Source organism: Stieleria neptunia (genome assembly GCF_007754155.1).
Taxonomy (GTDB): Bacteria; Planctomycetota; Planctomycetia; order Pirellulales; family Pirellulaceae; genus Stieleria; species Stieleria neptunia.
This window is the reverse complement of sequence record NZ_CP037423.1, coordinates 4,977,879-5,208,564: the sequence shown is the minus strand read 5'-3', so window position 1 is coordinate 5,208,564 and position 230,686 is coordinate 4,977,879. Positions and strand designations below refer to the sequence as shown.

At 56.0% G+C, this 230,686-nt stretch carries 145 protein-coding genes, 2 tRNA genes and 3 pseudogenes (1 of these 150 running past the window's edge); 66 read left to right on the top strand and 84 right to left on the bottom strand.

What is annotated here, in order from left to right; translation table 11 throughout:
- A protein-coding gene (locus Enr13x_RS17990) for a PEP-CTERM sorting domain-containing protein (protein WP_145388339.1) crosses the window boundary here: on the top strand, positions 1–162 show its 3' end. Its footprint begins 735 nt before the window's first position; only the last 162 of its 897 coding nucleotides appear in the window; its start codon lies off the left edge, out of view; it ends in the stop codon at positions 160–162.
- Between the two features lie 148 nt (positions 163–310).
- On the opposite strand, the gene brxL is transcribed toward Enr13x_RS17990, so the two are convergent.
- The 8 genes from brxL to Enr13x_RS17950 form a co-directional block, all read right to left on the bottom strand.
- Positions 311–2,368 carry a protease Lon-related BREX system protein BrxL gene (brxL, locus tag Enr13x_RS17985; RefSeq protein WP_145388337.1) on the bottom strand — a complete coding sequence of 686 codons (2,058 nt, stop codon included), beginning with the start codon at positions 2,366–2,368 and terminating at the stop codon, positions 311–313.
- On the bottom strand, positions 2,352–4,982 hold the full coding sequence (pglZ, locus tag Enr13x_RS17980) for a BREX-1 system phosphatase PglZ type A (RefSeq protein WP_145388335.1): 2,631 nt from the start codon (positions 4,980–4,982) through the stop codon (positions 2,352–2,354). Before pglZ ends, brxL begins: the two co-directional genes overlap by 17 nt.
- On the bottom strand, positions 4,983–5,555 hold the full coding sequence (locus Enr13x_RS17975; protein WP_145388334.1) for a hypothetical protein: 573 nt from the start codon (positions 5,553–5,555) through the stop codon (positions 4,983–4,985).
- Complete coding sequence (gene pglX, locus Enr13x_RS17970; protein ID WP_145388332.1) at positions 5,555–9,199, bottom strand: BREX-1 system adenine-specific DNA-methyltransferase PglX; 3,645 nt, start codon at positions 9,197–9,199, stop codon at positions 5,555–5,557. The genes Enr13x_RS17975 and pglX overlap by 1 nt, the downstream gene beginning before the upstream one ends.
- Positions 9,200–9,260: 61 nt before the next feature.
- Positions 9,261–9,647 (bottom strand): four helix bundle protein, encoded by a 387-nt coding sequence (locus Enr13x_RS17965; RefSeq protein WP_145388330.1) that lies wholly within the window; start codon positions 9,645–9,647, stop codon positions 9,261–9,263.
- Positions 9,648–9,681: 34 nt separating this feature from the next.
- Entirely contained in the window at positions 9,682–13,290 is a 3,609-nt protein-coding gene (brxC, locus tag Enr13x_RS17960; protein ID WP_145388328.1) for a BREX system P-loop protein BrxC, read from the bottom strand.
- A gap of 11 nt (positions 13,291–13,301) precedes the next feature.
- The gene (locus Enr13x_RS17955; protein ID WP_145388326.1) at positions 13,302–13,913 is read right to left on the bottom strand and encodes a DUF1788 domain-containing protein; all 612 of its coding nucleotides are present in this window, start codon (positions 13,911–13,913) and stop codon (positions 13,302–13,304) included.
- Complete coding sequence (locus Enr13x_RS17950) at positions 13,910–14,500, bottom strand: DUF1819 family protein (RefSeq protein WP_145388324.1); 591 nt, start codon at positions 14,498–14,500, stop codon at positions 13,910–13,912. Before Enr13x_RS17950 ends, Enr13x_RS17955 begins: the two co-directional genes overlap by 4 nt.
- An 859-nt stretch (positions 14,501–15,359) precedes the next feature.
- Between Enr13x_RS17950 and Enr13x_RS17945 the strand changes: the two genes are divergently transcribed.
- The 3 genes from Enr13x_RS17945 (at position 15,360) to Enr13x_RS17935 (ending at position 17,541) form a co-directional block, all read left to right on the top strand.
- Complete coding sequence (locus Enr13x_RS17945; protein WP_145388322.1) at positions 15,360–15,794, top strand: hypothetical protein; 435 nt, start codon at positions 15,360–15,362, stop codon at positions 15,792–15,794.
- Between the two features lie 351 nt (positions 15,795–16,145).
- Positions 16,146–16,868 carry a hypothetical protein gene (locus Enr13x_RS17940; RefSeq protein WP_145388320.1) on the top strand — a complete coding sequence of 241 codons (723 nt, stop codon included), beginning with the start codon at positions 16,146–16,148 and terminating at the stop codon, positions 16,866–16,868.
- A 301-nt stretch (positions 16,869–17,169) separates the two neighbouring features.
- Positions 17,170–17,541: a hypothetical protein gene (locus Enr13x_RS17935; RefSeq protein WP_145388319.1), complete on the top strand. Its 372-nt coding sequence runs from the start codon at positions 17,170–17,172 to the stop codon at positions 17,539–17,541.
- A gap of 20 nt (positions 17,542–17,561) precedes the next feature.
- Here the strand turns inward: Enr13x_RS17935 and Enr13x_RS17930 are convergent, their stop codons facing one another.
- The 3 genes from Enr13x_RS17930 to Enr13x_RS17920 form a co-directional block, all read right to left on the bottom strand.
- Positions 17,562–18,404: a LamG-like jellyroll fold domain-containing protein gene (locus tag Enr13x_RS17930; protein WP_197456121.1), complete on the bottom strand. Its 843-nt coding sequence runs from the start codon at positions 18,402–18,404 to the stop codon at positions 17,562–17,564.
- A gap of 251 nt (positions 18,405–18,655) precedes the next feature.
- Positions 18,656–20,278 carry a type IV secretory system conjugative DNA transfer family protein gene (locus Enr13x_RS17925; protein WP_145388315.1) on the bottom strand — a complete coding sequence of 541 codons (1,623 nt, stop codon included), beginning with the start codon at positions 20,276–20,278 and terminating at the stop codon, positions 18,656–18,658.
- Positions 20,279–20,674: 396 nt separating this feature from the next.
- A complete protein-coding gene (locus Enr13x_RS17920) occupies positions 20,675–21,829 on the bottom strand; it encodes a carbon-nitrogen hydrolase family protein (RefSeq protein WP_145388313.1) in 1,155 nt (384 codons plus the stop codon).
- Positions 21,830–22,100: 271 nt separating this feature from the next.
- Between Enr13x_RS17920 and Enr13x_RS38050 the strand changes: the two genes are divergently transcribed.
- The 4 genes from Enr13x_RS38050 to Enr13x_RS17900 are packed head-to-tail and all read left to right on the top strand — an operon-like array spanning position 22,101 to position 28,010.
- Positions 22,101–22,496, top strand: a complete 396-nt coding sequence (locus tag Enr13x_RS38050; RefSeq protein ID WP_197456120.1) for a DUF4365 domain-containing protein — start codon at positions 22,101–22,103, stop codon at positions 22,494–22,496.
- Positions 22,444–22,950: a hypothetical protein gene (locus tag Enr13x_RS17910; RefSeq protein WP_197456119.1), complete on the top strand. Its 507-nt coding sequence runs from the start codon at positions 22,444–22,446 to the stop codon at positions 22,948–22,950. Before Enr13x_RS38050 ends, Enr13x_RS17910 begins: the two co-directional genes overlap by 53 nt.
- Positions 22,938–26,720, top strand: coding sequence for a hypothetical protein (locus Enr13x_RS17905; protein WP_145388309.1), 3,783 nt, complete (start codon positions 22,938–22,940; stop codon positions 26,718–26,720). The genes Enr13x_RS17910 and Enr13x_RS17905 overlap by 13 nt, the downstream gene beginning before the upstream one ends.
- A gap of 15 nt (positions 26,721–26,735) precedes the next feature.
- A complete protein-coding gene (locus Enr13x_RS17900) occupies positions 26,736–28,010 on the top strand; it encodes a hypothetical protein (protein ID WP_145388307.1) in 1,275 nt (424 codons plus the stop codon).
- Between the two features lie 663 nt (positions 28,011–28,673).
- Here the strand turns inward: Enr13x_RS17900 and mobF (Enr13x_RS17895) are convergent.
- Genes mobF (Enr13x_RS17895) through Enr13x_RS17885 form a run of 3 tightly spaced genes read right to left on the bottom strand, consistent with a single transcriptional unit; the run spans position 28,674 to position 31,623 of the window.
- Positions 28,674–31,133, bottom strand: coding sequence for a MobF family relaxase (gene mobF, locus Enr13x_RS17895; protein WP_145388305.1), 2,460 nt, complete (start codon positions 31,131–31,133; stop codon positions 28,674–28,676).
- Entirely contained in the window at positions 31,134–31,424 is a 291-nt protein-coding gene (locus Enr13x_RS17890) for a hypothetical protein (RefSeq protein ID WP_145388304.1), read from the bottom strand. It lies immediately after the preceding gene.
- On the bottom strand, positions 31,393–31,623 hold the full coding sequence (locus Enr13x_RS17885) for a hypothetical protein (protein ID WP_145388302.1): 231 nt from the start codon (positions 31,621–31,623) through the stop codon (positions 31,393–31,395). The genes Enr13x_RS17890 and Enr13x_RS17885 overlap by 32 nt, the downstream gene beginning before the upstream one ends.
- A 495-nt stretch (positions 31,624–32,118) precedes the next feature.
- Here Enr13x_RS17885 and Enr13x_RS17880 point away from each other — a divergent pair, with 495 nt between their 5' ends.
- On the top strand, positions 32,119–32,415 hold the full coding sequence (locus Enr13x_RS17880) for a hypothetical protein (RefSeq protein ID WP_145388300.1): 297 nt from the start codon (positions 32,119–32,121) through the stop codon (positions 32,413–32,415).
- 234 nt (positions 32,416–32,649) lie between these two features.
- Positions 32,650–36,063, top strand: coding sequence for a methyltransferase (locus tag Enr13x_RS17875; RefSeq protein ID WP_197456117.1), 3,414 nt, complete (start codon positions 32,650–32,652; stop codon positions 36,061–36,063).
- A gap of 617 nt (positions 36,064–36,680) precedes the next feature.
- On the opposite strand, the gene Enr13x_RS17870 is transcribed toward Enr13x_RS17875, so the two are convergent.
- From Enr13x_RS17870 to Enr13x_RS17865, 3 genes and pseudogenes are all read right to left on the bottom strand, one after another.
- Positions 36,681–38,948, bottom strand: coding sequence for a serine/threonine-protein kinase (locus Enr13x_RS17870; protein WP_231744359.1), 2,268 nt, complete (start codon positions 38,946–38,948; stop codon positions 36,681–36,683).
- A 147-nt stretch (positions 38,949–39,095) separates the two neighbouring features.
- Positions 39,096–39,290: pseudogene (locus Enr13x_RS39800) on the bottom strand (HNH endonuclease); the annotation flags it as partial.
- Between the two features lie 566 nt (positions 39,291–39,856).
- On the bottom strand, positions 39,857–41,065 hold the full coding sequence (locus tag Enr13x_RS17865; RefSeq protein WP_145388294.1) for a replication initiator protein A: 1,209 nt from the start codon (positions 41,063–41,065) through the stop codon (positions 39,857–39,859).
- A 784-nt stretch (positions 41,066–41,849) separates the two neighbouring features.
- Here Enr13x_RS17865 and Enr13x_RS17860 point away from each other — a divergent pair.
- Positions 41,850–42,515: a nucleotide-binding protein gene (locus Enr13x_RS17860; protein WP_145388292.1), complete on the top strand. Its 666-nt coding sequence runs from the start codon at positions 41,850–41,852 to the stop codon at positions 42,513–42,515.
- A complete protein-coding gene (locus Enr13x_RS17855; RefSeq protein WP_145388290.1) occupies positions 42,508–42,918 on the top strand; it encodes a hypothetical protein in 411 nt (136 codons plus the stop codon). The genes Enr13x_RS17860 and Enr13x_RS17855 overlap by 8 nt, the downstream gene beginning before the upstream one ends.
- Positions 42,919–42,957: 39 nt before the next feature.
- On the opposite strand, the gene Enr13x_RS17850 is transcribed toward Enr13x_RS17855, so the two are convergent.
- Positions 42,958–43,497, bottom strand: coding sequence for a cupin domain-containing protein (locus Enr13x_RS17850; protein ID WP_197456115.1), 540 nt, complete (start codon positions 43,495–43,497; stop codon positions 42,958–42,960).
- 234 nt (positions 43,498–43,731) lie between these two features.
- Between Enr13x_RS17850 and Enr13x_RS17845 the strand changes: the two genes are divergently transcribed.
- The gene (locus Enr13x_RS17845; protein ID WP_145388286.1) at positions 43,732–44,214 is read left to right on the top strand and encodes a hypothetical protein; all 483 of its coding nucleotides are present in this window, start codon (positions 43,732–43,734) and stop codon (positions 44,212–44,214) included.
- Positions 44,215–44,274: 60 nt separating this feature from the next.
- Entirely contained in the window at positions 44,275–44,487 is a 213-nt protein-coding gene (locus Enr13x_RS17840) for a helix-turn-helix domain-containing protein (RefSeq protein WP_145388284.1), read from the top strand.
- 16 nt (positions 44,488–44,503) lie between these two features.
- On the opposite strand, the gene Enr13x_RS17835 is transcribed toward Enr13x_RS17840, so the two are convergent.
- Entirely contained in the window at positions 44,504–44,983 is a 480-nt protein-coding gene (locus Enr13x_RS17835; RefSeq protein ID WP_231744358.1) for a JAB domain-containing protein, read from the bottom strand.
- 148 nt (positions 44,984–45,131) lie between these two features.
- Between Enr13x_RS17835 and Enr13x_RS17830 the strand changes: the two genes are divergently transcribed.
- The 4 genes from Enr13x_RS17830 to Enr13x_RS17815 all read left to right on the top strand — a co-directional run bounded on the left by Enr13x_RS17830 (position 45,132) and on the right by Enr13x_RS17815 (position 48,799).
- Positions 45,132–45,338, top strand: a complete 207-nt coding sequence (locus tag Enr13x_RS17830; protein ID WP_145388280.1) for a hypothetical protein — start codon at positions 45,132–45,134, stop codon at positions 45,336–45,338.
- Positions 45,325–45,723, top strand: a complete 399-nt coding sequence (locus tag Enr13x_RS17825; protein ID WP_145388278.1) for a hypothetical protein — start codon at positions 45,325–45,327, stop codon at positions 45,721–45,723. Before Enr13x_RS17830 ends, Enr13x_RS17825 begins: the two co-directional genes overlap by 14 nt.
- A gap of 538 nt (positions 45,724–46,261) precedes the next feature.
- Positions 46,262–47,284, top strand: a complete 1,023-nt coding sequence (locus Enr13x_RS17820; RefSeq protein ID WP_145388276.1) for a hypothetical protein — start codon at positions 46,262–46,264, stop codon at positions 47,282–47,284.
- Positions 47,285–47,737: 453 nt separating this feature from the next.
- Positions 47,738–48,799: a hypothetical protein gene (locus Enr13x_RS17815; RefSeq protein WP_145388275.1), complete on the top strand. Its 1,062-nt coding sequence runs from the start codon at positions 47,738–47,740 to the stop codon at positions 48,797–48,799.
- 316 nt (positions 48,800–49,115) lie between these two features.
- Here the strand turns inward: Enr13x_RS17815 and Enr13x_RS17810 are convergent, their stop codons facing one another.
- Positions 49,116–50,561: an IS1380 family transposase gene (locus Enr13x_RS17810; protein WP_145385855.1), complete on the bottom strand. Its 1,446-nt coding sequence runs from the start codon at positions 50,559–50,561 to the stop codon at positions 49,116–49,118.
- Between the two features lie 298 nt (positions 50,562–50,859).
- On the opposite strand from Enr13x_RS17810, the gene Enr13x_RS17805 reads away from it, so the two are divergent.
- A complete protein-coding gene (locus tag Enr13x_RS17805) occupies positions 50,860–51,453 on the top strand; it encodes an ECF-type sigma factor (protein ID WP_145388273.1) in 594 nt (197 codons plus the stop codon).
- Between the two features lie 237 nt (positions 51,454–51,690).
- Here the strand turns inward: Enr13x_RS17805 and Enr13x_RS38040 are convergent, their stop codons facing one another.
- Entirely contained in the window at positions 51,691–57,276 is a 5,586-nt protein-coding gene (locus tag Enr13x_RS38040; RefSeq protein WP_197456114.1) for a WD40 repeat domain-containing serine/threonine protein kinase, read from the bottom strand.
- A 584-nt stretch (positions 57,277–57,860) separates the two neighbouring features.
- On the opposite strand from Enr13x_RS38040, the gene Enr13x_RS17795 reads away from it, so the two are divergent.
- The 3 genes from Enr13x_RS17795 (at position 57,861) to Enr13x_RS38035 (ending at position 60,390) form a co-directional block, all read left to right on the top strand.
- Positions 57,861–58,067, top strand: coding sequence for a hypothetical protein (locus Enr13x_RS17795; RefSeq protein WP_145388271.1), 207 nt, complete (start codon positions 57,861–57,863; stop codon positions 58,065–58,067).
- Between the two features lie 176 nt (positions 58,068–58,243).
- Positions 58,244–58,717: a Uma2 family endonuclease gene (locus Enr13x_RS17790; RefSeq protein WP_145388269.1), complete on the top strand. Its 474-nt coding sequence runs from the start codon at positions 58,244–58,246 to the stop codon at positions 58,715–58,717.
- A 722-nt stretch (positions 58,718–59,439) separates the two neighbouring features.
- Positions 59,440–60,390 carry a DMP19 family protein gene (locus tag Enr13x_RS38035; protein ID WP_197456113.1) on the top strand — a complete coding sequence of 317 codons (951 nt, stop codon included), beginning with the start codon at positions 59,440–59,442 and terminating at the stop codon, positions 60,388–60,390.
- Between the two features lie 331 nt (positions 60,391–60,721).
- Here the strand turns inward: Enr13x_RS38035 and Enr13x_RS17780 are convergent, their stop codons facing one another.
- Complete coding sequence (locus Enr13x_RS17780) at positions 60,722–61,963, bottom strand: hypothetical protein (RefSeq protein WP_197456112.1); 1,242 nt, start codon at positions 61,961–61,963, stop codon at positions 60,722–60,724.
- 94 nt (positions 61,964–62,057) lie between these two features.
- Between Enr13x_RS17780 and Enr13x_RS17775 the strand changes: the two genes are divergently transcribed.
- The 8 genes and pseudogenes from Enr13x_RS17775 (at position 62,058) to Enr13x_RS17745 (ending at position 69,202) form a co-directional block, all read left to right on the top strand.
- Entirely contained in the window at positions 62,058–62,369 is a 312-nt protein-coding gene (locus tag Enr13x_RS17775) for a hypothetical protein (protein ID WP_145388263.1), read from the top strand.
- A 579-nt stretch (positions 62,370–62,948) separates the two neighbouring features.
- Entirely contained in the window at positions 62,949–63,554 is a 606-nt protein-coding gene (locus Enr13x_RS17770; RefSeq protein ID WP_145388261.1) for an RNA polymerase sigma factor, read from the top strand.
- Positions 63,551–65,059 carry a serine/threonine-protein kinase gene (locus Enr13x_RS17765; protein WP_145388259.1) on the top strand — a complete coding sequence of 503 codons (1,509 nt, stop codon included), beginning with the start codon at positions 63,551–63,553 and terminating at the stop codon, positions 65,057–65,059. The genes Enr13x_RS17770 and Enr13x_RS17765 overlap by 4 nt, the downstream gene beginning before the upstream one ends.
- Positions 65,060–65,250: 191 nt before the next feature.
- Positions 65,251–67,089, top strand: a complete 1,839-nt coding sequence (locus tag Enr13x_RS17760; protein ID WP_145388257.1) for a peptidase MA family metallohydrolase — start codon at positions 65,251–65,253, stop codon at positions 67,087–67,089.
- 49 nt (positions 67,090–67,138) lie between these two features.
- Positions 67,139–67,357 (top strand): annotated as a pseudogene (locus Enr13x_RS39795) (FG-GAP repeat protein); the annotation flags it as partial.
- Positions 67,358–67,858: 501 nt separating this feature from the next.
- The gene (locus Enr13x_RS17755) at positions 67,859–68,302 is read left to right on the top strand and encodes a hypothetical protein (protein ID WP_145388255.1); all 444 of its coding nucleotides are present in this window, start codon (positions 67,859–67,861) and stop codon (positions 68,300–68,302) included.
- A gap of 121 nt (positions 68,303–68,423) precedes the next feature.
- Positions 68,424–68,708: a type II toxin-antitoxin system TacA family antitoxin gene (locus Enr13x_RS17750; protein ID WP_095738621.1), complete on the top strand. Its 285-nt coding sequence runs from the start codon at positions 68,424–68,426 to the stop codon at positions 68,706–68,708.
- A complete protein-coding gene (locus Enr13x_RS17745; RefSeq protein ID WP_145388253.1) occupies positions 68,705–69,202 on the top strand; it encodes a GNAT family N-acetyltransferase in 498 nt (165 codons plus the stop codon). The genes Enr13x_RS17750 and Enr13x_RS17745 overlap by 4 nt, the downstream gene beginning before the upstream one ends.
- Before the next feature lie 109 nt (positions 69,203–69,311).
- Here Enr13x_RS17745 and Enr13x_RS38030 read toward each other — a convergent pair whose 3' ends face one another.
- The 4 genes from Enr13x_RS38030 to Enr13x_RS17725 form a co-directional block, all read right to left on the bottom strand.
- Positions 69,312–70,460: a DUF6398 domain-containing protein gene (locus Enr13x_RS38030; RefSeq protein ID WP_197456110.1), complete on the bottom strand. Its 1,149-nt coding sequence runs from the start codon at positions 70,458–70,460 to the stop codon at positions 69,312–69,314.
- A gap of 8 nt (positions 70,461–70,468) precedes the next feature.
- A complete protein-coding gene (locus tag Enr13x_RS17735) occupies positions 70,469–71,914 on the bottom strand; it encodes a Gfo/Idh/MocA family protein (protein WP_145388251.1) in 1,446 nt (481 codons plus the stop codon).
- A gap of 61 nt (positions 71,915–71,975) precedes the next feature.
- Entirely contained in the window at positions 71,976–73,073 is a 1,098-nt protein-coding gene (locus tag Enr13x_RS17730; protein WP_145388250.1) for a dihydrodipicolinate synthase family protein, read from the bottom strand.
- A gap of 436 nt (positions 73,074–73,509) precedes the next feature.
- Positions 73,510–74,769 carry an outer membrane protein assembly factor BamB family protein gene (locus tag Enr13x_RS17725; protein ID WP_145388248.1) on the bottom strand — a complete coding sequence of 420 codons (1,260 nt, stop codon included), beginning with the start codon at positions 74,767–74,769 and terminating at the stop codon, positions 73,510–73,512.
- Positions 74,770–75,533: 764 nt separating this feature from the next.
- Between Enr13x_RS17725 and Enr13x_RS17720 the strand changes: the two genes are divergently transcribed.
- On the top strand, positions 75,534–78,953 hold the full coding sequence (locus tag Enr13x_RS17720; RefSeq protein ID WP_145388246.1) for an AAA domain-containing protein: 3,420 nt from the start codon (positions 75,534–75,536) through the stop codon (positions 78,951–78,953).
- Positions 78,954–79,636: 683 nt separating this feature from the next.
- Here the strand turns inward: Enr13x_RS17720 and Enr13x_RS17715 are convergent.
- Both Enr13x_RS17715 and Enr13x_RS17710 read right to left on the bottom strand, forming a co-directional pair.
- Positions 79,637–81,748, bottom strand: a complete 2,112-nt coding sequence (locus tag Enr13x_RS17715) for an NACHT domain-containing protein (protein WP_197456109.1) — start codon at positions 81,746–81,748, stop codon at positions 79,637–79,639.
- 825 nt (positions 81,749–82,573) lie between these two features.
- Entirely contained in the window at positions 82,574–82,816 is a 243-nt protein-coding gene (locus Enr13x_RS17710) for a hypothetical protein (RefSeq protein ID WP_145388242.1), read from the bottom strand.
- 621 nt (positions 82,817–83,437) lie between these two features.
- Here Enr13x_RS17710 and Enr13x_RS17705 point away from each other — a divergent pair.
- From Enr13x_RS17705 to Enr13x_RS17690, 4 genes are all read left to right on the top strand, one after another.
- The gene (locus tag Enr13x_RS17705) at positions 83,438–84,940 is read left to right on the top strand and encodes a vWA domain-containing protein (RefSeq protein ID WP_145388240.1); all 1,503 of its coding nucleotides are present in this window, start codon (positions 83,438–83,440) and stop codon (positions 84,938–84,940) included.
- 805 nt (positions 84,941–85,745) lie between these two features.
- Positions 85,746–86,165, top strand: coding sequence for a DoxX family membrane protein (locus Enr13x_RS17700; protein WP_145388238.1), 420 nt, complete (start codon positions 85,746–85,748; stop codon positions 86,163–86,165).
- Complete coding sequence (locus Enr13x_RS17695) at positions 86,152–86,835, top strand: RNA polymerase sigma factor (protein WP_145388236.1); 684 nt, start codon at positions 86,152–86,154, stop codon at positions 86,833–86,835. Before Enr13x_RS17700 ends, Enr13x_RS17695 begins: the two co-directional genes overlap by 14 nt.
- Positions 86,836–87,143: 308 nt before the next feature.
- On the top strand, positions 87,144–88,385 hold the full coding sequence (locus tag Enr13x_RS17690; protein WP_145388234.1) for a c-type cytochrome: 1,242 nt from the start codon (positions 87,144–87,146) through the stop codon (positions 88,383–88,385).
- 349 nt (positions 88,386–88,734) lie between these two features.
- On the opposite strand, the gene Enr13x_RS17685 is transcribed toward Enr13x_RS17690, so the two are convergent.
- From Enr13x_RS17685 to Enr13x_RS17670, 4 genes are all read right to left on the bottom strand, one after another.
- Positions 88,735–90,129 carry a DUF3618 domain-containing protein gene (locus Enr13x_RS17685; RefSeq protein ID WP_145388232.1) on the bottom strand — a complete coding sequence of 465 codons (1,395 nt, stop codon included), beginning with the start codon at positions 90,127–90,129 and terminating at the stop codon, positions 88,735–88,737.
- On the bottom strand, positions 90,105–90,563 hold the full coding sequence (locus Enr13x_RS17680; RefSeq protein ID WP_145388230.1) for a phage holin family protein: 459 nt from the start codon (positions 90,561–90,563) through the stop codon (positions 90,105–90,107). The genes Enr13x_RS17685 and Enr13x_RS17680 overlap by 25 nt, the downstream gene beginning before the upstream one ends.
- Positions 90,560–91,267, bottom strand: coding sequence for a hypothetical protein (locus Enr13x_RS17675; protein WP_145388228.1), 708 nt, complete (start codon positions 91,265–91,267; stop codon positions 90,560–90,562). The genes Enr13x_RS17680 and Enr13x_RS17675 overlap by 4 nt, the downstream gene beginning before the upstream one ends.
- Positions 91,268–91,630: 363 nt before the next feature.
- Positions 91,631–91,963 carry a hypothetical protein gene (locus Enr13x_RS17670; protein WP_145388226.1) on the bottom strand — a complete coding sequence of 111 codons (333 nt, stop codon included), beginning with the start codon at positions 91,961–91,963 and terminating at the stop codon, positions 91,631–91,633.
- Positions 91,964–92,409: 446 nt separating this feature from the next.
- On the opposite strand from Enr13x_RS17670, the gene Enr13x_RS17665 reads away from it, so the two are divergent.
- Both Enr13x_RS17665 and Enr13x_RS17660 read left to right on the top strand, forming a co-directional pair.
- Complete coding sequence (locus Enr13x_RS17665) at positions 92,410–93,738, top strand: AI-2E family transporter (RefSeq protein WP_231744357.1); 1,329 nt, start codon at positions 92,410–92,412, stop codon at positions 93,736–93,738.
- Between the two features lie 213 nt (positions 93,739–93,951).
- Positions 93,952–95,733 (top strand): DUF11 domain-containing protein, encoded by a 1,782-nt coding sequence (locus tag Enr13x_RS17660; protein WP_197456108.1) that lies wholly within the window; start codon positions 93,952–93,954, stop codon positions 95,731–95,733.
- A 422-nt stretch (positions 95,734–96,155) separates the two neighbouring features.
- Here the strand turns inward: Enr13x_RS17660 and Enr13x_RS17655 are convergent, their stop codons facing one another.
- A complete protein-coding gene (locus Enr13x_RS17655) occupies positions 96,156–97,070 on the bottom strand; it encodes a YihY/virulence factor BrkB family protein (RefSeq protein WP_145388225.1) in 915 nt (304 codons plus the stop codon).
- A 517-nt stretch (positions 97,071–97,587) separates the two neighbouring features.
- On the opposite strand from Enr13x_RS17655, the gene Enr13x_RS17650 reads away from it, so the two are divergent.
- Positions 97,588–98,145: a PEP-CTERM sorting domain-containing protein gene (locus Enr13x_RS17650; protein WP_197456107.1), complete on the top strand. Its 558-nt coding sequence runs from the start codon at positions 97,588–97,590 to the stop codon at positions 98,143–98,145.
- 399 nt (positions 98,146–98,544) lie between these two features.
- On the opposite strand, the gene Enr13x_RS17645 is transcribed toward Enr13x_RS17650, so the two are convergent.
- The 3 genes from Enr13x_RS17645 to Enr13x_RS17635 form a co-directional block, all read right to left on the bottom strand.
- Positions 98,545–99,189: a hypothetical protein gene (locus Enr13x_RS17645; protein ID WP_145388221.1), complete on the bottom strand. Its 645-nt coding sequence runs from the start codon at positions 99,187–99,189 to the stop codon at positions 98,545–98,547.
- A complete protein-coding gene (locus Enr13x_RS17640; protein ID WP_145388219.1) occupies positions 99,186–118,934 on the bottom strand; it encodes a dockerin type I domain-containing protein in 19,749 nt (6,582 codons plus the stop codon). Before Enr13x_RS17640 ends, Enr13x_RS17645 begins: the two co-directional genes overlap by 4 nt.
- 157 nt (positions 118,935–119,091) lie before the next feature.
- Complete coding sequence (locus Enr13x_RS17635; RefSeq protein ID WP_145388213.1) at positions 119,092–119,652, bottom strand: RNA polymerase sigma factor; 561 nt, start codon at positions 119,650–119,652, stop codon at positions 119,092–119,094.
- Positions 119,653–119,841: 189 nt separating this feature from the next.
- Here Enr13x_RS17635 and Enr13x_RS17630 point away from each other — a divergent pair, with 189 nt between their 5' ends.
- The 10 genes from Enr13x_RS17630 to Enr13x_RS17585 all read left to right on the top strand — a co-directional run bounded on the left by Enr13x_RS17630 (position 119,842) and on the right by Enr13x_RS17585 (position 137,334).
- Complete coding sequence (locus Enr13x_RS17630; protein ID WP_145388211.1) at positions 119,842–122,316, top strand: protein kinase domain-containing protein; 2,475 nt, start codon at positions 119,842–119,844, stop codon at positions 122,314–122,316.
- An 830-nt stretch (positions 122,317–123,146) separates the two neighbouring features.
- Positions 123,147–123,842, top strand: coding sequence for a FadR/GntR family transcriptional regulator (locus tag Enr13x_RS17625; protein WP_145388209.1), 696 nt, complete (start codon positions 123,147–123,149; stop codon positions 123,840–123,842).
- An 84-nt stretch (positions 123,843–123,926) separates the two neighbouring features.
- Positions 123,927–125,318, top strand: coding sequence for a glycoside hydrolase family protein (locus Enr13x_RS17620; RefSeq protein ID WP_145388207.1), 1,392 nt, complete (start codon positions 123,927–123,929; stop codon positions 125,316–125,318).
- 8 nt (positions 125,319–125,326) lie between these two features.
- Positions 125,327–126,187 carry a leucine-rich repeat domain-containing protein gene (locus Enr13x_RS17615; protein WP_145388205.1) on the top strand — a complete coding sequence of 287 codons (861 nt, stop codon included), beginning with the start codon at positions 125,327–125,329 and terminating at the stop codon, positions 126,185–126,187.
- A gap of 293 nt (positions 126,188–126,480) precedes the next feature.
- Positions 126,481–128,589, top strand: coding sequence for a S8 family serine peptidase (locus tag Enr13x_RS39555; protein ID WP_145388203.1), 2,109 nt, complete (start codon positions 126,481–126,483; stop codon positions 128,587–128,589).
- Between the two features lie 62 nt (positions 128,590–128,651).
- On the top strand, positions 128,652–130,895 hold the full coding sequence (locus tag Enr13x_RS17605; RefSeq protein ID WP_145388202.1) for a M6 family metalloprotease domain-containing protein: 2,244 nt from the start codon (positions 128,652–128,654) through the stop codon (positions 130,893–130,895).
- 613 nt (positions 130,896–131,508) lie between these two features.
- Complete coding sequence (locus Enr13x_RS17600) at positions 131,509–134,385, top strand: PSD1 and planctomycete cytochrome C domain-containing protein (RefSeq protein WP_197456105.1); 2,877 nt, start codon at positions 131,509–131,511, stop codon at positions 134,383–134,385.
- A 61-nt stretch (positions 134,386–134,446) separates the two neighbouring features.
- A complete protein-coding gene (locus Enr13x_RS17595; RefSeq protein ID WP_145388198.1) occupies positions 134,447–135,838 on the top strand; it encodes a DUF1501 domain-containing protein in 1,392 nt (463 codons plus the stop codon).
- Between the two features lie 898 nt (positions 135,839–136,736).
- Positions 136,737–137,018: a ribbon-helix-helix domain-containing protein gene (locus Enr13x_RS17590; protein WP_145388196.1), complete on the top strand. Its 282-nt coding sequence runs from the start codon at positions 136,737–136,739 to the stop codon at positions 137,016–137,018.
- Entirely contained in the window at positions 136,975–137,334 is a 360-nt protein-coding gene (locus tag Enr13x_RS17585; RefSeq protein ID WP_197456104.1) for a type II toxin-antitoxin system RelE/ParE family toxin, read from the top strand. Before Enr13x_RS17590 ends, Enr13x_RS17585 begins: the two co-directional genes overlap by 44 nt.
- Before the next feature lie 192 nt (positions 137,335–137,526).
- Here the strand turns inward: Enr13x_RS17585 and Enr13x_RS17580 are convergent, their stop codons facing one another.
- The 14 genes from Enr13x_RS17580 to Enr13x_RS17515 form a co-directional block, all read right to left on the bottom strand.
- A complete protein-coding gene (locus Enr13x_RS17580) occupies positions 137,527–138,969 on the bottom strand; it encodes a DUF1501 domain-containing protein (protein WP_145388194.1) in 1,443 nt (480 codons plus the stop codon).
- Positions 138,966–141,695, bottom strand: coding sequence for a PSD1 and planctomycete cytochrome C domain-containing protein (locus Enr13x_RS17575; RefSeq protein ID WP_197456103.1), 2,730 nt, complete (start codon positions 141,693–141,695; stop codon positions 138,966–138,968). Before Enr13x_RS17575 ends, Enr13x_RS17580 begins: the two co-directional genes overlap by 4 nt.
- A gap of 102 nt (positions 141,696–141,797) precedes the next feature.
- The gene (locus Enr13x_RS17570; protein WP_145388190.1) at positions 141,798–142,724 is read right to left on the bottom strand and encodes a 3-keto-disaccharide hydrolase; all 927 of its coding nucleotides are present in this window, start codon (positions 142,722–142,724) and stop codon (positions 141,798–141,800) included.
- A gap of 118 nt (positions 142,725–142,842) precedes the next feature.
- Complete coding sequence (locus Enr13x_RS17565; RefSeq protein WP_145388188.1) at positions 142,843–144,951, bottom strand: sulfatase-like hydrolase/transferase; 2,109 nt, start codon at positions 144,949–144,951, stop codon at positions 142,843–142,845.
- Positions 144,952–144,978: 27 nt separating this feature from the next.
- Complete coding sequence (locus Enr13x_RS38960; protein ID WP_231744356.1) at positions 144,979–149,175, bottom strand: PVC-type heme-binding CxxCH protein; 4,197 nt, start codon at positions 149,173–149,175, stop codon at positions 144,979–144,981.
- Positions 149,176–149,279: 104 nt separating this feature from the next.
- Positions 149,280–150,884: a sulfatase family protein gene (locus tag Enr13x_RS17555; protein ID WP_145388186.1), complete on the bottom strand. Its 1,605-nt coding sequence runs from the start codon at positions 150,882–150,884 to the stop codon at positions 149,280–149,282.
- A 41-nt stretch (positions 150,885–150,925) separates the two neighbouring features.
- Complete coding sequence (locus tag Enr13x_RS17550; RefSeq protein WP_197456102.1) at positions 150,926–153,055, bottom strand: endo-1,4-beta-xylanase; 2,130 nt, start codon at positions 153,053–153,055, stop codon at positions 150,926–150,928.
- Between the two features lie 750 nt (positions 153,056–153,805).
- On the bottom strand, positions 153,806–155,614 hold the full coding sequence (locus tag Enr13x_RS17545; RefSeq protein WP_145388182.1) for a sulfatase-like hydrolase/transferase: 1,809 nt from the start codon (positions 155,612–155,614) through the stop codon (positions 153,806–153,808).
- A 44-nt stretch (positions 155,615–155,658) separates the two neighbouring features.
- Positions 155,659–157,116 carry a hypothetical protein gene (locus tag Enr13x_RS17540; RefSeq protein WP_145388180.1) on the bottom strand — a complete coding sequence of 486 codons (1,458 nt, stop codon included), beginning with the start codon at positions 157,114–157,116 and terminating at the stop codon, positions 155,659–155,661.
- 20 nt (positions 157,117–157,136) lie between these two features.
- Positions 157,137–158,312 carry an agarase gene (locus Enr13x_RS17535; protein WP_145388178.1) on the bottom strand — a complete coding sequence of 392 codons (1,176 nt, stop codon included), beginning with the start codon at positions 158,310–158,312 and terminating at the stop codon, positions 157,137–157,139.
- 4 nt (positions 158,313–158,316) lie between these two features.
- On the bottom strand, positions 158,317–159,492 hold the full coding sequence (locus Enr13x_RS17530) for an agarase (protein ID WP_231744355.1): 1,176 nt from the start codon (positions 159,490–159,492) through the stop codon (positions 158,317–158,319).
- A gap of 2 nt (positions 159,493–159,494) precedes the next feature.
- Entirely contained in the window at positions 159,495–160,937 is a 1,443-nt protein-coding gene (locus tag Enr13x_RS17525; protein WP_145388176.1) for a FecR domain-containing protein, read from the bottom strand.
- On the bottom strand, positions 160,934–161,599 hold the full coding sequence (locus Enr13x_RS17520; RefSeq protein WP_231744354.1) for a sigma-70 family RNA polymerase sigma factor: 666 nt from the start codon (positions 161,597–161,599) through the stop codon (positions 160,934–160,936). Before Enr13x_RS17520 ends, Enr13x_RS17525 begins: the two co-directional genes overlap by 4 nt.
- Before the next feature lie 13 nt (positions 161,600–161,612).
- Complete coding sequence (locus Enr13x_RS17515) at positions 161,613–162,191, bottom strand: TetR/AcrR family transcriptional regulator (protein ID WP_197456101.1); 579 nt, start codon at positions 162,189–162,191, stop codon at positions 161,613–161,615.
- A gap of 140 nt (positions 162,192–162,331) precedes the next feature.
- Here Enr13x_RS17515 and Enr13x_RS17510 point away from each other — a divergent pair, with 140 nt between their 5' ends.
- Positions 162,332–162,742, top strand: coding sequence for a DoxX family protein (locus Enr13x_RS17510; protein ID WP_145388172.1), 411 nt, complete (start codon positions 162,332–162,334; stop codon positions 162,740–162,742).
- Positions 162,739–163,215 carry a hypothetical protein gene (locus tag Enr13x_RS17505; protein ID WP_197456100.1) on the top strand — a complete coding sequence of 159 codons (477 nt, stop codon included), beginning with the start codon at positions 162,739–162,741 and terminating at the stop codon, positions 163,213–163,215. Before Enr13x_RS17510 ends, Enr13x_RS17505 begins: the two co-directional genes overlap by 4 nt.
- Before the next feature lie 71 nt (positions 163,216–163,286).
- Here the strand turns inward: Enr13x_RS17505 and Enr13x_RS17500 are convergent, their stop codons facing one another.
- The 13 genes and pseudogenes from Enr13x_RS17500 to Enr13x_RS17445 all read right to left on the bottom strand — a co-directional run bounded on the left by Enr13x_RS17500 (position 163,287) and on the right by Enr13x_RS17445 (position 180,940).
- Positions 163,287–164,861: a sulfatase family protein gene (locus Enr13x_RS17500; RefSeq protein ID WP_145388171.1), complete on the bottom strand. Its 1,575-nt coding sequence runs from the start codon at positions 164,859–164,861 to the stop codon at positions 163,287–163,289.
- 216 nt (positions 164,862–165,077) lie between these two features.
- A complete protein-coding gene (locus Enr13x_RS17495; protein WP_197456099.1) occupies positions 165,078–166,328 on the bottom strand; it encodes an alpha/beta fold hydrolase in 1,251 nt (416 codons plus the stop codon).
- Positions 166,329–166,679: 351 nt separating this feature from the next.
- On the bottom strand, positions 166,680–167,432 hold the full coding sequence (locus Enr13x_RS17490; protein ID WP_145388169.1) for a hypothetical protein: 753 nt from the start codon (positions 167,430–167,432) through the stop codon (positions 166,680–166,682).
- Between the two features lie 115 nt (positions 167,433–167,547).
- Entirely contained in the window at positions 167,548–168,774 is a 1,227-nt protein-coding gene (locus tag Enr13x_RS17485) for a DUF1552 domain-containing protein (protein WP_449337451.1), read from the bottom strand.
- A 49-nt stretch (positions 168,775–168,823) separates the two neighbouring features.
- Positions 168,824–170,338, bottom strand: coding sequence for a DUF1592 domain-containing protein (locus Enr13x_RS38955; protein WP_231744353.1), 1,515 nt, complete (start codon positions 170,336–170,338; stop codon positions 168,824–168,826).
- A 315-nt stretch (positions 170,339–170,653) separates the two neighbouring features.
- A pseudogene (locus tag Enr13x_RS39790) lies at positions 170,654–171,262 on the bottom strand (DUF1587 domain-containing protein); the annotation flags it as partial.
- A 1,345-nt stretch (positions 171,263–172,607) separates the two neighbouring features.
- Positions 172,608–172,898 (bottom strand): hypothetical protein, encoded by a 291-nt coding sequence (locus tag Enr13x_RS17475; RefSeq protein WP_145388164.1) that lies wholly within the window; start codon positions 172,896–172,898, stop codon positions 172,608–172,610.
- The gene (gene tnpC, locus Enr13x_RS17470) at positions 172,898–174,526 is read right to left on the bottom strand and encodes an IS66 family transposase (protein ID WP_145388162.1); all 1,629 of its coding nucleotides are present in this window, start codon (positions 174,524–174,526) and stop codon (positions 172,898–172,900) included. Before tnpC (Enr13x_RS17470) ends, Enr13x_RS17475 begins: the two co-directional genes overlap by 1 nt.
- An 86-nt stretch (positions 174,527–174,612) precedes the next feature.
- Positions 174,613–174,975 (bottom strand): IS66 family insertion sequence element accessory protein TnpB, encoded by a 363-nt coding sequence (tnpB, locus tag Enr13x_RS38025; protein ID WP_261344188.1) that lies wholly within the window; start codon positions 174,973–174,975, stop codon positions 174,613–174,615.
- Positions 174,972–176,150, bottom strand: coding sequence for an IS66 family insertion sequence element accessory protein TnpA (gene tnpA / locus Enr13x_RS17460; protein ID WP_197456096.1), 1,179 nt, complete (start codon positions 176,148–176,150; stop codon positions 174,972–174,974). Before tnpA (Enr13x_RS17460) ends, tnpB (Enr13x_RS38025) begins: the two co-directional genes overlap by 4 nt.
- Before the next feature lie 4 nt (positions 176,151–176,154).
- Positions 176,155–176,631 carry a hypothetical protein gene (locus Enr13x_RS17455; RefSeq protein WP_145388156.1) on the bottom strand — a complete coding sequence of 159 codons (477 nt, stop codon included), beginning with the start codon at positions 176,629–176,631 and terminating at the stop codon, positions 176,155–176,157.
- Positions 176,628–179,564: a MobF family relaxase gene (mobF, locus tag Enr13x_RS17450; protein ID WP_145388154.1), complete on the bottom strand. Its 2,937-nt coding sequence runs from the start codon at positions 179,562–179,564 to the stop codon at positions 176,628–176,630. Before mobF (Enr13x_RS17450) ends, Enr13x_RS17455 begins: the two co-directional genes overlap by 4 nt.
- 1,019 nt (positions 179,565–180,583) lie before the next feature.
- On the bottom strand, positions 180,584–180,940 hold the full coding sequence (locus Enr13x_RS17445) for a hypothetical protein (RefSeq protein ID WP_145388152.1): 357 nt from the start codon (positions 180,938–180,940) through the stop codon (positions 180,584–180,586).
- A gap of 902 nt (positions 180,941–181,842) precedes the next feature.
- Here Enr13x_RS17445 and Enr13x_RS17440 point away from each other — a divergent pair.
- From Enr13x_RS17440 to tnpC (Enr13x_RS17420), 5 genes are all read left to right on the top strand, one after another.
- On the top strand, positions 181,843–182,922 hold the full coding sequence (locus Enr13x_RS17440) for a hypothetical protein (RefSeq protein WP_145388150.1): 1,080 nt from the start codon (positions 181,843–181,845) through the stop codon (positions 182,920–182,922).
- A gap of 155 nt (positions 182,923–183,077) precedes the next feature.
- Positions 183,078–184,538 carry a hypothetical protein gene (locus tag Enr13x_RS17435; protein WP_145384490.1) on the top strand — a complete coding sequence of 487 codons (1,461 nt, stop codon included), beginning with the start codon at positions 183,078–183,080 and terminating at the stop codon, positions 184,536–184,538.
- A 694-nt stretch (positions 184,539–185,232) separates the two neighbouring features.
- Positions 185,233–185,562, top strand: coding sequence for an IS66 family insertion sequence element accessory protein TnpA (gene tnpA / locus Enr13x_RS17430; RefSeq protein WP_145384496.1), 330 nt, complete (start codon positions 185,233–185,235; stop codon positions 185,560–185,562).
- Positions 185,559–185,906, top strand: coding sequence for an IS66 family insertion sequence element accessory protein TnpB (gene tnpB, locus Enr13x_RS38020; protein WP_145389223.1), 348 nt, complete (start codon positions 185,559–185,561; stop codon positions 185,904–185,906). Before tnpA (Enr13x_RS17430) ends, tnpB (Enr13x_RS38020) begins: the two co-directional genes overlap by 4 nt.
- A gap of 132 nt (positions 185,907–186,038) precedes the next feature.
- A complete protein-coding gene (gene tnpC, locus Enr13x_RS17420) occupies positions 186,039–187,877 on the top strand; it encodes an IS66 family transposase (RefSeq protein WP_145384494.1) in 1,839 nt (612 codons plus the stop codon).
- A 274-nt stretch (positions 187,878–188,151) separates the two neighbouring features.
- Here the strand turns inward: tnpC (Enr13x_RS17420) and Enr13x_RS17415 are convergent, their stop codons facing one another.
- The 3 genes from Enr13x_RS17415 to Enr13x_RS17405 form a co-directional block, all read right to left on the bottom strand.
- Positions 188,152–188,589 carry a hypothetical protein gene (locus Enr13x_RS17415; RefSeq protein ID WP_145388148.1) on the bottom strand — a complete coding sequence of 146 codons (438 nt, stop codon included), beginning with the start codon at positions 188,587–188,589 and terminating at the stop codon, positions 188,152–188,154.
- A gap of 37 nt (positions 188,590–188,626) precedes the next feature.
- A complete protein-coding gene (locus tag Enr13x_RS17410) occupies positions 188,627–189,127 on the bottom strand; it encodes a hypothetical protein (RefSeq protein ID WP_145388146.1) in 501 nt (166 codons plus the stop codon).
- 96 nt (positions 189,128–189,223) lie between these two features.
- Positions 189,224–189,961 carry a hypothetical protein gene (locus Enr13x_RS17405; protein ID WP_145388144.1) on the bottom strand — a complete coding sequence of 246 codons (738 nt, stop codon included), beginning with the start codon at positions 189,959–189,961 and terminating at the stop codon, positions 189,224–189,226.
- 208 nt (positions 189,962–190,169) lie between these two features.
- Between Enr13x_RS17405 and Enr13x_RS17400 the strand changes: the two genes are divergently transcribed.
- The 4 genes from Enr13x_RS17400 (at position 190,170) to Enr13x_RS39550 (ending at position 191,996) form a co-directional block, all read left to right on the top strand.
- Positions 190,170–190,598, top strand: coding sequence for a hypothetical protein (locus tag Enr13x_RS17400; protein ID WP_145388142.1), 429 nt, complete (start codon positions 190,170–190,172; stop codon positions 190,596–190,598).
- Entirely contained in the window at positions 190,598–190,804 is a 207-nt protein-coding gene (locus Enr13x_RS17395) for a helix-turn-helix domain-containing protein (protein WP_145388140.1), read from the top strand. The genes Enr13x_RS17400 and Enr13x_RS17395 overlap by 1 nt, the downstream gene beginning before the upstream one ends.
- The gene (locus Enr13x_RS17390; protein WP_231744352.1) at positions 190,785–191,105 is read left to right on the top strand and encodes a helix-turn-helix domain-containing protein; all 321 of its coding nucleotides are present in this window, start codon (positions 190,785–190,787) and stop codon (positions 191,103–191,105) included. The genes Enr13x_RS17395 and Enr13x_RS17390 overlap by 20 nt, the downstream gene beginning before the upstream one ends.
- 195 nt (positions 191,106–191,300) lie before the next feature.
- Complete coding sequence (locus Enr13x_RS39550) at positions 191,301–191,996, top strand: DNA-methyltransferase (protein ID WP_145388138.1); 696 nt, start codon at positions 191,301–191,303, stop codon at positions 191,994–191,996.
- A 106-nt stretch (positions 191,997–192,102) separates the two neighbouring features.
- Here Enr13x_RS39550 and Enr13x_RS17380 read toward each other — a convergent pair whose 3' ends face one another.
- From Enr13x_RS17380 to Enr13x_RS17365, 4 genes are all read right to left on the bottom strand, one after another.
- Positions 192,103–193,335 (bottom strand): tyrosine-type recombinase/integrase, encoded by a 1,233-nt coding sequence (locus Enr13x_RS17380; protein ID WP_197456094.1) that lies wholly within the window; start codon positions 193,333–193,335, stop codon positions 192,103–192,105.
- Between the two features lie 120 nt (positions 193,336–193,455).
- A tRNA-Leu gene (locus tag Enr13x_RS17375) sits at positions 193,456–193,540 on the bottom strand.
- A gap of 136 nt (positions 193,541–193,676) precedes the next feature.
- Positions 193,677–194,609, bottom strand: coding sequence for a hypothetical protein (locus tag Enr13x_RS17370; RefSeq protein WP_145388135.1), 933 nt, complete (start codon positions 194,607–194,609; stop codon positions 193,677–193,679).
- A gap of 511 nt (positions 194,610–195,120) precedes the next feature.
- Positions 195,121–196,191 carry a potassium channel family protein gene (locus Enr13x_RS17365; protein ID WP_145388133.1) on the bottom strand — a complete coding sequence of 357 codons (1,071 nt, stop codon included), beginning with the start codon at positions 196,189–196,191 and terminating at the stop codon, positions 195,121–195,123.
- Positions 196,192–196,689: 498 nt separating this feature from the next.
- Between Enr13x_RS17365 and Enr13x_RS17360 the strand changes: the two genes are divergently transcribed.
- Positions 196,690–197,364, top strand: coding sequence for a CDP-alcohol phosphatidyltransferase family protein (locus Enr13x_RS17360; protein WP_145388131.1), 675 nt, complete (start codon positions 196,690–196,692; stop codon positions 197,362–197,364).
- Positions 197,365–197,436: 72 nt separating this feature from the next.
- Here the strand turns inward: Enr13x_RS17360 and Enr13x_RS17355 are convergent, their stop codons facing one another.
- Positions 197,437–199,773: an AMP-binding protein gene (locus Enr13x_RS17355; RefSeq protein ID WP_145388129.1), complete on the bottom strand. Its 2,337-nt coding sequence runs from the start codon at positions 199,771–199,773 to the stop codon at positions 197,437–197,439.
- A gap of 669 nt (positions 199,774–200,442) precedes the next feature.
- Positions 200,443–201,933 (bottom strand): sulfatase family protein, encoded by a 1,491-nt coding sequence (locus tag Enr13x_RS17350; RefSeq protein ID WP_145388127.1) that lies wholly within the window; start codon positions 201,931–201,933, stop codon positions 200,443–200,445.
- 175 nt (positions 201,934–202,108) lie between these two features.
- Here Enr13x_RS17350 and Enr13x_RS17345 point away from each other — a divergent pair, with 175 nt between their 5' ends.
- Positions 202,109–203,881, top strand: coding sequence for a TlpA family protein disulfide reductase (locus Enr13x_RS17345; RefSeq protein WP_145388125.1), 1,773 nt, complete (start codon positions 202,109–202,111; stop codon positions 203,879–203,881).
- 135 nt (positions 203,882–204,016) lie between these two features.
- Positions 204,017–205,057: a methyltransferase gene (locus Enr13x_RS17340; RefSeq protein WP_145388123.1), complete on the top strand. Its 1,041-nt coding sequence runs from the start codon at positions 204,017–204,019 to the stop codon at positions 205,055–205,057.
- A gap of 79 nt (positions 205,058–205,136) precedes the next feature.
- On the opposite strand, the gene Enr13x_RS17335 is transcribed toward Enr13x_RS17340, so the two are convergent.
- Both Enr13x_RS17335 and Enr13x_RS17330 read right to left on the bottom strand, forming a co-directional pair.
- The gene (locus Enr13x_RS17335) at positions 205,137–206,744 is read right to left on the bottom strand and encodes a hypothetical protein (protein ID WP_145388121.1); all 1,608 of its coding nucleotides are present in this window, start codon (positions 206,742–206,744) and stop codon (positions 205,137–205,139) included.
- A gap of 399 nt (positions 206,745–207,143) precedes the next feature.
- A tRNA-Ser gene (locus tag Enr13x_RS17330) sits at positions 207,144–207,230 on the bottom strand.
- 324 nt (positions 207,231–207,554) lie between these two features.
- On the opposite strand from Enr13x_RS17330, the gene Enr13x_RS17325 reads away from it, so the two are divergent.
- Complete coding sequence (locus Enr13x_RS17325) at positions 207,555–207,899, top strand: hypothetical protein (RefSeq protein WP_145388120.1); 345 nt, start codon at positions 207,555–207,557, stop codon at positions 207,897–207,899.
- Positions 207,900–208,506: 607 nt separating this feature from the next.
- Here the strand turns inward: Enr13x_RS17325 and bshB1 are convergent.
- The 6 genes from bshB1 to Enr13x_RS17295 all read right to left on the bottom strand — a co-directional run bounded on the left by bshB1 (position 208,507) and on the right by Enr13x_RS17295 (position 222,027).
- Complete coding sequence (bshB1, locus tag Enr13x_RS17320; RefSeq protein WP_145388118.1) at positions 208,507–209,244, bottom strand: bacillithiol biosynthesis deacetylase BshB1; 738 nt, start codon at positions 209,242–209,244, stop codon at positions 208,507–208,509.
- On the bottom strand, positions 209,241–210,446 hold the full coding sequence (locus Enr13x_RS17315) for a prenyltransferase/squalene oxidase repeat-containing protein (protein WP_145388116.1): 1,206 nt from the start codon (positions 210,444–210,446) through the stop codon (positions 209,241–209,243). Before Enr13x_RS17315 ends, bshB1 begins: the two co-directional genes overlap by 4 nt.
- A gap of 92 nt (positions 210,447–210,538) precedes the next feature.
- Positions 210,539–216,400 (bottom strand): hypothetical protein, encoded by a 5,862-nt coding sequence (locus Enr13x_RS17310; protein WP_145388114.1) that lies wholly within the window; start codon positions 216,398–216,400, stop codon positions 210,539–210,541.
- Between the two features lie 16 nt (positions 216,401–216,416).
- Positions 216,417–218,855, bottom strand: a complete 2,439-nt coding sequence (locus Enr13x_RS17305) for a hypothetical protein (RefSeq protein WP_231744351.1) — start codon at positions 218,853–218,855, stop codon at positions 216,417–216,419.
- The gene (locus Enr13x_RS17300) at positions 218,855–221,122 is read right to left on the bottom strand and encodes a BatA domain-containing protein (protein WP_145388110.1); all 2,268 of its coding nucleotides are present in this window, start codon (positions 221,120–221,122) and stop codon (positions 218,855–218,857) included. The genes Enr13x_RS17305 and Enr13x_RS17300 overlap by 1 nt, the downstream gene beginning before the upstream one ends.
- Positions 221,119–222,027 carry a DUF58 domain-containing protein gene (locus tag Enr13x_RS17295; protein ID WP_145388108.1) on the bottom strand — a complete coding sequence of 303 codons (909 nt, stop codon included), beginning with the start codon at positions 222,025–222,027 and terminating at the stop codon, positions 221,119–221,121. Before Enr13x_RS17295 ends, Enr13x_RS17300 begins: the two co-directional genes overlap by 4 nt.
- A 376-nt stretch (positions 222,028–222,403) precedes the next feature.
- Here Enr13x_RS17295 and rarD point away from each other — a divergent pair, with 376 nt between their 5' ends.
- Entirely contained in the window at positions 222,404–223,285 is an 882-nt protein-coding gene (gene rarD, locus Enr13x_RS17290) for an EamA family transporter RarD (protein ID WP_145388106.1), read from the top strand.
- A 166-nt stretch (positions 223,286–223,451) separates the two neighbouring features.
- On the opposite strand, the gene leuD is transcribed toward rarD, so the two are convergent.
- Both leuD and leuC read right to left on the bottom strand, forming a co-directional pair.
- Positions 223,452–224,045: a 3-isopropylmalate dehydratase small subunit gene (gene leuD / locus Enr13x_RS17285; RefSeq protein WP_145388104.1), complete on the bottom strand. Its 594-nt coding sequence runs from the start codon at positions 224,043–224,045 to the stop codon at positions 223,452–223,454.
- Between the two features lie 114 nt (positions 224,046–224,159).
- Positions 224,160–225,584 carry a 3-isopropylmalate dehydratase large subunit gene (leuC, locus tag Enr13x_RS17280; protein WP_145388102.1) on the bottom strand — a complete coding sequence of 475 codons (1,425 nt, stop codon included), beginning with the start codon at positions 225,582–225,584 and terminating at the stop codon, positions 224,160–224,162.
- 307 nt (positions 225,585–225,891) lie between these two features.
- Between leuC and Enr13x_RS17275 the strand changes: the two genes are divergently transcribed.
- Entirely contained in the window at positions 225,892–226,314 is a 423-nt protein-coding gene (locus Enr13x_RS17275) for a hypothetical protein (protein WP_145388101.1), read from the top strand.
- On the opposite strand, the gene queA is transcribed toward Enr13x_RS17275, so the two are convergent.
- Positions 226,283–227,389: a tRNA preQ1(34) S-adenosylmethionine ribosyltransferase-isomerase QueA gene (queA, locus tag Enr13x_RS17270; RefSeq protein WP_145388099.1), complete on the bottom strand. Its 1,107-nt coding sequence runs from the start codon at positions 227,387–227,389 to the stop codon at positions 226,283–226,285. The two genes, Enr13x_RS17275 and queA, sit on opposite strands and share 32 nt — an antisense overlap.
- Before the next feature lie 328 nt (positions 227,390–227,717).
- Here queA and Enr13x_RS17265 point away from each other — a divergent pair, with 328 nt between their 5' ends.
- The gene (locus Enr13x_RS17265; protein WP_197456093.1) at positions 227,718–228,824 is read left to right on the top strand and encodes a primase-helicase zinc-binding domain-containing protein; all 1,107 of its coding nucleotides are present in this window, start codon (positions 227,718–227,720) and stop codon (positions 228,822–228,824) included.
- A gap of 328 nt (positions 228,825–229,152) precedes the next feature.
- Here the strand turns inward: Enr13x_RS17265 and Enr13x_RS17260 are convergent, their stop codons facing one another.
- The gene (locus Enr13x_RS17260; protein ID WP_145388095.1) at positions 229,153–230,571 is read right to left on the bottom strand and encodes a hypothetical protein; all 1,419 of its coding nucleotides are present in this window, start codon (positions 230,569–230,571) and stop codon (positions 229,153–229,155) included.
- Positions 230,572–230,686 lie beyond the last annotated feature (115 nt).

Genomic DNA, 230,686 nt, shown 5'->3' with positions numbered 1-230,686 from the left:
TCCCCAACGCCTTTGGAAGACTTTTCCTTGAACCCGTCGTTTGGCGGTTTTCAGCATGCTGCAAAAATTGTTGTTTCAGCAGTTCCCGAGCCTTCTTCAATTTTCGTAGTCGGCTCAATTTTTTCGGTTGGTATTGTGCTTCGACGAAGGAGGGTTTCCTGATTTCGAAAAGGAGGTATTCATGGCGGCCGCCCAGACCTTCTCTGTCACCATTCATCAGTCGCGGTTCCCTTTGAGCGACCGATGATTGGCTCCGACGAAGGCAGGGCTAGACAGTATTGGTTTCGCAAATCCGGTTCGGCGTACTGGATCACTCCACGCCCAACGCTTTGAACGCCGCATCCCTCGGATCGGAGTAAAAGCTGGTTTGGAACTTGGCGAACAGTTCGCCGGGGATGGTGGGGATGTCGCTGACGCTGGCCATGGGGAGGAGGACTCGTTTGGCACCGGCATCGTGGGCGACTTGGAGGGATTCGGCGAGGTTCTCGACGGGGATGATGTTGCCGCCCAGGCTCATGCTGCCGAGGACAACCAATTGGCTCTGCAGCGGCTTGCCAAGGACGGCAGAACACAAAGCGATGAACGTGGTCAGTGTCATGGCCGTAGTTGGCCCCGTATTGTGAAGCTCGACGACGTGCAGGTGGTAGTCGTGATCGCCGACTTTCACCGAGGCACTGACCCCACCAGCGTTGGCTTTGAAGTAGTCGAAACCAACTTTGATCGCCTCTTTGGCTTTCATGTTTGAGCCAAGGCCCGACATTTTCAGTGAACCGTTGCCGGATGTGACTTGGGTTTCCAGGCGGTAGAGGCCAAGGTGCGAATCGGTGCCTCCAGTGGAAACCGTGTGAAGGACACCGGGATTGAGTGGGCCATCGGGAATGATGGAGCCGCCGCCTTGTTCTGCCACACTGATGAACTTCTCTTCGGATGTCTCCACGTCGATGTAGCTGAAGTGAACGTCGTAGAACTCCATGCCGCCGATCTTCTTGAGTTGCTCTTTGATTCGGCGGCGGACTTCCAGTGCGTACTCCAGACAGCGACGGACGGCGTCCTTGTCGTATTGCTCGTTGGGGTAGAGCAGCTTGAGTAACCCCGAAACCGTGTGTTTGACGGCAATGGAGTCGCGCTGATTCAGGTCTCGCCCCAGCTTGAAGTACTTGTTGATCGCATCGCCGAAGTTGCGTTTCCGCATCTCGCGCACCCACTCGGCGAAGTAGTCCACGATCAGGCCGTACTGGTTCGTGAAGAACTCGGGCCGCATCTTGGGGATTTCCCAGCCGGGGATGTAACCGTGAAAGCGGTCGAAGAAGGCCGAGTCGATCATCGTCTCGGGGAACGGTGCCAGCAGATGGCTGGTCTTCACGAGTGTATCGACGGGCTGGTTGATGTTCCCGACGAACACCATTGAGGCGTAGGCGTTGATCGAATCGCGGCCACGGGCGAATGACCCCGAAGCCATGTAATCCTTCATGATCTGGACACCGTCCTTGTCCTTGAAGGAAATGCCGGCCACTTCGTCGAAGGCGACACAGTCCCAGAGGCCCACCAGACCGACCTGGCGCCGGGCCAAGTTGTAGAACAGGTTGGCGACCGTGGTTTGACCACCGGAAACCAGAATGCTGTTCGGGCTGATTTCTTTGTAGATGTGGCTTTTGCCGGTTCCGCGGGGGCCGAGTTCGCAGACGTTGTAGTTGTTCTCGACGAGGGGAATCATGCGGCAGAGCAAGTGCCACTTCACCCGTGTCTCGAACTGGGTTGGTTCGTAACCGCAGGATCGCAGCAGCACGTCGATCCACTGGTCTTCGGTGAAGTACCCCCGCCCCTTGAACAGCTCATCCATGTCCATGTTGGGCATCTGGATCGGCTTGAGTTCTTCGATCAGGAAGGGTGATCCCTTCTGGCCTTCCTCGAAGAAATACTGCATCGTGATGATGCACCAGATGCCACCGGCCAGCAGCTTCTCGTACTTCTTCACCGTGCCGGTTGGGATTTCGACGCCCTTGGTGCCCAGATTCGACAGCAGGGCCTCGTACACGTCCCGCTTCTCGTTCAGCGTCACCGTCACCTTGTCGATGATCTTCAGGCTGCCACGCTCGCGGATCGTGGACTTCACCTTCTCGGCTTCATCGGGACGGACGTAGTTGTCGGCCAGCACCTTCTTGACGGTATTCAGACCGTCATTGATGACCTCCGGATCATTCGAGGCGCAGTAGTTCCCCAGCAAGTATTCCAGAACATAGACCGGAACATTCGCCCCCTCCTTGACCAGTTTGGTCAGGTCTTTGCGCACTACCTTGCCTGCGAAATGCTCATTGAGCAATTCGTCGAGGCCCGTGTCGTTTTCGGTGTTTTCAGAAGTCGAAGTCATCGGCAATCGCTCGATCAATGGTCACATCGTGGCTCTGTAATTCAAAATCTGTGCCAGCATCTTTTGCGAGCAGCTTGTACCGCTTGTGCTTGTCAAACTGCTGGTCCCGCAAGGTCAACATCACCGACTGTTGGCGGTCGTCGAGGTTCTTGGACGCGCTGGCGAATGTCACGGTCTCAATGCTGGAGACCGGTTCGTCGCCGTCGTAAATGGCGATCTTGACGGTCAAGGCCTTGGCGCGATCGCTGACCGGTTCCATTTGAATCAGCTTGAAGCGGTGGGTGTGCGTCGTGATCTTGTGATTGCTGCCCAGCACCGAGAACGACACCTGCTTCGTCTTGGTCTTTTCGAGGGCTTTCTTGCTCTTGGCCTGCCGCACCGTGATGACCGGGACAACGATCTCTTGCGGCATCGCCCCACCGTGGATGAAGCGGGCGCCGCCGGTGAAGTGGAATCGGTTGGAGCCCTTGGGAATCCAGAACTCCATGCCGCCGTCGCACTTGGCCGTGATCTCCGTCTTACCGCGCCAAGCGTCTTCGTACTCCGGCAGGTTGTAGCCGATCAGGTATCGCTTCTTGGCTTTGACTGTGCCGGGTGGTTTGTCTTTCAGCTTGCTCTTGTCAGTCTCAGCTGGCGACGATTCCGTGAACAGAAAACCGTGATCGGCGGTGACAACGACGTAGTTGCCGTTCAGGTTGTTGATGATGTAGCGAACGATGTCGCCTAGTTCGCGGATGGCTTCGTGGGTCGCTCGGAAGGTGTCGCCCTCGGTCGCCGCGTTTTCTCCACGGGTGTCGATTTCGTTGTGATAGACGTAGACGACCTTCTTGCCCTCGATCAGGGCACGCCCTTCCTTTCCCTTCAACTTCAACAAATCGTCTGCCTGAATCGCCATGCCCTCGTGTTTGCTAAGGATCGTGTTGCGGTTGTCGCTGCCCGACGTGGAGACACCGTCGGCAAGGACGTCTCCCTTTTCCGTGTACTCCAATTGTTTGTGGGGCAACATGCTGGCCATGCCCAATGCCGTGTACGATGGCAGCACGGACAACTGAGTCGTCAGCTTGGCTTGGAAGCGGTATTCGCCGTTGAGGATTTTGGTCAACTCGGTCGCGGCCTCGTACCGGAAGGCATCACTGATCACGACGAAGGATCTGCGGTTCTCGGATTCTCTCTGTCGTTCGGCGACGTGCTTCTCGTAAAAGCGGTACTGGTTCGGAATGTGGGGCAGCGTCCACTTGTCGAGCATCCCCGTATGGTCCGCGTTGGGGGCGACAAACTTGGCCCACTTCAGACCGACCTGCACCAGGAACCAGTTCTTGTAGGCCGCTTCGACTTCTTTGCGGAGCGACTTAAGGATGTCCCAGGCCTGCGACTCGGCGACGTCGGCGTTGTGGCAGAAGTGGCGGTAAAGCTGGTCGAACTTGTAAAGCTCGTCGGTGTACAACGTGTACATCTCCTCTGCGGTGTCGCAGTCGAAGCCGCCTGAATGCTGAGCGCGGAGATCGAAGAACTCGGCGGCGACCGCGATAGCCTCGTAGGCGGCGTGGCGAGCCTTGCGTTGGTGTTCCGGCACCGACAGGGATGCGATCCAGTGTCCTTCCTGTCGGCGAGTGACGATGCCTCGGATGGCGTCTGCATCGACGTGGTCTTTCGTCGATGCCACCCGTTCCAGCAGTCCCAGCAGGATTGCGCGATCCACGTTGCGGAAGGTAACGGCATCGGCCAGCACCTCTGGCTCCAGCCCTTGCAGTTGCTCGTCGATGTTCGTTGCGCCAGCGACCATGTCCGACAGGATGTTGAAGCTGGAGGCCTGCTTGGCACTGTCACGCCACTGATCCAGGCAAACGACGGCGTTGTGCGTGCCGCTGCGGCTCAATTGCAGTTTTTGGATTGCCAGGGGAACGTGAATGCCGAGCTGATGGGCGAAGTCCGACAACATCAGCCGCAACAGCAGCTTTTGCAGCGTGGGACTTTCTTCCTCATAGCCGAAGGCCGTGGAGACCATCTTCCAGAACGAACGATCCAGATCGTACTTCTCGATCAGCGTCCATGCCGGGGGCGGAGTTTCGAGGTCGATCTCCTCCTCTTCGGTGAACGACTGAAACAGCGTGCGGACGATGCTGAACAGTTCAGGCTGATCGGCCTTGGTGACGACGGCCAGCATCTTACGATCCAGGTCCAACTCATTGTCGTCGGCATTGACCAAGTGCTTGAGCTTGCCAAGTCGTTCCTTGCTGTCGAAAAACTTGCGGCGCAGGTTCAGGTGGCTGCGGAGATGTTGCCGAGCCAGCCCCAGTTCATCGAGGATGATCGACGAGCGGTCTGCCCGGAAGCTGCGACTGTAGAGGCGGACGTCCAGCAGAATGTCATCTTCAAACTCCGGTTCTTCGGTCGGGGCGTACAGTAGGAATTTGGCGTCGGGTTCCTCTCGCTCGATGCGCAGCTTCGTTTCAATCCCGCCAACCTGATCGAGCCTAACGACGTTGACTCCATCCAGATCCAGGTTCTCAGCGACCCGGTCGAACTCCTGCTGTGGATCGTTCCAGAAAACGACCCGCTGGTGTTCTTCGTCGTAGATTTTGCTCAGGGCTTCATTGAGTTGTTTGGTATCCATCTACTGTTGATCTCCACTTGGAGAATCAAGCCGGATCGTGCATAGGTGATTGAAGGTCGGTGATTCTCCTGACACCCAGTTGTAGACAAAGCCGCCTTGTCCGATTTGATTTCCCTGGACACTCACCCATCCAATGGAATCAAACTTTTGGGCGTATCCTTTCTCATCTAAATAGTGTCGAGCGTCCTGCGAGAACTCGTGCTTGTATTCGCCGGACGCCTCAAGAAAGTCGTTCTTGAAATTTTCATCCTCAATTTTCTGAATGTTAAGGATTTGACCTTGGTATTCGTATGAAAGCAGCCACGAATTTGGTGGATAGCCACTCGATTGTTGACCTTGGAACACTTCAGCCTTAGCCGTCTGTTCGCTGTCTGCCAAAAAAATCGATAAGTCACCAGAGCTCTTCGCTCGTTGTCCGTAAGGAGAGTTGAAGTAAGGATCGAGAAATGATTCCTCCACTCCTGTCACGATCTTGACGCCGGTTACACCAGTCGGATGGACATACTGATCCACACCATTTTCAAACACGCAATCAAAGAACGGTTTGCGCTCTTCGTATCTATCGGATGGCATTATGTCGTTACCTCCACTTTGGGTTTCTTGCCGGTGATGGCCTTCACCTCGGCAAGAAGGTCGCCGAACTTGCTGTAATTGACTTTCACGCCGTCGTCGAGGTCGAGGTGGATGCGTTGGTCGGCGTAGTGACGGAGTTTTTCGTCGAGGGTTTGAAGTTCGTTTCGTTGTTTGACCAGCTTGTCACGCTCTCGTTCGAGGGTTTTTCGGTGGCTGGTACTGGTTGCGGCGGGAATGTCGCTTTCGAGTTGCTCGACGCGGGCGTTGATCTTGCCTTGGAGTGGGACGACGTATTTGGTTCGCATGCGGGCTAGCGTGCCCTCGTTGTAGCGGTGCAAGTACACCAGGCACTGGAACGCTTTCTGCTTGCCGCTGGAGAAGAGCCAGTAGATGGGGCGTTTCTTGTAGGTCTGCAGGTGGTCCTTGAAGAACTTGTCACAGAGGTAGCGCCGGATGGTCTCGCGGCTCGACTCGTTTTTCTTGGGCGAGAGGTTCTCGGCCAGGAAGGTGAGGTTGGCTTCGAGGTGGTTCTTGTCCCAGGCCACCGAGATGAACTCGATCAGCCGGTGGGCGGCATCGTCGTCGAACCACTCCGTGTCGGTGAGCGGGACGATGCCGTCGTCGTCGGCCGGGAAACTGGTATAGCGGCCGGGATCAAATCCCTCGTTGCCGCTGTGTGCGTAAATGAGGCCAGGGTGGTCCAGGCTGTAGCGGCCCATCATGCAGCCGATGGCGTAGGAGACCAGCTCCTCCATCGTGTCCTGGCGGAAGCGAGCCTCCAGTTCGTTGCCAAAGCCATCATCAATCGACCACCCATCACTGCCCACCTTCGCGCCGTTACTGCCCACTGCCCACTGCCCACCGCCCACTTTCAACCCGTAGCGGTAGGCGGGGTTCACCGTCAGGGTGATCTGCTCGATGGGGACGTCGGGGGAGAGCTCGTCGGCCAGACCGTAGGCGTCGATGAAGAGGCGGTTGTTCTCCTCTTCGAGGCGCTTCATCTCGGCGATGGTGTCGTGGTTCTCACGTGTCCAGGCGGTATAGCTGGATTCAAGCGTGGTCGCGGAGGACTCCGCCAGGAGGGGAAGGGATTGAAAGTCCCAGGACCGCTCGTAGGAGTTCCAGTCTGCCCTCGCAACATGGACCGATCGTTTGGTGATATCGATCGCGCCCGTCTCCGCTGCGACCGGGAGCTTCCCTACGGGCCCTGCATGGAAATCTAGCGTTGGGCTTACACATTGAATCAAAGGGTTGACGACGCACGAGTTACAAAACCCCAATCCCTGAAGAAGCTGTGGCTCTGTCTCAAAGAAGCACATGTTGCCCTTTGTTTCAAAGACATACCCTGCTGGAACATGGCGCATTGCGAGTGCGGAGCTAGAGATCGAGGACCAGGTAATTCCCTCTTGGAAGTATAGGTGCTCATTCACGACTCGCTTCGTCGCGCTTCCATAGCGCTCAACCACAACGGACTTTATGTCCGCTCCATTGCCCCACCAATTGACGACGTATTCATTGTTTCCAAACCACTTCCTATAGGTTCCGCCCTTCTGGCACGGAAACCACGTCGCACCACTTGAAACCACATCGTCCGCGGAGTGGGTGTCAAGCTTCGTCGCGCTCAATCGACACTCCCACCAACGCCGCAGGAACCTGTCATTGTCAGTAGTGTTCAGCCCTTCCCTGGGCCTGGCAACCTCCGCAAGACTTTTGTGCTTTCGAAAGGCTGCCCTTAACGCTCTGCTTGGCCAATACGCAATAGGACTGCCAGGGATACTCCGAAAAGCGTCTTGGGCTGTCGCATCGAAACGATTCTCGCCGTTTGCGAGCGCTATCCGCTTCTCGCCCTCACCGCCGTTAAGCAGTCGGAAGAATACCGGCTTGTAACACTGTGGCGACCGGTTGCTCAGGACGCATGCCGTCGTCTGGACGACCTCGCCCGAGATGCTCCCAAACGCCCTTGCGCCAAGGTGCGCCATTGCGCAAATGGTCTTGTCGCGGAGGATACGTTCGCGCATCTTCTCGAAGGACCAAAGGAACATCCAACTCTGCATCGTGATCATCGCGCTGTGGCCGGCAGTCTTCGCGAGCGTCAATCCGCGTTCAATAAAGCACGCGAAGAGGTCACTCTTGCTTTCGGGAAAGTTGTCCTTAGCGAACTTCTTCAACAGGCCAGTCATTCCTCCACTTCCCATATACGGTGGGTTCGCCACCACCGCGTCGTACTGCGTCGCCAACAACTCAGCCTGCTGCACCAATGGCTCTAAACGCCTGAGCGCCTCCGACACGAAGAGTTCCTGACTGGTCGCCTCGATCAGCTGCTTCAGCGCGGGTAGCTTCTCCGCCAGCACCTCCGGCACCTGAATCAAGGACCCAAACGTCGTCGCGTGTTTGAACAGCCGCTTAAGCTCCGTGAGGTCCGTTGGCTTTAGTAGGTAGTCACTGAGCTCCATCCCATTCGCAAGCGATTCCGGATCGAACCCCGCGCTATCCACCAGCGCCATCACATTGAGCTTCACCCCTCGCCCAAACAGCCGCCGGTCATCCGCCCGCCCTTTCATCATCAGTGCGAAGCCCGTCAGCTGCGCCGCGCGCTCATCGATGTCGAGGCCGAAGAGGTTTTTTTCGAGGATCAGTTGCGGGACGTCTCGTTGTCGATAACCTCGCTCCAGGTAGATGGCTTTGAAGAGTTCGTAGGCCTCCACCAGAATGTGCCCGGAGCCACTAGCCGGGTCGATGAGGGTCAGCTTCTCGGGGTTGAGCTGGCTGGGCGTGATGGCCGCGAGCTGCGCGTTGACCTCGTCGGTCTGCTCGGCGGGCTCGATGTAGTACTCCATCTGCCCTTTGAGAGGTGACTGGGGATAGGTCGCCAGCCACTGCGCCCCCAGCGAGTTCTGGACCATGTACTTCACGATCCAGTTGGGGGTGAATAGCTGGGTCGCCGCCGGAATGTCTTGCGACTTCACCACCTTGCCGATGACGTCCTTCTTCTTGTCCGAGATATAGAACTGGTAGAGCCAGCCGATGATCTCGATGTCCTGCCACGCCGCTTCCTCGATCTGCTCGACCAACTGGCGGATCAGCGAATCGGTGTGCAGCAGATTGGCGGGCAGGAGCAACTCGGTCTCGTCCCCGATCCTCTCGAAGAGAAAGGGCATCGCTTTGTTAAGCGCGTTGCATTGGGCCAGGAGCAGCAGGCGGTAGAGTTCTTCGTCTTTCGTGCCGTCTAGCTTGAGTTCAACGACTTTGTCGCGATCGAGTCCGGGCAGTTCGACCCGCTCGGCGATCTCCAGGATCTCCGGCGTGGATTTGCCGTCCGGGTGGCTGAGGACGCGGTAGCTGTGGTCCAGGTAGCCGTGCAGTTCCATGAACCGGATGGCGACGAAGCGGTTGAACCACGTGTAGGCGATGGCCTCGATGACGTGGTCAAAACCCTCTTGGCGGATACACTCTTCCAGTTTTATCCGCTGCTTCGTCACCGCGCGTGGGAAGGGGCGATCCCCGATGATGACAACGTCTCCGTCCTCCTTCATCGGAACGATCTCGTCGGGCAGCAAACCGTAGACGGCAGCCTGATTCTTCACACCCTCGATAAAATCTCGACGGGCTTGCGGACCGTAGTTTTTTAGCTGACTGGTTTCCATAGTTTCTCAGTGGGCAGTAAGCGGTGGGCAGTGGGCAGTAAAAACAGGGATGACTGCACGCTCAGCCGGATTTGCCTCTACCTTGTAGACTTCGTTTTAGTCCGTTAGTGATTCGTCCCGTTTCTTCGCAAAGTGTCATCGCATTCGTGATGTCTTCTTCCGTCAGATACTTGAGCCGAACAGAAATAAGCAATTGTGTTTCGACTTCCCGCAACGAACCGTGCGCAATTGAGAGAAAACGTGCAAAGTCGTTGGGTGCATTGCGCCCCTCGCCTTCGGCTATATTTGACGGGATAGACACGACCGCACGTCGGACCTGCGATGAAAGACCGTACCGTTCTTCGTTCGGGAATCGACTGCTCAGTCCATACACAACCTCGACCAAGTCCATCGCACGTTGCCATGCGAGGAGGTCTCGATAGTTTCGAGATCGTCTTGTATTCTCCATTCTTCTTTCTCACTGTCGACTGCCCACTGCCCACTCACCTGATCTCTATTCGCTCATCGTTGTTAATCGCCGCTTCCATTTCCGCCCGTAGTGCCTTCAGGAACTCGTCGATGTCGTCGTGTGTTTCTAAGTAGGCTTTGGTCACGATCGTCTTGGGGTGAATTACCTTCGGTTTCTTGAACTTGGGCGTCACGGTGCCGCCGTCGCCTTTATCCGGGCTGTTCTCTGCAACCTTGTCGGCCTTCTTGGCTTCTTGTTTTGCAACATAATCACCGATCTTGCCGATCGCCAAGTCCTTTAGATTGACGGCATCGGTCTCGGCCTGAGTGATGTGCGCCAGACTGGTTTGGCCGGCCACCTGGCTTTTGAGGGACTCCAGGGGATTTAGGCACGACGACGATAGGGTTGGATCGTCACCCGTCGCGGTGAGTTCTTGCCGGATCGCGTCGATCTGAGCTTCGATCACTTCCAGAGACTTCGTGCGCTGTTCGCTGACCAGATTGTCATTGACCTTCTGGACTGTGGTGATGAGCGGATCCACCTCATGCACCATCCCGTATGGCTCGGAAGCGGTGCGGATCACCTTGATCCGATCCAACGCCCTCTTTGCTTGCTCGTCCTGAGCCAATTGATGTTGGTTGAGGCTGAACTCCTGCTCGGCCTTCAGCATCTTGTCCCACGTCGGTTTCTGACTCTCGAAGAAGTGTTCCAAGTCGTGGAATTCGTCGGAGAGCTGAAGTAGGTCGGCTTCGTCCTCGTTGAAACGCTCCAGGAATTTGTTGCTCTCGTCGACTACCAGCAATGCTTTGATCGTCGCCAGCGAATCGGTGATGGTTGCCCCGCCCGGATACCGGCCATCTTGGGCAAGTTCGGCGTATCGTTTCAGGCACGTTTGCTGATGCGTCAGCTTCTTGCGCAGGAATTCGCAGAGCCCTTCTTCGGTTTCCGGTCCCATCTCGTGGAAGACCTCTTTGCCGATCTCACGAGCTTTCTTCACGTCTTCAATCTTGGCGGTCACCTTTTGGACAATGGTGATCTTTCGCCAGTTCTTGGATTCCGAGAGTGCAGAGTAGAGGTCGTCGTGCTTGATGGCGTCACCGCCACGCACGAAGAGGATTTCCCCGGCCGCGTACAGGCGAACCAGCAGCATCGCCGTCTCCAGTTCCGGCCACCCATAGGGCCGGTCTGAGAAGCGTCCATAACACATCTCGTACATCACGATCTCTTTGTCACGACCAGATGCCAAATCGACGTACCGTCGCACTTCCTCCAACGCTTGCGGGTTGTTCTCGGGCAAATCCATCTGCAATGATTGCTGAGCCGTGTCGTCGCTCTTCAGGATCGCATGGACTTCTTTCAGCGGGTTCTCGTTGAGGTGCTTCAGGTAGCTGAGTTTGGTGAACGTGTTCTCGACGAGGTATTCAAGGGCCTGTTCCATCGCCGTGATCGGTCCGCTGGCGCCGATCTCCAGCTTCTCACCGGCCACGAAGTAACTGGCTTCCACGAGCATGTCACTCAACAGGTTGGCCAGCAGGTTGCGCCTCTGTTGATTTTCTGCGGCCAAGTCCTTGTGGATGCGGCGAGTGGTCGGTGGGGAGGTGCTGTCGTCTTTGGTCCTGATGTACTTGTCGGTCCGCAGATACGCCTTCAGTTCACGGCCGAGTGCTTCCTTGTCGTCCAGACGAACGATGGCCTTACCGTTATCGTCGCTGCTGGAAAGGATGCACTTCTGGTCGCTGCACTGGCTGAAATCGTCGTGCAGCGGACTGATGACCTCAAACGCCATGGCCCCATCGGTATTGCGCCCCGTGGGGTGCTGGTCACAAATTCGGTTGAACGGGATGTCTTTCTTGGTGGCTGAATAGCGGTGCTTTTTCTGATCCTTGAGGACATCCAGAAAGATGATGTCGCCCAGCAACTTTGCCTCGTCGGCACTGGAGATGATTTCCTTCTTGATTTCTTGGTTGATGTCCCGTTCTTCGTTGGTCAGGAAGTAGTACAAGTCGCCACTGCGGCTGACGAGCGAGTCTTTTTCCAATCGGGCCAGACTTGCCTCGATCTTTTTCTTCAGCGCCAGTCGGTCGGCATCGATTTCATCGAGGCACAACGTGACGAGGTTGTCGACATTGCCTTTCATCTCGTCGACGTAGCGAATAAGGAACAGGACCTGCAGGACATGAATGTCAAACGGTTCAAGGTTCTCGTTGTCCCTGGCGTGATCGATGGTTCGCTTGACGGTGGTGTCTAGGAAACTCTCGATGGATGGGTAGAACATGTAGATCGGGACCAGCACACCAAGGTCTCGATCCGCAACCGTCTTGGCGGCATGCTGGAAGGCATCGAGCAGTGACCGCTCGCCTTGCGCCAAGTGCAGGCCCGTGGCCCCAGCTTTGCGGATTGATTCGAAAATCCGTTGCAACAGCTTGAACTGATAGGGGGCGAAGGGATAAGTGTGGACGAAGTCGTCCGCTTCCTTGAACTGCTTGTAGGTAGCCCCAACCTCCCGGAAAGAAAGTTGGTTTTTGAGGATGTCGCCCTTTTCCTTGTACAGTTTTTCCAAATCAGGACGGACCGAGTCGTGCTTGCGAAGCAACCGCTCCTGAATCACCTCGTCGACGTTGGCGCTGGACAGCGATAGCCGAGTCTTGAAACGCCCCTGAATCTTGGAAAAGTCGTTTTCACGACTGGTCCGCATTTCGCCCAGGACAGCGTCGATGTCCTCCTGCGATGTGACGACCACCCAAGCTCGGCCGTTGCAGACCGTGCCAAGTTGCTCGGTGATGGTTTGCAGATTGAGCATCAAGGCCGTTTCGGAGCCGATAAACTGTCCCACTTCGTCGACCAAGAAGATGATCCGATGAGTCGGGCCTTGCTTGTCGAGATACTCCTTCGTCCATTTGGCGAAGTTCTCGATGGTCAGGCTAAAGGTGCTCTCGCCGGTATCGACCCACTTTTCGCAGGACTCCTGACTTTGTCCCAGCGTCTTTGACAAAGCCTCGATCACTTCGTCCCGGTTGAATTCGTAGGCGTCTCGTTCCTGCTTCCATTCGGTCTGGGTGAGCATTTTATAGATATTCTGGAACTCACCGTACTTCCCCTTCTCATCCAGGTAACGCTCCATGTGGGCAATGTGAGCGTGATCGGGACTGTAGCCGAGCTTTTCGTTCAGCACCTTCAGGAACACTGCGAGGATGGCGTCTCGGCCCGTGTTGCTGCTGGCCTTGCTGTCGATGTTGAAGAGAATGACATCGGTGTCGGAAATGACCGCCCGCTTGATATCGCCGAGGATCGTGGCGTCATCGATTTTGTCGTCAAAGAAGTCGACGGCCTTTTTGACCTGCCCGTCGTGCGTGTGCTCTGCGTTTTCCAGCAGGTGGGACAGCACCTTGATGAAGTGCGATTTACCGGATCCAAAGAAGCCCGAGACCCACACGCCAATCTTGCCCGAAATGTCGGGATCATTCGGGGTGTTGATGGCTTCGCAGTACCGTTCGAAGAACCTGCGCAGGTGGCCATCGAGTTCTTTGGTGACGACGAATTCGTCCAACTCCTGCCAGACGGACTCTTCATCCAACTGGTCAGCTTTGACGACACCGTTGATCGGGCGTGCGATGTTCTTCTTGAACAGGTCGCTGATTTTCATAGTGGGTATTCTCAATCGATCAGTCGGAATGCTCGGTAATATCGGGCTTTGCGTTTTCGGTCGCTGGACGATGAATCGAACGCCAAGCTGGCTTTGCCGAACAGCTTAAGCGTGATCTTGTCGTACACGCCGGGATAGAACATCACGAGTGGCGTGAGCCCCATGTGCTTGTGCAGGTTGTTCAGCAATTCGTGCGTGCGGATGATCGGGTACGATGAACCGACACCCGAGACCAGTACCAAGTCGGGCTGGTCACTCATGACCTCTTTGGCGAAATGGTCGGCCAATTTCTCGGCGCTGGCGATCGCCTTGATCGACTTGACGGCCTTGGCGCTGCCCAGCGTGCGTTCTTTTTCTAGCGACTTCTCGAAGTAGCCCCGCCCCTTGATGTAATCGATCAGAAAATCGAACAGGTTGACGTGAACGACTTTCAGGTCGGGTGCCTGTTTGGGCAGCTTGTCGACCAGAAACGCCAAGTGCTCTCTGATGCGCAGTTCGTCTTCAGCCGGGTAGTCGAAAACGTAAAACGGAATTTCATTGCCGATCCCCTGGCCGCTCAGAAAATCTGGCGACGTGAGCTTCGGCAAGATGGCGTTCAGTCGTTCGGTCAGTTGGCCACTCATGGTGCAATCTCAATGCAACGCAAGACGCTGTCCTCGTCATGATTCTGTAGGTACCGCACCACCTCGTCGGCGATATGGACGGTCTGAAGTCGCAACGACCTGGTGTTGTCGATGTAACCGGCCTGCTGCAAAATTTGGAAGACCGAGGAGCGGAGCCTCTCAATGGTCGATTCACTCCACGCCGGGAGTTCGGCGTCCCGGTTCTGGCAATCGGCGATGAATTCGTCCCACATTTGGTGGGTCAGCTTCTCGGCAAAGACGCGGTACTGCTCCTTGACAACCAGTTCCAGAAAGTCGGCCAATAACGCACTGTGTTTGACCGCCGCCGCGAGACAGGCGTGGGTGGCGACAGAGGCATTGCCGTCCATGACCAGTTTCCAAAGGCCGGAATCCATGGTTTCGAGTCGGCCTCGAATCAGCAGGGCGAGCCGGTCGGCAGTTCTGGGGGAGCGAGTTTGCAGCACGTTCTCATCACGAAGCGCAGCCTTCCATGCATCATCGTCGGCCCGCTTCAACAGCAAGTCGGCGATGACTCGACTCTCAGCAACCTTGAGAGAGCCAGCCGTGATGTCTGCTCGGTAACGCAATGGAATCCCGCCAATCAATCGTTTGTAAGCACACGTCGGTCGAAAAAAGCATGGCGTTTCAGTCTGCGACACGTGCTTGAACCGTTCATGGCGTTGCTTTGGAACATTCCTTTTGGTCAGCATGGACCACGCTGGAGATCTCTTCTGGCCAAATCGCAACGACCAAGGCCATCTGGAAGTGGATTACACCAGCCACGCAGCGGCGGCTAGCTCGCGGATCGATCACCGGGAGACAACGCAAGGCGGGCTTAGGAGCCCGCCAAACGCCAGATTGGTGTGTTGCGGGAGGAAGTATAGCAGGCCCCTCATGGTGGGTGAATCATGGCAAAACGAGTGCGAGATCCTGAACATTGTCAGCTTGATCAACATGCTCAAAATCCGTGACATGTCGTGCCTCGGTGCCGAGGCCATTCACGCTGCTCATGGTTCGACCATGAGCGTCCGATCCGTCCGCATTCCCAAAAAGCCTCTACCTCCACGTCCAACGTGTCGCTGCCAAGAGCGAATCGAATCAAATACAGCTAGCCTCGCTCCGCGTGGACGTTCTGCATGACGCCGATCAATGGGTCGAGCGTGAGCCGGTCCAGCGGAGTGTCGCCGGACTTCACCTGCACCCAGATTCACGGCACCCCAAATCCGAGTGGTCCGGAGGTGGCCAAAATGTCGGTGCCTTTGAGATGTGGACAAGAAACGACCCTGCCTTCTAGCGGCGATGGTCACCGGTTCGTGACTCGCATTCCTTCAGATGCACTCAATTGGCTGACGTCCAGATTTCCGGTTGCGTGACATTGTCCCGCATTCAGTTCCGGCTACAATTTCCTCGGGACCGCGTTTCACCCTTTCTTGCCAGAGACTTCCGATGCCAAGGGCGAAATACACAATCACCCCTGACGACGTCGTACACGCCACGTTCTACATCCGCGGGCGGTTGCAGGCTTCAGGATTCGAATTTGTCGATTCAATTTCGCTTGAGAATGTCGAGCGTGGCTTTACAGCGGCAGCGGATGTCAAATCGCGAGTCGATCGGGCGGCGGCGGTTAACGCCTGGTGTGAAACCTATCTCGGCAGCGAAGAGTGGAAGAGACTGAAGACCGCGATCCGCAAGCGGCGTTACCGAACGGAACACTACGACGAACAACACACGATCACGATTTCGAAGAAAGCACATCATCTGCTTTCGAAGGTCGCCGAGCGTGACGACGTCACGTTTTCCGAAGTGCTCGAACACTATTTGTTCAAGGCGTTCAACACATCCCGTGGCAGAGCATCAAAAGGACGCACAACTCGCCGATGACGCGATTGTGTTTCTCCCATTGTGTGACATGGCCACGCATTGGAATCTTGTTGAAGCCTGCCTCCAACCCGCACGTGGGCCATTTTTTCCTGATGGCTTGCAAATTTTGATTCGGTGTGCGTTTGTGCGGCTGTAATTTGTTTCAGCGGAAAGTGAGAGACGCTAATTCAAATTCCCATTTCAAGAAGAAACGCGTTCACCGTCCGACAAAGGGTTGGCACTTGAAACAATCTTCCGTTTGTCGGACCGTAACCTGCTAAGCCAATGGCACGACTTTCCGGTTTCATTAATTTGTAAGCCGGGGCAAATCGTTTAGGGATACGTAACATGACATGGTGATTGTGCGGAACCATGTTCGGAATAAGATTTGCTTACCTTTACGCATTGCTGGCGGTGACTGTCACCCTGGCAATCAATATCCTTTGGAGAACTGACGTGAATCAGGATGAGAAAGCGCAAGCATTGCTGTCAACGATTCTTGGAGAAGTTTTGGCTCTACAAAAGTGGGCTGGACGCTTCGACCTAGATGAAAACAAAGTGCTCGGAGTTTGCAAAGGGATCGAAGCCGACGTGAATGAGTTTTTGTCAGAGCAGATTTCCGAGGCTGATCGAGAAACCATAGACGACATACTCAACGATATCGAACATGAAAGACTCTCGCCAAGCAAAGACGACGTTCGACAACGACTCCGACAAGCAGAATTGAGCGAATCGAAGTTCCTGCGGTACATTGATGTGTGCAAGCACTCAGGCAATTTTTCCGACGCTATCCAAGCGATGGCCGACGAAGACTATTCGTATGTCCGAACGGCAAATCCGAGCTTGGACATGAAACCAAATTTCCTTGGTTCGTCAACTTACGTTGAACTAGTCGATACGACTGAGAATGCAAAGAACATCGCTTGCAGACTTCCAGTCGTTCCGCGAATCGGTGAGACCATTGAAGCCTTCAAAGGTGACGTTCAGGAAGTTGTTGATGTCCGGCATCTAGTGCACAACGACGATGACAAGCGATATGCTACCGCCGCTGTCTACGTCTACTACGCTCCAATTGGTGACGGAAACGAAACGTGACCCGGAGTTGACTTGAGCGATTCTCGAATTGTCCAAGGTCGCTGCCACTGAAACGCAAAACGGCAGGGACTGCGGTTATTGTGACGGCACAATACAACCCAAGGCCCGATATCGGACGGCAAGACCCGCCATCAGTCAAATCAGATCCTCTCGCGGTTGGTGTCGTTCGGCAGGACCGGCGGCGGTGGAATGCACGACCTCCCGATGCTATATTCTCAACGTCGTGGGCTACGCTAGCCACACGCTGCAGCACAGGTGTTTTGACGCCGCTGTTTGTACATCGAATCTCGGATGGAATCCCGTGTCTTTGAATCCCCTTGCACTGGTAGAGAAACTCATCACTGAGCATGGCAGTGCGGCGATTCAAAAAACGCACCTCGAATTGCTCAAAACGCAATTGGGCCAATTGCAATCCGAGCGAGACGACCTCGCTAGCGAAGTTGCGTCCCTAAGAGACAGACTTGCAATTGCTGACGCGAATGTCGCTCAACTCACGAAAGTAACCGAGTTCGTTTCTAAGAACGGGGTTCTTTGGAAACCGGATGGCACCGGTTTCGAGCACCTTCCGTACTGTCCAACCTGCGAAATAGTGGTTGTTGCTGCTATGGACAAGTTTCTCTGCAACAAGTGCGGTTTCCTAACCAACAAATCGCATCCACCTGCCCGAAATTGAGTTCGGAATACAACCGCAATTCACTTATCGGACGTTGGGCTTCGGCTCAGGTTCAACCCTGTTTTTATGTCGCGTGTGAACCTCAGGCGGCGGGAATACAACGCCAGTACGCCAAACACAAGTAGCGGCATCGTGCCCGGTTCCGGTACAGCAGCAATGATGTGTGGATTAGTTGCTCCGGCAAATCCAACGCCAAAAGTTCCAGTTGCGCCAACTACCGAATCAGTGATCGAAGTTGATCCTGGCATTTCGTCGAAGTTGTAGATCAGGAGCGCATCTGCATCAACAGAAAAATCTCCGGAATGAGGTGAGAACGTAGTGCCCGAATACCTAGCGACGGAAGATATTCGAAGAGACTCCATTTGACCTATGAAGCTGCTCCGAAACGTGTCCGGCGGAGCAGTTGAACGGTCGATTGCGCCAATGACCGTTTGCCGAGACGAAGTTCCATCTGGGATGTTTCCGGACGATAATTGAGAACCGATCAATTGCCCGTCTAAGTACATTCGTTCTTCAGCGCCATCGTACACATAGGCGATGTGCCGCCAAATGTCTTGACCTACTGGGCCGCTGAGGAGGGAAGGAGAGCCAATGTTCAAGAAACCCCCAAGCGAATCTAATGACGCGTTGTAGGAGAATTGCTTGTCTTCTTGGTTTGGCCGCCATTGATTGTAGATCATTCCCTGTCCGACTTGCGACGTGTCAAATCTAACAACTGCTTCAATTGTCGCAGCGATGGACATGTTGGGGAACGCATTGACGGCGACCGTGTCGGTTGTTTCGTCGAAAACGACAATGTCAGCGAACGTCGGCGACGTCCAAAGCAGGTAAAGTGTGAGGACGACGAATGTGCGTTTCTTCATTTGAACCTCCAGTTGCGTGTTCATTCATGCGACATAACTAGTAAATCTCCGGTGCCTGCGCCGGGTATTTATCCTACTTCATTTCGCAACAGCTGTGGTTGGAGAATTTCGTCGGAAAAGACCCGCGCGAAGCCGCTTGGTCCGTTCTCACACCCGCCGTCCTAAGCTCCCCATCAGAGGTTTTCGATTGTCGTCTATTCTTACTTCGTATAGAGTGAGCGATGCGCAGTAAAGTGTTGCCCATTAACGCGTTACGTGTTGGCCCGTGGCATCTGAAGTTTCCCGAAGCCGTGATTCACTCTGATTTTCGCCTTCTTTCGACGCCTATGAACCTCGCCGCTCTCGCCCGCAATCTCGACCTCTAGGCTGAGCCCAAGACGCTCACGGTCGTTTGGACTCCAGTTCGCGAGCCACTGAGCTGACTCCGGCTGAAGAGTGATTGCATAGAGCTGCTCCACGTGTTCAGGCACCACAACCGGGTCAATATTGTGCCCTGGTATCGTCACTTTCTGAGCTCCGAAGTGCGGTGAGAGAAAGTACCCCGTCACGCCGTTCTCTCGACTGGATGGAGGAATGTTGAAGAACTCGCTTGGAAGCACGGCATCTCGGACAACCCGCTGAGCGGAGACGCTTTGCCGAAACCCGGATGAATCCGAAGTGTGATGCTCCAAGACTTCGGCCTGCCCAATCTGCTTTGATGACCAGGTGGCCGTCCCATCGGATTCAGCCCGAAGCAAAGCTTTGTTCGACAATTGAGCCACGAGCTCATTCGCGACTCGCTCCCCCGCCGCTTCTCGGAGTCCCTCGATGTCCTGGAACGCAACAACCAAGCACACTCCACGGCTTCGACCTTTGACCGCCAAAAAGGGCAACAAATCAGACTTGGAAACGATCGAGCCCGAGAGCCGTGCTTCATCCATCCACACCCAGGTTCGCCGCGTCTTCGAATTCGATTGAACGTCGACTTCTTCCACGAACACCCGAAACACTTGCTCGTTGATCGCGTCAAGCGAAGTCTTCGTGGTCGCATTCGCACCCAGGAGGAGAACGGATTCCGAATGAAGCCACCGCCGAATGGAAAGCTTCTGCTCTGCGTTCTGCCAAAGTGCCGCAACGGGCTTGAAGTAGCTCATTCTTGAGAACACGGTAGTTGCTACTTGGTAGCCGGTTTTTTCGTCACCCAGGAACCCAGACAACACATCCCGGCCCGATTCGTCTCGCGAGAGAAGCTCTTTGATTCGCTCTTCCGAGAGACATCCATAAACCAAGTCGGAGAACGTCCAACGGCTTCCAGAGTGCTTGATAAACGACTCGATGACGCCCGCAACAACTTGTCTCGCGGCGTCCGTGAAGTATTGATTGCTCCCACCCTTTTCGCCCGGAATGAGAGACGTTGCGAGGTTCAACGCCCGAGCAGGTGAGGTAATGTCGGCGGCAATATCCCAGGCGACCGCAATCGGGTATTCGCTGGAAGCATCGAACGGATTCAGGGTGTAGACCGGGCAACTCACATGCTGGTGACGAAGGAACGCAGCGACATCATTCTTTGCGTCAAAGATGATTGCTCGAGAGTCCGTTCCCGGAGCGATTCGCTTGAGAGGTCCACGCATTAGCCGCTTTTGAACCAGGCTCTTTCCCGCCCCCGTGGTTCCAACCGCGAGAAAATGACTCGTCGCGGCTGACTCGGGCAAATACTCGTTTCCCCACCGCAGGCCGCCTTCTTTCAAAGCACCCGCCTTCTTCTTGGTCGCAACTCGAGTGCGGCCACGTCGATAAGTTCTCGCACGGACGTGACGACGTATCGCTGGAGACAATACGACGAACAGGGCAACGCACACCCCGAGAGCGACACGCAACACATCGAACACACCCATGCCAGAGGGTAGCAGTGAAATGTGTGCTACTCAACGAACCGGACAGCAAATAATCGCTCGCGATTGGGCTATTTCACTATCCGTCATAACCTAACAATTCGATTGCCCTCAAACGATGACGTTCAAGCTCCACAAATCAATGCGCCATTACCGATAAACGGGCATGCCCAATAGCCTTAGGTCCAATTGCAAGTGACACTGCTAATCTGCGTCGGACGACGAATCCGATGCAGTTTGGGGCGGATGTCCAAATACACCATGACGGTTCGTCCTTGGCCACGAACGCTGCTCGATTCAGACTGCTATCTCAACCCGAATTTGCACCGGCGTCGGCCACCGGTGCAGGTAGCCAACCGCTAAACGAGAGCTAAACATTGGCTTCACTTCCCGAGAACTCTAGGGTTGTCGACGACGCATCAACTCACGCTGTGGGCAAGTTACTTTCAGGTAATAGTCGCGTCCAAAGCTGTCGTACCAAAAGGCTTGCAACTGCGGTGTCATGTCGATATGCCAGAAGCCGTCGCCGATCGCCATGGGCGGTTCGATCCGCTCAGGAGTGATCTCGTCAACTACGACTCCTTCCCCAGCGTCACCTGACAGCTTTTGAATCACCGTCCCATCGCGTTCGACGATCTGACTCTCGCCATAGAATTGTCGACATATCTGCTTTTGGCCGGATGGAAAGCGGGGCGCCCAATTGTTTCCAACCAGGTTCGAGTGAATCACGGCAGCGCCGGTCATCTTCGCGAGCCGGCTCGGGGCTTCCGATACCTCCGCACGTCCCTGTTCGAGGTTCTTCGTCCAGCTGTTTTCGGTCCCACCCAGCGCGTCAACTGCTGACTTGGGCTCAAGACCGTACCAGCCCGAAGCGCCAAGAATCAGATCGACGCGACCTTTCAATAGTCGTCTATCGGTGTTTTTCCGCACGAGTTCCCAGCACATGGCCGCACCAACGCAGGTATTTCCGACTCGAAAAACTCCATCCGGGTTGTTGTCTGAACGACTCGGCACAGGTGGTTGCAATGGGTGTTGGCCGTTCCGCTTGAGAAGAGAAACGAATTGCTCGTCGTCGCCACCTGCGTAAAGATGCTGCTCAACCGCGCCCGTGGGAAAATCCTTGTCGTGGGTGAAGACTCTGCCGTCTGGCAAAGCGAGCATGAACGTGTTGTAGACGTGACCGCCACTCTCCGCCAGAAAGGATCCACCGACCCAAACACCCCGCCTGGCGACATCCAACAACATCTTTTGGGGTGCACCATCGATTGGCCTACTCGCATTCAATACGGCAGGATGGAATCCAAGTCCAGAGGTGAAAAACTCAGGAAGCACGACAACTTTTGCCCCCTGGTCGACCGCCTTGTTGGCCAATCTCGAAGCCTTCCTCATATTGGCATTGACATCCCCCAAATCAGCATGCATCTGAACCGCAGCAACGCGCTTTTTATCGAGCGGTCCCGCCCAAGCGTGGTCTGATTTGGCACCAAATGCGGTTGCGGTAAGGACGCCGAAAGACTCTCCAACGAATCTTCGCCTGCTACGCTCACTCGACATCTGAATCCCTCACTGTGTAGTAACGACCACCACATTCTGTCGTTTCCTAACGCTGGAATCAACTCTTAGCGATTTGCTCCGGATCGTGGATTCTGCAGTTCTCACAGGAGAATCGTTGAAGACGACGGGTGTCGCTCCTGATTCATTGACCAAGTGAGCTGAACTGGCACCTCCGAAGTCGGCCGCCGTAGCGCGCGGGTCATGCGAACAAAGTGGAAGACAACAAGATCGAATAGGATCGCGGAGTCAGACACAACTCCAGCAAATACGATTGCTGCCCACCCTTTCCCTCGAAGCGAAGTTTTTGTGCCGGGCCGATTACCGTAATCAAGTCGAGCGGCTAGAATCTAAACTCGCACGCAGCGAGTGGCGGCATGGCAATGATCAAGGGCACGGCTTGTCGAAAAAGAAGAACATTGCGAAGAGAGAAATCACTGGGAATCGTGGTATTGCACTGATCCACCGCGTGGTATCTGACATGGGGCACCTGTGGACGCCAAAAGGCCTTGAGGCCGGAATCGACGGATTCATTGAACTACACGACGACGTAACTTCTCGCGTCGGAGCACGAATCCTTCAGGTGCAAAGCAAGGCCGGTGATAGCTATTTTCGCAGTGAAACTGACTCCGAGTTCACGTTATATTGTGGTGAACCGGATGTCGACTAAGGGCTTCGACAAAGCCATGGCAGATGGGGTTATCGAAGACTTCGAGGAAGAGTACCTGCAACACGTTGCTGCGGAAGCGGGTTTCGACGACTACAACTTGTTTATCGAAATGCACTTCTACGAAAAGAGTAAAGCGGGCAAGGCTGCTGCCAAAGCGGAAGCTGATGAGCAAACTCGACTTGAAGCGGTCCGCCGTGCAGGAAAGCACTTTGGAGAAGACTTACAAATGGATGCACACCCATTTTCCGCACATCGTCGACCATCGACGCCGAAGGTTCGGTTTGGTTTCCGAAGCCGTATTCACGCTCGAAAGGATCGAGCGTTTCGACCTTTTCACAATGCCCGTCGCGATTCTGGTGGCGAACTCGATAGGGGCAAGTGTGAACATTGGGTGGTCGGCTGTGTCTGTAGCGGCAAGCAATCCCTCAATGCACAAGACACATGTTTGATTTAGCAGACGACACCTTCGCATCTGAACTCGTTGAGCCTACCCCAGATGAGTTGGCCGCACAGGCCTCGGACGTTGTCAAAGCGATCTCAGATCTAGACCCAGCTTCGCTGGCTGCGCACTGCGGCTCTTTGTTTTATCAGCCCTCACTTCACTCACGTGTCGTGCGAATTGAGGCGATGGTTCAAATAGCGATGACGAAGTCGACTGGCGGTTCTCCGGCCTCAGCGGACGATTTGAAGTTATTGTTCGACGCTTTGGCCAATACGTCCCTCACGCTTTTTGCGGATTCACCTGGCGACGTGCAGGCTGGAACCGTTTGGTTTCAAGGCCAGAATTTCTGTGTGTTGAACGGCGTCTGGCGTGCGAACGCTTGTAACTTGCAACGAGTTCTTTGGATCGTTGAAACAATGCCTAACGATGGACGGTTCGACGAGTTCAAAGCATGTGTCAATGCTCTACTGACCCTTTCTCAGGTCGCGTGCGCGCGCGCCAGTCTTGCGCCGAACCACGTTAACAGTGGTAAGCCGACAAAGCAGCTTAGAGACTATGACTTGGTTTCCCCTAGCGTGGTTTGCTTCTCCAAGGAGGATTTGAATTCACTCGGCATCGGTCGAGATTCGCTTCGACCATTCATTTCCTTGCCGAAGCGGATGATGGATGCCTCGAAGGCCCCCATCGCAAGTTCGCCGATGCAGCGATATCCATTGGCGGCATCTGAGTCGGACATTGTGCTGGCGATGCCTACTGCAGTTGGCGTCGCTATCCGAGAGTTCGTTGTACGCTTTGCAATTGGCAACCAAATGCTGTCGACTTTTGCCAAAGCGTTGGTGGGAAGCTATTCGCGCTGGCTGACCGAAGAAAGAGTATTTGGTGCTGATAAACAGAATCCGATCGTATTTGAAGACTCAGAGATTGGTCCACTCGCTGAACTTCGGCTGCAAGAGGAAGGTGGTGAGTTCGCACAGGTACTGTTTCTCTTTGACAACACCGAGTCGATTGAAAAAACCGATACCGTAGGTCCTTGGCCAACCCATCCCAAGCTCAGCCGTGTGCTGAAGGAAAAGATAAGTAGTTGTTTGACAGAAGCTCAAGTGACGAGCCGTTACGAATGTGGACTCACGTTGATTGTGACTTGCGGGTTTGGGCGACAGCTCTACATTCCTGAATTAGATCGACCTGACCAAAACTGGCAGGTCGAGATTGTCGATGTAGATGATTTGGTGCATATGTCGAGGACGGAAGAAATCGACGCATTTTACCTATTGAAGATACTTCGTGCGAAAGACAAAGCTGAAAAGCTGGGAGTCACGTTTAGCGGAGACATTGACTTTGCGAATTTCGTCGCCTTCGTTCGTCATCAGCACGGAAATGTTGTCCCCCATGCTGAGATGCCAAAGGATGCCCGGAACAAACCCCTTAACGTATCGATTGCGCCAGACTTCGTGGCTGACTTGCGAGCCTTTTCTCACCAGCGCACTGACATGCGGCTTGCTACCCGTGCCGACGGGACTGCGATGCGTGTTCGGCGATCAGTCGCTCACATTTCCGATTTTGCGTGCCTCGCGCCGACATATACTGCGCTAAGAATGACGGAAGCCGAAACAGCATCGGTCTACGTCACCCAGGATTCACACTGGTGGTTCGTCTTGTGTGACCAGCCACGTAGTTCAGTTGGATACGAACGCTACCAGATGTTGCTCACTTGGCTGCGGCGAACAGTCCCCGTCGTGCAACCGATAGCCGAGGAAAAAGAGTTCGATGTAGTCGAGATTCACTTTCGGTTTTTGTCACCTGTACTCCATTCGGTTGGCGAACTTCCCGAAAGCTATCCGACGGTCGAAGAAATCGAAAACGATATAGCCGTCGAGGTTGATCGGGACCAGAACGTTATCACCCTGACCATCGGTCTGGAGTTTGAAAACGGAATGGGACATGCGACCAACGTCTCTGAATTGGCAATGCTTCGTCGCGTTGTCTCTGGGGTAGCACAGTGGTCCGGCCACTCATTGGAAACGAGTGATCTTGACCGACTTGCCCTTGCCATCACTGGCGGACCCGATGGTCGTCACATGCACGCAATGGTCGGGTTGACATTCCGAGACGGTTTCGCAGAGCAACTAAACCGAGATGCGATTGTACCAGACCAGCTTGACGATGGAATTCTCAACCTGGGAATGGCGTTCAAAGTTGAATCGCGTGAGAGTGGTCGCACGATCATTGCTGGTAAGTCGGAGTCACTTGCCTTTCTAAATCAGCTAGTCACCACACTGGAGGACGACTTGTGCGAAAGGCTGCGTCGACTCGATCGCACTAAGTTGATTCGCAAGTTGATTTTGAATCACGAGGCAGCAGTTTTCCGACGTGATCTCTGGCGGCGTACATCAAAGGCAAATCTTGCGATGCACGACGACTATCCCGAAGCATTGGAGACGATTGTCAATCGCAATCGGAGGTGCGACTCCTGCATCCAACCGACCCGCCTTGTTATTGAAGCCGCGAATTGTGAATGCCCGATTGAGGGTGGTCTGCAACCTGGAAAATCGGACCTGTCGGAACTGATGACTTTGGTCAATACAATTTCAATTGTAGGTGGTTGGTCGGACGCAATCTACATGGACGCGATGAAGCCTGAACTTGAGATCACTCCGCTAGGAAAAGTGCTTTCCGATCCTGAATTTGAGCGTCAGATTCTGCAACCCTTCTACACTAAGGCCACCGAGATCGCGATTTCGGACTCGGCAAAAAACCAAGTAAAATCGTATCCTGCAACGCACAGTCGCAAAGTCCAAGCAGGGCGAGAAACGAAGCCAACCTTCGAGAATGCATTCCTGGAAGAGTTTGGATTTTCGACCAAAGATGTTCAAACGCTTCTGATTGAATTAGTCCGTTTTGGTGAGGATGAATACGCTCTTGCTTATGAGATGGATGAGGAGGAACTGGTCAATCGCTTGGCCGAGACGAGTCTCGACACTGATGCCCAGAATATCGTTAACCAGTTCATTCTTCGCAGTCGCGCGACATGGAGAATTGCTGAAAGGGATGAAGACGCCGATGCCTACCGTCAGCCGTTGGATGGCTACAAACAAAAAGACACCCAATTCTGGCGATTGCGCCGCCGCCTATCTCTGCTGCGTCGTCCGATAGTTGAGCTTTCGCCAGGACGGCTCTACATCGTTCCTGGGATGATCCAAGATGCGTTTGCGTACACACTGAACAACTACTATTACGGTGCCATCCGAGAGCAAGACCTGAATTGCAAGGCTATGTCGAAGTGGAAGTCAGTCGCGGCCCAGGAAAAGGGAACTGAATTCGCAAAGCGTGTTGCTGATGCTCTCAACGCACTGGGTTGGAAAACACGAGTCGAGCGCAAGCTGACTGAGATACTTGGGAAGAAGCTCGATCGAGACTACGGGGACGTTGATGTTCTGGCCTACGACCCCGACTCTGGGCGGGTGCTTGTCATCGAATGCAAGTCGCTGCACTACCACAAGTCACACGGGGAGGTAGCGGAGCAAATGAGCGATTGGCGTGGCCTCACCAACACTAAGGGAAAGCGAGATGACTTGAAAAAGCACCTCGATCGAATCGAAACGCTTTTGGCTGATCCTCAGCAAGTTCGCAAATACTTGAAGGCAAAGACTGAAATCACCATCGAGCCCTGGTTGATGTTCGAGAATCCAGTTCCGATGCTACATGCCTGGGAAGGCAAGGACCTCAGTACAGAGTTTACGTCGTTTTCGGAAATCGAAGCATTGTTCACTTGCAACAAGTAATCACGGGACAGAGAATTGAGCGAAGTATTTACCGTTTTCTATTCCTGGCAAAGCGACACGAAGCAGAATCACGCACGCCATTTGATTCGTGAAGCACTGGATATCGCGGCTGATGCGGTTAGCCAAGATGCGTCCAACTCGTATCAAGTTCTGGTCCAGTCCGATGCTCAGGGAGAACCTGGACTTTGCAACATTCCGGAAACACTTTTGCGGCGGCTGCGTGAATCAGACGCTGTGGTTTCCGATCTGACATTCGTGGCCGTAACGACGGGCGATGAGCCAAAGCACTGTTCCAACCCCAATGTTCTGTTTGAACTTGGCTATGCGTTCGGTCAAATTGGTCCTGAACGATTGATCTGTGTGATGAACGAAGCTCATGGACCAGCAGCCAAGCAGATTTTCGATTTGGCCCATCATCGACGCCCGATTTCGTTTGTCAGTTCAAATGAAAAGGGACAAGGAACTCGCAAAGAAACAATCGCTGCCTTGGCGAAAGAACTGGAAACCGCACTTCGAGGCGTATTGAAGCTCGGTCTCGTTGGTGGTTCTGGGGGCGATGACGAAATCCGGCACCAACGTGCCTTATCCGAAATCCAGTCGTTTCATCAACCGTCGGAGAATCGAATCGCATACCCACGTATCGAATTCGTTTTTCGCCCAACACTTTTCCGACAATTTCGATGGCCCGATGCAGAGACGTTGGAGGCTTTGCTACGAGAAATTGGACCGTATGTTGGACGCCATCACTATCCGCCAGTGCAAACCGGAACAGCCCCGATGGACTGGGGGTTGTTTAACGATACGTATCGTCATCCTTGGGCATTCACGTACGCTGGTCAGTTTTGGACTGAAATTGTCTTTGGCGAATCTCAAACGACGGAGTTGTCGGACTTTGATACACGTACGAGATCGGTTCAAGAGCTTGTTGATTCCTCGACCATTCCTGCCGGTCGTTGGGGCTATGGAAAGTACGCGCTGTCACAACTGGGTGCGGCGTTTCACTTTTCGGCAATCCTAGCAAGTCGCTTTGCCGACTCCGAACAAATTCAAATCGACGTGTCGGTTAGGAATATGAAAGACTGTTGGCTTGAGTTTGAAAACGACAAGAGAGGGCCATGCCGTGCCCCTTCTCTGTTGCGGCAAGTCCAGAAAACTGCGTCCGAATTCCGCAAAGATTGGATGTCTGACTTTGCTATGGTTGGAAAGTCATTCACTGATCTGTTCAACCGTGACGGACGAGTGTTCAGCGCCGATGCTATTCTCAGCATCTGCGAGCTGACGGTCGAATAAAGATAAGGTATCCGCGGCAAACCCCTATCAACTAATTCCAGACGCGTTCTCTTACAGCGACCGGAATATGCGGGCCGGTGTACTCGAGAATATCTACTCGCAACGATTGGGCGTGAAAAGACTATCAAGGCAACCGAGTATTCAGGCTGATCTCGGATCAACGATTCCGCAGACCGTCGAACACCTTCTGCGCACGAAACTAGATGGATTCATTACGCGGCGCAATCAAATCATACATCGCGGACCTGCATATTACACATCATCCGAAACAGAAATCAAAGAGGCCGCCAAGGTCTTTGAGACTCTCGTCATGGGGTGTGCGGAGGCACTCGACAAGCATTTACAAAGTCTGTAGCTCGCCCGCCCGCTAGCACGCTCGGGTGGCCGACGCCGGAGCAGCCTAGGATTTTCGTCTGGGGCACCGGTCCTCACCGCCACTTGAAAGCATCAAACAGCGCGGTCGAAATGATGCCAACCGCGTTTCGGCCAGCGCGCTCAGGGCGTGACCTGAGCATGCAAGCGGGACGCCCTAACCTGCGTGGAATCGAAACGTCGAAGCAGCTTACCGTGTTCAAGGGTCAGTAACCTCAAATAGCTTGTTTTCGTACAAACGGTTGCCGTCTACCAATGGACGCTCATCAGGCCAACGCAATACTACACCTATCACCCAATTTCGTACTCATACGCGAGCTCAGCCTGCCGAGAGACGTTCATCCTGGACGCCAATTCAGCCATTTGGCCAGACGAAAGCTCATCCGCGTAAAGCATTGTCACCGTCTTGGCCCGAGAGCCTTCAACGTAACTCATTTCTCTGTCAGTCATTGAATCTCCCGTCATGATAAGGGAATTCTCGCAGGTCACACCTTGCCCTTTGTGGACGCTCATTGCGTAACCGAGCGTCAGATGCGAGAAGTCTTTGGTATCGACCTCCACCGTGAACCCATCATCCAGGCGAAGACTCACGACCTCGCCTTCAATCGAAACGACTTCAGCAAGCGTTCCGTTCCGTACGCAGAGTAGATTGTTGTTCCTGGTAACCATCACCCGGTCTCCGAGAAAGAGCTCCATTCCATCGACTTCGATGCTCGCTTCTCCGGGCTCCCCAGATGCTTTCCTTTCAGCTTGAAGGAGACGATTTAGCTCACGCACCTCGATGTTTGTTCCAGCAAACACGAGCGTCTCTTTGAGCTCTCGCTTCTCGATTGCATACTCCCGCCAATCTTCGACCAGACGTTTTTTCGCCTCGTCTCGGTCAGAGCCGATGAAGAGCCCTCCTCTGGAGTGGAGCTCTGAAAGAGCGTCTTCAGCCCGCCCATCGCGTAAGTCTTTGACCATCTTCCGCGACCAAACTTCCCGCTGACGGATGATTTCCTCAAGCGATGTGTACCCAATCTCTTCAGCTATTCCACGAAATGCGGCCCCCGCGTCGATCGCCTGGAGCTGCTTGCAGTCCCCGATAAGAACAAGCTTCGCTCCCGCTGATTCAGCAACAGAGAGCAGCTTTTCCATTTGTCTGGTCCCGACCATTCCCGATTCATCCAAAACAACAACGGACTTCTCGTCGAGCTTTGCTTCCCCTTTCTCGATATCCCGAAGAAGCTTGTGGATGTGAATCGACTGGATACCCGAGCCGTCTTCCAAACCACGAGCGGCTTTTGCAGCGAGAGCAGTCCCGAGCACCTGGTAGCCCGCTGTCTCCCAGGCCTGCCTTGCAACACCGAGCATGAACGTTTTCCCACTACCCGCGACACCGTTCACGCACGCGATATCAGAATCGGAGAGCATGAATCGAACCGCTTCGCACTGCTCCTCTCGGAGTGTCTGATAGTCATTCAGGATATCTGTTACGAACTCCGGAGCGACCGCATGACCATGCTTGCCATTGAGTCTCTGAGCGCATCCAATCATTCTCTTTTCAAGCTCGAGCATTTCCCTGGTCGTAAACGTCCGGGCTCCCGACTGGTCGTCTTCCAACCGAACAATCTCATTCGACGTGGTGAGGAGTGCTTCGACCCCGGAACGAATTTCATTGATTCCAAGACCACGGCATTGTACTTCGACGGCCGCAGATTCTAGAAGCTCGATTTCGGTGAACCGGGCTTTTGATTTCATGAGCGACTCGAGAGCAGCGTTTACCGAGGACTCGAGCTCTCGCCCCTGGACAAACTCCCGAGCTTGCCCGATTGCAGAATCGAGCACCTCACGGGTGAAACCGTGTTCCTTTGCAAGCTCCCGCCAGGCAGTGAAGAGTTCTTCTTGGCTCCACTTTTCTTTACCTTCCCTCGTCCGGAGTGCCGCTAATTCCGCAGCCTTCGCGCCCGTTAGCCCGCGGTCACGGAGCCACTTCTGTATCTCCCCTCTCCGTTTGCTCGATGCTTGAATCAGAGATTCCGGGACACAGTCCAGCTCAAACCAGGAAGCCTTCTTGCCGTCCCTCTCGGCTCGATGAGTGCCAAGCCCCATCGACTCAAGCTCTTTTGAGAGCTCCGCTCGGAACATCGCACCGAGCATCATCTTCGACCGTCGATGAAACAGAGGGCGAGCATCGACCGCGCCGCTTGAGCCGTCTTCGCGCATCGCAACATTAGCCAAGACCGCATGAAAGTGGCGGTTCACGTCCGGGACTTCGCCGGGGATTCCCCGAGCCGTGTCATGACTGAAGACCGCGAAAGTAAGTTTCCCGTCTTCGACGCGAACCCCATCTTTCCCGCGTCGAGTCTTCCCGAACATCTCCTCGATGAATTCAAGCGTGCGGTTCAGTGCCGATCGAGCACGACGGTCCAGCTCGGTTCGCGTCTCTCGGTCAGCTTGTGACCAGGCGAGAGAGTAAGACTTACTCATGGAGAACGTCAGGTCGAAACCAGCCCGCCGCTTTATCTGGCCTTTCTTCCGCTGCTGGACGAGCCGTTCTTTTCCATCCGGAGAAAGACCTTCAAGGAGATTCTTGAACGTCTCCGGGGAGACCTCCTCCCCTTCGAGTCCTAGCTTCCTTGCACCAGCTCCGAAGTAAACACCAGGACGAGAGCCATCTTCCGAGTAGTAGTCGTGGTTTTCGGCATCGCCCAGATTCGCGTAGTAGTTGACCTCCGTGGATGAACCGCCGATCAGCTTAATCGAAAGCAATTAGCCTCCTTCGTCCTCGAAAATCACGTCGTCGAGTTCGCGACGAAAATCTGAAAGCTCTTCCCTCACTCTGTGAATTTCCTGGTTGAGACCAAGCAGCCCGTTTTGCGCGACAATCATGGTTGCGATTCGTCCGAACTGATTCGGGGAAATTCCCGCAGCCGTCGCGGCTTCAAAAACCTTTTCTGCGTAGCGAGGAGCCAATCGAAACGAGAGTTTCTCGGCTTGCTCTCTCTTGGACTTCCGGCAGGCCATGCGTTTACGCCTCATCGATAAGAACCAAGGCAGCATCTCTCAGCTTCTTTGGAAGCGGATTTTTCGAGAAGAATTCTTCCAACGACTGCTCGATGATTGACTTCTGAGAGCCGAACTTCCCAACCTTTCCATAGACCGCGAGCTCGAGGGCGATATCTGGACTGAAGCGGTATGTCCCTGATTTTGTAAGACCTTGCATGTTCCTTCTTGCAAAACTGCTTGCCTTTTTTGCCATGCCCTCTACCTGGAAAACGGTGTTCTGACTGGCAAGGTACCTCAACCCCAAACGCTACTCAATGATTTCTGAACTGGTTGTGTGGTTTGTAGCAACCACGGTTGCCTGGTTGCTTGTCACCATGGCTGCATGGTTGCGAGCAACCATGCATGTCAGCTTTCCACCCAGGTACCCATAGAGCCATCTCCACACCCGTGCATCTTTGATGCGACGAATGGTGCTTTACGCACGGGTGTTCCTGTAGGCCGCTCGCCCTCCTTCCTGCTCGCATTGTCGACAGACCTACCCCGAGAAATCCCAACTGCTTACGCGGTGGATGGACGGGGCTCTGTCTGCCTTGGGTACCTGGGTGAATTCCTGGTCGACGCCGCGCCCGAGATGTCGACCGCCAGGCAGCGAAACGGGGCTCCGTTCTGGCGACGAACATTGTTTTGACTAAGAAATGAAACCTCCGCAAAATCTCCCGAGTTGAAACTAAGGAAAGGAGACCTCGCCATGAAACAAAACAAAATCGAGGGAAGCAGCAAAGAGAAACGCTCTGACTACGTTGCGACGGTTCGAGAAGGGGCCATCGCAGCGAACGTCTTTGTCGGACAGACCCAAGACGGGCGTGACTATCACTACTACCTTCTCTCCCGCTCCTGGAAGAGCACAAGGACCAACAAAGAAGGGTACTCCAACCGCTTCTTTGGCCAAAACGCACAAGCGATCGGCAAGGTAGCTGAACTTGCCGCAGCGAAGTGTGAAGAGCTCGATTCCGGCAGCGAACGGGACCAGCAAGAAGCCGCCTAGAGGCAATCTCAAAGGTATCCACCAATGGGACAGCTTCAATTCGACTTCGATTTAGAACAACAAAAGACGCCCGCCGTCGTGTCTTCCAATTATAGCACGCCGGGTTCAAGGGCCGCTTCGCCTAGCGGCTCCGCTGCTGCTTTGAGCAGAGCTCAAAGGCTTCCCCTTGAGCCCACGTGCAACACACCTCCTGAAACAAACGGCGGGGAAACCGCCACATCTCAGGAGAACAACATGGAAGACAAAACAACAAGCTATCCGTTTATTCGGCCAGACCGACAAATCGCCCTCGATGGAGCTCCAAGCACTTGGCCAGAGCCAAGCAGCCTTGAAGACAGAGACACCATCACGGTTGACCGAGCGGAAGACATGGATGGACCGGACCACCGCTTCATTATCCGACGCTATGACCTGGTGGAAACATTGGACGCCCGGCTCGGAGAAGTCACCGACATTGACCACGAGGACCGCTCGGTGACCATCACGCTCGAGACCGGCGAGACCGAAACACGGCCAGCTATCGAGGTGTTTCCAACCGCTGCAACCGAGCTCCCAGAACGCGAGAGCAAACCGGCCGACACCTCGACTGTCGAAGCGAAAACACCCACCGCTTCACCTTCAGAAGATGCAGAAGGGCTCATCCGACCAGACAGGCAGATTACGTTCCCAGATGCCCGAGGACACTGGGAGTGGCCCGACCCCGGCGAGCACCATGACCGAGACACCATCACCGTTGACCGAGTTAGCGACCTGGATGGAGCCACCCCGCATCGCTTTGTCATCAAGCGGGGTGACACCGTTAACGCCTGGTTCTCTTCGAAGAGAACGGAGCCAGGGAAAGTAGTCGGAATTAGCCACGCAAACAACCAGGTTCGAGTCCAGTTTCCAGACGCGATTCGAGACACAGAAGGTATCGAATTCCACGTTGGCCAAATTTACCCAGCAGCGGAACCAACCCCAGCGAAACCAGATGGAGCCGTACCACTCAGCTCGATTATCGAGAAGGTGAACGCGAAGCACGGATCCAAACTCACCATAGCAGACAGGGTTCCCCTACCCGCTCCTCCACGTGCCGTTCTCAAGTTCTTAGAAGAGCACGAAGGGAAACAGTTCACGGACATCGACCTACGCGAACAGTTTGGACAGTCCGACTTCAACCCGTTCGACCCTCTAAAAAACGAGGTGAACCAGTCTCTAAAAACACTTCGAGACAAAGGGAAGATTCACGTTGAAGAACCGGACTTCGGAGCAGCCAGGTTCTCAGTGCTAGCACTCCCGGAGAAAGCTTCGGAGCTCACCCAGGCCCATTGCCCGGACCACCTAACAGGAGCCGAAGTAAAAGCACTCTTCAGGAAGTACCACCAGACCATCAGCGAATTCGCAAAGAGGTGCGGATTCACCCAGAAGCACGTTCGAGAAGTGCAAGAGCGTGGCCTCAAAGACCAGCACTCCGTAAGGGACTGGCTGGAAGCGATGCTTCCCAATGACCATCCAAAGAAGGCTGCACCCACACCCCAGGCACCGAAGCAATCGGAGTCGTACACCTTTGACGACCACAAGGAGTACGTCCGGAAACTCCAAGACGGAACGGTAACCCTGGTGGAAGTGAAACAGGGATTCTCCAGGCTACTTGAAGACAAAGATGAATTCATCGCTGACCTAAAGAAACGCTTCAAAGCAGACAAGCTGAAGCTTCTCGCTTCTCGCCTTGGAGACTGGAACGCCCGAAGCCAGAACAAGGGAGAGAACGCAGCTTCCATCCACCGGAAGATGTTGATGGATTTTCACCTGAAAGACTCATTCAGCTACCAGATGGGACAGGACCCGGACGAGCAGCTCGCTCTCCAGGTACTCGCTCAAACCGATGAAGACGTCACCCGCTACGTCGAATCGAGGAATGACGCACGGGAAGCGCGAGAAAAGGAACTCACCAACCCCGAAACGCTCCGCGAATTCCGGGCGTTCATCGACGAGAAGGGACAAGACGCCCTATCGAAGGAACAGCTCGCCACTTGGGACAAGCTAAACGCGGACCTGTCGCGAGAGCGACGGAAAGAGAGCAAGCAATCGAGCAATGTCGGCCAGTTTCAGGCTGAAGAAATCGGAGACTTGGAACTCACTCTGGTCGAAGGACACCACTCAAAGAAGAACATTCCGCTCTTCATCGTACAGATGGGAGCACGAGTAGAACGCTCCACGTTCGTTGAGCTCAAGAATAAAGCCAAGATGCTGGGTGGCTGGTATTCAAGCTTTGTGAAAGCTCAGGCCGGTTTCCAATTCTACGACCAGGAAACCGCAGAACGATTTATCTCGCTCACCCAAGGAGACGTTGACCGAACCGATGTGCTCGAAGCACGAAAAGCCCGGAAGGAACAAACCGCATCCGAAAGGCTTCACGAGCTCGCGACGGACATGCTCACCAAGGCCGACGAAACGATCGAAGCGAGCAAGGACGCTATCCAGAACACAGCCCGAAGAGCTGACATCCAAGCAGGGGTGAGGGGGCGAGCGTACGCAAGCCAAGCACTTGCTCGCTCCATCCACTCGATTGCAGAAGCACTCTCAAACGGTGAAGCGAATTACTTGGACGGCATTCGGCACCGCACCCACGTTGAATCCCTCGATACCGTTCTCAACCTTTCCCGTCGGGCTCGCGTAAGATCCATCAAACAGAGCGAAGGAGAGGGAGATTTCGCTTTCTATGAACGCCGCGGGAACGAAGAAGGGAAACCCTACTCTGAAGATGACATTAGGCACGCTGAGTACCCGTATCCATCTCTCTACAAACGACACCTCTATGAAGCGATTGAGCACTGCAAAGGAAAATCCGGACAGAAACAAGCGGCAGCCAGAATGGAGAAACGGCTGCGCTACGAGAAAGAAGAATACGTGACATTCAGCGAAGGCCACGACATTCGCCAAGTGACGGACTTGATCGCCCGAGCCAAGGCAACCGGATTCGATGGCGACTACCTCGACCGGTCACTAGAGCAATTCAGCAGACTTCGCCGGGCCAACATCTTCGACATTCACGAGCTACGAGCAGCGTTACGAGAATACATCCCGCACTCCTCCAGTGTTAGAGGTGACGACCCGGTGCAGATTGCAGAACGCGAACTCGTCGGAAAGAAAATCCCTGGTTTCTTCCCGACCCCTGCCGCTGTTATCGAAGAAATGCTTGAACGAGCAGACATCGGGCAAGGCCACCGTGTACTTGAACCCTCATGCGGCAAGGGGGACATCGTCCAATCTGTCAAACGAGCTCAACCGGATGTTGGCATCACGGCAATCGAGCTCAACCGAACGCTAGAAGATGTCCTCTCCGCCAAAGGAATTGACGCTACATTTGGAGACTTTCTTGAGCACGAAGGTGCATACGACCGGATTCTCATGAACCCGCCCTTTGAGAACGGGGCTGACATCGACCACGTTCGAAAAGCGGTTGATCTATTGGCAGCAGATGGCCGCTTGGTAGCAATCATGAGCGAAGGACCATTCTTCCGTTCTGACAGAAAAGCAGAAGCTTTCAGGGAATGGCTCGAAGAACTCGGTGGAGAGAGCGAGCAACTGCCAGAAAACGCGTTCAACGGAGCCGATGCTTTCCGGCAAACCGGAGTACGCACCAGAATTGTCACCATCGGCAAGTGATCGGCGTCGGCACGGGAGCACCGAAATGATGCCCGATACTTCCGTCGGTGTCCGCCACCAACACGCACAAAAAAGTTGCCCAAAATGCCTCGGCTTGTCCAACTTCGCGCGCTTCGGGAAGGTTCCAATCTGCTTTGGTGTGACGTTGGAACGTGAGCGATACCGTTCGTGGAACGGAATCAAACGCAGCTCCCGGAGTCGATGAGCAGATAGTGAATTGTCGTTTTGAGTTCCGCTCTCCAGTCAATCTCAACGAGATATCCGTTACGAAAAAAGAGCCAGTACGCTGGCGGTTTCCTGCGGCACGAGGAACCTTCGTTCCGGTTGAGCCAACAGGGACGACCGACCTTGCTCGCGACTTGGTGTAGCTATAGCCTGCCAAATGAGGATGCGACGGCGAATCGCGGTCCAAAATTACATATTCGCACCCCCCCCAGCCCTCGCTCCGTGCGGCGGAGAATACCGCCATTGGAGCATTCAAAAGTTGGGAGTTACGTTTTTCGACCGCCGATCGATCCCTGCCGGACGCTACGATTTTCGACTGCCGTTTACAGAGTGCGAGCGCCGCAGGGCGATCCACCCTTTAGCCGCTGCTATAACTGAGCAATCCTTCCGCCCTAAAGGAAACCGTTCGCGAAATCTTGAAAACTCCAAATGGTAATGATACGCTCGTTTTCTTCGCTATCGATCGTGGCTATTTGCATTCCATTACGCGCAACGTCAACAACGCGCTGCAGTGTTTTCGGGCTTGTCATCTGAACCAGTCTTAGACTTTCTAGATCCCACAGATAGACCCGGCATTCATAATCAACTACTACGAGGTGACGATTTGAAAGAAAAGCACCTCCAACGATACCATAACACCCCGGTAATTGCCGGTGGTCGTTCCTCGCAACCAAAAATACATGCAAGGCCCCTTTCATATCCGAAGTGCAAAAAGAACTGCCATCGTGTGAATAAGCGACGACGGCCTCGTGCCGCCTATTACTACCTGCATCAAATTCGCGAACCGTTGAAGTGCTCCAATTCCATGAGAGCGTTCTACCGTCAATTGTCGTGACAGCAAGAGAGGTCTCTATTGGCGAGATAGCGAAATTGCGAGGTCGAGTACTTAATTTCGATTTAGCGTCACCTTCTAGGTCGAAAATGGTTACCCCAGACGTGCTGGCGACGACCAATTGTTCGTCATTGCAAAACTCGATTTGATGTACACGTTCATCAACGGTAAAACTACTGAATCTGCCGGTTCGTTGATAAATCGATATGACGGTTGATTGGCTTAGAAACTCCGGTTGACCTGGCTCCCGTGTCGCCACCGCCGCTCGCAGGCTGCTTGGAGAAATGGCGACTGAGCCCCAGAATCCATAGTCACGTGCGAGCTCGATCGCTACTCGTCCTTTGTCTAGCAAGAGCGCATTGTGAGTAACTATTGCTAGGTCCGACCCTTCGGGTGTAAGTGCTGCTCCCAAAATGGGGTCGCTCGCTCGGATGGTACTTAGTGCGACGGGCTCAGTCGGCGGCCGCTTGTAAGCCCGGAGTTGGGATTCGGCCGTTGTAAGTCGGGATCCGACCGCAGCAAGGGTGGTCGTGAGTTGAGTCTCTCGACTAATGAAGAAAAAGAGGATCGCGACAAGCGCGGCGATACAACATGTTGCCGCCAGCCGTAGGGTTAAGAGACGGCGCTTGAGCACGCGGCTCGTCAGTGAGTCGCCAGACAGCCACCGCTCGATCTCCGACCTAAGCTCCTCAACTGTCTGATACCTACGGGACGGGGCAATCTCAAGGGATTTCAGGCAGATTCGCTCCAATTGAACGGGGATTCTACGATCGAAAAGTCTAGGGCTCTCGATGGGATCTGTAAGGCGACTACCTCGGTGTCGCGGTGGATGGCTCGTTAACATCTCATAAAGGGTTGCGCCAAGGGAAAATACATCAGCCGTTGGGTCAATTGAGACGCGTCGATCAGTCATTTGCTCAGGGCTTGCAAACGCAACCGTTCCAAGGGTCCAATCGTCGGCTTCCAAATCCAAGTCCTCTTGTTCGACGTGAGACCTTTTATTGCTGTCAAATACTCGCAAACAATCCCAGTCGACTAGGTAGGTCTGGTTGAATTCACCAACAATAATATTGCTAGGCTTGATGTCTAAGTGCAGGACGCCCTGGCTATGCACGTAGCTCACGGTTGTGCAAACGTCCGCAAACCGCAATATCGATCGCCTAATTCCAGCCGCGTAGGATTCATTATCTTCAGCTTGTTCACGCTCGATTTCCATCTGGACATGGAGGTTACTTCCGCGCACCAGAGGTGTTGTGTAATATGGTAGCGACGCCTGATCTTGAGCGATCTTAAGCATAGGTAATATACCGGGATGCTGAAGATTTGCCACGATTTGGGCGTTGCGCACGAATAGCCTTTGCGCGGTTCTGTCGTGTGAATGCCTCGGATGTAGCCTTTTGAGGGCAACTTCACGTTTCGCTTCCCGGTCAAATGCCACATATTGATCACCAAAAGCTCCCGCGGAGAGTTGCCGCAGGATTAAGAATCCGTTCGGAGAAACCCAGTGTTCCTTCGACGTTAAATGTTCTTGCAGATCGGTATTGGGTGATTCGCCCGGTTTAATTGTCGTAGTGCGATCTCTCGGGAAAGGTTGGACGCCTGAGCGGCGCACATTTTCGATCTGGAGCCTGATGCAGCTATCCTGCGAATTGGGGGCTAGGTCCAGCAACTCACGGATATGGTATTCAAGCAATTTCGCTGCTTCTCGAATGGCGTCTGGACTCGTTTCCGATGTTTCAAAGATGAACTTAACGCTGCCAGATTCTATTGCGGTAAGCGAAACTTCATCAGGATTCTTGTGCAATGCCGCAGATACAGCATGAGTCACTAGGTCTCGCTTCGCGTCATCGAAATCAGCAAGTTGGACGCCGAAAATCTGAAGTTTGATCGTGGTTTTTGGGACGGAGGACGGCCCTTTGTGCTGCCGATCTGCCCATGGTGAAGCCTTGAAATCGCGTAATAGATCGACTCCCCACTCTTCCTTGTCTGCGCGACTGTGGCAGTTGGCGCATAGGCAGATAAGGTTTTCGGGGCTATGGTCTTGAGTTTGAGACCAAGGGACGATGTGTGCGTTTTCTAACGGAAAGGGCTCTCCACACACGCAGCACCGATGGCTACACTCGAGTAGCAGTTGACGCACCACTGGCCGGGGAATTGCGGGCCGTCCCATGTATCAAAGCACCTTGGAATCGAACTAAGACAATGTCAGTAAGTGGGATTATACGGCAAGCTGCTGTAGAGCGTTTGCGGCGTTGGGTGTCGAACGCCAGTCGGCGCCGCTGATTTTGAACAACGCCCTTCACACGTCCAAGTTGAGGCACCAGCAGATTCAAAGCTTGCACGCGCAACTTCGGTGACCGATTTAGTCCCTGATCGAAAATCGCTAAGCCGATTGCACACCGATGCGAGTTGGTGCTTTTTTTAACTTGCTGAATTTGCATCGACCGAGGTCGCGAAACGACCCGCCTTCGGCGCGACGATCAGATTCACCGCCAGCATTCTACGCTACTGCAATTGCTGGTCACGCATGTTCAGTGACTTGGGGATCAGAGCGTCGCTAGGGTCTCGTTTGTTTCGCTTTTCGGTCAAACAACCTGAGGTTTCTCGCGTCGACTCATCGCGCGCTCTGGTGACCGGCCAACACCGCCAAACTGGCTCAATTCTCAACCGCCATCGACACACGCTCTGACGTACGAACAAGGGCATCCCGAAAACAACCACGTCTGCTACCGAAAATTACTCTGTGTCCAGAGCACGATTTCTTTTGCTTCTGAAGCCCTCGTCCAGATACCGACGTACGTATTCTTGTCGAAGCGGTGACGCCCCGATCGGTGTTCCTTTCTGGCGATGCCTCGCAATGCTTTTTTGCTCAAAGCTGTGCCCGAAACCCTCTGCCAACGCGTTCGACTCTGCTCGAAGCAGTTCACTCGGATTCTGCCGAGCAAACCATTTTGCCAAGTCGTCTGTGGATTCGTTGTCAGGCTTTCCGCTTATTGCCCTCGCTGCAGCTTTTTTGGATGGATGACTTGGCAGCCGACTGTTCTTCGTCCGTTTTCTAAACACGGCGTCAAAGCCGCACCCTCCCCTCTTCGCTTTGACGCTGAAGTCCGACAGAAACCCCACGTCAATTAGAACTTTCGCGGCTCGCTCTAAAATGCGTCGAACTTGACTCGGGTATTTTTCCGCGAGGCCCATCGTCCCCTCGGAGAGACGCATGAGGTCGAAGGTAAAAACATCCCGCACTCCCTTTCGCCCAAACTGCTTTCCGAGCCAACGATACAGCCGAACGGGAACTTCCCGTCGACGCCCACTCGCGATCTGTCGGAAAAGTTCCATGTCGATGGAACGGATATAGCCATCACCGATGCTCTTCCACATCACATCACTCCAAACAAAGTAGTTGAGCGACTGCCGCTTTCGTCCGGTTCGGTTTCGATGTTTCGCATACCGTTCTTCGCTACAAAGCTCGTAGCTCTCAATCAGATGAAAGCCATGAGAGCGATACTCCTTTTCGCTGTTATCCCACCAGGAGTTTGAGAACTTCAAGAATGTCCCCGTTAGCCGGTCGAAGCTTGCAGCAAGACGATCATAGGCACGACCGTTCGTGTCCCATCCAATGGTCCGAAGGAGGTGGTACTGACTGAACGGGACCTTCCGACCCCGGAACCCGTTCTGCTGGGTTAGCGAGCTGAGTCCTACGAGCACTTGTTCGTCCGAAGGGCGGGGCAAGCCGAAGCGAGCAGAACCGGTAATCAGAAGACTACGCTTAATTGGCCTGTTCGCCTTTCTGTCCCAGACTTCGTGATCGATTTCGATCGTCTGTTCCTCAACGGGAGAGATCGGACAAAGCGGAAACTCAACGAGGTTCATTTCGTCGCGACCATACAGCGGCACGACCTGAGCTTGGTCGCCCGCTTCCTTCTTCGCGGTTTCGGGCTTCACCATCCCGCCTCCCCATCTAATTCAGACAAGAGAAAGGTACTAGGAACTTCCTTAATTCCTTTTAGTTCTTTAGTAGGGGTGCTGTAAGTGGCCGAAATCTCTCGTGAATCCGCGAAAACCTTGTCTGGGAGACCGACAATCGTTGCCTGGGAGACCGACCATGCTTGTCTCGGGGACCGTGCAAACTTGTCTGGAAGACCGTGCAACCCTTGTCTGAATTGCATGGTGGCTTGTCTGAGAGGACGTGCAAACCAGATTTGTTTCAGAACACGTGCATTTTTTTGACGATGGATAGCCATGGTAGCGGGATGCTTTAAATCAGTTGAAGCAACGCTACCGCGTGCTGCCGCGAACACGCAAGACTTGAATTGACTGCGGGCACAGTGAAGCGATACCGAGCCGCTTTCCCATCGTGCCTGCCTCTCCCGACAGCCACTCACGTTGACGCCAGTTTGATTCTGCGATTTTGCTCGTGAAATGGCACGCTGAGATCGGCTCTCAGAGCGACGTATTGTTTGAAGGCACCCGATGGGTAGGCCCGGCTGCGAACGGCTCACCACGAGGCCCCTAGCGCCTAGAATGGCTAGGCTACCAAGCCATCACTGCTATTTCGGAGTCGCGATTTCCAGAATTTCGCCGATTCATTCCTGAATCGTTCACGCAGTCCTGAATCGTTCTTTCCTGATTCTCTCAAGTTTCTTGACTGAATCATGCCGGAGTCCTGAATCATTCACTCGTGAAAGAATGGTTCTTGCGTGAATGATTCAGGCGTGAGCAAACTCGTTTCATGCTCATCGTTTATTTTGGAACCAAGGGCGGTGGAGGGAAAACGTCTCTCAGCGTCTCGCACGCCGGTTGGCTCGTTGACCATGGCTATGAGCCTCCGGCATTTCTCGACGTCGATGTCCAGAAGCTCGCTTCTCGATGGCTCAAGAGTGCCGAGCCCAAAATCGTGGTTCGCGAAGCGACGACGCCAGCCGAAGTTGAGAAGGGGCTAAACGCACTTCATGCCGAGCATTCGATTGTCATTGCCGATGGACCCGGCGGATTCGACAAACAGAATATCGTTCTACTTCGCCGAGCTGACCTGATTGTCATCCCCGTCATGGCGAGTCCACTTGATATCCATTCCGCGCTGGCCGGAGCACGCGAATTGATCAACGTTGTCAAAACGAAGTATCGCGTCAATCCGAAGGTGCGGTTTGTCGTCAACGGACTTGATGACCGCACGAAGTTTGCGAAGGAGATGCGAAGCTTCCAAAGCAAGATGAAGCCACCAGCCACGAAAGCGGCTGTGAGGCGGCTAACGGCATTGATTCGATCAGCCGCTCAGGGGGTGATTCCGACAAGGATGGAAAACGAGCGAAATGCACGACAAGACCTCGATGCTCTATTCCGGGAACTCATGTCGCTCGTTAGTTCTAAACATGCAAAGAAGGTAGGCAATGGCTGAGAACGAAAGAGAGTTCTTTGAAAATCTGGTCGACACCGTCGACAGTGAAGTCAACGAGAAGAATTCTCAAAAACCGAGAAGAGAATCAACGCCGCAATCGACGTCAGGTGATGAGCAATCGCCGAACGACAAAGTCGCTCAGCCGGATTTTCGACAAACAAAAAAGCGCATCGGCGGTAAGCGGGAAATGGCGACCGCATCAACGCCGCGACAGACGTCGGAGGAGATGCTTCGAACCTTTGCCAAGGCAACCGTTCAGAAGACGGTTCGATTTCAGCCGAAACTGATTGCCGACCTTGAGGCTTGGCAACGAAAGCAAGAGACGATGGGAGAAATCCCCGCCTCTTTTCAGCGAATCCAAAACGAAGCTCTGCGGCTCTGGTTGGAAAAGCACTCTCGATAATACTGCCGCTCATCGAGTGCCGCTGCCATTCGATAGCTACTAAAGCAAGCTGAATTGTCGCTCATCGGTGAGGTCGATGTACGGTGAATGGTAGGACAGGAGCTGCAGGTCACATTGCATGGTCCTAAATGTGTGGACCGTACCCCGAGAGAAAACGAGTGCATCCCCCGTTTTGACTTCAATTGAATGACGCTCATTCCGTGATGCGTCAACAACGTGTTCGAAAACGCCGCGGCCATCTGCGACAAAGATGACGCGGTCGGAGTAATCATGTGAGTGGAACGGCAGATCAAGCGTATTCGCTTGGAAATGGAGTCGGAGTAAGGCGTCCTTGTCGTCGTCTTTCAAGATTTCCGATGCACGCCAAATACCGCCGCTGATCGTTTCCACGTCCTCGAAGGGTGATTCCAAATGGAGAGGGTACTCGTTGCAGAGCGACTTGACCTGCTGTCGCAGGTCCCCAAGTTCAGTGTGACGAAAGTCGCTGCAGTGAGCACAGATTCCATCTGGATAACGGCCTGCCCTTATGTCAGCGTTCAGGCCATCAGCGATTTCTCGACACACGCGAAACAGATTCATCAAAGCACCCTGCCAAGTGACCGGTGCTGAGACACGAGAAAGAACTCGGAAAACAGATGGGGCGATCATATTGATTTGGGGGTTCGCGGATGCGATCGTGATCAAATAGGAAGGTGAATCATGGAACCGAACAAGGAACAAACTCGCAAAAATCTGTCGCGGAGAGAGCGGATTGACGTCCTCTTCGCCGAATACGATTCGCTCAACCAGTTGCTACGGTTTCGATTGACGGCGATGGATCGACGCTTGCCGGTCGCTGTCACCTTCATGGCGGCCACGATCGCGGCGGTGCTGGCTCTGCCATTGAAACTGCAATTAGCTGTTTTGATTGCAACACCATCGGCCATTCTTTGGATTGGCCGGACGACCGTCCAACACGCCAGGGCGAAGGAAGACAACCTTCGTCGCATCAGTGAGATCGAACAGCAAGTCAACGAGATTGCTGGCGAGGAGCTCCTCTTGTTCCAATCTCGGCATCCAAATCGGGCCGCGACCGTCGGCGGAAGGACGGGAATGTCTGTCGTCTTTGCGACGACACTAAACTCACTCCTGATGTTGCTGGTTTGCGTAGCGCTATTCGGCGGGGAGCACGGCCAAGTGGCCCAATTCCTGTACCTGGTATTTGTCGGAGCGATTGCTTGGGACCTGATCATGGGTGCAGTTCTTCTGAACAGGTACGTGTATCAGAGGCGTCCGGTCATTCTGTTGGAAAACTGACGAAGCGTTCACACTCATAGTGTGTAGCCAAAATAGACACTTATAAGTGTGATGTAAAGGATGGCTGCAAAAGAAATCCTTTCAAAAGTTGGAAAACGTGTCCGCGACCTCAGGGAAGCGAAGGGCTGGTCGCAGGAGGAGCTCGGATTTCAGAGTGGCCTTCACCGGAACTACATCGGAGGAATCGAGCGAGGGGAACGGAATCTCGCGTTGCTAAACTTGGAGAAGCTTGCCAAGGCACTCGGGGTCCACGCTCGAGATTTACTGCCGTAGCCCCCTACTTCGGCACCTATCTCGACTCTCGGATCGACAAGACATCGCCCGTCCCATCCCCATGGATGATGTGGTCGAGAACCGTGATTCCAAGGAGTTTTCCCGCCTCGGTCAGTCTGTCGGTTACGTCGAGGTCCTCACGACTCGGTGCCGTATTGCCCGATGGGTGATTGTGCGAAAGGATCACAGCCGCCGAGCCTTCGATGACCGCAGGCTTAAAGACTTCCCTGGGGTGCACGAGAGACGCGTCCAGAGTTCCGATCGTGATCGGAACCACGCACTGGACGCGGTGTTTGGTGTCGAGACACGCGACGACGAATTGTTCCTGATCCCACGCCGGATTGTCCTTCCAGTATTGCTTGAAGAATTCTCTCGACTCGTTGGTGCTCGTCAGGCACGGTCGACCACTTAACGGTCTCTCATAGATGACCGAGACGCGTTTGACGGAGGCGTACTGCGTCTCAATGATTTCGCTTCCTGGCAATAGGCCCGTCATCGCAAGATCGCACTCAGGCCTGCCAATTTCCTCTGCTTCAAAGTCAAAAACGTGTTGCGTCAACATCCTCACCGTCCTTTCTGAAGCATGAGGATGTCACGAGCGTGGCCGCTAATCAAACTTTGTTTGAAACCACCAAGTCGTTCGAATGAGAGACCGTCCTTCCCAAGATCGCAACAAACAAGCGGCCAGCACAAGCACCGGTCCGATTCAGTTCGGTGCAAGGTTGCTCGAAGGTGTTCAAATGTTCCTCGGCATTCGAGACTCGGCGAGTTTTCTCGACTACGATGTTGCCAGGCTCACCTGCCAGCAGTCTCCGGCCTTTGCGAGGCGATACACCGATGGACAATTCTGATTCAGAACCAATCGACCTTGAAAAGCTTCAGCCAGGTCCAATTCGACACGAGTCGCTGTCTCCAGAGCTGCTCGACCAGGTGCAAGCGTTGTACGACGTGATTGGTCCCTTTCTGGACACAACGCTTGAGCAATTCGAAGTAAACCTCATGCGAGATTCCAATCCTGAGCAGGAGGTAGCGATTTGGTGCTGCATTACAGCGGCATGGATTTCGTATCACGACCGATACGTTGGTGAAGTTGAGTTGCCCGACGAAGAAGAAAAGAATTTGATTGCGGCGTTGATTGCGATTTCAACAGGAGCCACCGACACAAACCGCTTCGGCGTCGCCGAACCAGTTGGGCAGCGATTACTCAATTGCTACGACGAACTCGGTGCAGACTGACGGGCGAGAAAAAAAACGCTCTCGCACCTTGCTGGCCGCCTTTTTCGCTCGCCAGGTACAGAACGGGTACAGAATTTACAGCGTTCGAGAATCGCTCCTTGTTCTGCCGGAAACTGTTTCGGGCAAACGGATTGCGTCGAGATGGAGGCAAATCTTCCCGCGGAGAACTGACGCTCGTCCTCAAGCGTTTCCCGACTGGAAATCGCGATTTCCTCGCGATTCGCGGGTTTTCTGGCTTTGGTGATCGTGCGTCGAGCATCGGTCACCTGGATCTAGGGTCGGTCCAAAACTCGCTTCTCCAAAGCTGGAGCAATTCGGCGAAAGTTTCATGCATGTTGAGGTGTTTCGCTAGTCGAAATCACGGCCGGAACAAAATTCCGAGTTTTTCTTCAGGACCGATGACGGATTCTGCTTTCCCGTCTCGGTATCCACTTCGAGGCCGCTCTTTGCGGCTTCAACGTCAATTTCACAAGACTCGCCGTAGTGCACCTTCAGGCGGGTTCATCAATCTCGCACCACTCGAACTGAGGGTACCGAAATGAATAAGCGAGGAGCTTCATCTTGGCAGGCTTTTGCAGCAAGCGAGCCGAACGAGTTATCAAGACCAAAGACAGTTGAGATTCAACCATTTTCAGACCATGGGAAGACTTCAGAAGCTCGTGGACGACAGGAAACAATTGGAGTTCTAAAGTCCATAATCACAAGGCTGTGCATGACTGCATTACTAATTGGGCTCGTGCTCGGCGCGAACGCTGACGCCCAGGTTCCATCAGCGCTTTCATCACGCGATTATCTGATGGGCGCTTTGTCCGGCGTTTTGGATCGCGCATTCACACTTCAAGCCTCTGAAATGGGGACATACCACGACGATTCCAACTGGGGTAAACGCGCCTCACACTATGTCGACGTAGTCAAAGGAATCGGTACGGAACCCTATTGGATTCGAGTAGGGCCATTAAAAACTCTGGGGTATCGTCCAAAACCCATCTACCATCGCGTTCCACACTCAATGTGGAGCAGGGGTTGGGTCAGGGCTGAGATCCCTCGGCGAAACATTGATGTCGATCTCTACAACCTTCGAGTCGGACCACGCTTTATTGAAGTTGACGTTCGTGTAAAAGCCACACTTCGAGGAGAAGCTCACGTGAAGCAATACTCCCATGGAGTCCAGCTGCTCGATGTTACTGCTCATGGACGAGCTGACGCATTCCTCAACTTTACAATGAGACTCACGCTTGCTCCGAGCGGCTTCTCGGTCAGTGCTGAAGTCAAGAACCTGACGCTCAAACATGACAACTTTGTGGTCGACCGTGTCGGCTATTTCGGTGGAACTACCGCAAAGCTCTTAGGCGACGCGCTTCTGGAAACTACCAATCGAGTCAAGCCAGAGCTAATGCGTGATGCGTATCGAGATGCGAAGAAGAGCATTATCAAAGCACTAACTAGTGGAATCTTCGATGCTAATCGGGTTGCTGATCTTATTCTCGATAGTGCGAAATCGAAAGTCGACCCTGGGCTCTTTCCCAACGTTAGCTACGACTCGCAAAGTACGTCTCGATAGTTGAAGAGTGACTCACCTTCAATTCGTAGTGGCTGTTGCGGATATCAGCCACCTTCAACGCTGAAACTTCAAATCACTTCTCTTCAAGAGGCGATTCCTGCGCCAGAACCTCGCCATCACTGCCGAGGCATTCGCATATCCAATCAATACGTTTAAAAAATCAACAGAGAAATAATCATGTGTTCAACTTCTATCCACAAACCCGAATTCTGCCGAAAGATCTCTTGCTGGTTGGCCATTGCGTTTTTGAGTGGAATGTTCACTTGCCACTGCAACGCGGCTCCTGGTTCCACGAAAAGCCTCTATCTTGTCAATATCACGGGCCAGACGATTAGGGTCGACGGGCATGCGGCGTTTAGGACTCCAGCGCCCTTTGGAACTTGGAATAGCCCGCATGTGTTTACGGAGAACATTAGCCCTCATTCATTCGATGACCCCAACTTCCAACTGCCATTGTTCAAGAACTGGGATTTTTCAAAATATGGCGGCCACACTCTTGCGCTATCGATTGAGATCCCGGACAACACAGCGAATACAACAAAGAGGCAGGAGGTCTCTCTTCAAAGAAGCCCGAAAACGGTTGTGGTTGTTGGGCGTGATGGCTTCGAGACCTTTACGGAGACTGAATATCGCGCATGGAGGCGAAGTGAACTAAACCGACGTGCGGAAATGCAATCAAATGCGAACGCAAGGCTAACGGAAGAAACGAACCGACGCGAAGAACAGAGTCACAGGACCCGTGTTGAGGATGGTATCGAATCTATTGAAGGCAGTCTTGCTGATATCGCGTCGGGAGCAAATGGTATTGCGACGATGGCACCGGTACTCGAAAGATTGCAGCAACGAGAAGCGTCGATTCGGGAACAGGAGCTAGAACAAGAACGGACGAGAATTGAGGCAGAGACCGCTCGGCAAAATCGTATAGCCGAAGCTTATGAACGCGAGGCTGAAATCGAACGGAGGAAGATCGAAGCAATCGAACGTGAGGAAAGACGTAAGATGAATGCGATTCTTGAGCAGCAACGGAGAGTTGAAATTGAACGAAGAAGACGTTTGATGCAACCGACTTTTGACGCACACGCTCAGGCATTCCGGCAACGCGATAGTGAAGGTCAAAATCGAAATGCCCTTCGGGACCAAGCCTTGCGAGCTTACGCGAACAGTAGTTCGAACATTGAGTTTAGCGCTCCTCGCTCCTACTCGCCACAAAGGTCATATTCAAGAGCTGCTCCCTATGCACGACAGGGATCGAACTCGGGCAGCCTGCGAGCAAACGCACCGGAAAGGCAAGTGGAATACGTCACCACGTCTGGGTTGAGCATTCGTTTCCGACGTTTGAATGACGTTTGGTACGTAACCATGCCGACCGGTGATCAATACCAGTGTGAAACGATAAAATCGGATCATTCCGAGGTGCTGCTGAGAGACTTGAGTGGCACAGTGTCGCTTCGGTTGACAACTCACACCGTTTTCCTTCTCTCGTCAGGCACATGGATTCCTGTCGGAGAACGGTAGACTGAGCTTTGAATAACTCGCGGATCGTGGTGTTTCGCGGAAGCACAGATATCGCAAAACAGCCTGTTGGCTTAAAGTCACGAGACGTTCGGTCAACCAAACCAACCGTCTATCGCGGAACTAGACCTCAATCAAGCGAACGCGGGCGTTGATTTTGGATGACGGCTGTAGATTTCCGAGGCGCAGCGGGGCACGCGGGAGCACTGCTCCTTATCAAAAATTTCGCAATGTATGGTGCTCAATGTTTCGTTTCTCGGGTTAGGCGTTAGCGGCGGTACCGGAGCGTCCGGACTCCGGCTTCGTTGGTTGCGACGTGTCACGTTCGAAGCGGCATCGCAATATGGTCACTGAGCGTGAACAAATTTTCGACGCCGAGACGGTATGTCAGAATCCGCAACTTCAACTGACGCGATGAGCGGATGACTTGGGCCGGGATCTGGATCAACGATGTCAGGAACGTCGAAAACTCCATTTTGATCACGCGGTCACGGAGCCGCTTCCTCGCCTTCTTCTGACCCGGATTCCCTTTGACGCGGACCATCAGTCCACTCCAAAGCTTCAGCGTCCAGGCAAGAGAAGCGAACAACATGTACGCCCAATTGCTTTCCAGTGAATCCAGTGGCGCGGTCAATGCGTGACTCGCCTTGAGCTGGCTAATCGTGTTTTCCTGATCGCAGCGATGATTGCCGTCTCCGATCAATTCACGCGACTGCTTTTCTTGCTTTGGTTCATTGCTGATGTAGAAGAAGTACTTTTCGGTGCTGAACAGGAATTGCTGTCCGGTCGTGACGTCGATGTTTTTGCGAACAGCAACCATCCGGTAGGGACGCTTGCAGTTGCCGGGCTGATACGGAAACTCAGCGTAGCTTTCAGCACGCAGTTTTTTGTTCTCGTAGCCATTTTCTACGACGATTTGCTCTTTGTAATTCGGACGTTTTGCACGCGGATTTTTCGAAGTCGATCTTTGCCGCCGGAGCGGTTTCCATGCCGATTCGTCGAGGGAATCGGCAATTGCAGTCAGTGTTTTGTTGGCGTCATAACCAAACACAAAACGGACGCCCTGCGCGTCCCATCGATCGAGATGTTGAGTTGACGAAAAGTCTGTGTCACCACGCAACAGGATCTTTCGAAACCCGGCACTGCGACACAATTCGATCGCCCTGTCGAAGTAGAACGATGAGCCTTCACCGCTGGGACGATTGCCGCTGCGGTTGGCCAGATACAGCAACTCTTTGGTTTCCGCGAGCGTTACAACCAGTGGATGGTATCCCCACTGACCTTTGTAGTTGATTCCGACGCCCTCCTTCTTTTCACCGCAAGTCTCAACCATCGTACCATCGGCTTCAATCGTGGCCTGCTCGAAGAACGCATCGGATTGTTGCTTCCAAACCTTCTTGCGTGCCGCGTTAATTCCCTGCATCAAGAGCAGTAGCTTGAAACCATCAAAACGGCGGCAGAAGTCACCAGCGGTTGTCGGATCGGGAATCCGTTCTGCGCCGAGTGCATCCAGGTACGCCTGGTCGGTGCGGCGATGCTCTAAATGTTCGAGGCAGGTCCCCCCGGCCAATAGATTCAGGGCAATATTGAGCACGTGGTCGGCTTCGTCGTACGGCGCGTGAAGCTTAAACACTGGCGCGGACTGGTTGATGTGCTTTCGCAATCCGAGTTGCTGGACAAGCTGCATGATCATGCCGATTCCACCGCAGGAGATCGCCTCAACTTTATTGGCCAGTTCGTACTTCGCCCGCAAAGGGCGAATCATGGGCGTATGCGTCTTGCCCTTCTTCTTATCGATACGTTGCAAAAGAACTCGCTTGCGGCGCTGAAATCGACGGCGTAAATTGTCGTTCACTCGAAATCCTCTGCTGAGTGAGTGCGTTGAAGTTGTAGTTACCTCCAATACACCCGCAAAACGCCGAGGGTTTCGAGTTTTTTCAGATTTTCATCATCCAGTGTTCGCTTGATTGAGGACTAGAGGGCTGCCGCGATACTACGTTGCCAAGCACAGACGCTGCGAAGAACAGGGCAAGGACAGTACTGACACAATAGGACAAGAGACTATGGAAAACCCGGGATCTATCTCCATCTGGATTGAGCATTTGCCATCGGAGAGTGAAGAGGCGCAGGAAGTGCTTTTCAAACGCTATAGATCTCAACTGACGGCCTATGCAGCTGCTCGACTTCGGGCGCTCGGCGTTCGAAGCAAAGACGCTGATGACATCACACAAGAGGTGTTTCACGGTTTTTTTAGACGGATCTCGCAAGGAAAGATGCCAGACTTGGAAAATCGGAACGATCTTTGGCTCAAGTTGACTCGGATCTGCGGAGATCGCGTTAAGGAAGCGCGTCGAAAGAAGTTTACTCCGACCGAGTCAGTATTCGGTCAATTCGATGCTCAGGACGGCCGCAGCCCGCTCGAGATTCCGGCGGACTACGGACATCAGCTGGATTCTTGCCTCCACGCTGTTGAACACGCATTACTGAAAAACCTGCTTGCCCAAGAGCACCCGGATCTTCCGGAAATCGTCGCTCTCCGCATCAACGGGATGACCATTGAAGAAGTCGCAAAACGGATGGACCGATCAAAGGCAACGATTGAGAGGCGTCTTCGATCTGTCGACCGCATCATCGCGAATTACCGCAGCATCTCATGAAACGAGATTGATAGGTTCTGTATGGGTTCATGGGGCAACTTGAGGCGGGTAGGGCTGCCTATTGGAACTTGAAGTACGCCACTCATTCGGCATTATGACCCCGACTGCGTGAGGTCTGATTTCCGACACGCTAGTGCAGGACCTTGGAAATAACCTTGACTTCAGAATCGTCGTTCGCCCCGCAAATCACGACCTTTCGAGTCTCCTGATCATCAAGGTCAATTCGACTGTGCTGCACTAGTCCGTTGTGTTGGCGGCATCATCGTCCGAATCCATCTGCATCAAGTCTTCGGCCTCCGCCCGAAATTGGATCAACTCGTCATCGTCTGGACTACTTTCTTTCATCACGTCGACCGATCGCGTGAACCACTCGTCAGCCTTCTGTCGCTCACCCAGCTGGAAATTGGCCATGGCCAGGAAGAATCCATCCAATGCTAGATTGACGCCCTTGTGCATATCTGCAGATTTCTCGAGCGTCTCAATTGCTGCGGCCCATTGACCGTCGCGATACAGCGCGACGCCAAGTGTGTTGAGGTAGTCCGCATCGTTCGGCTTCAGTTCTAGTGCCCGTTGGGCGGCCTGGAGAGCGAGTTTAATGTCCCGAGCACCTGAGTCGCTTGATGAGCAGAGTGGCCATGCGACCATATTCAACATCGATTCTGCGGGCCAACTATAAGAACGCGGTACGAGCGCCGAGGCGTCCATCGCAAGTGTGTGTGCTCGTCGGTAATCACGTTGCGGCTCATCGCTGCAGGTGGTGAGTTGAGAAACCAGTCGATATCGAGCTTCAAAGTCCATTTCGGCGCTGTTAACGAGGGTCTGTAGGCGATCGGACACTTCTTCGAATTGCCTGCTTGCCTCCTCGCGATTTCCCGTATGCCAATTGCTGTCAGCCAAGAAATGCAGCGTTTCAAGCGTGTCCTTATCATCCTCCCCCAACACCGATACCTGAGTTTGGTGTGTGAGCCGGCCCACTTTGGCCGCGTCAGTGAGCCGTTTAGAGGAACGGAGTCGTACCGCAAAGTCGTAGGCCACATTCAATACCGATCGGTTTGCACTGGTGCGAATGTTAGGGACGACTCCTGTTTCCCAAAGGCTGATCGCTTCATCGACGCGACCGCTCTTGGCAAGATCAAGCCCTTGCAAGACGTTTGTTTCCAGGTCTGCAAATACGACGTCGTGGTGTCGCGATCCGAGAAGTTCACCCAACTTATCTAGATGCCAGGCAGCCGCATACCAATCACTTTTTCGAAGTGCCCTTATTCGCTGTGTTTCATGCCAATGGGCAATATCTTTCGGATTCCAATCTCTGGGGAACATCTCGGGAAAGGAATCGCGACATATCAGGTACCTCTTCGTCCACTCTGAGATTTCTAGTTCGACGACGGTGTTGTCCTGCATGTGGTAACCTGAGAGGACCTCTACAATCTGACGCCATTCGGCCACTGAGAATTCGCTCTTGTCATAGAGATCATCGAGCGGTAACGCGTCAACATACCCGCCGTTGCCTTCGTAGAGGGTGATGCTACTAGAATGAGCGTATCCGCTGACAAAAGCGCGGTGTTGATCATTAGAAACGATTAGGTTGCGGGCTTTATCACAGGCCAGGGAGTACTTTGGCGTGACCGGGCGTCCGCTCGTTGCACTCCAGCATCTCCAGCATCGTGCAACCCTACCTACTGTGAGCAACCACTCGTCGGCATCGCCGAAAAAAGCCGCACTCTTTCCATCGACTGATGCAATAAGGGTATGTTTCCTATGATTCCACAAAAAGACTTCTCCATCTAGGCCAGCGCCTGTGCATGAAGCTAATCGCGTTGCATCTGAATTGAACCTTAGTCGGAACAGACCTTGTGAATGATTCAGACGAGCGATCTCGTCCCCGGAAGTCAGCTCAAAGACTGCCACGTCTACACCGTCGGTTGTCGCAAGCAATTGCTCGTCAGCTGAAATGGTGATCGCAGTCGGGAAGTATGTGAGCTGTATCGGAGGGTACCTCAATGAGCCGTTCCTTCCATTCCAAACGCAGATGGCATCGTCTACACCTCCCGTAATGACCCAGCGACCATTGTCGATCGCTTGCAAGAAGTGATAGTGAAATCGAACGCCAGCGTACCCCAAGTCTGGGATAAGCATTGGATATCCGTTCGCTTGCCGATACATGTTTAGGCTGCCTTGCCTGCGAAAGTCAGGCAGTCGGCCGTCGCCATGCTGCATCCGCGTAACGATCTGGCGTGATTTCGCGTCGAGTACCACCACCGCTCCGTCGACCTGCAGGCACATTAATCGGGAGCCGTCGTCGTTAAACTTGACCACAATTGGTTCAGCTGCAACCTGGACGGGAGGGCCGATGCGGTTTCCGTCTCGAGCGTCCCAGAACACCAGCTCGTGGCGGAGGCTTGCCGTGACAACGATCGATTCGTCCGGAGATAGAACAGCATCGAGAAGCAATGAGTTTGCTGGGAAAGAAGGCCGATCGGCCTTCAGATCCGGCGTTGAAAGGAGTTGAGCATCGGCCAAGGTTCCAAAAATCCGATTCGAGCCGCAGGTGAGGAGCAATTTCCCCGAGCGACTGAGCGCTAGGTCAGTAGCCTTACCAAGCAGCCGCGCGTGACGAGCGCGTGGCTCAGCCCAAGCCTGGACGGTCGGCTGGGGGTCACCCCAAGTGGAGCCTGAGCCAGGAACTGGAGGTAGCGTGCGAAGCAGCCAGACGAAGAGTCTGCCCTCGCCGTCACAAGTTGCCAAATGTCGTCCGGTAGGGCTGTACTCCGTATGATGATGATGTCCTCGTTGTGGCGGCGATGGTTCGCCAATCAGCGAACCATCTTGAATGTTGATCCTTTGATGACTCCCGTCGCCATTGGCAACCAAAAACTCGAGACCGTCAGGACTAAAGCTGGTTGACCAGAAGCTCGCATTTCTTTCACCTCTATGACCTCCGACCCGCTTTTGGAGTTTGCAGTTCCAGACTTCATAACCCATGTCTTGACCGGCGATCAGGAGCGTTTGCTCATCGGGGCTAACCGAGAGGCACGTCACATTTGGGCCATCCATGGCAATTCTCTTACTTTGTCCACCACTGTCCGTGTCACTCCAGATCAATATGTTTCCAGACTTGGTTACGACCGCTGCTCCCTCAAGCACAAATCGAGGTTCAACGAGAGGTCTACCGGGAAATCCAGTACCACGATGTATGATGGGTGGAATTGCAGGAACCGGGGAGTCGTCACTTAGGTCGAACACTCGGGCGAGGTCGTCTTCGCAGACGGTCAGCAACCGATCGCTCTTCTTAGAAATCTGAATGGACACGACTTGGCCCGGATGCGGAAACTTTCTTTCAGGTGCCGGATCTCCGATCTCATTCCAAATGCAAACCGTTCTGCCTCCCGTCGCGAGAGACTCTCCGTCTGGGCTATAGCAAATTGAGGAAACCGGTTCGCCAATTTCCATCTCGCCGCGGGAAAGAAAGGATGGTTCCGCCAACAATTTCACCTTTCCCTCCGAGTTTCCTACAGCCAGTTCAGGACGATTGGGATGCCAGTCCATGCTGGTAACCCCATCGAATGAGACGACCAGGTCTGCATCCTTTGAAAGATCTCGGACACGCAGAACGTCGTCAAACGTGAGTGTCGCGAGAAACTTCCCGCTGGAATCAAAATGCATTGCACGCAAGCCAACTTCTTCGTGTTCAAATACATGAATCGGTGTGGAAACAATTCGGCTCCAAGTCCGTAAACGAACTCGACTTTCTCGTTCTTGAGTCGAGCCCGGTTTTGCGATAGCCGCCGCTTCAGCGAACCAAAGCAGTGCCTCGGAAGGTTTTCCCAACTCGTCAGCGAGGAGTCCGAATGAGGTGTTAAGGTCAAAAAGGGCATCTTTCGCTTCATCGCGAGAAATTTGTGCTTCATCTCGCGCAGATTCTGCCTCGTTTGTAGCCTGTTGAGCCGCAACGCGAGCTTTGCTCTCTCGAATTAGACGACTTTCGGCGAGCTGTTCCGCAACCAACGCGCGGTCACGCTGCTTGTTCGCTCGAATCGCTTGGACCGCGGTACCAACTAGGCCGAGTGTCAAGGCCAAACATACAGCTCCCACGGTTCCGATAACCATCTTGTTACGGCGAGAGAACTTTTTGAACCGGTTCCAATTCGAAGGCGGACATGCAACGACTTGCTCATCATTCAAGTAGCGTTTGATGTCAGCCGAAAACCCATTGGCCGTCTCATAACGCTGGCTTCTGTCCTTTTCCAAAGCCTTCATCACGATCCAGTCAAGCTCGTCACGCACGAGTCGACTCAGCTTGTGTGGTTCGGTTCGGCGTTTGATTGCTGTATCAGGTAGGGAAGCACTGCTGCTCAGGCGAATACTCGGACGCGGCGGCTCTTCGTTCTGGATAATCCTAATGAGTTCGTCGAATGCGGCCCTATGAAGCCGTTTCCTGTCAAAGGGTGTTTCGCCCGTGAGCAGCTCGTAAAGCACGACGCCGAGCGAGTAAATGTCGGTCCGTGTATCGATATCCACTTGATTGAATGACGCCTGCTCCGGACTCATGTAGTCGATGGTGCCCAGTATCTGCCCGAACTGGGTGAACATCGTTTTGTCGGTCAGTGGCTGGCTGACCGCCTTTGCCAATCCGAAGTCAATAACCTTCGGAACCGGCCGGTCATCAAACTGAGTCACCAAAACATTCGTCGGTTTGATGTCGCGGTGAATGATCCCTTTTTGATGTGCGTGCTGAATTGCTTCACAGACGGGCAGGAACAGCGTTAATCGTTCTTGGGGCGTCAGTCGGTGTTCGTCGCAATATCTGGTGATGGGTACACCTCTGACCAGTTCCATCACAAAGAATGGTCGGCCCTGGGGTGTGGTTCCCGCATCCAAGACACGAGCAATGTTAGGATGCTCCATCATTGCCAGGGCTTGCCGCTCCGCTTCGAAGCGAGCAATCACTTGTCGCGAGTCCATCCCCGGCTTGATGATTTTCAGTGCCACGCGGCGAGTGACGGGCTTTGACTGTTCGGCCATATAGACCGTGCCCATCCCGCCCTGACCGATCTCTTGGAGCAGTTTGTAGGGGCCGATTTCCGGTGGGATACCCTTTGGCCACGAGGGCCTATGAGCCTCTAAGACCACAGAGTCTTCTTCCTCTAATCCGTCGGACGCTGTGGCCTCGGGTTCGTACAACGTGCGGACGGGGGCCAATTCCGACGATCGCGCCTTGCTTGCAGCAGCGTCGACAATATACTCGGGAAACCGGCTGGCATAGTCTTCTTTTCCACAGCTCTCGCCGTACTTTTGCCGCCACCATACCTCAATTTCTATCAGTTCTCTTATCGCAAGCTCCCGAATCTCTGGGACACACCGTTCGACGAGCAACTCAAGAGCCGGTGGTTCGAGCTGAAATGTCCATGATTCCTCAAACCAATCGATGAGATCGTCGAGTAGATCACGCGTATCGACGAGGAGCTCTGGAGCTCCCGTGATCACTTGGAGTCCGAACCGAAGCTCTTCACCTAAGTCCGGATGGCGTTGTACAAATTCATCAATCTTTGGTGCGTCGCCAGCCTGGTCGAGGCACTGAAACTCTCCAATTGCCAACTTCAACTGGAAATCCCTCGGTCTCGTTACGCCTGGAAGTCCATCCAGGTACTCGTTGACAGGCAGTCCTATGCCGCGTTTCCAACGCTCGCGCTGGTCAATGACCAAGACAGAAAGAATGTCCGCCTCTTCCGCCGGTCGATTCTGTTCGAGATAATCGAACACATTTGGCACTTCACGGCTGGGTCCCCAGAGCTTCTGGTAAGAAGTAACAAAGGATGATGACATTGGGAGATTCTCTCTAGCAACTTAAGATTCCACCATATTTCGCAACTGCAATCTCTATCTGTGTCGGAATGCGAGTTTGCGAAGACTGGGATTCGGGGCAAAGAAATGCTCAAAGCACTGCGAGCATTCTCCGTGATCCGCTTCACCAGACGAGTTTCCGCTGGTACGTCATGTATGCTGGGCTCTCGGAAAGACGCTGGCAGTTCTCTGCAACCGTTGCCGACTGTCGCGAGCCCCATAGCTTGGATACAGCGATAGGCTATATTTTGCGGACGAGCCCGAACGGACGGTAGGTGTGAATGAAAGATAAGCCTTTCCTTCGTCGCTAGCCATCGAAATAGTTTCATCGACAGCCAATTGAATTTCTGAGTTTTTTAAGCCTCTTCGTGCTCCACATGACTTGGCCAGGCGGAAATCGGTCAATTATCTCTGTCTTGCTTTCCATCGCCCAATCGGTTGAAGAGTGGAGCGTTTTGCACGCTCCACCCGGAAAAAATCGGACTGACACTCCGCCTTGAGGTGATAGCCAACACAATCCGTCCGAGTAAAGTGATCAGCAAGTTAGATTTCGGTGAAGTAGATCAGTGAGCCCCACATTCGTCACCACCGGTGGTACAGAATTCGGTACAGAATCCATTGCAAAGGTACAGAATTCAGTTAAAAAGCTGGAAATTGAGCGAGCCGAATCGCTCGGCGATACATTCCGCAAATCGTTCTGTGCAAACGACTTAGTGAACCGAAAGGTTGCTCGGTTTTTGACACGCGGTTTGACCTACGGAACCGAAGGTTAGAGGTTCGAATCCTCTGGGGTGTACTGAAAAACCACGTTTTGCACTGGCAAATCGTGGTTTTTTGTTGCGGTGACGGTTCGCCTGAACGCTTTCTTGTTGGCGGGCGATCGATGAATCCGGTCGGCCATTCAAGCTAGACTGAGCGGCGATCTCCATCGTTTGAGGCAATCGATCCGATGACCGCTGAAAAACTGATTCCGAACTACACCGCCCAAGACGACGCGACGTGGCAGGGCGATTGGGAATTGTGGGATGGGGTCCCGGTTTCAATGGCTCCGAATCCCTTCGGACCACATTCGGCGGCGGTCGTCAAAATCATCGCTTCACTCGTCAGCCAGCTCGCCGAGTGCGACGCGCAGGTCTTGACGGGACTGGACTGGATCGTCGATCAAAGCAACGTCTTCCGCCCAGACGTGGTCGTGGTTTGCGGCCCAGTTCCAGAGCGTCATATCGAATCGCCTCCGGCGCTAATCGTTGAAGTCCTCTCCGAAGCCACCCGTCAGCGTGATACCGTCTACAAACCACGCCTCTGCCGAGAGCACGGAGTGGAATTCGTCCTCGTCGATCCCGACACCAAGTCCATCGATCGCGCCCGAGTGCAAATCTGCGACGACTGCTTCGTCGAATTCGACGCTTCAATTCTGGGCTAGCATCCAAGGCAAATCGGCCGCGAATCGTGCGCGTCCGGTTCAATCATGAAGCATCGACGCGCTGTCCACCAGTGCCTGGGTGGCAGCATTGATCGCGGGCCATCGATAGAATGAGCCAGATTGAATCGGAGTTTAAGGAGCCCGGTTTTGAGCCTGGGACCGGGGCTGTGCTGCGGGGTCGTCTAAAGTTTGTGGTCACCAAACGACGGGAAGTCGGAATGGCAAAGTTCGTCATCATTGGCGTTGTGATTCTTGTTGCTGCCAGCATTGGCATCTTTCAATACCTCCACATTCGAACCAACCGAGCCCAAAAAGAGCCTGGGTTCAGGGAGTTCGTGAAGGATCCGAATCTGTGGAATGAGATGATCGCGGAATCAGAAGACGCCGGTGTCTTTGCAGAAGCTGCTGAATCTTGGGACTCGGATCAGATCACGCAGCAAATCAAACGCTACGTCTTCGGTTCGGAAACGACTCGAGAGCTGTGGGCACTGGGCCGCCAGCTCAAGGAATTGTCTCCACGAACCAATGACGCGCTGCTCGCCATTCTCAAAGACGAATCGCTGAACGAAAAGCTTTCCGCGTTGCAGCAAGGCGATCTATTCGAAGAGGCTCCCATCATGCGAGTCTGCGAACTCTTTGACGGAAACTTGCCGGCCGAAGCGATCGCACTTCTCACGCCAGCTCTTTCGCATCCATCAGACCAAATTCGGAAAGAGTGCGGCTTGGCGATTGCCGAATCGGGGTGGGCAGAAGCCCTGCCTGCAATCAAGCAGTCGCTCGCTGACGATGATGAGTATGTTCGATCGTATGCATTGATTGGGATGACGCGCGCCATCGAGGCGAACAAGCTGTCTGCGGAGATCAGGTCAGGTGTTCTTCCGGATCTTGAAAACCTCGTTGCCTCAGGCCGAAATGTTGAGGATGCGGCTCGCCTCTTTGCCCAGCTTGACGCAGCGCGAGCGGAGTCCTATCTCCTGTCGGATGCCGTCCTCGATCCCAAGAAAAACTCCCTTCACGAAATCCTGCGTGTGATCGGACAATTTGATTTTTCGATCGATCGAGAAACGGTGAAGTCTCTCGTTACGACGTACGCCGGTCGCGAGATGGAATACCCCAATACCTATGCTTTGGGGGAAACGCTGGCATTGCTTGGGCGATTCAAAGTTGCTGAAGACACGGCATTGCTGAAGGAATATTGCAGCCACTCGGAAGATCGAGTCTCCGATGGCGCGGCGAGAGGATTGCTCGCGAGCCATGACCTGCGAGGCTTTCAAGACCGAATTTGGCAGAAAGAGGAATCAGGTGGATGGGAATCGCTGAACCGGGAGCAGCAGATGTATCTAGCGGTGTTCTGGCTGGATGCGGAAGTGAATAACGGCGGCCACTCCCAATACTTTTTCAACTCCGCCGGGGCCAACTGGCAACTCGCCCTCGATGGATTGGAAGCCATGGGTTTCAAGCAGCGATTGGAAATCTTTGAAGGCGTTCTGAAACTGTTTGGCGACCAGAAGCCGTTCCGCGATCGGGGCAAACGCCAGGATCAACTGGCATCCGTCTACACCAAACACGAAGGCGCGTTCGACAAGTTCGATTCACAGTACTACAAGGCAAAGGAAAGCGTTGAAGTCTTTTCCACCCGCTTTGTGATTGAGAACGCGGACAAATTCAAGTAACGCTGCTGCGCCGCCGATGGCAAATCAATCGATTTTCGTCTGGCGTTCGCCGGGGATATGGAATGCGAGTGACCTGCCTGTCGCTCTCCGCGACTCTGGCTTCTGGGTGTCGCCTTTTGCTTTCGCCCCGTTTGCACTTCACGGCACAACCACGCATTGATCCTCTCTTTAGACGAGCAAAATTTTCATTGTCCCAGGGCACTGACATCGCGCCACCCACCAACTGCAGCCGATGCTGCCCGGCAACGGGTTTGCTAGCAGGAGCGTACGCCTGCGCTGCCATGCTGGTTTGGTGGGTGGCACCAAATGACAGGTTCCGAACACGAAACCGTTATGGAGAGTTTACGCTCGCCCGCAACATTCTCAACTTTTGAGTGAGGTGTTCAATAGCGAACTGATCCGCATTCATTCGATCAGCGGTATTTGTGTCTTGGACGCAACTCAATCCTTGAAAACTCGTTGCGATCCGATTGGACCATTCCTCGGAGAACAGCTCTACGAGCTTGCGGCTGTCTGGACCGTTGTGAATGTTAGGCTTGGTCAGGATCCTGTGCATCTTAAAACGAAAGGACTTCTCACGTTCCAAGAACTCGGCGGGGCCAGACTGTGCGAGCGTCGTCCAAGCCTCATCGACCACGCTCGCGAGCTTCTCTCTGTCAAAACCCTCCCGCGTGCATTGCATCAGAAGTTGAGTTAGTTTCAGCCGACGCCAAGAAACTGTGTCCTTGTTCAGGCGGTCAAGAATGGAAAACGCACGTTCAGGAAAGACTGCCAAGATGGGCACATCATTGATGGTCGATACCTCAATTAGGAAGCGTTCGATCTCCGCTATCGATTGTGGAAACTTCATCAGCGCGGTAATCTCGCCTAATTCGCGATCGCTCCGCCATGCTGGCCATGCTGCTGCAAAGCGAATGAGAGGATCGTCCGGCCGCCGAAAAATCCAGTTGTCGGTGTCAAGCCGTACCCTTGTCTCCGCAGTGGCTGAGAGAATCGGTCGGCCATTGGACTCGTCTAGCTCGACGAAACGAGGTGCGGAGGTCCGGTCGGCTGTGTCTCGCCCTGCGACTGAATTGGCAATTTGCCTCGGCCGAACTGGTGTCTTTGCATGAATCAGAACCGGCAACCGTTCGCGTACTCGCTGCACGAACTTCGGTTCGTTGTATCGCAGGCAAAATGGCGTCACGGAGGAGTATCCCGCCGGGCGTCTCGTTGCACGCGCCGGTTGGTTCGCCGCAAAGTCCGCCTCTACGACCTGCCCGCCGCAGCGAAGCTCCAGTGACGTGGAGTGTTGCAACTCGCCCAGTGATGGAAGAATGGCCTCTCGTCCCGACGTATTGGTCACGCGAAGAAACCCATGAATGGGATCAGGAAACTTTACGGAGTCTGAGTCGAGGATAATCTCGAATTCGACACCTGATGGAGACTCGCACTTCGCATCACCGGCGAGCTGCGTCGCTTGCAAAATGCAAACCAACACGCAGCCGGTTGGGATGATGCCAAGTCGTCTCCACGATTGGGCGGGTTTCGATCGGTTCACGGCGATAACCTCTGGAATGTCAGCCGCTTGCATCAGTCTGGTCGCTTGCGGCTCTGCAAGAACGTGAACTATTCAAACGTGGGTGCAAGGTTGTAGACGAAGTGCCCTATTGGTTCATTGGAACGTGTTGAACCAACAGACCGTTGAAACGGCGATCGGATTCTACTTGGGGATGGACTGCGAGGTGAATGCTCGCTTGCCGGTTTATCACGCGTTGTTGTTTGCCGTGATCGAACAAGCCATCACGTGGAGCTGCAAACGGGTTTCGTTCGGCCGGACGGCATTGGAAGCGAAGAGTCGTTTGGGATGCCAACCCGAGGAAATGCATGTTTGGGTCCGGCATCGCGTTCCGGTGATCAATTCCCTCGTGCAGCAACTGCTCAAGAACGCAATTCACGAGGATCCGCCCCAGCGCAATCCATTCAAGGACGCAACCTAGGACGTTGGGATGAAGACGTGGCGTAGACCCTGTTTTACGGAGGAACGGGATTCGTCGCAATGGGATTCCGTGATCGTTGGTGTTTAGCCTTGAGGCGACTTCCGGTCGCTGCGACGCTGCGAGAGGGTGCGGCTAAAGCCTGGACACCAACACGCATGTACTCCTTCCCCGTTGTCGGATCCCAGCGATGGGAGGCATAACGATGGGGGCAGGACGATGGGGGCAAAACGATGGGGGCAAAACGATGGGAGGCTGGGTGATGGGGGCAGAGCGTTCGCTGGGTTGAATTGTGTTGCCCCTTTCGTCATCGAAGCGGCTTTCCATCCTCGACACGGCTCCTTGTAGAACGCTCAATCTTTCCGCCATTGCAATCAAGCGAAAAACCATTTTTGACAGGATGCCGGAACGACCGGAACGATGCCGCGTGGTAAATTCCTGCCTCGACCAACATCGGTGATGGTTTCATTGAGTCCCTTTCGCCTTATTGATTCCAGTCAGGGAAATATCAATTTTCCCTGATTTTCGCGTCAGGTTTCTCTTGAATCGGGGTGTCACTTGTCAGGAGAGGAACACGAAATCATGCATTCATGGCCAGAGACACGAGACACGCTTATAGCGCGGCTGAAGAACCCGTCCGACCGGCAGGCATGGAATGAATTTGTCTCTCTGTACGAGCCATTGATTTTTCGTTTCTCGCGCCGCAGGGGACTTCAGGATGCTGATGCATGCGACATCACGCAGCGGGTGCTTTGGGCAGTCGCCCGAGCATCGGATCGCTGGGAACCCGACGCCGACCGTGGGCGGTTTCGCGGGTGGCTTGCCACGGTCACTCGAAACGCAGTGATCAACCTGATTCAACGAGAAAACGCCGGACGGGGATCCGGATCGTCAGAAGTATGGGACATGCTCGAAGCGATCCCGGAGCCGAATAGCGATTTAGAAACCGACTGGGTCTACGAACGACGTTGTGAGTTGTTTCGCTACACCGCCGCACGAGTTAAAAACAGCTTTAGCGAAGACGTCTGGCGGGCATTTTGGATGACGGCCGTTGACGGTCAGAACGGCGGGGACGTCGCGGAACGGCTTGGCAAAACAATCGGTTCGGTCTATGCGGCACGCAGTCGTGTACTGGCCAAGATTCGAAAAGCCGTCGCGGCGATTGAACAGGACGAATCCGAATCATGAATCCGATCCAACATTGTCCGATCGATCAGCTCCAGTGCTTCGTCGATGATGCGTTGCCGCAAGTTGAATGCGAATCACTGATCACACATTTGGATCACTGCGCAGAATGCCGTGACCGGATCAGTCGACTGGCGGGATCTGCGGAGGACTGGGCCGTGGCGAAAGACGCACTGTCGGCCGATGAGTTGACTGCCGATCGGCTCTCCGCGGGCGAATTGTCGGCCATCGCTGACTCCGGCGAATCGTCGATTGATGCTGCTGCGGGTCGCTTTGACGTCTCGATGATCCTTCGCACGATTGCCCCCAGCGACGACCCGCGGTCGGCCGGACGGATCGGCCCGTTCGAAGTCACGGGCATCATCGGCACCGGCGGGATGGGCGTTGTGCTGAAGGCCTGCGAACCGGCGTTGGATCGATTCGTCGCGATCAAAATGTTGTCACCACACTTGGCATCGTCTACCAGTGCGAGAAAGCGGTTTGCGCGGGAAGCACGTGCCGCCGCCGCGGTCCTGCATGAGAACGTGATTGCGATCTATCAGGTCGCCCATTTCAATGACGTGCCGTATCTGGTGATGCCGTACTTGGCAGATCCATCGCTGCAACAACGGATCGACGACGAAGGTTGTTTGGACATCGAATCGACACTCTCGATCGGCATGCAAATCGCCAAAGGCCTTGCTGCGGCGCACTCCCAGGGTCTGGTCCATCGTGACGTCAAACCTGCCAATGTGCTGTTATCCAAAGGCACCGAACGCGCGGTGATCACGGATTTTGGGCTCGCCCGTGCCGCCGATGATGCCTCGCTGACCCGGGCCGGGACGCTCGCCGGGACACCGCACTACATGTCGCCAGAACAGGCCAAAGGCCAACCACTTGACTTGCGGAGCGATCTGTTCAGTTTGGGAAGTGTGCTGTTCACGATGCTCGCGGGACACCCGCCGATACGCGGTGACGTCGGCAGCGAAACGATCACGCGCATCGCTGAAGGACGGGTTCCCTCGCTATCAAGTCTCGACACGCAAACGCCCGACTGGCTGATCCGGTTGGTTGATTGGCTGCATCAAGACGATCCCCATCGACGTCCAAAATCCGCGGACGATGTCGCCGGACTGCTGGAGCAATGCCTAAGTCACTACAGGCAACCCGGACAAGTTGCGTTGCCCGATCCGTTGGCTCGCCCGAATCACAATCGCCGACGGATGATCGTCGTGGTTGCAGTCGCGGCCACGATCGCCGCGATCTTCCTTGCCGTCGTCTACGTTTTTCCGATGCAACGGCCGTCGCCGACGGAAGTTTTCGACGAACGAGATCAAACGTCTCACCAAAACGCACAAGTCAGTGACGATTCTGTAACGGATGATAACTCCGTTGTTTTGGAAGCGATCGATACGACGCGATTGGAATCCGACTTGCGTTGGGACTATCTCGACGAACAAATCGAAGACATTGATCGACAGGTGTGGAAATGGGAACAAGAACTCGGAGACGACTGGGAATCGAAATGAAACAACTGCAAACTGGAAGCTTGCGCCACTTTTTAAGACCGCCATGTATTCTTCCGGCGGTTCTGAGTGCGATGCTCTGTTGGACACAGCTGGGCCTTGCGCAAGTCGTGCCCGAAAAGGATGACGTCGATGACCATCAAGCGGTCGAGATCGTTTTGTCGTTCAGGAACGGTACGAGATCGAACGAGGTCATGGACATTCTCGCCAAGTTGGCAGAAAAACGGACGGGAAAAACGGTGATTCATTTTGTGTCCGGCGCGAGACAAGAATCCATCGTTCATATCAAAGCCCCCCAAGACTCATCCGCCAATAGCTTGACAAAGTTAGTCTCGTTTTTTCGCGAAAGCGGTGTCGGTCAAATCACCTTCAGTGCTCGGGCGATTGGGCCGGACATCGACCCTGACAAGGATTTGCAAAACGTTTCGATCAGAGTCATCGCCCGACATGATCCGGGGAGAAGTCCGCAACTGGTCACCAAACTGTTTAATCCGCCTCCACCTGACTTTGTTAAGTTGCATCTTCGCGGCTTGAGAGCCAGTGCATCGATCGCCGGACCTGATGAAGTTGAAAAAGAGTTGATCTTGTTACGGGGCGAAGGTCCGTTTCAATTGCATCCCTTTCTTGAGGCAGCCGCTCTGCTCAGGCAAAGCCCCCTGATCGCCGACTGCGATGTGATCGTAAAATTCCCATTTGTTGATTGGGGCGATGAAAAGGAGAAGATTCCGGCACGGATTTTGGCGGCATTGCAGAAACAAAATTCATCCGAGCCCCCGATGCAGCCAATCGGATCGGCGGCTGGAATTCCCGGGCCGCCACACCTTCCGCTTGCGGCTCCCGGTCAGATTGCCAGCCCCGGTCCGGTTGTCAATCCCTTTGGTGCGCCCCCGGCCGCCGCGGGAGTCTATCCGGCACCGAAGTCGAGACGCGTCGAACACTCACAATTGGCTCGTCAGGCAATATTGGCCGATAAGAAATCGCAAACCAAAGCGAACGAATTGCGATCGGCAGGAAATGCAAACACCGATCAAGCGATCGCTCGGAAGATTTTGGGGCCGATGGTTGTCGAAGCCTTTGATGCCAAGCAAGCACTCTATCAGGCCGAGCTTGACTCACTTTCTCAACGTGTGTCGCGTTTAAAAGAACTGGTCACCGAGCGACAAAAAGCCAAGGGCCAGATCATCGCGCGGCGGATCGATGAACTGCTTAATCCGGATTTGAAATGGGACGCGACGGCCTCGAACGCCGCCAAGTCAGCCTCGATACCGGATCATCCTGTTGTCCCGATCACGTCAACTCGGACCAATCATTTTTTTGTCAGTGGGGATCCGTTCGCTGAGACAGTGCCGGCAGATACTTTGGAAAACGTTGCGAAAACTGCCGAGGGGGCTTTTCGAGAACTGACGCAAGAGTGGTTCGGCACGATACCCGTCGACTTTAAAGAATCCTGTGGGATCGATGTGCAGGTTGCCGAGACGACCAGGTCGGCTCAAGGTGCGACAACCTACCGGTTCACCCCCGATGGCAAGGTCACCGGTGCCATGATGCATCTGCAAGGTTCCCCGACAAATCTGGACGAACGATTGACTCATGAAGTCATGCATCTGGTGTTAGCGGCCAACTTCAATGTCAAACTTCCGCTGTGGATTGATGAGGGGATCGCGATGCTTGCAGGCGACTCCAGTGGCGTCCCCGACGCGGCTCGAAGAACGGTCGCCGAAGCGGCAAACAACGAAACGCTGATCCCCCTTCACGAACTGTTCTCGATGAAGTCGTACCCAACGGATCGCGAGCATCTGAAGTTGATGCACCAACAATCAGGTCTACTCGTCGACTGGCTAGTCGCACAGGGAGGAAAACGGAAGCTGATCGAGTGCATGCGGTCGGTGCCGTCTGACAAGATGGCAAGTCAGTTGCCCGACGCAGTCGTGTCGACGTACGGATTTGAAAGCCTGGCGGACTTGGAAGCCCAATGGATTGAGACGTTGAAATCATTGAGAAGTGAAGTTTCAACTTCACCCTTCGCTGATTGAACCTCGTTGCGTTCAAGTTGTTGTCAACCACCAAGCATGAGAAGTCGTCGTCGGCGACTTCGATGGTGACAGTCACACCGACATCGCCGTCACGGGGAACGGTGAAGTGCGGTTCTACTTGGGTAGACATGACGTTGGGGGCAGAATGATGATGGGGGCTGCCCAAAGCTGCAGCAATAGAATCGACGTCCCTAGGGGTCATCGCATCCATTCCCGGCATCCTGAAGGGGACACCCAGGTCCGGTTCGTTTGGCCTTTCCTCGTTTGAGCCGGGATCGGGGGGCTCGGCTTGTGGAGTTGTCGCGGCCACGCCCCCGCGAGCGAAATTTCCCGCATTTGACGCACGATCAAATCGTGGTCGCTGATTCATAATGAGTGCTTGTCAGACGTCTTGCCATCGTAGCTGATCATCACATTGACCAGGTGGATCGGATGCTGGTGTTCCAATTCGTGTTTCGCGGCGTCTGACGCACGGCGTTGAGGGTGTCAAATTCGTGTCCGACACCTTTTCCAAGGCCAAAACGGTTTGGCCGCAAGAAGACTCGATGATCGAAAGTTGTTTTTTTTTGTTTCAGTTGAGAATGCGACGTATGCTCCTAGGACGCCAAGCACAACGATTGACAATCGCTTTCGGAGCCAAACTATGCCCATCAGACTCGCGAGTACCCTATCCATTTCGCCACGAGAAATGGCGGATCAGGAGAGGCGATCAGGGGAATATGAAAACACAACACAACTCTTGTACCAGAGCATGGTTAAGTATGGGCTCATGTTAAAAGATGCGGGAAACTTCGCGAGCAACGACCGCAGCACTGCGAAGCAAAAGTTGTCAAATGCATTTGGATCTTGGGTTGCGTCTCTCGAGTTTTTCCTAAGAGTGAAGCAATGGACGCGGCGTATTCCCGAAGACTTTCTCGGCATCTATGACAGGGCGTGGGAGGTATTTCGCCCACGATCTCACTGGTACGCTTTAGGAGCGGCCCGCGAACCTTGGCTGATTGCGGCTTACGATGGCAGGCACCATGGGCATATTTTCAGGATCCCCCATCACCATTGGTGGCCTGACGAAAGCAACCTTCGGATTTTGACCGATCCGCAGGAGGCAACCCCCAACTTCGTCGTGGGATATAATCGCGTCTACGATGAACTCATTGGTCTTCCGCAGGTAAAAGCACAGGTAAAGCTGCGGAGGCTTTCACCAATCGGCGGCTAAGAGTGACATTAGTGATCTGGTGCCATCTCATCGAAAACGCTGTGTTTTGCCATAAATATCGCAATAACTTGACAGCGTACGTAGAATTGCCGTACGTTGGTACTGAGGAGAGAAACGAGCCATGATTCAACCTGAGCCCAAGTCGGCACGACTGGACGCACGCCTTCCCGAGCCGGTGCTTGAGCTACTTCGTCGAGCGGCCGCGATACAAGGCCGCACTCTGTCGGACTTCGTGGTCAATTCGGCGCGCGAGGCGGCTGAACGCGCGATCTCTGATCATGAGTTGCTTGTTCTTTCGGCCGCCGACCAGCAGCAATTTGCGGACGCGTTGTTGAATCCGCCACCGGTTGCAGAGCCGCTCAGGGATGCTGCCAAACGGTATCACGAGATGGTTGATTCCGAGTGACCGCATACCGCATCGAAGCTCTCGCGAATCACGATCGTAAGGGTTTCGATTGTGGCTCGCCCGAACTCAACGATTATCTCGCGAAGCGGGTCAGCCAAGATGTGCGTCGCCGATTCACGGCATGCTTCGTTATGATTGGAAAATCGTCTGGCGAGATCGCCGGGTACTACACGCTCTCGGCGGGTGGCGTTTCGATTCAAGACCTGCCTGAACATGTTGCCAAGAAACTGCCGCGTTATCCCAGCGTTCCCGTTGTGCGTCTCGGCCGACTCGCTGTTGCGAAACCGCACCAGGGGAAGAAGTTGGGCGGTCTGTTGTTGTTCGATGGAATCCGCAGGGCGGTGAAAAGCGAGATCGCAGCTTACGCAATCGTCGTTGAAGCGAAGGATGAGAACGCCATCCGTTTTTATGAACACTATGGATTCACCGCTTTTTCGGCACGTTCCAATTCTCTTTTCTTGCCACTTCAGCAAGCCGTCCGAGACTTGATTTAGACCCGCCGAAAGCGTTGCCGTATTGGCCCGAATTGCTCCCGCCGAATTTCCCCACGACAACCGGCAACGCAAGTTCATGTCGCGACCAAATCACGGATAATTTTTCCGCTTACTGCGATGCCTCGTCCGCCTCAGCCCTGTCTGCCGGGATGTATGGGATCAAGCCCTTCTTGAAGGCCGCTTCTTGAAGTTCCCGAGGGGCGCGGCGAACATCCATCATGATGCCGTTGACCTCCAGCATCCAGACCATCGGATTGTCGTCCATCGTGCTGGGGAGTGTCCATTTGGGATCGAGCTGCCGAATCCTGAGCATCGTCCGGATCTCTTTCAGCTTGGCCGCACCGGTGCTCTCCGCGATGCCGAAAGCTTCATCGATGGAATACAAATTCAGGTGAGGGGTTTGGCTTGGATCATGAAGGAAGTTGGCCCATCCGATGGTTCTCACGACACCAGAGGCCCAAGTTTCCCTTCTGCCACGAAGAAGCGGCGATGGTCGCTTCCTCGCCAAAGCCGAAACCAACTCGCGGCACAGTACAGCGTATTCCTCGTTGAGGAACTGCCGGCAGAAGGCATCCGTCATTTGGGCCAGCTCCTCGGCAATCGCTTTGGCCTCGTCGGCTGCGGAGCGACCACCAAGGGCTGCCTTCACTTTCCGTGGCTGCTTCTTGGGCGTTTTCTGCTTGGGCTTTGGTGCAGCCTGATCCCCGAGCGACGTAACGATGCCGAATTTCTCTTTGGCCTGCTTGTACTCCTCGTTGAGCGACCGCTTGATGCCGCCGCCGAACCTGATGTTGTACCCTGCTAGCATGCCGTCATAGATGATCCTGCCCTGGTACGGTAGCAGGACGGTTGCAACCAGCTGTGGCAGGTAGGGACCAATGACATCCACCATCGGGTCCGCCAACCCCAGTACGCCATAGGCTTTGTTTGGCGAGTCGCCACTGGTCAGAAAGACCGTGTACTTTTTCAGGTAGCGGAAGATATAGAACTTGCCCGGCAGAGCGTGTTTCCAACTGCCGACGATCTCCAATGACTCGGCCCCCAGCCTTGCGGGGTTCTCTTTGACGAACTCGTCGATCAGTTCCCGATGCTCGAACAGGGCATCGCGTATGGCCACCCTGATCTCGGGCGGCGTGGTCGTGTACTCCCGAGCGTCTGAGAAAGTCTCGGAAGACACCTCCAGCCTACGGTTCACGAACGACAGCAGGGCCGCATACAGGTCGTAAAACAGCTTTCCCTCGTCAGTTGTCAGGTTCATGATGATCGTCAGCTGGTGATGGTTGGCAGTTGAAATCCGGGCCGGTAGGTTCTGCCCAGGAGGTGGTTTGCTTCGGGGTGATTTACAAAGGTTTCTGTCGTTGCGTCGAATTGGAGTGTGGGACCGATTCGATAAGAAGCGTTCGCCAAATTGACTCCGGCGGCGTCGACCAGATGCCGTTTCATTTGGTCAAAGGATTCTGCAGCAACCTGATTTTCAGAAAGCGGTTGAGGCGGGTGACGGAACGAAGCCTGGTCACCCAGGCGGTACGAAAGATTGCCCAGGTGGGCCACCACGGCCGTGCGATGCCCATCCAGAACATCCGAGGCCAGATCCTCGCGTTTGCGGCTACGGATGCAATCGATAAAGTTCCGCAAGTGATCGCGTGATTCGTTTTCGGGAAGTCCACTCGCAGGGGCGCCCTCGATCTTCTCTCCCTTCGTCTGTCCATGGGGATAGAATTTACCGTCTTTGACGACGCCTGCATCGGTATGGAAATCGATGCTCATTTTCAACGGTTTGTCAAAGTGCAGTCCACGTTGTTGACAGACGAGTTGGGCATCGCCGAAATCGTACAGCGTGAGCTGGGTATTGGGGGTGTCTGCCTGATCCTCGTACCCATAGCGGCCTCCCAGACTCACCACGGATTTCGGCTGGGCACTTTCGGGCATCGCCCAGCGTGCCATTTCGAATTCGTGGGCACCAAGATTTCCAATTTCTCCGTTGCCATAGTCCCACATCCAATGCCAGCGGTAATGAACCAGATTCGTCCGATAGGGATTCATCGTGGCCGGTCCGGTCCAAAGGTCGAAGTCCAATTCGCGAGGCGGTGGCACGGGAGTTTTCACGCCAATACTCTTGCGAGGCCGAAAGATTTGAATATTGGCGGTCTTCAGTTTGCCGTACTTACCTTCGCGAATGTCGGTCGTGTAAGCCTTCCACTTGGGATCGGAACGCCATTGCGTACCATGCTGGACGATGCGTTGATACTTCTGGGCCGCTTCGACCATTCGCCGGCCTTCCACAATGTTGTGGCTGCAAGGCTTTTCGACGTAGACATCCTTCGCTGCCTGACAGGCCCAAATGGTCATCAGGGCGTGCCAATGATTTGGGGTTGCGATTGAGACTGCATCCACCGTGGGGTCATCCAGGACCCGGCGGATGTCTTGCACACACTGCGGCGTTTTCCCCGTCTGTCGTTCGAACGCGGCACTTCGCGGTGCAAAGAGCCGGCTGTCCGGATCAACCAAATGGCTGATTTCCACATCCTGCATCGCACCGAAGCCGCGCATGTGGACGCTCCCGCGGCCATTGATTCCGGCAATCGCAACCCGAACCCGCTCGTTGGCACCGATGACTTGGCCTGACGATTTGGTGCCGGAGATCGTGACTGAGGTGGCGATGCCGCTTGCAGCCACATGCTTTAAAAACTGACGACGCGTTGGCTGTTTCATGAGGGGATAGATGGAGTTTTCGGGTTTGGTCAGGGGCTTGTTTCCCAGCTGCGGTACCGGCCTACGACAAGTCAGGTGTTACCTCTTTCAGGTAAGGCCGCAAGGCGTCAAAACGCATCTCTGCCGCTGCGATCTGTTCGTCGGTGAGTTTGAGTTCGGAGACGATTGGCGAGGCGGGGATGGATCGCCCCGGTCCGTAATTGCGAGACAGCATATTCTTGAAGACGCCTCGCTTCATCCAAATGCTCAAGTTGGCCCCACGCAGACTGCCCGGTTTTACCTTGACCATTTGAACAAACTTGTTGAACACGTCTTCCAGGGTTTTCGGGTCTTCACCACTTTGCTGCAATTCCCAGATGCGGGTGAGCACATCCGCGTACGCCGCGCGTTCGGTGATCACACCTTCCGATCCAAGTTGAGACTCTCTCAGCCAATGAAATCCACCCCGTGCACTGAACACCCGCCGCACGGGAGGCATGGCAGCGATCGAAGTACGCATTCGCCCCAAAACGTCGCCAGCTTCCTCTTTGATGTACCCAAAATGCGGAAACTCCTTTGCCAGTTCGATCATCAGCTCCGGTGACGGGAGTGGCCCTTTGTAGGCGACGCCGCCGGTGGTTTGCAGAATGACCGGTCGCTTGGCTACTGCGGCCAGAGCTCTCCAGTACTGCCGCAGGTCCTGCTCTGATTTCCCCGAATCGGGAGGCCGAGAGATGATTGCTTCCGGTTCCAGTTTTTCAGCGTGCTCTGCGAAAGCGAGCATCTCTTCGGTATCGTTCCCCTGGACTCCCAAGCACAGCGAGGTGGGCAGGCTGCGCGCCGTCTTGGCCAAAACCTCCATCCCTTTCATCTTCTCTTCCATCGTCAACAGATCGACGCTGTCTCCCGATTGAGGCCAGATCATTCCCGGGCAACCACCCCAAGCAACGAACTTCGCTTCCTGTGCCAAGACGCCGTAATCGACTTCGCCCGATTCAGTGAACGGAGTTGACAGAATCGGAAACGGTCCACGAATCTTGGGATCGGCTTGGGTGTTTGCCCCGTTCTGATCGGCCCACAAGGAACTCCTCGACAAAACCGTTCCCGCAACGACGCTCGAAACCCCAGCCAATGTGTCTTTGATGATGGTCCGCCGTGAACGACGTTGCTGAAATGTCATGGTGCTGCTCGGAATTCAAATGGAGAATTTAGGTTACGGTTGCGTGGCCCCTCGGTGCCAACATTGAGTGCGACAACATTTGGGTGTTTCAACATTTGAGGGGACGATGAGTTTACATGATCGCAAACACCGACGAAACAGAATCGAAAAATCCTGGGGTGATGGAGTGCAGCGGATTGCTTTTCGCTCCCAATCCTCCTCAGGTGGTGAATTCATTTCACCGGAGGCAAGGTTCAAATTCCATGAGAGGCAAGGCACAATCCAGCTTACGGATCGAAGTAGAATTCGCCGGTATCCTACACTCGTCAGAAGACAAGCTCCAAAGGACCTAATCGATGATGCGTCCCGTTATCATGTTTCTGCCCCAGATTTTTCTGCCATCTCAAATCATTAGCCGTTGGTGGGCACGACCTCTCCAGGGTCGATCAGTAACGGATCAGCGGGGTTGGTTTCCGATGCAGTAGAGGCGATCGCCGGTTCGAATGAAGAAGTTGCCTTGGGAAACCGCGATCGATGCCATCGACTTACCGTTGAGCGTGTTTCGGGTGATCTCTTTGTATCGCGGTCCGGGCTCGAGCACCGTGGTGATACCTTCTTCTGACGTGATATAGATTCGGCCGTCGGCCAGCAGTGGCGACGCGGAGTAATTGCCGTCGAGTCGTTCCTGCCAGACAACTTTGCCTGTTTTCGCTTCGATGCAGTGCAGGATATTGTCGCGAGTGATCGTGTAGAGAAACGGCTCGACGTACAGCGGCGACGGTAAGGCCGGGACACCGCGTGTCTGTTCCCAAACGATGTGCGATTCGGTCACGTCCCCGCGACCGCCGGGGCGAATCGCTCGAATCGTCGGTTCCTCGAAACCGGATGACGTGAAGATCAGACCTTCACCCAGCACGGGCGACGGTGTCACGCCCTCACCCTGGCTGTAGACCGACCAGAGACGCTCGCCCGTTGCGACGTCGTGCGCTTGGACTCGGTCGCCACCGGCACTGACCACGGTCTGGCCGTTGTCGATCGCGATCGCGGTCACGTGTCCAACCCGAGACAGCCCGCGCTTGCCGCGCCACTTTGTGTTGCCGGTCTCCTTGTCCACGGCCAGCACGACGGCCTGGTCCCACGGTTCCTTCCAACCGACGCGCTGCTCCTCTCGACTGCTGCCGTCGAAGGGCATGATGATCAGTCCGCCGACCAGAATCGGCGAAGCACCGAGCCCGTGCAAGCTGTGAAAGTCGACGTCTTCGTTCTTCCAGACCAATTTGCCGTCGAAGTCGACGGCAACGATCGTTCCGTCGTAAAACGCGGCGTACACGCGTGCACCGTCGGACACCGGCGTCGGCGTGGCATAGGAGTTCTGGGCTCGCTTGGGTCTTGGAGTTTGTCGGTGGACTTCCGTGTTCCAAAGTAGGTCGCCAGTGGTGCGGTCGATTCCGATCACTCGACACGAAGCACCCTTTTCCGTTGCGGTCGTCACAAAGACGTGGTCACCAGACACAATCGGAGACGACCAGCCTTGCCCCGGTATCGTGGTTTTCCAGGCGACGTTGTTCTCTTCGGACCACTTAAGCGGCAGGCTTCTTTCAGACGATTTTCCCTGCCCGTTTGGCCCCCGGAAGCGAGTCCAATCGTCACCGCGTAGTGAGCTGGAAGCCGATAACAAGCCCGCGGCGACAAACAACGCACCCAATAGAAAACGCATACGACAGTCTCACTTAGCGTTCGGAAGGAGTTCGGAAGGAATCGACGCATGATACCGCAAATCCGCATCGGCGACGCGAATAGGAAGCGACTGCGACGTCGAAAAATTCGTTGTGGCAAGGGGTGAATGGTGCCGCCCGTCAAGAGTTTGCGATCGCCGGCTAGAACGCACGCTCCGACCGCAAAAACCGACAGGTGCATTGTCAGAATCAATCTCGGGCGCGTGGATTGATTGCATCGCTTGCTTGCGTTTCCAATCGATGGGGAGCGATTCGCGTCTGTTACATCCTAGTAGACTACTTGGGAGGTAAGAGAATGAACCCACGGATGGCAGCGCGAACCCACGGATAGTAATTCGCAGGACGATCCGCGGGTTCGCGCTGCCATCGGTGGGCTACTTTTCCGCTTGCTGCATTCGGATTGCATGAATGCCGGGGACACAGCGCGATTGCTTTCCCCGGGCGAGAAAACGCCCCACGAGTCGATGCGGACGATCTTCGTGGTCTCAAGTTCTTCACGAAAGATTGGCCGTTTCTTGTCACGCTTCAGGGGGTCGACACGGCTAGCGACGAGGTAAAACAACGAGACCTGAAGTTGGGCCAAAGCGGAGTGCTGGTGTTGAGGTGGCTGCGGTATGCTGAACGGCATTGGGACCGAGTCTATTGATTACGCCTGCCCCTTTGTTGAGGTCCGTAACGGCTGTTATGATCGATCAACGATGAATTCCAGACTCCAGCAAATGCGCGGTCAAAGGTAACCCGGATCATGGACGACGAGATCACCGGTGCCGCCGATGACGATGCCTCCATGCCCTTCGCCGAGTTTCAGCCTGTTCGCTATGAGTCCCGGCTTGGTTTGCCCGAGGGTGGCGTTCAGCAACTCAAGGATGCGGCTGCCGCAGTTCGCCAAGAGTATCGAGACGGTTCACGGTGGAAACGCCTGAACTGCAACCGTGTCAGTATCTTTGCTGAGAAGGATCGCGGGACCATTTTCGTCGTTCATGTCGGCTCGTCGGTCGAATTCGATTGGACGTGGGAAGGGGCGCAAGCGTTTCGCCCGAAGTCACTCGATGACGACGAAAGCTATTCGGATCGGTTCTATGAAGAAGCCGACTACGAAGACGCCATTTTGTGGTCCGGTGAGATCGTCGAAGTGGACGAGCGAAATGGCTGCCTGTTCGTCAGTCTTGATGATCCCGAGGCGACGCCGACAGCAGGACCGTTCTTTGTCCGGCCGTTTGAGTTCATGTCGGTCTTGGACGCCATTTTCAGCGGAGACGAGTTCGAAGAGGTTCGGACGCATCTCCCAGCGAGGCTGAACGCCAGCCAGGGCGGTGTGCATCCCGCGGCGACTCAGCGATGTGAGTCCGGCTTGCCGCGCTTGCGTGATTGGTGGCATCACTCATGGAGTGTCCTCTGGGGACCGCCCGGCACCGGCAAAACTTGGACGACCGGGCAGCAGATTGCACAGGTCATGCAAGACGAGAGTGAGCGAGTGCTGGTGGTGTCGACGACCAACCGGGCAACGGACGCCGTCGCAATCTCCATCGGTGAAGCGGCAAAGGAATTTTGCCCTGATGAACTCGGTGCCGACAGGCTGCAGAGAATCGGGAAGGGAGCTTCGTACCAAACGTTCGTTGGTAAAGAACTCGATCCGATGCTCAGGGGGACCGAGTCGGAAGTCATGTCACAGATCGATGGGCTTGCCCAGCAACTGGAACTGCTTGAATCGTCGGAAGACAAAGCTCTCACACGCAAGCAGATTGGCGAACTTCGAACGTCTGGTAACGACCAAAGCAACCGCATCTTTGTGGATGCCGAGCGCCGAGTGGTTGTCGCCACCGCTTTCAAAGCGATGAGCTATTTGAAGGACATGTCGATCCGCAAGCTGGTCGAGGACGGCGAAGCACCGTTCACCACGATTGTCATTGACGAAGCCGGGTTGATCTCAAGGGCCGCGGTTGCCGCGTTGTCGCTGTTGGCTGCGAGACGAGTCGTGTTAGTCGGGGATCCAAAACAACTGGCTCCGATCAGCCGAATCTCACGCATTCTGCCGACTCGGCAGCAAACGTGGTTGGCCAGCAGTGCATTGAGCCATCTCGATGATACAGAAAACATCCCCAAAGCGGTTCTCCTACTTTCACAGCAGTGGCGAATGCACCCCGACGTTTGTAAGGTTGTGTCGGGCTACCAGTACGATGGCGTGTTAACAACGGTTCCAAAGCGAGCCGAAAGGGAGTCTACGCTTTCGCCATTCATTGCCGGTCAATCGAGAGCCATTTGGTACGTCCTGGATGAAGAGGACGCGAGTCTCGCTTCCATTCGCGCCGCACGCGGACCGGGCAACCGAAGCTGGGTTCGCGGAGTGACGCAGTCGGTACTGCAAAAGCTGTTTTCGGATGCAGGGATTCGGTCAGCACACGGCCTATTTATCTCGCCATTTAAGGCCCAAGCTCAGCAGGTTGGGAAGCTTCTTGCCGGCTGGGAAATGACGAATTGGGACGCCTCAACCGTCCACAGTCAACAAGGGTCGGAAGCGGACATCGTCATATTCGATACGGTCAATGCGGGAAGCGGGACGTGGCAAATCCCAGAGTGGAAGAGGCTTGTCAACGTTGCACTTAGTCGGGCAAGGGAAGCGGTGATTGTCCTCGCAAGTCGCAGCGAGATGGAGGAACCGTATCTTCGTCCGTTGAAGCAGGACATGACCGCAGCGTTCCTCGCAAATGACGACAAGCGTCTTGTTTGGCGAGAGCCAGGTCGACGAGCACAAGCTCAAACCGAAGGGTTTGGTTCATCAATCGCGGCCGAGCAAGAAGCAGGCTACAAGAAGATGTCATCCTGTCGGATGGGCGATCAGTTCCGTGATCGCAAGGGAATGAAGCCAATCCTTTCCCAGGAGCAGCAGCGGCTGACCAATCTCGAACTCGATGGAAAGCCCCGATTGGTTCGTGGGGTAGCGGGCAGCGGCAAGTCGATTGTTCTTTGCAATTGGCTCGCCAAGACGGCGAAGCGTTTGCAAGACCAGCAGGATGCCCGGATCTGGGCAGTCTACGCCAATCGAAGTTTGCAAAAGCTGTTGCGGGAATCGATTGAATCGGCATGGGCCAGCCTCAATGAAGAAGACCTTTTCGGTCAAACAGAATTTCCTTGGGACAAAGTTTCCCTGCTTCATGTGAAAGACGTTTTGGCTGGGATGCTGCCGAGCGTTCAGATGTCAATCGAGTCCATCGGTTTTGACTACGACCGTGCCGCCGAAGAGTTCCTCAATCGTCAAGATTCGAAGGACTTGCTTCCCCGTTGCTCGGCGTTGTTCATTGATGAAGCTCAAGACATGGGACCGGCAACCTTGCGGCTGTTGTTGTCCATCGTCGAGCAAGCGGACGAAGAAGACGCCAACAGTCGTTCCGCACATATCTTCTACGACAACGCCCAAAATGTTTACGACACGAAGACTCCGAAGTGGTCAGAGTTCGGTCTGGACATGCGCGGTCGCTCAACGATTATGCGGGAAAGTTTTCGGTCAACCACCCCGATCACCGAACTTGCGGTGAACGTGCTGAGCCGACTCTCGGAATCAGGCGAGCGACAAGATCAGCGCGAATTGCGGCAACTCGGATTGCTGGAGAAGACAGATCGAAACGGCGAAGACTGGTTGCGAGTGAGGTACAACCAAATCGATGGACCGAAACCGATCTACCATCGTTTTGACAACCGAAGGCAAGAAATGGCTTCGATTGCCGGTCACCTGAAACATTTGATCCAGAACGATGGGATATCGCCAACCGATATCTGCATCATCTACAACGGTCGGGTTCAGGATGTTTTGCAGTCCGATCTTGCTCCGGCACTTGCTACCATCGGTGTCGAACTCTCATTTCAGAAAAATCGTTCGTTCGAGAGACAGCCCAACACACTCGTTGCCACCACTCCGCATTCGTTCAAAGGTTACGAATCAGAAGTGGTTGTGATCCCGTGCGTGGACCACTATGTCGCCCCGGAAGGCAAAATCCTGGAGAACAGCTTGTACGTGGCAATGACTCGTGCCCGTTCCCTGCTGGCAATCTATGGATTGCGGCATGGATCAAAAGCCAGTCGAAAGATTGGCGCAACGCTTGGAGCGTGCATTGCGATTCAAAACAACCATCCGATCGTTCAGGAGATGGGTGAATCCGCAGAATTGTAGACAGCGAAGCATTGCGGCGCGAGTTCACTCGGCCCAGCGTGTAGGCCGATCGCCCACTGCCAGACATGAATCCGAATTCTGGTGTCGTCGTTTTACGCCCAGCCCCGTTGACTCTTCCCTCGAAGAGGCCTGATCCTTTTCCTTTTTGCGCTCTTTGTGCTCTTTCGCGGCCAAACGCTCTACGTCCTCGTCATTCCCCACGAACAGTCAGACGGTATCTGGGCAATGAGAGATTGCCACAATAGAGCACAAAGAACGCAAAAGATCCGGGCGGATAGCTGACAGTGTGACCCACGACGATCGTCGCCGGACGCATTCACGCGGGCAATGACCGCAGTCGGCATTCGGTCGCCATAACTACGGCACCAATTATGCCATGTGTACGAGCCCGCACGGTCGCGGCGACAAATTTGCGACGCCGGGACAATGGTGCTGCTGGGCGCTTGCGTCGAATATTGACAAATTGAATGATGAATGGTGCCACCCACCAACGGCAACCGATGCTACCCAGTTGCGGGTTTGCTAGCAGGAGAGTGCGTCTGCGTTGCCATGCTGGTTTGGTGGGTGGCACCAACTTGCAGTGGGTACTGAAACTAGGTTTTGGTGCGATCGTCGCACTTTTTTGGGCCTCTTTGGTGTTTTGCCAGGACTCCGGTTTTCGGAGCAAAGCGAAAAGTCGCCAGCTATGTTAATTTGCTCGCGAATTCCCAAATGGGATCTATCGACTTACCGAGGTCCGCGACAATTTTGCCTACGCGATCTGTTTGAGATCGATTGGGCCGGTAGATTCGACCGGACCGTCCAGGGCCCTGAGTTAGGATTTCTTCTTGCAATAGCCGGTTAACAATTTTTTGTGCGACACCGGGCTTCGCAAGGTCCCCTAAGCCTCGCATTAGCGCCTCCTCTTTCCTTCCCGCTCCTGGCTGGAAGAACGTCTTTTTCAAAATCGTAACTAATATCAGCTCTGAGGGCGATAAGTCGGCTTGCTTGATTCGGTCGAGTGTATCCATATGATGGATGCGCTCGGCTGAACAGCTCGACAACCAGGGTGGCAGGGATGGTTTGGCCGCCGATATCCCAAACGCTTCAGACACCAAACAATCCTTGAGGAAGAGGTTTGTTGGCTGGGATTCAGGAAGATAAAGTTGATGTAGAACACAACTAACAAGAGTCAGATTGACGAGGTTTTCCTGAGTGAGGTCGAGTTTGCTGAATTCACCATTTGTGATCACCATCCCTTTCGTGTCGATAGTCGTCGCATTGGCGACTGCCAATGCTGCAATTATATCAGATGAAAAAGTAGGGTTGGATTCGCTTAGCTGTCTCGCGACATACACCGCGTCCCTTTGCTGGTCTTCGCGAAGGCATTCAGACGTGACGATTGAAATTCCAAGCGAACCTAGCGGATGAATGAAGCGGTCTTTTAGGGGTAGCGTCGAAACTTTTCTTAGACAATCAACCAAATCGTCACCCCTTAGACCGTCTAGGATGTACGCATCCACGAATTGACGGTCGCTTGATTCAGCTGATAAACGACCGAGACCTGGAAGACGCTGCAACATTGCAGTCGATTCGTCAACTGGAAGTGTCCCTGCAAGTTCTGCAAACACTTGATTCACTTCGTTGAGACTTATCGGACCCACGTTCGACGGTTTCTGACGAGTAATTCTAGCAAGTCGCTTCAGTATTGAATGTATTCCCTCTGCATGTAGAGCATGATGAATTCTTGCCTCGCGTTTGCAAAGAACCGAGACGAACTCCTTCCAAAATGCGACCTCGCTAGCCTCCTGCAGAAATATCCGGGACTGTTCTTCTGCGTTTATGCTCGCGATGACTTGGCCTATCAACGGCCGCTTCGGCAACCAGCTTGGAACAGATATTTTGATCCCAGCTTTAGTCAGGTAAGTCTCCATTTGCTCTTTCGAAAACTCATTTGGCGCATATACGACTAAGTCTTCAGCCTTTATCAGCCCTAAACAATCAAGCATCTCTTCGTTGGAATCGAAAAAATGATGTCGCCCCGTGACAATCACCCCACCTTTGCTTGATTCGATTAAATCTCGAATTGCTACCACCGCCTCGCGTCGAATTGCTCTCAAGTACGATGTCTTGTCACTCCACGCCTGAGATCCAATTTCGTCAAAGCCGTCAAGCAAGAAAACAACACCTCCCTGCGTGTATGCACGGAGGATTGAGTCGGTGTATTCAGAAAGCCCTAGGTCTTGGAAGTGTCTCCTGACAATCTCTTCGCCTGACTTAGCTCCCCAGTGCCGACGCAAGTCAATCGCAAACGGAAACATGCATGCTTCCTGCGCATGAATTGCCATTTGGTGGAAAATTTGACGAAGACAGCGACTTTTCCCGGTTCCGTATTCTCCCAGCAATACAAACCGTTTCCCCATTGATAGCCGCTTCGATATTGCAGCGATGTCAAAAGTCTGCGTGCCATCAATCGTCGAGTATTCGACGGGAACGTATTCAATCGGATCCGATTCTCCATTAAAGGGATTAACTGAACTACCGAATGGACGAGCTTCACGTGCATAACGGTAAACCTCATGGTTAATTAGCTCTTTGCTGAATGTCTTGAATGACATAACGTTTACATGGAATCCATTGCCCGTTGTGATCAGACCCTCAGAGGGCTCGTTTTGAGTAACAAAATAGCACTTGGAGTAGATGTTGTCGGTTAGCAACGCTGGTCGTACTGCCTGAAATTTCGCGAGGTCTGTACGGAGCTTTTCTAGCGTGGTGGATTTTGATGCTTCGACAATTACCCAGTAGTCAGGTTCCACTTTGACAACGCAGTCAAGACGAACTCCATTTACAGTTTCCGCCCTCGCGGGCCTGTACCAGCGGTATGAGGCGATTGATCGCACTCGATTCTCAAACTGCTTCCAGTCGACTCCTGACATTACCTTCTCCAATCGTGTTCACCGCTTTGGGATCTGATTTGCCTGGCCATCGCAGGATGGAATCCGAAGCGTCTATCAGTACACGGCGTTTCCAATGTTACAAGATGTGACTGCCATCGGCGACGCACATCGGTTGCGCAACTGAAGCGATTGTGCTGCTTAGCGCTCAGCCTCGTCCAGATCACTGACAAGGCATATGTGCGTGCTTTGTTCCAGCGTAAATGCGAAACTTTCCCAGCAAACCTGCATTTTGCAGTATAACTGCTTTTAAGACAAAAGAGCTACCCATACGTTCTTGAAACTCGGCCATTGCTTTGGTCTGCTTTTGCCTTGCCCACGTCATCTTGGGGAGATCGCTATGGCTCGGAAACCGAGCTCGGAAGTTGTCGATCCTGGTGACGTTCAGGTCTCGCACTGCGTGTAACGCTGCTCTGAAGGGCGTTATTGTGCGGTGAAGCCCATCCGCCGGCGCTGGGGGCAGGCTTGATTCTCGGTTTTCAGGTTCAAGAAGGCGACGCCTGACCCCGCCGCAGGCCTTCGCAATCGACATTGTGGCCTTGCGTCGGCTGTTGGTGCCGGTGGCATGATGAGGAGTCGTCGGTCGTCTAGAAGGTAGGAAGATTTGGGGTGAAAAACGGAGGCTGGAGAGAACCCCAACAAACAGAACAGCGATCGCGGCAGGGATTCTTCCTACCCAACATTTTCCTACCTGTCTCTTGGAATGCCCAGAGTCGATTCGCTGTTGATGGCGAACGTCGGCAGCCACAGGCGAACACGATGTTGATACATTCGATAGTTGTCGCCGAATCGTTTTTGCAGATCGGCTTCTTCGATCGGCCGGACAAACAGGTGCCAAACGACGGCGCCGGCAAGTGAGTAACCGACAACGCTAGAGCTGCCGAGCAACCAACCGACCGCGCCCCCCTGCAGGACTCCTGCCAGCGCCATCGGATTTCGAACGTAGCGGTAGGGCCCGGAAAGCACCGATGAAAGGTGCCACCCACCGGTTGAAAGGGGATGAAAGGTGCCACCCACCAACGATAGCCGATGCTACCCAGTTGCGAGTTTGCTAGCAGGTGGGAACGCCTGCGTTGCGTTACTGGATTGCTGGGTGGCACCAAATTGCACCACATTGCAGCATCGTTGCGACTGATGAAAACCCACGGATAGCAGGGCGAACCCACGGATCACAGGCATCAAAACATCCGTGGGTTCGCGCTGCTATCCGTGGGCAAGTTTCTAACAGGGTGGGGTTCTTCACAGCGGGCGATGAATGGTGCCACCCACCAACGGCAGCCGATGTTACCCAGCTACGGGTTTGCTAGCAGGTGCGTACGCCTGCGTTGCCATGCTGGTTTGGTGGGTGGCACCAAATGGAGGGCCATTTGATTCGTCGACGGATGGGGTCGTGATGATTCTTGCGGTTGCAGCGTTCTGGTGGCGCGTCGACCTGTCGGCGTGTCGCTTTGCCCGCATGCCAACCTTGTTCGCCGCCCCTCTGGTGTAACAGGAGCTACAGAACCCTTAGCGGTGACACCCGGGAATCCTGATTCGCAAACGAGTAAAAGAATGTTCGTACGATTTTCCAAGCTGGCAGTGGTCGTTGGATGGCTTTTGAGTGGGCATTTGACCTCCAACGCTGCGGCCGATTCTTACCCCGAAATCATGTTGATTCTGGATTCGTCGGGTAGCATGTCAGAGGTTGTCGCGGGGAAACAGAAAATCGTCGCCGCCAAAGAGGTGATGCATGAAGTGGTTCCCCAACTGGACGAGAACATTCGAGTCGGATTGACCGCCTACGGACATCGCAGGGCGGGCGACTGCAGCGACATCGAGACTTTGATACCTGCGGGAAGCAACGACCGGCAGGAACTTCTGAGCCAGATCGACCATTTGCAACCGAAGGGCAGAACGCCGATCTCGTCGGCCATTCTGTCGGTGGCAAACCAGTTGAAAATGAAGGACGCCGAAACGACGATCATTCTGGTCAGCGACGGCATCGAGACCTGTGGCGGCGATCCCTGTCAAGTCGTCGCACAATTGAACGCGACGGGCGTCAAGTTCGTGTTGCACGTCGTCGGATTTGATGTCGATGCATCCGCTGCACAACAATTGCAATGTATCGCGGAGCAGGGACGTGGACGATATTTCCCAGCCGCCGACGCGACCGAATTGCTGAAAGCGTTACAGGAAGTCAGTGCGGAAGTTCTGGAGAAGGTGCAGCAGGTTGACCCGGCCAAAGTGAATGCGAAAGCAGCCCGTTCAGGACTCGGCAAGTTGCGCGTCACCATGCCAATCGGTTCTGAAGTGAGTCTGAAGAACTTAAAGATCGGCAACCCTGAATCCGGCGACGTCAAGCGGACCGTCGAAGGGCCCAAGCCCGATGGCACGTACCCGCTGCTGTCGGGGACGTATTTTGTATCGCTCGGATTCGCGACACCCAGTTATGGCCGTCCAACGGAGTCGAGTTTGGGAGAGGTCACGATTTCCAAAGGCGAAACACGCCGATTGAGCCTCGGTTCGATTTCGTTCAATATCGCGAAAGAGCTGGAAGAGAAGATCGCGGTCGAAGAAGTCCTGATCACCGATGCCGGAACCAACCATGTCGTCGCGCGCGTTCGAAAGAACGGCAATACCTACTATCACTTCAAACCCAAGCCGATGGTCGCGGGCGTCTACGACATTCAATTCCTCTACAGTATCAATAAGCGTGCAGCTCCGACTGTCGTGGCACGCACCGTGGTCGTTCAGCCGGGCAAGGATACCGTTGTCACACTCGACAGCGGATTCCAGCTTCAACCGGGAACGGATGTTTTGGGTTGGGAATTGATTCCCGTGCAAACGACAGCGACCGATGGACACGGCGAAGGTGCTGCAACAGCTGCCCCGGCGATCAACGTCAAGCATGGCGGGGTGGTCGGAAACAACGATCGTCTTTGGTCTCCCTATGTCGTGCCGCCAGGAACTTACGACCTGAACGTATTCATCAAGGGAATGGACGAGCCATTGCCGGTTGGAGAGGCGATCGTGATCAAACCTGGTGATCTCGTGAACTTCGATGCCGGACTTTAACGATGAAAGGTGCCACCCACCGGATGAAAGGGGATGAAAGGTGCCACGGATGAAAGGTGCCACCCACCAACGATAGCCGATGCTACTCAGTTGCGAGTTTGCTAGCAGGTGGGAACGCCTGCGTTGCGTTACTGGTTTGCTGGGTGGCACCAAATTGCACCATATTGCAGCATCGTTGCGACTGATGAAAACCCACGGATAGCAGGGCGAACCCACGGATCACAGGCATCAAAACATCCGTGGGTTCGCGCTGCTATCCGTGGGCCAATTTCTAACAGGGTGGGGTTCTTTACAGCGGGCGATGAATGGTGCGGCGATGAATGGTGCCACCGATGAATCGATGAATGGTGCCACCCATCAACGGCAGCCGATGTTACCCAGCTACGGGTTTGCTAGCAGGTGCGTACGCCTGCGTTGCCATGCTGGTTTGGTGGGTGGCACCAAATGGAGGGCCCTATTTTGAGTCTGGTTCAGCTCGTTGGCGTCTAGGTCTCTCCGTGCCCTCTTTTCTTGCCAGCCATTTTCCTGCCGCCCGTTCTCCCCTCCATCCCGTTCCATTTTTCTGCCCCTGATTTTTCTGCCATCTCAAATCATTTGTCGGTGGGTGGCACTCAATAGGTGTTTCCGTTGATGGGGGCGTGCTTACGGCGCAGGCTTGTCGGATCGTCGTCGTGGTTGACCATCGGAGAAGGGGCGGCCGCCGGAGTTTTTGCGGGCCGCCGAATTTGTTGTCACCAAATTGAAGTTGCTCGCTCTGTAAGGGGAGGAAACACACATCTGAACCTCTCAACCGGAGACATGTCCCATGGAATCATCCGACCATTCCCCCTTGAAAACCGTGTATTATCCGCTGCGGATTGCCTATGGACTGGTCCCGTTTCTGGCGGGCTTGGACAAGTTTCTGGGAATCCTCGCCAACTGGGAGCAGTATCTTCCTGAATTCGTCGTGCCGCTGTTGCCCGTCAGCCCCGCTGCTTTCATGATGCTGGTGGGGTGCATCGAGATGGTTGCCGGATTGGCGGTGCTGACGATGCTCACTCGACTTGGAGCGTACGTCGTGATGGCCTGGCTGGTGCTGATCGCACTGCTGTTGATTCCGGCCGGGTATCTGGATGTGGCGGTGCGTGATCTGGTGATGGCAGTCGGCGCGTACAGTTTGGGACGCATCGCCGGGATTCGGGGTGAGCATTGGTTCGGAGGGACAGTTGCCGATGCGACAGCGTGACGAACTGGAGAGCGATGAAATGCGGGCCGATGCGCTGACAGACGAGACGATCGTTGATCGTGTGCGGGGCGGTGACTTGGCCTCGTTTGAACTCCTGATGCGACGTTACAACCAACGTCTGTTCCGTGTGGCGAGAAGCATTCTGGGAAATGACGCCGAAGCCGAAGATGCCGTTCAGGAGACGTACGTCCGCGCCTACGAACACCTTTCGCAGTTCAGGGGCGACGCTGCGTTTTCCACGTGGCTGACAAAGATCACGGTCTACGAAGCCCTCGGTCGGCGCAGGATTCGACAGCGTTTTCGATCGTTGCAGATCGATCCGTCGGAGGCTTGTACCATGCATGACAGCGCAAAAACGGACGACCCATTCGAACACGCAAGTCGCCGAGAACTTCAAAGCATGCTGGTCCGATCCGTCGATGCGCTCCCGCAGGACTTACGCACCGTGTTCGTCCTGAGGGTCGTCGACGGTCTGGATACCCGCGAAACGGCCGAATGTCTTCGTCTGTCGGAAGCGAACGTCAAAACGCGACTTTACCGAGCGCGGACGTTACTGCAGCGGAAGATCGATCGACAAATCGGTGAAGAGGTCCGCTTGCTCCACCAGTTCGACGGCGCTCGATGTGATCGGCTGGTCGAAAGCGTGATGCGCCGCATCCAAGGCCGATAGTCTGTTGATCCGCAGGCGATTCGGCGTGTTGATTTTCAACTCGTTCCAAGGATCCGCCTTGAAACGCTCGGCCGCGGTGGGGCCTGCCACGCGCTGATGGCAGCTAGGAGGCGGGAGCCCGGGAACAAGGCGAACAAGTTTGGTAATCCGCAGGCAAAGCATCGCCCAATCTTTTCTGTAACCGATCGCCTGTTCCGCACTCTGTAGGTGAGAACAACGCTGATGCCAGTGATCAGCGTTCGTCTCACACGTCTTCATAGGCAGGCCCACGCAGGGAGTGGGCGATCATCAACAAAGAAGGAGATGGCATGCATTTCAACTACCGTAACTTGCACCCCATGGCGGGAAGCAAGCGGCGTCTAACCACACTGCTCTGCTTGTTCTTGTTTTTGGCGGGGGCCTTTGCGTTCAAGGCCGTACATTCTGAAGACGGCTCGTTCTCACGCCGGCATCATCATCGCGGTGGCATCGCTCGGGCAATGCCCGGAAAGCAGATCTTTCGCCATGACACCTTCGGCAACGAGCCCTTTTGGACCGGTCAGCTCCGTCTTCACGAAGTCATCCAAACCGCCGTCGATCCACTGACCGCCTTGGAGCTCGGCTTGAAGGTCGACGCCGATCGGCTTCCGAAAGACTTTCTTGGCCGAGCCGATCTCGAAGATCCGCAGACCACGCTTGAACTGCTGCGGCGTGATGCCGTCCTGGGGCTGAAAGCGAAGGTGAAGAGGAATCGAAAAACCGGCGACCTGCAGATCGTCAAACTGGGGACCACTTGCGCGCTCTGTCATTCGGTGGTGGATGACTCGGTCGCGCCGGGGATCGGCTCGCGTCTCGATGGCTGGGCCAACCTGGATCTGAACGTCGGTGCGATCGTTGCGAGTTCACCCGCGATTGACGAGAGCACGAAGGAGGTCTTTCGCAGCTGGGGCCCGGGACGCTACGACCCGTACTTCAATCAGGATAGCCAGAGTCTCCCCGTTGTGCTCCCGCCGGCCTACGGGCTGCAAGGCGTCGAATTGGAGACATTTTTGGGCGTGGGGCCGATTTCTTATTGGAATCGCTACGTTGCCGTGACCCAGATGCACGGCCAAGGGTCGTTCTTTGAACCCGCGCTGGGGCTGGACATCCGGGTAAGACCCGATCGCGTGAGACCCAAGCTGAACGCCCTGCTGAAGTATCAGCTCACCCTCAAGACCCCGCCGCCGCCGGACGGATTTTTTGACCCCGCCGCCGCGGCGCGGGGGGAGGAGATCTTCATCAACAAAGCTGGCTGCGCGACGTGCCATGTTCCGCCGACGTTCACTGATGCTCCCTTGTTGTGGGATCCGGAATTCATCCCCACCAATCCGGCCTACGCCCTGCGGCCGGCATCGATCACAAAGAAATGGCGCACGACGCCGCTGCGAGGATTGTGGCAGCACGCCCCGTATTTTCATGACGGCAGTGCCGAGACACTCGAAGACGTTGTCGAGATCTATGATCTGTGGTTCGGATTGGACCTGACGCCGGAGGAAAAGGCCGATCTCGTGCAGTTCTTGCGTTCGCTGTAAACGGGCACGAACCGCGTTGCAGGGTCACGCGAGTGCTTTGTCTGTTTTTAGCAGTGGGGTATGCGTCCAGCTTGCCGTCTCGTTTCACTCGTCACTCGTCAAACGCAAGCTGGAAGCTTACGCCACTTCCTTGCGAATGAATGAATGGTGCTACCCACCAAGTGTAACCGATGCTACCCAGCTACGGGTTGGCACCAAATCACAGCACCCAATCGCACTTCGACTTCCTCAGCCATGATTGAAGGCGATTTACCAAATTAGCCAAAAACAGTAGCCAGCGGACGACGTCGATCGTCCGCTGGCTCTGTGCACCGCTGGGAATATTGTTGTCGCCGGTGCCGTAAGCGGTCTAGCTATCGATCGCCTTTTTCGCATCCTCGTCCATCTGTGCGACTTCAGCCTTGGCAGCCTGCTTGGCGTCCGTCCCTTCTGCCATCGCTTGCTGTTTGGCGTCTTCGGCCACCGTCTCGGCATCGCTTCTCAGTTGCTCGGGATGCAACCTTTCCTCTCTAGCGGCCTCGCGGATCGAATCGGATGCCTTCTCAACGACGCGTGTTGCTCGTTCGGCGAGGCTATCCCCGGTCAGACCTTGCGACTGGGCAGATTGCTTGGCCGCTTCCACCGTGTTTTCGACGGCTTCCTGACCACGGTTGATCGCCCGTTCGGCTTGTCGTTGAGCCTCTCGCGTCACCGCATCCGACTGTTCGCCCATCCATTCATCTTCACGGCGGGTTCGTGGAATTAGCGCGCCGGTAATTGCACCTAGTGCAAGGATTCCCAGTCCCAACGCTAACGGCGTCTCATCGTGGGCACGTTGAACCCGGCGGGTAGTTCTGTCGTACACCTGCGCAACATGGTCTCCGGTCTGGGAGGTCGCATCGGAGAGTTGCCGTCCAGACCGTCGTCCGGCGCGTCGAGTCACGCGACCCGCATCGCGTGCAACGGCGCGGCTCCGCAGGTACGCGCGGCGGGATGCTTCGCTGGTCGACGCTGTCGCCGATGAAACCGCTTCTCCAACCGACGATGCGGCGGATTTGGCACCGGAAACGACCGATGACGCGGCCGCGCTGACCGCGTTGCCGGCGCGATTGGTGGCGTCCGAAGCAGATTCGGCGGCGGACGAGGCCCCCGCCTTCGTCGATTCCCACGTGGAGCCGAGAGCATCGCCGGCGGTGGAAGCGGCTGAGGATACTTGGTCTCTAGCTCTACGCAGCGTACTCTGAGAATCCTCATCGTCGTCGAAGCTTTCCGGAACGATGATTTCCGGTTGATGTCGACTGCCGTCGTAACGGGGGTCGAGCAACAAGTCGTTTTCGGTGTAGTACGGCTGGTCGTCGAAGTCGGTCATCTCCGCATCATCATCCGGGTCCACCGTGTCACGTCGACTGCCCAGCGCGAGCCATGCCAATCCGGCACCCACAAGGGTCGCGCCGATCGGGTTTTCACTGACCTGTCGAGAGAGATTACTGGCAAAGTCGCTCGCGGCATCGCTTGCACGTTTGGCAGTATCACGCGTCTGGGGGCTGCGAAAGATGGAGATGACGTCATCGAGGAGATTGCGGGGATTTAACCGTTCGCCAAGTTCATCCAGTGTTTCATCCATTGCACCACGTGTCTGGTCGATCCGTCGCTTGATTTCACCGCTATCGCGATGTTCAAGGTCGTCGATCGGGGGGACGCGGTTGACGTGAGTCCTGTTGTCGTAGTGACCATTCTTGTTCACTTGGTTTTGGCTTGTAGCCATTGCTTGTCCTCCTTCAAAGATTGTTTCGTTCGTTCGGGTACCGGCGAGAAGTTGGCCAGTGTCTCTTTCGCTTTCGCGAACATTGCCAATCCGATTCCGCCGACCACGAGTCCGACGATCAACGGGGCGATCCACAAGGCATGAACCGGTAATCCCGCCAGCCCGATCGCGACGTACAAGCCGTACGAGACGGCGAGTAAGAGAAAGATGAGTCCGAGGTGGGCGACAGCGCCGCCAACGATCAGCAGGGCCGAATTTCGTCCGACCACGTTTGCCTTCTCGCTCATCTCCGTTTTCGCCAACGCGACTTCTTCGCGGACCAACGCGACGGACTCGTCGCGAAGTTCTTTGATCAGGTCGCTCAGCGAACGAGGGTCGTTGATATCGGAATCAGCGACACGGTTCGTTCCGTTGGTTTGGTATCCGGTACTCATGACGTGGGGCCTCCCATTTGGTCGAACGTGGTGTGCCCCTGGTGATCGACCGACGACTGGGGCCGGGGCGGATTGGGGTGGCTCGAGGGGGCATGGCCGAACGCCGCAGGTGGTCGATTGTCGTGGTGCGACAGATCGTGAGGACTGACCTTTCGCTGGCAAGCGGGTTTGGACGCCTTTAGAAAACGCATGGCGGCCAAGCCGGCAACGAACAGCCCGCCATAGACGATCTCGGGCCGACGCCGCGCGAAGTCTTGAACGTCGTCGACGATCTCTCCGATGTCTTTCGATTCGAGTGATTGACGAAATTGGTCCAGTTGCCCGGCAGCTGCGTCGACGTAGCTCGCAATCGAATCATGTTGCTCGTCGTGCAACTTTCCGGAAGCCTTGCGGATCGCTCCGCTGAAGACCCCGATCTCTTCGGCCAGACGTAGTTTCTTCTCGCGAGCATACTGAGCGCCGGATTGTTTCGCTTGCTCGGCCGCTTCACTGGCCTTCTGCTTTGCGACGTCGGCCACCTCGGCAGCTTGCTGCTTGAGTTCCTCTTGCTTGACCGATGCGGTCTGCTTCACGGTCGCGGAAACTTCCGACGCCCTTTGTTTGGCGTAGTCCGCGCCCTGGTGTTCTTGTTCGGGTGCCGCGTTATCAGGTGCGACCGTCGCATCCGGATTTCCGCTGGTCACGCCTTTGGTGGTTTGAATCATTCTCAAACTCCTTCATGCGAGTGGTGGGGTGAGATGCATCAAGAAGTCGCAAGTGTTGTGCCAATGCTTCTGAGAGACGCGTTGAGTCACGATCTGGACGGATGCACCACAGTTGGTGATGGCTTATCACTCGACGTGGTCGATGCGGTGCAGATGAGATCCGTGCACAAGCGACGTTCCGAGTGGTGACGATTGACCGGCGTCGTTTTACAAGAGTGTCGCGCGTCCTCTGCATCCAACGCGTCGGTATGTCTGCTGCCGTCGGAGCCAAAAAAAACAGCCGGCGGAGTCGCCGGCTGTTGAAAGATTGTTGTCATACCTCAGCGGAGATCCGCGGCAAGACATCTGTTTGATCGATGAGATCTACTCGATTTCGGTAACGACCTCGTCGTCATCCAATTCTTCGAGATTGTCTGCACGACGTTCACCGGCATCTTCCACGCGGTCCGCGACGGTTTCGCCTCGGTCTTCGATTTCTTCGGCCCGTTCTTCAGCGGATTCTTCGAGAGCCGGACGTGCCGATTCGTACCGATCTTCGACGTTTTCGGCCGCAGCGTCATAAGTGTCGCGAACCTCCGCGGCAACATCCTGTGAGGTGTCCCGTACCTGTTCGGCTCGCTCGTCATAGACGGAGTCGTCGCAGCCGACGAACGTCAATCCGATGGCAACAGTCAGCATTGTCAATAAGGTTTTCATTGTCGTTCCTAATTGGGAATCGAGTTTCAAGGTCGCCGACGCTTCGGCACGTTCCGAGAGACAGCGTTTTGTTCGAGTCGGCAGGAATCGTCGCAAGCGGTGTGCCAAACGGTGTTACCTCGTCAAGACCATCGGTCGATTGGTTCGATAGCGATCACGATGGCGGAAGTCGCATCGACGTTGCGGCGGATTTGAACACCAGCGTTGCGTAGACACAGTCCTTCATCGATCGATCTGCCAGGTTTCCGCGATCGGATAACTCCGTGATCGGATGACTACGATCGGGTAATTGATCACGCTCTCAACCAACCACCGACATCGCGTCAGCTCCGAGCGTTTGCATCGCGACAGAATCCCGGGGCACCCCGCGGCACATCGTTTGCATTCTCCGGGTGGATGCCGCGAGACTCCCGTCGGCATCCGAAACCCGACGATCACGCCGATCCATGACGATGAGGGAACACGATGAGTCTGATACCGCAAAAGCACCGATCGTCGAAACCATCGTTGCGTCGGGTCACTTTGGCGGCCAAGGAAGAGAAATGGAATTCGATGGAGTCGGTCGAATGAAAGACGCCCAACGACAAGATCGGGCTGCGGAGTCACGGTTGCCCCGTTATGAGGTCAGTTCCAATCGCTATCGGCTGGGGCGGGCATCAGGCCCCACGTCTCATTCACCGTGGGTCATCTGCATCGCAGTCATCCTGGTCTTGGGCGCGATCTATGTTGCAAGTAGCCTGTTGGTGCCGCTGACGATTTCGTTGGTCGCCTATCTGACGCTGCGCCCGGGCGTGGTGCGTATGTGTCGTATCGGATTGAGCCAGACGGTTGCGTCTGCGATGGTGATTCTGGTGTTCTTTTCAGTCATCGCCTTGGCGGCAATTCTGCTGTACACGCCACTTCAAACCTGGCTCGCCGATGCACCCGAGAGTGTCACCAGGCTGCGTGGAAAATTTGACCAGGTTGCCGAACCCCTGACGACGGTTGACCGCGCGGAAGAGCAACTCGACACGGCGACGTCGGGGTTACAGCGGGAGTCCGCTGAAGTCACCGTTTCGGTGGAGAAACCCAGCATTGTGGACCCGGCATACCTGATCAACAAAACCGGCCACGTGCTGGCATTCGTCGCCGCAATCGGTGTGCTGACGTTCTTTATGTTGTGCAACGGCGATGACGTTCTCAACCGAGTATTGATGGTATTGCGGGACCAAGAAAAACGCGATCAGGTGTTGGAAACGGTTGGCGAGATTCAGGAAAGCGTCGGCCGTTACCTCGGTCAGATTACGCTGATCAACCTTGGGCTGGGGCTCGCCGTTACCCTGGTGATGTGGATCGTCGGTATGCCGACTCCGTATCTTTGGGGAGCGATGGCGATGTTGTTCAACTTTGTCCCGTACCTCGGTCCGATAGCGGGCACCCTGGTCGTTTTTGTTGCAGCGGGAACGGCTTTTGACTCTTTTTCGCGGGCGGCTTTGATGGCAGCAAGTTTTTGGATCACGACCGCTGTCGAAGGTCAGTTTGTGACTCCAGCGATCCTAGGAAAGTCACTCAAGGTTGGTTCGTTGGTGGTCCTGGTAGCCGTCGCGTTTTGGGGATTCATGTGGGGACTGCCGGGTATTTTCTTATCCGTTCCATTGCTGATCGTGATGCGTCAGGTCTTCGCCAGTTTCGACGCGACCTACCCGCTCGCTGTCGTCTTAGGTGAGGACCCATGTTTGCCCGGGCAGCCGTGTGAGCCGCTGAAAGAAGACGAGCCGATCGCCGAAGCGGTCTAGGCAACGCGGTGTCGACGGCAATGGGCAATGGGTCCGGGCATGGAGATTCGACGCGATTTGCCGCGGATGTACCAACGGTGATGCGTCGCGTCTAAACAGAAACTCACAAAAAAAGAGCTTGAGCGGCATGGTGATTGCCTGAGAGTCGCGCCACTCTGATGAGCGATCGGGTCGCTCATCGTTTTTCCTCCCTCGTTAACGTAGGACACTACCATGACCGTAAACGTCCGTGGCATCGCGTCTGCGATCGCCTGCACTCTCGCCGTGATCATTCCATCCGCCCTGGGGACGGCTTTCGCCCAACAGTCCGTTCAAACCGGAGATGGCCTGCTGGCGATCAAAGCCGCCATGCCCGATGAAGCTCGTATCGGCGAAGAATTCACGTATGAAGTCGAAGTCACCAACAATTCCGACAATGTCGTTCTGCACGACATCAAGCTGCGGCAACGCAAAGCAAAAGGCCTGACCATCGAATCGGTTTCGATGAAAGGCAACCAGGATTCCAAACAGCAGCAAGACTCGAAAGCTGCCAACAAAAGCAGGAAAGACGGTAAGAAAAAATCTCCCGGCGACAGCGAGTCGCAGCAAGCGAAAAATTCGCAGCAAGCGAAAGACAAACCAGAAGAAAACGCAAATGCTTCGAAAGATCAGATGACGATCTCGACGCTTCAACCCGGTGACAGCCGTGTGTTCGTCGTTTCCGCCACTGCCGACGAAGAAGGTGAGCTGCGTAGCTGCCTCGAAATCGCTAGCTACACGCCGGCTCTGTGCTTGACGTCGAAGGTCGTCAAGCCAGAACTCGAGCTGACCAAGACGGCTCCCAAAAAAGCGAATCGTTGCGAGGTGATCGAGCTGACGTACGAAGTGAAAAACGGTGGGAGCGGCGACCTCGGCAAGCTCACCGTCACCGATTCCCTCGGTGAAGGGTTGGCAACGATCGAAGGAGAAAGCGAACTCTCCTTCCCCGTCGATGGGCTGGCAGCCGGAGACAGCCGCCGATTCGTCGCTCGCGTTTTCGCCAAAAAATCGGGCGAATTCAGCAGTCGTGCAGTCGCCAAAGCGGATAACGATGATCTGCAAAGCCGCAGTAAAAAGACGACGACCAAGGTCAGCGCCGCAGATCTCGACGCTCGTGTGACCGGACCATCGCGAATCTACGGTGATGGTCTGGCGACGTTCACCGCCACGATTACCAACACCGGTAACGTTGCTGCCGAATCGGTCGATGTGGCCGTTAAGTGGCCATCCGCGGCTAACTTGGTTGATCTTGATAACTATCAATTGAAGACGAGTTCGCAAAAAGACTCATCGTCGAGCCAAAACAAGAAGCAAGGGCAGCCCACCTTGGCGAAGAAGCAAGATTCGCAATCGCAGAAAAAGAACAAGGATCAGAAACAGTCCGAGAGAGAAAAGATGCAGTTGCAAAGCGAGTCCTTTGTGATCGATCGTCTTGAGCCCGGTCAGACGGCAGAATTCACCTACGTGGTGCGGACCGACAACCTGGAAGAATTGCCCACGGAAGTGCAGGCCAGCTACGTCTGCAGCATCGACTCGGTCGAAGACCAAGCCAAAGCGGAAGCGAAGACCACCGCAACCGCGATGGCGACGGTAACCGTCGTGCGTCTGCCCGCACTGCAAATCGCCGTCATCGATGCCGAAGACCCGGTGAAAAATGGATCGAAGGTCCAATATCTGATCACGGTTTGGAACGAAGGTCAGGCACCCGACCAGGACGTTCAGCTGAGTGCCAAACTTCCCGGTAACTTGAAGTTCGATTCGGCCGAGGGCCCCACGGACGTCGAAAACGAAGGCGACACGATCACGTTTGCTCCGATCAAGTCGATGGAGCCGGGCGACCGCGCCGAGTACACCGTGACGGCGAAACCCACCGGCACGGGCAGTGCCCGATTTGAAGCGACACTGCAAAGTAAATCGCTCAAGAGCAAAGTCACCAGCGAGGAACCCACTCGACTGTTCGACACCGCGAGCAACTGATTCGTCGCGGACCTGAGATCTCGTCAACCTCGCCGGAAACCCCGGCGAGGTTTTTTTGTTTCCGATTCTCTCTGGCGTTTGCTTGCTGCGCAAACGCCGTCTCTCCCCGGGGGAGAGAATCTAGATCGGTAGCCAAATCCTGCAGTAAAAGAATCGACGTCCCCAGCAGCCGGTTGCGGTGGTCAAGAGGAACAGGACGCTGGCTGTCACTTGAGAAGCGATCTGACGAGCACGAAACCCACCGATGGCAGCGTGGCCGCCACGCATGACGCTGTGCCGATCATCCGTGGGTTCGCGCTGCTATCCGCGGTTATCGTTTTTGACGGACAGCTCAGGAAAATCGCTGGACGGTCTCATGCCCATGTAAGGCGGTCAATATCGGTGGCAAGCGTCTTGCGACCCTTGCAGACGCCGCCAAACGATCAGGAAGAAGATGCTTCGCCCGGACGTTGCAGCTTTTCAACGACCCGTACGGCGTCGGATTCCGGCCGGATTCCGCTTCCATAGGTCACCGCATAGACCTGTGTCGCTTCGGCTCCCAACAGGACGATGATTGCGGTGTAGTAGACCCACACCAGCAGCACAGCAATGGAGGCTGCGGCGGATCCCAGTTGGGCGCCCGGTTCGCTGAAATTGAAATAGATTTGCATGGCGAATCGCCCCACCAGAAACAATACGGTGGTGATCGCCGCTCCGACAAAGACGTCTTTCCAACGCACGATGGCATCGGGCATGTATTTGAAAATCGCGGCGAACATCACGAACACGACCAGCGCCTGAACGACAAAGTTGACGACTTCTCCCATCGTTCCGGAGACGCCGATCATCTCGCTAAAGCCTTGCAGGACCGATGAGATCACGAGCGAGACGAGCAGCAGAAAGCCCAGTCCGATGATCATTCCCAATGACAGGACGCGTTTGCTGATCATGTCTTTCCAACCGGCCTGCTCCGGGTCGGGTTTGACCTCCCAGACCTGGTTGAGCGAGGCCTGCAGCGCCGCGACAACTCCCGTTGCACCGACGACAATCCCGGCGAAGCTGAGAAGTGTTTTCCACCATTTTCCGCTCGCGTTATCGTTGTTCTCCAGGATCGTTCCGATCTCTTCGGTCGCAGTCGGGTTGCCGATCATCTCGGAAGCCTGGCTCTGAAGGATGGATTGAGCCTTCTGCTCGGCGGCTTCGCTGTCGTACATCACGGACAATCCGAACGTGAGGATCGTCAACAGCAAGTACAGCAAGGGCGGCAGCGCAAATGCGGTGTAGTAGGCCAGTGCCGCGGCCAACGTGGTGCAGCGGTCCTTGGAGAAATCGGCGAAGGTTTTCTTTAATAAGTCCATCGTTGCTCATTCGCTTGCGGAAATCGTATGACCGACATGCAAGGGGGCAATCGTCGTGCCAGTGGCCCAACCGCGTCGGGCGATCGGTGTGGTTGGTCGCCCAGAGATCGCCCTGGTCGCAATCGCTCCAGCACAGGGGCAGATCACCATTCAGATTGGCGATTGGGACGTCGATCGTCGTTCCAAGCCGAGATCCAGGCGTTGCAGGCCTGTCGCTTCGCAGGAACCGAAACTCACCGCAGTGTGCGCTGACAGCAGTGGCGATACCCTTGCTCTCCCGGAATGAAGTACTTGGGCAGCCCTTTCCCAGCGGGGTTCGCAGAAAAATGGCATTTTGTGACAGAATCGATCGGGACGCCCGTACCTACGTTAAGGCGGTGAAGAATCCTGCTGCCGTCTAACCTCTCAGGCCGCCGACGATTGGCTTGAAGCCCTCTCCAACGAATCAACTGTAGGTAAATGGATGCGATCTCACCCTTGCTCACCGCCAATGATTAGCTGCCTCACGGCCGTCACGATGATCTTCGTCGCGTCGCAGGCCAATGCGGGCGTCATGACCTTCACCGGGCAATCCGGCAACCTAGGTGTTTCCGTCTATGTGGAAGACGGAGTCCGCTTCGCGACACCGGGCGATTTGGTCGGCGTAGATCCTAACTCGATTCGCCCAACTGCGCCGGCGGGCGCAGCGTATTCAGGAATCGGTGGGGGCGTCTACGAAATATCGCTTGCCGATAGTAGCTCGTTCGATCTGGTCGACTTCCTGTATTACGGCAACACCAACACCGGCAGTGGATTGTCATTTGATGTGACCGGCTTTCTGACAGGCGGTGGAACGGTTGCGGCATCAATCACGGACCCTCCGCTGGGCGATGTTCCACTGACCTTCTCGAATCCCGCATTCGTCGGCTTAGACCTAATCCGTGTTGCACCGACAAGTATGGTTGATTTTCTGCTCCTTGACAACATTCATCTCGAGCCAGCGGCGGCGGGGACAGTCCCCGAACCGACAAGCATCGCGATCTTCGCCTGCGGTGTCATCTGCATGGTTGGCGCTCGACGCCGCCGAAGAGCGTAGAGACACCAGCAGAAGACAGCGGGTCAGGAGCGAATCGCACGGGCATACGTGTTGGTGTGCAGGCTTTAGAGACCGTCCAGCTTAGGAGCGATGCAAAACGCGACGAATCCTCATGATTTCTTCGATTGAGTGTGAGGTGTTCAGCGGACCGATGTACGACGTCCTTTCTAGGTCGTCGTCGGGAGTCCAGCGGACGACGGCCCGGAAGGGCCATCGTACTCGAGAAACCGGTCGTCCTAAGCTGGACGGTCTCTTTAGCCGCCTACTGTCGCTGCGTGGGGCGTCAATTATAAAAGTGGCAGATTTGATCGCCGAGGAAGACGCCAAGACTTTTGCAGCGGCGGCCCTCTCTGGCGTTTGCTTGCTGCGCAAACGCCGTCTCTCCCAGGGGGAGAGAATCTAATTGACGACGCGCTTTGTACGTCGTCCCCGCCGAGCAACGGTGAACATTCCGGCCAAGAATGCGAGCAGGGAAACACCGGGTTCGGGGATCGCCGTGACCGTGACCGTCGCGAAGCCGCGGGCAGCGGTGTCACTCTGAATCGTCGCGAAGTTGGATACCGGAGTTCCGTCTGGCTGGTCGAGCACGAGGTTGGCGGCGTCAATCGAAAGCGTGATCTCACCCGAGAATGTGGATGCGGTGTTCACAAAGACGGATGCGATTCCATCGTTAACATCTGTGAACACGACCGGTCCCATACCAGCCAGGGTAAAGTCCGAAAGCGACACCCTGGCCGCGTCGATCGGATTGGCTAGAAATGTATCGCTGTTGTCAAAAACATACTTCGACGCCGCCGGGACCGCGGGCGGCGCCTCGAAGAAGTATTGGACGCCTGCGCTTCCGTTGCTGCCCGTCAAAACACCAATCGTTTCATAGCTTCCCAAATTCGACAGCTCCGGCAACGTGACGCGAAACTCGATCTGCTCGCCCGGAGCAAAAGAAGATCCGTTCGGGGACAGCACCGTCACTTCCGCGGCATCGGTTGATCCGAAGAGGGCGACGAGCGTCAAAAGCGTGAGAGAAAGAGTTTTTTGAGAGTTCATATCAGATCTCCGAAAGGACGCTCGTGTTGATCGTTTGCGAGTAGCTCATAGACTTCTTCATCATCCTCGTTCATCATCTGGCTCGTAGGGTTCATAGTGTAATCAGCAAATAGCGAACGGTTGCTGGACGTTTCCTCTGGAGACGTTGCCGGAGATGCGGACGCTTGCTGCCGACTGAGGAAGTTGATCACGCTCAGCGCATCCACCTCCGAAACCCGGCCATCACCGTTGACGTCGAATGCTTGCCGCTGGGCTTCGGTGAAGGCGAACCCTTCCGCGCTGGAGCGGCGGCTTATGGCGTTAATCACCTGTAGCGCGTCGAGGGGCGTCACTCGACCATCGCCGTTGATGTCCGGGACACGTCGCTCGACCTCCTCGGCGGACTCCATTTCAGCATCGGATTGGGACGCCTGTGCAGTCGCGGTTGTCGTGACCGTATCGGGAACGGACAATTGTTTGCCCTGGAATCTGGCGGCAATGATGCGATCTCGCACACTGACGCGTCCATCCTGATCCAAGTCCGCGTTCAAATTCCAAATCGCATCAAACGGATTTGATCCGACGGCCGCGTTCACCAGCGCCATGTCATCGGCGTCGACATCAGCGTCGCCGTCGGCGTCGCCACCAAGTCGATGAATGATCAATTCAAAGTCTTTCCCGTCTTCCAACCCGGGGCGGCTACCAAGCGGTCTGCGTGAAAGATCCTTCACGCGGGCCGCGTCGATCTTCAACAGGTAGACGCCATCCTCGAGTGACACTGGTTCCCCATCGCCATCAAGCACCGTCACGGTCAGTTCTGAAATTCCCTTGGCAAGGTCAGAGACATACTCGAAGCTCGCGGACTCGAGCGGCACAACAACGTCGGTTGATGGATCGTGATCGCTTCCAACATTGATCAGACTAACTGCGTCGACAATCGTTCCGTCGGCGATCAGATCTGCCAAGTTCATCGCCTCGGTGAAGTTGAACCGCAAGTGATTGACCAATGATCGCTGTGCTCCGATGCCAACGGGCGCGGAGTAGATCACCGGGCCGAGCGATGCTCCGCCACTTGATACTTTGTCGACCAAGACGAAATCGCCGATAGTTTGCAGTGTTCCGGTGTATGCGATATCCAGGTCTTCTTGAAGCTGAATGCTCAGACTTTTCGCCGATGCAAGATCGGTTTCCGAACCCGCCCCGTCGAAATCATCGTGGTAGGTGATATCGCCCGGTTCGGCAGCCGCCAACGCCGACGATTGTTCGGCGGTCAAGTTTGAAAATGGAAGATTGATCGTAATCGATGTCGCATTGTTTCCGATCCCGTGGCCGGCCGCGGCGATAACCAGAACGTTGCGGCCGATGATATTTGCCGCCGCACCATCCTCTGGTCTGGAGACGTTGTGTTCCAAGTAGACCGCCGGATCGATCGCATGGATGATTTGATCAGCCGTCATCGGTTGAAGCGTTGCGAGAAACGCGGCGTCGCGCAACTCGAAGTCACCGGAAAGTAGTTCGGGGGTCAGGTCGACGATGGATCCGGCAAGATCGCTTGCGTCCGTCGCCAACCGAATGGTATTGGGCGAACCGTCTACGTTCAAAGCGAAATAAGTGATCGCCGTTTCGGGGGCTGCTCCGTTGAACTGCAGTGTGATGGGTTGTCCGTTCTCGATGACGTTCAGTCCGACGTCGATTTTATCTTCGCTAAAATCCACTTTGTCGATGGCCACGGCTGGATCAAAACTCGGAACGACGTCGAAGCGATGCCCTGAACCGTCCACGCCCGAAAGGTCAATCAGCACAGGAGCATTCGGTTCCTGCGGACTACTGCTGCTGACCGAAAATTTGTTAGGGTCGTTGGTATCACGGACGATGAAATAGATCTGGCCATTGACCAGATCTCCTGTCTGTCCGCTGCCGGCAACAAACCGCACTGCTTGGCCGTCTCGATACAGGGCCGCCTGGACATCGATCGACTGAGTGGCCTCGTTGATCTGAGATGCATCGAACGTGATTGGGCTTTCGTAAGCCGCGACGTATCGAAAGGCTGGATCAAACGGTCCGAGATTTCCAAACACGTCGTGAAGATCGTGATATCGCTGTGTTCGCGCTGTCAGTTGCTGGTCAAAGAATGCGATGACCGCCGCAGCGACTCGTGGATCATCGGCTGTGATCGTCGGATCGCTTTCCTGTGAGCGAATCCGTTCTAATTCTTGCTCCGTGACGATCGGCGACAGATCATCGCGTTGTCGTGGCAAGATCTCGAACGTAAAGTTCGGATCATACGTCTCTGGATCGGACTGCTGATCTCGCATCATCCAATACTCAAAGTATTCGGCCGTCTTGGTTGCTTCATACCCATGGATCGCTGTCACGATTGACTGGGTGAATGCGGGGCCGATCGCACCGAGCTCCGCTTGACGCGCCATCCGCACCGGCGGCGGCAAAGTGATCATGCGAATGGGCGAATTCGCATCGCGGACGCTCCCGGTTTGCGAAGTCAATCGGACGTCTTGGTTCTCGGTGGTGTGTGCCCTGAAGACCAGCAAGGACCCGGTTACTTCACGGATAAAGATCCCCTTGGCCGAGTTCGCGGAGATCCCGTCACCAATTCTGGTATGACTATCCATCAAGATTTCACTGTCAGGTGTTCCAATGCTTCCACCGGCGGCAACCAGTTCGATGCGAGGGGCGGTTAGCAGCGTCGATGTTGGGGTCGCATCACCGGTGGCTTCACCGGGTTGATCGATGGCCAGAATGCTGCCATCGGCCTCCAGTGAAACCGTTTCGCCCGCGGTCACATTGTCATACACCAAGTCTCCGCTGACCTCTTCAATCATGACATGGCCGCCTGTGGACATCGCATTCAAACCGCATTCTTTGCCATCGGTCAAATCGATTCGCAGCGGATCTCCTAAACTCACATCAACTGGTGGTTGCGGCACGTGCTTCCAATTCCCGGGGACGCTGTTGAGTTGTCCTCCATCGATTCCGTAGATCCGATCGTGCGATGATGAATCGCCATAAAGAAGCAGAATGCGTCGACCACCATCTTGGTGCGTGACGGTCAAGCTCGATGCGATCACCACACCCGATTCATCGAATTTAAGGAACTCTTTCTTGGGGTCTTCGACCGTCACACTAAAACTGTCTGGACCGTCGTTGTCATGGAATGTGACGGTAAATCGATTCGGTGTCGCCAGGGAGGGAAATTCGGGCTTGGTGTTAAACTCCGCAGTTGCGGTGAAATAATCACCCGGCGAAACCGCTCCCTTGCCGTGATTCTGGAATTCCCGGCTTTTGTACGTGACGACGAAGGGTGAATCGGTCGTGGAGGTGAGATTAAAGTCAACGCCCTCTGCTCCCTGCGAGGCGATGTTACCGGTGGCGTTCAGGTTGATTTTGTCGCTGCGAATGATTGCTTTGTCGCCGACCGATTCGATGCTGCCACCCGCGTTGATCGTGGTTTGTTTGCCGCCCTTGATCTCACCGGCAACAAAGACCGATGGCGGTACCGGAGTCTGCCCATCGAGCGTCGTCGTCGGCACGTTGATTATGATGCCCGTGTTTTCCAGTCGAGGGATGTGGATCGAAATCGGGCGATCCGCGATCAACGAATGGGTGTAGATCTGTCGGAACGGTTCTTCGATCACCAGTCGCTGCCAGTACTCTTTGCGAAGATTCAAGAAACCGCTGCGTTCGATCCATTGTTCCAATAGTCGAACCTCGGCGAACTCGTGGGTTCCCGTAATCGTCCCGATGTTGACATCACTGTTGCCCGCGTTGGCCTTCTCGACGGTCGACGCTAAACCGATTTCACGACGATTACTTTCGTTCACGACGACGAAGTAAAGCTTTTGGTCGGTCAGACCACCGACCGACCCGGCGCGTTCTTGGAAGACGACTTGAGTGGCGTTCTTTCCCGCGTAGTCTTGGTCCAGAATGAGCCGGTTGCCGTTTTTTGAACTGAACGTCAACGTTTCGGTTTCGCGAAAACTATGGCCGTAGCGACCGAATTCAAAATCAGGGGCAATTCCGACAGCAACATATTGCCCAACCGATTGGCCTCCGCTGGGCAATGCGATTGGGCGAAGATCGGGGATTCCGTCGCCGTCGAAATCGGCAAACTCAACTGTGCGTTTTTCAATGTCATCCGGATCGGGTGCCAAGACATCGATTTCAAACAGCCCAAAATCATAGGTTTTGGTAGCCGACAACGTGTCGGTGACGGTGCTGCCCACCGCACCGGTTTGGAAGAAATAACGAATGCCGGGCAAAGGCGCGTACTTGAGGTTTGCCTCGTCGGTGATCGATTGGGGCGAACCTTTGACGGCTCGCGTTCCCGGTTGTTCCAGCGGGTAGGTGTATTGAATCAGCGAACCGGCAGCATCGCGACGGTACTCGGTGACCAATGGGCGTCCCCCAGTCGACACGTCGGCTTTGGCGGTGTCGACCACGCGGATCACGCCCTGAGAAGTTTGCAGGGTATCGATGTCGTTGATCACGACCGGATAGTTCCCGTCGCTCGTCAAATTCAACTCGACTCGGCCGTCGCCGTCGTAGGCGACCAATGATCCGTCGGCGGTGTTCACAATCCTTCCGAACAGGTCGATCCGTCCACTCTGTGTGGCGACCTTTTCGATCTCAAATCGATCCATTGCCGCATTGTAAAACACATCGATCGGTTTGCCCTGATCTCGGACTTGATCGATCGTACGAATCGGTTGTGGCACTCGGTAAACGGTCGGGCCACCGAGTGAAAACTCTTGTTCAAAACCTGCGATCGTTGCCGCATCGACATGCAGCGTCGTGGTCCGCAGGGTCGAGCCGGCGATGATGGGGGCATTGACATTAATAAACGGCGCACTCACTGCAACGCGATGCAGTGCCAAGATGCCGGGCTTGAGGTTTTTCGCGGCTTGATCCCGCAAATTGCTATTGGCTAAATTCCGGATGCTGTTGGCTAACCCAGGAGTATTCAGACTGCCACGATAGGGTTCAACAAGCTGCAACGTGTCATCCAACGTGACCAGCGGTGCTTCGCCAATGTGCGCACCGACATCGGGAACGCCATCTTTGTCTCGGTCGGCGACCAGCAAGATGAACGAGCCGGCCAAAATATCCAGTTCGCCGGTGACCAACGATTCTTCGACCAGCACCTGCCCGGCGCCGTCGATCAGCGTTTGCCCTTTTGCGTTTTCAATCCCGATCCGGCCCGTGATGATTCCTTCTTCGATGACGGGAGAACCGTTGACGGTGATATCGGCCGGGGGGGCTTGGGCATTACCGGAAAAAGTCGAGGAGATATCAATGAGCCGTCGTGCGTTGCCGCCTTGAACCAGTGTCGCGAAGGTCGCATTCTCGGAACTCGGTACATTTTTGTTGTGAAGTCTGACGTCGGTATTGGCGGTGATCTGTTTTTCGTTGAATTGGATTCGTCCGTGCTGTGCCGTCGGAACGTTGATCGACGTGAGATCCAAATTCGCCGGGGTCGAATTTTCGATCGTGACGGAGGTCCCATCGGGAGCGTTCAAATGGCCGGAGCCGACCAGATATTGGCTTTCCACATTGATGGTGCCTGCCTGGGCGTGGATCGGCTGGACCGTGATCGTCGGAACGACCGCGCCCTGGTTGTAGAGGATGACCGTGCGGGGTTGTCCATTCCCGTCCAACACCGGGTTTCCGTCGCCATCGATGACCGGTTGAATAATCTTTAACCCAAGTTGTGCCATCCGCTCTTCGATGATGTCGATTTCGTTTTGATAGGCTGCCACGGCAGCGGCATCGCCGGCGAAGTCAACGATCAGTTGCTCAAAGCGTTGTTTTAGATCAATCAACCGATTACCGATTGACTGGTAGGTGACGTCCGCGTTGATGTGCTGAGCTTGGATGTCAAGTTGGTCGATCAACTCGCTCAACTCCGTTGCCGTCGTTGTGACTCGTAACGTTTGGTTGCGATTGATACCCACATCGACCGTTCCATCGACACGAACGCCTGCGCCGACCGCGAGCGTTGTGTCGGTTTCGTTTTTCTGTCCGGTCAACACACCGGCCAGTAAGAATCCGGTGCTCGCTGCGTCGGCCGCGGCGGCCAGCGTCGGGTTTTGTTCGGCCACCAATGTGGCGCTTCGGGCTGATCGAACGTTTGCGTCCGCCCGGATTTTGATTTCGTTCTTGACGACGACCTGTCCGGTCCCGGTGGCGTCGGTGCGGGCGATCGCCGACGCGTTGGTTTGTTCGCCATCAATCTTCGCGAAATATCGATCCTCGATTCCTTCGCTCTGGCCCGTCGCCAACGAGCGGCCTGCCCACAGACGCGTTTCACCAAACGAAGTCAACGAGGCATTTGGAGCGACCGTGATTCGATTGACTGGGTGTACGACCGCGATGCCTTCGAGTTTGGCCGAGGTACCGCCTCCGACCGCCAGCCCACTCGGCTGGCTGAGCAGAATTGCATCGCCACCGGCGGTCAGGTTCAAGTCACCTGCGGTCGTCACCGTTGCACCCTCTCCGATGATCACCTGAGACGTAAAGGGATGGAAGTCGATCAGTTCACGAGTCTGGTTGCCCGTTCCGATGGTCGAATCTTCGCCGATGCGAAGGGCGGATTTGACTTCGGTAAGTTGTCCCAATCCGCCGGTGGTATTTTTGGCTTTGTCAACAGCGACGGCTTCGTTCTGAGCGTTCAAATGGAAGGTCGAATTGATATCACCCAAGACGGTGACGTGCGCGTTCTCGTCAATCGTTGCAGTTGTTTGATGATCGACGATGGTTTCGCTGGTCGCACGTGTGATACTTCCCGCCGCGGCGACGGTCAACGTCACTCCGAAATCGTCGTTCCCTCGCTTTCCGGCTTTCTCGGTCCGATTCAAGGCATCAACGACCAGCGAATGAGTTTCGACATGGGCATTCTTTCCGATCCGAGATTCGACGGTGGTGTCAACCGAGCCCTCAAAGCTGGTGGTTGAACCGGCCAGTCCGCCGACCTTTAAATTTTCGGCGCGGCCGTCGATCAGGGAACGATGGTTGGCTCTCAGTTCGACGGCTCCGGCGCGGATGATGACATCGTTATTCGGATCGGAATCGGAGTTGACCGGAGCGTCGGCGATGTAGGCTCGGGTTGTTCCCTTGGCTTGACTTTCGGACGTTGTCGCTTGCAGCCCTGCCACGCTGCCATCGCCGGCCTCGGCCGCGCTGAGCGCATCTTCAGTGGAGTTGGCGGTCACCCGCAAAACCGGCCCTTGTCCCCTGCGATAGATGACGGGCTCACCACGCTGGAAAATTTCCGAACTCACATTGATCAAGTTGTTGTCCAAATCGACATCTGAACCGTTGAAGGAGATCCGCCGGGTTGGATCGACGGCGGAGACCAGTGTGTGACCCGTCCCTGACGCGGCGGTCAAACTCGTTGGTGGTAACCTTGAATCCGCTTCTAACGGTACGCTACTTAGTTCAAAGTGAGTCGTGGAGTTGGTTCGGATTTTGAACTCGTGACCGGTTTCGACTCCACCGAAAGTGAGTGCCCTTGGTTCGGGGGCTTCTTGTGGAAAAGAACTCGCAAATGATTCAAAGGCCATCAATCGGATCCCCCGACCGGCCTGTGCCTTTGCGGGGGTTGTAGCTAGCTGAATCATTCCCGAATTCGGATCGGTGACAATGGCATAAAAGGTCGTGCCGACATAAGATCCCAGGTACCGTCGTTCCAATCGTGTCACGCCCTCGGTTCCGTTACCGTCGTCATTCGCCTCTAAGAAAAACAGATAGACTTGGCGTTTGACCAGTGGCGTGGCGTTGATAAATGAGACGCTTTGACCGGTCACCAACCCGTGGTTTTGACTAATTTGGAGATTGCTAGCCGCCGTCTTGAATCCCGCGGGGACCGTCAGGGTGGCGGGGAACCCGCCGGTCTGTTCCTGGCTGATTTCACCCGGTTCGGTTTGCGGATCGAACATGTCATAGCCATCACCAACGATCGGAATGCTCGTCAAATTTCCATCGATGTAGTAGCGTTTTCCGTCGACAAGGCCTTCGACCTGTCCTCCCGCTTCACCTCCGATATTGACGTTCGAGCCCACGTAGGATTCGGTCGTAATTTGCGAAGTTGACAGCGCTCGATTGTTCTGGCCGGTCGCAACTCCGACCGTGGTACCGGTGGACTCCGTCGATGGATTGACCTCAGAATTCGCATCGACGTTGATCGCGTTGGCTTCAATCCTTGCGTCGTCTGCGATGTAACTCTTGACGGTTCCGGTGGCCATCGCCGACGAGGAAGGGATGTTGATGGCCAATCCGCCGACTGATGCGCCACCGACCTGCGATACCAAATCGCTTTCTTCCACAATCAACTTGGTGTTGACATTGAGTGTTTGGGTCTGGATGTTTCCACCGACATGTGCATCGACCAGCGTGTCTAATTTGGCTTCATTGACTGTCACTCCCAATGCGGCTTTGCCGATGGTCACAACCGCAGGCGAGAACGCCCTCGCTTCAGGGACAGCCCTCGATGTCACATTGACAGTCGTCGCGCGAATCGAACCGCCGTCACCGATTGCGGCAACCGTTTCGACGCCGTTGAAAGCGTTGGATTCGTTGATCGAGGCCGCACCGATCCCGACCACCACGGCGTTGCTCTCTGTCCTGCCCTCGGTTGATTGGGCGGAAGTTAGGGTGACGTTGTCAAGCGGGCTCGCATGTCCGATTTGGACTCCATCACCGATCGTTGTGGATGCGGACCCATCGTTGGAAACTCGCGAGATTGATGCGCCTGCGGTGATCACTCCGATCGCATTTTGTCGGGTTGAGCTACTTTGCCCTCCGGTTTTGAAAGTTTCCATGATCAATGATTTTGACTGCAATTGTGCTTGATCACCGATCGAGGAGCTCGCCTGGCCGACGTTTTCCAAGATCGAGACTTGCGCTCCCAGTCCCACCAATCCGGCCAGTCCTGCTGAACTGGCTGCGTCACCCTTTCCGATTTGCTCTGCGCCAACAAGGATATTTTTTGCAGCAGTCACGTCAGCCGATTCACCGATCCGAGCATGTGCGGTCGATCCATTGGTGACGATCCCAGCCGACCCACCGACGGCAAGACCTCCGATGGTGCCTTGTCCGATTCGAACTTTTACATCGGTTTGATCAAAAGCCTTGATCTGAATGCTGTCCGCGCTCGACGTGATCGTCGTTCCGTCGGCGATCGATGCGAGGGTGCCTGTTTTCGTTGGGGCGGTAAAGGCATTGTCGATCGACAGTTGCCCAGCCGAGTCGGTGTTCGCTTGAACCAGGTTTGAACCGGTCGCATTTTTTAACGTTCGGGAGTGGATACCGCTGCCAATGGATGTGTCGGATTGCTCACGCAGTCCTTTCCCAACGCCGACACGTTGGAGTGACTGGTTGACGTGCCCCTGCATGTTGTCGGCTTCCGATTTTCCATCGCTGTCCATTTCCGATCCGATGGTGACCACCGAAAGTGCCCCGTTGATTCCTCCCAACACGGCACCAGCAAAGGCGAAGATTTCGGATTCAATGTTCTTGCGAGAATTTGCAAGAAGGTCGATTGCACCAGACGTTGCGACGTTCCAAGATTGGCCAATTTCTGACTGGACGAATGTGTTGACCGTGATCAAATCAGCCGTCGCACCCGCGCCGACACCGCCGGCTGCCGCGATGTTGCCCAGTTCGTCATTGATGACAATGGTTTGGTCGGCCTTGCTACTGAAACTTGCAGCATCAACGGCGCCGGAAAAATCATCGGATTTTGCAAGCCCTGCGATCGCGCTGCCTCCGATATTCACCACACCGACTGTGGCCGACAGTGCCCCCGCTAAGCCGATTGCCCCGGTCGCGGCACGTAGATTGACATTGGTATTCGGAACCGCTGCGATCGCAACTGCCTTCGGCGTCTGGATGTCGGATCCCGAGGCGGTGGCGCGAAGGTTATTGTTCAGGTTGACCACCGCGACGCTGCCACCTGCACTGACGGCGCCTGATGCAGCGGCGGCTCCGACGGTCAAATCAACCTCGACTTGTTCGAACGATTCGATCGCGATTCCCGCCACGCTTCCGAAGCGACCGGGTGTGGTGACCGCGGTTTCTCCGCCGGCGCGAAGCAGGCTGTTCTTGACGAACGCTTCGGTCGTCGTATCCATATCGATTGCCGACGCAGCGCCCGCCAATGACGCGAATCCGGACAACGCAGCACCAATGGACGTCGAATCAAAGTCAACGTTGGTATCGGCCCGGACATGAATCGAGTCGGCGGCATAAACGGCCGTTCGATCATCCGCGCCACTTGACACACCATCGAAATCATCGATCGATGCCCGGGTGGTGACGCCGACCACAAACACGTCGACACCTGCACCGACGGCGACACCGCCCCCCGAAACACCACCGACCAGGTCTTTCGCATGGCTGTCATAGCGGGCAACGACCGCAACGCCGCGGCCACGGTTTTCTTGCGAGTTGATTCTCGAATCGTTGATGGAGGCTGTCGTCCGGTCTTTGAGCAAATTGACAACGACGCTTGCCGAAAATGCTCCCAGCCCGATCGAGCCCGAGATGGCGGCATTGTTGAATTCATCGTCTGCCGATCGCGGCGTGAACGTCCCCTGGGCATAAACTGTCAATCCGCGAACTGCGGTGTCGGTGGATTGCCCCGAAGCATCCACAGGGAACGTCGTTTCACCGGCAAGTGCCTTGGCAAAGACCTGCGATTCGATAATGGTGGCCGAAGTGTCGTTGGCCAAATCGTTCACGACGATTGCACCCGCTCCGGCGACCACACCGGCCCCTACGGCGCCGGTTTTGGTCAACAGATTGGCACCGGTCAGTGCGACGACTTGAACATCATTTTCAGCAACGACCGTGGAGCGATCGACCACTGCGACGACTTGGTTTTTCATCACGTTTCCGCTGCCGCTGCCTGCGATTCCAACCGCCCCGCCGCCGAGGGCGACTACGACCACATCGATTGTTGGCGCGGCCAACGCGTTGACGACCAAGTTGCCACCGGTCGTGACGTTGGCTTGTTGAACGGAAGAGAAGACATTGTTTTGAATGTCGTTGTACGCCGCTGCTGCTCCTCCACCGGCCGCAACCGCGACCGCGCCGCCGCCGGATAACGTACTAATCGTCGAGCGATCCCGGGCCAGTACGTTGACGTCGGCCGTTGTTGTTACCAAAGCCGACAAACCGATTTTGGCAATGACATTGGTGCGAATGAAGTTCGTCGAAAGCGCCGCCGCAGCCGCGCCGGTGCCTGCCGCGGCGGCACCGATCGAACCATTAATGATCTGAGACGTCGAATCAGCGGTGACTGAAAGCGTTGTCGACTGGATTTCGATTTCGCTGACACTTGCCGTGATTGAGTTGCGGGCGGCTGAAGTGGGGTTGTCCGGATCGCCACCAATGAAGTTGTAGGCGATAGCCAGCCCGCCAGCGACGCCACCGGATGCAGCCACCGAAGCAGCGGCTGACCGAATCGAAGCTTGGTCCTTTGCCGCGACGATGACGTCATCCGCCTTGACCAGCCGAGCCGTTGCCGCGTCGCTGGAAACATGTGCGTTGACGGTATTTCGGATCCAATTGATTGAAGCCGATCCCGCCGCGGAGAGTCCGCCAGAGAAGGCACCTCCGATGGCGAACGACCAAATTTGCGAATCGATGGTTTCATCATTCGGCGTCACACGAGATTTCGTCTCGGTCAGGTCTGCTTTCTCGCCGACAGTCGCCGTCACCGAGAGATCGCCGGCGGCCACGGTCACCGCGGATCGCTCGGCAAAGGCTTTGACATCGTTCCGCATGTCGTTGGTCGCAACCGCACCGGCGGCCGCCAAGCCGCCTGAACCGGCCGCGCCGCCGGAGACGATGATCATGATCGGATCCACACGGGCATCAATCGTCGCGCCGGTTTGCGTCGTGATCGTCGAATCGGTAACGGCCGACTCGATGAGGTTGCGATTGAAGTTGATTGAAATGGAACCGGCGACCGCAGCGCCACCCGCACCGGCGGCCCCGGCGGACACATTGATCAAACTGGGGTCCGAAAACGCGTTCAAGTCCAGCGCACCGGCCGACGAAGTGATGGTCGAACCGTCAACGATCGCTCGAACTCGACCCGCATCGCTACTCGCAGGATCGCTCGGCACCGCACGTGACGGGTTGCCCGGATCACCGCCGATGTAGTTGAAAGAAACGGCTGCACCCACGGCTCCGCCACCGGAGGCGGCGACTCCGACCGCGACGCTGATGATCTCTGGATTGTCGTTGGCCAACACGGCAACGGATTGCGTCGCGGACAGCGTCGATGAACCGAATACTGACGCTTCGACAATGTTGTTGATCCAATTCAAGTTGATCGCCGCACCACCGGCAAAGGATCCGGCACCGGCGCCCGCGACGGCGATGTTGACGATGTGGCTGCCAGTTGATTCGGCAAGCTGTTTGCCATCTTGGTCACGCGTCGTCGAAGCCGGATCGGCCAGTTGATGCCCCGAAGCACCAAGACCAAGGGTAGTGATGTCTTGGGCTATTTCGGGTTCTTGGAAACCGGCGAGGATGGAAACGTTGCTGGTGGATTCGAGCAAACTGCCCTGATCGATTGTCGTCCGGATGGTATTGCTGATTTGTGCGACACCCGCCGCTGCGCCAACGGCGGCGGCCCCGCCGAGTGCACCAGCACCCGCAATCGCGAAGACGGATGAACTGTCGCCCGAGCTTGCGATGACGTCCTGCACTGCGGCGACTTGGCTGTTGCGGACCGTCGTGATCACATCGTTGTCGACGCGATTAAACGCGACGCTTCCCGCAAACCCAGCCTTCGCAGCAACGCCGGCTCCAATTCCTACGCCGACCAGTGTTTCGTTCGCCGAAGCGTTCAGCGTGATTCCGCCGGCGAGCGAATCCAGCTTCGAATTTTCAATCGTCGTCTGAATGGCGTTGTCGACAAAGTTCAGCCCGACACCGGCGCCCACCGCAGTTCCTTGTGCAAACGCAGCCCCACCGGCGATGTTCACGCTGGTCGTCGAATCGGTTGCAGTCACACGAATCGATCCGGAGTGCGACGCCGTGCTGTCGATCACGGAATTGCGGATGCTGTTCTGGGTTCGGTTCAACGCCATCGCACCGCCGACCAACAGTGTTCCACCGATCGCGCCACCGACCGCCAGCGATACGTTCGTTCCGGTTTGCCGAGCATCGATCGACAATGCTCCGCCGGTCAAAATGAAGCTGTTCTTTAGGTATGCCGCAATGTTGTTGCCCAGGAAATTCAGCGCCACCGCCAGTCCTACTCCGGCTGTCTTTCCCGCGGCAATCCCACCGGCAAACGCGTAGATTGCGGAGTCATCTGTCGCGGTGATCGCGTAATTGCCTTCGCTGGATTGGAGAAAGCTTTCTCGCACTTCGGCAAGAACATCGTTGCTGATCGTATTGATCGAGAATGTGCCGCCAACCGCGACTCCGTTGGTCGCAATGCCAGCCGCGCCGGTGACCGCCACGATCATTCCTGTGGAATCCGCGGTGACTGAAAAGTCTTTGGAACGGAAACGATCTGCTTCCAGTCCGATCTTTTCGACTTCCGCAGCGACACGGTTGTCGATCGAAGTTAATCCGAGCGCGGCACCGACACCGGCACGGCCACCGAATCCGGCTGATCCAGCGACCTGGATGATGTCGGTGTCATCGACCGCACTGAGATCGGCCGCACCGGTGATCTCTCCGTTCAGATTGCCGAGCAGACTGGTCGTCGCGTTGCCGGTCTTTGTGATGCCGACCGATCCGGCGACCGCGATGCTGCTTCGTCCGGTCGCACCGGCAACCCCGGCGGATATGCTGACGATTCGACCATCGCGGGCGGATCGAATGGTTAATCCGGTCGCTGTCAATTCGCCGGTTCGATTGACCACTGTTTCGGTCGCGCCGTCGACGAAGTTCAAACCGACCGCGCCGGCAATCCCCAGCGAATTGCCTCCGCCGGTCACCAAGGTTCCCGCGCCGGCAAGCGAACCGAGATTGGAATCATTCGTTGCTAGAACGTTGATTTGTTTTGACGTAATCACTCCAACGTCGCGCACGACTGCCCGCGCGTCATCCTCGACAATGTTTAGCGTGACCGCTCCTGAAATTCCCACGCCCGCTTTTCCGGTCGAAGTGGTTTGCGGAGTCTGTGCAACCTGCGGCGCTCGCGAGTCGTTTTCCTCAAACAGTCCGGCGATCGATCCCAGGATGTCGTCGTAATCATCGTCGGGGTCGTTGGTTGCGGCCGGAGTCTGCGTGGGAGTGTTAGTCGGCGCACCGGCGCCATTTTTGATGCCCGTCGGTCCGCTCGATGAACTGGATGATCCACCGGCTTTTGCGCCCGAAACGGCCAGCGCGACGAGGAACCCTTCGTTCGCCGCATGGATGGTCGTGTTCCCTGTGTTGGTAATCGAACCTAACGTCGTCGAGGCGGATTCGCCGTCGCGGGTACCGACGATCGATTCGGTGTCTCGGGTCAGGAAATTCATTCCCAGTGACGCACCGACCCCGATGTGATCCGAAAAGGAGATCGCACCTCCGACAACGACGCTGTCGGTGTGATCGGTTGCTTCGACGATCAAGGATGCTGGACGGTCGGCGCCATCTTCCTTGACCAGCTTGTCACGAACGTTCAGCGTCGCACCGCCGTGCACATGAGCCAGCGTGGTGTTTTGCGCCGAATTGGCGAGGAATACGCCGTTAAACGCCGTGTTTTTTGCTTCGCCACCGGCCGCGCCGAAGGTCAGCGTGAGTGATTTGTTGTTGGCGTCGACGTACAGACTGTCGGCGTCGAGAATGACGTTATCCTCGATCTCGGCCAGTACATCGTTTTCGTAGAGGAACACCTGTGCCGTTCCGCCGATTGCTGAATTGCCAGGTTTCTTGTTCACGGCTCCGATCCCAGGACCGCTGGTCACATTGCTGATCGTCCAATCCTTGCTGTTTTCACCCGCTCCCCGCAATCCGGCCGTACGAACATTTCCACTCAGGTTGACCGTTTCGTTGACGCTTTTGGCCGCGACGACAACATGTTGTTCTCCATGAACGACCGTCGCATCTTGGTTGATTCTCGCGCCGTCTTTCACAATCGCTTTGGCAGTGTGGTCCAGGATCAGCACGGTTGCGGATCCGGCGGCGGTTTCGGCTTGCCCGTCGGCACGGGCCTGTGTCCAGGTGTCGACAACGTTGTTGTTGAGTCCCAGATTATCATCGAGCACGTTCTCGACGCTGGAGACAAATTGTCGGGCGGCATCGGCGACCGGATTGCCCACCAGTTTCCAGTTTCCGTTGGTGAAATCCTCGGTGCCAAGATCAATCTCTCGGATCACACCACCGATGTATTTGTAACGTGTTCCGACGTCCCCGCCGCCCGCTTTGCCATCCTGCTTTTTGTTCGGACTGTGTCCTTCGACGACGTCCACCGTGTCGTCTTGGGTGATGATCTTGAATCGGTCTTTGGTCGTGTAGGTTGCGTCGGAGACCGAGGGGTTCTTGAAGGGACCTTGAATGGATGCCGGGTCGATCTGATTGATCGTCTCGCCGCGGATCGTGATGGCTTTCAATGCGTCCAGGTCCGCACCGCCCATGATCAGCGTTTCAGCAGTATTATCAAACTTGCCGACTGCCACCGCGAACGATCGGCCGTCGGCTGATTCGACGGTCGGCTTATCCTCTTCCAGGCGAAGGTTACCGACTGTCGAGCTAGATGTCACCGATGGTCGGTTGTTGACCGATGCAATAACATCGATCGCGCCACCGGCGTCCAAGTCGGCGCGTGGCGTGAGGGAATCCGTACCGATCTGTGTTCGAACCGTATTGGTATCGACAACCAACGCGATCGATCCGCCGTACAATCCGTCGGGTGGGATTGGCGTTACCGGAGTGGTCGCTGGCGGATCTTCTTCGACTCGGATCAATTCCGCGATCGGCGCGGGGGCGACCGAGGCAATCGAGTTGCGCAGCGCATTACTGAACCCCTTGGCGGCTCCTTTCAGATCCTCGGCGAGTTTGGTCACGCCGGACGCTTCACCCACCTTCGCGATTGCTAGTTTCTTAAAGTCCGACAAGAAATCTGGATCGTCAGCACCGACACTCGAAACCGCCTTGACGCCGGACTTTGTGCCCCGCACGTCGAAAACGACCGGAACATTCAGCGTCGCGGCCGTATCGATCGTTTTCTTCTCTTGAGTCGAACGTATTTTTATGTCGTCCGTGACGTTTAGTCGCCCCTCGATGATCGTTTCGGTGGTTCCATTTTCGACGCTGACCGCAATCCCCAATTGAAATGCCGTGTCGTCGGAACTGGCGGTTGCAAACGTCGCATTCCGGTCGACGGTGTCGGCCTGGACGAACAACGACTTGCCGACGTTCAACACCGCACTGTCGGTTACATTCACCGTGTTGGTCGATTCCATCACGCTCGCGGCCAAGGCGCCGCCTGGGGCTTCGGCGCCAATGTTGGCGGATTGGTCAATGCGCGATGAAACCGTCGCATTACCGGTCGCGTTAATGGTTCCTAAGATCGTCGTCGCGGCTTGGTTTTCGGATAGACCGATCGCGATACCGACTGGCGATTTGACCGAAAAGATCTCGGTGCTCGGCGCATTGATGATTGATGATGTGAGTAACGATGAAGCGATGAACTCGGCCGCGTTGATGACCGCGTTTGGTCCAATGGTCACATTGGCCATCGCTTCCGAATTGGACAGCGATCCGGCAAAGGACGTCGACTCGAGTGTTCCCGTGATCTTGTCTAACCCCGCTTTGGTCAAGGTCGAGAGTGGAAACTCCTTGAGTCGTTTGGCGTCAACCGTGTTGCCGACCAGAGCCGTCGCGGTGATCGAAACGTTACCGCCGTCGATGGTTGCTTGGTTGATTGTGACTGCTGCGTCGGCGTGCTTGGGGACATAGAATCCCTGGCCGACAAACTTACCGCGATCCGATGCGGCCAGGACGATGTCCCCATGCGTCCCTCCTGCATCCGCGTTCGCAATCAGACGCGCCCCGCCACCGATCTCGATGGTTTCGCCGGCAATCCGAATGCCGCCGGCCTTCGACGTGTCCGATGTATCGACCGTGAATTGATTCACCCGGACCGTGTCGGCCTGAAGTGTGATTTGTCTGCCCGGAGCTAGCAAGTCGCTTTGGACTTCCAGAACATCGTCGTACTTGACCGTAAGGTTCGCCGTCGATCCTGCCGGGGTCACCAGAATTTTGTCGAGGTCCGCCTGCCGGACCGAGGTCGCTCGCGCCGCGCGGATCACGGCCGTGTTGAGTGTCGCGGACGGATGAACTTGAAAGGTCACCTGCTGGCCATCTGGCAGATCATCGCCGATCGCTTCGACAGTCGTTCCGGCCGGACCTCCGATAATCGTATCGGGCTGTCCGAGTGATGTGGTCGTGACGCTGCCGGCTGTGAATCCGGACACGTCGATCGTTGCCGCCACCGTGGTTCCACCGGTCAATTCGGCCTGTTCGATGTTGCTCAGATTGTCGCGTCCCGTCGGTTGCTGGGCCGCCATGGTGAAGCGTGTGTCGGTGAGCGTGGCTTCACGTGGATTGAGGTTTCCGAATGCGGCAAACGATTCCACAAAGGTGTCGACACCGTCTTTCCCATCGATGTTGTCGCCTCCCAGGAATCCGGTCAAACGGTCGTTGCCTGGACTGCCGGTGATCGTATCGGCGCCAGCGAGCCCGTTGATCTCGACCATCGGTGACCCGACCAGCCGGAGCGAAACCATACGGCCCAGATCCGACGGAACGCCCTGCATTCCCAAGTCTTCGACCACTGTCGAACCATTGATCGATTGCAGCGAAATCTGTTTGTTGACGTCGTGCGAATTGAGTGTCACGCGGGAAGCGACGGGATCGTAAACTGCGGTCATCGTTGGGACAGCCTTGGTTAGGATCATCAAGACGTCGTCCAGCGTCTTTGCGGGCGAGAGATCCACCTCCACCGTTTCACCGCCAACCGTCAGTAACAAATCGTTGCCATCGACTCGCCGCAATCCGACACCGTTTCCGAGGGTCGTCACATCGGTCGAGCCGGCAAGCCCATAGAATTCACTCGCATCGATGATGTCGAAGTCCTGAGACCCGATCAGCCTGGCGCGTTCGAATCCGACGGCCGGTTTTGCGTCCAGTTGGTGATTGGTCAACGTCGCGTCGCCAACCGTCCCGCCGGCAGCGTAGTGGAGCGTATCCGTTCCGATGCCACCGTCTAGATCAAAGGACTGTTCGCCAACGATGACGCGGTCGTTTCCCTGGCCGGCGCGGACGGTGACGTTGTGAGTGTAAGCCGACAGATCAAACAGGTCCGCGGTAAATGATCCTGTCAGACGAACGTCTGTAATGCCCGAGAAATCCTCATTGGCAACCATGCCGTCATCGGATGTGACGCGTGGGTTTGCCGCCATTAGGTTAGAATCATCGAGAACCAATTCGGCGACATCCATGCCAGCGGATCGCCCAACGAACTCAACCTGAAAACTTTTTGCTACCGCTCCGGCCGAGACTTCAAACTGGTCACGCGTGACAAGTCGTTCCAGTGCCGCGGTGAGTTCATCTGGATTCGCATCGGCGGAGATCGAGACGGTGTGTTTGCCCTCCAAGATCAACCGAAACGTTCCCGATGCATTTTCGCCCAGTTCAATGGTCTGGATCTCGTTTTTTCCCTGCCCGTGATCAATCGTTGTGTCGGTCAGAACGAATCGGCCGCTCCCGCTCTGCACCAACGTGTTCGTGCCCAATCCGCCCGACATTGAATCGATGCCATCACCACCGCCAAGCGTATCATTGCCCAGTCCGCCTTCGAGCGTATCGTTGCCGGGGCCACCGATTAACGCATCGTTGCCCAAGCCACCGGTGATGTGATCATCTCCCTCGCCACCATCCAAGTGGGTCGCATAAAGTGTCCCGGTCGCATCGATTCGATTGTTCCCTGCACCGCCGATTAGAGAGACCAGTTCCACTTCTCGGATGATGTCTTCGCCTTCGTTGCCGATCTGCAACGTCAATCCGGTAAGACGAAAGTCAGCATCTCGCTGTTCGATTAACTGGTCGATCGCAGTTTCGCCGGCACCCACATCCTGTCCGCCGGTAATCGTATCCGCCCCCAAGCCTCCGGTGAAAAACTCGGCCGCTTCGGAACCCGTCAAGGTGTCGTCGAATGGCGAGCCGACGATTGCATTAAATCCGACGATGCTGGTCAGTCCGGTAGCAGTCTGATTCGCGAGATCGACAGCGACTCCCGTCGCAAAACCGGAATAATCAAGGGTGCTTTGGTTGCTCGCCGTCGCGTCCAGGTGTTCGACGTTGAGCCATTGATGACGCCCATCGATCCGACCTTCACCATCGCCGAGAACCTGCCATTGTTTGTCCAACGACGAACCGATGATTCGATCGAATCCAGCGACACCGTCGAATTGGATACGAATTCCAATCGGGATCTCGCCCTGGATTTGCAACTGATCCGTACCGCTCGTCCCAGTCACAATGACTTCCGCGAGTTCAGCAATCGGGGCAGCAGCGAGAATCTGATCATTGTTGGCCGTATCGACGAGTTGGATATCGTCGTCGGCCAATCGGATTGCGGCACTCAGGCCAGTGCTACCGGCTGCTCCCGCGTCGTAGGTCAACTGAGCCGCCAGCAACCGCCGCGCTTCCAACGCTTCTGTTCTCGGACGGCGGTGCGACCGGCGGGAGCCGCGATTTCGAATTGCCCCCCGCTTGAAGCTGCGAAAGAGATTCACGTCGATGACTCATCGGGGTGCAACTTGTGCGTCTGGACTTTCTGTCTCACCTCCGCTGGTGAAATGAAGCCGGACCGAGTGAACACCCTTGGTACGATCGATCCCCTCGAACCCTGTCAACGATTTGGCGATTTGATTCAGAAACGAGCCAGATTCTTCAGCTCAAGAGATCATCGAGATCAGCGCGTATCCGTCGAAGCACGCGAGATTTGGCCAGATAGACGGCGTTTAAGCTGATGCCAAGTTCCGTTGCGATTTTCGAGGCCTGCTGCTCCTCCACCACGCTCATCCAGCACGCCCGCCAGGTGGTCTCCTCGAACTCGGTGCGAATGTACGTCAAGATTCGCTGCGCGAGCATTTGTTCGTATTCTCGATCCGACAAAAACTTGACATGGTCGACGTCCGAAGCATGCCCGGATTCGGCGAGTTGAACATCCGACCGGCAGCGTTTGCGAAGAAAATCGCGTCCACGATTGACCGCAACGGTCTTCAGCCAGCTGCGGAAACTCTTCTTGGGATCGTAGCGAAACCCATGCATCCGACGGACAAGCGTGAGCATCACGTCCTGGGTCAGATCATTCGCATCGGACTGCGAAAGCTGAAGCGCCGTGGCCCAGCGGTGAATCATCGGCGTGTAGATCTGGACAAATTCCTGCCATGCTTGATGGTCCGAAGCGTCGCGTAGACGACCCAGGAGCGTGGCAGAAGTGGATTCCAAGGCACGATTCCGCTGATAAGGCGAAAGAAACTTTGTTAGGATAATCGCTGTACACCTGATCCCTCAAGAGTCAATGGACAAGAAATCGATGCCGGAACGACCAAAGTCCTGACAGGTTTTGCCGACCTTGGTCGTAAAATTCAGTAAATACGCGAATCATCGGATCGAAACACGACTTCGAGGCCTCCATTGAACATCTCCGTTTGCCCCGACCCCGAAACACTCCGGCGATTTCTGATGGGGCAGATCCGTGGTTCGGCAGCTGATGAACTGGAGGAACATTTCACCGGCTGTCGTTCCTGCCTGGAACAGACAAGTCGATTGAATCAATCGGATCCCTTGACTGACGATCTTCGAGCAACCCAGTTTCAGGCGGCTGACGATCCGAATCTTGAGAGGCTGACGCAGCAGATCCAGCAAGAGATGAGTCTCTTGCAGACACGATCTGAATCGGATGCCACGCTCGCATCGCCACAGAATCGTTCCGACGATTTATCTCTTTGTCACCGGCAGATGGTCGCCGCGGCCACGGACGACGCGATCGGCCAGCTCGGTCACTACCGAGTCTTGAGATTCCTCGGCGAAGGTGCGACGGGAATCGTGTTCCACGGCGAAGATCTGGTGTTGGGTCGAAGCGTGGCGATTAAGATGCTTCGCCCAAGTTGCGGAGCGACTCCCGTTCATCGTCAACGATTTCTTCGCGGCGCCAGGGCGATGGCTGGAATCGAACATGACCATGTCATCGGCATTCATGAAGTCCATTCAGACTCACCGATTCCTTATCTCGTCATGCCACTGCTGGAAGGCGAATCGTTACAATCAAAGCTGGATCGCGAAGGCCGGATAGCGCCCGAAGTGGTGATGCAAATCGCGCGGCAGATCGCCAGCGGACTCAGTGCGGTCCATCAATCCGGTTTGGTTCACCGCGACATCAAACCCGACAACCTTTGGATACGAGCTTCCGACCAACGCATCTGCATTTTGGATTTTGGGCTGGCACGTGAAGTCTCAGATCCAGATCTAACGGAACAGTCAACCATCCTTGGCACGCCGCGATATATGGCGCCTGAACAGGCAACCGCTCAGGCAAGCGTGGATCATCGCAGCGATCTCTTTAGCCTCGGAGCGATTCTCTACCACGCCCTGACTGGAAAGTTTCCCTTTCCGGGACGTACCGCGATGGAATGCATGGTATCGGTCGCGAAAGATGACGTGCTGGCGCCTCACCTGTACGATCCCGAAGTGCCCCACGGCTTGTCGAACATTGTCGTTCGGCTACTCGAGAAAGATCCTGCAAGGCGATACCAGTCGGCCGAGCAACTTTCCAGCGCGCTTGAATGCCAGGATCAACTCAAACCTCCGCGTAAGCCTCTGCTTCCGATCAGCGTGTTGTTCGGATTCGGTGTCTTTCTCCTGCTCGCCATCGTCACAGTGACGATCAAACGCAGCGACGGAACAACGACGACCGTGACGGCGGAGCTCGAGGGCGATGCAACGCTTGATATCGCGATTGACGACACCAAACCGGAACAACTGGAGATTCATTCGACCGAATCGATTTCTTGGAACGATCGCCAAGCTGCAGTCTGGGCGATTGATCGCGGCGGGATTGTCGATGTCCAAACCGCCGCTGTTGCGGCTTCGGACTTGACGACGGTCCGTCAAACGTCCGATCTTCCCGAGGGTGAATTTCGACTGATCCGCATTTACATCGATGGCAGCGTGACTGATGACCAGACGCTGTCAAAACTGACTCAGCTAGCACATCTTCGTGTGCTGCACGTGCTGGGCAACGCGTCGCTGACAGACAAAGGCATGCAGTCGATCGGAAAGCTGCGGTCGCTCCAGCATTTGAGAATTCGCTGCGACAATCCCTACACCTGTCCGATCAGCGACGCGGGAGTGGAGCAACTTGCCGAGCTGGACCAACTCAAGGTGTTTCGTGTTGACGCCCACCGGTTTACCGATCGGTCGTTGCAAGTGCTATCGAAATTACCGCAACTGGAATACGTCGGATCCTATGTTCCCGAGGTGACCGACCAAGGGCTTGAACATCTCAAAAGTTTGCAACGGTTGATGTATTTGCACTTGAGTGACGCGAGCCAGATCACCGATCAAGGTTGTCGCTATCTCGCTGAGTGCGAAGAAGTGCGCGAACTTTCGCTGAAGGATGCGAGTTTAACCGCCCAGTGTCTTGAGCCGCTCAGCCGACTTCAATGGCTGTACACGCTGGAGATTCCCGGCACGAAGCTTGACGACGCAAGTGTTGACACCCTGTCTGAATTGAGTCGTCTCAAAATCCTCTCACTCGCCGGCTGTGGTATCACGAGCGAGAGTCTCCGGCATCTTGTCGACTTGCCACTTGAAGTTTTGGATGTGGCGTACAACCCGATCAACGACGGAGGGATCTCGTTATTCAATCAATTCCCGAATCTCTACGCACTGAGCCTTTCGGAAACCAAAATCTCCGATGAGGGGCTGAAGCAGTTACGGTCGGATCGTTTAACCGTCTTGAAATTGAACGGGACATCGATCAGCGATGAATCGATTGACCACTTGATGACAATCACCACACTCAACCAGCTTCATGTCGTTGGCACACCATTGTCTCAGGAAGGTCGGCAACAACTCAGCAAAAAAATCCCAACGGTGTTCGGCCGCTGAGAGGACGGCGATTGCTTTCGAGACGGGGGCGACCGAGTGGGCTTTATGATCACGGAAAACAGCGACCGTTAGGTCGCGTCTGCCGAACCGCCGGTGTCGAGTTCCTTGGCTACCAATTCCACGGTTTCGGCGGCCAGATCCGAGTGAGTCCGAAGAGTCTCTTACGATGAAGCCCATCCCCCGGCCCATAGGGACAGGAGCCGTTTTGTAAGACTGGCCAATTTCCCCGAGTCGGCTCTGCCAATGTACTGAAGGCCGGCTCCGGTCTAGTCAGCGCGTTGAACTTAGCAACGCACGATCAATCAGTGTCGGCTTTCGTCGTGGACGAGGTGACGAGTCCTTCGCGATAGGACTGGGCACCTCGTCCACGCCCCCAGTAATCGTGATCGAACCATTTGCGAAGCTTTGTGATGGGGGCAAAACGATGGGGGCAAAACGATCGCTGACTGGAATGGTTTTGCCACATCGGACGCCGACTCGTCATCGTATCTCAGGGTACCAACCATCAAGTCCGGAAACCAATCACTCGCAAATTCAGTCGGTCGATGATACCCACTGGGCCGGCCCATTCCGCTCGATGTCCCGGTGATGATTGCGACTTGCCCGCTGAGAGGCTTGGGCGGAAAGGTGCACGCCCCGGCTGGCTCGGTGGGAACACCGATCGTCGACTGGTATGACCACAGGGTGGGTGAAACGACGTGGTTTCATGGTCAGAACAAAATCAGCCGCTTTTGTTTGACTGTTGAACGGCGGACTGGTATGACATGTAGGGATTGAACAGGGCGGAGGTCGTCCACGCGAGAAGTCATGTCTTCATTAGGGAAGGCCCGATGGGCAGTTCTGCCACGTCAACCGAAACGGTTTTCCAACAGATGCTCCAGAACGTCCAGTCAGGTGATTGGGAATCGGGTAGCGAGATCCCCAGTGAACGAAGTTTGATTGATGAATTTGGGGTCAGTCGCATTGCGATTCGCGAAGCCCTGTCCATGCTTCGAGGGCTCGGCGTGGTCGACATCAGCCACGGGCGACGGACGCGAGTGAAACCCATCGGTTCTGAAACGCTTGGCAACCTTCTGCCGCTGATGCTGTTGTGCGGCGGCCAACGGACGTTTGACCAAGTGTTTGAAGTGCGACTGGCGATTGAATCTCAGACGGCATCGCTGGCCGCGCGACGGCGAACGGACGAGCATCTCGTCAAGCTAGACATTTTGCTGCAGCGTTTTCGCGACGCGATGACATCCGCCGAGAGTGATGCTCAACCGGTCGACCTTGAGTTTCATCTCGAGATCGCCAGAGCGGCAGACAACCCGCTGTTCCCGGTGCTGCTGGAGGCGCTGGCCGGTTTCGTCGCCTTCGCACAGAAAGAAAGCTGTCGGAATGATTTGAACCGTCGTCAACGAGCCATCCTTGCTCACGAATCGATTGTGGAGGCAATTCGTGATCAGGACACCGATCGCGCTCGGGTGGAGATGGAATCGCACTTGCGGTACAGCATGACCCGGAAGATTGAGCAAACCGAATCGTAACGCACTGGGCCAACTTACTGGGCCAACTTACTGGGCCAACTTTCTGGGCCACTTCCAAACCTTCCTTCCATCGTGAGATTTCTGATGCATCACTTCTGTTACGCAATGATGGTTTCAATCCTTCTAGCCAATGTCGCGATCGCCGACGATGTGCTTGTGCCGACGATCCAGGGACCGTGGATTCGCATCGCAGGCAATCCTGATCTGGGTGAATACACGGGTCCGAAACAACAACCGGTGGACTTCGCCGTCTGGCAGGCAGCGGACGGAACGTGGCAAGCCTGGTCGTGTATTCGGCGCACGAAGTGTGGTGGCAACACCAGGCTGTTTCATCGTTGGGAAGGAGAAAGCCTGACACAACCTGATTGGAAACCGATGGGCATTGCGATGGAATCGGATCCGTCGGTCGGCGAAGTCCCCGGCGGGCTGCAGGCCCCGCATGTCGTTCGCGAGGGGGGACAGTTTCACATGTTCTATGGAGACTGGAACAACATCTGTCATGCAGTCAGTGATGATGGAAAGAACTTTCAACGCGTGATCCAGCCATCGGGGAAGACCGCCCTGTTCACAGAAGGGAGCGGCACAAACACGCGCGATGTGGTGATGCTGAAGGTCGGCGACATTTGGCACGCCTATTACACGGCATACCCGAATGATCAAGGAGCGGTTTTTGTTCGCACGACAAAGGATTTTAGAATCTGGAGCGACTCCACGACCGTCTCGTTCGGAGGCCTCACCACAACGGGGAAATTCTCTGCGGAGTGTCCGCACGTTGTGCAGCGAAACGGCCGGTTCTATCTCTTTCGTACTCAGCATTACGGAACGGACGGCATTTCGACGGTGTATCATTCGACCGATCCGATGATGTTCGGCATCAACCAGGACGAGCGATACTTGGCAACGCGTCTGGCCGTGGCTGCACCGGAGATCGTGCATCACAACGGCAAGGACTTCATTGTTACGCTGACGCCGGAACTTGATGGGCTGCAGATCGCTCGGTTGGCATGGTTGCCGAAGCCGACGGTCGGTAAGTCGCTCTGGTCGTTTGACGACAAAGATGTGCGGGCGGGGTGGGAAATCGAATCGGGCAATCTGCCCGGCCCTTTCACGAATTCGAAGCGAAGCGATTTCAATTCGTTGCATGAATACTTCGTCGGCACCTCCGAGCTCGAAGAAGGTTTCGACGACTCGCGAATGGGGCAGATCCGGTCGCCGGATTTCGAGGTGACCGAAGCGTCGTATTACGCGATGATTTCCGGCGGTGTCGACAAGACGCTCTATCTTGCAGTCATCGACTCCGCCAGCGGAGACGAAGTGCTGCGGGTGAAAAATGCGACCAACTCCAATTTCCTTCGGCCCCAGTTGATTCAGACGGACCAGCTGATCGGGCGTCGCGTCTTTCTGCGGATCGTGGATCAAAGCACGGATGCATGGGGACACTTTAATTTCGGCGGACTCTACACCGTCGTTCGCTGAAAACCGTCATGCGTGAATTGTTCGTTGTTGCCATCCTTTTTTTGTCCATTCTACCTTCAGCCGCAGGCCAAACGATGGACATCACGAAAGACTCTGCGGGTGAAATCGTCGAGATCGTCGCTTTTGAGGGATTGTCTCCTGACGACGACCTGCTGACCAAGATCCCGTCCCTCGGAAAACTGCGAAAGCTGTCTCTGAGGTGTACCCCCAAGAACCGTGTCACCGTCTACGAAGATTGGTTTTTAGGCAAGGCATCGCTCGAATCGATTGCTCTTGTCAATTGCGAATTGAGTGCCGACGCTTTCAGCGCATTGCTACGAGTCCCTGCCCTGGGCAGCCTGGACCTTACCGGAGCCAGTATTTCACCGGGGGCGTTGCCAAAAGCAAGGTTTCATGCAGAGAGCGTGAGTTTTGCTTCGTGCAATCTTGACGATGCCTTTATCACCCGCATGATTGGTTGCGGAGTGCTTGATAGCGCACATCTCATAAACCTGAGCGGCAACGCGGTGACATCCAATCACATCCTGAAGCTTGTCGCCAGATCGACTGATTGCGAAGAGTTGAGCCTAAACCAAACACACGTTGACGACGAAAGCATTCCAGGCCTTCTAAAGCTAAGGTCCCTCGTCGCCTTGGACATGAACGACACTAAGTTCACTGGGAATGGCTTCGAAAAATTGTGTGGCCTAACGCGGCTTGAGCAGCTTCGGGCCAATCGAGTAACGCTTCATCTCAAACAGGCGGAAGCGTTTATTGAGCACCCTCAGCTTGCCAGGTTCGAATTTGACTATAGCGGCCTTTCGCTCGAAGAACGAATTCAGCTAACCAAGAAGCAGCAGAGCATTCTGAGTGAGCGAAGAAGAAAGTGATGAGCCACGGCAGCAAGGTCTGATGGCGGCGTCCTTTCATTCCCAACCGTTCTCATTGCGTTCCCACTGGCTTCCGTATGCATTCTGTTGTCGACAACGAGAATGGACAACGGTTGTGGGGGCGCAATTTGTCTTGGGGCCGCGGAAAAAGGGGCAGCCGCGGAGAAGGGGGCCGGTACCCAAAACCAAATGGCCGGCAGGGTGCTTCGCATTTCGGGTACCTGACCCTTTTTCCTCTCGACAAACGCAAGCCGTAAATTTGAAGCAGACCAAGCACTCGTGTGAGATTGATCATGCCGGTCGTCAGCTATGGTGAAAGTGATGAAGAAGGATTCGAATTGGCCGAGAGTCGAGAGCTGATCGCGATCCGCACCCGCTCGAATCGATCATTGAGATCGAAGTCGAGCGTTTCGGATCCGGTGGAGGCACACTTGAGCGATTGCGAGTTGGTGTTGCGGTTTCCGGAAGCGGGGGTGGAGGTTTATCGCGTGCCGAAGGGGGAGAGGAAGCCGGCGATGCAAAACCGAAAACGTGCTTTGCGTCAGCACCATGACGTCCGCTTTGCGGGCGGCGTCCTGATCGACAACGATGCACAAGAGCCCGTGATCTACACGGAGAACTTGTTCATCAAATTCATCGACAGTCTGGATGACACCGAGTGCGAACGAATCATCCGCGAGGCGAATTTGATTCTCAAGGAGAAACTCGGATTCGGCATCAACAGCTACTTTGTGCAAGCGACCGAGGGGACGGGGCAGCGTGTCTTTGACATGGCACTGCAGTTATTGTCGCGGCCGGAAGTGCAGTATTGTCATCCGGAATTGGTTCGCCCTCGCAGTCGCAAATCGATCGGTTCGCAGCAGTGGCATCTCGGACCTGTCACGCGCGATGGGCTATCGGTCAGCAACCATGCGCATGTCCTGATCGCGCACGAACTGACACGTGGCGGGGAGGTGTTGATCGCGATCATCGACGACGGATTCGACATCGACCACGCAGAATTTTCGAGACCTGGCAAGATCGTGGCGCCGTTTGATGCGGTTAGTCAGTCTTCCGATCCGCGTCCCCGAGACCCCTACCCCGACTATCCCGACGACCACGGAACGGCTTGCGCAGGTGTCGCCTGTGCGAGCGGAATTGACGGTGCGATCGGGGTCGCCCCGGATGCTCGATTGATGCCGATTCGATTGATGGCCAACCTGGGCTCGATGGCAGAAGCGAAAGCCTTTCAATGGGCCGCCGACCATGGTGCGGACGTGATCTCGTGTAGTTGGGGCCCCGAAGACGGGCCCTGGTATTTGCCGGAACATTCGCTCCACGATCGTGTGCACCATCTGCCGACGAGCACACGCATGGCAATCGACTATGCGTTGTCGACTGGCCGTGGCGGTCTCGGCACACCCGTCCTGTTTGCCGCCGGCAATGGCAACGAGAGTGTCGAGAACGACGGCTATGCCAGCTACGAACCGGTGATTGCCGTCGCCGCCTGCAATGATCGCGGCACGCGGAGTGTCTACAGCGACTATGGTCCGTCGATTTGGTGCTGCTTTCCCAGCAACGATTTCGAGTTTGTCGCCGAGCAGCATCCGGCGCCCATCACTCCCGGGATTTGGACGACCGATCGTTCCGGCGCTGTTGGATACAATCCCGGCAGCCCGCATGCAGGCGACGCGATCGGAAACTACACCAACTCGTTTGGCGGCACCTCCAGCGCTTGCCCGGGTGTCGCGGGGGTCGTCGCGTTGATGTTGTCGGTCAATCCCGATTTGACTCCGCTTGAGATCAAGGATTTGTTGCGGCGTTGCTGTGACCCGATCGATCCGGAAGGGGGCCAGTACGACGATGGCGGCCACAGCGAGTCCTACGGATACGGTCGCGTCAACGCGCGTCGTGCCGTCGAATTGGCGGTCCCGACGCTGGCACCGCGGCTGGAATTTGTCCGTGATTTCTACACTTCGATCCCCGATCGCGGCGCGGCAAACGTGACGATTGACATCCAAGACCCGGGATCCATCGAATCGATCGACGTGCTGTTTGACATTGAACACAGCTATGTCGGCGACCTTGTCGTGACACTCAAACCGCCGCGCGGCGCCGGATCCAAGGTTGTTCTGCATGACCGTCAGGGGACATCCGCAAGCGGAATTTCAAAATACTGCCGCATGCAGGCCACTCCCGGACTCGAACGTCTGGTGGGAAAAAAGTGCCGCGGCAGTTGGACGCTGGAGGTCGAGGACCAAGCCGTCCGCGACGTCGGCACCATCGTCCGATTCGGGCTGGTCATCACACTTCAGTCCTCGGCACAACAGATCGCTTTGGCCCGCTACACCAAACGCAACTCGGCTCGGTTGATCCAGCGTCCGATGTCGCTGGCTCGACTGCAGCGAGACTATGTTTCCTGACAACTTCGCGGAGCGCTCTTGCTTTCGGCTTCTTCTCTTTCATCTCTTTAGGAGTTCACGTCATGTGGCTACGACAAATCGGATGCGCCTTCATCGTCCTCTGTATCGCGACCGAGCAAAGTGCGATGGGGAACCTGGCGAGTCCGTTCCCGGTGGAGGTCACGCAGCCGTCGGGTGAGACGATTCAGCTGTACATTCGCGGCAACGAGAAGTTGAACTGGTACGAGTCCGTGCCGGAAGCCAGAAACATTCAGCGCGGGGGCGTGCTGAGCCCGGCTGATGCGGCGCTCGCTGCCACTCCCGGGTACACGGTCATGAAAGACGCCAATGGGCGTTACGTCTATGCACAGCTGGATGCCAATTCCAATTGGACGCCCACCGATGTCGCGGTCGGATCGGAGGTGCCACAAGACCTGACGCGGCGGTTGATTCCACCACCGGAGAATGTGCAGCGGATGATCCGCAGCCGATTGCCGGAACAGAATATTCCGTCCCGCGCTGCGGCGCCGCTGGGAACGGTCAAGAACCTGGTCGTGTTATTGAGGTTCGCAGATCATGCCAACCGAAATTTGCCTTCGAAGGCGGATTACGATCAACTCTTCAACGCGCAGTCCCCGGTGCCCAATCTTGCACCGACAGGGAGCGTCAAGATGTTCTACCAAGAGAACTCCTATGGCAAGTTGAACTTGGAGTCGACGGTGGTCGACTGGGTCACGCTGCCGAAAACGGAATCGTACTACGCCAACGGCCAGAGTGGACTCAGCTCACGGATTTGGGAAGCGCTCCGCGATGGACTTGATATCGTCCGTGCGAGTGGTTCGGTCGACTTTGCCGAGTTCGACAACGAGAATGGCGGCGCGGGGGACGGTTGGATTGACGCAATCACGTTCGTTCATTCGGGATATGCGGCAGAGTTCGGCGGGGTCGCGGGCGGCGCCGACATGGAGGATCGAATTTGGTCGCATCGCTGGACGATGACTCCCTGGACCGATCCGGCGTCCGGTGTGAAAGTGAGCAACTACAACATCAATCCTGGAATCTGGGGGACGAGTGGAACCGCGATCGGCCGAATCGGCGTGATTTGTCACGAACTCGGGCACTTCTTCGGCCTACCCGACCTGTATGACTACAGTGGCAAAGGCGAGGGCTGTGGATCGTGGTGTTTGATGGCGAACAGTTGGGGCTTTGATGGCAGTCAATTTCGTCCGCCACACATGTCGGCTTGGTGCAAGATCTTTCTCAGTTGGAATTCCGCCCAAGTTCTCTCCACGCCTGACACTTACGAAATTGAACCGACCGCCCTGCCGGGCGCCAACATCTATCGAATCAACTACCCGAGCGGTTCGTTAAGTGAATATCTGCTGATCGAGAATCGGCAAGCGGTCGGTCGCTACGAAGGCGCAATACCGGCCGGAACGGGAGGGCAGGGAGGGCTGGCGATCTGGCACATCGACGACTCGGTTCCGGAAAATGATCAGCCCGGGTATCCCGGTTCCCCCGGCTATCCCGCGGAGCATTATAAGGTGGGCCTGATTCAAGCCGATGGGCTTTGGGAGCTCGAAAAGGGATTGAACCGCGGGAATGCGAACGACGTTTTCCGACAGGGGCACAATGATTCGCTTACTTCCGCAACGAATCCGAAGTCAGATTCGTTTGCCGGAGTCCAGTTGCCACCGATCAAAAACATTTCGGCGTCCAGTTCCGAGATGTCCTTTCAGTACGGCGACGACCCAATCGTCGTCAACGATACGCTCCTCGCGGGCGTGGTGAATGTCGAAGTACCGACGAGTCACTCCGTCAATTTCAGTTCCGACGGGAAAGCCGCTACGATTCTAATCGATCGGTTGTATAGCTATTCCTATGGGGATGCCGCAGAGGTCAAGCACGCTACGTTTGTGCTGCCACTCAAAGACGCCTCCGACGACGCGACGGTGACGATCCAGGTCCGCGGGTATTACAGCACGGACGATGGGTCGGTGGGACGTGCGATCCTATCCGCCAGTGGCAAGACGGCGATCATCGATCCCAAAACCAACACGGCATCGCAGGGATCACGAGCGGCGGACGCTGATGCAAAGGCCGCCAAGCGAGAGACGCGCGGGGCGACAGCGGAGAAAAGACGTCGCGGCAACAATCCGAAACCGTCGGGTGTGACCGGAAATGACTTCTTCTACGAGTTGTCCACAAAAGTAGTCGTGGAAGAGAAGCTTCCGATCACGATCGTGCTGCAAACGGAGCGATTGACGAAAGACTCCATCGGCGCCTATCTCGTCGTTGACTCCATCGATGTAGAAATCAAACCTTAGGCACACGATGCCCTGGCGGGACGGCAACACCAAGTTGTTGATGATGAGTCCGGTGATTTTGGATCATCAAAGTTTTTGTTGTTCCGTCTTCCGAGTCTGCTGAGATGGCAGAAAAATGGGGGCAGAAAAATAGGTGGGCTGCGAGGGAAGCGGGCGACAGGAAAATGGGTGACAAGAAAATTGGGCCTGGGACGTTCTGGATGTCTGGAAGCTGAGCCGTGTCCGCGTGTGACTCGGTTGCCCCATTGGAAATTGCTGCGGGCGTTCCCATCTTCTTGTCACCCATTTTCTTGTCGTTGCGTCTTCCGTGTCTCTCATTTTTCTGCCATCCCGGTCGGTCGCACTCATCCGGCCCCACCGACCTGCACCGCGACGCGCGCAGACGCACGGAAACGGTGTTAAACTAAGGGGCCACCCCACCTTGGAAGACTGCTGAATCTGTCGTCTTGATTCGGCCGCGGGCCTGATTGACGTTTCCGCGTGGATTCGTCGAGAGGGCGTGCGGCGTGCTTGCCGACAGTTGCTTTCCCTCCCACCCAACTTCCTCGTGCGGCGAAAGCGATGCTGGGCGCTCCCCCGCCGTTTCTCGCCTTGATAGACGATGAGGCAATCGATGACGACTCGCCAAGCTCCGAACGGCCGAATGGTTTTCCGGATTGCGATTCCGCTGTGCTTGGCGGTTGGCCTGTGCGGATCGTCTGCGACGGCAAGCGACATCAGCTTCAGCGGCGACGTGCGGCCGATCCTGGCGGAGTACTGTGTTCAGTGCCATGGCCCGGACGAACAGCATCGCCAAGCCGACTTGCGGCTGGACATTGCCAACGACAGCACGACGGCGGCGATCGTGCCGGGTGACCCCGATGCCAGCGAAATGATCTTGCGGTTGACGAGCGCAGATCCGGACATGCAGATGCCGCCCCCGGAAATGCAAAAACGACCGACGGCAAGAGAGATCGAGATCCTGCGGCGTTGGATCGACCAGGGCGCAAAGTTTGAGGGGCATTGGGCGTATCAACCGATTCGCAACCCCGAAGTCCCCGAGCCCAAGGGCGCCGCTTCTACCGAGATCGATCGCTTTATCGTCGCGGCGTTGGAGAAGAACGGCCTGACGCTTGCCCCGCGGTTAGACCGCCGGCGGCTGATTCGGCGAGCCACGTTTGACTTGATCGGCCTGCCTCCCTCGCCACCGGAGGTCCAGGCGTTCGTCAACGACGCCGCCCCCGACGATCAGGCGTTTGCCAAGGTGATCGATCGATTGCTCCGGTCGCCCCGTTATGGCGAACGCTGGGGTCGTCATTGGCTGGACATCGCTCGCTATGCCGACACCCACGGCGGTTCGGCCATCGGCTTCACGCGATTTCCGTTTTCGTACACCTATCGCGATTATGTGATCGCTGCGTTCAACGAAGACTTGCCCTACGATAAATTCGTTCTGCAACAACTGGCCGCCGATCAACTGGACCTGCCGGACAACGATCCCGCTCTGGCGGCGTTGGGGTTTTTGACGGTGGGCATGCAGTTCCGTAGCGTGCATGATTTGATCGACGACCAGATCGACGTGGTCACGCGTGGATTGATGGGTGTGACCGTGGCCTGCGCCCGCTGCCACGACCACAAATTCGACGAAATCCCCACCACCGATTACTACGCCCTGTACGCGACCCTGGCCAGCAGCGAGTCGCCGGACGAACTGCCGGTGCTGGGCGAACCACCGCTGACAGACCCGCTGCGCGACTACCAACGCCAACTGGTAAAACGACAGACGATCTATCGCGATATGGCTCGCGATCAGATGGAAGTGATGCGGAACCGTTTGCGCAGCCAAGTCGGTTTGTACTTGACGGAGTTGGCCAAGGGCGTCCCCGAGCAAGATCTCTCGGCGGCGTTCCTGTCCTACCGCACCGACGATGTGCGTCCCGTTGTGCTTCATCGTTGGCGGATCTATTTAAACACGCTTAGCGAACAGGATCCGGTGTTCTTTGCTTGGGTCCGGCTGCAGGAGACTCCTGCGGAACAGTTCCAAGCGGCGTGCGAAGGATTGGTGCAGACGTTGAAGGCGGAGAACGGCGATCCGGCGAAGTTCAAAGATCTGCACAACATGAGCGTGGAGGCTCCGAAATGGAATCCGCGAGTTCTCGACGCGCTGGAGGAATCCAAACCGGCATCGCTGATCGAATTGGCCGAAGCCTACGGCAAACTGTTTGCGGAGGTGCATCTCGGCTGGTTGACGGCGTTGCACGAGGCATCCTTGGAAGCGACGCCGGCCGGGGATCTGATCACGGACGAGGATCCGCGACACGCTGAAATCAATAGCGCGATCAATCAACAGCTGCGGCGACACTTGTACGAATCCGGCACCCCGACCGATGTGCCGGACGAGCTCGCTGCCAAAATGCTCAACCGCACGGTGTCGGATAAACTGTCCGGCAAGCGTGGCACGATCCACAACTTGCACCTGAACGCGCCCGGTTCGCCGCCTCGCGGCATGGTGCTGGCCGAATCCGAAGCGCCGCCCGAAACCCGCGTGTTCCTCCGCGGCAATCCGATCCGCCGTGGCGAGCGGGTCGAAGCGCGGTTCCTGACCGCTGTGGCTCCACACAACCCGACGCCCTTTGCCGATGGACAGCGCCGTCGTGGTCTGGCCGATGCCATTGTCGATCCGGAAAACCCGCTGACCCGACGTGTCATCGTGAACTGGATTTGGCGGCATCATTTTGGTTTGGGGCTGGTCCGTACGCCCGATGACCTGGGGACCCGCGGCACACCGCCCACGCATCCGCAGCTACTCGATCACTTGGCCACAGCGTTTGCCGATGACGGCTGGTCGATCAAGAAAATGCACCGCCGGATCATGCTGTCGGACGTGTACCAGCAGGCTTCGGTGGAGAATACAGAAGCGCGCCGACGCGATGCGGAGAACCGCTTGCTGTGGCGGATGCCGCGCAAACGTTTGGATATGGAATCGATGCGAGACGCGTTGTTGGCTGTTTCGGGCGAACTGAACACGACGACCATGGGCGGTCGACCGTTCGACCTGGAAGCCGATCCGGTGGTCCCCCGCCGCAGCGTGTACGCGTTCATCAATCGTGACATCATTTCTAGTTTGTCCAGCACGTTTGATGGTGCGGACCCGACATCGTGCACGGTCAAACGCCCCGACACGATCGTCCCCCAGCAGACGCTGTACGCTCTGAACTCCGCCTTCGTTCAGGACCGGGCTGCCGCGGTGGCCGAGCTGGCTGTCGATGCGGCCGCGACAAATACAGACCGCGTGGAATGGTTGTACGAGCGGATTTATTTGCGCCAGCCCGATCAACAGGAACGCGACTTGGCGATCGCCTTTGTCACTCGTCCCCAGCGACAAGTCGAGACGCCTGATGAAGACGCAACCGAAGTGGCATCCGTTGCGGCCGTGGCGAATGAAACCGATCGATGGGCTCAATTGGCTCATGCCATGCTGGCCTCCAATGAGTTTGTTTTCCTGGATTGACCGGCCGGCCGATTGGATGACTCATCCGTCACACAGAGATCCTTACACGAGCAAGATCATCATGGACAACTGCTACATCTCGCCTCGTCGGCAGTTTCTGCGCCGCTGTGGCCTGGGGATCGGATCGGTGGCTCTAGCCGAGATGCTGGCCGGTCAGTTGGCAACCGCCGGGGCCGCAACCCACTTTCCGGCTCGCGCCGAGCATGTGATTCACATCTTTCTCAACGGCGGCATGTCGCAGGTGGATACTTTTGACCCGAAACCCGAACTGACCCGTCGCGCGGGTCAGATGTTGCCGTTTGATAACCTGCAGACCGAACGCAAGACGGGGGTCGCCCTGCCGTCGCCGTTTCAATTTCAACAGCACGGCGAATGTGGGATGCCGATCAGCGACTTGTTCCCGCGTGTGGCCCAGTGCGCTGACGATTTAGCAGTGATTCGGTCCATGTACGCCGAATTGCCCAGCCACGAAATGATGCTGATGTTGATGAACACCGGCCATTCCCGTTTGGTGCGTCCCAGTTTCGGGTCGTGGTTAACCTGGGGCATGGGCAGCGAGAATCAGAACCTTCCCGGATTTGTCGCACTCTGTCCGGGCGGTCTGCCGGTGGCGGGGGCAGGCAACTGGCAATCCGCGTTTCTGCCGGGCAGCTACCAAGGCACCTTGGTCGACACGGCTCAGACCGATCCGACCAAGCTGATTCGTCATATTCGCAACGAGCGGATGAGCCAATCGGATCAACTGGCGCAGCTGGAAGTCCTGCAGACGCTCAATGCCAGGCACTTGGCAGGGCGTCCCGATGAAGCTGATTTGGAGGCGCGGATTCAGTCGTTTGACCTCGCGTACCGAATGCAAATGGAAGCCACCGATGCGTTCGATACCAGTCAGGAGTCGGAACACACGTTGAAGCTGTATGGCGAAGGGATTCAAAACCGCCAACTGTTGCTGGCTCGGCGTTTGGTCGAACGCGGCGTGCGGTACGTGCAGGTTTGGCACGGTGCCGGTCAGCCATGGGACAGTCACAACAACATCAAGGACGCCCACCGCAATGTCGCGAACCAGTGTGATCAAGGGATCGCGGCCCTAATCAACGATCTCAAGCAACGCGGCCTGCTCGGCAAGACATTGATCCTGTGCAGTGGCGAATTCGGACGCACGCCGTCAGTGGAACTGGGGCAAAACGGATCGGGTGCCAGCCAGGGGCGCGATCACAATCACTGGGGTTTCTCGCTCTGGATGGCAGGGGGAGGCATCAAGGGCGGAACGATCTACGGTGCGACCGATGAGTTCGGCTTCAAAGCCGTCGAGAACCCGGTCTCGGTGCATGACCTGCACGCCACGATGCTGCACCTGTTGGGCTTCGATCATGAACGCCTGACGTACCGATACGCAGGTCGTGATTACCGCCTGACCGACGTCTCGGGGCAAGTCGTCCACGACGTCATCGCCTAAGGACAGGTTTTCCGGGTGGAGCCATTGGTTCCATGTGTTGAAATGCTACTCAAGGCATGGTGCACCGGATTCGAAATTGCTCGGCGGATCGGGACGGTCGTCGGAGACCGGGCTGGAAAAGAGGCCTGACCCGTTTTGCGGCGGCCAGCTTGCCCGCTTGGCGATTCATCGATCCCATCGCCATGCTCACGGCCTACCGAAGTTCGCAGCTGAATGCGGAGGACGGACTGGAATCGCTGCTCCGACGTCGACGATAACCCGATCGTGTTTTGCAGAAGGCCGTCAAGAAATACGACCCAAGAATCTGACTCGCACAGCGATCGGATGCCGTGACTCTTGGAGCGGCTGATTGGAAGAAGACAATCGCCAGATCAACGGCAATCGGGCGGTGCCACCCATTTGCCACCGCCCGCCCAATAGTGAGCCTTTGGCTGAAGAAACGGGGTTTCGAAAAACCCCGTGACTACCAAGTGCGGATGAGAGGATTTGAACCTCCACCCCCTTATCGAGGACTAGAACCTGAATCTGCAAATCAAGGTTGAATCAAAGTTGTCTCGGTGTTGCAAACGCAATGAATCGCGGACTCAAACGTCGATCGACGTTGCAATCACATGGTATCGAAGTTGCCTCCAAGTTGCCAACGCTGCCACCATTCTGCCACCACTTCAGCACTAATCGAACCCAACCGTGACCTCTTCGTCTCGAACGGAGGCTGGAAGCTCAAGAAACCCCGCTTTTCACGGCGTTTTCTGAAATTCAGCTTTCCATGTTTTCCACCAAATCAGCCCCATTCGTGCACGTTTCGTGCATTGAATCGTGCACAAATCTTGGGTGTCGGACACGTGGCTTTGGCTTCGACTCGCGTTCCCTTGAGATCCAGTGTAATTAGGAGTCTCCAATGAGCGAACAATCGATTCATCTATCAGCCGATGCGGAAGCCCACGTCAGCGGAATGCTGGAGGAGGGCGGATATCGCAATGTGAGTGAGTACATTGAATCACTCATTCGCGAGGACTCGCTACCGCGGCAGCGACTGTCTGGTATCGTTCAGAATCGTCGGGATAAACTCGAGCATCTAGCTGAGGAGGGCTTGCAAAGCGGACCGCCCATCACCGTGGATTCCGACTATTGGGAACGTGAAAAGCAGCGTCTCAAAGAGTCCGTGGCCAAGAAACGGTGAAGCTTGCGATTCGGGCCAGCCGCTTGCCCAAGATGACCTTCGCAGGCAAGCCGAGTTCATCGCCAAAGATAGCCTGGTTGCGGCACTGCGACTGCTCGACGCAGCGGAAGTAACTTACGACTTTCTTGCCGAGACGCCGCTGGCGGGGTCCGTCTGCCAATTCACGTCCGTTCAAGCCATAGATTTGCGGATTTGGAGAATCAACGGTTTCCCAAATCAACTGATTCTCTATCGGGTTTCGGATAGTGAAATACTGATTGTTCGTGTCCTCCACGCTGCACGAGACCTTGATGTCCTTCTGGACGATGAAAAGTAGGGATCAATGACGCAGGAGGCGCGGCAATGGTCAATATCTGCCGCTCCCTCAACTCGCTTCGGTCTCCAGCACCTACTGCATTTCCGCGATTTTTTTCGTGCTAGCGGTTGGTCCAACCGCCAGCTCGAAGAAGAAGCGTGAATTGCGGGCGGTCGCCTTCACCGATGCGCATTAGCTCGGAACAAGATCCAGCTATGCGAGGATATCGTGCACAACGTGTCCGTGGACGTCGGTCAGTCGGTAGTCGCGTCCTTGATGGCGGAAAGTCAGTTGCTCGTGGTCGATCCCAAGCAGGTGCATGCACGTCGCGTGAAAGTCGTGGACGTGCACTTGGTTTTCAACGATGCCGAATCCAAACTCGTCGGTCGTACCGTAGGTAAACCCTCCTTTCACCCCGCCTCCAGCCATCCAGATGCTGAAGCACTCTTTATGGTGGTCGCGGCCGGGGGCGGTGAGCTCGCCGGTACCGGCATTGTGCTCCTGAACCATCGGAGTACGTCCAAACTCTCCGCCCCAAATGACCAAGGTGTCGTCCAGCATGCCGCGTTGCTTCAAATCCTGAATCAAGGCCGCGCAGGCCTTGTCGACATTACGGACGGAGCGGGGCAATGCTGAATAGATGTCAGCATGATGATCCCAACCCTTTGCGAATACCTGCACGAAGCGGACCCCTTCCTCAACCAATCGGCGCGCCTGCAAACAATTGCGAGCGAAACTCGAACCGGGATTGGCTCCTCGAGCAGTGCGGAGACCATATTGTCTCAAGATGTGCTCCGGTTCGGAATTGAGATCCACAAGCTCCGGCACGGAGGTCTGCATGCGATACGCCAACTCGTACTGGGAAATACGCGTCTCGATCTCCGGGTCTCGATAATGCTGGTACGCCTGACCGTTGAGCTCTTTTACCGCATCGACTACGGCGCGGCGTTCCTCGGACGTGGTTCCTTCCGGATTACTGAGAAAGTGGATGGGCGTTTTGCCTCCACGAAACTCAACACCTTGATGATTTGAGGGTAAAAAGCCGCTACCCCAGATGGGCGCCCCGGCTACCGGTAGACCATCCTTCAACACGACATAGGCAGGCAGATTTTCATTTTCGGTGCCTAGTCCATACGACGTCCAAGCCCCAAACGTCGGGCGCCCCATGCGCCCATGCCCGGTGTGCATAAAGAGCTCACCGGAAGCATGATTGATCTCATTCGTCTTCATGCTTCGAATCACCGTGAGTTCATCGGCAACGGTCGCCAGATGCGGAAACAACTCCGACATGATGACTCCCGACTGACCTCTCGGCTTAAATTCGTAAGGCGATTTGATGACTCGGGCTTCCGGTGTAATGAAGGCAAACTTCTGGCCCTCGGTTAGCTCCCCGGGAAGCGATTGGCCGTCCCATTTGTCCAGCGCCGGCTTAGGGTCGAATGTATCCATTTGAGACGGACCGCCCACCATATGCAGGAAGATCACATTTTTGGCCCGCGGCGCGTGATGCAACTTGGGTCTCGATGGTCCAGCGGCGCTCGCCTGAAAATCTCGAGAGAGCAGTTGCGAAAGGGCAAGGGATCCTATGCCGAGCGTCCCTTGTCGTAACAAGTCGCGACGATTCACCAAGTTGATTCGTTGATTCAAATTCTTCATGACTTGGTAATCGCCTCGTCCAGATTTAAGAGTGTTTGGGCTACTACGAACCACGAACCACGCTCTTTCAAAAGATTCATCAGGATCTCAAGCTCGCGCTCATTGGGTTTTCGTGATACAACGGTGCGAAACGCTCGCGTGATCTTCTCGCGATCGCTTCCTGGCCAGCCCTTGATGGCCTTCGCCAATTCGGTCGCCATTTCAACGTAGACCGGATCATTTAAGAGTGTCAGAGCCTGAAGTGGCGAGTTCGAGCGATCTCGCTTTGTCGTACAGACAGTCCGCTCGGGCGCGTCGAAATTGACCATGCTTGGGTAGGGATTGCCGCGCCGCCAGACGGTATAGATTCCACGTCGATATCGATCGTCGCCCTGGGAAGTCGGGTAACGGTTTACATCGGCACCCGGGATCTCCTTCCAGACCCCCGCGGGTTGCACTGGATACACGACGGGGCCGCCGATTTTGTCAGACAAGAGCCCTGACACAGCGAGCAAGTTGTCGCGAATAAGCTCTGCGGACAATCGAAAACGCGGGCCGTGAGAGTACAACTCGTTCTGAGGATCTCGTTTGATCTTCTCGTCAGAAGCCGACGAACTCTGCTGATAGGTAGACGATAGCACGATGACTTTTAGAAGACGCTTCATCGACCAACCCTGCTCGACGAATTGAACCGCTAGCCAGTCGAGCAGTCGAGGGTGACTAGGAGCCTCACCCTGCATGCCGAAATCTTCGGGAGTACTGACGATGCCAAGTCCGAATACTTCACTCCAAATTCGGTTGACGACCACGCGAGGCGTCAAAGGATTCGCATCATTAACCAACCACTTGGCCAACCCGAGACGATTGGGCGGCAAATCGGGATCCAAAGGATGCATGCTCCCCAGTACTCCCACCTCAACCGGATCCCCGGGTGATGCATAGTCTCCACGCACCATGATATGCGTCTGCGACGGAGACTCATTGTCCTGCATCGCCATGGTGGGAATCTGCAGCGCGGCAAGCTCCACACGCAACTGCGCGATGCGTTTCATACGACTGGCTCGCTCGGAAGATGCCACGCCAACAACGTTGTCCAGAATGATGTATTTCCCGTCGTAGGGTCCTGAACCGTGCGCCGTGATCTGGATTTGCTGGATACGTCTCCAGTCAACGGCACTGATCGACCAACGTGGCTTTACGAAATCGGCCAAAGGCGCAACGATCTGCGTCCATTGTCCCGGAACGAGGTCCATCGTCGAAAACTCGTACACGCTCGCTTCTCGACGTCCATTGTGAACCTGCAGGTTGAACCGGCTTGCAATATCGGTCTTGATCCAGAACCTGAGCTCCGATGAATCCGCTAAGTCCGTGGTCGGAATGGAATAGCCTGTTCCGAAAAAGCCCTTCGTCTCGGTGACCGCATCCGCTTCGACCCGAGCCGCATACTTACCCTCTCCGCCCGGATTCTCTTCGACCAGCGAAGTTGTCACCGCTCGAGTAGCCTTATGACTCTTGAAAGGTTCAGGCCCTTCGAAATCCAGGAGCGTCACCTCCTCACCGGCGTTCTCGCTCATCGCGCCAGTCGATTCCCCAAGGGCAGCGATTCGTTTTTCTTCTAGCTCGATCTCGCGCTGGAGTTCCGCACCTTTTCGCCGGTCCGCTTCCGACGAAAAGACCATCACTTCGTTACCAATAAAGTGCTTCCGAAACATGCCGTCGCCCGTTTGGGCGAACTCGGGGATGGCTTTGTTGAAATAGGCGTAAAACTGGTAGTACTCTTTCTGCGAGATCTCGTCGAATTTGTGATCGTGGCACTGGGCGCATTCCAGTGTTAACCCCAGCCAAACCGCGCCTGTCGTCGACACGCGGTCGTGCAACACGTTCGCCCTCACCTCATCCACTTTCGATCCGCCCCCAAAGTTGGTCGGAACGTTGCGATTGAAGCCGGTAGCGATTAACTGACTTCGCGTCGGATTGGGAAGAAGATCGCCGGCGAGTTGCTCGATCGTGAACTGGTCGAACGGCATATCTTCGTTCAATGCCTCGATGACCCAATCGCGATACGGCCACATGGTCCGAAGGTCGTCATGCTGGTAACCGTTTGAGTCGGCGTAGCGGGCGAGGTCGAGCCAGCCAGCGGCCCACTTTTCACCAAAGTGTTTTGATTTCAGTAGACGGTCGACCTGGGCCTCATAGTTTTCTGGCGACGGGTCCGCTTCGAATGCTTTGACATCTTCGACCGAAGGAGGCAAGCCGATCAGATCGAGATAGAGCCGCCTGAGCAAAACCGCCGGCTTCGCTTTTGGCGCTGGCTTGAGACCTGCTCGCTCGATTCGATCCAGGACAAAGTAATCCAATTCACCAGCGGGCCATGATCCGTCCTGCACGACAGGCTGTGACGGGCGCTTCGGCAGTTGGTACGACCAGTGTGCCTCGTACGGAGCACCGTCTTTGATCCAAGCTTTCAGCTTGGCGATCTGCTCTACAGACAGCGGATCGCCCTTGGGAGGCATTCGCAAGTCCGGGTCGTCTGTCGTAACGCGGAAGATCAATTCGCCTTCGTCCGGTTCGCCCGGCACGATGGCGCCGTAGTCGATCGCCTCATCGCGGTCGTCGAGCCGCAAGTCCGCTTCTCGCGCGGCAGGGTCGGGTCCGTGACAGTGAAAACACTTGCCCGAGAGGATGGGGCGAATGTCCCGGTTGAAATCGTATTCGGCCGACGTCTGCGCAAATGCGCTGCTCGTCACGAGTAGCGCTGCGCACATTACAAGTGACCCTCCCGCAAGTCTTGAAGTTACGCGCGGTCGTTCCCCTTGCCTCTTGCGGCCCTGCGATCTTGCACACATGGGTTACGCTCCGATCTCCTTGACGCGAATGTTTCGCCACCGGCTCACGGCTCCCTTGGCCCACTGGTTCCAGCCCTTCTTCGGGCTGTTGCTGTGAACCTCGAGACCGATGTGGCCGCGGCTGCCCACGCGTTGCCCGATGATGGCCGGATCGTATCCCGGAACACCGGTGTCGGCGGTATCGAGGGTGCCCATTTCGAGATCGTTCACCCAGGCGGTGAGGACAGGATTGGCGCCGACGCAGCGAACGCGGAAGCGGTTCCAGCCGTTCACGTTCCATACTTTGCGAAACTGCTCATAGGTGGCCGCACCCGAAACTTTGGCGCGAGGGAATTTGGATTGGATTTCGCCCTCGCGGAGATTCTCCACCTTGAAGTTTTCTCCGATGTCGCCGTCGACAACGACGGGAGCCGCAAGGTAACTGCCGAGACCGTTGGTGAAGAATCCGCCGATACCGCCGGAAGGCCGGTGATCACAGAGCACCTGAATCCCAATCGTTCCTGCTTTGTGTTGACGGACCAGCACGCCAGTGTCGGTCTGCCAGTCGGGACGCATTTCGTATTCAAGTTCGAAATCGCCGTAAGTTTCCTCGGTCATGAGGTATGCACCCATACGGCTTCCGGGAGGATCCTGTCCGCCAACGATCGCGCCATCGACCACTTTCCAGTCTCCAAGATGGCGGTGGAGCTCGCTGTTCTGCGAGCGGTGCCAATCCAACGTCTTCTTTATGGCCGCCTCGACAGCTTCGGGCGTCTTCGCATCGCCAATGGCGTTGTGGACGTAGATGCGAGGGACTTTCTTCCAGCCCTTGAGGGTCTTTCCATCGAAGAGTGATTTCCATTCGCCGCTGGCTTGGGCGTGCGCCGATGAGATCGAGACGCCAGCTGCGGCTGCGATACCGCACTGAATGAATTGTCGTCGGGTATTCATGAATAGGAATCCTTGATCCGTTGGGTAATCTTGATTGGCTTTATGGGATTGTGCTGAGCTCCGTCCGCAAACACGCTTCTGAGGACATTTCGCTTGGCGCGGCCCGCCTCATCCAATGCTAACGAATTGATTCTTCCGGCAAGCCAGATTGAATCCCCTGATCCACGGGCATTTCATCCGGCTTGCCATCCCCGTGCACGGCGATTAATCGATCGAGTTCAGCCCGAAGTTCTTTGACAACATCCGCATGGGCTTCGTCGTTGATCAAGTTCTTGTTTTCACCCGGATCGACCTTCAAATCGTAAAGCTCGGCCATATGCCGATCGGGTGAACCATCTCCGTGTGGATACCGAATGTATTTCCAACGATCGGTTCTCAGGGCACGCACGTTCGGCGTGTATGGAAACTGGTGCTCGTAGTTGTACTCGTAGTAGAAACTCGTTCGCCAATCCGAGTCATCACCTTGAGCAAGCCGCTTCCAACTGTGGCCGTGAACTTTCTCAAGCGGCTCCGCGCCACAGATATCGAGGATCGTCGGAGCGAAATCAATGGTCGCTGTAATCTGTGGAATGACTTTGCCTTGCTTGGTCAAGCCTGGATAGCGAGCGACAAGTGGAATGCGAATCGATGGTTCGTGCCCGGTCCGTTTATCGACCATGCCATGCTCGCCTTCAAGTAAACCGTTGTCCGACGTGAAAATCACCAGCGTGTTGTCCAGCTCGCCGCGATCTTCCAAGAACTTGTAGAGACGGCCAACGCTGTCGTCGACCGAAAGAAGCGTCCCCCAATAGGCGCGAACCATTTGGGCAAAGTCTTTGACAGCCTCTGGGCTTTTGTCCGGGAACTTTTTTCGCCAGTCAAATAACGGCCCATAGATCCCGTGCCAGGTATCCAGCCGCTTCTTGAACCAGGCTGGCTTGTCGCCCAGGTTAAACGCACTCTTGGGATACTGGATATCCGCGGAATCAAACGCGTGTTGGTATTTCTCCTCCGGGAAGTAAAAACTGTGCGGAGCCTTGTGTCCCACCATGATTGCCCAGGGTTTGTCGGAATCGCGATCCTCGATCCAGTCCATCGCCATGTCGGTTACGACGGTTGTGTAATATCCCTCAACAACACGCCGATCTTTCCCGTTGAAATTGAACTCAGTGTCAAAGTACTTCCCCTGGCCTTTATGGGTAACGAAATGATCAAAGCCGGGGCGGGGCATGTCGTTCTTTTCGCCCATGTGCCACTTGCCGACGTACGCCGTTTCGTAACCCGACTCCTGCAGTCGCATGGGAAAGCTGATCATGCTCTCCGGATATTCGGTAAAGTTGTTGGAGACGCCGTGCGTGTGAGCGTAGAGTCCGCTCAGGATCGATGCCCTACTCGGAGAGCAGAGGCTGGTCGTGCAAAAGTGATTTTGAAAGAGTAGGCCTTCATTGGCCAGCCTGTCGATATGGGGCGTTTTCAGATGTGGATGCCCCATGCAACTTAAGGCATCGTACCGCTGGTCATCCGTCAGTATGAACAGAACATTGGGTTGCGTTTGAACTTCACGAATCTTGATATTCTTCCAACGAACCGAAAGTGGTTCAGTCTTCTCACCAACACCATGGACCTGAAAACCGAGACGGCCCTTCGCAAGAAGTGTGCGATTGTCCCTGCCGTCGCAAACCTTTGTGCCGTTGATCCACACCTGGATCGACTTACCCTTCGCGAGAACACGAAAACTGTTCCATCCGTCTTTCTTATAGACTTCGTTCGCAACTTCAGGATTCGGATCCAACAGCCAGCCACCGACACCTTCAAACCAGACACCAGCGGCCCTGCCAGTTGCCGCAATTTCTACCTGCGGCCCAAAAAGAGAATTCGTATCAACTCTCCTTTTTGCCTTCGCAGTCTCTTGTTCCGAAAGGCCTGCGGGGATGTGAGCGGCGTAGGAAGTCGAACGAATCTGTACGCCCGAGTTGAGGTCGGGGTCACACTTGACGTCAAATGTTAGCTCGAAGTCGCCGTAGCTGTTTGGTGGGCAAAGAAAGGAGTTAGGCGTGCGTGGTTTGGTGGTCCCAACAATACACCCATCCTCAACCTTGTAGGTTGCTTCGCCGCCTTTCTGTTCCCAGCCTTCGATGTCTTTGCCATTGAAGAGGCTGACCCATTCGTCGGCTCCAGCGTTCTTTCCAAACGCACTTACAGCAATCGCCATTGCGATCACCCATAAAGCCGCCAAAGTGTTCTTCATCGTTCTTACTCTTGTTTGCTAGTCTTATTACGGGTTGGTTGCTGGTTTGGGGCGGCTCCAAAAGCTTGACCAAATGGCCCATTGTTCTTCCGTGAAGATCTTCTGCAGCTTCTTCTTTCTTTCCGCGTAGAATGCGTTTCTCGCATCTCGCTGCGTTTCTCCGTTGAGGTCCTGGAACTTGGCCTCGGCGGCTTGGCGTTCTTTTTCCAGCACGTCGAGTTTCTTCTGCTGTTCCGCCGTGACATTTAACGCCGCAAACATCTCGGCGGGCGTGTTCGGTTCAGAAGCCTCAGCGGGTGTGTCCGGTTCAGAAGTCTCAACGCGTGGTGGTGGCTCGTTCTTGGATGCGCCGCCATGCCATATCGAGGCGTTTTCGTTTGCTTCCTTGACGAGCGCGAGAAGTTCCGCATTCGGCTCTCCGAAGGGGCTGAAGAAACCGCATTGCTGTCCCAGCTGCTTGGTCCCGGCCGGAGCCCACTGCTCGATGTAGCCGCAATACCACCAGCCCAGCATGTAGGGGTGATCCTCCATGATGCCTTTCAAATAGCGGCGGTACTCATTGGCGACTGCCTCGAAGCTCTCCACTTCTAGACCCTTGATCTTGGTGTGTTTGGATGTCTTGAAGGAGTACGAATGGTCGCCATTGATGATCGGCAGGCCAGTCTGACTGTGCAGTTTCCGGAGCGTCGAGTTGTGTTGGTCCGTGTAGAACGTGTAGTACTGAATCATCATGACGTCACAGTATTTGCCGATGGCGCTGAGCACTCCGTCGGGAATCATATCCACCGACTTGTCGTAGCCGACGTCATGTTTATCGCCCAGGAGCAGATGGTTCGGATCGTATTTCCTGATCAGTTCGCGATGCAGGCCATACCACTTTTCGGCCAGAACAGTGAGCATGTCCTCCGAGTCCTTCCGGACTCGGGGAACATCGTTGGGTTTGATCGGCCAGGACGTGACCTTTGCCAAGTCTTCCCACGAGGCGATGTCATCGACCGCGTAAACCCGCGCAGCCTCCGAAGCCGATGCATGGTTTCGTTTCAGGATCCGCATCCATTCCTGTTTGCCCGCCGCGCCGGGGGGCAGCGCGCGCATGTCCTGCACCCAGGGGTAGATCTGCCCGCCATCGGGAAACATCTGTCTGTGCCATCGGCGCACCGACTTCAAATCGGGCATGTCGAAGTAGGCGTATCCGAGGCAATACTTCGCGTCACGCAACGGTGTGCAAGTCCTCTTCGCCAGGGCATCCAATTTGTCCCGGAAACTCGCGGAGAAGACGTCGGGAAATCGAGCACCCTTCGCGCGATTCATCTGCATCAGTGAAATACTCTGAACCTTGATCTTGGCGACGTAATAAATCCCACGCTTTTCGTACAGATCCAGGGGCGTCGAGTAGGCATGGAAAGGGATCGTGTTGAACGAATAGTCCTTGAAGTCCTTCACAACCATGTCGGCATAGCCTCCGTGGTTCCTAGCGCGAGGATTCAAGCCGCCCCATGATCCTTTGATGTCCTCGCCGAACTTTCCCGTCAGCCACCCTTTGTTGACTTCGTTGAACAGCACACCGCCCTCGCCGACATGATTCATCCCCGTGGTAATGAACCGTTTCCCGGTATGGTCAGCTAACCACCAAACTCCATTGTCCTTTTCCAGATGTATGAAACCCGGGTTGCCAACGATCTGAGGTTTGGCGGAGTCAGTATCCATCGCCGCATCCAGTTCAATACGTCTTTCATTGTCATTGAGCAGGTACGCGATCAGATGGCGGATTTCGACGACCGTCATTGCGTCAACTAGACCGTTGGGCATGATGGACGTTTGCAACTCACGCCGCTCTTCGACATCCTCCTTGTCAACACTGAACGTGGTACCGTCTGAAGCGACGTACTGCTGCTTCTGTCCTTCTTTTCCAACAATCAAACCGGTCAACACCACTCCGTCGACTGTCAGCAACTGTTGTGGACGATAATAGGGAGCCATTTCAGCATTTGGGTTGACGATATGTTTCAGCAACCACGCTTGATTGACACCGGTCTGTTTATGGATGTTGGTCAAATCCGGTCCAACTGCGCTACCGCGGCCCTGTATCGCATGGCATTTGTAACAACCCGCGAATGTCGAGTGAAAAAAGAGACGACGACCAACCGCGACATCAGGCTCGCCCGACGCTTCACTTTCGATCAGTGCTACCCAATCGTCGACTCGATCGGCCGGCGGTTTGTCCTCAACCTTTCGTTTGTCAAGTCCTGCCGCGACAAGCGTACGATCCGCTTCTTCGGCAATCGTCGGATCGGAATCCGATGCAAGTTTCCTTAACAGCGCCGCTTGATCTTGCCCGCCGCCGGCGAGCCCTGCGATCGCATCCGCTCTAAGATCTGCATCTACCGAATTATCGTCTGCGATCCTGGCTAACACGGCCGCCCTCTTCGCGTCTGAATGAAGAGCGAGTGTATGGATCGCCTCACGCTGGATACTTCGGGACTTCGATCTCGCCAGAGCGGCTAACGAAGCAACTTTCAGGCCGGGGTAGTTCACCTTTACATTGGCTAGCGCGAGTGAACGCAATTCCGGCGGCTTATCTTCACTGAGTGCTAATTCAAGCAAGACTTTATCGGGAGAAAACTCCCTTCTCGATCCGCCACTCATTCGCGCGAGTGCGGCAATCACCGAAAGCAAGTCGCGCCGACTGAGGTCGCTTCGATTGAGAACACCTCTTAGTTGCGACTCGTATTGGCTGAGCTTCTCGTCTGCAATCCACTTGATACCGACGAAACGCACTTCCGAATCATCGTCTTCCAACAATGCAGGAATAATGTCAGTGCGTCCTGCGGCATCGGAACGCTTTCGTGCCACAGCGTAATGAGCTCGCGCGATTCCATTGGCTTCCGACTGCCAGTCGTAGCCCGCCAACGCTTCAGGATGTGCCAACAACGCATGCATGGCTGCGGTGCGTGCGTAGGGATCATCACTTCCAAGCTTGACGAATGCTTCGGTTGTTGAAAGCTCCTGGGCTGGTGGTCGGTTTGACGATGGCTCGAGCGTGATCGGCTGCTTAAATTCAACTCGCCAAATGCGTCCATGGCCATGTACCGGATAGGACAGCTTCACCCAGTCGGTGAAGTAGAGATAGCGACCGTCGGCGGAATAAGCGAAGTGCACCGGCCGAAACTCGTCGGGGCCGCTGAGAAACTGTTCACGAGTGGCGACGAATGAGTCTCCACGCGGTTTCAATGAATGCAAATCGACGCGGTTATCGGTCCATGAGGCACTCAGCAGCTTTCCGGGGCCATGAGAGATCAAGCCGCTTGCCGCTTCACCCAATGCCCCAATCATTCCAAGTGTTCCGGGATTCTCGCCGTACCAACACACCAGCGGGTGCAGTCCCGATCGACCGTAGCGGTACTCGAAGCCGAAGTCGGCACCCGGAACGATATGCAGCAAGCGATTCGGCGGAATGGCGTTGGGATCGTTGTCCGTGCTGAAGAGGTTCCCCGCCAGATCGTATGCCATTCCAAAGGCGTTCCAGTGTCCGGTTGTTTGGCGAGTGAGCTTGCTGCCATCGGTACGGCAACGATAGGTCGAGCCACCTTCGGCGCCACCTGAAAGCTTCACGCCGTCCGAGCCGACGAAGGTGTAATCCGCGCCAAGGTTCTCGCCAAAACCAAATGCGAGCCACTCAGGGTTTGCGGGATCGATCGCAAGTCCTCCTACCCCGTTATGTGGGTAGTCACCATCGGTTTCGCAGATGATAAGTTTCTCTGGCTCGCCCTCCGCTTTGGTTTTATTGGAGGCGTCCCGAAAACGACCGATGAACCAGCGAGTGCTCACATAGAGATGCCCGTCGGGGCCAAACAACAGATCCGTGCTAAAGGTGTGACCTTCGTAGAAAATGGACCGATCATCAGCGATGCCATCGTTGTCTTTGTCTTCGAAAACAAGAATCCGGTCAGTCTCTGGCCCCCGGTAGTCTGAGTTGCGTTTGTGGGTGTGATTCTCCTGAACAAACACTCGGCCATCGGACGCGACGGCGATTCCAATCGGTGTGACGATGTCGGGGTTCTGAGCGAACAGCGTGACACGCTTAATGTTCGGGTGATGAACATTGGGCGTGAATTGGGTCTTTTCGCTGGATGCCCACGAGAGGTCATCCTGGCCATGACTGAAAGGAACGCCCGGAAAACAGCAGGCGGCTATAAACAAGAGGAAGTACTGTTTCATTTTCATGTTGATGCGTGTTTTGATTCTGAACGACCCGAATGAGTGTCCAATCAGTGTCAATTAGCGTTCTGTGAAATTAGCATTCTGGGATGTCATCAGTTTGGGCGGTCCTACTTGATCTCTCGAAGTGGCTCATCAACGATGAAGGCTTCGGGGAAGTCTGCCGCCTTCACTCCGTCACGATTGCGAAGACGTTTGTTCTGTTGGCGTCCGCGTGGCGGATTCATCGGAATTTCCATTCCTCCCAGCTCTTCCATCATTGCGTAGAGCCGGTTTTGCATTTGCTGTTTCGTTCTTGCAAATGCCGGATCATGGATGAGGTTGTTCTGTTCCATCGGATCGGCCTGTATGTCAAACAACTCATCCGTATCCCAGAGCCCGTAGTACGTCGTGTACTTGTACTGGTCTCCGCGTAGCGAGAAATGCGTCGGCGTTTGTGGGTAATTCTGTTCCCAATAGTACGCGTAGAGGAAATACTCGCGCCACGGAATCGACTTGCGCTGTGCTGGCGGAAGCTGGGCCAGTGGCAGGAAGCTTTGTCCGTCCATGTGTGGCGGCTTTTTCAGCCCCATGGCCTGCATGACCGTTGGAGCGATATCGATATTGGCCACGACCTGTTCCACCACCGAACCGCCTTCGATGATCTCGGGGCACTGCATCAGCATCGGAACGCGACTTGACGTCTCATACGCAACTCGCTTGTCGAACAATCCGTGCTCGCCAAACATGAAACCGTTGTCACCCATGTAGATGACCAGCGTCTCTTCGTAGATGCCCATCTCTTTCAACTGCCCGACAACGGCTCCGATGCTGTCATCAACGCTGCTCAGAGCTTCGCAGTATCTCTTGTAGAACCCTTCGACGCTCTGACCAGTGTGCAAGGCAAAGTCCATGCCGTGCCAACTGTTGCGTTGGTCTAGAAGCCAACGTGGACGATTCTTCAGGTTGTTCTTCAGCAGTTCGCTCGATGCCGGAAATTCATAAGGTTGATCTTTAAGTGAGCCTTTGTATTTTGGTTCCGGAGTAAACGGATCGTGCACGGCCTTGTGCGATAGATACAAAAAGAACGGTTCCTCCGCGCCTTCCTGCTGCTCAAGAAACTCGATCGCTTTTCGGGTCAATAAAGGCGTGATATAGCCATCTTGCGGTACCCGGCGTCCATTGTCGTTGATCGTATATTGTGGTCCTGGCGGGTAATACATTCCTTGGCCTTTAAAGCTGAACCAATAATCGAAACCCGGGCGAGGACTGTCGTTTGCGCGGCCCATATGCCACTTGCCGATGAACCCGGTTTTGTAGCCCGCCTTTTGAAGGTACTGGGGAAAGAACAGTGTCCCATCCGGAACGGCGCGTTGGTTGTCGATCACTCGATGTCGAAAGGTGTAGAGTCCAGTCAGGATGGATGCGCGACTGGGTGAACACAGCGAAGTCGTCACGAATGCGTTCTTGAGATGCGCTCCATTCTTCGCCATCGCGTCCATATGCGGCGTCTTCGCCAGCGGATGCCCCATGAAACTCATCGCATCGTAGCGGTGATCGTCCGAGAGAATGAACACTACATTTCGGGGTTTTGTTCCCTCGTTCTTGACTGCCCTAACCGTCGCCGGCACAGGAACAGCCTCTGCATCAGCCACCTGGATAAAACAGAGCGTCAGCAGACCCGCAATCGCGTGCTTGAGAAGCGTGCGTCTGTATGTGTTTTCAAACAGCGTCATATCACTTTCTTTTGTTGCATGGGTGTCTTTCGAAGTGTGCTTTATTTCACTTCGGGCGCATCGGCACGATCAGGGGTGACTTGGGTAATGTGGCGGTTGAGCTCGGCCACCGCTTCGCTCAGGCCCGGTCGCGGCGTCAGCCCATCACCAAAAAACCCCTGCTTGAGCCCTCCACTTCTATTGAAGGCACCCGTCGAGTCGACGGGATTGCACCAGAAGGCGCCGATGATGTAGGGCGTCTGCAGTGCGGCGTGGATGTACTTTGCATAGTGAACTCCGGCGGCCGCTGCATCTTCCTGTAGCTGCCAGCCACGGATCGACTTGTCACCGTCCTTGAATCGAATCGCGAAATCGCAAATCAAAATGGGCTTTCCGGTCAACTCGTGAATCTCCTGATACTTCGCCTTGGGAAACCCCGGTTGGAAAGGCGGTTGAATCGCGATTGCGTCGACCCAGGGCACCAGCTCCTCAAGCACTTCGGGAACGATGGTGTTGAAGGCGAAGCGGTCTCCGAAAATGAGATGGTCCGGATCGTGTTCTTGATTCGCCTCTCCCATGACGCGGAAGTACTCGCGTGCAATAACTCGAAGGAAGCCAAGATCCCGTGCTTTCGCGTCATCGCCCTGCCAGGAGTCGAGAAACTCAGCGTAGGCCTTGCGGCCGGGTGCATCGGCAGGCAATTCCCGGATGAAGTCCACCCAGTTTTTGCCGACGGAATTCTTCAGCGGCCAGGCCCCGAGGTCAGTCCAGTAGTATCCGATCAGGTTTGGGTTATCGCGGTTCTGGAGACAGGTCTGCTTGACCTGTGTTGCCAGTCTCTGCTGCTGCCGAGGATCAAAGATGTCGATGAAGCGGAAACTCCCCCCTTTGCCCCGATACGTCGAGATGGGAACGTAGTTGCGACCTTCTACGTAGGGCAGGTTGCTCTTCAGCGGTCCCGGGCAGCCGTACCCATAGGCATTGAACCCGAGATCTTGGCAGGCCTTTGAGAGCGCGCCGTAGTCGGCACTCAGACTCCGGTTCGTTGCATGAGTGATCCCGTGGGCGAAGAATGGTTTTCCCTCAGGTGTGATCAGCCACGTGCGGCCTTCGATCTCGGTCAGCCCAATGGCGGATTGTTCAGCGGGGGCCGAACGGGTGACTTCCGTCTGCTGATCTTCATCCAACTTCAGGTCAACGACATTGCCGCCCACCAAGATGGTGTAATCGCCTTTGAAGCCCCGAAGACTGACCTTTCCATTAGCATCCGTCGTGAGTGTTTCGTCGGTCCACCAACGCTTTTTCATCAGGTGCATCCAGACCTTGCCTCGAAGCCTCAAGCGACCGTCCGACTCCAGGATGGCTCGGCTTGCCGTGCCGCCGCTCCCCCGGGGCAATGTTGTCCAGGCATAAATCCCGTTGACCAGGCGATGGCTGAACAAGACTGTCATGACTCGCTCCGTCATCGCAGCCTTCTCCAGTTCATCACCGATCGTGTCCTTCATCTCGAATTCCGTCGCGGCGATTGGCAGGTTGAATTTCTCGAAGTATTGAAGGCGTTTGTAGATTGTCTCGGGCGGAGTTTGATTGGCAAACCGACATTGAAAGCCGAGTGCCGAAATTGGAGCATCGTTCTCGAGCAGTAGACGAACTTCACTCTCGAATTGTCTCATCTTGTCGGTAACGTCACCGTCGGCGGGATCCGAGATGACCTTGTTCTCGTTGAGGTAGAGCAAGGCATTGCGATCGACAGTGGCTTGTTTCGCAATCTTGAACCAGTCGGCAATCACATCGTGTCCGACGAGGTCTTGCACGATGTGATTGTTGCGGGTTTCGTTGATGACATCCCACTCGAAGACGGGCCATTGCCCAGCCGATTCTTCGATCATCCTTTTGCAGAGATCGCGGACATTCTGCTGTTCCGCTTCCGTCAATTTGTCTCGTGGAACTCCCTTGGCGGTACTGCTCCAGTTGGCGTTGGGGTCATCGACATAGACGAGCTTGCTCAGGCCTGGCGGCATGAAACTCCCGTAGTCACCTCCGGGCCAGATCAGGCAGTGCCCCCGAACGGGTATGTTATGTTCTTGGAACCACTCGAACAGCTTCGGTAGGTGGGGTTCGGCCATCGAGCGACGCTTGTACTTGAGGTACATACCGAACCCGGCGGCATTAAACCCGAGTCGCAGAAACATCTGTTTGTACTGTTCAGGAGTGACAGCAGTGATTGGCCGAGCGTTTTGGTCTCCGGCAGACGCGTGCATGCTCCGTCCGCTTACGACTCCTCCAAATCGAAACAGGTGTCGTTGTTGCTTCACATGAACCGGAACGCCTGCCAGCGGATTTCCCTCATCATCCACAACACGGATTTCAAGGGTCGCTTTGCGGTGACGGTCGATTCGCTCGTTGGCTTGCTGTCGCCACGGTTGTGACTCAACGAGCGACTCATCGAGGACCGACTCGATCCCGGCGACGTCGCTTCCAGAGTAGTCCGCGAGAGCAAACGGTTTGCGGTTGGTTTCGCTTGCATTTGGCCTCGCTTGCGGACGACCATTCGGAGAATTGAAGCGTCGCCGCCGGATTTCCCGGTATTGAGTCATCTGCTGCGGCGTGAGTAGTTCTTCGAGTTCTTCAAATCTCGCTTTGTAGAACCTTTCTTGTTCCGCTTTCCGCTGTTCGGGCTCCATCTTTTGAAGCTCGGCCCACTTCGTGGTCATGGCTTTCTGAATGCTCAGGAATTTTGGCGTTTGCTCATCTGACAGATTCAGCGCTTCGTGAATGGGAGCAAATCGCGTCCTTTGCCTTCTCGCATCCTGAGCGTTGACGGCCACCACGGTCAGGACCAGCGCAGTGCAAATGAAAGCGAGAGAGTGTCCGATCGTTCTTGTTCTGCTCATCTTAGTTTCCATTTGATTTGTTCACGGGTTGCAGGGCTCTTTCCGGGTTTAGTCGGAGAAGACTCTTTCCAAAATGACTTCTCGGACTTCCATCACCTGAGTGCCAGGCATCCGATCTGCTGAGAGAACCAGCTTCGTTATTCCTTGTTCCATTTCCATTTTTCCGAGTTCGAGGGTTGCCCACGGTTTCTCCAACTCGCCGGCACGGGGGGCTCGATCGTGATTCGGAAATTGAGCGGGATCAAAAGGCCGATCAACGACGGATGTGAGCCCGTTACCGTTCACCTGAATGCGAACTTTCGATCCCGTGTCCTTCCTCGGGCAGGTGTATTTAACGGCGACGCGATAGGTGCCTGATTCCACGACATCGATGTCCCATGTGATCTTGTCATCAGCCTCAACCCAGTTGACGATCCAGTCATGATGGAATCCTCTGCCGTGAAACTTGAGCGTTCCGCTCAGTGTTGATTGCACCGCGTGAAGGTGTGTGATCGGAAACTCGCGATATCCACAGGGGATGAGTGATTCCAATTCCCAGTCTTTCGAGACGTCTGCAAACCAATCGCGATAGGCTGCCCGATGTCGTTGGAACTGCTTGGGAAACTCCTTGCTGATGTCTTTCTTCTGGCCAGGATCTTCAACCAGGTCAAAGAGAGATTCCTCTCTCGCTGTCAGGACGTAGCGGTAGCGGAGGCTTCTGGCCGCACCATTGGGTAGTTGCAACTCCTTCGCCCAATAGCGATGGGTAAATATCATCCGATCGCTCGGGTCGGATTGCTCATCCAGAAGCGATGCCCTGAGGCTACGTCCGTCCAACCGAAGACTGTCGGGGACTTCGATCTCGCAAAGATCCGCCAGTGTTGGCAGAAGATCGATGTGAGCGGCGAGTCCATCGACAACGCGATCAGGTTTGATGTGACCGCTCCAACGCACGAAGAGAGGGACACGCACGCCGCCTTCGTCCACCTGCCCTTTGTGCCCCTTCATGCCGCCGTTGTAGCGATCGGGTGTGTTGGGTCCGTTGTCGGTAAGGAACAGGACGATGGTGTCCTCTTGCAGGCCGAGCTCTTCCACTTTCTTTAGAAGACGGCCCATGTTGTAGTCAACATTTTCGACCATCCCGTAGATCGTCGCGTTCTTCACATTCAAACCACGGGCGTTGTATTTTTCATAGTACGCATCCGGCACCTGATAGGGCGTGTGCGGTGCGTTGTAAGGGATGTAACAGAAGAACTTCTCGTTGCGATTGGCTTCGATCCACTGCATCGCCTTGTCGGTCAAAACGTCGGTGATGAAGCCCCGGGTTTCGATCGTTCCGCCGTTGTGTTCAAGGATCGGATCAAAGTAGTTCCCGGTATGCCCAGCACAAAAACCAACGAACTCATCAAAACCCTGTCCATTTGGGTTGTGAGGATAGTGTTCGCCGTTGTGCCATTTTCCAAATAGAGCCGTGCTGTAGCCGTTGGCCTTGAATAGCTCCGCAATCGTGGTTTCCTCGGCCCGCATGATCTCCAGGTTGTTGGACACATTCACTGTTCCCGTGCGGATGTGATAACGTCCCGTCAACAAGCTGGCTCGAGTAGGAGCACAAAGAGGTGAAACGAAGAAGTTTTTGAAGCGTGCGCCATCCTTCGCCAACTGATCCAGATTCGGTGTATCAATCAACGGGTTATCGTGCGAACGCACATCGCCGTATCCCTGGTCATCTGTCATCACCAGAATCACATTGGGGCGATCGTCCGGTTCAGCTGACTGAGCCGTAGCGCTGGCCAGCCCACACATCATGCAGGCAATGCAACTCGTAATTCTTGTAACGACCTTGTTGTGCATTTGAGTTCTGGCTTGTGTTAACTTCATGACATGGCTTGGTCTGTGCAAGGCACGGCCGAGGGCTTTGCAAATCAGCGATTCGTTTGCTGCAAGAAGCGAGTTCGCTGGCCGGAGATTGCTCGGTAATGGGCATTCGTTTCGTGGTACTCGTCGTCGAGCCTCTTAATTGCTGTCTCGTTCATCGGACGGCGAACTTGTTCGTAGATGTAATCGTTTTCCTTGATAACCGTATCGATGGTTCTGCTTCTGGGCTCATTGTCGATGGTGAAGAAGCCCGGCTGCCCTCGGTCGTAGGCGGCGACCGTGTGTGAGTTGTCGTGCAGGCAGGCACAAAACGAGACGCCGATAAAATCGGGATCGGCGGCTAATCGACGGGAAAGCAAGTGATAGAGCACTCTTCGATCTAGATGATCGGGGACGGGGCCCGGTGTTCTACCCAATCGCAGGAGGGCTTCTGGATAGACATTGCCAAACACTTGATCGCTGAGCAGCGCTGGCAGACCGGTGGTTTCAACGACTGGGTTGATCTTGTGGGTTTCGCTGAAGTGCTGCGGCGCCAACACGTCGATGTAGGGAGTGATTCGATTCCAAAGTTCCGCAGAGTAGGTAACGCCTTTCACGTAGCAACCGAGGACCATGTGGTTGGAATCCACCTTGCGGATTTCGGTATGTCCAAGGCGGTTCACCTGAACAACGATTTCAGCGATCAGGGCTTCCTGGTCTGCAGCGATGTTCTTGTTCTTTGAATACGTGAAGTATCCAGCTGGATAAGCGATCCCTCCTTTTTGCCGGAGGTCATCAAAGGACTGGTAGTCCTTACCGTAAACAGTGTTCAGTTTTTGGATGTCGCCGTCGTAACGCTTCTCAAGGACTGAGATCAGATACTGCCGGCCAGGGCTTCCTGGTTCGCGATCCAGAGTTTCATTGATCCACAAACCGGAACGCATGAAGGATCCGAATCCGTAGTAGTAGCCCATGATCCACGGATTGTCCTTGTTCGGCGTGACGTATCTCGTGACGTTCTCCTGGACAAACGTGGCATACTCGTCACTAAAGACGTCCGGGCGTTTCTCGCCAGGCTTCAATTCCACCTGGTGTTTGATCAACGGCACGTGAATGGCGTGGGGAATCTTCTCCTCGCGGTAAACTCGCTCGGCCAGTTCGTAGTCGACGTAGCCAAACCGTGCCCGCTCCGTACTGTAGGGCCCACTCCAGACGCAGTTGTAACCCAACTCTCGCATCTTTTTGATGCCGTCGCGCAGCCAGGCTTCCTGGTTACCCCTGTAGGAATACGTCACCGTGTCCCGGGAAAAACCTGTCACGGGATGGCTGAGGCCAATGCCAAAGAATCCGTGCCCCTCCGGAGTCACCAACCACCAGCGACCGTCGATTTTTTGCGTGTGAAAGAATCCTGTTTTCTTTCCCTTGATGTCGGTAAAGCCGCCAAAGGTGTCGAGCTCCTGGGCTGACGCCGAAAGGCTGATGAGGGTATTAATCAGCAATGCGAGAACGATGGTCTTGGAATTCATATGCTTGGTCTCATGTGCAGTTAGTCTTGAAACATCTGGGCCATCTTCTGGGTGACCCGTTCATTCGCAGCCCTCATTTGATCGACGTGTTGCGCATCGGGCTTTTCCATTTCGTCGAGGAGTCCACGTCGGCGAGCCTTGTTGCGTTGATAGGCCCCGCAAAGATGGAAGCCAATGCAACCCGCGTTCCCGTGAAGCGCTGACAGCGTCTTCGAGTACCACGCCCCGTTGTTCGGTTTAAAATCCCCGTTACTGCGCCCGCCCAGACCGGCGGCGTCGGCGAGCAATACAGGAATGCCCGTTTTCTTGTGCCACTCGTCCAGGTGTTTAATCGGGTTTCTGAAGTCCTGGAACGACAACACGTCGATAAACGGCTTCGCCGCATTCACAACTTCCATGGCGATCGGCGCGTTGGCTTCGTAGCGATCGCCCAGCAGCAAATGGTGCTTGTCGTAGCGACGGATGGCGTCGTGCGTGGTCTTGTAGTAGCTCGTTGCCAGTTCGCTCAGTTCTCTTCGCCCAGCTTCTGTCTCCAATCGCTCGGGGTCAAAAATTGGACCTCGCCATTTGTTGTCGGGTCTATCGTGAGTCCACGTCGGGCAATCGCTGTAGAAGTAACCGATGAGATTACGTTCTTCGGCCAGTTCCGCGCAATGAGACCGTGCCACGTAGTCGACCCACTCCTTCCAGTCTTCACTGCGGAAGTCGTAGTGGACGGTATGCTTCTCCCATTGATGGGATTCGGTGAAAGGAAGCAAATGACAATACGGCATGTCCAGCGCTCGGTACTCGTCCACCGTGAACGCACGCGAATGCTGCCACTTCGGGACGGTGACTTCCTGCACCCAGCCGACTGTGTTGAAGCCCCACGCCTTCAGGTTGGGCGCGACAGATTCCTGGATCCATCGAAGCGTACTGCCGCCGTACTTTTCGCGCCAGATGTCGAGATTCTCAGGGTACCGAAGACTCGCAGGATCAATGTGGTTCAACCCCATTGTGAAGAACGGCTTGCCATCGGGTGTTATCAACCACCAGTGATCGCCGCGCTTACCAAGCGTAAAGAAACCACTCGCTTCTACCTGACTCGTTTTTACTTCGGACGCGCATGCAGGATCGAGCAATGGCTCTGTGGCCAAACCACATCCCAGTGCCAAGCCGCCGCGCAGGAGAATCCTTCGATTGTAGGTCGGCATCATTCGACTACCCTCCAAAAGTCTGTTCCATCCACTTAACGATCTCTTGATTGGCAGCCTTCATCAGATCCACGTTCATTGTGTCCGGCCTTTCTTGTTCATCGAGTAATCCGTATCTCCGGCCTTTGTTCCGCTGATACGCCCCACACAGATGGAAGCCGACGCACCCTGGATTCTGATGCAAGGCCGCCAGAGTTTCCGCGTACCAACGGCCATCGTTGGGAGTGAATTCCCCCGGCTTCGTCATCCACTTGATTTTGGCAGCATCGGCCAGCAGCACAGGCATTCCGGTCTTCTTGTGCCACTCGTCGAGATTCTGCACAGGATCGCGGAAGTCCTGGAACGACAACACGTCGACATACGGTTTCGCAGCATCGATCACCTCCATCGCAATCGGCGCGTTTGCCTCGTAACGATCCCCCAAGATCAAGTGGTTTTTGTCGTAGCGACGAATAGCATCATGAATCGTCTTGTAGTAGCCGTCTGCCAGATCGCTTAGTTCTGTTCGCCCTGCTTCCGTCTTTAGACGTTCAGGATCAAAAATCGGACCGCGCCACTGGTTGTACGGTCGGTTGTGAATCCATGTAGGACAGTCGCTGTAGAAATAGCCGATCAGGTTCTTTTCCTCTGCCAGCTCTGCGCAGTGCGAGCGCGCCACGTAGTCCACCCATTCCTTCCAGTCTTCACTGCGGAAATCGTAGTGAACCGTATGCTGCTCCCACTGATGTGATTCGGTGAAAGGAAGCAAATGGCAATACGGCATGTCCAGCGCGCGATACTCGTCGACGGTAAAGGCTCGCGAATGCCGCCATTGCCTGACAGTTACCTCCTGCACCCAACCGACGGAGTTGAACCCCCACGCCTGCAGATTGGGTGCGACAGATTCCTTAATCCACCGCAGCGTGCTACCACCATACTTGTCACGCCAAATGCCAAGGTTCTCGGGGTAGCGCAGACTCGCTGGATCGATATGGTTCAATCCCATCGAGAAGAACGGCGCTCCCTGAGGTGAAATCAACCACCAGTGATCTTTGCGCTTACCAAGTGTAAAGAAACCGCTCGGCGCAACCTGGGTCGTTTTCACTTCGGACGCGCGTGCAGGGTTCAGCAATGGCGTGGCGGCCAAGCCACACCCAAACGCCAGGCTGCTGTGCAGGAAGCCCCTTCGCGGAAGCTCATTCATGACTAGTCCTTGCTCCGCACAAGTACTCTCAATTGATCCACACCAAGACCGGGATTGACGTTGACGCTCAAGCCAATTGTCATCATGTCTTGGGAGACCGTCACTTCATCGGCCGTCCAGCCTCCGCCCTTTTCTGGGTCTAGCTTCTCAGAACGAATGTGCGGCTCCAGGCCGCGATACTGTCTGCTCGCCACCGGATACCGTATTCCGTCTTGTCCGAGAATCGAATCGCTGACAGCCAGCTGGCCCGCCTCACAGATCAATCCGACGATCTCTTGGTCAAACTTGATGACACCTTGGACCGGTGAGGGATGTTCCGAACGGAAATGAAAGAGGTAGCTGTCGACTTTCGTTCCTGCTGGGATGACCTGACCGGAGTCACCGAAGACACGATAGTTGCCCGGCGCGACCAGCGTGACCGGGATCGCTTGCTGGAGCAGAACACCGCTTTGCTCGGGAATCACTTCGATCCAAGAACTTGTTGGACGTTTCAGGTCGGCAGCGGAGACCATTTCCTTCAACCGGATATTTCCCTGCAGGAAAGTGAGGCCAAGATCACTCCGTTGCGTGGTTCCCAATACTCCGCGACTAGACCGAACGGGGATTCTTTCCGTTCCCATTTCTTCGGCATCGCCAACCTTGTATCGAATCGCCTGCCCCTCTTCGATGCGAATACTCTCTGCGGAACGATTGCTCGAATCCTCACGTGGAAAGATCTCGACCAGACCTTCAATGACATGAACCTCGGTCTGACCGCCGTCTTCAACCCTAAGCCCAAACTCCGTTCCCAAATCCACGACTTCTGCCTCATCGGTCACGATCGTGAAGCCGATCGCTTCCTCTGGAATCCTCGCGACAAGATTGCCGGAAGACACGTGCAGCAAGTCCGTGCTCTTTAGCTCGAAACTTGATGGCCCCCGAAGCGTGACTCGGGCGCCTCGGTTGAACTCCAGTTCCACCGTTCCGGCATCTAACCGAAAGCTGCCCTGTTCAAGAAAAGCACCGGGGGTGGGATCAATGTCACGCCAATTCGCATCAAGCGAAGTGACCAGCCGCGCTACTGGGATTCCTGCCACTGTGGAGGTAATTGAGGATGGCGTTTCTCGATCAACGGGACTCCACTGCGTTACCGCAAAAAGGGCGACGGCGGCGAGGGATGCTGCCGCTACTGCAATACCGTACAGAAAACTCTTGCGAGAGGATTGCTTGGCCTCGGCTTCGGCTTCGGCTTCGGCTGAAGAAACGTCAATCATCGGCACTAGACTTTCGCCTCGTATCGCAGCCTCTCGATAACCGCCCTCCAACGCAACTCGGAAGCGATAGTGCTTCCGCAGTCGCTCATCGTTGGCGAGCAGCTCGTTCAGAACTTCGACGTCTTCCGCCGTCGCCTGCCCAAGTAGGTACTGGTCGATGCGCTCTTCGGGATTCATCTCTTCCTTGGTCATGATATCTCCAGTCTCAGTTTTTCTTCGACGCACCGCGACAGTCTTGCACGAAGTCGGCCGATGATTTTGTAGAGCGAGTTGGGCGTTTTTCCGGCTTGCTCGGCGAGTGTTTTCACTTCGCCTGCCCCGCGATAGGGTGCCAGTACTAGTTCACGGCGCTGTGGAGGAAGCTTGCCGAGGCAATCCGCCAAAGAGTGTTGAATACTGACCAGGTTTTCAGACTCGGATTCAGCCTCTTCTTCGCTTGCGATCAATTCGAGGACGTTCTTATCGAGGACCAGTCGGTCGCGACGCATCTTTGCGATCGCATTGAAGCACCTGTGACGAACGATGACTTTTCCCCAAGGCAGAAAGCCGCTTTCATCCTGAAGCTGCTGCCGGTTTTCCCACATCGTGATGCTGGCATCCTGCAGCACATCATCCACGCCGTTCCAATCGGGCAGCATCAGACGCGCATAGTTCCGCAACGCCAGCTCATGCCGAGCGAACAGACGCACAAAATCCGCTTCGGATACGGAATGTTGTGGTTCGGGGCCGTTGGATTCCAGGTTCATACTTCTATAGTTCGCGCCAGCCCAGATTCTGCCGCCCGTTTTAAAAAGTTTTTTTTGCCTGTGTCGCCGCGAATTGACAGCTTCCGTCACCTCATTTGAATTGATCAATCCCGGAAGTTGCCTAAGATGCGGATGTATGGAACTCGATCGCACTTCGCAGTGCTGTAGCGGCTACTTTGAGGGGCGTGGCTATCTTGCGAGTTCTCGCTTGCAGCAAGGCCCCCTCCACGGTGGAAACAATCAGAGAAGCGATCTCCTTCGCTAACTTCGCCGAAAGCCCCTCCCGCTTGAGCGATTCTGCGAAAAGTGACTCCAACTTGGCCAGCGTATCGGCGCATGCGGAACGCAGCTCTTCACTGGCGTCCCCTGAGATTGCTCCAACGGCGGAAAACGGCAGGCACAGGTTGAAGTCTGAAGCCGCCATCTTCTTTGCAAGTGATTCAAGGCAATGGAAAACAGCCTCGGCGGTGGAGTCCGACCGAGTGAGAAAATCCTGATTCATGCTGATTGCAAAACCGGCTTGCCTTTGGATCGCCGCAACGACCAGCTCATCCTTCCCCTTGGGGAAGAAGTGATAAAGGGAGCCTTTGTTGGCGTCACAAGCATTGAGCACGGTAGACAGGCTAACGTCAGTGCACCCTTGCCGAGTCAACAATTCTCGAGTGCGTTCGACAAAAATGTCGCGTGAGAGTCGGTTCATGAATGGAGCGTTTCGTCGATCACTGGCCATCTAGTTTCGAGAAATCCTAGCCCGACTTGACCAAACGGTCAAGATTGCTAACCTCTCGTCTAAATGTCAGTTGACTGATCGGTCCACTTTTGCAAGCGGGAGACGCATTCATGAACGGAAAGCTAATCGGCTACTGGCTCTTAACGGGGCTCTTTTGCCTGGCGATGGGCGCGGCAGGTGTTTTGAACCTGATCCGCTTCGAGGGGCAGCAAGAATCGATGTCGGGTCTGGGTTATCCCGTGTACCTGATGTCGATTCTGGGAATCGCAAAGGTGCTCGGCGTCATTGCACTGTTGATTCCAAAGACACCGCTGCTGAAGGAATGGGCCTACGCGGGTTTCACCTTTGATCTGCTAGGGGCATCAGCTTCGCATGGGTTTGCCCGTCATGCGATCCCGGAAGTCATCGTTCCCTTGGTGTTTCTCGCTGTGCTCGCTGGTTCGTACTCACTGCGACCAGTCAGTCGCCGCCTTCACTTTCACGCCGAACCAGTAGCGCTTACACCGGAGACTCAGTCGTGAAGCGGCACGTCGACATCAAACCTGAAAAGACGAGCGTTTGGCTGCTTCGATTGGCAGCTGTGCTGTGGGTGATCTGGGGTCTCGTCCATGTACTAGCAGGGGTGATGACAATCACCCAGGATACACCTGAGGCGATTGGCGGAATCGCCGATGCAGTCGATCCAGAAACATTGAAACTGGCATACCCGGATGCGGCTGGTGCTGTCATCAACCAACATGGATTCAACCTGCTGTGGATCGGTGCCGTAACGACGATCTGTGCCATTTTCGTATGGCGCCGATCGAAACCCGCAATGCTGCTCGCCGCCTTGGTCGCTGGACTAGCGGATGTTGGCTACTTCCTGTTCATGGACCTCGGAGGATTCGTCAACTTCATTCCCGGTACCCTCATGACACTCATTTGCTTGGCGGCCATCGTTAGCAGCGGCATCGGGTATTTGCGGCTGTTCGCGTTGAAGGCAGATCACGATTGACGTCTTCTCCCGTTATTGGGCAAGAGGCGTGCAATCGCCTTGCACGCACGTCCCGCGAAGCTCAATGCCGGCTACTGACTTGGTTGCCATGAAGCCTCAGGCTGCCGGTAGAACCAATTTGGAAAATCAGTGCCCCGGCTTCCCGCGTCTTTGCGGTGGAGAAACTTGGTTCCCCGGTCCTGCAGAATAGGCATTTCAGTTCCGTTCGTCTCCCGCAATGCTTCAAACAGCTTCGTGTTCAATTCCGCGATCAACTCCTGATGCGCCGGATCATTGATCAGGTTGCGTTTTTCCCCGGGGTCCTTCTCCAGGTCGAACAGCTCATCAATATCCCAGACTCCGTGATACCGAATGTACTTGTATCGTTTTCCGCAGAGGGCATGCATCGTCGGTGTCTGAGGATAATTCCGCTCCCAGTAATACTCGTACAACAGGTAGTCTCTCCAATCGACATCTTTGCCCTGCAACAGCGGAAGGAATGACTCACCATCCATGTGCTCCGGTTTGTCGATCCCCGCGGCGTCCAGAAGCGTCGGCGCCACGTCAATATTGGCCACCACGTCGTCAATGGTCTGGCCGCCATCAAACTGTTTCGGGCATCTCATCACCATGGGAATCCGGATTGATGCCTCGTACGCGCAGCGTTTGTCAATCAATCCATGTTCACCGAACAGAAAGCCGTTATCTCCCAGATAGATGATAAGGGTATTGTCCAATTCGCCCCTGGACTCAAGCAGGCTCATGATTCGACCGGTGCTCTCGTCAATCGCCCGGATCGTCTCACAGTAACGTTTGTAATAGGTTTCGATGTTCAGGTTGGTGTAGTAGGCGAATTCGACGCCGTGTCGGCTGTTCCGTTGATGCTGCACCCATCGTGGAACATCGGTGAACTCTTCAGGACTTTCAAACCAACTCTTGGGACGCTCGAAAGGAGCATCCTGGTAGGAGAAGGCATGGCGGTTGGCAGGGAGAAAGTCGGCATGAACCGCTTTGTGGGACAGGTAAAGCATCCATGGCTTATCCCCCTTTCGATCCTCGAGCCACTCGCGGCTAAACCGGTCAAGGATATCGGTGACATACCCTTTCTGGGGAACACGTTTTCCGTTGACATTGAATCCGTCCCGATTGACCTGGGGGACATACCGTCCTTTCACCTTGCCTTCATTGAGATCTCCAAAATACACGCCCTGTCCTTTGAAGCTGATCCAATGATCGAAGCCCGGCTGAACGTGATCAATCATTCCGCCCATGTGCCACTTTCCGATGAAGGCCGTCTCGTAACCGGCTTCCTGCAGATACTCGGGAAAGTACCGCAGCCCCTTCGGAATCGGATTGTAGTTGTCGACTACCCGGTGATTGTGAGCATAGAGTCCGGTCAGAATTGACGCCCGGCTGGGCGAGCAAAGCGAAGTGGTGACGAAGGCGTTCTTCAGATGAGCTCCCTCCCTGGCGATCCGATCGATATGAGGAGTCTTGAGAAATGGATGGCCCACGAATCCCATCGCGTCGTAGCGTTGATCATCAGTCAGAATGACCAGGATATTCGGGCGTTTGTCATCGGCTTCGGCAGCAACACCCAATGAAAGAAACGCCACTGTTACGACGAATGCCTGGAAGAGTGGTCTCGTATGTTCTTGCAAGTTCATAGGTTTGGATTTGGATAGATGATCAATGGGAGACGCTTTTATCAGTCCATCCCTACTGCTATAGTTCGCGCCAGCCTAGATCCTGCCGCCTCTTTGTAGCAGTTCGAGAATATCTATTCGTAGGCCGGATCAAGGAGCGAAGTGCCGCAGCTCGGCAACCATTGCTGGTGGTGGTCGGGAGCTGGAAGTTTCGTCGTTCGTGGGAGTGAAACCAAGCTACAACGCGCCGAGGAAGTCGATCAACAAACGACCGGTTTGCTCGGGCTGCTCCTGCTGCACCCAATGCCCAGCACCCTCAACCATGTATGCACCGCGCATGTCGGTACAGGCAGTGTCCTGCATTCTCTCTAGAGCGCCGGGACTTTGATAGCTGCCCCAGTCGCTGGCACCCGAGATGAAGATCGACGGCTGGTCGATCGTGCGACCGGCGAAGAGCTGCTGCTCAGCGGCGCCGATACTGCCAGACCGATACCAGTTCAGACCGCCTTGGAAACCGGTGCGCGCAAACTCCTCGCTGTAGACCCGTAGCTCCGCGTCTGGCAGCCAACTGTTCGCCGCAATCTCCTTCGCTGAAGGCATGTGCTTGGCCACAGTTTCCGCCATACCGTCTGCCAGGTCCATGATGTAATAGGTAGGCATCTTGGCCATCTCAGTGGCTGTCCGCGCTTCAAGTCGGAAGGGCCGGTTGCCCGCCCAGTCCGCACTCTTGTAGTGGTAGTAGGCGCGCAGGAACGCATGGATACCTTGCGGAGCATTGCGCATGTTTTTGTCTGCACCGCGCGTTGTGTAGTATCGCTGGTAATGCTTGCGAGGACGCCGTAGCGCCGCCAGTTGGTCGAAAAGGCTCGGACCGGATGATGCCACTGGTTGTGTTGGATCATTAGCCGTGCCAGATGGTAGAGATGGAGTCCCGCTAAACGGAGCACTCATGAGTGCGACCGACTGGAATACATCTGGACGGATCACGGCGCACCAAGCAGCAATCGGCGAGCCGAAGTCGTGCCCCACCACTGTCGCAACCGACTGATGTCCAAGTGCGAAAACCAATCCGAGAGCATCCCGAACAATGTTCAGGCGCCGAAATGAGGCAAGATCACCGTCATAGTCGTCATCCCAACCGGTTGTGCGACCGTAGCCGCGCTGATCCGGGGCGAAAACGTGAAATCCCGCCTCTGCTAACGGCACCATCACGTTGCGCCAACTGTAGGCCAGCTCCGGAAAGCCGTGGAGCAGCAGGACGCCGGGTCGGTTGCGCCCTTCGTAACCGGCTTCAAGCACATGCATGCGCAGGCCGTTGACGCCGTTGACAAATCGCGAGCGCACACCGGACGGCAGCAGGCCTTCCGCGTACGCGCCCGCTTCATTCGTTTCATCGGCCGCCATGCCGGGCCTTCCGCTCATCAAGTTTGATGCCATGCCCACAGACGCTGCAAAGGTAAGCTTTTGCAGCAGTTGGCGGCGCGTCATGTTTGAATGCATAGCTGATCGTCTTCTTTTCCGGCTGTTGATTTTGCCCACTTGCCCACTATTGATCGAGCTCGACGGCATGACGGGTCATTATCGCAACGGATGCTCGTCAGTGTTCTCTCTCAAGCGCCGGCGCCGGCTTTCTCGGTTCCACGAGACGTCGCCGGTCAGGCGGACCACTAAGTATTTCCGGTGAGCGCCATCCCGGCCCCCGGTTAGCTTCCTCGGGCTGGGCGATACTAAAATCGCTAACGTCATCCGAGCGATATACGATCCGGCCTTCTGCAAGATCTAGCGTGCCTAGGAATGAAATCCCTTGAGTAGCCAGTCTTCATCGATGACTAAGCATGATCAATTCGATTCAGCTCGCTTTTCTTCCCAGGTTCTCTGATAGCCATTTGGCTTCCAGGCTGCCGCGTAATCCAGGTGATAACCCACACCTCTGAGGTCGAGACAGAATCTTTGGGCAAGGACGGTTTCTCTTTTCTTTGCAACCAGGTCATCCTTTATATGGAATGCCACACCATTGATATTGAACAGAGTTTCGTTTCCTGAGATCTCGATGGTGCCCTCGTACCACTCTCCATATTTGAGCTTTAGTGCTTTGTCTTCGACCATCACTTGTCTACCTCCTCGTTTGTCCAATATGTAGTTTTGAAATACGAGTTGGGAGCCTTCAGGTGTCATTTCTAAGCGGATCCAGCGATGCCCAAGGTCGATAAAACAGATTTTCTCTCGTACCTCTCTATCCAGTTCTAAGAACTTCACTCGAAAAGAAAAAATGTAGTCCTGCCCGCCGAGTTTGAAATGGGATCGGACAAACTCTTCTTTTCCGTATCGAGCGCCTTTAGGTGCCTCTCCATGGACCGACGGGGGAATGGTCACCATGACCCCATCTTTCACCGTGCCCTTGGTGTGTTTTCTTAGATCCATCACGGCATCGACTTCTTTCTGGTCATCGAAGTTTTTTTCGAAGATGACCTCACCTCTATTGAGCATGGTTGCCCGGAGTGACGTTCCCTTTACGTAATCGTCTGCCTTTGCGTAGCTGCCCGCTGTCACGCAACTGATTGTCATGGCTAGAAAGAGAAGACTATTGTTCATGTGATCTTGTCCTTGGATATTGTCGCGTAGCGGAACTCGTCAGAGTTTCGGCGTTGGTTGTTGCCGAAAGTCTTGACGACTTCCGCTACAGAAAAATGTGCTTGCTCAAATCCTGTTATTCAAGGCCCGTCATTGTTCCGGTGCTGGTGGCGAACGAGTCGTGCTCGATTCCCAGCCGTTGCAGTGCGTTCACGAAGAGATTTGGCAGCGGATAATTGTTCTGCTGGTCGAACGCCAAGTGTTGCCCGTGTCGGAATCCGCCTCCGGCAAACAGAACCGGCATGTTCTTGGTGTCGTGACTCGACGCGTTTCCGAGATTCGATGTCATTAGAACCATTGTCTCATCAAGCAAACCGTTGGACTTCAGCGTTCGCAGGAATCGGGCCCATTGTTCGATCATCCCTTGCTCAACCGACGCGAGTCGCTGAATGGTACCAGCATCCATTCCATGATGGCTAAGGCCGTGGTAATCCCCGGGGACGTGCAATGTGACGAATCGCGTCGAATCAGTCATCATTGCCATGCGTATGATGTCCAGGAAAATGCCTGCAACGCCTACAGTGTCCCGGGGGATGGACTCCGGCTTCTCCATGTCAACTTGAGGCTTTGGGCGGTGCGTCCAGGCCTCGTTGGCAACCATTCGCTGCTCAAGTTCGCGAACGCTGGTGAACCAGTCATCCAGCTTGTCGCGATCGCCAGTTCCCACCTTTCGTTGCAGTCGCTTCGCCTCTTCTCCGACCACATCCATGATGCTGCGACCGCGCCGAATGAGCTCAGCTTGTCGCTCACGCTCAGCTGGCGTGTCATCCACAAACAACGTCGTGAATAAACGCATCGCGTTATTCTCAGCCGGAATCATCGAGCCGTTCTGCGTATACGATGGGCTGGTTTGAGATCTGGTGTTGAGGACCAATGACGGGAATCGTGTCTCGTCACCGAGCTGCTTGGCCATCAACTGGTCCAGGGAAATCGTGTTTCGCGATGCCGATCCACGCGCGTTGGGGCAGGCCGAAAAGATGCTGCCCTCGGCAGAGTGTCCTCCGGAAACGCCCGGGTGCGAAGTGCCTGAGACGACGGTGAAGTCGTTTCGCAAATCATCCAAGCCTTCCAGATATTTAGACGGCTTGTAGTTCTTGCCGTCGGTTTCCGGCACCAGGTTGGGGTTGTGCAAGCCAAGCGCGAGGCTGACGCCAACAAATCGCTTGGCGTGCGTCCCATCGGAATCCGATGCAAACGCCGGTTTCATGGCGTCTAGCATCGGCAAGCACAGTGAAACACCCGCGCCTCGTATCAACGTACGGCGAGACAAGACACTCGGTCGCGGCAGGTTTCGGAAGTTCAATGAGTCTTTCGGCATCGTTCGTTCTCGTTGGCTGGATGAAGTATGTGGATCACTTCTTAAGGAACGGGTCGCTGGTCAGCGCGGCGCGTATCAACGTCCGTATCCCGTATTGGGATGCTTTGGAATCGGAAACGATACGATCGACGGCTGGTTCATCGCTGTAGCGAATCGGCGCGCCCGTGGCGTAGGTCAGGAATTGCTCGGCAAACCCGCGGGCAATTAGCTCTGGTTGGTTCACATAGAGCTGCTGCCATGACAGAAGTCCATCGAACGTGCCTCCGTCGGCAGTCGTTCCCGATGGATCGACCGCTGCCCCCCTACCGCCGATTCCGTAGCGATCGCGCCACACTCCGACCGGATCGAAACTCTCCAAGGCGAATCCTGGCGGGTCAATGGTCCGGTGGCAAGCATTACACGATTCATCAGCGCGATGTTTTGCTAATTGGTCGCGGATGGAGGTCGCACCACGCACGTCCGGTTCGACCGCAGGGACTCCGGGCGGTGGCGGTGGAACCCGAACGCCAAGAATCCGCTCATTGACAAACACGCCCCGCACCACCGGAGACGTCGTGGTCCCGTCGGCGGTCACTTTCAGGATAGCGCCCTGGGTGATCAAGCCGCCACGTCGACTGGCAGGCGAAAGCGAAACGGTCTGGATTCCGCGACCGGGTTTCCAACCCTCGACGTCATCGGCGACCCTGTAATGCCGTAACAGCCGCTCGTTCAGACAGGCAAAGTCTGAATCGACGAAGTGGGCGACACCCAAGTCTTCTTCGATGAGCTTGCTGACGAAGGTGCGAGTTTCCTGGAGCATTGACTCCTGAACCACAGGATCGAACGTGCGAAACTGCCTACTGTCAGGCGTTGTGAAGTCAATTTGGTTCAGATTTAACCACTGATCGGTAAAGCTGTTGATGAACTGTTTCGAGCGTGGATCATCAAGCATGCGATCGATTTGCGACGCAAGAATTTCGGTGTTCCGGAGCTTTCCTTCGCCGGCTAATCGCATCAGGGTCTCGTCCGGCATATCCGTCCACAACGCATAGCTGAGTCGCGACGCGATGGCATAGTCGTCCAGTGGTCCCGGTGACTCGACGAACGTCAGCGTCCGTGGCGAACAGAGAACGGCGCTGTAGGAAGCACGCAGGGCTTCGATGAACGATTCGTTTTCGGAGAGTAAGTCGAGACCGATCTGCTGATAGTCGGCTACTTCATCCGAAGTGACGGGGCGCCGAAACGCCTTCGATGCAAAGCGAGTCACCAACCGTTTGAGCACAACCGTCGGATCGGACTCCCAGTGTTCCTGCTTGGCATCACCGAACAGGTTCTGCGTGACTTGTTCACGATCGGCATTTGGATAGATGCGCTCCATGAGGATACCGCGGTGCGCGATTCCTGAAAAACCTTGCTCTTCATTTCTTTTGCGGTAGGCGGCCGTGTCGGGGCGCCCGCTCTGGGTGGGCGCCTTGCGGAGGGTTAGATCGTTCGGCGTCAGCTCCAAAAGATGTCCTTTGCGAATCCATGCTTCGTAGTGCAGGTCTCGCGGAGTCTCGGTCGCTTCCACGATACCAACCTTGTAGAGAATCGGTTGGGCGGAGGCACCAACCCCCGATCGCAAGGTTCCCCAGACAGTTCCACCTTTCGCCGGGTTGATTGCGCGCACATCGCGAAGTGTGATTCGATACCAGCCGTCATGCGGCACTCGGATCGAGCGCATACGTCCGAAGAAGGGCCTGAAGATTGGCCACGAAATACTCTCGCCATCTCGAGACTCGGGGCCTCGGTAGTTACGTCTCCCAATACCCTGAGACAAGAGTCTGGGTGAGAAGTCCCCAACGTCCGTATAGTCCCCTTTGAGAGCACGATCAAATGCTTCCGCCAATGCGCGGTCGGCAACGTCCAGGTATCGCGCCAATAGGTGGTGCGATAACTGTTGGCCGTCGGCGACGGTTTCAAAGCCGTGCATCGCTGTGTCCTCGGGCAGCTGATCTCGCAGCGGAAGATCAATCCCGAGTAGCGAGTGAACCGTGTGTTCGTACTCCGTCCGCGTCAAACGTCGGCCGCGGACCCTGCCTCGATCTGCAATGTCGCGCGAGTCCGATTCCATCAGTCGCCGATTGAGACCGTTTAAAAAATCGTCGGTCTCGTTTGCTTTTAAGTCCGAATCGGGCGGCATCTCTCCATCCCGGACGCGCTGGTAGACGCGCCGCCAACTTTCAAAGGCTTTGGGCTCACGGAGGTCGAACGGAAGCCCGATCAGGCTCAAGCCAGCCTCCGGCTCATCGTCACTGTGACAGTCCAAGCAATGCTGCCCAAGAAAATCGCTGATCGGTAGCGGTGGGCGTGCGAGATCCTGTTCGGCAGATTCGCTATCGATCGATTCCTTCGACCCACCGTTCTCATCACCCCTGGTTCTCCCCACGGAAGCGATGACCGTCACGGTGAGCAGGACGCAAGGAAATCCGAGTCGGCGTATCACTAAACCCATCGATTTATCCTCAGATTGATCAGATTCAACATCCATATTGCTATAGTTTGCGCCAGCCCGGATCCTGCCGCTTATTTTTTCAGATTTCGCCTGAGGGCGATGCGCATAGGCGAATCGCATCAGCCGGCGTTCAGGATTTGGCCGCAAGGCGTTGAGATATTGTTGGCTGAAACCGGCCGTCAGCTTGTCACGAACCGTTCACACGTAAGTCGCTGAGGTGCCGCGACCGCTAGCAGTTCGATTGCGAACGGAACCACTTCGGTTGCATCGACCGACCGCTGCAAGCGGTCGGGCTTCCTGCAGGCGGTGAAAGAGACCGAAGCGAGTTACCACGCCGGGACAACTGCCCTGCCGAACGCCAGTGCAGTGAAAAATGACCTGTACGGGGGCGGCGTAGAGGTCGCGGGCCGCTCCTGGTCTGTTTGGAGCAAGTCGAAGACGAGCGCAGAGGCCGCGTCATGACATTGGTTCGGTCTCGATCTCATAGTCGACCGAGAATTTGCAATTTGCCACACACGCTAGATGTTCCCACCTAGTTCCACCGGTGCCGATCGTTGGTGGATCTTGCGTCTTTCTATCGAGTTTGCGCGTCTGGAAGGGATCGAACCGCAAGGAATGGTGGCATATGGAATATGCGATGCCCGGCCGATGCCACCCGCTGGCACATGGAGCAAATGGGTTCGGCCGCGAAACGTTCACCCGTAGCGAGTGGCGGAGCCGACGGGAGATGACCAGAGCGCCGAGGAACTTCGCCCTTTTTCCGTGGCCGTAAGCGTTCTATCTGCCCAGGTGTCGCTTCGTGGCTCGGGCGGCCGGCGACTGCTTTTCACCAATCCGAAGATCCATCGGGCCATTGTGGCGAATTGACCGCGGTGGCGGTGTCGGCGTATCAACATTTCGGGATTCGTGACCAACGCAAAAACGCCGGAGACCTTGATCGCCACTGCAGTCCAAAATCACGCTTTGTGTTTGTGGCCTAACCGATGCTACCGCGGCAGCTTCAAACGTCTCCAGCACGCAGGTCATCGGCGCTGCCGCGGATACTGCGTTTTGATCTCGTTGGGATGTCTCTGAGTTCTGTTTCCGCTCGACTCCCAAGCAATCGCGCGAAGTGCGGTCAACGGATTCGATCTTTTGCTGAAAGAAAAAGAGCCGCTTGATCACACCTCGCAAGTCATGTCGGCCAGGCGTTCTTCGATCTGCCATGTGCCACGGGAGATCAAGACGCTGCCGCTTTGCCATCGCTGATCAACTACGGCCAGTCGATTCACGAAGCTGGCGATAGCTTTGCACGCCGACACATCTTCCACTTGGGCGGTTCAAATGGCAGGGAGCCGATCTGATGTCACCATAGAATGTCGAGATCGCCATCCCCGGTGCGTTGGGCGTACTCCAGGTGGTCGCACAGGTCAGCGACCGCTTCAACATCGGAACCCGCTTTGCCCTTGACGCACGAGTGGCTCAGGTCGCCGATCAGCAGGTGCAGTTCCACCCGAGTCATCCCAACTCGGCGAATCAGTTGATCCTTCGGCCAGCGACGAAGCGACGCCTCCAAACGGCCTGACACGTAGCCGTACTTCAGAATCAAGTCGCGATGTTCACGCGTCAATTGGATTCGCTCGGTCAAGTCCGACATCACGCCACCTTGGCTTCGCGCCGACGCACGCGGCGTTGCTGAGTTGTCAATCGTCGCGACGCCTGCTCGGCATCACGATACACTCGAATGCTCTCGGGATGGCGGCCTCGCCAAACATCCGGAAGCAACGCTTCGTAGTCCGTCGAGCCACCGGCAAGCTTGCGAAGGCAATCGTCCACGTAAGCCCAAGCATCGAGATGATGCCGCGCCGCCGATGATACCAAGCTGTACATCGCAGCGGCTACTTCGCCACCGCGATTGGAGCCGACGAACAACCAGTTCTGACGACCGATCGTCAGGCTCCGAAGCTCGTTCTCCGTTTCGTTGTTGTCAAACGGAATCGCTCCATCGCCTAGAAACACCGTTAACTCGTCCCACTGATTCAGCGAGTACCTGACGGCCTTGCCAAGCGAACTCTTGGGCAACACTCGCGGATCGCTGCTCTTCTCGATCAACCAGTCATGGAGTTGGTTCATCAACGGAGCCGATTCACGCTGACGAAGTTCAAGACGCTCTTCGGCACTGCACCGCTTCGCGCGATCCTCGACGTCATAAAGTCCTCGGTACATCGCAAGCGCACGCGCAGCGGCCACCGGATCGTTCGGCTTTGCTTCGACGAATTTCCTCCGCGCGTGGCAGTTACAACACGCAGCAAAGATCTGATCGTGTTTCCCCAGGTAGACTCCCTCGTGAACTCCATAAGCGTCGACCACCGCGTGGCCGTGAAAATCCCTCAAGAATCCCGCCGGACCGTCGCGCCCACGACTCTCGGTAAAGTCGAACACGTTGTACGGATGGTCTTCGCGGCCACGGTACAGCCAGAAGCGAGCCGTTCGCATCTTGCCGGGCAAGGCAGGATCTTGCAGCCGCACCGACGTGTCATCGACGCCCAGTACGCGGCCCGAAACGATTCGCGATTTCATCAAGGCGATCAGCGGTGCGACGAGTGCCGCGATGTTCACAAGCATCCCAAACTGCGTGTTTCTCGGGATCATCACGCCTGCGCGGGCGAAGATATCTTCACCTCGATACAGTGGCAAATGGTCGGCAAACTTGTTGGTGATGATTTGTGTGTAAACGCCGAAGCCATAATCACTGCCGGCAACCGGCGTGGTCGGTCCACCGGGCTCGCTGCCGGCGGGAACCTGCGTGATCGACTCTCTGCACTTGCCACAGGCACGCTTATGACGACGGATTTCCCAAACGAAGAGTTCCGCCGGAATCAGATCGAGCCGCTCGCTGATGTCCGTGCCAATGATGGGCATCTCTTCGCCACAGCAAGAACACATTCGCTCTTTGGACGAGACGTCCGCCTCGATGATTTTGCGTCTCAAGTGAGCCGGTAGTTTTTCGGACTTCTTCTTACGGCGTCGCTTCTTGCGAGACTTCGGCGGATCCTGCTCGTCATCATCGCCTTCATTGACCGACTCGCCGAGATCGAACAGATGCAACTGCGAATCGTCTTCGGCATGCCGCTCGGAGGATTGACCAAACAGTTTGCGACGGTACAGGTTCAATTCTTCGCGAAGTTGTGCGATCGTCTTCTGTTGTGACTGAACCGTTTCGACCAACTCATCATTGAATCGTTTTAGGCTCTGCAATTCGTCTTGATTTTCCGGTGCAGTCATTCGGTTGTTTTAGCGCGATCAATAAAAAACGCAAGGCAGATGACTGCCTTGCGTTTGCAATTTTCTGGAGTTCTTTTCGCTTGCCGCTACGCCACTTTGGCTGAGTCAATCGAGTAGCGTTTCCTTCGCTGTGTTCCTTCGATCTGCACACCGCGAAGCATCATGATTAGTTCCGCCGAATCGATCTCCAAGTCACCGTCGGAACTTCGCGTCAGCTTCTCAAAGGTTCCACGCTCGAGTCGCTTCGACCAGATAGAAAGACCGTCTTTGTCCCAGGCCAAGACCTTGACGTAGTCACGCCTGCGATTGAAGAAAACAAACAAGTGACCAGAGAACAGGTCGATCTGGAAGTGTGCTTTGACGAGTCCCGACAAACCGCAGAATCCTTTTCGCATGTCGGTCGCGTCGGTGCAGACGAAAATGCGTGTCGTTGGTGAGATTGCGATCACAGCGTTACCTCGACCGCAGTCGCTTGGACGATATCGGCGATCAGCTCGCGTCTCTCGACGGTGGTCGCATCCGGCGGCACTTTGACGGTCGCCCCACCGGGCAAGTCGATTTCGAAGCCTCGCCGGGCTGCGCATGAAAGCTCGCTGGCATCGAACTGCACGGGGATGAATGCCGGGTCACCGGGAGACTTTTCGTCGCGGAGTTTTCGCCGCCACTGATAGAAGGAGGCCGCCGAGTATCCTTCGACTTCGCAGAATTTTGCGACAGTCAATCCAGAGTGCTCATATCGATCGAGTCGCTCTCGCCATTGCCGGGCGAGCTGTGGGTCGGGCAATCGTGCCATGGGTTTCTCCAAAAGTGGAAAGAAACCCACCACGCTACCGCTCCCGTCAACATGGGAAGATAGAACGCTTACGCTGCCTTTGATATCAGAAGACGGGTTCTCGATATAAGTTGCGATTGCCCTCCGACCGGAATGAGTCAGTTCGAGCACCTGCCTGAGGGCGTGAATGCTAGAAACACACTCAATAAGGTCTCGCAAGTCCCAGCCACCCTTTGACCTTTGTGCAAGTCCCTCCATGACCGGTGTTAAACAAGCCTTTGCTATCTTCCTCCAGGGGCCATGCTCGCGCGAAGCATCCGTGCCGTCGAGACTGATTGGGTCGAGCGTAATGATGTCCTGTACGAACTGGTCTCTTGTGGTCCGGTTGTTTAGGTCAGCGGACAAATCCCATGCTGCACAACGGGCGTCCATTGGGTTGGTGATGATGATTGCATCCTCTGGTATCCCCCATCCGGTCAGCGGTGGAATAATAGAGTCCTCTTCTTTTTTGGGGTCAGTGATTACCGCCCTGAAGCGAAGTGGAAAAAACGGTTGCACAGGAGTGTGATCAGGAATAACGGAACCGATGTGTTCTTCCGAATCCCGCGGAAGGAGGACAGACTTTGCGAGCAACTTAAGTGCTGTGGTTTTTCCACTGCCGTTTGTGCCCATAATAAGAAAGTGCGGGCGGGTGTCGGACACGTAATCTGCGTAGGAAACTCCCTCTGGATGGAGATACCAAGACATGCGAAGTCCGTTTTCTCCATCAAGCGGGAAATAGTTCTTTCGGTCCCTATCGTTTGGCCAGATTAGCTTCGTAAATGCGGGGTGCTTAGGCTTTTCTTGTCTCATACGTTCACTTCTCAATGTCTTTTTGTGCTTGCTCGAAGGCGGCGAAAAGGATCTGACCGATGTCGTTGACGCTTGGGGACGTGCTTTTGTCTGGAAAGAGCACATGGTGATTCTGAAGGATTACATTGAAAAAGGCAAAAATGTGGTACTGAAAGTGTTCCTGTTGGCTGGCTAGTTGGCGAGCGAAACTCTCTTGCTCTTCGCCAAGCTTTTCTTGATTCTCCGCTATGTTCTCAAGTGCAGTCGCGAGGCCTTGTATCGCTCGCTCAATGCGGTCAAGTCGGTCGTTGAATTCACTGCCATCCATTTGTTGCGATTGGCTGTTGATTTCAGGTGAGGTTCCATTGACGATTCCGGTAACAAATTGTCGCAATTTGTCGCTCCGTTTGCCACCATCGGGGACGCGTTCCAGGAACGCAGCTTTGAGGTCGGGCTCGATTTTAAAGGAAATTGCCTCGTTCTTCACGAATTTTTTCTTCATATGCGAAGCCCTTCTCGCAACACGGCCCTACGTTGTTCCTCTTTGATTCGTAGCTCCTCTTTGTCGTCCAACGGCGGCTGGTTCTCGGGACATTTTGACGAAGCGAATTCCTTCTTGTGGGAGGCAGCGAGGCGTTTTGCCAGAAGCGAGTTTTCCACTTTGGTCTCGCGATGTTCGCTGGCTGCTACAATCAGCTTTTCAAGCTCTTCGATTTTCGGCGTATCGTGTTGGCGAATCGCCTCCTTGCGTTTTTCTCGAAGGCAAATCTCCATTCCAGCCTCTCTTTCCGTGGCATAGACCTTTGTCGAATGGGTGCCGCGAGAAAGCTGGACGTAGGAAAGTTCTCGATCTTGCATCCTACCGCCCGTCAGGACGTAGCTGTGCTTGTACTCCGAACCCTGCGAAAGGTGAGTCGTGAGAGCGTAACCTAGCGACACCTTGACCTTCCTCGTTCGGTCTCTTCCGAAGATGTCCGTGTGGTAGTCTCCGAAGATGTTCTTTCGGTTTTGGTCTCGTATTTCGCTTGGGAGCGTGATGAAGCGGCCGTCATCCATCTTGAGGGAGTATTCCTTGGTGAAGGGGTTCACTGCGACAACGGTTCCGGTCTGCCCGTTTCGAACTCGCTGGACGGCTTCACGCTCCTGGGTGACGAAATGCTTTGCTTTTTCAAAGAGGTAGTTGAACCCCGATTGAAACTGCCCGCTAAGGATCAGGTTCTCTCGGATGACCACCCGGTCACCTCGAAAAATGGTTTGGTTTTCGTGGTTCCTAAAGCCGACACCGATTTTTCGCTTCACGATGTTTTGGCGTTCTTTTTGGCATGCTTCGTTAACGGCGAGCCTGTCTTCGTTCGTCGAAACAAGAATCTGGTGCTCCTTAGGGCTTCGGATCCCTTTCATTTTCCACTCTTCTACGAGCTTCGTTCGGGAGTCTTCCTTCTCTTTTGAGAGTCTTAGACGGTCGCGTTCATGGAGGTTCTCAATGACGCCCCTCGCGTCACCGGCTGCGGCAAGTTTTACGAGCTCTTTATCCTCCTCGCTGACCTGCCGATAGTTTCCCGTCAGACGTGCTGCGTCCGTCGCTTGTGCAGCCAGCGAGAAGAATCCCCCGTGCCCAATCGCTTGGCACTGTTTGTCATCACCCGACCAGATAACAAGGGAACCGGCTTCAACGGCTTTTTCGTAAAGCTTGGAAAGCTGGGGAGTGTCAGTCATCCCTGCTTCATCGATTACAAGGACTGTGTTCTCGTCAAGAAAACACGGGTTGTCCAAGTGCCACCAGTCTTTTCCATTGACGGTTCTAGCAGCCATCCTTCCAAGATGCTGCACTGCATCCAACGCTCGCTTTCCGTCCGACTTTGCAAGTTCATGAAACCACTTCGAGACGGTGGTGCTCTGGATTCCTGCTTTGCTGGTTAGTTCGTCAGCAGCCTTCCCCGCAATAGCAGCACCCACCACTCGGTAGCCTGCTCTTTCAAAAGCATCTCTGGCGGTTGCAAGAAGCGTGGTCTTCCCGCTTCCAGCGTCTCCGATGAGTACCCGAGTTGCCCCGACATCACGGCCCGGTACGTTACCTATTGTGAGGTAGAGAAGAGCACTCAGGTAATCCCTGTTGTACCTGACTCCGGTCCTGTCTTCCGTGTTCCTAATCGCTTGCTCCCGTAGATCGGGACCAATTTTGTGGGAACGGTCTTTGGCGTGCTCTTCGAGCAAGCCGCACATCCGGTGCTCCAACTCAAAGTGGGTTTTGTCGGTAAGCAATCGTTCGAATTTTTCGATTCCAAGTGAGACCAGTTCACTCGGATCGTCAATGCCTTCAATTTCGGTACCGAGAATCGCTGTGTCGACCGAGGACTTGAGTTCTTGGTAGGTTCTCAACGTACCTATCGACTCATTCGCCAAGCGCTCAACGAGCTGGGATTCCCTAAATGCTCCATGCTCTTGGGTGAGAGCTGTTGAGGCTTCCTGGATTGCTTCTGATGCGTGTAATGGTTTGGTTCGCTCAAACGGAAGGTATTGTTCTGTTTGCAGCTTGGCCCACAGCGGGTTGAGCCCGCATTCGTTCAGTTCCTGTTTCCAAGTCGAATCTAATTCTTGCCGGTTTACTTCCTGCTTCTTCGTCCTGGTTTGCAGGTTTGCAAGTTGAGAACTGTGGGAACCAGCAAGCTTGTGCTCTTGCATGAAATCGTCGATTTCTTGGCTCCGCTTTGAGTAGGTTTCAATAACTGATTCCGGTACAGCGTTCAGTTCAAAGGAAAAGCGGTCTCGAACCACTTCTACACGAAGCGACTCTTGAAGTTTGGTCGCCAGTTCAAGGCGGTAGATCGCGCCAGCCGCCTTGATGTGGTCAAAGAGTGGGTTTTCGGCGAGTACCACCTTTCCATTCTGGTCCTTCTTGACGCGACCATAGAAGGTCCCTGTCGTTCCGTCTTCTCGGACACAGGCATTCGCGAGTAAGACATGGGTGTGGAGCTGCGGGTCTCCGGCTCTCGAAGTGATGTGTTCAAAGGCGGCACCAATCGCAGTCGCTCGCTCGATTTCCTGTCCACCCTTTCCTCTTCGAGTGAAGAGAGCAGCATCCTCAACGTAGGCAATGGCTGCGTTCACCGCTTCTTTCTGACAATCGCGAATGACGTTTTGGATTCCGCGATCACTTGCAGCATAGAAAACGGAGACGCTTTTCGGCGCGGAAAAGCAGAAGTCGTATCCTTGGTGTCGCGTCTTACCGGCGTTCTGGACAAGCTTCTCGCCGTTCTTGCCGAAACCTTTCATTAGATTTCGGAGTTCGTCCTTACCGACGTTCCCTTCGTATCCGAGGGCATCTGCACCGCGACCAAGGTAGTACCCTGGTGGCTCGCCGCCTTGTGTGTAGTACTGGGTCTTTGCAAGGTCCAGCCAATAGTTGGCGTTGTAGATCGTCGTAGCTGAAAGCATTCTTGGTTCTCCTAGAAGGTTTCGGTTTCGCCGCAACCTGGGCAGTTCCGCCGCCGCATCTGTTCCATGTACGCTTCTAGGTGTGCTTTCTGGATAGATTCATCAGAAAGCTGGGCTCTCTCTTCTTTCGTGAGAGAGTCGAGTTCATTGGTCGGTTTCGTGTCCTCGATTTGCGAGTTACCGCATTCGGTTCTTCGACGGGATTGCATTGGAAAGCGAGCCTGTGTGTGAGAAATTGGGCCGGGTTCGCTTTCATGTTCCGGAGTGTCGAACGTATACCCAAGGACTTTTCGGGGTATACTTCGTAATCGTTGTAAACAGTTCCAGGCAAGGCACTTAGCGGGACTGGACTCACGCCGTATACAGACCGGTATACGTCGGAAACCCAGTATTTTCCGGTACGAGAACGTTTTCGGGGATACGCCTCAGGTGCATTTGGTGTGTTGTGGAGTGGAAATGGAATGGACGAACTTGTTCGGCTGATTTCATTTTCCATGGAACACCTTAATAGCTTCGGCGGTGAGCCGAAGTTCGAGCGACGAGCGAGAACCAAAAGCCGCTTACGGCTTTTGGCATCAAGAATCCCGTAGGGAGGCCATGAGGGCCGAGTAGGGATTCTTTCGTTTTCCGGAGCTTCTTTCCCCAGAAAGAAGCGGAGCACAAACAAGTAGGCCGTATCAGGCCGTTAAGCTTGTTTTCGCAAGTACCGGCAGAAGAGTGCGAGGGAGCGGTGGTAAGGGTTCGCATAGAACCCGTGCCGCGAGCACGCACTCCCCTGTCCGGTACGCACCATGACGCCGGATGGCGTCATGGAAGGCGCGAGTTATCCACAGGTCGAAGACACGCTGGCTATGCAACATTTGGGCGCGAGGCGGAAATTTCGTCGGGTGTGATCGAATTTCCGCGTAGTCACCGCGAGCGTGAAGCTCGCTTCTCGCGTTGAATAGAGCGTTGCTCAGCGAGCTACGCGGAAAAAATAGGAAAGCCCCCGGTTGGCACCGGGGGCGGATAGGTGGCTGTTAGGCAGCTTCTTGTTTTTGGACAAGTGGGTTTTCGGCTGTCCAGGTATGGGCCAGGTCAGCGGCTTTGGCGAGGCGAAGAAGGGCGTCTCCAGAGTAGGAGTCTGAGTTCTTGACCCCGTCGTCTGTTCGGTACTTCCTGCTGAAGGTGGTTGAGTAGAACGATCCGTTCTTTGAGTCGTTCACCCAGATCGCCGCTTCGACATTTCCAACTCGGACGGTGTGGACGGGTGCTTTCTTTTCGTTTGTCATTTTCATTTCTCCAGTGTTAAGCGGGCTTCCTACTTTGAAAGCCCTTGTCTTGTTTACGGAGCGTGAAAAAGCGAGCGGAAAAGAGAGCCGGTCAAGGAGGAACACGAAGTGGCAAATCCTTTACCTGCTCTCGAGTGAGCCAAAATCACGTGCAGGAAATCAGACAGAAGGGCGTAAAGTCAGGGGGAGACCGTATTGGAGAAGTGAAAGAAGAAGAGGAAAGCAACCGTTCCATTCAAGTTGGAAGAAAGAGGCGACTGGGTGTCCGGAGAATTCGATATCGTTCTCGAAGTTATCAACCGAATCGTAAAAGAAGACCGGGGAAAGTACGTCCTCCGTATTCAGTATTGGGGACGCCCTTCTTCGCGCTGATAAGCGACCGGCAAGATGCAGGCAGCAGTAATCACGGTGACCAGATATGACGATAAGAAGCAGCCACCTATCCGCCCCCGGTGCCAACCGGGGACAAATTTTGTGGCAACCCAGTTCAGCTTAGAAGTCCAGTCAGTATTTCTATGGAAAGATTCTCGGTGCGTTGTGGGATGGGTAATGAAACGGACGAGCCGCGCTCGTCCGATTTCAGGCTCCATGGAACAAATCAATAGCTTCGGAGGTGAGCCGAAGTTCGAGCGACGAGCGAGAACCAAAAACCCGTTTTCGACTCTTGGCATCAAGAATCCCGTAGGGAGGCCATGAGGGCCGAGTAGGGATTCTTTCGTTTTCCGGAGCTTCTTTCCCCAGAAAGAAGCGGAGCACAAACAAGTGGGCCGTTTCGGGCCGTCAAGCTTGTTTTCGTTAGGGGCGAGTCATCCACAGGCAATCGGCGATCAATGGATTGCTCATTTACGGCTTCGATTGCATACTCCCAAGCCCTGCCGTCGCCGGTTCCAGCCATGTTGGAATAGGTCCTACCACCCGACGATCTCGATCCAGTATTATGTTCGCGGTAAGAGCGTTAAAGACCCACATTCGATTAATTGCAATTTGGTAGGGAGCAGTTGGGCAGCATGAGTAGCAACATTCAGGAATCATCACCAGATTTCGGCGAAGATAAAGAACTAAGCGAATACGTTCGAGATCAATTCAACTGTTGTGTTTGGGAGACCCAAAACTCCGTTCTTTTGGGAATAAAGTCTGACGAAGCAGAATGGGCGGAACGTATGAGTTTCGAATCTGGTGACAAACTAAGGGACGCCAAGGCTTCTGAATCGCCGTTGTTTGAGGGATACCTTGCAAATTCGTTGGACCAGATAACCAATGCGCGTTCCATTTTTATGGATGACGCACGGCAATTGATCACCTTGACGCTTGTTCTATTCGTAGCAGCGGGCCTGCTTGCTTCATTCGGTGCAAGCGACTCCGTGTCTCCAACTGAGGCGGGTGTCATGTTTGCGGCTGCAATCGTGCTGGTGTTCTTCGTTTTCCCGATCTCACAGGTAGTGAGATCCAAGGCGATTGCCGCGTATCACCTGTACGTTGCAGCTTCAATCAATGCAACGGTCCTGCATCAAGCTCTTGGTCTAGGCGAAAGTCATGAATGGTTCCGCCATGTCCAGCGAAACATTGATGAGGTTAAGCTTAGCGATTTGGCGGACGTATGCCAAAAATGGGAAGATCGGGATAAAGATTACGTCAAGAAGAATTGGAAACGGTTGATCATTGTTCGATGGACAAAGACCTCTGGTCTTTTGAGTACGGAAATGCGGCGCAAGGAGAGATTAAGACAGTGGGGGAAATTTCTGTTTTCCTCCGACCCGAAGCCTTCTCATTTTAAGTCTGGTGGAAACCTTCTGGCCTCTTTCTTTAGGCTGGTCCAGGCGTCGCATTGGGCCGCTATCGTGGCCATGGGATTTGGATCGATTTTCTTCTTTCTTCATGTGCGGGGCGAAGCCCAAACTGAGTCGCCGAAAGTATCTATTACGGAACTTCGAGAATCCATCCGCGAAGCCCAGTCGCTGAAGCAGTCAGCCCGAAAAGCAAGGTTGCTGAAGAAGAAAAGCAGATTGGAATTAAAAGAGATCGCAAATGGGGGAACGGAGCCCGAAGTTGACAATCCTGCACAAGCCGAGGAGAACCAAAGCCAGTAGGCAAAGGCGGTTCGCAGCCGGTCGGCTTCCGTCCAGGTTGCTTGGGTGCGATCCGCGTAGTGCGCCCCTGATTCCTCCAGATTGGTATTTATAAAAAGAGGCTTCCTCCTGCAAAATGTTGGTTACCAAGCTAACACCGCAGGAAAGGAAGCCTCATGGACGTCAAAGTTAACGCTGGAAGCCTTGTTTCGGCAATCGCAGAAACTGAAATTTCCGTCGCCCTGGACAAAATCGTCGACGAGTTTCGAGAAAATGCCATCTCGCTGGTCGCATCGTTTGCCGCTGACCAATCAACGCCCGAGCAAACGCATAATGTCGAAAATCAGCTTCATCAGCAACTTCTTGAGGTCGGGCGACGCTTGATCGAGTGGCTCTTTTCGCAACTCGAACCTGCGATCGACGAGATGCCCGGCACGGTTTCGTTTCGCGAGCAGTCTCATCGACGGTTGCCCGACAAGGCGCTTCGGTCGGACATCGTGACACGGTTTGGCAAGGTCTCGCTGCTGCGGGCGCGGTATCGACGCGGACGAGCCGGTCGGGTGATCTTCCCGATAGAAATCTCACTGGGCATCGAAGACGGGTTCACTCCGGCGGCGGCTGACCGGGCCGGTAAACAATTCGCGGCCTGCGGGAGTTCTCAGGAAAGGACGCTGGCAATGATCACCGATCAAATGGGAACGAAGATCGGTACGGAGAAACTTCGCAAACTCGTCGGCACGCTCGCCGACGGCATGGAACCGCACCGCGAGGAAGCTCAAGTTGAAGAACTGATGAGAATGATTGGCCAGGCTCGCGGGCTGGAAAAAACGCCGGTTTTGTCGGTCAGCCGTGACGGCGTCGCCCTGGGCCTTGCACAGTGGAGCTCTTTCGAGATGGCCAGTGTCGCGTGCGTGAGTGTCTTGGCCGATGGCAAGAAACTCGGGACGGTGTATTTGGGCCGCGTTCCCGAGACAAATCAGGCCACTCTTTCGAATCAACTGACCAGTCTGCTCACGGCAACGATTCGTGGCTGTGGCAATTGTGTCCCGGAGATTGTGTACGTCAGCGACGCGGGCAAAGTCGAAACGGCTTACTGGAGGAACACGTTGCAGGCGTTCTTTGTCGATGGGCGGCGAATCAAGATCACTCGTGTGGTCGACTACTACCATGCCGCCGAGCGTCTAACAGTGATCGCCGACGCATTGAAGTTGGGCAAGGACAAGACAAAGCGAATTGAATGGCTTGAACATGCGAGATGGTTGCTTCTGCAGCCCGGTGGCCACGGACGTGTGCTTCGCAGCATCGCAAAGATGCGTGAACTCTATTGCTACAAGGCATCAGCAACCGATGAGGCGGAGAAAGCCGAGCGGTACCTTCGACGTTATTCTCGTTTCATGGACTACGCTACAATGAAATCGCGCGGTTATCCGATCGGCAGCGGCGTAGTGGAATCGGCCTGCAAGCAGATCGTCAGTGAACGAATGAAACTGTCTGGGATGCGTTGGAGCAAAGAGGGTGGTCAACGAACGATGACGCTTCGTTGCTTGTTGCTGAGCGGGATTTGGGACGCGGTCTATAAGAAGTGGCTTGCGGCGAAACCGGCTGTCAGAGACCTTATCATCACCGAAGACGCGTGATTGGCGGATCAAGCCGCGCACCACGCGGATCGCACCCGGTTGCTTGGATGGCGGCGCATCGAGCCGCGATTCCTTCGCATGTAGGTCGAGTATTGAGTCAGTCGTCATCGCCCATGAGTTGCAGTTCATCCATGCCAGAATGGTTGCCGACTGACAATTGTGATCGGACGCACTCTTGGGGGGAACTTGCATCGGGCAGAGCCGTGTTTCCGCGTAATCACCGCGAAGGTGAAGCTGGATTCTCTCGCAAAATAGAGCGATGCTCAGCGAGCTAAGTGGAAAAATGGAGGAAAGCTGTCGACAGCGGTTTTGAATCAGCCACTATGGCGGCGTTGCCGCGCGGCAACCGGGCAGTGCACAAAGGAACACTCTGCTGCGCAAGCCCAGATGACCATTGCAGTTACGGGTTCCAAAGCGTGAAGCGTATCAGCCTGACAGCGCAAGATGGCCGTCAGCCAGACCGCCAAAGTGGCTCAATCTAATTCCGGCGATGACAGGGCCCCGGCGCCAACCGGGGACGACTTTTGCGGCAACGCCGTTGAGTTAAAAAGCTCCTCGGAATTTCTGCGAAAAAAAAGAAGTCTCGCGACAGCGATCCCAATTGGCTGCAGCTCAGTTGTAAGCGCCCGAGGAAACCATTCTTGGCGCGTGGCGTAGGCTGGTGGGTTTTCACTCACGTAACCAGGAGGTTTCCATGGTTCGCTTGCCAGACCCCGCCGTTCGCCAACGTTGGTCGCGGCTGATCCAACTTCACGAACAGTCCGATCTTGCGGTCTCCGAATTTTGCGATTTGCACGGAGTCTCCACCGCATCGTTTTATCGATGGCGACAAAGGCTGCAGGGCGACGCCGATCAGAGCGACGCGTTTCTTGCCGTGCAGATCGAGCAGCCGCGTCCCCAAATCGGCGGCACCACTGTCCGCTTTCCCTGTGGCACGCAGATCGAGCTTGCTTCCTGCGATGCCAACAGCCTGATGATCATCGTCGACCGGTTGGCACCACAACCAAGCGAGTTGCAGCAATGATCGCGCTACCAACCACTGGCGGCATTTTTCTCTACGCCAAGCCGACCGACATGCGAAAGAGTTTCTCGGGCCTGGCTGGCATCGTGCGAAACGAGCTAGGCAAAACGCCAAATGACGGAAGCTTGTTCCTGTTTATCAATCGACGCCAGGACAAACTCAAAGCACTCTATTGGGACCGCGATGGAATGGCGGTGTGGTACAAAAGTCTGGAGCAAGGCACCTTTGAAAGAATCAGGCAAGATGGCGAGGCGAGCGTCAAGCTCGACGCAGCCGACTTGGCGATGCTGCTTGGTGGAATCTCAATCGAAAATGCCAAGAGACGTAAACGGCTCAAGGCAGCGTAAGCTGCCGCGGAAGCAGTGACGACGGACCACACTTGGGAGCAAGTTTTCTTCGGCGAAGAAAACTTGCTTTTTTTCTTGCCCAGACGGTGATTTGCTATTGCGCGATTTCGAGAAGCTTTTAGTCTTCTGTACATGGACAAGCTCAAGCAACTTCAACGCGAAATCGAAGCCCTGCGTGCGAAAAACAGCACGCTTGAGTCCGTCAATGAATCGCTTGCTGCCACCAATGCGTCACTCACCAACAAAGTCGATTCACTCGCTGTAAACAACCAATCGCTTGCTACCACCAACGAGTCTCTCGTCCAAGACGCCAAGTCACTCGCTGCGGCCAAAGAGGACCTTGAATCGAAGAACGAGGACTTACGAAAGCAACTCTCCAAAAAGCAAGACGAACTCGACGCTTTGATCCGTCGCATCTTTGGCCGCCAGAGCGAACGCTTTGAAGACGACGACCAGCTGAAGTTCGAATTCGCCAGTCAAGCAGAAATCGACGACGCTCGTGAAGGCATCAAGCAGGCGATCGAAGAAAATGATCGAGCCGGCAAACGCAACAAGCCGCCCAAGCGACGCAAGCGTGAAGAGCGTTTTCCCGACAGCCTGCCGCGCAAGGAAGTGATTGTCGACTTAAGCGACGAAGAAAAAGAAGGCTTGGTGCGGATCGGAGAAGACGTGGTCGAATCGGCACACTTCACCCGGGGTGCGGCCTATATCATTCGAAAGATCTTCCCCAAGTACGTTCACCCGGAGGATCCCCGCGCCGGTATTTTGCAGGCCCCACGCCCCGCGGCGCTGATTCAAGGCGATCGCTACGACACCTCATTCGCTGCCTCGGTCATTGCCAATCGACTTGGCTACCATCTGCCGATCTATCGTCAAGAGGACATGTTCGCCGAGTGCGGCCTTTACCTTTCACGCAGTACGCTACTAAACCTTCAAGAAGCTGCCGAACGCGTGCTCCGGCCGTTCGTGCAGTGGCTTGCTGACTTGGTTCGCACCGACAGCTGCATCGGAAGTGACGACACGTCGATCCGCTTACTGTTGCCGCAAGACATTCCCGAAGCACGCGAGGACGATCCGAAGGGTCGGCGTGCTGCGGAAGTTTTTGCAGCAGCCAAGTCGAAAGGGCTCAAAAGCATCACGGCAAAGATGTGGGCCTACCGAGGCGTTCATATTCCAATCAACGTGTTTGACTTTACGGTCAGTCGTCACCGTGATGGGCCGGACCAATTTTTAGTCGATAGCGAGTATACGGGAACTCTATTGGGAGACTGCTACGGAGCGAACACGGGGATTTACATACGATCAAACGGATTGATCGTTCATGCCGCTTGCGCGGCCCATGCGCGTCGGAAGGTGGAAGCTGCGCTAGACAATCACGCGGAGCATGCAAAGCATTTACTTGGATTGTTTCGATTGATTTATGATGTCGAAGACGAAGCTCGAGAGTTGTCGCCAGCAGAACGCTTGACACTTCGCCAAAAGCAATCGGCTCCCCTTTGGGGCCAGATGCGCGAGTACCTCCAGATGAAGATGATGGACGTGCTGAGTAGTGACAAGATCAGCGATGCGCGAAGTTACATCTTGAATCAATGGCAAGGACTGACGGCTCACCTTGAAGACGGGGAAATCCCGATCGACAACAACTCATGCGAGCAGCTGATGAAGCAAGTAGCACTGGGTCGCAAGAACTGGCTTTTTCTTGGCAGTCTTGCATCGGGTTATCGTACGGCGACATTGATGACGGTCGTCAGCAGCGCGATACGAAACGACCTGGATGTGGCGGCGTACTTGGAAGACGTACTCGACCAGCTTCTCGCAGGCAGTCGCGACTATGCCGCGCTGCGTCCTGACGCATGGGGGACAGCGCATCCGGAGTCGATCCGGGCCCACCGGCAAAAGGAGCGTGAAGCTGACAACATCCGTCGAGAGCGAGATCGGCTTCGCCGCCGCCTCGCCCGCCTGGATCAGTAGCTGGCACTGCAAGGCAGCATTCAGGACTGTCTTTCGATAAAAGAAAACTGACGTAGAACACACCTCGCGCGTCACGAGGGAGTCACGCGCCTGCTAAGCTCGCGTTGGGCCCTATGAGATCAAGACGCTTGTCCCGGCGGATCGCGGATCATCTACGGCCAGTGGATCCGAGAATCGGGCGATAGCTCTTTCCCTGAAACATGGCCACGGCGTCGCCCCGTTGGCCCACCTAACCCATGGTGCTCCTGGGCGCTTACGCTCAGTTGGCCCTAGCCTACTGCTCGGCATTGGGTGCCTTGCCCTTTGCTTGCTCGAACGCTTCCCAAAAGAGCTTTGCTACTTCGCTGACGTCAATGTCTTTTGATTGGTCTGGAAGAAGCGACTGATGGTTCTGGAAAAGCAAGCTGAAGATCGCCCACACTTCGCGCTGAAAGTCGCTCCTCATTGAGTTCTGAGTCTCCTCGAGCTTTAGCTGCTCGTTGTAGAGGTTTCTCATTCCTCGTTTGAGCTCATCAAGTGAATCAAGAACTTGGGACATCCCTTCTTCGAGCGGTGCGGGCTCGGGGGAGCCAGATTCCGGAACACCATCAAGTGATGCTTTGATCAACTGCTGTATCTTCTGGCTCTTGTTGGTTCCCTCGGCCCTGCATTGCGCAGAGAACTGTTTTTCAAGATCCGCTGTGATTCGCGAATGGACGAGTCGATTGCTCATGGTTCCGTGAAATGTCGAGTATGCGAGTCTCTAAGTATTACAGCTTTGGCTTCCGGATGCGGATGCCCTCGCTTTCTTGCTGGCGTTCGGCGAGAGTTTCCTTTTCCAGCTTCTGCTCCAGCTCTCTCATTCGTTTCTCAACAGGAAATCGATTGTTGAGAACCCAAGCCTTCGCGGCAGTGAGGTCGTCCTTGAACTCTTTTGGAAAATCTCGCTTCATCTCTCGGTGCTCTTCCAGTTGATCGACGTCAATCGTAACCTCGTTTCTTTCCGAGAAGAGCTCTCGGGCCTTTTCTGCGATTGCGACCTCTTTAAAATCGACATGGAGCGTCGTATCGCGAATTGGGGTATCCGCAAAATCTAGCTTTGCGTTTTCGCGCAGGTACGATTCGATCTTGTAGGAGATGGTTGCAGATCCATCGTCGTAGTCGACATGTGTGTTCTCAAGCAGTTTAAACTTCGCGTTGTCGCCGATTGCGAACTCGTGGATGACAGTTGGTTCATCCTCGAAAGCGAAGAGGTCTTTTTGAGGAGACAAGGTATCGCCTGGGTTGAAGATCGAGGGGCATCGTGTGGCGTCAAACGCCACTAGCTATTGAGTACGCCTGCGATTGTCGCGGCTCATGTATTGTAGCTATTTGCAACGTTTTTGTCCCCATTCCCGGATGAGTCCGCGAAAACGTTGTTCTAACTCCTGATGCTCGGACGCCGGAGCCTGTTTCAGCACGACCGCGAAAACAAGGTTTCTGATGCCCATGTGAAGCCTGCGCAGGTCAGATTCTACGCGACTTAGCTCTTTGCATTGCTCACGGATCGCACTCTCGTCTCGAAAGTTGTGGAGTAAATGCAACGCAAGCTCTTCAGCCGAGAAATTCATCTTCCTGGCCTCAATCGAAATAAGGCCAAAGGTGATTCCGTCGATTTCGATGGTTACCTCGTGAAACGCTGTGTCCTGGACCGGAACTAAAGCGTTTGGACGCGGAGCGCGTCCTCGTGGCTCAAGTGAAAAACATGGCAAGACTTCAGCACTGCTAGGAATGCGAGATTCGCAACCGGGAAGGTGCGTGTCGATCATTTCCATGATTTCGGCGTCGACGTCATTCGTAAGTGCAACGAGCAAGATTTGCATTAGTTCTGCAACAATCTCGTGACGCCACTGAACGTGACGGCGAACACGTTGAATTCCAAGTTTGACACTCTCAAGTGATCCATCATGAAGCTGCGACTCGATGATAAATGGCAGATGCTGGGGGAGTGACCTCGTTCCGCTCAGACGAGAAAGAACGATCGCCTGGTTCAGGTAGTCATAGATTCCCTGGTCAAGTTCAAGTGTCAACCTTTTTTTCTGTGCATGGATATCAAGTGGTTCCATCCGCGTAGTTTCTCACAAAGCGCCTTGGGAACCAAACTCTTTTGGCAGTTGCGCCGCTGTATACGAAGTAGACACCGTATACCGACGTAGACATTGAAAAGAGCCTTCTCTTTAGGAACTTGGAGGCTTCAATTGCAATAGACCAGGTAGCTGATACCTGTTTGAATTTCGAAGACAGGCTAAGTCGAGAAGCGCGAGGAGTTGAACGATGCCGCAAACCGAAGTTGTCGAAGGTTCATTGATTGAGGTTGTCAAAAGTCTCAAGCAAGAAAAGCAAAGACTTAGCTCAGAGCTCGAAGCGGTGCAAGCGACAGCACGCGAAAAGGAAAATGGACTGAAACGGGTCAACGCTGCCTTGGCTGCTTTGGAAGGAACGCCGACGGGAAAAGGAAAGAAGCGAAGAAGCAATGGAAAGCCAAGTGCCACCAAGGAACAAGTCAAGAGCATCGTGAACGACCTCGTGGCGGGTGGCATGACAATTGAAGCCGAACAAGAGTTGCGCCAAGCGGTCGAAAAGCAGCTCGTCGAACAGGGCTATTCCCTCAGTGGAGTAGCATTGCGGTTTCGTGGCGTCTTGCAGGCATTTCAAACTCGACAAAGAACAGATTCGACTTCCAGTAGCACGGAGTCAATCTGATGAACAGCAACGAACAGGACCGCAAGTCTGATCTATATACGGTGAAGCAGGCCGCGAGCTATCTGCAAGTCTCGGTAGCGACTGTTTATACGCTAGTCAGTTCAGGAAAACTCGGCTGTCATCGCGTCGGAAGCGGTCGCGGGGCGTGTGATTGCATGAACAACGACACCATTTCGGGAGTGAAGCATGTTGGATCAGAGTCCTGAAATGTCAGCTACGGTTGCTCTTGAGTTGCTGCGGCGGATGGCGAGTATTGAAAAACAATTGAACGCTGTGCTCGAACGCGTCAACGTCGCTCCACCGCAAGAGTACTACTCGACTGCTGACCTCGCCGAGTTACTAGGCAAGACCGAGTACACCGTACGGGAGTGGGCGCGAGCAGGTCGTATCCACGCTGAGAAGCGAGCGACCGGACGAGGTCGCAGCCGAGAGTGGATGATTGCGCACAACGAGCTGATGCGGATCAAAAGCGAGGGTCTGCTGCCCCTTGGTGGTCGAAATGTCTGAAACAAAAACCAACGATCGTCCTGCACCCTACTACTTCGTCTGTTTTCGATGCGACGCAAAGTGCTTTGCGAGGACAAAAAGCGTTTCCTGCCCACGATGCGGAAAGCCGCTCGTCTCTGAAGTGAAAGCTCGGCCGCTCTGGTGGTCGCGCCGCGTAGGTGCACATCAAGATCCTTCCAGCCACTTTTCGACCTGATGGAACCGTACTACAGCGAAGCAGGAATTTCGATCTATCACGGGGATTGTAGGGACGTCATTCCATCGTTATCTCGATGTCAGGTCAAGTTGGTTCTGACCGACCCACCATTCTCTGAACGAACCCACGCTGGAGCGCGAACGAACCGTTTGAACGAACGTTCGAGACCGTTTATCGGCTTTGCTTCGATGACGGAGGGCGAAATTGCTGAAGTATTCTCCCTATGTGCGACGAATCTTCAGGGATGGTTGATCTCATTCGTTGATTGGAGACACATGTCGTACTTGGAGACATGTCCACCGATTGGACTTCGTTTCGTTCGGTTTGGAATTTGGGACAAGCCCAACGGTACTCCGCAAATCAGCGGCGACCGTCCTGCAATGGGATGGGAGGCTATCGCAATTCTTCACACCGAAAACGGCAGGATGCGGTGGAACGGGGGTGGACGCCGAGCCGTTTGGAGTTGTTACCGCGAACATCGCGCTGTACATCGGACGCAGAAGCCGCTCAGCTTGGTAAAGCAGCTTGCCGCCATGTTTTCCAAGCCAGGTGACTTGATTCTCGACCCGTTCATGGGAAGTGGAACGTCGCTTCGAGCCGCGAAAGAAGTCGGATGTCACGCGATCGGCATCGAGATCAGTGAACGGAATTGCGAAATTGCAGCAAACCGGCTGCGGCAAGGTGTGCTGTTTTAACAGATAGGTTCACAAGACTAAGATTTCGATTTCCGAACAACTGGGCAGCGAATTATCAGTCTAACTACGGCTGCCAGTCAGCTAGTCTGGAGCCGCTCTAAACCTGTTATTCGAAAAGCGTGTCCATCGCTTGCTTCTGGCTGGACGGGAACAGGTGTCTGTATCGTCGCCGCATTGATTCCGTGGTATGCCCCACCCACTCGTCAATCATGCGTTGGTCGATGCCTTTGCTCGCACAATTGCTGATGAAGCTGTGCCGCAGACAGTGCCAGCCTTTGATGACTTTCCACTTGCCGTGCTTCAAAGTATTTTCAAAGTGATGGGACGCTTGGCTGGCAGTCAAAGGCTGGTCATCGACACGCTCTTTCCGCGTTGACCCCGGAATCGGTTCCGGATGGGAAAATGTGAATGGGCTTCCCGGATGATTCGCAATCCAAGATTCAAGGATTTTCGCCAAAGGCTTTGAGATTGGCACCCGTCGCGTGCTTATTCGTCCCTTGACTCGCTTCTTTTCGCGAATCGTCGCCACGTTTCCCTTCAAGTCGATGTCCGACAATTCGGAGCGGAGCAACTCCGAGCGACGTGCCCCCGTGTAGGCAGCGAATGCAAACATCGGGTAGAGGAATGGGTGGGCCGCATTCGTTTCGACAAACGACAGGAGTTCCTTGATTTGGCCGAGATCCAGGTACAGTGCGTCCCACAGTTCGTCGGAAGCACCGGAGGCAATCTGCCGCTCGATTTCGTCCCAGGTTTGGAAAACCGGAAGCTCGTTTGATTTTGGATAACGGAGATCATTCTTGGGCAAGTGACCGTGGAGCTTTCCAGCACTTACCGCCCATTTCCAGACCGAGTTCAGCGTGACGATTTCTTTCTTGATTGTCGCTCCTCCAACTGTGCCGCCTTGACGCGTTTTCGTTTTCGAGCGTTTGGTGACGTACGCCTGAAGGTCTGACGAGGAGAGACCTTGTGCGACTTGGCGTTTCCCGAGAACACGTTCCAGGTGCCGCTGGTGGATCTTAATCATCTTGACAGTCCCGGCCTCGAGGTTGCCATCGGGCATAGCGTGCCAAAAGGCGGCGAAGAGCTGAGGGATGGTCAGCGACGAGGTTGGCACCGGCTTGTGGTTCAGCTTGCCGTCGGAGAGCAGGAACGTGACAACGTCCGAGCCTTCGGGGATGGTCAACCGACCCGATTCGACAAGTTTGATGTTTTCTTCGACACGCAGCTTCTTTGCGAGCGCGACGTCTTCATCGGTCGTCTTTAGCGACCGGACAAACCGCTTGCCACCGAAGCGCAGGATGAGGTTGTAGCGACCATTGCGGACTTCAAGACCGGCCATTGAATTGACTCCCATGCAAAAGACATGCAACCGCAACGCTGGTCGCGTTTTGGTCGCGTTTCTGGGAGCCCATAAAAAAAGGGCTCAGCGTATTATTCGCTGAAACCCTTTAAAATCCAGTGCGGATGAGAGGATTTGAACCTCCACCCCCTTATCGAGGACTAGAACCTGAATCTAGCGCGTCTGCCAGTTCCGCCACATCCGCTTGGTTCTCTGTGAAGAGTGGTCTCGGTCAGCCGAGGTTCACTTTTCCAGGGGCCGGTAGATTATCCAGTGACGCCGGACTGTGCAAGCCGTGTGTGGGCTTCGCGTTGAGGTTTTCGCGACAGTCGGTCCTCGGTTTAAGGGAAGATGTAACGGATCCAATTACGCAGCCCCTGGCCGGGGACGTAGGCGACCGGTTGCCCCCACAATCCTTGGCCGACTTGGACCATGTAGTTTTGTTGGCCCAACGTGATCAGCGAACGGGCGGGGGCGGCCGAGGTGGGGTAGCCCAGCGGCTGGGCGGCCGCGGGGGGAAACACCGACGTGGGCGGTATCGTCGCCGTCGATGGGATCTCCGCCGGTAGCGTGCCGGGGGCACCGGCCAGGGGCGCTTGGGTGATCGGGCCGCAGACCGACGACGAGTAGGACGTCGGGATGACTTGCCCGCAGCCGCCGGCAAAGGCGCTGGCCGCCATGTAGGTGCTCGGTGGCGTGATCAGGCGACAGTTGTCGGTCCTGGCAAACGCGTTGGTTTCCAAGGAGGGTTGCGGGATTTGGTCCAGGTCCGACGGCGAGGGCGCGTAGGAGTTGCTCGGGGACGGCAAGGCGCGCGGCGGAGCAGCGGCCTCGGGAAACGGAGTCGAGTTCGGGATCGCGGTGCTCGCCCCCGGTTGTGGCAATCCCGCGTTGGGAGCCTCGCCCGGTAATGACATCCCCGAGTCCGCCAGCGGCGGTGCATCGAACCCGGATTGCATCCAGACCGTTTGCCGGACGGGAGACGGGTTGACCGCCGCCTGCCGGACCGACGCCGGGGCACTCGGTACCGCCTGTTGCTGCTGCCAATAGGCGGTCTCATTGCGGACGGCCGTGGGCCGGGACGCGGCCGCTCGCATCGAAACGTTGGTCGCTGCCGAGGCCGTTTGCTGATTCTGAAAACGGTCCACGGCGCTGGCCGATCCGATCGGCCGCAAGCGGGTCATGGCGGACCCGGATTGGGCGAGGCTGACGCCGTGATCGAAGAAAACGAAGCAAGTGGCTGCGAAAACGATTTTGAGGAGGGGGCGCGACATGGGACCATCGATGAATAGGGGCACTGAAACCCGGAAGACTGAACGGTTGGTAGTTTCTAGCAGGCAAACAGTGCAAGATCGGTGCCGACCCAGGACGACAGGGCCGACCGCGTGAAACACCGCGGCGCGATGAAATCGCATGATCGACCAGAGGCCTGGATTTGCGCGGTCGCGGCATGAGACCGAGGCCCTGATGCCGGTCGTGAAACTCGCGAGGCCGCCTTGTCGTGTGTTGAACGTTTTACAACGAATTGTAAAAACGGTGTGGAGGGTCACCGATGGGGCGGAGAGAGGTTGCCAAGCTGGGGTTTCTGGCATGACAGGCCGGAAGCCTATCCCAGTGATCGACCGCTGGTTGAATAGGGCGATTTCCGGTTGATCAATCCTGATATTCAGGAAGAGTCAGTGAGGTGCGTTTGCAGCTCGCGCTGCGGGGATCGCAAGCTGGAAGCTTACGCCACTTTATTAGACCGCCAAGGGGAATCGCAAGCTGGAAGCTTACGCCACTTTTTCAGATGGCCAGGGGGACCATCGGCATGGCAAGGTTGGTTGAAGGGCAGATGACGTCGTCGCTGACCGGCGACCAGTCTTCTTTGTGCGAGAGCATGACGAGCTTGTCCTTGCCGCGGATTTCGTCGCACATTTTCGGGTTCTTGATGACTTCGCCGCCGGCGCGTTTGACGGCAACCACGACCGTCGCCCCGTCGCCACTGGTTTCCAGGTCGTGGATGGTTGCCCCGACGAAGATCGATTCCTCGTGGATGTCGATTTCGATCATCCGCAAGCCGAACACCTCAAGGTCTTGGTTGACCCGACTGAAGGCGTGCTTGTTTTCCACGATCGACTCGACCGTCGGGCAGGCGATTTGGTGAGCGATGCGGGTCGCTCCTATCATCGTCGGCGACACCACGCCGTTGGCCCCGCTGCGAATCAGTTTTCGTTCGGTCGACGGGCATTCGCAGCGGGCGATGATCTGGATGTTCTCGCGCAGCTCTCGCGCCGTCAGCGTCACGAACACGTTGTTGGCATCGTCCGGCAAGACGGTCGCCAGCACTGAGGCGCGTTCGATTCCGGCTTGTTGAAGGATCTCCTCTTGAGACGCGTCGCCGGCGATCACCAAGGTCCCCTTTCGTTCGGCTGCGGCCAGCCGTTCGGTATCGCGATCGATCACGACAAATTTCACACCCAGATGGGCGAGTTCATGGATCAGGTTGCGGCCGACCCGGCCATAGCCGCAAACGATCGCGTGCCCTGACAACGACTTGATTTCTTGGCACATGCGTCTGGCTCCCAGGGCTCGTTGGATTTCTCCTTCGGCGATCATTTGGACGAATCCGCCGAGGACATAAATGGCGGAGCTGCACCCCGAAATGATGACCGCCAACGTAAACAATTTCAGCCGAGGGTCCTCGACCGGATTCACCTCTCCGTAGCCCACCCCAAAGATTGTGATGACCACCATGTAAAGCGAATCGATGTACGACCATCCCGCCAGGACGTACCCGATGATCGCGATCAAACAGGTGGCGACCAGCACGGTCAGACCAACTCTCATTTTGTGAACGGAGGTCGATCCGTTCATCGCATTGTGTGACTCGTCATCGATCCGCGATGCTCCGGTTTGCGTCTAAATTGCCTACCCGACTTTTGGTGCCAGATAGACCCCGAGCAAGTCTGGTGGGGGAAGAACCTCAGGTGGGACGCTGTGGAGGGGGCGTCCAGGTTAAGGAAGACGCGAAATGCGACAACGGTCAACGATCTGGTTGATTGAGTGTGATGTGGTCAGCAGGTCGCGGTACGACGTCCTTGCTCGGTCGTCGGGGCGAGCCCTCCTGGCGACGGCCCGGAAGGGCCGTCGTACGTGGGGACGGTTGTGCGACGTGCTTTCTCGGTCGTCGGGGCGAGCCCTGCTGGCGACGGCCCGGAAGGGCCGTCGTACGTGCGAAAAGTGGTCCCGTGGGGGCCAGTGCGACGTCTCGGTCGCGAAACAGGGCGCAGTCTTCGGGCCGATCGGGGCTCTTTTGCCTTGGCCCGCCGAAGTCGGCGGCGTATTTTGACTCTCCAAGCGAAGGCCCAGAAGATGTCGGCACGCGTTTCCCATAGCCTGATCGACCCAATCATTTCACCGAAGTTGCAATCGCTGTACCCTCACCTGGGAATCCCCAGCGGGTTTCCGCCGGAGGGAATCGTCTTGATGGGGCACGTGTCGGCGATCCTCGGCGCCGTCGGGCTCGCGTTTTCAACGACCTACTGGTGGGCCGGCATCATTGGTGCGGCGGGAATCGTCGGCAACCATCTGGCCGACTGTGTCGACGGCACGCACGCTCGGCGGACCGGCCAGTGTCGCAACGGCGGTGAGTTGTTGGATCATTTCACCGATCCGCTTTCCTTTGCCTACTATTTGATCGGAATCGGCGTCGCCTGCGGACGATTGGATTTGGCGATCGTGGCGGTCGTGTGTCTGTTCGCGATCGCCGTGCTGACCAACATCAAGGCAAAGTTGGTGGGCGAGTTTACGCTGTCCCGATTCGGGCCGACCGAGTTCAAGACGCTGTTGAGTTTGATCGGGATCGCCACGGCGGCGTTATTTTGGATTCCGCAATCCATCGTCACCCCTGGACAGTTTCTGCTGTTCACCTACGCCGCGTTGATCGTTGCCGGGCTTGTTCAGTTGCCGATTCAGCTGGTCCGATCAGTCAAGGAGGTGAATCAACGAGGTGCCGCGCCGGATACGACCGAGTGGCAGTTGAAGTGAGGCATCGGCGCCAGCCCAATGCCATTCAGCGGCGTGTCTTCGTGTTAGCGGTATTGGGCGCGAGCCCTCCGGTCAATCACTCGATTTCCCAGTCGCCAGTTGCAGCGCCAGGTCTTTGGCGCCCTTGAGGTCCAGTTTTCCGGTGCCGAGCAAGGGGATTTGTTCGACTTCGTAAAACGCATCCCGCGACGGGATGAACAGATTGGGCAGTCCGGCGGTTTTGAGGTCGGCCAAAATCTGGTCCGTGTCTTTGTTCAAGCGACGGTGCAGCACGATCAGGCGTTCGCCCTTCTTGCTGTCGGGGACGGCGGTGACACAGAGCGTCACTGCGTTTTCATCGTCAGCTCCATTGTCGTTTGCGGCTCCGTTGACACACGATTCGCTCGACGGTGACTTGGCGATCGACTTGGCGATCTCCTCTTCGACTTTCAGGTGCGGGACCATTTCGCCGCCGATTTTGGAGAACCGGCTGAGTCGCCCGGTGATGTGGATGAAGCCTTGGTCGTCGATGTTGGCGATATCACCGGTGTTGTACCAGCCCGACTGAATCGCTTTTTCGGTCAGCTCCTTTTGGCCGGCGTATCCGGTCATCACGTTGGGACCGGCGATCATCAGCATGCCGTCGGTGCCCGCGGGTTGTTCGTCGCCGGAGTCCTGGGAGATCACTTTCGCGCAGACACCCGGCAGGGGGCGGCCGACGGAACCTTCGATGCGATCAAGCTGGTAGGCGGCCGGAGAACGACTCGGCGGGATGTTGACCGAAACCAGGGGGCTCAGTTCCGTCGTCCCGTAGCCTTCGACCGGACGCAGGCCGAAGGTCTGTTCGAAGGAATCGAACAGGTCGGCCGGCATCTTTTCGGCGCCGACGATGCAGGTGTCCAGGGTCTTGAATTGTTCCGGTTTGATCCGGCGGATGTAGCTCCGCAAAAACGTCGGCGTGGCGAGCAAGACCGTCGCACCGTACTTTTCGGCCAGTTTGCCGATCTGCCGCGAGTCGAGCGGGTTGAAATGGTAAACGCCGCACGGTCCCAGGACCTGGGTCGCCCACAGCGTGACGCTGTACCCGAACGAGTGGAAGAACGGCAGGATGCCCAGCACGACATCTTCGTCATTGAGGCGAATGGCTTTCTTGATCGCGTCAACGTTGTGGCTGATATTGGCCTGGCTGAGCATCACGCCCTTGGGCATGCCGGTCGAACCGCTGGTAAAGATCACGGTCATCAGGTCATCGCTTTTGACACGGTGCAGACCCAGCATCCGCCGCAGCAACGCGGCCGGAATCAAGTTGGCCTGGACAAACGCGATCGCTTTGTCTGCCGCGGTGACTTTTTGCTTGAGCGATTCGGCCGTTACAATCTCCGAATCGATCTCGATATTGATTTTGCTGAGGAATCGTTCGCTGGTCAGGACATGCTGAATACCGATTTCTTCAATGCAATGATTGATGACGGGGCTGGAAACGGTGTAATTCAGGTTTGCCGAGACACGGCGGTCCAAGGCCAGGGCGACGTTGACGATCACCGCGCCGGCGCTGGGCGGCAGGAAGACACCGACGTTTGATTCGTGTTTGGCAAGAACCTCGCGGCGCAGGACACGTCGCAATGCGAAGGCCCGCGTCAGCGCTTCGCGGCCGCCCAGTTCGGTCCCCATCGAATCGGCGATTTGAAGCCGCTTTCCACGATGTCGCCAGGCCCGGATCACTTCGCCGGCCAGGATCGGGAACTCATGCCGATGGTCGGTTTGTGCCTTGGCGTTCAGCTGATGGACTTGCGAACGGACCAGTTCAATCGGCGTGTCGTTGGGGAGCGGTTTGCCGATATAAAGCGTCAATCGACGGCGAAACTTGTCGGGCCACTTGAAGAAAAATTTTCCGCCGCTGTAGCTGAAGATGCTGCCCCACATGCCGTCCAGGTAAACGGGAACCACGGGCGCGTCGTGCCCCTGCAGAATCTTGCCCATGCCCGGTTTAAACGCTTGCAACTGCCCGGTCCGGGTGATCGTGCCTTCGGGGAACAGCCCCACCACGTCGCCGTCCTTGAGAGCCTCGCGTGCCGCCTTGAGCGCCCGCATGATCGATTTCGGATTGGCGACCATCAAGATCGTGTCAAAGGCGGCGGCAATCCACTTGGCAAATGCCGAACCGAAATTGGAGCCGTCGACGACAAATCGGACGTTGCGGGGCATCATCCACAAGATCACGATGCCATCGATCCACGACACGTGATTGCTGACGATCAGATAGCCGCCCGACGCCGGCAGGTTTTCCAGACCGATCACACGTTTGCGATAAAACAGCGCCAACATCGGCCGGAAGATCGCGCGAACGAACAAACGGGGCAGGAAAACTGCCAGCGCGGAGAGCAATAACAGGGAAACGATGATGATTCCCAAGACGTACCAACCACCCATGCGTTGCGTTCCCTGTCTGTTGGTTCTTGTCCGTTGGATCTTTTCTGTGAATCCGAAAGCTCGTCGCTGCGACTACACTCGATCCGCATCAACCCAAGAGGATAGGCGATGGAGCTAGTTGCAGGCAACCGCAGCCCCATGGAGGGAGTCCGCTCTTGGCTGGAAACCAACTTGAACGATCGGAGGGCTGGCGCCCTGCCGTTAACCAACAACACCCGTTTCCGTCGGCTCGCCCAATCCACCTTGCCGTTGGCGAATTCGGCGACGCCAAGGTCGTAGGTCAGCGTCTATCGGTAGATGTCATGCGAGAGAGCCATGGACCGTCTGGTAATCGGCTTCCCTGGATCGATCGAACAGACGATCTCCGGTACCACAGCAATGGATCACACCCACGGATGGCAGCGCGTACCCACGGATCCCAGGCTGCTTTTCATCCGTGGGTTCGCTCTGCCATCCGTGGGTTCATTTAAATCGGGCACTCGGGGCTGTCTTCAGGCTGACGCTTCCAGCGTCGCACTGCAACCCGCCGGTTTGACTCCGCGATCCAATCAGACGGATGACCGGCGCATGACGTTTACCGCTAGACGGTCCACTACGCCGAGGTCCCTTGGCATGCACAGCATGCCCTACGCGAGTTTCGATACTCCAAAAATTGGAGTCGCCGGCCTGCTAACGAATCGCCTTGTCCGGCAGCGCGGTTCCGATGCCGGCATCCAACGGCATGGTGTCGTTGCTCGGGTCGAGCCCGACGGCCTTCATCGCCCGCAACAGCCGCTGCTCCATCTCGGCGATCGTGGATTGGTGTGCCGGATCGTTGACCAGATTGGTTGATTCCGCCGGGTCGTTCTGCATGTCGTACAACTCGGCCATGTGACGATCGGGGGAACCGTCGCCATGTGGATAGCGAATGTACTTGAATCGATCGCCACGCACCGAGCGAACGTTGGGCGTGTAGGGGAATTGTTTTTCGTAGTTGTAGTGATACAGCCATTCGGTCCGCCAGCCACTGTCGTCTCCGGAGACCAGCGGCTTGATCGAACTGCCGTGAATGTCGGTCATCGCGGTGGCACCGGCGGCGTCCAGGATCGTCGGTGCGACATCGGTCGTCAGGACCTGTTGTTTGATCCGCACCGGCCCGGACGCTTTGGTCCAGCGGGGATAGCGGATGATCATCGGGACACGGGCGCTGGCCTCGTGGGCGGTCCGTTTATCGACCATGCCGTGTTCGCCTTCGAGCAAGCCGTTGTCGCCCATGAAGATGAACAGGGTGTTGTCGAATTGCCCGGCCGCTTTCAGATGATCGACCAACCGGCCCACGCTGTCGTCGACCGACAGGATGGTTCCCCAGTAGGCCCTGACCATGCGGGCGAAATCGACGACGCCGCTGGCTTTGTCGTTGGGGAACTCTTTGCGCCAATCGAAGATCGGCCCGTAGATGCCGTGCCATGTCGAGAGTCGCTGGGTGATCCATTTGGGTTTGTCATCCAGCTTGAAGGACGAGTGGGGGTAGTTGACTTCGACATCGTCAAAGACATGTTCGTACTTCGGTTCGGGGAAATAGAAACTGTGCGGTGCCTTTTGTCCGATCATCAAAAGGAACGGTTTGGAAGCGTTGTCGGCGCGATGTTTGTCGATCCATTCGATCGACATGTCGGTCACCACGGTGGTGTAGTAGCCCGGCACGACGCGGCTGCCCGTTCCGTTGATATTGAACTCCGTATCGAAGTAGCTGCCCTGGCCCTTGTGGGTCACGAAATAGTTGAATCCCGGGCGGGGCTCGTCGTTCTTTTCACCCATGTGCCACTTGCCGATGTAGGCGGTCTGGTAGCCGGCCTCCTGCAGTCGTCGGGGAAAACTATCCAGCTCGGCAGGGTAGTCGGTGAAGTTGTTGGTGACCCCGTGGGCGTGGGCGTAAAGTCCGCTCAGGATGGTGGCGCGACTGGGAGAGCACAAACTGGTCGTGCAGAACATGTTCTCGAAATAAATGCCCTCGGCGGCCAGGCGATCGATGTTCGGCGTTTTCAGGTGGGGGTGGCCGGCGCAGGAGAGCGCGTTCCAGCGAATGTCATCGCACAGCACGACGACGACATTGGGGCGTTCTTGCGCCAGGGAAGAGAGCGTCAGCAAGCACAACAGGCTGCAAGCGAGGAATTGTCGCATGGCGATGAAACTGGGGCGAGATGGGGGATCAAGGTTGAATGTGGGAGGGGTGCAGTTTAGCAGCTACTCCTCCAGGTTTGGAGATCGCAGCCATGATTCCGGCGCAGTGGAAAGTCGGCCAATGCGATATAGTTGGGCGACCAGAGTCCTGTCCCGCCTTTCCATGAACCTCTCCATGCGTATTCGTCTGCTTTCGGGCAAATCAGCCAACGCTCTTTTTGTCGTCTTGCTTTCCGCTGTCTTCGTGATGCCCGGGTGCTCTCGAAGCGATTCCGAGCCCTCTCCAGATGCTCCCGATGCGCAAGCCGCCGCGGCGGGCGAGGGCGATGACGCTTTGATCCGCAGCGCCGCCGAGATGGCGGCCAGTGGCGAGGAGCCCGAGGTCGGATCCGATTCGTTCTCCCAGCAAACCACCCCGATGCCGGCGACGATCGGAGATCGCGACGACCTGGCCGGCCGGCGGACGGCGCCCGGCGGGTCAACCGCCCCCAGTCCGCCCGACTCGCCCGCCAACTCGCCGCCCGGGTTCGAATTAGCCGAATCGACCACGATCCCTGCTGGGATTCCCGAGATGATCGGCACCGCCGAAGCGGGCACCGCCCAACGTGAGCTTCGCGACGACCTGACCCCCGACGCATTGATGACGTATCTGGAAGAGTCCGACCGCGACATGGAGATGCTCGCCCGCGGACGGAACCAGTTGCAAGACCCGAATCAAGCCAATCAGCTGATGCAACAGTTGGTGAAAAGCAAGCTGCAAGCCTCCGTCCGACTGCAGGACCACGCCGATGCCACCGCCGAGCAACGCACCGCGGGCTTGCGGGGGCGGCTCCAGGCCCTCTCGCATCTTTCCGCGATGGGGGACTTGGGGTCCGCCAAGGCACTCGAAGCACTGGCGCGAGAAAACCTGTCGTCGCCGGAAGCCACGATCGCGGGCGATAGCCGGATCGTGCTGATTGGATTCGCGATCGACGGGCTGAGGGCAGGCCGCGAGTCGGCGGCCCAAGAAATCGTCTCGCTGATCCAGGGGATGAAGGCCAGTCGCACGCCCGACATTCCGGCGGTCTTGATGATGGCCGAAGCCAGACAGGTGCTGGCCAATTACGGCTTGATCGACGAATCGGCCCAGGTTCGCGAAAAGATCTTGGCGCTGTACGGCAACTCGCCCGACAAGATGATCGCGCAAGTCGCCGCCGATGCCGCCGGAACCGCCAAGTATGATTCCGCCAGACGTCTGCTCGGCGAAATCTTGGAGAACGAGAACGTGGCCCTGGCGCGATGGACCGAGACGGTGACGGACTTGGTTCGAGAAGCTCCCGAGATGAACACGGTGGAGTTCTTGGGGACCTCGGCGTTGCAGCTCGAAGCGGCCCGGCGCGACGCGTTTGTCGAAGAAACGTTTCGCATCTTGGCCGACGGGTTTTCCGAAACCGACTCCGCCACGGCCAATGAAATCGCAACCGCGCGGATGGCGATGGAAGCTCGCCGTGACGTGATCGGGACCTCGTTCGACGCGTTGGCCAACCTGCCAACGATCGACGGCAACGGAATCTCATCGGCCAGCGTCAAGGGCAAGGTCGTGTTGATGCCGTTTTGGGCCGTGACGATTCCGCCATCGCTGCAAATCATCCCGATGCTCAACGAAATCCGATCGCGTCATCCCGATCAAATCGCCATCGTGGGCATGAACCTCGATTCGGAACAGGCGCCGTTGGGCGAGTTCGTCGCACAGAACGATCTGGGGTTCCCCAGCTTTCGAAGCATTTCCTCGGCAAGCGGCGACCAGGGGAATCCGATCGCCACCAAGTTCGGCTTGGTGTCGTTGCCCTTCGTCGCGATCTTCAATCAAGACGGCAAGGTGGCGGCCTTGGATTTCACCGGGATGCAGCTCGATGCGACGGTTGAGCGACTCGTCCAATCCACGGACCAAGCACCCGAGGCGGAATGAGGGAATGATCTGAAGTGGCAGAATCATGCGGGGCAGAATCATGTGCTGACCGCTCAGATCACGGAGCCCGAATCGGACGGCTACCCCATCATTCTGCCCACTATGATTCTGCCCTCTATCACAAAGACATTCGAAATGTTAAACGACCTTCGACAAAACCCCACGACCGATCCCGCCTTGCTGTTGCGGTATCGGGATCGCCAGTACGCGGCGGAGATGCTGGCCGTCGCCATCGGCAAGCTGAACCTGTTCACGTGGATCGACGCGCGGGGATCGGTCGCGACCGAATCGATCCAACAGCATTTCTCGCTCGCCCGGCGGCCCCTGGATGTGCTGCTGACCCTTTGTCGCGCCGGCGGGTGGATTCGCACCGAATCCGACCGACACGAATTAACCGCCTTGGGGCGTGAACATCTGGTCGATCATTCGCCGTGGTTCTTGGGGCCGTACTACGCGCCGATCGTGGATTCACCGATCGCCCAGGGGTGTCTGCAAGTGCTGCAACACGACCGCCCGGCCAATTGGCAGGCCAGCGAAGACGGCAACGACTGGCACGCCTCGATGATGGACGAAGCGTTTGCCAAGGGGTTCACGGACTTGATGAATTGTCGCGGCACAGCGATGGGACAAGTGCTGGCGGACAAAACCGGATCGTTTCTCGCCGATTGCAAGCACATCTTGGATGTCGGCGGCGGATCGGGCATCTACTCCTCGACCCTGGTTGCCAAGCACGACCACTTGCGGGCGACCGTGCTGGAACAGGCACCCGTCGATCGATTGACGCGCGACGAAATCGTCCGACACGGGTTGCAAGATCGAATCGATGTCGTCCAGGGCAACATGTTTACCGATCCCTGGCCGGCCGTCGCGGATTGCATCTTGCTGTCTAACGTGCTGCACGATTGGGATGTTCCGGAGATCCGAACGCTGATCCAGAAAACCGCCGCCGCGTTGCCTTCGGGAGGCCGCGTGATCATCCATGAAGCGTTTCTGGACGATGACAAATCCGGTCCGCTGCCCGTCGCGGAGTACTCGGTGTTGTTGGTCAACATCACGCGCGGCAAGTGTTATTGCCCTGCCGAATACGGCGAGATCCTTGCCGATTCCGGATTCGATGTCGGACCCTATCAAGACACCATCGCCGACCGCGGCTTCATCACCGCGATCAAACGCTGAGCAACGAACGGAAACGAAGTGGGACAGGCTTCCAGCCTGTCGTTTTCGCCGTGACAGGCTGGAAGCCTATCCCACTCGGTCAGACCGTCGTGGAGACAAAATCGGGTACGGGCGCCGGCGGATAGTGAAACCGGCCGTAGCGTTTAGGGCCGACGTTGACGATTTGGCCATCGATCGTTCCCTGGATCTCGGCCAGCACACGTCGCGCCAACCGGACGATATCCTCGGTCTCGCTTTCGTCGAACTCCACGACCACCGTGTCACGCTGCTCCGCTTCCTGAACGACCACCTCCAAGTGTTCGGCCAGCATTTCGGTCGGGTCGCTCGATGAGGAACGCTGGAACAGACATTTCGCCGAAGGTCGGTTTTGTTTGACACCCGAATTGGCCGAGACCGTGATGATGGGAAGCCCCGTCCCGAGCACGCTGATCAATCCGCATTCGACGATGTCCGCGTCGTTGTTGTATTCCAGGTCCGTCACGACCATGTTCTGGCAACCGAGTTGAATCGCTGCCGCCGCGATCCCGGCTTCACGCTGCCATTGCAGCGGATCGGCGCGATTGAAGCCGGCTTCGGCCAACGCTTCGGCTTTCTGTTTCAGCTCGCCACTCAGCGGTAAGGTCCCCGAGGGAACCAGCGGGGGATCTTCGTACTCGATTTCTTCGATCACCGGTTCCATCGAACAGGCTTGATTCCACGACATCCGAACGGGCTTCTTTTTGGGCTGCACTTCGACGCTCGCGCTGAGCGCTCGGGTGGTGATTTGCAGCGGCACCGAAAGGATGCCAGCCAGTCCGATGAACAGCGTCGCGAAGCCGAACGCATGAAAGATCGGGTTTCCGTCGGTCGAGCCGAAATGGCCCATCGCAACCAACAGATAAACACCGTAGCCCATCAGGAATGCACCGAGCGCGATGTACGTGATGCGCGTCGTCCAACTGCCGCGGCCGTAACGCATCGGGTAACCGATCAAGCTTAACAGAGATGGCAGCGGTGCGTACCAACAACACCAGATGCCCGGTCCGCCGCTGCCGCACAGAATCAATCCCAATGCCAGCGCAAAACCGGATGTCAGAAACAGGTTTCGGGCCAACCCCAGGTCCGGTGTCCCCTCGATCGGCACGATGGTGTAGACGACCCCAACGTCCTCGGCCGGCACCTTGATTTCGTTTCCGCTGCAGAACGCGATGAAATCGGCGATCATCTGGTTGACGCCGTAGGTGCTGACCATCCCGGTCACCGCTCCGGTCTCCTCGACGTGGCGAAACGCCTCCGCCAAATAGTGCTCGCCCTCGGCAATGAACACGCGTGGTTCGACATCCATTTCGTTGGCACCGAGCGGGATGACTTTTGCCGGTCCCAGGCCCAGCGTGTCGACATCGCCGGCCCGGAAGGGATCATCCATCATCGCGTCCAGGTCGTCTTCGTCCAGCATGGCGTCCCATTCGATGTAGGGATCGATCACCGCGACGTCGACCAGGCGGATGTGCGGGTTATCCCCGTAGCCTTCGGTCACCAGAGTGTGCCAGTCCATTTCGACCGGCTCGGCCTGCATCACCGATGCCTTGTGAAATTCATGAACCGCCCCGGTCATCCCGCCGACCAAGCCGCCGATGGCGATCATGGCACCGAAGATGATACGAAGCGGACGAGGCGGCGTGGAGGAATTGTACGGGTTGTAGCTCATCGGAAGCGTTCACCGGCAGCGGAACCATGCGGAAAAGGTCGATCGAGTGGCGGGGGCACAGGGAGCCTAGCTCGAAAAACACTCCGGAGGGGCAGGTCCGACGCGAATCAATCGCGGTTCATCCCCGGAAGGGTGACACGGGGAAACGGTCAATGCCGCTGAGTACTGAGTACTGACCGCGGAGTCACGCACTGCGGTTGTCAGACTGGTGCTTCGTCAACTTTTAGTCTTAGGGTACCGCGGAAAAGGGGTCAGGTACCAAAAATGCGAAGCACCCTGCGGGCCATTTGGTTTTTGGTACCTGACCCCTTTTCCGCTCGACAAACGCAGGCTCGAAAATTGAAAGCTGACAAAGCACTAGAGACCGACCGTTTGCGTCGTCGATCGCCGCAAGAGAAGCGGATGGGGTGGGATTCGAACCCACGGTAGAGTTTCCCCTACGCTAGTTTTCAAGACTAGAGCCTTCGACCACTCGGCCACCCATCCGGCTTTCGTTTTGGCTTCGGCCACATTCACGGCCGAAAGCACTCGCCACCCACCCGTCGAAGGGCATCGATGGCGATCGCGAGCAGTCTACATCGTCACGCGGCGGTCGTGAAGTCCAGCCAAGAATTCCAAAATCCAGCCTCCATTCCCCACATTCCGCATCAATCGTTCTGCCCCAAGTTGTTCTGCCATGCATTCCCTGCTCAGTCTGCCCGCCTCTTCGCGGGGGTTCGCAGTCTGCCAACTGGGTTGCGGGTGGAGGCAGATTTCACGATCATAAGAACAGAAATTGCCTCCAACCGGTCTTAAAGAAAGCAGCGAAAGATGAAATACCTACCGATTGCAATGACGCTCGTTCTGCTTTGCTCTTGCACGCCGCAATCCGGTGTCGACTACGATGCGACATACCAACAGCAACTTGACGATTACGATCGGCAAACCGAGCAGACGCAGAAGCAGTTGGAGCAATCCCAAAAGCAACTCGATCAAACGCGAGCGCAGCAAGACGAGACGGCGCGTCAACTGCAGCAGTCGAAAGAAAACGCGGATCGCTACAGCGCTCTTCTGGACCGCTGGGAGAAACAAGCCGACCGGCACGACAAGGTCCTCGAGACGCTCGAACGCATCCTGGCACGCGAGAATGCCGGCGAAGCGAGTGTTGGTGAATAGACGGTCTCGCTGTTTCACGAGTTGTCTTGTTGGTATCAAGTCCGCTGGCTTCCGCCGCCACACAACGGGTCACTTACTCGCGATTCGGATTCACCGTCTACGGCGTGACACCGATTCCGGTACTGGGCATTACCGTCAAATCTCTTGACATTAACGGAATCTATGTATGCCCTCCTTACTCTCTGCTGTGAAGTGATTTGCTCTCTCTCGCATGGCGGACGTGCAGTTTAGGACGTCACCCTCCTGGCAGGAGGGGCGAGCGAAGCGAGGGGAGGTCGAACCGTGAATCGCCAGTCCAACATCAAATTCGGAGTTGTATCCCGAACAATTCAAGCAACCCTCTCCGGCCGCTGAAACGGCCGACTCTCCCAGGGGATATCGATTCTATAAGTGACGGGTTTGATCGTAGTGGGAGGCGCCAAGACGTTTACAGCGTGGGCCCTCTCTGGCGTTTGCTTGCTGCGCAAACGCCGTCTCTCCCAGAGGGAGAGAATCTAAATGGGTTGCCAAACGCTGCTGTTATACGATCGATCTCCCGAGGGGAGAGTGAACACATAGAAAACGTTAGAGTCAGCAAATCTCGTACCTCATACCACTCGCCACTCGCCTAGAACACATCTCGCAGGGACGTCAGCGCCAGGGGCTCTTTGGTGGCGAAGGGTTCTCCGTAGCGGCGGGCGATCAGGTTGCCGAAGTAGGCTCCGTCGGTTTCGATGCGGTCAAGCATCGTCGGTGGTTCGGTCGGGCGGCCGACGACGAACTGGCTTTCATAGGCGCGGATCGAGTCGAGTTTCTGGTCCATCGTCTCGCTGATGTCCACGATCCAACTCGGTTGGACGGCTAGACGCAGATGAATGCAGAAATAATAGAACGTCCGTTCGGGATGAAACCGTTCACCGGGCATGTCGGTCTTGCTGAGCTTGGACCAAAACCGGGCCGCTTCGATCAGTTCGGTTGCGGCGACGTGGTCGGGATGGGCGTCGTGAAAATACGGCGCGAACACCCAACGCGGGCGCAGCATCCGAAAGTAGCTGGCGATCCGCTTTCGGGCTTCCAGCGTGTGCTGTAGCTCTCGATTGACCAGCCCCGCGTTGCCGCGCCAGGTCACGTTCAAGATTTCGGTCGCGCGGATCGTCTCGGCGCGGCGAATCGTCTCGCTGCCGTGCGGCGTCGGTTCCCCGCTGGTCAGATCCAGGATTCCGACCCGCATGCCTTGGCGAATCATTTTGGCGATCGTTCCGCCCATCCCGATCTCGGCATCATCAGGATGCGGCGCGACAACAAGGAAATCGAGCGGCTGGACGTCACCGATCGACTCGGGGCCGTCAGTATGGATTTCGGTCATCGTTGATAGATCGGCAAATAATGGTAGCGCACGGAGAGGGACAGCAGCGCCAGCGAAGTGGAGTAGACCAGCCCGACGTTCCGTTCTTCGCCACCGGGCGACATCCACGATCCGTCGCTCCGTTGTCGTGGCAACAACAGCGACGAGACCACGCGACCGGATTCGTCGGCGTACTTGCCGCCGACCTGGTGCATGCCTTGGGCGTAGTAATACAGTCCGTAAAACAGGTAACGTTCGTTGGTCTTCGGGCGATGGCTGAACAACCAGTCCGCCGCCGCGGCCACTTCGGGCGCATCGTATTGTCCACAGACTTGCATCGCCAGCAATCCGGCTGCGGTCATCGTGAAGGAGGGACGTGATTGGCCCGGCGTGTAACTGAAACCGCCTTCGCCGACCCCGGATGCGGTGCGTCGTCCGGTGAAGGAATTGCGCAGGTACTCGAGGGCTTTTTCAATCGCTTCGCCGGGCACGTTCATCTGGTCGTTCTTGGCCGATCGCAAGGCCATCAGTTGCCAAATCGAAACGGACAGGTCACTGTCGCGCGATTGGGGCGAGTACCGCCACCCGCCTTCCAGTTTTCGCTCTTTCCGGATCGCTTGGGAGGAGAGAATCAAACGCAGGGCGCGCTCGAGCCGTTCGTGAATCAGCTCGTTTTGTTTGGGCGTCGCGCCCATGCCGAGCATTTCGGTCAACATCAACGTGACGATCCCGTGGCCGTACATCCGCGACCCGTCATAGGCGCCGAAGTACCCGGAGTCGTTTTGGTGGTCGGGTCCGAGCACGAAGTCCAGCGCGGCGCGCATGGCCCGTCCGCGTCGCGTGGGCTCGGCCGGTTCGGTGCCGATCGCCGCCAGCGCCATGATCGCCAGCGACGTGAGCGCCAGTTCGTGACCGCGGTCGGTGATCGCCCCGGTGGAACGTTGGTTGCGAAGCAGAAATTCGATCGCGCGGTCGCAGGCCTGATCCAGTTCGTCGTCGATGTACAGGTTGTCAATCGATGGTGGTTCCTCGGACCATGTCGGCGTCGCCAGCCATCCGGTTATCGCACCGGCAATCGCGAACAAGTCGCGGCGACGGAGGAGTTGACGACGACGCGGGGAGGGGCGATGTGGCTCTGAATCGCTCAGCGACGAGCGGACGACCCTCCCCTCGCTGCGCTCGACCCTCCCTGCCAGGGAGGGTGACTGAAGTTGTCTCGACACCAATGACTGCCAGGAGGGTGACGTCGTAGGCGGCACGCTCCGGGTGTTGGAGCCCTCGTTTGCCTCTGCAATGGAGTTTGGGTTGTCGTGCGTCATTTCGATTCCGCGGCCCGTTTGGAGAGCGCTTTGAAATAGGCTTTGATTTCGCGCGAGTAGCCGGGCGGGATTTGAATCGAACGACCTTGTGCGGCGTCGTCGACTCCACGGCGACGCAGGTCGCCCCAATCACCGTCGGCGATCGCACCTTGGATCAGATCGATCTCGTCGGGGCCGTCCGGCATCTCGCCTTCGCCCGATTCGGAGACCGGGTTGGGCGACGAGGCATCGGAGTTGGACGGTTCGCCGGGTTGCTCGCCGGCTTGTGCTTGCTGCAGACTTTTTAATCGCTCGCGGGCAGCCTGCTGCATTTGAGCTTCCAGCATCTGGGCGAGCGTCGGCGAAGCTTCGACGGCGTTTTGCGGCGGTTGGTCGGATCCGGGGCGACCGTCCGCGTTGGGATCACTGGACGGTTGGCCGCCGGGTTCGTTCCCGGTTTGGCCACTTTCAGGCTGTCCCGTGTTGCTTTCGGAGGGTTGCCCTGATGCCTGTTGTGAATCGGACGATTGTTGAGCGGACTGGGACGCTTGAGCGGCGAGCGAACGATCCAATTCATCCAGCGTTTGAGCCATCTGGCGGGCAGAGGGCTGGTCGCCGGAAGGCTGGCTGCCGGAAGGCTGGCCGGACTGTGCGGTTTGTTGCCCGGTGGAAGGCTGTTGGCCGGATTCGGGTGCGTTGCCCGATGGAGTTTGGCTGGACGGTTGGCTGGGTGACTGGGTCGCATCGGCGCTGGCGGTTTGACGCGGCGCCGGACTGTTCGGATCACCCGGCTGGCCGGACGATTGGTCGGACTGGTCCTCGGGCGATTGCGACTGACCGAGCATCGACTGGACGGCTTCGGCTTGTGCGGCGATCGTTTCCGTCGACTCTTGCAGGGCCTCGGCGGCAGCGGCGGAATTTTGACTTTCGTCGGCGGTTTGATCCAGTTCTTCGCCCGCTTGTTTGGCGGCCTGTCCGGCCCGCTGTTCGGTCTGCTGTGACGCCTGGTCGAGTTGCTGGGCCGCCGAGTCGTTTTCCAAGCGGGCTTCGTGGCGAGACGCGCGGGCCAGATCATCGACAGCGGCTTGCACATCGTCTTCGACCAAGTCTTGCTGCTTGGCGATGTTTTCGGCCGATTCGGACGTGGCGCGAAGCTCCGGTGCGATGTCGCTATCCTCGGCCAGTTGTCCGAGTTCTTGCGCGAGTTGTTTTAACCGTTCCGTGGCATTGCTCGCCACCTTTTCACCCAATTGTGCGGCCGGGTTGGCTTTGTCCAGCGGGCTTGCTTTGGTTTGATTGATTTCGTTGGCGCGTTTGACGGCCTCTTTGCCCCGCGCGGTCGCCAGGTCATTGGTTTGGCGAGACTGCTCGATCGCCCTGGATGCCTCGTCGATCAAGTCCTGTTGTTTTTCCGCTTCTCGTTGGTGCCACTCGTTGTTCGGATCCTTCTTCAGCATGTCCTGCGTTCGTTTGAGCGAGTTTTCGGCGCTGCGTTTCTTTTGTTCGTTTTCGCGGACGCGTCGCCCGGCGTCTTTTTCCGTCGAGGCCCACTTTTTTCGCTGTTGGTCGAGTGCACGAAGCTCGTCATTGCGCAATTGATTTTCGGTACGCTGCATCGATTCCGCGGTGGTGTTGCGGTTCTTTGTGTCACCGTGCAGATCCGTGTCGGATTGTTGTTCCAACTGTTGGGCGGCTTGACGGCTTGCTTCGGCAGCCTGCTGGACATCCTGTTGCATCTGACGTGTTGCCGATTGCAGTTCGCTGAGGGTGGGTTTGCCGCGCGAAATTTGTTCGGCTTGCTTGATGGAGTCGTTGAGTTTCTGACGCGTTTCTTCGATCGCATCGCGAGTGTTCGGATCGTTGGCCCAGCCGGCGGCTTTCGATGCGGTGGAAAGCGTCTTGTCACGCAATGTCTTTGCCCGAGCGATAAATTCATCGAGCATCAGCTGTTTTTGACGTTTTTGTTCGGCGAAGGCGTCGTCGTCGGATTCCAATCGACGTTGCAATGCGTCTTCATTTTTGGCAGCCTGCTTCAGGTTCTCGGCGACCTCACCGACGATGTTCTCGGCGATCTCGCTGAGCGCGTTTTGCATCGGTTCATTGCGTTGAAGTTCTTCTTCGAGTTGACGCAACAGTTCGCGTGGGTCTTGTTTGGCGGCATCGGCCATCTCGCTGGCGCTGTCGTATCGCTGCTCCAGTTCTTCGGCGGCTTTCAATTCTGCTTCCGCTTGACGCAATTGTTCTCGTGACTGGGCGATGTCTTCGCCGTTTTCGATTTTTTCGAAGTGATCGGCGGTTTGTTCGAGACGCTGGGAGAGTTCATCAAGCTTTTGTTCGGCCGATTCGAGCGCCTCGTCACGTTGTTGATCGGACTGGGCCGCTTCGGCGTCTCTGAGAGCGTCTTTGGTGTCCTGGACCGCTTCGGCGATCAGTTCGGCGGCGGCGTCGGCGTCACGAGCGACTTCCCGCTGCTGGTCATCGATGATGTCGGTCGTGTTGGCTTGATCGATCAGTGCCCCGATGGTCTCGGTCGCTTTCTCGATCGCTTCCTCCTGTTTCGGCTGGACCGCCTCGGCCGATTCTTCGCTGGCGTCGGGCCGTTGGTCGGTTTCTTGTTTCGCCTGTGCTGCTTTTTCGGCGGCTTCACGTGCCTGCTCGGAAAGTGTCAAGACGTAACGGCGCAACACCGCTCGCGCCTGTTCCCGATTTTCGGCGACACTGGCGAGACCGATTTGCAGGTCACGCGCGAGCGCTTCGAGCGATTTGGCGGCCGAGACGAAGCGATCCATACTCCAGCGTCGGGGATCAATTCGATTGTTGGCCTGGGTGTGATTCTCGTTGTGGCGTGTCTCATCGATCGGCCGCAACACCGTGTCCCGGTCGATTTGCGATTGTCGCAGGTAGCGGACGGCCAATTCGATCCGAACGTCTTGCAACCTGAACCAGACCGGATGGTAGATTTTTCGCAGCGGCGCCGTAACGCTTTGGTTTTCGCCTTCGCGGATGGCTAGCCAGTCTTCGCGTGCCGCTGCGATGTCGCTGGCCGCCTGCAGCGTTGCGATCGCACCGGCGATGGAGTTCAGGACCCGTTCGGCCGGTTCGTCTTCGTAGTCTTGGTAACCATTTTCGGTCACGTTTTTGATCGCGCGGACGAACAGATTTTGATCGGCGGCATACTTCAAATCGACCTTGGATTTGGCGCGATTGAGTTTCTCTTGGCCCGCCGCACGCACCATCAATCGGTTTCGTTCGGTTTGCCAGTTGAGTTCTCCCCACTGGACCGCCAAACCGCTCTTGATCGCGTCGTCGGCAGTGCGATCGCGTTCGGTCGCATTCTGCGCCGCTTGCCACGCTCGTCCGGCATCAAACAATCGTCGTGTCAGATCCGACAGGTAACCCATTTCTTTGCGGAGATCGCGTCCCCAACGCAACACGGTGTCGTGGGTCGCAGAATAAACCACGTGTTGGGGTTTGTCTTTGACCTCATCGCGTAACGATTTCAGCACGGCGTAGACTTGATCGCGACGTGCCTGGTCTTCCAAAAGTGTTTCGATTTGAAGATTCCAACGTTGGGACCAACGCATCCAGGAGTCACCGGAAAGGTGCTGTGCATGTTGTGGGGATAACAGCGAATCGTATTGCGTGATCAGCCGATCGATTTCGGCCAACTGACCGGCGACCAGGGTCAGGTAGCGGGGCAGACGTTGCCGGGGCATTTCGTCGACCAAACGGTTGACGCTGTCTCGCAGCATGCTGACGTCGGAATACAGCGAGGCGGACAGGGCCAGCGAAAACCGGGCCTGGGCAAATTCCCCCAACCGATCGCATTGGTAGGCGGTCTGTTTTGCCTCGCGACCGACGGCTTGGCGATTTTTTTGGTGCCCATTGCGCCAGACGTTTGCTTGGTTTTCGGAGAGCCACTGCATTTGTTTGATTTGGCCGTCTAGACGTGTCTCGACGTCGATGATGGCTCTGCCGACCAATTCGGTCATCGAGGCGCTGGCCGTGTTTTGGGTGGCGGTCAGCGTTTCGGTCAGACTCTTGACCAACGCGACCGATTCCTGCTGCAACGGTTTCCACTGGGTGTTGATCTCCGGCAAGGCGTCAAAGTCAGCCGAGCTGCCAATTTCTTTCAGTCTCTCTGCGAGTTGTTTGGATTGCCGGGACCACTTCATGATCCGGTCAACCTGCTGGGCGAACGGTTGCAGAAACTGGTGGCGATCGGCATCAAAGCCCTCGCCGGCGATCAGCAACTCGATCAGCGGCGATTCGGTTCTCGCGCCACGGCGGTCGATGGCGACGAGTCGTGTTCGGACAAGGTCCCCGGCGGACAACTGTGGCGTTCGCGAGTCTTCGCCCAAGCGGTGCAGCATGTCCCAAGACCAGTTGAGATCCAATTTTCGATTTTCCGCTTCGATCGGCAACGCATACGATTCGAATCGCCTTTCATTGACACGGACTTCTTGGATGACGCGTTCCAGCGGCAAATCATCGGCGGCATAAGCGGCCATCTCCAGCACATCCAATGACGACACCATTTGGCTGGGCATGGTGTCGTTTGACCAGCGGATGATCGGTGGCGTGTCCAACACCGGGGTGATCATGTTGGTCGGGCTGAACGGGTTGTCCAATCCGCTGCGGACGCTGGTCGCATCGACTTGATATTGACCGGAGGTTTTGATGGAGATTCGGGTCAGAAATTTGGTTGAGGATTCGTCGACGGGTTCCATTTCGCTGCGTGCACCGCGGACACCGAATCGGACGACGGGGTTTTCGACGGGTTGGTCAAACGTCACGGTGACCTCGGCCGTCGTGCCCTGTAACGCTTTCAGATCCCCGTGTTCTTCGTCGGCGGTGCGATCATCCAGTTTGGCGTACGTCGGCAATCGATAGAGTTTTTCATAGCGAACGACACGGGGGCGGGGCAAAGGCGTCAGTTCGTGCCAAAGTGTGATCGCGTCACCGGCCGTGATGCGATACTGAATCGCCACCGAGCCGACCGACAAATTGGCCGCAAATCGTCCGCCGGGTGCGTCATCGATCGCAACATCATCGGCTGCATCCGGATCGGCGGAGGCACCTGAAGTGGCACCGGGCCGAAACGCGGAGGCATCCATCCGTGGCGTCATGATGGACTGGCCGGAGGTCCCGTCGGCACTGCGCCAATGCAACATCACATCGTCCGCTTCGGCACCCTCGACACGCACGATCACGCCCACCGCATCCCGCTCGGCGACGTAGCCCGACATCGGAGAGGGTTCCAGGATGGTGACTTTGGTGCGAGAGGCCCGTTCGATGGCGAACCCGGGCAGTGCGGCACGGGCAAATCGACGGCCGAATTGCGCCGAGGGGATGAACATCATGGCGACGCAAAACAACGCCACCGTGGTTCCGCTGAGCACCCAGCGGCGTACCAATCGCAGCGGCAACGCCTGGCCCACGTCAATGTTCGCGATCCGGCGGGCAACACGGCTTTGCAACAGACGTCGAAAATAGGGCGACCCGTTGGTGGAATCGGGATCGGCCAATTCGACGGCAGCGACCAGGTTTTCGCGCAAGTTGGGCGCGACGCTTTCGACGTGTCGTGCAATTTCCAACTCGTCGCGGACGGCAAACGACGAGAACCCCGTCAACCACATCGCCGCCGCGGTTGCCACGTAGATCCCGATGCTGAGCGCCCATCGCACGGCATCGCTAAAGAAGAACAGGTAGTCCAAGGTCGCCAGCACCAGCGCCAGCGAAATGAAAACCAGCAGCCCGACACCGATCGCGCGGGCGACCAACAGCATCCCGCGACGTCGACGGAAGGCGACCAACGCGCGCGTGGTGATCGGATCCAGCCCCGTGCGGGCCCTCGACTGTTCACTTACCGTTGCCATTTCTGATTCCTGTCCGTTAGACCAATCCGGCTCGTTTGCGACACCACCATTCGATGGTCAGCAACGCGATGATCAACCAAAACCACAGATACGATTGCCACAGCACCGTGTCGGTTTCGATCACGGTGCCGCTGGAGAGTGGTTTGAGTAATTCCAGCATCCGCTCGGCATCGGATTCATGGATGTAGGTTCCCGCGCCGGCCGATGCGATTTGACGTAACGCGTCTTCATCCAGACTCATGCGTTGCATTTCGGCGTGATCGTCTTCGGTGACCCAAATCGGCGTCGATGCCAGCAGGGCGGATTCATCAAACCCGCTGGCACGAATTCGGATCGAGTATTCACCGCCGGGTAGCGGCGGCACCTGACCGGCATAGGTGCCGCGGTTGGGATTATCGACACTCAATGGCACCGTCGCGATCTTGTTGCCGTCACGCATGACCAACGCATCGACGGTGGCATCGGCGACCGGATTGCCACGGACGTCGCGTAGGCGGGCGCGGACCGCCACCGATTCCCCGCCCCGGTATTCCACCTTGTCGGTGCCGATGGACACGTACTGGTCACTGGCAGAAAACGGCGGTTCCATCGCCGCGACGACCAATTGATTCCAGAACCGGGCATGGAATCGATCGGCAACTTTGTAGCGCCAGCGCCAGGTTTGATCGGAGGCGAAATAGAACACGCGTCCCGCCCCGTACATTCGCGTCGCCAGCCATGGTGTGCGGGTGCCGCGGTCCGACACCGTTTCGCCCCAGACCTCGCCGCCTTCACTCAATTCGACGTTTGCACTCCACTTGGGTGCCGGCAGCGAACGCCAAAACGAATCCAGTTGGTCGGTTTGATCGATCAAACCGAGCGCGGGTTGTTCCAGCCCCGCCGGTGTCGCCTGCAAACGGCTGGGCATCGGCGTGGTTCCGGTTCCTCGATAGCGAACCGGCATCAATTCTCCGAACTCGGACGCGGCCAACGCGCGGAGTTTTCCGAATCGTCCGTCGATGATCACCAGACCACCGCCACCGGCGACGAAGCGGGACAGCAGTCCCCGGTCGCCGGTCGTGAATTGCGAGGCGTCGATTTCACCCAACAGTACCGCATCGTACTGTGCCATGTCGTCTGCGGTCGCGGGAAACTGTCCTGGCGCACTACCACGTTGCAGTTTGGGGCTGGACGTCCCGGGACCGAACAAGACCACGTCGGCCTGCCAAGCGGGGTCGCGGACGAACAGATTCTTCAGGTAACGGGTTTCCCAGCGGCTGGACCCGTCGACGATCAACAGACGACGATTCCGTGTCGACGCCGCGACGCGGAAGTGCGACACGTTATTGTCCGCCGAATAATCGGGGCCGTTCGATTCGACGATCGCGACCAGACGCAAGACTTCGTTGGTTCGATGGATGCCGCGCGGTGATCGTGAACGAAGCGTTTGAACGATCTGGCCGACGTCGATTTCGAACGGAACGGACTGTTGTCCCGTGTTCGAGATGCTGATCGATTTTTGCCAAACGGATTCTCCGTCGGATTCAATCCGCACCAACACCGGTTCGCCTTGCCGACCGAACTGTTTGACGATCACTTGGCCGGCCAACTTGCCTTCGGCGGCGACGGTTTCCGGGCGGATGACTTCGACAATCCCGACATCGGGTGGTTCGTCGACTGAACCGAACCCGAGCGTGTTGACCGAGGTTCCACCGCCGGCGAGTTGCTTGGCGACCGAGGGGGGGGACCGTTCCAATCGCTTCGCCGTGTCGGTGTCACGCCCGTCGGTCATCAACACGATCGCGGCGCGGCGGACCGAGTCGATCGTATCGTCGGACGACCCGGCGGCGGAATCACTGGCTGAAGAATCACTGGCTGAAGAATCACCGGCTGAAGAATCACCGGCTGAAGAATCACCGGTTGCGGCGTCCAAGTTGATCGTCGAAAGGATCGATTGAAGCGGCCGCGAAAGATTGGTGGCGGGCCCGTCGGCCGCCCAATCCAAGGCCGTCGGCAGTTCGGCTTCGTCATCGGAGGACCAGATCGAGACGGGATCGCTATTGCTGAAGGCGATGACATCGATCGCATGGGTTTTCTGGATCTGTTCCAGCCAACCCGGCTCGGTCGCGTTCCCGAGCAGCGATGCCGTGGCGCGTTGCAAACGATTGTCGGCTGTGGTCTCCGATTGGCTGTCGGTCAGCGACATGCTGCGCGACGTATCGACCGCGAACACGACCCGTCCGAGGGTTCCGATGACCTGGCGACGGTGCCAAACTGGTCCGGCCAAGATGAACACGACGAGCGCGACGGCGGTGCCGCGCAGCGCCGGCAGCAAGTATGGATAGGGGGCTCGGATCGATCGCGTTTCTCGGGCATAGAGCAAGACGACACCGACGACCGCCAGCAGCGCCAGGATCGCGACCGACCAAGCCGGCAGGTCACCGGCGAAGCGAATCGATGCGAGGAAAGAAACCATCACGGTGTGCCTCCGGTGATCTTCCGGCGGGCGACCAGATTTTGCTGCAACCACAGTTCCGCAACCAACGCGATCAACAGCAGCACCAGGATCACCCGCCAGATTTCGCGTCCGAAGGAACGCGAGCGGTCGGCGTCTTGCAGCAACGCGGCGCTCTCGAAAATCTTGGCGTTCAAGATGTTCGCCAACGTTTGTTGACGCTCTTGGCTGACGTCGACCAACATCGATTCCGACGCGTCGACCGTCGCGATCCGCAGGGTTTCCATGATTTCCGAGTTCTCCGGATCGGCAAGATCGGTCACTCGTTTTTGAATCCTGTAGACGCCGGGGGCATAGGTCGCCGTCAAACGCACGGGATCGCCCGCGTCGGGCGTCTCCAGTTCGAATTGTCCTCGCGGCGTCCGTGCGGCGAAACGCGTGCGGGTTCGGGTGCCCGGTTCCGACTTCATGGCCGGCCATTGGTTCGGGCCGATCACGATCGGCTGACCGACTTGGATCATGGCATCGCTGCGTTTGCCGGCCAGGTCCAGGACCAGTTGCTGAATCAGCGGCAGGAAGACGGGGCGCAGCGGCAGGTTGGTCCAGGCGGCATTTCCCGAGATCGCAAACTGCACGACCGTCCCGTCGCCGACGGTATCCATCACCGCCAACGGGGCTCCGTCGGTGGTTCGCAGCAAGACAATCCGACCGGTGGATTCGCTTTCATCGGCCGCGTCGATCGTCAGCGCACGATAGGCCGACACGTTGACGGCGGACAGGGGATTGTCACTTCCCCGAGCCAAAATCTTCCAGGGCTGGTACAGCGAGGTGGGTTGATCGATCGCAAACGTTTCTTGGGAGGCACTGCTGTCGACGTCGGGTTGCCCCACGATGTCGCCGAGTGAGGCGGGGAACGACAGCGCGGTGTCTTGGTTTCGCCAAGTCTGGTTGTAAAGCTCCGGGCGCAGACTCGGTCCGTCGAACACGACCAACGCCCCGCCCTGGTCGACAAAGGTCGCGATCCGTTGTTTGGCGGAATCGGGAAGCTGTCCGACGCCGCAGAGCACAATGACGCGCGTCTGGTTTTCATCGAGTGCGGATTGTAACCTTTTGGGCGTGACCACGGCGGCGCGGACGGGATCGGGGCGATCATCACCGCCGAAGGCAAAGGGGCTGAGCGCGATGGCCAAAAAGTCGGCTTGCCCGCCGAGCGATTCGTTGCTGGGCCGGCCGTCGACCAACAGCACGTTGACCTCATCGATCACTTCGACGGCCACGCTACGCGAATTGTCGTCGACCAGAACGTCGCCACGATCGATCGTCGCGGCGACTTCATGGATTCCGGCCTGGTCGATCGTGTGCGTCAGCCGATTCGTCGACGTTGATTTCGCGTCGATCGAAACCACTCGCGGTTCGAGCGGTTTTCCGTCGATCGACCAGATCAGTCGCAAGTCGTTGGCGGGCAGGTCGGAAGCATTGCGTAGTGTCGCCGTGTAAACCCCCGAACGCTCGCTGACGATCACCGGCGAATCGATGGTCACCGCATCGACCGAAACATTGGCCAGATCGTCCCAGTGGGTGCCCACATCCAGCATGTCGATGACCAGTTGATCGCCGCCGTCGGTTTCCGCTTCGATCTTGTTCGTCTCCGCGATCCGACGGGCGGCTTCCAGAGTCGCGGTGTCAACGGCGGCGGCTTGAAAATCGGACACGACCAGAATCTGGCGTCGGGGATGTGAGCCCTCGTCGGCCGCCGCGATGGCCGCATCGATCAATTGACCGATCGAGACGGCGTTGCCTTGGGCATCGATTTTACGCAGGGTGGCCAGCGCGTCGGAAACGCCCATCTTGGACGGGACGGCGCCCAGGCGTGAGCCACGCACCAACATCACTTCGTCGCGTCGCGTCAGTTCCGCCAGCACGGCTCGAATTTCTTGCTTGGCGACTTCAATACGCGCCGGTTCACCCGGCGGCGTCAACGACAGGCTGCGCGAATCATCGATCGCGATGACCAGTGTTTTCGGGGCATCGCCGGCGAGGGCGCGAAGCCCCGTCCAAACGGGACGTGCCAGACAGAAAGCCAGCAGCACGGGGATCGCACATCGCAACAACAACAACAGCAGATTGGTCACCTGCATGCGACGGCGATTGACACGCACCACGCTTTCGAGCAAGTACATCGCGCCCCAGTCCACGGTTTTGAACCGGCTGCGGAAGAACAAATGGATGATCAGCGGGATCGTGAAAGCGAACGCGCCAAACGCCAACGCTGCGTTCAGAAGACTCATCGGACCACGCGTCTCCTTGCCGCAACGTACTCATGCAAGACGTCGACGAAGGGTTGGTCCGTGGTGATCGGAATCAGATCGACGCGGCTCCGTCGACTGGCTTCGCGCATGGCTTCGTTGTGCTCAGTCAGTCGGTCCTGATAGGCATCACGAATCGACGCGGCATCCACCGTCTGTTCGTCGAGGACGCTTTCCAAATCGCGGAACTGAATCCGGCCCGAAAACGGAAACTCCACTTCATCGGGATCCAAGATTTGAAAGAAAATGATTTCGTGCTTGTTGGCCCGGAACTGTGCCAATGATCGTGAAATCGATTCGGCGTCGCCCATCGAATCGGAAATGATCACGATCAATCCCCGGCGTCCGACTTTGGGGACGATTTTTCGGAACACGCCGCCCAGGTCCGTGTCGCGTCGTGATTGATCCGCCACCAGCGCCGACAGGATCGGTTGCAGGTGCGAGGGACGGCTTCGCAGCGGAACCTGTTGCCGCAGGTCATTGTCGAACGTCACCAGCGCGACCGGGTCCTGCTGGCCGAGCATGAAGTAGGCGAAGGCGGCGGCGAGGCGGGTGGCGTATTCGTGCTTGGTCAAACCGTCGACGCTGCGGGTGCCCTTGTACGCCATCGATCCACTCTGGTCGACCAGTAAGTGGCACCTTAGGTTCGTTTCCTCTTCGTACTGGCGAATGTACAAACGATCGCTCTTGCCGAAGACCTTCCAATCGATATTCTTCAGCTCGTCGCCTTGGACGTATTGTCGGTGCTCCTTGAATTCGACACTGAACCCTTTGTGGGGTGAACGGTGTCGTCCACTGCAGTAGCCTTCGACGATCTCCCGCGCCAGGATTTGCAGTCGCGCGACCCGTGACAGGTCCTTCGGTTTGACAAAATCCAAAATCCGCATGGGGGGCTCGGTTTCGGTGGGCTGAGATTCGGTGGGGATCGATTTTGAGGGAATTGGACTGGATTATACCCTCTCACGGCTCGTTGATTCATTGGGATCGACGAATGTTCTCCCGCGGGCGATTGGGATTCCAGTCGACGACGAACGGGATGGCCGATGGCCGATGGCCGATGGCGTGGTGGCGGGGATGCTTCGAACGCGTTGCCGTTCTGACAGGAGGATCTGTAAGCTCACTCGATTCGGCTGGTATTCACGGAATATCGGCCGGATTCGCTCAGGCTTGCAGGGGTGATCGGTTGATTTCGAATTGCAGCAAGTCCACCGGGCGTCTGGTTGGGCATTCTACGGCGTTTGCCAAGGTTTTCAAAAACACCGCATGTCCGCATCGACCCGTCTGGGATTTTTCTGCGCCGTTGCCGCCAACGTGATTTGGGGCCTGTTCCCGATCTTCTGGAATCTGCTGCGGGGGACGTCGGCGCTGGAGTTGGTCAGCCACCGAATTGTCTGGGCGTTTGTGTTTTCGATGCTGATCGCCGTGGTCCGATTCCGGCTCAGCAGCCGCATCGTCCGGGTGGCGTTGCTGGAATCGCTTCGCCGGCGACAAACCTGGGCGATTTACTCCGCGGCAGCGTTTCTGATCGCGCTCAATTGGGGGGCGTTCCTGTACGCGGTGACCAATGAGCAAGTGCTGCTTTCGGCGTTGGGCTATTACATCAGCCCACTGTTCAACGTATTGCTGGGCGTCGTCGTGCTGGGCGAGCGGTTGTCGGTTTCGCGTTGGGGCGCGGTGGGTTTGGCCGGGGTCGGCGTTTCGGTGATGACCGTCGCCGCGGGCCAATTCCCGTGGGTTTCGTTGCTGATGGCCGGTTCGTTCGCGGGATACGCGTTGGTCAAAAAGAAGGCCCGGCTGGATCCGATGAACGGTTTGTTCTTGGAAACGCTCGTGCTGTTGTCGCCGACGCTGGTCTATCTGGCGTTGTTGTACCAAGGCGGCGCCGGCGACTTCGGTCGCGGTGACCCGATGCTGGACTGGATGTTGATCATCGGCGGATTTTTAACGCTTGTCCCGCTGGCGTTTTTCTCCGCCGCCGCCCAACGCATTCCGTTGACGTTGATCGGCGTGCTGCAGTTCATCGGGCCGACGTTGCAGTTCATGGTCGGCGCGTTTTATTTTGGCGAACCGATGTCGACGTACACGCTGGTCGGGTTCACGTTCGTTTGGAGCGGCGTCGCCGTGTTTTTGGCGACGCGGCGGTAATGTCGAGGGAACGGCGGGAGAGGTTTCTCGACGTAGGTCAGGCTGTGCCTGACGCCCCTTGGCATGCACAGCATGCCCTACGCCTGTCGGCATGCACAGCATGCCCTACGCCCCTTGGCATGCACAGCATGCCCTACGCGGTCTCTGTCGGTCGTTGTCGACCCGGTTACCAGGTCCGTGCGGTTTCGTACTGGGAGATTTTGTCTTCGAACTTCAGCGTTTGTCCGATATCGTCCAGCCCTTGCAGCATCTTGTCGCGTCGGCTGGCGTCGACTTCGAAGGGCCGCTCCCAACCGTCGGCGTCTTTGACGACTTGATTCTCCAAGTCGACGGTCAATTCGTAGGTGCCCTTGGCTTTCGCGGTTTCGAACAGATGGTCGATGTCGGACTCGGCCAAGGTGATCGGCAGCACGCCGTTTTTGAAACAGTTGTTGAAGAAAATGTCGGCGAACGAAGGGGCGATCACGCTGCGAAACCCATAATCGTCGAGTGCCCAGACCGCGTGCTCGCGGCTGGAACCGCTGCCGAAATTGCGGCGGGCGACCAAGATCGATGCGCCTTCGACGGCCGGTTGGTTCAGCTCGAATTCCGGGTTGGGCGTTTCGCCGTCTTCCAGGAAACGCCAGTCGTAAAACAGAAACTGGCCGAATCCGGTTCGTTCGATCCGTTTAAGAAACTGCTTGGGGATGATCTGATCGGTGTCCACGTTGGCACGATCCATCGTCGCGACGATGCCGGTGTGTTTGGTAAAGCTTTGCATGGTTGATTGAAGGTGGGGTTTTGTTCTGGTCGCTTCGGGGTTTGACCGTGGGACAGGCTGGAAGCCTGTCTCACTCGGGATTGACAGGCTGGAAGCCTATCCCACTGAGGTCGCTTAGGACTTGTAGTCCCACTGGCGGATGTCGACGAAGTGGCCTTGGATGGCGGCGGCGGCGGCCATCGCGGGGCTGACCAGGTGCGTTCGTCCGCCTTTGCCTTGACGGCCTTCGAAGTTTCGATTGCTGGTACTGGCACAGCGTTCGCCCGGCGCCAGTTTGTCGGGGTTCATGGCCAGACACATGCTGCAACCGGCTTCGCGCCAATCGAATCCGGCTTCGCGGAAGATCTTGTCCAGGCCTTCGCGTTCGGCATGCACTTTGACTTTGCCGCTGCCCGGGACCACCATCGCGTTGACTTTGTCGCTGACGTGGTAGCCCTTGATCACCTCGGCGGCCGCCCGCAGGTCTTCGATGCGGGCGTTGGTGCAGGAACCGATGAAGACGCGGTCGATCGCAACGTCTTCCATCGCCGTGCTGGCGCCCAGCCCCATGTAGCTGAGCGCGTCGCGGGTCGTTTTCTGATCGGTCGGATCGGAAAAGTCGGCCGGATCGGGTGTCTTGTCTTTGACGCTGATCACCTGGCCGGGGTTTGTCCCCCAAGTGACCTGGGGCTGGATGTCGGCACCGTTGAAATGCAGCGACTTGTCATAGGCCGCTCCGGCGTCGGTGGAAAATTGGTTCCAACGGGCGACGGCGGCGTCGAAATCGGTCGGTGATTCGGGCAACCCTTTCAAGTAGTCGAAGGTGGTTTGATCGGGCGCGATCATCCCGGCCCGTGCCCCCGCTTCGATCGACATGTTGCAGACGGTCATGCGTTCTTCCATCGTCAGATTTCGAACACAGTCGCCGGTGTATTCCAGCACGTAACCGGTGCCGCCGGCGGTCCCGATCTTGCCGATCAAGTACAGGATCATGTCCTTGGCGGTCACGCCCTTGGGCAATTCGCCGTCGACGCGTAATTCAAACGTTTTCGGTTTGAATTGCAGCAACGTCTGCGTCGCCAAGACGTGCTCGACTTCGCTGGTTCCGATCCCGAAGGCGAGGGCGCCGAAGGCACCGTGGGTCGCGGTGTGGCTGTCGCCACAGACGATCGTCATGCCCGGTTGGGTGTAGCCGTTTTCGGGGCCAATGACGTGGACGATGCCTTGGCGGACGTCGCCGATGTCGAACAGCTGGACGCCGAATTCGGCGCAGTTGTTGCGCAGGGTTTCGATCTGTTTGCGGCTGATCGGGTCGGCGATGGGCAAGGATCGGTCGCTAGTCGGGACGTTGTGGTCCGGCGTGGCGAGCGTGCGCTCCGGCCGACGCACCGGACGCCCGTTGATCCGCAGCCCTTCAAAGGCCTGGGGGCTGGTGACCTCGTGAACCAGGTGCAGATCGATGTACAAAATCGCCGGTCCGGATTCCGGTTGGTGGACGACGTGTTGGTCCCAGATTTTGTCTAGCAAGGTCCGCGGGGCGGACGTGTCGGCATCGGTCATAAGTGGGGTGGGGGAAGCGTAGGAATGCTGAAATCGAAGCTATAACTGTCGACGGAAAGCTCTGAATTGTCAATGAGCGATCCGGCGGGGGAGATGTTCGGGGGGGCCGGGCGGGACGGGGCAGCGGCAAAACTTTCGCAAGCTGGAAGCTTAGGCCACGTCGGCCAGCTAACGCTGGTGGGGATCGCAAGCTGGAAGCTTACGCCACTGGGACGCTGACGCCACTTGTCCGGTCCCCGGTGGGGCGTTGAGAGCGTAGAATCAGGCCGTTGATGGACCATTCTTTACCGCAGAAACACTACCCGCCATGTTTGTCTGGATCGACCGACTCCTGATTTTGGCTCTCGTCCTCGTCGTCGCGGTGCTCACGATGACCTCGTTGCCGGCGCTCGGTGGGCAAACACTCGGCGGCCAAATGCTGCTGGCCCACATGATGGCCAGCGGGGTGCTGGTGATGGGATTGCCCGTTTTTGCCCTGTTTTTCCTGCGATACTTTGCCGCCAAACGGCCGGCCTCGGGATTTCAGAATCTGGGCTATCTGGCGACCGTGGCGACCGGGCTGGTCACCATCGTGACGGTTTTTCTGTGCATGTTGCCGATTCCATCGACGCACCAAATGCACTCGTTGATGTCGCTCCACGCCTGGGCGGGATTCGCGATGATTCCCGCGATCGTGGTGCTGTTGATCGGCGCTCGGGCTACACGATCAGCATCGCATCCCCATAGCTGAAGAAGCGATATTCGTTTTCGATCGCTTTGGCGTAGGCTTCGAGAATCAATTCCCGCGACGCAAAGGCGCTGACCAACACCAGCAAGGTGCTCTTGGGCAGGTGGAAATTGGTCATCAGCGCGTCGACGATTTGGAATCGATACGGGGGCCGGATAAACAGATCGGTCGTCGACGTCCAGGCCCTCAGGTCGCCCGCCAGGTCGGCAGCGGCGCTTTCGAGCACCCGGACGCTGGTCGTGCCGACGGCCACGCAGCGACCTGCCGCGGCTCGTCGCTCGACGATCAAATCGGCGTTCTCTTCCGTGATCTGCCCCCACTCGGTGTGCATCTCGTGCTCCGCCAACGTCTCGCTGCTGATCGGACGAAACGTCCCCAGTCCGACGTGCAGCGTTACCGACGCCGTTTCCGTTCCCCCGTCGGCGATCTGGCCGAGCAGGCTGGGCGTGAAATGCAAGCCCGCCGTCGGCGCCGCCACGCTGCCGGGGGCTCTGGCGAACACCGTTTGATAATTCGAAACGTCCGCATCCACCATGTGCCCGTCGCGAATGTACGGCGGCAGCGGCACACGGCCGTAACGATTCAGCCACTGATCGGCACTGGAGGATTGCGACAATTGATTTTCTTCGTCGACCGCCGCGGCCAGCCGATCGGCCGGCGGTCGGGGCAACACCAGCAGATGTCCGTGCTCGGTCCGCGCGACCACCTCCAGCCGCATGCCGGGCAACCCGTTGCGATCTTCAATCGTGATCGTCTCGCCGGTTACCAGTTTGCCGCGGGTTTTGGTCAAGACCTCCCAAATGCCTGACCCCGGGTCTTCACGCAAAAACAATCCTTGCCAACGACCCTGGGTTCGCGTGCGGAATCCGACCATTCGTGCCGGGATCACGCGACTGTCATTGAGCACCAGCGTGTCTTCGCTGCGCAACAGATCCGGCAAATCACGCACATGGTGGTGATCGATCTCGCCGCTGGCCCGATTGACCAACATCAGCCGGGCGTCACTGCGAGTCGTCAGGGGTTCCTGGGCGATCAGCTCGCGGGGCAATTCGTAATCATAGAAATCAATTTCGCTCATGGGCGAAGTGTAACAAGCCGCGCGGCGATTGAAGAGGGAAGGCACGGTGAACCGGAAAGGCTCGTTGGAATGACCGTCACATTCGGAGCCAGTCGATGCCTCGGGACCTCGGTCGATCCGAGCTGGACAGAAGTCCGCTGCAGCGGTCGGTGGGGTGACGATGGAAAGGGGAATGGCGGCGAGCCTGCTTCACTTGGGAATGACAGGCTGGAAGCCTATCCCACTTGGGATCGACAGGCTGGAAGCCTATCCCACTTGGGAACGACAGGCTGGAAGCCTATCCCACTTTGATGACTCGTCAGCTGAATTCCGTCGGATCGTTGCTGAGATGCCGTTTTACAATCTGGATGAACTCCGCCGAGCCGCGGCGGGACGCTGGGCAGAGATTCTGATCTCCGCCGGCCTCCCCGCGGCGTGTCTTGATGGTCGCAATCGCCCCTGTCCCAAGTGTGGCGGGCGTGACCGGTTCGCGGCGTTTCCGGATTTGCAGCAACGCGGGGCCGTCCATTGCCGTCACTGTTTTACCCGTGGCTGCGCGATCCCACCCGGTGACGGAATGGCCACGCTGCGTTGGTGGCTGGGTTGTTCGTTTGCCGAATCGCTCGCGTTCCTGGCCGACGCGGTCGGCGTCGCCCCCGAGCGTGGTGACCGTTCGCCGTCGCGTTCGGCCGGCGGCAGTCGTGCGAGCCATTTTGGTGGGAACGGCGCTGCGACGGTCGCGCCGTCTTTTCCCACCGATCTGTCCCAAGACATCGTTGACGCGCACACCCATTTCGCACGCGAAGCTTACCGTCGGATCGACCGGGAGACACGTCGTCGGTTGGCCGAGCAACTGTCTGTTAGTGCAGACGCCTTGCGGGCGCTCCGCGTTGGCCTGACCACCGACAGACAAAGTTCAACTTGGCCGATGCGCAATGAAACCCACACGGTGATCGGTGTTCGAATTTGCGGGTTGCCCTGGACCGATCAACGTCACGCGAAATGGTCGCGGCGGGGCAGCCAAAGCGGAATCTTTGTCGCCCGCCGCGTAACATCCGACACATCGTTCGCCGCGGACTCGACGAGACTTTTCATCACCGAAGGCGCTTCGGATACCGCCGCCGCAATCGGATTGGGGTTGTGGGTGATCGGACGAGCCAGTTGTAGCGCGTCGACATTTTTTGTCGACCGCTACATCCATCGCCATCAACCGAGCCAGCTGACGATCATCGCCGACAACGACGATGCGGGGCGAAACGGAGCCAAGCGGTTGGCGAAGTCGCTTTGCCAAGCCCTGCCAAAGTCGTTATCCGAAATCGATGTGATCCAGCCACCGGCCCCGGCCAATGACTTCAGAGCTTGGGTCGGCGCGGCATCGCCCCCGATCGATCTGGAGGATGCCCCAAAAATTGCCAGCTTCGCGCCGCTGAAACAAACCAAGTTTGAGTTTGGGTGAGGAGTGTGGCTTGCTGTGCTGCCCCCCTTTGCCAGATTAAGCGATCCGTTCATCAACGAAGTTATCGTCACCCTCCCTCTGGGAGGGTCGCGGAGGAGTATGCGACGACGCGGGGAGGGTTGTTGCGAGGCTAAAGTTGCTCACAACGATGGAGCAGCAATGTCGGAAACCCTCCCCTCGCTGCGCTCGACCCTCCCGTACACGGGAGGGTGACCTCAATTCTTACATCACCTCCGTGCGGGAGGGTGGAGCGAAGCCAACTACCAACAAAAAAAGCGTCAGCGGGATCCGCTGACGCTTTTGTCGGTTCGCGATCGTTGAGTGCTGCTTAGAAGCAGACGGCTCGGTCGCCGTTATGGATCTTTGTCAGGCTGCCCGGGTCCGTGACCGTGGCGACCGACTGGTTGCCGTTGACGCTGTTGATCAGCAGGTGTGCCACGAGTCGCTCACCGGTCAAGTACTGGTGATAGACCGTGACCGATGCTCCGGGACGCATTTCCTGGCCGCTCCGCAAGATCACGCGTCCGGTCCGCTGGTCGACACCGACAACCGTGGCGACCACGTTTTTTCGTTGAACCGGCTGGGGCGTGACCCGTTGAATCGAGCGGGTCTTGATTGCGTCATTGGCCTTTGTGGTCTCAACCGGCGTGGCGGCGTTTCCGATCGGAAGTGCGATCGGCTTGGGCAACGCGGGCGTTGGCAACGCCGCCGATTTGGCCGAGTCGTCGCTTAGGGACAGAGAGACCGGCTGGGAAATCGGCTGGCTCGCTTGGGGCTCGTCGGCTTGGACGTCCGACGTGGCGATGACGGGCGAAATCGTGACCGGTTGAATCGCCATGCCGCCGATCATTTTGACCTGTCCGACTTCGACGTCGCGACGCTCCACCTTGGCCGCTTGAAACAGCTTTAAGCTGTCGGCGGTGGTGGTGGTGTTTTCAACGCTCGTGGCATCACTTGCCGAATCCGCGCCACTGTCTTCGTCGGATTTTTTCTTCTTCAACTCCTCATCGATATCGACAGCCCCTTCGCCCTGGATCCCTTCGGCGTCCGCGGCCCCTTCACCGGAGATCGGATCGGGCACGACGGGCGGAGGCATCAGCTCTTCCGGGATGTCTTCTTCGATCGGGCCGGTGGCACGATTCGGGCAGCACACACAAAGCGCCTTGGCCGCAGCCGCCCGCACGTCCGCATTGGGTTCCAAGTGGCAACCGCTGTCGTCGCGTTCGTAGGCGATTTCGCTCAGACGTTTCGTGACCTTCTCGCTGCAGCAAGACGTCGATCCGCATTTGCTGCAACCTTCGCCATTGGCAGCCGTTTCGATGGCGTCCATCGCAGCCAATCGGACGTCGGGCGTGCAGTCGTCCATCGCCGCGAGCAGGGCGTCGGTGATCTTGCCTTCTTTGTCGTAACATCCACAACCCATCTTGGCCAGGAACTTGATCGCCTTGATCTTTTGCGCTTTCAAGTCCTCGGCCTGCTTGATCTCCGCGGCGGCTTTGATCGCCGGGTTGGGGGATTCCAGGTTGGCCGGGTCACCGATTCGCTTCAGCGGGGGCTTTCGCTCCAGGCCGGGAAAATTCCCACGCCGGTTCACCGTGACGTCGCGGATTTTTTGGATGCCCTGGGGAATCCCGATGAACCGCCAAATGGTCGGTACGGGAGCCTCAGGCGTTTGTGCGTGAGTCGAGGATGCGGTGGAAATAGCTAATGCTGCCACCGAAATCCAGATGAGATTATTCGTTTTCACCGTCGCATTCCATTACGGTTTGTGTTTCGATGGCGTTCCATGTCGCACATGATTGTTGTACGTGCCCGTCTATGGTGATCGGCATATCACCCGCGTGAGTCCATTTGCAAACTGT

Bases quoted from the DNA above. Each gene is read 5' to 3' on its own strand.
- brxL (WP_145388337.1), bottom strand. From the start codon at position 2,368: ATGACTTCGACTTCTGAAAACACCGAAAACGACACGGGCCTCGACGAA.
- pglZ (WP_145388335.1), bottom strand. From the start codon at position 4,982: ATGGATACCAAACAACTCAATGAAGCCCTGAGCAAAATCTACGACGAA.
- Enr13x_RS17975 (WP_145388334.1), bottom strand. From the start codon at position 5,555: ATGCCATCCGATAGATACGAAGAGCGCAAACCGTTCTTTGATTGCGTG.
- pglX (WP_145388332.1), bottom strand. From the start codon at position 9,199: ATGGAAACCAGTCAGCTAAAAAACTACGGTCCGCAAGCCCGTCGAGAT.
- Enr13x_RS17965 (WP_145388330.1), bottom strand. From the start codon at position 9,647: ATGGAGAATACAAGACGATCTCGAAACTATCGAGACCTCCTCGCATGG.
- brxC (WP_145388328.1), bottom strand. From the start codon at position 13,290: ATGAAAATCAGCGACCTGTTCAAGAAGAACATCGCACGCCCGATCAAC.
- Enr13x_RS17955 (WP_145388326.1), bottom strand. From the start codon at position 13,913: ATGAGTGGCCAACTGACCGAACGACTGAACGCCATCTTGCCGAAGCTC.
- Enr13x_RS17945 (WP_145388322.1), top strand. From the start codon at position 15,360: ATGCCAAGGGCGAAATACACAATCACCCCTGACGACGTCGTACACGCC.
- Enr13x_RS17940 (WP_145388320.1), top strand. From the start codon at position 16,146: ATGTTCGGAATAAGATTTGCTTACCTTTACGCATTGCTGGCGGTGACT.
- Enr13x_RS17930 (WP_197456121.1), bottom strand. From the start codon at position 18,404: ATGAAGAAACGCACATTCGTCGTCCTCACACTTTACCTGCTTTGGACG.
- Enr13x_RS17925 (WP_145388315.1), bottom strand. From the start codon at position 20,278: ATGGGTGTGTTCGATGTGTTGCGTGTCGCTCTCGGGGTGTGCGTTGCC.
- Enr13x_RS17920 (WP_145388313.1), bottom strand. From the start codon at position 21,829: ATGTCGAGTGAGCGTAGCAGGCGAAGATTCGTTGGAGAGTCTTTCGGC.
- Enr13x_RS17905 (WP_145388309.1), top strand. From the start codon at position 22,938: ATGTTTGATTTAGCAGACGACACCTTCGCATCTGAACTCGTTGAGCCT.
- Enr13x_RS17890 (WP_145388304.1), bottom strand. From the start codon at position 31,424: ATGCTGCCTTGGTTCTTATCGATGAGGCGTAAACGCATGGCCTGCCGG.
- Enr13x_RS17885 (WP_145388302.1), bottom strand. From the start codon at position 31,623: ATGGCAAAAAAGGCAAGCAGTTTTGCAAGAAGGAACATGCAAGGTCTT.
- Enr13x_RS17880 (WP_145388300.1), top strand. From the start codon at position 32,119: ATGAAACAAAACAAAATCGAGGGAAGCAGCAAAGAGAAACGCTCTGAC.
- Enr13x_RS17875 (WP_197456117.1), top strand. From the start codon at position 32,650: ATGGAAGACAAAACAACAAGCTATCCGTTTATTCGGCCAGACCGACAA.
- Enr13x_RS17865 (WP_145388294.1), bottom strand. From the start codon at position 41,065: ATGGTGAAGCCCGAAACCGCGAAGAAGGAAGCGGGCGACCAAGCTCAG.
- Enr13x_RS17860 (WP_145388292.1), top strand. From the start codon at position 41,850: ATGCTCATCGTTTATTTTGGAACCAAGGGCGGTGGAGGGAAAACGTCT.
- Enr13x_RS17855 (WP_145388290.1), top strand. From the start codon at position 42,508: ATGGCTGAGAACGAAAGAGAGTTCTTTGAAAATCTGGTCGACACCGTC.
- Enr13x_RS17850 (WP_197456115.1), bottom strand. From the start codon at position 43,497: ATGAATCTGTTTCGCGTGTGTCGAGAAATCGCTGATGGCCTGAACGCT.
- Enr13x_RS17845 (WP_145388286.1), top strand. From the start codon at position 43,732: ATGGATCGACGCTTGCCGGTCGCTGTCACCTTCATGGCGGCCACGATC.
- Enr13x_RS17840 (WP_145388284.1), top strand. From the start codon at position 44,275: ATGGCTGCAAAAGAAATCCTTTCAAAAGTTGGAAAACGTGTCCGCGAC.
- Enr13x_RS17835 (WP_231744358.1), bottom strand. From the start codon at position 44,983: ATGACGGGCCTATTGCCAGGAAGCGAAATCATTGAGACGCAGTACGCC.
- Enr13x_RS17830 (WP_145388280.1), top strand. From the start codon at position 45,132: ATGAGAGACCGTCCTTCCCAAGATCGCAACAAACAAGCGGCCAGCACA.
- Enr13x_RS17825 (WP_145388278.1), top strand. From the start codon at position 45,325: ATGGACAATTCTGATTCAGAACCAATCGACCTTGAAAAGCTTCAGCCA.
- Enr13x_RS17820 (WP_145388276.1), top strand. From the start codon at position 46,262: ATGAATAAGCGAGGAGCTTCATCTTGGCAGGCTTTTGCAGCAAGCGAG.
- Enr13x_RS17810 (WP_145385855.1), bottom strand. From the start codon at position 50,561: ATGATTCGCCCTTTGCGGGCGAAGTACGAACTGGCCAATAAAGTTGAG.
- Enr13x_RS17805 (WP_145388273.1), top strand. From the start codon at position 50,860: ATGGAAAACCCGGGATCTATCTCCATCTGGATTGAGCATTTGCCATCG.
- Enr13x_RS38040 (WP_197456114.1), bottom strand. From the start codon at position 57,276: ATGTCATCATCCTTTGTTACTTCTTACCAGAAGCTCTGGGGACCCAGC.
- Enr13x_RS17790 (WP_145388269.1), top strand. From the start codon at position 58,244: ATGACCGCTGAAAAACTGATTCCGAACTACACCGCCCAAGACGACGCG.
- Enr13x_RS17780 (WP_197456112.1), bottom strand. From the start codon at position 61,963: ATGCAAGCGGCTGACATTCCAGAGGTTATCGCCGTGAACCGATCGAAA.
- Enr13x_RS17770 (WP_145388261.1), top strand. From the start codon at position 62,949: ATGCATTCATGGCCAGAGACACGAGACACGCTTATAGCGCGGCTGAAG.
- Enr13x_RS17765 (WP_145388259.1), top strand. From the start codon at position 63,551: ATGAATCCGATCCAACATTGTCCGATCGATCAGCTCCAGTGCTTCGTC.
- Enr13x_RS17760 (WP_145388257.1), top strand. From the start codon at position 65,251: ATGGACATTCTCGCCAAGTTGGCAGAAAAACGGACGGGAAAAACGGTG.
- Enr13x_RS17755 (WP_145388255.1), top strand. From the start codon at position 67,859: ATGTTAAAAGATGCGGGAAACTTCGCGAGCAACGACCGCAGCACTGCG.
- Enr13x_RS17750 (WP_095738621.1), top strand. From the start codon at position 68,424: ATGATTCAACCTGAGCCCAAGTCGGCACGACTGGACGCACGCCTTCCC.
- Enr13x_RS38030 (WP_197456110.1), bottom strand. From the start codon at position 70,460: ATGAACCTGACAACTGACGAGGGAAAGCTGTTTTACGACCTGTATGCG.
- Enr13x_RS17735 (WP_145388251.1), bottom strand. From the start codon at position 71,914: ATGAAACAGCCAACGCGTCGTCAGTTTTTAAAGCATGTGGCTGCAAGC.
- Enr13x_RS17730 (WP_145388250.1), bottom strand. From the start codon at position 73,073: ATGACATTTCAGCAACGTCGTTCACGGCGGACCATCATCAAAGACACA.
- Enr13x_RS17725 (WP_145388248.1), bottom strand. From the start codon at position 74,769: ATGCGTTTTCTATTGGGTGCGTTGTTTGTCGCCGCGGGCTTGTTATCG.
- Enr13x_RS17720 (WP_145388246.1), top strand. From the start codon at position 75,534: ATGGACGACGAGATCACCGGTGCCGCCGATGACGATGCCTCCATGCCC.
- Enr13x_RS17710 (WP_145388242.1), bottom strand. From the start codon at position 82,816: ATGGCGCTGGCAGGAGTCCTGCAGGGGGGCGCGGTCGGTTGGTTGCTC.
- Enr13x_RS17705 (WP_145388240.1), top strand. From the start codon at position 83,438: ATGTTCGTACGATTTTCCAAGCTGGCAGTGGTCGTTGGATGGCTTTTG.
- Enr13x_RS17700 (WP_145388238.1), top strand. From the start codon at position 85,746: ATGGAATCATCCGACCATTCCCCCTTGAAAACCGTGTATTATCCGCTG.
- Enr13x_RS17695 (WP_145388236.1), top strand. From the start codon at position 86,152: ATGCGACAGCGTGACGAACTGGAGAGCGATGAAATGCGGGCCGATGCG.
- Enr13x_RS17690 (WP_145388234.1), top strand. From the start codon at position 87,144: ATGCATTTCAACTACCGTAACTTGCACCCCATGGCGGGAAGCAAGCGG.
- Enr13x_RS17685 (WP_145388232.1), bottom strand. From the start codon at position 90,129: ATGGCTACAAGCCAAAACCAAGTGAACAAGAATGGTCACTACGACAAC.
- Enr13x_RS17680 (WP_145388230.1), bottom strand. From the start codon at position 90,563: ATGAGTACCGGATACCAAACCAACGGAACGAACCGTGTCGCTGATTCC.
- Enr13x_RS17675 (WP_145388228.1), bottom strand. From the start codon at position 91,267: ATGATTCAAACCACCAAAGGCGTGACCAGCGGAAATCCGGATGCGACG.
- Enr13x_RS17670 (WP_145388226.1), bottom strand. From the start codon at position 91,963: ATGAAAACCTTATTGACAATGCTGACTGTTGCCATCGGATTGACGTTC.
- Enr13x_RS17665 (WP_231744357.1), top strand. From the start codon at position 92,410: ATGACGATGAGGGAACACGATGAGTCTGATACCGCAAAAGCACCGATC.
- Enr13x_RS17660 (WP_197456108.1), top strand. From the start codon at position 93,952: ATGACCGTAAACGTCCGTGGCATCGCGTCTGCGATCGCCTGCACTCTC.
- Enr13x_RS17655 (WP_145388225.1), bottom strand. From the start codon at position 97,070: ATGGACTTATTAAAGAAAACCTTCGCCGATTTCTCCAAGGACCGCTGC.
- Enr13x_RS17650 (WP_197456107.1), top strand. From the start codon at position 97,588: ATGATCTTCGTCGCGTCGCAGGCCAATGCGGGCGTCATGACCTTCACC.
- Enr13x_RS17645 (WP_145388221.1), bottom strand. From the start codon at position 99,189: ATGAACTCTCAAAAAACTCTTTCTCTCACGCTTTTGACGCTCGTCGCC.
- Enr13x_RS17625 (WP_145388209.1), top strand. From the start codon at position 123,147: ATGGGCAGTTCTGCCACGTCAACCGAAACGGTTTTCCAACAGATGCTC.
- Enr13x_RS17620 (WP_145388207.1), top strand. From the start codon at position 123,927: ATGCATCACTTCTGTTACGCAATGATGGTTTCAATCCTTCTAGCCAAT.
- Enr13x_RS17615 (WP_145388205.1), top strand. From the start codon at position 125,327: ATGCGTGAATTGTTCGTTGTTGCCATCCTTTTTTTGTCCATTCTACCT.
- Enr13x_RS39555 (WP_145388203.1), top strand. From the start codon at position 126,481: ATGCCGGTCGTCAGCTATGGTGAAAGTGATGAAGAAGGATTCGAATTG.
- Enr13x_RS17605 (WP_145388202.1), top strand. From the start codon at position 128,652: ATGTGGCTACGACAAATCGGATGCGCCTTCATCGTCCTCTGTATCGCG.
- Enr13x_RS17600 (WP_197456105.1), top strand. From the start codon at position 131,509: ATGACGACTCGCCAAGCTCCGAACGGCCGAATGGTTTTCCGGATTGCG.
- Enr13x_RS17595 (WP_145388198.1), top strand. From the start codon at position 134,447: ATGGACAACTGCTACATCTCGCCTCGTCGGCAGTTTCTGCGCCGCTGT.
- Enr13x_RS17590 (WP_145388196.1), top strand. From the start codon at position 136,737: ATGAGCGAACAATCGATTCATCTATCAGCCGATGCGGAAGCCCACGTC.
- Enr13x_RS17580 (WP_145388194.1), bottom strand. From the start codon at position 138,969: ATGAAGAATTTGAATCAACGAATCAACTTGGTGAATCGTCGCGACTTG.
- Enr13x_RS17570 (WP_145388190.1), bottom strand. From the start codon at position 142,724: ATGAATACCCGACGACAATTCATTCAGTGCGGTATCGCAGCCGCAGCT.
- Enr13x_RS17565 (WP_145388188.1), bottom strand. From the start codon at position 144,951: ATGAAGAACACTTTGGCGGCTTTATGGGTGATCGCAATGGCGATTGCT.
- Enr13x_RS38960 (WP_231744356.1), bottom strand. From the start codon at position 149,175: ATGAAAATGAAACAGTACTTCCTCTTGTTTATAGCCGCCTGCTGTTTT.
- Enr13x_RS17555 (WP_145388186.1), bottom strand. From the start codon at position 150,884: ATGACGCTGTTTGAAAACACATACAGACGCACGCTTCTCAAGCACGCG.
- Enr13x_RS17550 (WP_197456102.1), bottom strand. From the start codon at position 153,055: ATGTTTCTGCGACTCGGGTTTAATGCCGCCGGGTTCGGTATGTACCTC.
- Enr13x_RS17545 (WP_145388182.1), bottom strand. From the start codon at position 155,614: ATGAAGTTAACACAAGCCAGAACTCAAATGCACAACAAGGTCGTTACA.
- Enr13x_RS17540 (WP_145388180.1), bottom strand. From the start codon at position 157,116: ATGAATTCCAAGACCATCGTTCTCGCATTGCTGATTAATACCCTCATC.
- Enr13x_RS17535 (WP_145388178.1), bottom strand. From the start codon at position 158,312: ATGATGCCGACCTACAATCGAAGGATTCTCCTGCGCGGCGGCTTGGCA.
- Enr13x_RS17530 (WP_231744355.1), bottom strand. From the start codon at position 159,492: ATGAATGAGCTTCCGCGAAGGGGCTTCCTGCACAGCAGCCTGGCGTTT.
- Enr13x_RS17525 (WP_145388176.1), bottom strand. From the start codon at position 160,937: ATGACCAAGGAAGAGATGAATCCCGAAGAGCGCATCGACCAGTACCTA.
- Enr13x_RS17515 (WP_197456101.1), bottom strand. From the start codon at position 162,191: ATGAACCGACTCTCACGCGACATTTTTGTCGAACGCACTCGAGAATTG.
- Enr13x_RS17510 (WP_145388172.1), top strand. From the start codon at position 162,332: ATGAACGGAAAGCTAATCGGCTACTGGCTCTTAACGGGGCTCTTTTGC.
- Enr13x_RS17500 (WP_145388171.1), bottom strand. From the start codon at position 164,861: ATGAACTTGCAAGAACATACGAGACCACTCTTCCAGGCATTCGTCGTA.
- Enr13x_RS17495 (WP_197456099.1), bottom strand. From the start codon at position 166,328: ATGACGCGCCGCCAACTGCTGCAAAAGCTTACCTTTGCAGCGTCTGTG.
- Enr13x_RS17490 (WP_145388169.1), bottom strand. From the start codon at position 167,432: ATGAACAATAGTCTTCTCTTTCTAGCCATGACAATCAGTTGCGTGACA.
- Enr13x_RS17475 (WP_145388164.1), bottom strand. From the start codon at position 172,898: ATGTCGGACTTGACCGAGCGAATCCAATTGACGCGTGAACATCGCGAC.
- tnpC (WP_145388162.1), bottom strand. From the start codon at position 174,526: ATGACTGCACCGGAAAATCAAGACGAATTGCAGAGCCTAAAACGATTC.
- tnpA (WP_197456096.1), bottom strand. From the start codon at position 176,150: ATGAGACAAGAAAAGCCTAAGCACCCCGCATTTACGAAGCTAATCTGG.
- Enr13x_RS17455 (WP_145388156.1), bottom strand. From the start codon at position 176,631: ATGAAGAAAAAATTCGTGAAGAACGAGGCAATTTCCTTTAAAATCGAG.
- mobF (WP_145388154.1), bottom strand. From the start codon at position 179,564: ATGCTTTCAGCTACGACGATCTACAACGCCAACTATTGGCTGGACCTT.
- Enr13x_RS17440 (WP_145388150.1), top strand. From the start codon at position 181,843: ATGAGTAGCAACATTCAGGAATCATCACCAGATTTCGGCGAAGATAAA.
- Enr13x_RS17435 (WP_145384490.1), top strand. From the start codon at position 183,078: ATGGACGTCAAAGTTAACGCTGGAAGCCTTGTTTCGGCAATCGCAGAA.
- tnpA (WP_145384496.1), top strand. From the start codon at position 185,233: ATGGTTCGCTTGCCAGACCCCGCCGTTCGCCAACGTTGGTCGCGGCTG.
- tnpB (WP_145389223.1), top strand. From the start codon at position 185,559: ATGATCGCGCTACCAACCACTGGCGGCATTTTTCTCTACGCCAAGCCG.
- tnpC (WP_145384494.1), top strand. From the start codon at position 186,039: ATGGACAAGCTCAAGCAACTTCAACGCGAAATCGAAGCCCTGCGTGCG.
- Enr13x_RS17415 (WP_145388148.1), bottom strand. From the start codon at position 188,589: ATGAGCAATCGACTCGTCCATTCGCGAATCACAGCGGATCTTGAAAAA.
- Enr13x_RS17405 (WP_145388144.1), bottom strand. From the start codon at position 189,961: ATGGAACCACTTGATATCCATGCACAGAAAAAAAGGTTGACACTTGAA.
- Enr13x_RS17400 (WP_145388142.1), top strand. From the start codon at position 190,170: ATGCCGCAAACCGAAGTTGTCGAAGGTTCATTGATTGAGGTTGTCAAA.
- Enr13x_RS17395 (WP_145388140.1), top strand. From the start codon at position 190,598: ATGAACAGCAACGAACAGGACCGCAAGTCTGATCTATATACGGTGAAG.
- Enr13x_RS17390 (WP_231744352.1), top strand. From the start codon at position 190,785: ATGTTGGATCAGAGTCCTGAAATGTCAGCTACGGTTGCTCTTGAGTTG.
- Enr13x_RS39550 (WP_145388138.1), top strand. From the start codon at position 191,301: ATGGAACCGTACTACAGCGAAGCAGGAATTTCGATCTATCACGGGGAT.
- Enr13x_RS17380 (WP_197456094.1), bottom strand. From the start codon at position 193,335: ATGGCCGGTCTTGAAGTCCGCAATGGTCGCTACAACCTCATCCTGCGC.
- Enr13x_RS17370 (WP_145388135.1), bottom strand. From the start codon at position 194,609: ATGTCGCGCCCCCTCCTCAAAATCGTTTTCGCAGCCACTTGCTTCGTT.
- Enr13x_RS17365 (WP_145388133.1), bottom strand. From the start codon at position 196,191: ATGAACGGATCGACCTCCGTTCACAAAATGAGAGTTGGTCTGACCGTG.
- Enr13x_RS17360 (WP_145388131.1), top strand. From the start codon at position 196,690: ATGTCGGCACGCGTTTCCCATAGCCTGATCGACCCAATCATTTCACCG.
- Enr13x_RS17355 (WP_145388129.1), bottom strand. From the start codon at position 199,773: ATGGGTGGTTGGTACGTCTTGGGAATCATCATCGTTTCCCTGTTATTG.
- Enr13x_RS17350 (WP_145388127.1), bottom strand. From the start codon at position 201,933: ATGCGACAATTCCTCGCTTGCAGCCTGTTGTGCTTGCTGACGCTCTCT.
- Enr13x_RS17345 (WP_145388125.1), top strand. From the start codon at position 202,109: ATGCGTATTCGTCTGCTTTCGGGCAAATCAGCCAACGCTCTTTTTGTC.
- Enr13x_RS17340 (WP_145388123.1), top strand. From the start codon at position 204,017: ATGTTAAACGACCTTCGACAAAACCCCACGACCGATCCCGCCTTGCTG.
- Enr13x_RS17335 (WP_145388121.1), bottom strand. From the start codon at position 206,744: ATGAGCTACAACCCGTACAATTCCTCCACGCCGCCTCGTCCGCTTCGT.
- Enr13x_RS17325 (WP_145388120.1), top strand. From the start codon at position 207,555: ATGAAATACCTACCGATTGCAATGACGCTCGTTCTGCTTTGCTCTTGC.
- bshB1 (WP_145388118.1), bottom strand. From the start codon at position 209,244: ATGACCGAAATCCATACTGACGGCCCCGAGTCGATCGGTGACGTCCAG.
- Enr13x_RS17310 (WP_145388114.1), bottom strand. From the start codon at position 216,400: ATGGCAACGGTAAGTGAACAGTCGAGGGCCCGCACGGGGCTGGATCCG.
- Enr13x_RS17305 (WP_231744351.1), bottom strand. From the start codon at position 218,855: ATGGTTTCTTTCCTCGCATCGATTCGCTTCGCCGGTGACCTGCCGGCT.
- Enr13x_RS17300 (WP_145388110.1), bottom strand. From the start codon at position 221,122: ATGAGTCTTCTGAACGCAGCGTTGGCGTTTGGCGCGTTCGCTTTCACG.
- Enr13x_RS17295 (WP_145388108.1), bottom strand. From the start codon at position 222,027: ATGCGGATTTTGGATTTTGTCAAACCGAAGGACCTGTCACGGGTCGCG.
- rarD (WP_145388106.1), top strand. From the start codon at position 222,404: ATGTCCGCATCGACCCGTCTGGGATTTTTCTGCGCCGTTGCCGCCAAC.
- leuD (WP_145388104.1), bottom strand. From the start codon at position 224,045: ATGCAAAGCTTTACCAAACACACCGGCATCGTCGCGACGATGGATCGT.
- leuC (WP_145388102.1), bottom strand. From the start codon at position 225,584: ATGACCGATGCCGACACGTCCGCCCCGCGGACCTTGCTAGACAAAATC.
- Enr13x_RS17275 (WP_145388101.1), top strand. From the start codon at position 225,892: ATGTTTGTCTGGATCGACCGACTCCTGATTTTGGCTCTCGTCCTCGTC.
- queA (WP_145388099.1), bottom strand. From the start codon at position 227,389: ATGAGCGAAATTGATTTCTATGATTACGAATTGCCCCGCGAGCTGATC.
- Enr13x_RS17265 (WP_197456093.1), top strand. From the start codon at position 227,718: ATGCCGTTTTACAATCTGGATGAACTCCGCCGAGCCGCGGCGGGACGC.